The sequence below is a fragment of the Enterococcus sp. AZ191 genome (genome assembly GCF_051713845.1).
GTDB lineage: Bacteria > Bacillota > Bacilli > Lactobacillales > Enterococcaceae > Enterococcus_B > Enterococcus_B durans.
Map to the genome: position 1 here is coordinate 948,358 of NZ_JBIOQS010000001.1, position 230,686 is coordinate 1,179,043.

Consider the following 230,686-nt stretch of genomic DNA (forward strand, 5'->3'; position numbering starts at 1 on the left):
TTCCTGCATTCATTGTTTCCTTCATCTTGTTTGCGATTTTAGGTCATACAAGTAAAGGGGCAAGTTTATCAGCAATCCAAGAAGTCACAACGACACTAGAAGCCAACTTTACCATCTCCATCTGGTCATTGATACCGTTATTTCTTATGTTGTTATGTGCATGGAAAAAAGTTCCCGCCATCTTGACCATCTTATTGAATATTGCTGTTGCAGTAGGTATGATTTTCATCCAAGACCCACAGACATCACTGAATGGATTAGCAACTGTCATCGAGTCAGGATTTGTAGCAAAAACAGGAAATCAACAAATTGATGCGTTACTTAGTCGAGGTGGAATCGAAAGCATGATGCCAACGGTTTCTCTGATTATTTTAACTTTGTCGCTAGGTGGTTTGCTTATTGAGTTTGGGTTGATCTCAACCGTTATGGATGTTGTTTCTAAAAAAATGACGAATACGCCAAAATTGATTTTTACTACTTTAATGACAAGTATCGGTGTGAATCTGTTTATTGGAGAGCAATTTTTATCAGTGATTTTGCCTGGTAATGCCTTTAAAGAAACATACCAAAAAGCTGGATTTGATCCGACCGTACTAGGACGGACATTGGAAGATGGCGGTACAGTTATCAATTACCTTGTTCCTTGGGGAATCGCCGGCAGCTTTGTAGCTAGTACTTTTGGGGTTCCAACGTTGACATACTTGCCATTTGTCTTCTTTAGTCTATTGTCTCCAGTGTTCTCAATGGTCAGTGCGTTTACCGGGTTAGGGGTGAACAAAGTCACTGAAGAGCTTGTGGATCCACAGCAAGAAAATGCACAATTGGAATAGGCATCTTTGTAAATCACCTTGTCTAGAAAACATCGGACCATCTCAAATGGGAAATCCATTTAGAGATGGTCCGATGTTTTTGCTTCAGGTTTTTGTGATACGGCTGTTTCTTTTTTCTAACAAAAACGGCTAGTCTGTATTGCAATAGAAGAACGCTAAAAAAAATAATGCCGACTTTTGTTCGCGTTGGCGATTATCACTCGCAGCTTTAACGCTTCATAGATCTTGTCCTAACTTTTATGAAAATACTTATTTTTCTTCTTCGATCATCCGTTTCATTTCTTTGATTTCTTTTTCTTGAGCTCCGATGATTTCTTCGGCTAATTTTTTTACTTCTGGATCTTTTAAATCTGCTCGTTTACTTGTTAAGATGGCAATGGAATGGTGGGGGATCATCGCTTTCATCCAGGCAACATCACCCACTGCAGTCTGGCTACGTACCATGAACAATGAACCACTGAATACAAGAAGACTTACTCCCAAAATAACTTTATTCAGTGTCTTATTTTCATACATTTTCCACATAAACAAAAGCATAATGATCGCCATGACTGCCCCCATCATCAAGGCCATAAATACACGAGTCTGACTAAAGAAAATATGATCGATGGAATAGACATTCAAGTACATCATCCCAAACATGATCACTGTTGAGACACCAATCATCAACAAAAACTTACTATACTTCTTCATAAAAAAACCTCTCCTTTAATGCTTTTTTCTATTTCTATCTTCTCAGTATAATAAAAAACAAGCAACTAAATGGCTTATGCCAATCTAGTTGCTTGTTTTTCTTAGCATTGATTCAAACATTTTTAGCCATTTTGTATGGCGAAAGAATCATTTTTTTTACGATAGCTAAAGAAAATGATCAAGTAAAGCAATGCAGTCAATACAGTAACCCCGATAGAATTTGTTAACAAGATACCTATCAAGATCAATCCTAAGATGACCAGAGCGAGTAAATTCACACATTTTGCAAACAAGGTACCTCGTTTTAAAGAGAGGATAAAAGCTGCGGCACTGATCATGATCCATATCACTAGTACTGTATAGGAGAGGGAACCGGCAAGATAACCAAACAATTCATCCCCTACAAAATAAGAAAGTACAACGCCAAGATATAAGATACTTGCACAAAAAAGTACAGAACGTTGAGGGACATGGTGTCGATTCAAAACAGCAAGTTTATTGGCTGGACCTTTTTTATCCTTCAATCGAAAATACAACAGTCGAGAAGAAGCATAGACACCGGAGTTGATTGACGAAAAGAGTGCGATTATGATCACAAAATTGACGATATCTGGTGCAAAAGGAATATTCATTTTTTCAAATACCATCACAAATGGGCTAACTGTTGTTCCTGCCAAATTATTCCAAGGGAAAATAATCAATAGTAAAAACAATGGAATAATATAGAATGAAACGATTCTTCCCATTACCCCACGAATTGCTTTGGGAATAGCTTTTTTAGGGTCATCAGCTTCACTAACCGTGATAGCGATCAGTTCTGATCCACCATATGAATAGATCACTACGAGTAAAGAGTTAATGACTCCTTTCATACCATGTGGAGCAAATCCGCCATGGTTCGTGATATTTTGCAAAGTAGGAAAAATACCATGTCCCAACATTTGCTGACCCACTAGATAGATACCGAAAATGATCAGCAAGATGATCACGCTGATTTTAGCAAAGGCTAACCAATATTCTGTTTCGGCAAATAATCGGACAGAATATAAGTTGATCAACGTAGTTAAAACAGCTAAGATCAAAACAAACGCCCAAGTAGGGATGTGAGGAAACCATAATTGCAAGAAAGAGGCTGCAGCAACTGCTTCTGCGATGATATTGATCGTCCACATGGAATAATAGACCCAATCCACAAAATCAGCAGAATGCGAACCTAAGAAAGGACGGACAAGGCCTGAAAGACCATGTTGAGTATCGCCACCATCTAGAACCAGTTTCCCTAAACCATTCATAACGATGAATAAGACACATCCGCCAATCAAAAAGGCAATCAAGACAGAAGGGCCGGCAATACCGATTGCTTCGCCACTTCCTTTAAATAAACCAGCACCGATAGCACCACCTAATGCAAGCATTGTGATGTGTCTGGAGCTAAGTTGTTTTTTTAGTTTGGTGTTTTTAGTTTTTTCCATAAAGAACTCCTTTTCTAGTAATATCAAACTGAAATGGTTGTTTTTTAATAATTAAATAATCAGCTACTTTGAAAATAACTTGTTTTATCATAACAAATTGTCTGATAATTTCAACTATTCTGTAAATATTTTCAGTTACTTTAATGAAAACATCATAAATTTGCCATAATGACTTGTACTAGTGAGTGTGATTGTTCGCTTTTATTTTGCGAAAGCAAGCGTTTTATTCGCTTTTTTGACCGTTAAGGCGATATGATAGCAAAAAGTAGTATTCTTCTATATTGAGATTTGAAAGCGAGGGGATTGAGATGACTGCATCACCTATTTTATTGATTCCAAAAAATCGATCGTTGTACTTTTTTCCATCTATTGATTCACTCGACGTAATAACAGCAAAAGAGTTATTTGTTCCAACATTTTTTTCTTCCTTCCAAAAAAAGTTGGCGACCTATGAACTGATCATTTTTTTAGATTATGGCTTTGAACTTGAGATGGCGCAAATGATTCGTCCCTATACAAATGCGAAGATCGTGCTTTTTTTCTGGAATCATTTCAAAGAAGAGCATTTCAATTTATTAAGAGCAGCAGAGCAAGAACCGGCAATCAATGAGATCTATCATTTTGATTTTCTAGAAGCACGAGAGATTGGATTGAAGCATAACAGTTCTTTTTATTCTAAACATATGGTTATGCCAATAGTCGAGATCACGTCTGATCTATTTTTTGGTGCGACGAACCATGGACGTAAAAAACGTGCAGAAGAGTACAGGCAAGAGTTTGAAAAACGTGGAATAAAACCAAATTATTTTATTCTTCCGCTGAAAGGAAACGAACAAGCCGGTTATCTTTCTTATACAGAATACCTAGAACGAACGGCTCATTCCCGGGGGATTTTAGAACTTGTACGGGAAGGACAACGGGGAGTGACATTGCGAACCTTTGAATCACTTTATTTTGAAAAAAATTAGTGACGGATAACGAAGCGGTGAAGCATTATCAATTTTACGATCCTCAAAATATTTTTCTTCTTCAAGAAAGAGCATTAGACGAATTGCCTGATTTTTTAGCTACACCTTATCACCCAGTTGATACAGCGCTTCTTGAATTTTTTGATGCACAAGCATGGGCTCAACGTTTTTTACAGCAAGATCAGGAAATATACCGACAGTATGAGTACCGTGAAGTAAAATAGAGGAAACGAACAAACAAGAAAAATGAAGTGAATGTGGGACAAATCTAAAAACCAGGTTTGCTACAGACCCTCGAATAAACGGCGTCCAAAAGCAAGGCTTTTTGGGAATTTCAAAAAAACGAGCATGGGACAAAAGTAAGAAACACTTTTGTCTCATGCTTAAAAAGAGAATAAACGGTGGGAGCAGAAGCCATTCCTAAAAAATAAGCAAAAATCCACAAAAATTGAGAAGCAATCCCTGTGGATTTCGGTTTATTTTCGGTTGTAAACATTTCTGTCCCAATCGCTTTTTGTCGTTCTATTTTTATTTGGCGGCAAGTAGTCCTTCTTTTGAGTGGATCAGTTGAGTCAGAAATGCACAATAAGGTGTTGGAATGTCATATTTTTGTCCTTTTTTCCATACCGCACCATTGATATAGTCGATTTCTGTTAATCGATGATTTTTGATCAGGTCTTGGTACATGGATGGATAATGCAATCCGATATTGTCAGGATCATAGGTTGCTTGGATATGTTGATTTACTTCTTCTTGATCGAGTTCAATACCTTCTTTTTCTGCAACTGCCGCAAATTCAGCAACGATGGTACGTACCATATCATTAGTTGGTTGCTGTTCGCCTAAACCAGCGATGTTGCAGTCTAAAACAGTACATAAACCATTTAGAGTACCGTTGACACAAGCTTTTTGCCAAATCGAATACCGGACATTGCTGCTATAAGTTGGATTTAATTTGGCATCTTTGAATACCGCAACAACTTCTTTTGCAAATGCTTCTCCTTCGGGTTCAAGATTTTCCAATTCGATCTCACCGTCCCCCAACAAAGTAACATGACCAGGTCCGTCTAATCCTGCTGTCCACATGGTGATCCCAAATAAGATATTCTTTTTCGGTACATATTTTTCTAAGACATCTTCGTGACCAAGACCATTCAAAAGACAAAGAACATGAGTCTGTTCCGTGATGATCGAGTTGATTGCTTGAAACATACCATCTAGCTGATTCGCCTTTGTTAGCGCAATGATCAAATCTGCTTGAATGTTACTTTTTATTACTTCTTCTGGGAAATAGATCGGGATTGCTTCAACGATTTCTTTCCCATTAAAATTTGCAATCAAACCATTGTTTCTGATTGCTTCGATGTGGGCAGGCCAGCGATCGATCAAAATCACTTCATTCCCGCTTTGATGAAGCATCAATCCCAAGCGACTACCCATTGCGCCAGCACCGGCTATAGCAATTTTCATATAAAAAATCTCTCCTTTTTTTACAATACCTCTTTAGTATATATAAAAAAGTAAAAAAAGAGCATTGTTTTGTTTGAAAAAAAGGAGAAGCCGTGTCTTACTAGAGGAGAGAAGAACAATTCAGGAGGAATGACCATGGATATAGTAGCTGCAATTGATTCCTTTAAAGGAAGTGCAACATCTCTCGAACTAAACCAAGCTGTGTTGGATGCATGGCAATCGAAAGAAGGCGAAAAAGTCAATTTGCCTGTAGCTGACGGAGGCGAAGGTACAGCAGAGGTGATTCATCATGCGCTAGGTGGTACGTGGCGTCAGCTGGAAGGAATTGATCTGCTTTTTAGGAAAAAAATCTGTCGTTATCTGCTGACGAGTTATCAAGGTAAAAAGATAGCAGTCATTGAGTCTACGGAAGTGATTGGGATCAACTTGCTGGCACAACCAACCGACCAAACAATTCGTTTAGCATCTAGCTTTGGCTTAGGTGAATTAGTAAAAGATGCCCAGAACCAAGATGTAGATCAGATCATCGTGACTTTGGGTGGAAGTGGCTGTTCAGATGGCGGTTTAGGGTTGCTTCAATCGTTAGGCGCCCGACTTGAAGGGGTCACGGAGGGGAATCCATTGCTTTCGACTAAAAAGATCGATCTTCGAAATCTACGAGAAGATTTTGGAGAAGTAGAACTATTGATAGCTGCTGATGTGACAAGCCCTTACACTGGTGCACAAGGGGCAGCCCGCTTATTTGGAAAGCAAAAAGGAGGCTCTCCCGAAACGTTGGTATTTTTAGATGAACAAGCTGTACGTCTAGCAAAACAACTGGCAACAGATTATGGCATCGGTCTAGATCGTTTGTCCGGAAGCGGTGCAGCTGGTGGTATTGGAGGGGCATTACTATTGTTAGGTGCTAAAATGGCTTCTGGATTTTCCGTTGTTTCGCAACTGATCGGTCTTGAAGAACAAATCAAGAAATCGGATCTTGTGATCACTGGCGAAGGGCGTATCGATAAGCAAACGATTCATGGTAAAGTTCCTTATGGTGTCGCTCGGTTAGCAAAAAAGTATGGAAAAACGATCATTGCCTTATGTGGAAGTCGTGAGAAAGATTTAGGAGAAGTAGCAAGATTTTTACCTAGTGTATTCAGTATCCAACTTGGGCCCATCTCTTTAGAAGAAGCAATGGGACACGAGGAGACGCTAACCAAAGTCAGTATCTTATCTGAGAATCTTAGTAGATTATTAGAAAATGAATGTCCTTAGTTGACAGATAGAAAAACAATATGTTAACCTAAGTGCAAATAAAGTGAAGTGAGGGATCCGCGCATTGAGAATTTAAGTCAATTATTGAAGCTGCATCAAGACTGTCTCCATCATACCATGGGGAGAGTGTGCAGATTTTCAGAATTGGCTAGTTCACAATGGTGGGGTCTCTTTTTTGTTCCCGTTCTTTAGTGACCAGTTCTGAAAATAGGACTGGTCTTTTTTTAGGGGGAATGAATATGTCCAAAGTAGAAATTAAACAATTAACCTTTGGCTATGACAATCAAACGACATTATTATTCGATCATGCAACACTAAATTTTGATACAATTTGGAAGTTAGGATTGATTGGCAGAAATGGTCGTGGAAAAACAACTTTATTAACTATTCTGCAAAATAAACTGGCTTTTCAAGGACAGATAAAACACCAACAAGAATTTCTTTATTTTCCACAAAAAGTAACAGAAAAAGAGCGTTTGACGTACTACGTTCTTGTTGATATCGCTGATTTTGAGCTTTGGGAAATTGAAAGAGAACTGAATTTGATGGAGACAGACGTGGAAATCCTATGGCGCCCCTTCGATACTCTATCTGGTGGTGAAAAAACGAAAGTCTTGCTGGCTCTTTTGTTCATTGACGATCAGCATTTTCCATTAATTGATGAACCAACGAATCATTTAGACGTGGTGGGAAGAAAGCAAGTCGCCAATTACTTGAAAAAGAAGAATCAAGGATTTATTGTCGTCAGTCATGACCGCGTATTTATCGATGAAGTGGTCGATCATGTGTTGGCGATCGAAAAAAGTCAATTGGAATTGTATCAAGGAAACTATTCTGTTTATGAAGAGCAAAAACGGTTAAAAGATGCGTTTGAAATCGGCCAAAATGAAAAAATCAAAAAAGAAGTGAGTCGTTTAAAGAAAACTGCTGCTGAAAAAGCAGAGTGGGCACGGTCTCGTGAAGGAGACAAAACGAAAAAAAGTGTTGGGTTTATTGATACAGAGAACCGACGAGTCAATCGTGGTGCAATTGGTGCTGATGCGGCTCGTACGATGAAGCGCTCGAAAGCAATCGTGAATCGAATGGAAACGCAAATCGATGAAAAAGAAAAATTATTGAAAGATATTGAATACATTGATCCGTTGACGATAAATGTGACCAAAACACATCATAAGCGCTTATTGGAAGTGGAGGATCTCCAATTAGGTTATGACGAGATGCTTTTCGCTCCGGTTCGCTTTTCTATCGAACAAAACCAATGTGTGGCATTGACTGGACCGAATGGTATTGGAAAGTCGTCGATCATACAGTACCTTCTTGGAGATTTTACTGGGAGAGCAGTTGGGGAAGTCAAGCAGCCGCAACAGCTAACGATTAGTTATGTCCGACAAAATTATGAAGATAACAAAGGGACCCTAAGCGAATTCGCCGAAAAGAATCAAGTGGATTATCAAGCTTTTTTGAATAATTTACGCAAACTGGGAATGGAAAGAGAAGTCTTTCATAATAAAATCGAGCAAATGAGTATGGGGCAACGAAAAAAAGTTGAACTTGCAAAATCACTGTCCCAAGATGCCGAACTGTACATTTGGGATGAACCGCTAAATTATTTGGATGTCTTTAATCAAGAGCAGTTAGAACAATTGATTTTAGAAAACAAGCCACCTATGCTGATCGTCGATCACGATCAAACATTTCTCAAAAAAATAGCAAGTCAGGTTGTCTTGTTGACGCCAGTGAGATGAATCCAAGAAGAGAAACTTGTTTGACGAGTGATTTATGATACAATCGAAATAGAATTAGCGAAGGGAAGTTATTTGATGTTATACGTGACCAGACATGGAGAAACAACATGGAATGCACAAGGGTTAGTCTGTGGCAGAGCAGATGTGCCTCTAACCGATAAAGGAAAAAGACAAGCAGAGTTATTAGCTGAAAAAGTCACACAACTAGATATACCTGTGACAAAAATCATCCATTCTCCTTTACAACGTGCCAAGCGAACAGCTCAATCTGTGGCTGACAGACTAGAATTATCAATGGAAGAAGATGATCGTCTGATCGAAATGGACTTTGGAAAGTATGATGGTGTACCGAGCAAAGACGCAGCTTTTCAGGAAGCACGTCAGGAGTTTGCTGTACGTTTCCCAAATGGTGAATCCGTGCTAGATGTCTATGCTCGTGTGGTTCCTTTGTTAAAAGAGTGTTTAGAAGATGAAGAGAACGTCTACTTGCTTGTTTGTCATAATGCATTGATGCGGGTGATCAATGCGTATTTCAATCCGATGCCAAACCATACTTTTTTTGATTTTTATGTGGATAACACTGAGCTAGTGACGTTCAAACAAACGATTGATTAAATAAAGCAACTAGTTTCTAACGTTGAAAGTCAGCTGGGGAAATAGTGGATGTGCGTAATTAAATGAAAGAAATTCTCTTTGATCAATGATGGGAAAATGAGAACTTTTCTTGATATAATTGCTTTGGGAAATTTTTTATTTGATAGGAGGAAGACGGACATTAGATGTCCGTCTTTTCTTTTATTTTCTGATCAAAATCACATCAAAAAAACCTTTTCAGAAATAAAATTAATATATTTTTATAAAAAAGTTGAAATTTCATTTCATTAGAGTTATACTCTGTTCATAGAAATGAAGACGGATACACAAATGGGGGAGAAAAATGTTTGGATTTTCGATTTTTATGAATGAACCTTTGACTGAAGAAAAGAAAGCATATATCAAACAAATGGCAGACAGTGAATTTAAAGGGATCTTCACGTCCATGCATATTCCCGAAGATGATCCCACGGCCTATAAGAAGCGTTTGATGGCACTGGGAGAATGTGCAAAAAAACATCAGCTTGATTTGATGGTTGATATTTCAGGGGATGCTTTAAGTCGTGCAGATTTTTCTTTTGAAGATTTGAAACCGCTAAAACAGATTGGTGTAACCGGTTTACGAATGGACTATCACATTTCGAATCAACAAATCGCTGACTGGTCTCATCAGATCAAAATCAGTTTGAATGCCAGTACGATAACACCTCAAGATGTCCAGGAATTAGAAGAAGCTAAAGCCGATTTTACTCAACTTGAGGCATGGCACAATTACTATCCACGTCCTGAGACAGGGCTTGACTATCAGTGGTATGCGAAAAAAAACCGCTGGCTAAAAGAACAGGGCTTCACGATCCAAGGATTTGTTCCAGGCGATAAAGATTTACGCGGGCCAGTCTATCAAGGATTGCCAACACTTGAAAAACATCGGAATATCCATCCTTTAGCAGCAGCCATTGAGTTAGCCGCTTGTCAAACAGATCTGGTTTATATCGGTGATGGTGGTTTGTCAGAAGAAGTGCGCGAGCAGTTTTTGATTTATCAGCAAGAACAAAGCATTTTATTGCATGTAGATGTAATTGATCATGAGTTTTGTGAATATGTTTTAGGAAATCATACTAATCGCCAAGATGATGCAAGAGATGTTCTCAGAAGTGCTGATGCACGTTTTAGAGAAATCCCATACATTCCAGCTCGTGATACGAATGAACGAAAAAAAGGATCGGTCACTTTAGATAATGAGAAATACTGTCGATATATGGGTGAGATCCAGATCACGAAACGAGACCTACCTGCAGATGAAAAAGTCAATCGGGTAGCGCAAGTCATTGAAGAAGAATTACCGTTACTTGAGCAAATACATGCAGGAGTAAATTTTAAACTAATCCAAAAAGAAAAGAAGGCAAATTAGATGAATACAATCAATTTAGAAAATTTAACAACTGAACGTAGAAATGAACAAACATTTGGACTTGATGAAATGAGTATCACGCAAGCTGTCAATTTGATGAACCAAGAAGATCAAAAAGTAGCACAAGCAGTATCAAAGGAGTTATGCAATATCGAACCAGTGATCGAACAAACAATCGAATCATTCAAAAAAGGCGGTCGCTTGATTTACATGGGTGCTGGTACAAGTGGAAGATTAGGGGTCTTAGATGCAGCAGAATGTGTTCCGACATTTGGCGTAGAGCCTGAAATGGTCGTTGGGCTGATCGCTGGCGGAGAAGCAGCAATGACAGTGGCTGTTGAAGGAGCAGAAGATTCTCTTGAGTTAGGAAGAGAAGATTTGATCAACTTACATCTGACAGAAAACGATATGTTGGTAGGTATCGCTGCAAGTGGACGGACACCTTATGTTATTGGCGGTCTTGATTATGCACGCTCGATTGGTGCCAAAACAGCGACGATTTCGTGCAACAAAGATGCAGAAATCAGTAAACACGCAGATTTTCCGATTGAAGTGGACGCTGGGCCAGAATTTTTGACCGGTTCTACTCGTTTGAAGTCAGGAACAGCTCAAAAATTGATTTTAAATATGATCTCAACAATCAGCATGATCGGTATTGGTAAAGTATTCAATAATTTGATGGTCGATGTTAAACCAACCAACGAAAAATTAGTAGAACGATCAAAACGAATCATTATGCAAGCAACAGACGTTGACTATGAAACGGCAGAGAAGTATTTTAATGAAGCAGAACAAAATGTCAAGTTAGCCATCGTTATGATTTTAACAGACAGTGACAAGAAAACAGCACAAGAAAAATTGGTTGACGCAAATGGGTTTGTAAAAGGTACCTTATAAGGGGGAAAAACACATGGCAAAAGAGGAATTGACTTTAGAAGAATTAGCTTCACGGATTTATGCTGGAGTAGGTGGAATGAACAATGTGGAAAGCATTGTTCATTGTATGACTCGTGTACGCATGAAGATCATCGACGATGCATCAGTCGATGTTGATGAATTGAAAGCGATACCTGGCGTTCTAGGTGTAGTAGAAGACGAGCAGTTGCAAGTCATTATCGGTCCTGGAAAAGTCAATAAGGTCGCTCAAGCAATGGTTGATCAAGCCGGAGTGAAATTAGGTGAAAAAATTTCTTCTGGTACACCTAAATCTACTAGCACGGATACATCTGGAAAAGCATTAGTGAATGAACGCGCTCAAGCAATGAAGGCAGCCCAAAAATCAAAACAGAAACCTTCTAAAATAAAATCGATCTTGAAAGATATCTCTAATATTTTTGTACCAATGATCCCTGCATTCGTAGGAACAGGGATTGTTGCAGGGATTGCAGCGGTCTTAGCTAACTTAGTGACAGCTGGTACGTTAGATGCTGCGACATGGCAACAATACATCGACATCATGAATATTCTGAAAAACGGAATGTTTAGTTATCTAGTTATCTACACGGGTATCAATGCGGCCCAAGTATTTGGCGCAACACCAACGCTTGGTGGTGTAATCGGTGCGGTTGTTATGCTTACTGGGATGAACCCAGAAGCACCTCTTAAAAACTTATTTACAGGTGATCCGTTGGCAGCAGGTCAAGGGGGAATCCTAGGAGTTATCTTTGCGGTATGGTTATTGTCGATCGTAGAGAAAAAATTGCATAAAGTAGTTCCTGATTCAGTCGATATCATCGTCACACCAACACTGTCATTGATCGTGATCGGGTTAGTAGAAATTTTCTTGATCATGCCACTAGCTGGATTTATTTCAGACGGTATGGTAGGCGGCATCAACTGGGTTCTAGGTGTCGGCGGTGCCTTTTCAGGTTTCGTATTAGGAACACTTTTCTTACCAATGGTTATGTTTGGATTGCATCAAATTTTAACGCCTATCCATGTACAAATGATTGATGAAACAGGCAAAACACTTTTCTTACCTATTTTAGCAATGGCTGGTGCAGGACAAGTCGGTGCAGCATTGGCTTTATGGGTTCGCTGCAAAAAAGACAAAGAATTAACTGAAATGATCAAAGGGGCATTACCTGTTGGGATTTTAGGGATTGGTGAACCATTGATCTATGGGGTAACATTACCATTAGGCCGACCATTTATCACTGCCTGTATTGGTGGAGGTATCGGTGGTGCTGTAATCGGAATGATCGGAAATGTCGGTGCCATTGCGATCGGACCTTCTGGAGCTGCATTGATTCCATTGATTTCTGATGGAAAATGGTATGGGTATGTCTTAGGGTTATTAGCTGCTTATGCAGGTGGATTTTTAGCAACTTTCTTCTTTGGAATCCCTAAAGAACAATTGGAAAAAGAAGCTCTTGCAGAAGAAACGATCACCAATAAACCTGTTGTACCAACTGTCGCTGCAACGAATATGGGTGCAAGTGAAATCACATTGACAGCAGTTGCGGATGGAACTGTTGAACCTCTTGAAAATGCAAGTGATCCTGTGTTTTCACAAAAAATGATGGGGGAAGGCTACTTCGTTGAACCTGTAAATGGACAAATCTATTCTCCTGTCACAGGAAAGGTCAGCTCAGTTTTCCCAACAAAACATGCGATCGGCATCACTACAGCAAATGGCTTGGAGATCTTGCTCCATATGGGAATCAATACAGTTGATCTCGGTGGCAAACCTTTTGATCTAAAAGTTGTAGAAGGACAGCAAGTGACTTCAGATACATTAGTCGCGGATGTGGATTTGGAAGCAATCAAATCAGCTGGAAAAGAAACATCAATGATGGTACTTGTTACAAATATGGATCGTGTTGCAAATTTTGTTCTTGAAAAAACGGGTAAAGCAAAAGCAAAAACACAAGTGATGGATGTCGAAACAAAGGCATAGAAAACAAAAAGTAAACTACCACCCTTGGTTGTCAGAATAATTTTCTAACAATCAGGGGCGGTAGTTTTTACGATTATTTACTTTATTGTTAAGAGGACTATTTCGCGTTATATGCAGAAAAAGTTTTAGCTAATATAGCATATACATTTGCCACATCTGTAGGAGTACCTCGTAATTCATAGTCGGCAAGAAATGGGAAGCCGAATTTTCTTGCGTACTGTTTGGCGGTCAAGCAGTACTGGTTGTTAAAGTTTTTGTTACCACTTCCAACGACACCAAGACAAAGTGTGTGGTTTTCTTCATATTCAAGATATTCACGCAACGTTTCAGTCAAGATCTCAGTGTCTCCGTTGTCCAGGTCGTTTCCACCATCTAAATAGGTAGGAACAAAAGTAAAGAAAGGTTCACTTTCTTTTTCAAAGGGACTGTTTTCATGGATTTCTTTTAATGAAATCTCCGGCATCTCAGGATTATCTGCGTGTTGCTTTTCAGCATATTCCGCTATATGTTTAGCAAATGCACGTGTATTTCCAGAGATGGATAGATACAAAATATTCATGCCGTTTCCTCCAATCATTCCTGTATAGTATAGCATCTTTTTGGTACTTTTTGTGAAAGGGTTTTGAGTCGATGAATATTCAAATTCCTTGTATAATTAGAAAAGAATCATTACAATTATTTTTCTATTAGAATTTTTATAAATAAAGTAAATTAGACGAAGTTTTGCTATACTTTTGCTAAAAGCGCTTTAATTTTGGAGGATGTTTAAATGGATACAGAGCGACAGAACAAAGGAATTGGATTGGTTCCATTAGCGGCCTTAGTAATTGGGTCAGCGATCGGAGGTGGCGTGTTTGGTATCATGACGGACATCTCAGGATCGGCTGGAGGCCCCGCTATTTTCAGTTGGGTACTTGTGGGTACGGCGATGATGATGCTCTCGTTATCAATTAATAATATCAATAAAAAGCGTCCAGAACTAAAGGGTGGAATTTTCAGCTATGCAGAAGCAGGTTTTGGTCGTTTCGCAGGTTTTATCAGTGGCTGGGGTTATTGGCTGACGTGTTGGCTAGGCAATGTGGCTTTTGCTACACTATTGATGAGCGCACTAGGCTACTTTTTCCCTGTCTTTGACGGCGGGCAAAATGGTGCATCGATCATTATGAGTACGATACTTCTTTGGGGGTATGCGTGGTTAGTCAATCGAGGAGTCGAAAATGCCAGTTATGTAAATGCTATTGTCACAATCTGCAAACTTGTTCCATTGTTCTTGTTTATTGTTGTTGCCATCAGCACGTTTTCGATCCAACAGTTTATAGATAATTTTTCGAGCGAGCTCATTTTGAATGCCAATGGGCAACCAATTCCTTTTTCAAGTCAGGTATTGAGCTGTATCATGGTGATGTTGTGGGTGTTTGTTGGGATTGAAGGGGCCTCAGTCGTGGGTTCCCGTGCTAAAAAGAAATCAGATGTCGGAAAAGCAACGATTCTGGGGATTTTTGGATTGATCATTGTATATGTCCTTGTTTCAATGCTTCCGTATGGCACGATGTCGATGCAAGAATTACAAGGAATCGATACACAGCCAGCAATGGGATATGTCTTTGAAATGATGGTAGGAAAATGGGGAGCTGTTTTGATCAATGGAGGATTGATCATTTCGTTAGTCGGAGTTTGGCTGTCTTGGACGATCTTACCGATTGAAACCATGCGAAATATGGCGGATGATGGATTATTGCCAAACCGTTGGGGAAAAGTGAACAAAAAAGGCGCACCGACATACGCGATTATTTTAACGACTATCTGTACAAATGTTTTCTTGCTCTCTTTATTATTTACAGACAGCGCCTATAATTTTGCGTATACGCTAGGTACAGCCGCAATCTTCTTTACTTGGTTATTCTTAGGGTTATATCAAATGAAACTCTCTTATCAAAGAAAAGAATGGGTTCAATTTCTGGTAGGCTGTTTAGCTACGGCGTTTCAGGTTTGGGCCATGCTTGTTGTAGCATTCAATGAAGTGATGTTGGTCTTAGTTTTATTCTTGCCAGGTATCGTTTTTTACCTGAGGCGAGAAAAGAACAGAATGAACCGATACCACATCTCCATCTGGACAGGATTTTATTGATCGTCGTCACAATGATTGGTTTGATTGCTTCTGTCTTGTTTGTGACAGGGATATTACATGTTTAAAAAATAAAAGAAAAAATCCAACCAAACTAGTAGGATAAATCTAAACAATTAGGTTTGCTACAGACGCTCGAATAAACGGCGTCCCAAAGTCAGGTTTTTCGGGAATTTCAAGAAAAACGAGGCTGGGACAGAAGTGTTTCTTACTTTTGTCCCACGTTCGTTTTTCTTTCCAATTTCTCAAACCTAAACGACTTTTGTCTCAACCTCCTCAGCGTGTTTGGATTTTTTGTGTATCAAACGTCAGTGATGTATCGACTAACGTTTAAGTAGTTGGAACATATTTTCTCTTTTAGCCTGTGTACGCCCGATCAACTCGAGGGAATCAATGGCCACTTGTCATCTTTATTCCTATAATGCTGATCAATAATAACCCCACAAAGAACCAGGTTTGCGGAGTTAATTTGTCATGGAACAACCCAACTCCTACGATGACTGAACCAAGCGCGCCGATACCTGTCCAAATGGGGTAAGACAAACTCATAGGTAAAGTCTTGATTGCTTTTGATAGGAAATAAAAACTAGCAATCATACCGAGAACTGTATAAAGAGAATAATTTAATTTAGAGAAGCCCTCACTCCATTTCATCATCGTTGACCAAAAAACTTCCAAGAGACCCGCAAAAATCAATTCGATCCATGCCATAAGTCATTCCTCCTTCTACACAAAAAAGAGGAGAAACATTCCTTCAAAGACCTAATGGAATGCTTTTCCTCTTTTATACTACCCGGTGGCAGTTGTGTATTTATTTTTGTAGCTATAGTATACCACATTTTTGTTTTTTTGATTACTATAAGTAAAAAAACAGACAGGATAAGCATAGAAAATTGTTTGGAAAGAGTCATTATAAGAAAATAAGAAATTTAGAATAACCAATAAAAAAAGCGGATTTTAATGGAATTGACTGAATTTTCACAAAAAGAAGTCGATTTAATTGGATTTTGACTATATTTTCATTGCTTTTTGATTTATAATAAAAAAACATCTTGTAATCTTGGGGGAGGAAAACATATGGAGAACTATCTTAGTCTTTTAGGAGTATTGATCGTGATTGTCGGTTTTGCCCTTAAATTAGACTCAATCTTGATCGTAATGGTGGCGCTAGTTGTAACGGCACTGACAGGAGGTCTAGGAATAGGTGGCATGCTTGAAACATTAGGGACAAGTTTTGTCAACAATCGAGGAATGGCGATTTTTATTATTATCATGCTTGCTACAGGAACACTAGAAAGAAATGGTCTGAAAGAATCAGCCGCTTCTTTAATCAAACGTTTCAGAAAAGTATCGGCAGGAATGATCATTGACATCTACGGTGTATTTCGAATGATTTTTGCCGCATTCAATGTCAGCTTTGGTGGGGTGGCAGGTTTTGTTCGACCAATCATCATGCCAATGGCTTTAGGGACAGTTGAATCAAAAGGATTAGAAATCGATCCAAGACACGAAGAAGAATTAAAAGGGATGTCTTCTGCAATGGAAAATATCTGCTGGTTCTTTGGTCAAGTACTGTTTGTAGGGGGAGCAGGTGCATTGCTTGTTCAATCTACATTGAAAGATCTAGGCTATGAAGTCACATTAGGACAATTAGCTTTAGTTGAAATACCAGTAGCAATCGTTGCATTAGTGGTTGCGAGTGGTTACTTCTATCTAAAAGAGAAAAAAATAGCGAAGAAATATTATTCAGGAAAGGGGCAATAAAATGAGCTTTTTTACAAGTCCTGAAATTTTATTGGGAGATAAATTATTAGAAGTACTATATATTATCATGGGTCTAGTCCTTATTTATACAGGAATCAGAAATATCAACGATAAAAGCAACCCACATCGTTATGGTTCCGCATTTTTCTGGATAATTTTAGGTGTAGTTATTGCCGGTGGACGTTGGATACCTGCGCTTGTCAATGGGATCTTGATCTTTGCTATGACGATTCCAGCAATTGCGCAAAAAGTAAGTAAAGGTGAAAGTCGGTTACCTTCAAAGCAATATATGGAAAAAATGTCAGATAAATTAGGGATGAAAATCTTTATTCCTGCTTTGAGTATTGGTGTGTTTGCGATTTTATTTGCCTTATTCACCAAACTTGGAGCGTTAGTCGGTGTCGGTGTCGGTGTGTTTGCAGCTATGCTCATCTTGATGTTTTTCTCAAGAGACAATCGTCCAACAACTTTCTTGGATGATGCGGCAGACATGTTAGGCACAGTAGGACCTTTAAGTATGCTGCCAATGTTGTTAGCTTCTTTAGGTGCTGTCTTCACTAGCGCTGGTGTTGGTACTGTGATTTCTAATGCTGTAGGTACGATCGTCCCAGAAGGAAATGTAGATGTTGGAATCATCATCTATGCATTAGGGATGGTTATCTTTACGATCATCATGGGAAATGCTTTTGCAGCAATCACGGTAATGACAGTCGGAATCGGAGCACCATTTGTATTCAGTCAAGGAGCAAATCCAGCATTGATCGGAATGGTTGCTTTAACATGTGGGTTCTGTGGCACATTATTGACACCGATGGCTGCGAACTTCAATATCGTGCCAGTCGCAATGTTAGAAATGAAAGATAAATATGGCGTAATCAAGAATCAATTGTTTGTGGCTATCTTTATGTTAGTTTTCCAAATCGTGTATATGATTGTATTTAAATAGCATAAACTTTATAATAAGTAGTAGTCCATTAACAATAACGGAGGAATGTAAGATGAAAGTATTAGTAACAGGTTTTGATCCATTTGGTGGAGATAAAGTCAACCCAGCTTATGAAGCAGTGAAAAAAATGCCTGATGAAATCGCAGGCGCGAAAATCATTAAAGTTGAAGTACCGACTGTTTTTGCTAAAAGCGGCCAAGTGGTAGAAGAAGCAATCAAAAAACATCAACCAGAAATCGTTATTTGTGTCGGGCAAGCGGGAGGACGCTCAGCTGTTTCTTTTGAACGTGTTGCGATCAATTTAGCAGAAGCTAGGATCGAAGACAATGAAGGAAACCAACCATTTGATACAGCATTGGAGCCAGACGGACCAGCAGCTTATTTCACTTTATTGCCAATCAAAGCGATGACGAAAAACGTTCATGATCATGGACTTCCAGCTTATATTTCTTATACAGCAGGAACCTTTGTCTGCAATGATATCATGTATCGTCTCCTTCATTTAATCAATACAAAATTTCCAACGATCCGTGGTGGGTTCGTTCATGTACCATTTTCACCAGATCAAGTGATTGATCGCCCAGCCGGCACACCGTCGATGTCACTAGATGATATTGCTGCTTCACTTACGTATGCTGTGGAAGCCGCTGTTACAAATAAAGAGGATATTTCTGGTAACGCAGGAACTACTCATTAATAAAGAGAAGATAGCATCGGCTGGTAGATAAACGATATCTATCAGTCGATTGTTTTTTTGAGAGGAAACAATAAGTAGTGGAAGAATGGCAACAAGTACTTCAAGAATGGTACCCTAGAGAAATCAATAAGACTTATCCCATCAAGATATCGAAACAATATACCAGTAATCAAAGATGGGAGATCTATGAAAAACTGACAAAAGACCAAAGAAAGTTAGTCGATCAGCATCGACGTTATCTGATCAATTCGCGCTTCATGGAAGAAAACTATTTGGCAGCGACAGATTGGGTGTTTGAAGATTTTAAGATCAATCCTTTTTTTCGAACCAAAAGAAGGCAGCAAAAATTGTATTGTGATTGTGGAAGAGAACTGAAAGTACAGTATGTCGTCAAATCACCGAAGACTGGAAAACAGCTGAAATTGGGGATCAATCATTTTGCTGAACACCTCCATGTAAGTCCACAGATTGCTACGTCGATCAACCAAGGAATGACCAAGGTCGATCTAGCATTAGACGAACTTTTATGGCTGAAACAGCAAAATATTGAGTTCCCAGAAGATTTATGGCAAGAATATTGCTTTATGCTCTACCAAAATCGTAAACTGAAGAATCCTTATCTTCCAAATGAAAAGCTAACTAAACGTCTAGCAGACTTCCGTTTGGCTAAAATGCCTATTTATATTGCAGATCATCAAGCATTGAGCCATGAAATCAAACAGATCGAAAAACAAATTACAGGCAGTACAAAAACACTTCGCGTGAAAAAAGAACTATTTGATGACTTCTCTGATGCATTGGAAAAAGATGTTGAAGCATTTCTCCATCAATATAAAATCTTTTTACAAAAGGATTGGGCATCTATTTCAATTGAAGGCGGAAAGAAACAATCTATTGCCTTTTTTGAGGCATTTATTACAACTTTGCGAAAAACAAAGCAAATGGTAGGAAGACAACAAAAGACCGAAATCGAGAGATTGGCTCATGATCAACGCTTTATCCAGCCAGCAATCTATTTGTTTATGTGGGAACAGTATGTACGCTATGGTTTTTCAGAAGGGTTTTTTGATAGTATTCCACGAGTGATGCGTAATGGTTTTTTGAAGGTATTACGAAAAGAGAAAAAACAAAAATCCTATGAGTTACAGGAAGAGACAGTACCACGATCAAAAATCGTGTCCGAAAAAAAGTGGGAGGAACTAGCACAATCGGTAAAGGAAAAAGGAACAATGCCAGTTTTGAAGCACTTAGAGCGAGAAGGCTACCAGTTATCCAAAGAGCAACAAGAAGCATTACACTACTATCGAAAAATCGAACATGTTGCTAGGTCTGATAAGGCCGAAATAAGACGATTGCTAAAAGAGTTACTATAAAAGAACAGTATGACATTGCAAAAAATCAGAATTTCAAATTGGAAACAATAAATTGCGAAGATTCCCACTTGAGTATCTCAAAAAGGGGAAGTGTGAGCAACAAATCAAAAAATGCGGTAGCCAGGGCTAGAAAAATTTCTAAGCCATGGTTTACCGCATTTTTTAGGAATATCTTTTCTCAAGAGGAAGTATTAAGCGTGTTGAGAGTAATAGTCCTCTTCCATTTTTTGCATCCGTTCACGTTCCTTTTGGTTATACCAAGGAGAAACAGTGAAAGCAAGTACATCATTCAATAAGTATACAGAACTATTGACAAACATTGCTAGACTTGCAGAACCATGGGTAAAAGAGATATACCATAGAACCATTTGAGCTAATCCAGAAGCCAACCACCAATAGTATTGATTGTTGTAACGTAAGAAGCTAATGACACCAGCAGATAAACTGATTGAAAAAGCAATTGCATCCACCCACGGGCGTGGATCATCTGTGTATGTGCCAATCAAGAAACCAGAAACGAAATAAACGATGATGGTAGCGATGATTGCAATGAACCAAATTTTTCCTGTAAACTTTCGGATTTTTGATGCCATGTTATGATTCCATTCTTTACTTAGTAATACTGGAATGTCTAAAGTAATCATATAGGCTATCTGTTCGCCGATGCTTAAGTAATTTTTAGCGGAAAACCCGACAATAATAAAGCAAATCGCAGATAATATACCTAAAATACCATTAACAGATTTTGCTGCATTGATCGATAAAATACACAATACACCAAGATTTGTTCCAATAAAGGCAACAATGGATAGCCAAGTGATTGGACTGTTGACTAGTGTCATGATTTGACAACCAAGACTAAAAAAGAATAAATAATAATTTTGTTGTGGCCAGCCCTTTAGCTGATGTGCTAAAAAACGAAAATATGATTTCATCTATATAAAGCTCCTTTAGACACTAAATGTAGTGTTTGTTAATTTTTATAACACAACCTATTGTATTCTTTTCTAAAAAAAAATCTAGTCTTTCAATTAAAAATAATCTGTGTTATGATAACAATTGCTTGTTTTCTTGAGAATATCAAGAACTTTACATTTATAGAATGAAAAGACGAGGTCGGGACAGAAGTGTTTTACTCCGATAAATAAGAAGGGGTTCATAAAAATTGTGTTTCAGTTTTTTTGAATTTCGGCTTATTTTCGAAGGAGTTGCTTCTGTTTCTGCCGTTTTTTTGTTTTCTGAGAACAAAACGAGTAAAATGAAAGAATAACCAGTGAAAAGGAGAAGTAGTATGGATCTTTCTGTTATTCATCATGTAGCCATAATTGTATCGGATTATCAAAAATCACGTGATTTTTATGTTAATAAATTAGGTTTTGCTATTATTCGGGAAAATTATCGGCCGGAACGCAACGATCATAAATTGGATTTGAAACTTGGCGAAGCAGAACTGGAAATTTTTGGAATGGCCGATGCGCCAAAACGCCCCAACTATCCAGAAGCATGTGGATTGAGGCATTTAGCCTTTAAAGTAGAGAACATCGAACAGACAATCAAGGAACTCCATGAAAAAGGGATCGAGACCGAACGCATAAGAGAGGATACGTTCACTGGAAAGAAAATGACTTTTTTCTTTGATCCAGATGGCTTGCCATTAGAATTACATGAGTGATGTAACAAAAATGTCACTTTTTTTTTAACTCATTCGATTTTTCTTTCGAAAAAATCCTGTTATCCTGAAAAAAAAGAAACAGGAGATAAGTGATGAAAAAAGTGATTTTTAGCTTAGCTATTATTGTAATTATCAGCATCACAGCGTCTTTAGGATTGTTGGATGCGACATTTAGCTATGATGATATCAGTGAACAGGATTATCGTATCTCATTGAAAAAGGCGACAACGATTTTTAAGGAGGAAGCGCATCAAGAAAAAGTAGATGCTATCCAATTTATTCCCAAAAAAGATGTAAAAAATCAAACAAATAACACCTTTGAATATCTATTCATCTATCAGGATCAAGTTGTAGTGATCGACCCAACAACGGGTAAAACAGAGATAAATCCAGGAGAAAAAAGGTCCTACACTACCTTTGATATAGATGCAGTTTCTAGTGTCAAAACACCGCAAGCCGCGATGAAAGAAGCATTGAAGCAATGCGGACAAAAAAGAGCTAAGATAAAAGACTGGCAGCTTTTGATCAAAAATAGCAAGCTCTATTATGAAGTTGATTTGTTGGATAATGAACGGGCACAACGGTTGTTGATTAGAGCGTAAAGAGAAGTGTTATCACTTCTCTTTTTTTTGATATGAGAGTAAGCTATTTATGTAAAGGAATGAAAGGAAGTCGTTCAATTATGGAAAAAATGAAATGTCCAAATTGTGGAAAGAAATTTGCTTATGAAGAAGTTAATAATGTGGTCGAACATCAAGATGAAGAGATGCCTGTTGTTTGCCCGTATTGCCGTACAGAAGCTGCACGAATCGTTACACATGGCTATTTTGTGACACAAAAAATTGAAGATTATTTAAAATAACGACTTTGCTCTTTATTTTTCAGTATGATAAAATGAAAAAAAGGAGAGAAATAAATGATACGTTATGCAAAACAAGAAGATGCGCACGAAATCGCACCACTTATTTTAGTTATTTTGAATGATATGGAACTGCCATTTTTACAAAAATATGGAACAACAAAGACCCTCGAAATCCTAGAGGAAGCAATCACTGATCCTACCTATCGGTATAGTTATACAAGAGGGATCGTCGAAGAATTAGATGGAAAAGTAGCTGGAGTTGCCTACGGGTACACAGATGCAGATGAACCATTTATTGATAAGCCGCTAGAAGAAATCCTCAAAAAACATGGGATCGAAGAGACAGAACAACTCTTTATTGATCAAGAAACATTTCCCAATGAATGGTACTTAGACTTAATCTCTGTTTCTGAGAAGTTTAGAGGGCATGGAATTGGTTCTAAATTGCTTTCTGCTTTACCAAAGTTAGCAGAAAAAGAAAAAAGAAAAGTGATTGGTCTGAGTGTTGATGAACAAAATCCCAAGGCAAAAAAATTATATGAGCGTCACGGGTTTAAAGTAGTCGGTCAACGGATAATTAGCGGACATTTATATGATCACATGCAGAAAACACTTGATTAAAGCACTTTCTTGTATAAATATAGTTATTTTTTAATTATCTAATTGAGAATGGAACAATTATCATATAATAAGTTTTTGAGCGGAAAAAGACAGTTTCTGCTCTTTTTTTATGTAAATATATTGAAAAAAGCTGTTGCATTTTTTATTTTATTTATTATAAATCCCTATTTTATAGCCGTTAATACCATATTTTAATAGTTAAAGAATTTATGAAAATCATTTCTTTTTCATTTCAAATGTTTTACAATATCAAAGTATTTTTTTGTTATAGCGTAATACTAAAGAAATATTTATTATTGTTTGAAGGTATGCTTGAGTGAAAGAAGGAGAATATAAATGGTAAAAAATAAAAGTGGGAGTATCATTGCTATTGCGGTGCTGTTTCTTAATCTATTGGTGTCAATACCGGTTGTTGCAGAAACATATCTCCCACAAGATCCTGGAAATATCCATGCGGATCTAACAGGAAATTATGGTGCATTAGGGATTGCTTCTCAATTCCATGTTTTTTCAAAGGGAAAAACAACTATTAACGCACACACAAATGGAAATATAGCAACGAAAGAACTAGATGCGAATAATAATTTTGGTACAGATATCATCAGTGGAGACTTGCAATTGGAAATCAGTTATGTTCAAATGACTGACTCATTGATTGGTTCCTCATTGACTTCAGAAAATGATAATCGTGTGAATAAATTTGTTGTGGGAGAAACGGTAGCTACAGGATCAGAAAATGATAAAGCAGTAATTAATGGTTCAAGAATCGATCATTTGACTCTAGAAGAGTTTTATCAAGATCGTCCTGGACAAACATACATCGATTTTGCTTCAGAATTCGCACAACTTGTAAGTAGTTCAGATTTACTGATGTCTATGCCCCCTACACAAACATTTACATCTGCTGATTTTCCAGATATGAACAATCGCACGATAGTTTTGATAGGAAATGATGACTCTAATTTCATCTTGGCAAATGTTGATGCCTCAGTGTTGCAAGGTAATACACCATTAAATATATCTAATCCGGAAAATAAAGTGGTTGTATTGAATGTGATCAATGCTCCGACAGATTTTAGTGTTCAATCACAAATCCATTATAATGGACGTACCAATCAAGAAACAGAAGATTTCTCTGATGCCAATCTTTCTTGGAACTTTGGTAGTGCACTACCTAACTTGACGATTGCTACACCATTCCAAGGAACGATCATTGCACCAAATACAGATATCACAGTCAATCAAAATATGGATGGAACAATCATCGGTAACAATGTGGTCTTAAATGCATCAACGAATCGTTGGGATCCAAATGAAATTTTCCCAGTTGATATTCCTGACCATTCAGATTCAACAAGCACAACAGAATCAAGCACGTCAGACTCAACAAGTGAAAGTACAACAGAACCAAGTACATCAGAATCGACAAGTAGTACAACAGAACCAAGTACAACAGAACCAAGTACGACAGAACCAAGTACGACAGAACCAGGAACATCAGGCACACCAGGAACATCAGACACACCAGGAACATCAGACACGCCAGGAACGTCAGACACACCAAGAACACCAAGAACACCAGGAACATCAGGAACATCAGACACACCAGGAACACCAGAATCACTCACGAACCGTCATCTAGATGGAGGACCAGCCCGTGTGAATGCAAGAAAAGATTCATCAATTAGCAATACAACTACTGAAATCCTAGCTGATCCAGGTTCTGATAATACGAAACCAATGGATCCAACACAAAATAATAAGAGTGCTTCAATTACATTACCAAAAACTAATAGTACTTCAAATCGATGGTTAGCGGTAGTAGGTATCATAGTGATTGTTGTAGTAAGTGGATACCTGATATATAGAAGAAAAAAGGATTGAATGGATAACTAAAAAAACGAGTCCAGATTCATTGAACTAATCAGTTCTTAAATCTGGGCTCATTTTTAGTTAGTCTTTATTTCTTTATTGCTTTTCTTTAAAAGTAAAAAAATCTTCACGTCATTGCCTCGTTACTAGGTACAACAGCAGTTAAGTGAAATGCACTGTTGAAAAGTTTACTAAACGCAGTCAGTGTTTCGGCTAAGATACTACTCCTTAATATGATCATTGAAAATCCTACAAAAGAGATAATCGTTCCTGTAATGATTTTTGCAGGTATTGGAAAACTCATTTTTTTAGAGGAATCATTCTTCGTTTCTTCATAAGCTTCCATAGGTTCCTCCAGAAATAAACAGTGGCAGTTCACCATAAAGATTTTGGTGCATCTATGCGGTTTAGGTAGCAGGTTATTTCGGTACTAGGTCTATTCTTAACCATTGTCTTCTGTGAAATAGAGAAGAAATCAGAAAAAGATAGGACCTTTAACTAATCGTTGCCTAATGATTTTTACATAGTTTCGTTCAAAAATCGAAACGATAAGAAAGCGGCGTATCTTTTCCATTATTCTTGCGATAGAGCCAGTAATCCAATACAGCAGCGATACAGATACAGATTGGTGCATCTTCTTCGACTGGAATATCAAGAACATAATAATCGCCTGTAAAAAGTGTTGCTTTATCCATTTTCATGATTCGCTGATTAAAATGATGGATTTCATACTGATGGTTGTAAATATCTCCTTGTACAGTCCAATGCAAGCGACGAATGTAATAAAAATCACCCGGCCAATTAAATATTTTTTGCATGGTACCAACTTTTTCAAACTCTTTATAGATTTCAAACCGATTCCCAAAAGTAAGACTGATTTGTTTGATATGAGCGACAAGATTTCCGTTCATTGCATAAAGAGACAAAGCATTACCTTTGGTTCCCCAACGTCCGACCATCAAAAAAAGCGATTTTCCTGCTTCATTTTTGACTACAGTACGCGTGGCACGGCTAAGTTGCTTTTCTTGAATGAAAAATTCTGACATCCTTATCCCTCTTTTCTCGGAAATTATAGATTTTCTGATATAGCTCTTAAAATCGCTTTGCCGACTCCTGCTTCAAGGTTCGTGTCTGTGATATATTTGGCATATTCTTTCACTTCGATCTCAGCATTTCCCATTGCAAAACTAACACCAGCCGTTTGCAGCATACTGACATCGTTGAAATTATCGCCGATCGTCATCACATCTTCTAATGGTATTCCTCTTTCATGTGCGACATGTGCCACCGCAATCCCTTTTTGGGCATTTTTATGGTTGACTTCAATATTGTTTTGACCAGAAGAGGTCACCGCAAGATCACCAAGTTGGCTGATTTCTTTACCAACTGGTCCTAAAACTTGTGGGCCTTCTGTATGGAAACAGATGATTTTCAATACTTCTAATTTTTCATCCGCAAGTAAGTCGCGGATACTGTCTACATAATTGATATGCAATAATTCAAGATTAGCCGAAGCCATCGCAATGGCCATTTTATACGTTAAATGGGGGAGATGAGACGCCACCATTGAAGCAAAGCTTTCAATTCTTTTTGCCTGGTTTTCCGAATAAAGTCCTTGGTTGGTCGAGACTTCATAGTAGATACCGTTTGCATCCAAAATGTCCAAAACAGTAGTTGCTTGTAGGGTTGGTATCGGAACAGTAAACAATGAGTGTCCGTCCTTATCAAATACTTGTGCGCCATTCAGTGTGATCATGGCACAATCAATACCCGCTTCATCTAAGGCCGCGCGAGCTTCTTGGAAGTTGCGACCCGTTGCAACCATAAATTCGATGCCTGCTTCTTTTGCAAAGCGGATTGCTTCAGCGTTTTCCTCTGAAATACTCATATGCGCGTCTAATAATGTGCCATCCATATCTGATGCAATTAATTTGATCATAAGTCGAATCTTTCCTTTCTGCTTCTTGTACTTAGTTTACCATATTAGGGGGCAACTGAGGGCGAAGATTACCACTTGTTAAGAAAGAATTTGTGGGTTATCCTGAGTGTTGGAGGTGAAGTATTTTGAAAGAAATCATTCATAATAGTTGGCAAGATGTTCTGGCTGATGAATTTGAAAAGCCATATTATCACTTATTGAGAGATTTTTTAAAAAAAGAATATAAGACACAAAAAATCCATCCAGACATGTATCATATCTTTGAAGCACTGGAATTGACTCCTTATGAAAAGGTAAAGGTAGTTATTTTAGGACAAGATCCGTATCATGGGGCCAACCAAGCACATGGATTATCTTTTTCAGTACAACCAGGTGTGAAAATCCCACCATCATTAAATAATATCTATAAAGAGCTACAGAGTGATCTAGGTATCAAACCTGTAAATCATGGAAATTTAGTTTCATGGGCCAAACAAGGTGTCTTATTGTTGAATACAGTTTTAACCGTTAGAGAAGGGCAAGCCTATTCTCACCGAGGACAAGGGTGGGAGAGACTAACGGATACGATCATTGAGAAGTTAAATGAACGAGAACAACCAGTCGTATTTATTTTATGGGGTAAACCTGCGCAGGAAAAAATGAAAATGATCGATAGAAGCAAACATATCATCCTTACTTCTTCACATCCAAGTCCTTTATCCGCACATCGTGGGTTTTTAGGTTCAAAACCTTTCTCAAAAACAAATGATGCTTTGTTGGCACTTGGGGAACAACCAATCGATTGGCAACTACCTGAAACAGTGTAATAAAACAGCGCTTTCCTGTTATAGCCCAGTTTTTAAATTATGTGAAATACTTCATTTTTATTGTGTTTTTGACTAATACAGATAAAATAAACTGTTCTTTTTTTTCTGAATAGTGTATGATGAAGACATAAAAAATATCTGGAGGTCATCTTGTGGAATTGTTTGATAGTTTGAGATTCAAAATCGTACGTCGGAGTATTAAAATCGTTTTCCCTGAAGCAACAGATGCAAGAATTTTAGGAGCAGCTGCTCGTCTGAAAGCAGAAGAATTGGTTGAACCTATTTTGATTGGTAGTGAAGAAGAAATTAAAGATGCAGCCCATGCACGTGGTATCAAGACATCTAGTTTTACGATCATTGATCCGAATAATTACGAAAAGTGGGATGAAATGGTTGCATCTTTTGTTGAACGTAGAAATGGAAAGGCATCCAAAGAACAAGCAGAGAGTATCTTGAAAGATGTCAACTACTTTGGAACGATGCTGACTTATATGGGTGTTGCTGATGGCATGGTATCCGGTGCGATCCATTCAACGGGTGATACAGTTCGCCCAGCTTTACAGATCATCAAGACAAAACCTGGAGTAAGCCGTACAAGTGGCGCAATGATCATGGTACGTGGACGCGACCAAGAGAAATATGTTTTCTCAGATTGTGCAATCAATGTAAACCCAAATGCGCAAGAATTAGCAGAAATCGCAGTAGAATCTGCTAAAACAGCAGAATTATTCGATATCGATCCAAAAGTTGCACTTATGAGTTTTTCAACGAAGGGTTCTGCAAAATCCCCAGAAGTAGATAAAGTAGTGGAAGCAACAAAAATTGCGAAAAAATTAGCTCCACAATATACGATTGATGGTGAGCTTCAATTTGATGCTTCTTATGTGCCTGCGGTAGCTCAACTGAAAGCACCTAATTCAGAAGTGGCCGGACAAGCAACTGTCTTTGTATTTCCTGAATTGCAATCTGGGAATATTGGCTACAAAATTGCCCAACGTTTTGGTAACTTTGAAGCAATCGGACCTATTTTACAAGGTCTGAACAAACCAGTTTCTGATTTGTCTCGTGGAGCCAATGAAGAAGATGTATACAAACTAGCAATCATCACTGCTGCTCAAACATTACTTGACTAAAAGTGATAGTTCATTTATTCGTCTATTAAAGTAGGCAAGATGCTTAGTGAATCATTAATGAATAGCTAGTTAAAAAAGTTTATTGTTAGTCAAGATATTGGTTATTGGATAGTAGAGAGTTGGGACGAATGTTCCAACCTCTTTTTTTACTTTAAAAATTTTGCTGTACACGATATACTGACAAAAAAGCAGATTAAGGGAGTAATTTAGGAAATGATTGAATTGAATGGATTAGAACAGACAGAAAAATTTGCTGGAGTGATCGGGGAAGTTGCGATGGCCAGAGATAATTTAGTATTAACTGGAGATTTAGGCGCAGGTAAAACGACTTTGACAAAAGGAATTGCGCAAGGTCTAGGAATTGACCAAATGATCAAAAGTCCAACGTATACGATCATTCGTGAATACAATCAGGGAAGACTTCCTTTGTACCATATGGATATTTATCGTGTAGCAGCCAGTGGTGCTGATCTTGGCTTAGATGAGTATTTTGAAGGGGAAGGTTTATCCGTAGTCGAGTGGGGTAATCTATTAGAGGAAGCTTTGCCTGAAGATTACTTGGAACTGGTTTTAGAAAAAAGTGATACAGATTTAGAAAAACGCTATGTGAAATTGCACGCATACGGTGAGCAGGGATCAGATTTTAAAAAGCGGATCATGGAGCAGTGGGGGAAAATGAATGACTGAAGAAATCGCATTGATCATCCGAGAAGCAGTTCCTGAAGATGCACAAAACGTATTGGCAATGATGCAAAAGGTGGGGCAAGAAACAGATTTTCTAGTCATGGATGAAAAAGGATCCAGTCTAACACCAGCAGCCTTAGCTATTGAAATCGACTACCTCAGAGACAGCATAAATAATCTACTGCTTGTAGCCATTCTAGATGAAACAATCGTTGGAACGATTTCTGTTAGAGCAGCAGAACAATATCGGATTTCTCATATCGGTGAAATAGGAATCAGTATTTTAAAGGAGTATTGGGGAATGGGACTAGGAACGATGATGCTTGAGGAAGTTTTGTTTTGGGCGAAAGAAAATGGTGTCCTTTTCAGACTAGAATTAGATGTCCAGACACGAAATGAGCGAGCAGTCCATCTTTATAAGAAATTAGGCTTCCAAATCGAAGCTACAATGAAAAGAGGGGCAAGGAAAGATAACGGAGAATTTCTCGATGTCTATCGAATGAGCTTACTGATTTAGTGTGGGATAGATAGGGGTATTGAAAAGCCAAGCGAATTTTAGGCTTGATGCAGCCTGGCCTTTTCACAATCTATTCACGGTGTTCAAAGACCAACTCCTTGAAATAAGTCTGAATTTTTCAAAACATGAGAAGCTGTTTCGAAAAATCCATTCTTATTGTCGGCGGAGCTGAACGGTCTTTTCACAACCTTACTCATGGTGTTCAAGAAGCAACTCCTCAGCAATAAGCGCTAGATTTCCAAAATATGGGAAGCTATTTTAGAAATCTAGTTCTTATTTGCTCGGAGCTGGACGCTTCTTTCACAACCTTACTTAAAAGTAACCAATTTCTTCAATGGGTCTGTTCCAAAGTGTTTTTCTTGGTAGAGTAATATTTCTGCACAGGTACGGCTGTCTTCTAGCGCATCGTGGTGGTTGTTTAGAGTAATGTTTAAATTCTCACACACTGTATTCAATCGATGATTGGGCATTTCTGGGAATAAGCGACGGCTGGTTTTTACTGTACATAACGATAAATAATTAGGTTGTGCCAATCCATAGTAATCTAAACAACCAGCTAAAATTTTTGTATCAAAAGCGGCATTATGCGCCACGACTAAACGGTTCTGTTGGAAATACTTTTGGATTCCTTGCCAGACATCAGGAAACTTGGGCGCATTTCTGACATCTTTCTGGTGGATACCATGGATCTGGACGTTTCGCCAGAAGAATGGTGTTTCTGGTTGGATTAACGTATAATACTCATCGACGATCTGACTGTTTTGAACCATCACTAAGGCTAAAGAACAAGCACTGTGAGCTTGATGATTCGCTGTTTCAAAGTCCATTGCGACAAAATTCATATTCATAAAACCTCCTTAAAATAGCAAGACTAACATATATAATCAATAAATGAAATGGTTAGTTGAAAGTATGTAGGAATGATCGAAAATAAGATAAAAAAACGGTCTTTTCCTAAGTGTAAAGACGAAATATCAGTAGACTAAATTCTCCCAGAAAACAGTTCGCTAGAGAAACTAGCATTTTGCTGTTTTTTGAGAGAATTTATTTTAACAAGGCGTTCAAGTTAAATCTAATTCAACTGGGCAATGGTCACTCCCCATGATCGTTGTGTGGATTTTTGCATCTGCTAAACGTGGTGTGAGATCATCACTTGTCAAAAAGTAATCGATGCGCCATCCAGCATTATTTTTTCTAGCATTGAAACGATAACTCCACCATGAATAAACGCCTTCCTGATCAGGATAGAAGTGTCGGAAGGTATCAACGAATCCATTCGCTAATAGATGAGAGAATGCTTCACGTTCTTCCATCGTGAAACCAGCGTTTTTTTGATTGGTTTTCCAATTCTTCAAATCAATATTCTGGTGGGCAACATTCAGATCCCCGCAGATGATTACAGGTTTTTGCTTTTTCAATTCTTCTAAATAAAGATAAAATGCTTTTTCCCATTCTAGACGATAGTCTAAACGTTTCAACTCACTTTGAGAATTAGGCGTGTAGCAAGTAACCAAGAAAAATTCAGGATATTCTAAAGTGATCAACCGGCCTTCTTGATCGTGAACATCGATACCCATACCATATGAAACATTCAAAGCGGGTTTTTTGGCAAAAATTGCAGTACCAGAGTATCCCTTTTTTTCAGCATAGTTCCAGTATTGATGATAACCTGGTAGATCTAATTCAATTTGTCCAGCTTGCAATTTTGTTTCTTGCAAGCAGAAAAAATCTGCATCTAATTCATTAAAGACTTCAAGAAAATTTTTATTGACGATAGCTCGAAGTCCATTAACATTCCAAGAGATAAATTTCAAATCGATACGCTCCTTTACTTTTATCTTGTGACTCTATTGTACCTCATTTTCTTTAAAAATAGTGTAAGATAAGAGTAACTGAATTTTGGCTGGAGGAAAAAGAAAATGAATATTGGAGTAGTAGGTGTAGGAAATATCGCAGAGAAAGCATATCTACCAACTTATGCAAAAAATCAGGGTGAAATTGATTTTTATTTTGCTACTAGAAATAAAGAAACCAAAAAAAGAATCCATGATCAATATGGATTTGAACATCTTTATGATACGATCGATGAATTGATCGAGCATAATATTGAAGCTTGCATGATCCATGCAGCGACAAGTGTTCATTATGAACTGGCAAAAAAATGTCTTGAAAACAAAATCCATGTCTACATCGATAAACCTTTGAGTGTCGATCTGGAAGAAGTGCAGGAATTACAAAAGTTAGCAGAAAAAAACAAAGTGATTTTGATGGTGGGCTTCAATCGCCGTTTCGCACCGATGGTAGAAAAACTGAAAGCAATCCCTGATAAACGGATCATCCAATTACAGAAAAATCGCGTAGCCGCTCAAGAGACAACAGAATATGTCATTTATGACTTATTTTTGCACTTAGTTGATACTTCTGTCTATTTGTTGGATGAACCAGTCGTGCAAATGAAGTGCCAGATCAAAGAAACAAAAGAATTTTTGGATCATGCGATTTTAGAGTTAGAAACAGCAAACCAAACAGCTATTTTGGTCATGGATCTAGTTAGTGGTGCAAATACGGAACGCTACCAAGTGTCTAGTCCTAGTGGTACGTATGAAGTCAATGATTTGACAGAGATGGTCATCCATACAGCGAATGGCGTGGAACTAGAAAAATTTGGTGATTGGGAAAATACGTTGGTCAAACGTGGGTTTGAGCCCATGGTCCAGTCATTTTTTGCACAAATAAAAACAGGCGCAACAAGAAGCGAAGGGTTACGGCAAGAAAACATCTACCAGAGTCATGCTCTTTGTGAAGAAATGTTACGGAAACAAATCAGACACCAGATGTGAGGTAGACTGGTAAGTTTGTTTTAAGCGTGATAAAATGATGAGGACGTTTGAAAAGAAAGGAAAATCCTCAGTGAATAAAGAAGACTTAGTTAAAAACTTACCAGAGATTGATCTGTTGTTTGATGAACCGTTGATGAATTATACCTTTACAAAAACAGGTGGACCAGCGGATGTGCTTGTTTTTCCGAAAACAAAAAATGAAGTAAAAGAAGTTGTTGATTATTGCAGAATCCATGATTTACCTTGGTTGGTACTAGGTAATGCCAGTAATTTGATCGTTCAAGATGGTGGAATTCGCGGTGTAGTCTTGATGCTGACGGAAATGAAGGCAATACGAGTGGAAGGCTCAATGGTCGTTGCAGAAGCAGGGGCCAAATTGATCGATACGACATATGCAGCACTTGATGCTTCTTTAACAGGGTTTGAATTTGCTTGTGGGATACCAGGAAGCATTGGCGGAGCCGTCTACATGAATGCAGGTGCTTATGGTGGCGAGATCAAAGATGTCTTTGCAGAAGTAGATGTCTTGTTGGCTGATGGTTCCATGAAAACATTGTCGAATGAAGAGATGGCTTTTTCTTATCGTCATAGCGCTATCCAAGAGTTGAATGGGATCGTCTTAGAAGCAAGATTTCAATTGACAGCTGGTGATTTTGAAACGATCAAAGGCCGAATGGTGGAGTTGACAGAATTGCGTCAATCAAAACAGCCGTTAGAATATCCATCTTGTGGCAGTGTGTTCAAGCGTCCAGTAGGGCATTATACCGGACAATTGATCCAACAAGCTGGTTTGCAAGGATTAAAATGGGGCGGCGCTCAAATTTCTGAGAAACATGCAGGATTTATTGTCAATATTTATCATGCCACAGCTACTGATTATACCGAGCTGATTGCGCATATCCAAGAAGTGATCAAGGAAAAATTTGATGTGACTTTGGAAACAGAAGTACGCATCATTGGTGAAAAAAAGAGTATAACAACACGCGGGTAATCATAAGTAAGAGCAGCTAGTAACCAAAGTTGCTCTTTTTTATTAGAAAAAAGAAGAAACGAATGACAAATGAAAGGGAGTGAAGGGATGTTAGACAAACAAGTACCTTACGCAGAAATTTGGATGGTCCGTTCTATCGATACAGAAGTACCTTCTGTTCTATTAGCAGACGGATATCATTTTGAGTATTATCAGCCAGGAGATGAAAGTGATTGGGTAAGAATTGAATGTGCAGTTGGAGAGTTTGAGAATGAAAAAGAGGGTCATATTTATTTTCAACGTTCATTTGCGCCATATCCGGAAGAGCTTAAGAAGCGAATGTTGTTCGTTGTGAATGATCTGGGAGAGAAAGTTGGAACTTGTACCGCATGGTTCAAAGAGCGTTTTGACGGGACTTACCCACTTTTCCACTGGTTGGCTGTTGTCCCTGAGCATCAGGGGAAAGGGTTGGCAAAAGCTTTGACAGTAGAAATACTTACTCTTTTCCAAAAAGCAGAACTACAACGGCCTATTTATCTGCACACGCAAACTTGGAGTCATCCAGCGATCAAGTTGTATCAAAAATTAGGATTTTCACTTCTTTCTGAAAATTTTAATGGTAGTGAGAATTCAGATTATCCATTAGCAATGGAAGTTTTGAAACGGCTAGAAAAGGGAAAAGGAATTATAAAAAACGGAAGTTATTTTGCGGAAGAAAAAAGGCTGGAAGAAAAATGTAATCTCAAGGAGTGAGAAAAAGATGCAAGAAAATTATTTTTCCACTTTTCTCATAATATCGGCTGTTTTTTTGAATAGTTTATGATCGTTTCTGTGATTTACTTCAACAAAGAGGGCAAGACAATTTCACTTTTATCTTACCCTCTTTGTGTAGTATTCAAAAATATGTGTAATCGCTGATGTATCAAAGCACTTTACGAGTGTATCACTTGGCTTTTCTAGGAATAAAGTTCCTGATAAAGGTGAATTTTCGATAGTCATTGCGACTATAAAGATAGCCAAAGATACTAAAGGTCAAAGCACCAATAAAGTTGACAAATAGATCCTTCATCGTATCCATGATACCGATATCTAAATAGCCACCAGAAATGACAGTTGTTTCAGTTTTTCCAGCATCATTTTTGTATTCGATCTCGGTTTTTTCAATATTAGGGATGATGTGAACAGTATTTCCATCTTTACTGAGTTCTACACTATTTATTTGTTGAACAAGTGTGTCCTTTTGCATATCTAATTGGAATAAATGATCGGCTGAGAATTCAACAAATTCCCAAGCGACACCAACGGTCATTGAAAAACAAAAAGAAACAATAGCAAGAAGCAAAGGGGTCAAATTCATTGTTTTTGTATTTTTGTTGAGTAAATAGACCAATGAAAAGCCTACTCCACCAGCTAAAAAGCCGCTTAATGCATGAAGAAATGTGTCCCACATAGAAAAATACCCATAAAAATCGCTCAATTCACCTAAAACTGTCGAACTAAAAATAAAAGAAATTAAAATGATTTCTAACATATTAGGAATCTGGATCTTAAGTATTTTTTCTAAGAGATAAGGTATTTCAAATAAAACTAAAGTGAGTAATAACAGAAATGTATTACCCATGTTTTGTTGGATCAATTGATCGACTAACATGATTGTGACGATGGCACGTAAGAGGATATAGATCCCGTGGGTGACTCTGCCAGCAGTTTTTGTACCATTCATAAAAAATCGTTTAATATAATTCATCATTTAACTCCTTCACGTATACTAGAGATTATACTAGTTATCAAGAACGAACCACAACTTTTTGAACTGGAAACAGCAAATAATTAGTTGAAAGAGAGTCAAGTGACAAATTTGTTCGAAAGGCAAAACAAATGCAAAATGGTCGGTAGAAAAGCTTTTTTATTCATAATAATTATTTTATTAACCTTTTTGTCAAGAAAGATTAAAATCATTGTTGATATTGTGAAAATATTCACTTATTATAAGGGAGAAGAATTACTTTAGGAGGGAAAAAATGAAAAAAGTAGTAAAAAGTTTAATGGTTTTGACATCCGTGTTGGCGATGGGAGCTTGTAGTCCTGATAAAAAGGAAGCCGCGACCTCATCGAGCACGAAAGCAACTGAGAAAACAGAAGCTACATCAGGGGCATCGGAACAATCCTATACAGACCCAACAGAAATGAAAAAAGCGTACGATATCGTTATCGTTGGTGCTGGCGGTGCGGGGATGTCGGCAGCAATCGAAGCGAAAGATGCTGGATTAAATCCTGTTATTTTTGAAAAAATGCCAGTTGCTGGTGGAAATACGTCTAAATCATCAAGTGGTATGAATGCGTCAGAAACAAAATTCCAAAAAGAAAATGGAATCAATGATTCAAATAATGCTTTTTATGAAGAAACATTAAAAGGAGGCGGAGGAACAAATGACAAAGAACTTCTTCGTTATTTTGTTGATCACTCAGCCGATGCAATCAACTGGTTAGATCAAAATGATATCAAGTTAGATAATTTAACGATCACAGGTGGAATGAGTGAAAAAAGAACGCATCGCCCATCTGATGGCTCAGCAATCGGTGGCTACCTTGTCGAAGGATTACTAAAAAATGTCCATGAAAGAAATATTCCGATTTTTGTAAATACAGATGTCACTGACATCAAAGAAAACGATGGAAAGGTCAATGAAGTGACTGTCCAAGTCCAAGGGGAAAAACCTAAAGATATTACTGGTAAAGCAATTATCGTAACTACTGGCGGATTCGGTGCTAATGAAGAATTTATCAAAAAATATCGTCCTGATCTAGAGGGCTACGTTACCACCAACCAATCCGGTTCAACCGGTGACGGAATCACAATGATCGAAAAATTAGGCGGACAAACTGTTGATATGGATAAAATTCAGATCCATCCGACGGTTCAACAAGATGAAGGTGTCTTGATAGGAGAAGCGGTTCGTGGCGAAGGGGCAATCTTAGTCGATCAAACAGGAAAACGGTTTGTCAATGAGTTGGATACAAGAGATAAAGTATCTGCTGCTATCACAGCTTTGCCAGAAAAATCGGCATATCTGATTTTTGATCAAGGTGTGAGAGACCGCGCGAAAGCAATTGATTTTTATGAGAAAAAAGGCTATGTGACTTCTGGTGAAAGTATCGAAGAATTAGCAGAAAAAATGAATCTTCCAAAAGAGGATTTATCTCAGACGATAGAAACTTGGAATACAGCTGTTGCGGCGAAAAAAGATGAACATTTTAATCGGACAACAGCGATGGATCATGATCTGTCACAACCTAACTACTATGCAATCAAAATTGCTCCAGGAATCCATTACACAATGGGAGGAATAAAAATCAATACGAATACGGAAGTATTGAATAAAGAAGAACAACCAATCACAGGGTTATACGCTGCGGGTGAAGTAACCGGCGGACTACATGGAAATAACCGTATTGGCGGTAATTCAGTCGCTGAGATCATTATCTTCGGTCGTCAAGCTGGGATACAAGCAGCAAAATATGCAGCTGAAAATTGAGATAAAAGTTTTAACTCGCTCGTTGAGGGAGAAGGAATTTAAGTTCCTATATAAAGAATCCACTGTAAACGAACGAGCTAATTGATTTCTTTATTATTCCAAGATAGCAAGCCGTAAGTCACGAATCTGGTTTTAGCCGTTTTTGTGATTTACGGCTTATTTTAATACCTTAATTCAGGATATGAAGAAAGCAGACTAGCACTAAACAAGTCGCTATGCTTCATTCGGTTCGAAAAATATGAAAGTCTAAATTTGTTGCTGAAAGTTCTTTTTTTCCAAAAATATTTTTTCTTTTTTTAATAATGTCCTATCGGTTTACTAGAAAATTTTATATAATCAATTAGGAAAGCGTTTTCTTTTTTGCCAATGTTTTTTTTGCAAGGTAGTTGGACTTATAAAATAGGAGGGAAAAAATGAATAAAATGCAGCTTTATATGTTACTTTTACTGACTGTAATGGGTACATTAGTTTTTTCTACAAAAGTATCAGCGCAAGTCCAGAGTGGTTCTCCCAAGATGATGGTCTATTATCGTGCTTGGCGAGATAAAGAGATGAAAGGCGTTAATACTAGTTTGACAGATGAAAATTGGTTATCGATGGAAGATATTCCTTATGGTATTGATATTGTGAATATTTTCAGTTACGTTCCTGAAGGACAAGAAGCTGGTGCGGCACCGTTTTTCAAAAAATTAAAAGAAAGCTACGTACCAACTCTTCATGCCCGTGGTGTGAAATTAACGAAAGCAATCGATTATTCTGTGCTATTGAAAATACCATATAGTGGTACTTTTCCGACGGGACAAGAATTTGACGCATATGCGAATCAACTATTAGATGAACATGTCCGTGCCTATGGTATAGATGGTTTAGATATTGATATGGAGACATTCCCTAGTCAAGCTGATATTGCTTTGTCTGATGGAGTGATTCGAGCATTAGCACGCTATATCGGACCATCAGCGAATAATAATACCGTTTTTGTTTACGACACGAATGGTTCAAATACAGGTCCATTACAAAATGTCGCCGAACATTTTACCTATTTAGGGTATCAGCAATATGGCTCTGATGCAGGTAGAACAGCAAAGGCAATCAATGACTATGAAAAATTGATTCCCAAAGAACGATTCATGCCTGGACTGTCTTTCCCTGAAGAACAAGATCATAATCGTTGGTATGATACAGGAGAACCTTACGAACAAAGTAATTTATATAAAGTAGCAAAGTACACGGCAGACAATCATCTATACGGGATGTTTCTATATGCATTGGATCGGGATGGCCGTACGTACAATTAGCATGACTTGAATCATGTCATTCCTTCTAATTTTTTATGGACGAAGACAGCAATTCTAGAAGCGAAAGGTTTTACCTTGGAGCAAGCGAAAAAGATAGCGAACCACCACTGGAAGCGTATAGGGAACAACGATTTGAATCAAGCAGTTGTGGAAGAAAAGATCAACCAAGCAAAATCAATCTATGAAGTAAATAAAGTATTACTAGGATCAAGTGAACACTTTGGAACGGATGGGGTGAGTGCTGAGTATGATCCAATTTACGAATGGTCATTGATGAATTGATCGATTGGCACTAAAACAAAACCAGCAAGTAGCGACCTGAGAGGTAACTGCTTGCTGGTTTTTGTGTTTTTTTATGATTGAATCGTTAAAATGATTTTTCCAATGTTTTTATTGGCTTCCATATATTCATGTGCTTCTTTCACTTGATCAAGAGGAAAAGTACTATCTATAATCGGCTTTACTTGACCATCTGCAAGATAAGGGCCTACATTGTCCATGAATTCTTGAGTCAATTGTGCTTTATAGGAATCACTACGGGGGGTTAACAAGGTGCCTATCAGTTGCACCCGTTTTGAGATCAATATGCCCAAATCTATTTCTGGAACGATGGTGCCGCCTAACATGCCAATCAAGACCCATCGGCCATCAACTGCGATCGAAGTGAGATTTTTTTGCCAATAAGAAGCACCAATAAAATCTAAAATGACATCCACGCCTCGACCGTTCGTTATTTTTTGAACTTCTTTTTCAAAGTCTTGAGTTTTATAGTTGATCAGTTCATCTGCGCCCAGTTCTTGACAAAAAGCAAGCTTTTCGGTTGAACCAGCGGTAACGATCACTTTTGCCTTCGACAATCGTTTAGCTAATTGAATGGCTGCTGTACCGACACCACTAGCGCCTGCATGGATCAATACAGTTTCATGTTCTTGCAGTTTTCCTAACCAATAAAGGGTCTGGTAAGCAGTAAGAAACACTTCGGAGATTCCAGCAGCAGCCACGTAATCTAAAGAGTCGGGAAGCAAAATTGCTCGATCAGCAGGCATGACAGCATATTCGGCATAGCCACCTAAATTAACTAAGCCGCAAACCCGTGTACCAGGAGTGAATTTGCTGTCTTCACTCTTGTTTTCAATGACCTCACCTGCAACTTCTACGCCTAAAATGGGATAAGGGGGTTCTTGATCCGTTGATTCCCGGCGCATGATATCGGTCCGATTCACTGCTGCAGTGTGGACTTTGATCAAAAGCTGTCCTTTTTCAGGGCGTGGTTTGGGTGCATCAATTTCTTGAAGGACATCAACTGCTCCCGGTTGTTTGAATGTTATTGCTCGCATAAAATTATTCCCCCTGATGCCAGTTTTTAAGAGTACTTGAAAGGTCATCATTGCCTTCGGATACTACGATCGTTGTTTTTTTGATTTCTGGTTGGTCGACCAAAGCAGTCAAGATGGCTGCGACGGTTTTGCGACTGATTGTTTCAGCAGTTTCTTCCGTTGGTTTGGCTAATTGAACGGGTGTCACTTCCTCGTCATTTGTCAATGAAACAGGCTGGATAATGACATAATCCAAAGAAGTACGATTCTTGAGCCATTCATCTGCATAATGTTTCGTGATGTAGTAGTCGATCATCGATTCTGGCCATTTGCTTCGATCATCTGCAAAGACAGCACTGATCATCAAATAACGGAATACATTGGCAATTTCTGCTCCGATCATTGTTTTGATTGCGCCATCTAGATCAACTTGTAAAAGATTTTTTCCTTGAGAACCAGCGGTGAAAATCAACACATCACTCCCTTTGAATGACTGTGCCATTTCTTCAGGAGTCCATGTTAAATCGAAAGAAACATAGCTGACATTCGAATCCTTTATAAGAGATTGAGTTGCGACATCTCTGACACCAGCAACGACTTGATGTTTAGAGGATGCAAGTTCTTTTATTAAGTGGCGGCCAATTTGTCCATTGGCACCTACGACAAAAATTTTCATTTTAATCTTCCTTTCTATAGCAATCAAAACCATGATAACACTAATTTGAAATTTTGTTAGATTTGAACTCTTAAAATATCGGTGGTTTTTTAGTAGATTTGGTAGCTGGTTTTACTTATAAAATAAAAAGCTTGTTCATCCATAAAGAGAAGGGTCTCTTATAAAGATAAACAAGCTTTTGTATGCGACTAGATCTTTGGTTGTGGATTCGTACGGATCAAACGGAGCAATACGCTACAAACACCTGCAGTTGCGAGTCCTGCAACGATGGCTTCTGGGACTCCATTGGTGAAAATAACCGCTAGAACAGCGGAATAAACAGCGTTGATATTTTTGCCGATCACTTGAGCATAGTCTTGCTGGAATAAGAAATAAATCATGTTCATCACTAGAATCGTATTCACAAGTGATCCTGCTAGACCAGCAATAAAGAGAGAAACAGTATTGACTTTGTTTTTGATCAGTTTTTGCATTCCTTTAAAGACGAAGTAAGGAACGACCCCAATAAGGATCCGTGGGATAAAAGCAATCAGCAATGCTTTTAAACTACCATGATCTGTGCCAATCACTGGAATGAACGGAGAAAAAACAAAAGATAAGGGTGTTTGTACTACCGTGCTACGAATCATGCTTATCAAGCCGAAAGACCCTCCTAAAAAAGCGCCTAAACGAGGTCCGAGAACGATAGAAGCGATGATCACAGGAATATGCATCGTCGTAGCATTGATGGGGCCTATAGGAATAAAACCAAGTGGTGTTACAGCTAGTAAAATCAAAATTGCTAAAAACATAGCAGTCAATGTAAAGTTCTTTGTATTTTTCATAATGCCTCCTTTAATTTAAACCATTCTGTTGTTGATTGTTGTAACGACTTGATCGATGATCACTTGGATATCCGCAAGTGCACCTTTGCCAAAATCACCACAAGCTAGTAAAGATTCTCTAGGTTCGATCTCTTGATATCCTACTGATTTTAGAGTAGCGAGATTCTTTTGATTGATTGGATTTTGATACATATTAGTATTCATAGCTGGCGCAATCAATTTAGGTGTTTTGGCAGGCAGTGCCATTGCGACAGTTGAGAGCAGGTCATCTGCGACTCCATTGGCTAGTTTTCCTAGGATATTCGCAGTTGCAGGAGCAATCAATAATAAATCTGCTTGTTTTGCTAACTCGATATGATTGATGACACTCGGTTCTTTTTCTTGCATAACACCAGTATGTACTGCACGTTTTGATAAGGATTGTAAGGTAAGCGGAGTGATAAAATGCGTACTGCTTTTTGTCATGATCACATCAACTTGATAGCCAAGTTTCACGAGTTGGTTCGTAATATCTGCACTTTTATATGCGGAGATACTGCCAGTAATGCCTAAAAGTATTTTTTTCATGGTTCATCCTCCTTTTTGTGAATCAAGATGTCTTCTATTTTAACAAGCGAGCAAAAGGTGTCAACAAGTTGATTTTTTCTGAGGACCCAACATATCTTTTTAGAAAACTAATGAAATAAAAAGAATGTAGGTCCTTTTTACTGAAAATATCTAGCTTGATCCATCAGAAATATTCGTTTGGCTGATCGTCTGTACGATCAATTCAGCGATTTCTTGTTTTGTCTGAGCTTCTTTGACTTCGCCATTTGCTGAAAGCAAATAACCATGGTGAGATTGCCCCGTGATTTCTGTGAGATCATTTGCCAATATATAGTCTGTGCGATTCTTTAGGATGCTTTCTTGAGCGACTGCTAACAATTGTCCTTTTGAAACATCAACTAATAGCTTGAAGCCGATGATTTTAGCTGTTGGCTGCCACTCACGTAGATAACTGATGATTTTTGGCGTTTTTTTCAATACGATCACTAAATGTTCTGTATTAGAAGAAATCTTTTCATCTTGCTGAGGCACATTTTCTTGTGTCATGAACCACTCAGGAAGAGTATCAGGTGATAGTGGCTCTTTCGTTATCGATGTAGCCAATTGTTCTTCTGAAAGGCTAAAAGCTGGAGTGAAGTCACTAACTGCCATGCTATGGATGATTGCATCATAGGTATTATTTTTCAATAATTCCTTTAAAACCGTAAAGAGTTCTAGTGTAGATTCAATCAAGTGCAACTTGATTTTTTCATGGGTTTCTGGCTTCACAGCATTTGCGGTTGTAACATAGTCGATCCTCGCACAAGAAGAATGTACAAAAGCTTCAGCAATCGTTTTTCCAAGGCGACCAGTGGAATGATTCGTGATCGATCGGACTTGGTCGATTTTTTCGCTAGTACCACCAGCAGTGATCAATATCTTCATTTTTGCCCACCTACATTTACTAAAGTTCGTCCTTGATGTGTGCCAGACAAAAGCTGTTGAGTGATTTCTGGCAGCTCTTCAAGGGAAATCTCTTTGACACGAAGGACATCTGTAATGGCCAAATCAGCTAATTGTTGCCAAACTCGGTTACGATCAGCGTGGGGAACATTTACCGAGTCGATCCCAATCAATTGGATATTACGTAAGATAAACGGTAAAACAGTTGTTTCAAGTTTTATACCACCGGCATTCCCACATAAAGCGGCTGCCCCATTATAGGAAATCAGAGGAAGAAGTTTCGCCAATTGAGCCCCACCTACTGTATCGATCAGATAGTCGATCTGTTGTTTGCCCAAAGATTTTGTTTTTTCTGGTAAGAACTCTTCTGGAGAAACAACTTCTGTTGCACCTAGATCAGTTAACCAATCTGTCGTTTGTTGTTTCCGTGTCAAAGCAATAACAGAAGTAAAGCCAAGTTGATGTAATAGAGCAATAGCCACGCTGCCAACGCCACCAGTAGCACCACTTACAACGATTTTATCTGTTTTATTCATCCCTTGTTCGATTAGTGCATTGACACATAAAGAAGCCGTGAGACCGGCTGTGCCTAAGATCATTGCTTGGCGGGAAGCCAAGTTAGCTGGCAGTGGAACGATCCAGTCTGCTGGCACTTTCTGATATTGACTGTACCCACCTGGATGAGAAACTCCTAGTCCATAGCCTGTGACAAGTACAGGGTCACCTAACTGATAGCGTTCATCTTGACTTTCTACAACGATGCCCGCCAAATCGATGCCTGGCGTCATAGGGTAAGAGCGGATCACACCACCTGCTTCACTACTTGCTAGTGCGTCTTTGTAATTGACATCTGAGTATTCTACTTTAATAAAGACTTCACCGTCTTCTAGGAGCGGCTTTTCTTGTTCAACGATAGCGGAATGGAAGGTAGGCACACTCTCTATTTGAAGCGTTTTAAATTTATTCATGTATGCGACTGTTCCTTTCAAAATTTTCTTTTATCATACCATAAAGTTCTCCTTTTTATGGGGGTTCACTGTGCTTTTATTACCAAAAAAAAAGAAATTTAATAAATGGGAAAATACTAGACTTTTTTGAAGAATTTTTTTGTAAAAAGGGTTGTCTTTTTAACTAAAATTTGTATACTAGTACGAGTGATAGTAAACTCTGTGTTTACTATTAGAAAACTTCAATGAGGAGGAATGAGATGGAGATTGGTGATAAGCTAAGGAATCTACGGATCCAAAAAAATTTGACTCAGGAAGAATTAGGCGAACGGACAGATTTGTCCAAAGGTTATATTTCTCAGCTGGAACGAGATTTAAGTTCCCCATCAATGGAAACTTTTTTTTCTATTCTTGAAGTACTCGGTGTGACACCTGAAGAATTTTTCCATCAAGATACTGTGAATCAGCAAGTGGTTTATTCAAAAGAAGACCACACGATTTATCAAGATGAGGAAAATGGCTACGAATTAGAGTGGCTTGTATCAGATTCAAATGAAAAAGAAATGGAACCTGTCTTATTGACTTTTGAAAAGGCAGGAGAATATAAAACATTCGAACCTTCACGATCAGAAACGTTTATTTTTGTGTTGGAAGGGGAATTAGAGTTAAGCTTAGGAGAGAAAAAATACGTAGCGCAAGCAGGGCAATCAATCTATTACCAGGCAACAAAGCACCATCAGTTAAGGAATCATCAAACGAAACGGACCAAAGCATTGATTGTTGCTACACAATCGTATTTGTAATTTAGGAGGTTAAATAGTGGGAAACCCAATTATTTCATTTGATCAAGTAGTGAAACGCTACGACGATGAATCAATTTTAAAAAATGTAAGTTTCGAGATCGAACAAGGAAAATTTTACACATTGCTGGGTCCTTCTGGCTGTGGTAAAACAACGATTTTAAGAATCATTGCAGGCTTCACGGAAGCGACAGAAGGCGATATCTATTTTGAAGGAAAAAGACTAAATGACTTGCCAGCAAACAAGCGCCAAGTAAATACGGTTTTCCAAGATTATGCGTTGTTTCCACATATGAATGTCTTCGATAACGTTGCCTTTGGTTTGGAAATCAAGAAAATGAATAAAGGCGAAATCGAAAAAAAAGTAAAAGATGCGCTGCGTATGGTCCAACTACCAGGATATGAAACCCGTGAAATCAGTGAAATGTCCGGTGGTCAAAGACAAAGAGTTGCAATTGCCAGAGCAATCGTGAATGAACCTAAAGTCTTATTGCTAGATGAACCACTGTCTGCATTGGATCTAAAGTTGCGTACAGCGATGCAGTATGAATTAAGAGAATTACAACAACGATTAGGAATCACCTTTATTTTTGTGACTCACGACCAAGAAGAAGCACTAGCGATGAGTGATGAGATCTTCGTCATGAATAAAGGGAAAATCGTGCAAAGTGGAACCCCAGTCGATATCTACGATGAACCAATCAGTCATTTTGTTGCGGATTTTGTTGGAGAAAGCAATATCGTCAATGGGGTGATGATCGAAGACAATTTGGTGGAATTTGTTGGTAAACAATTTGAGTGTGTGGATGGTGGGATGCGCCCTAATGAACCAGTAGAAGTGGTATTACGCCCAGAGGATCTGACAATCACCACTCCAGACAAAGGAAAACTAGTCGTGACTGTTGACACACAACTCTTCCGCGGCGTCCATTACGAGATCATTTGTTACGATGAACAGCAAAATGAGTGGATGGTACACTCCACAAAAAAAGCCAAAGAAGGTAGTCAAGTTGGCTTAGTCTTTGAACCAGAAGATATCCATGTGATGCGTTTCAACGAGACAGAAGAAGAATTCGATGCTCGTTTGGAGAGCTATGAAGAGTAAGGAGGGACAATAATGAAAACAATGCGTAGAATCTATTCAGTCCCTTATATCTTATGGTTAGGATTGTTTGTTATTGCGCCAGTTTTGCTGATCATTTATCAATCTTTCTTTGATATGAACGGTCAGTTCACTTTAAGTAACTATGCCGCATATTTTACGTCAGGCACCTATTTATCAATGACACTTAATTCAGTTTGGTATGCTTTTTTGATCACTTTTTTTACTCTTATCATCAGTTACCCAACTGCCTATTTTTTAACTAAACTAAAACATAAGCAACTGTGGTTGATGTTGATCATCTTACCGACATGGGTCAATTTATTATTAAAAGCGTATGCCTTTATTGGAATCTTTAGTATTCATGGAAGTGTCAACCACTTTTTTGACTTTTTAGGAATCGGTCTAAGGCAGATTTTGTTTACAGACTTTAGTTTTTTATTTGTAGCTACTTATATAGAAATTCCTTTTATGATCATGCCAATCTTCAATGCGCTAGAAGAAATGAATCCTTCGTTGATCAGTGCTAGTCGTGATCTAGGAGCAAATAATTTTGAAACATTCCGTCGGGTCATTTTTCCATTATCTTTAAACGGTGTGAAGAGTGGTGTGCAAGCTGTGTTTATCCCATCCTTGTCATTGTTCATGCTGACTCGTTTGATTGGCGGAAATCGAGTGATCACACTAGGTACAGCAATCGAACAGCATTTCTTGGTAACTCAAAACTGGGGAATGGGCTCAACAATCGGCGTTATTCTGATCATTGCCATGTTTATCGTTATGTTACTCACGGGTGAGAAGAAGAAGGGAGGCCGTTCACGATGAAAAAAATCAAATGGTCTTATCTTTACCTAGCAATTGTTTTTCTTTTGTTATATCTGCCGATTTTTTATTTGATTTTTTATTCCTTCAATGCTGGTGGCACGATGAACAGTTTCACTGGTTTTACGTGGGAAAATTACCAAGCAGTCTTTGACGATACGCGGTTGATCATCATTGTACTGAACACGTTTATGTTGGCTTTTTTATCAGCTTTGATTGCGACGATCATTGGAACATTTGGTGCAATGGGCATCTATTACACGAAAAAAAGGCAAGCAAGAACGGCTCTGCTAAGTATGAACAATATTTTACTCGTTTCACCCGATGTCATCATAGGTGCTAGTTTCTTGATCTTCTTTACTTTATTAGGATTTGGCCTAGGATTTCAAAGTGTTTTACTCTCACATATTGCCTTTAGTATTCCTATCGTCGTTCTGATGGTATTGCCGAAGCTACAGGAAATGAATGATTCGATGGTTGATGCTGCAAGAGATTTGGGTGCCAATAATCTACAAGTTGTAAAAAATATCATCTTGCCGTTTCTTTCACCTGGGATCATTGCAGGCTATTTCATGGCATTTACGTATTCACTAGATGATTTTGCAGTAACCTTCTTTGTTACTGGGAATGGCTTCACGACCTTATCCGTAGAAATCTACTCACGCGCGCGCCAAGGAATCAGTCTGGAAATCAACGCATTAAGCGCACTTGTTTTCCTATTTTCAATGATTCTTGTAATTGGCTACTATTTCATTAGCAAAGAAAACCGTCCGAAAAAATTAAGAAAGAACCGTCGCGGACGTGAGGAGGTGGCACGTTTACGATGAAAAAATTACAATCATTATTCATTGGTATCCTAGTCATCATCGTGGTTTTGCTTTTTGGCGTTCGTCAACTAGAGAAGGCCAGCGGGATGAGTGGTGCTAAGATCGTCACGATCTACAACTGGGGGGACTACGTTGATCCTAGCTTGATCACTAAATTTGAACAAGAAACTGGATACAAAGTCAACTATGAAACGTTTGATTCAAATGAAGCAATGTTCACGAAGATCCAACAAGGTGGAACGAATTATGATATCGCCATCCCTAGTGAATATATGATCCAAAAAATGATCAAAGAAAAACTTGTGCTACCGTTAGATCATACAAAAATCAAAGGGTTAGCAAACATTGATGATCGCTTCTTGAATCAGGATTTTGATCCAAACAACACCTATTCCGTCCCTTATTTTTGGGGAACATTAGGTATCGTTTACAATGATAAAATGTTCAAGGAAAATGAGATCAAACATTGGAATGACTTGTGGAAACCAGAATTGAGAGATAGCTTGATGCTGATCGATGGCGCACGAGAAGTAATGGGACTTTCATTAAATAGTCTTGGCTACTCATTGAACAGCAAAAATAGAGATCAGTTAAATGAAGCGGCTAACAAGTTGAACCAGATGACCCCTAATATAAAAGCAATCGTTGCGGATGAGATCAAAATGTATATGATCAATGAAGAAGCTTCTGTGGCAGTCACTTTTTCCGGTGAAGCTGCAGATATGATGTCTGAAAATGAACATTTGCATTACGTGATTCCCTCAGAAGGCTCAAATCTATGGTTCGATAATATCGTTATGCCGAAAACAGCTAAGAATAAAGAAGGTGCCTATGACTTTATCAACTTCATGTTAGAACCAGAAAATGCAGCGCAAAATGCCGAATATATCGGTTATTCAACACCAAATAAAAAAGCGAAAGCATTATTGCCAAAGGAGATTTCTGAAGATGAACAATTTTATCCTTCAGACGATACGATCTCCCACCTAGAAGTTTATGAAGACCTCGGACCAAAATATCTAGGCATCTATAATGACTTGTTCTTGGAATTCAAGATGTATCGGAAATGATGGCAAAACTCAATAAAACTGGGGAAAACTCGGTGATCAAAAACCTTTATTTACGTACTTCTGAAAGCTCAGTTTTCCAATTTTCTACCAAAAGCGTCTTTTTAGGCGCTTTTTTTGCGTTATTTTATTTTTTCTACCAGAGTAAAATTAAATAAAATACTGATTTTGTACCAACTTTAACTCTTTTTCTTCCTTTTTTTTGGTCGATGTCCAGATTAACATCTAATAAATAACCATTATCAATTTTTTTAATAATATTCCTACCTTTGTTAATAAAAATATCTCTTATTCATTAAGGAACATTCGTTCTGTTTCGTGTAGGCTAATGTTACTTATAATATTTCTCTAAAATTTAATAGGTTACTCCAAACTGAAACGATTATGCTCCTAATACCACTTTTTATGAAAAAACAGGGATATTAAATCATATATGTTATTATTTTCACATAATTTTTGATATTTTAATTAATTTTATTAGGAGGGGGATTTTTGAATCAGTATAGCTATTTATCTTAATAATAGCAGTATTATCGCTTCTAAATATTTGAATTTTTGATAAGAGTAGAAATGCAGGAATAGGATTTAGAACGAAACGGAGTATGTCTTCTAACAAAAACTGGGTATATTCACAAACTATTTTTTATAGAGGAATCATTGTAATTAGTTTATTTTCTTTAATTCTTTATTTTTTCAATATAATAAATGTTTCTGTGTCAAATTTTATATCTATTATTGGAATCGTTATTTCTGCAATTATTACACAACTATTTCTAGTATATGGAGACAAGTCTAAAAATGGAAAAAATAAGCAAGAAAAAGCTATTATGCCGAGCAGTGCAGGAATTATTACTACTTATAAATGTACAGCAGAATGTGAAGATTGCTGTTTTAATTGCTCTAGAAAAAAACTTCCATAATGAATACACAACAGTTGATTCATATTATTGAGGAATTAATCTCTCTAGAGTGTGTGAAGGTTATTGTTTTTACTGGTGGCGAAGCAACGTTACTGGGTAATATGTTAATAGCAGGAATAAATTATGCAACTAAAAATGGATTAGCAACTAGGCTTGTTACAAATGGTCATTGGGCATCTAATCCAGTTAGAGCAGAGAAATATGCTAAAAAACTAAAAGATGCAGGATTAAAAGAAATTAATTTTTCAACAGGTGATCAACACCAAAAGTATGTGCGAGTAGACAATGTACTATTAGGTTCATTAATGGCTATAGAGCAAGATATACCAGTTTCTATATCGTTAGAAACGCACAGGTTTGCAAAATTCCGTGAAAATGATTTGAAATTAAATCCAATATTAAAAAAATTATGGATTCAAAAAATAAAGATTTATTTAATTATATTTGTTCTTCTTGGATATCTACAAAAAACATAAATAAATACGGCCATAATAACCATGAAATAAATTTAAGTGAACTGGATTATGGATGTGATAATCTCTACTCAAATATTTCTGTTGATTCTGATAATAATATCTATAGCTGTTGCGGATTAACGATTCATTCAATTAGAGAGATGTCGTTGGGAAATATAGAAAAGATACCGCTAGAAAAGGCGATAAATAAACAACTAGATGATTTATTAAAAAATGGATTTTTTTAGTTGGGCCTTATCACATAATTAAAAAAGCTAAAGAGTGGAACGAAAAAATTAAAATCCCTAAACTTGGTCACCGATGTTTATATTGTGCATATATATAATAATCCATTAGTAATGGAAACGATTAGAAATAATATATGAATAATAAGTGATGAAATAATAATAAGTGATGAAATAGAGTCGAATTTTATTGAAAAAACGATTTTCTATAAAAATTTTAATTAAACGATATGGAGTAATAATTATGGATATGAATTTATTTAAAAAACTAAATCGATTAAGCAATAATCCGGAATTTAAACTTGCGTGTGAAAAAGAAGATATGGATATGATACAACAATTACTTATACACGCTCAAATAATTGTTCCTTTAGAACCTGTGGGAACATCTATTTCTAGAGCTGGTTGGTACTATACAAATCTTTATATAGTTGCGGAAGCTGTGGCAGCAGGTGTAGTGGCTGCTGTAGCAAATTTTGTAGTAGTGATGCCCTCAGTTCACTCTTCTGAATATACCTTACATTCACCAGTTTTACAGAACGTATTAAAGGTTATTAGTAGATATAGTAACCAAAATTTCACACAAAAAATGATGGAATGTTTTAATGAAATTGAAAGTAACTCATTTGCTTAATTTAGCTAAATATATCATGAAGTAAAAGGATTATGTTTTGTACAAAGTCATGATAAATCTATTTTCATTGAATTTTTAAATAAGATGTATCGGAAATAAGTGCAAAGGCCTATAAAAAATAAGATACCTCTGAGGAATCAAAAACTTTCGTCTACAGGAACTAGTCGTATTATAATCGGCACATGTATCTGTACCTTTAGTCATTCTCATTCCTTGCAAAAATGACTAAAAAATGTTCTTTTATGATTTTTTAGTTGTTAGTATCCTCTATCATGCTATACTTGCTTTATATATTTACAGCGAAAAGAGGATAAAAAATTAGAAAGATGGCAATGAAAGGTTTGATATTGGGTGCAATGATGGTTGGTAGTTTTGTTATCGGTCAAGCAACTTTTGCGGATAGCTCTATTCCGATGTACCGTATGTACAATCCTTATAGTGGCGAACATTTGTATACGCGCAGTACTGGCGAGCGGGATAACTTGGAACGTTATGGTTGGCGGTATGAAGGTGTGGCATGGCAAGCACCAGAAACTGGGTCTCCGGTGTATCGTTTGTACAATCGTTCGAATGGCGAACATTTTTATACAACTAACGTTGGTGAGCGAGATCAAATCAGTCATACAGGTTGGACATATGAAGGAATTGCTTTTTATTCTTACACTGGAGCGAATGGTGTTCCTGTCACTCGTTTATATAACCGTCAAGTGAATTGGCACCATTACACGTTGGATCAAAATGAAAAGAATGTGATTTCTCGCCAAGGCTGGAACATTGAAGGGACTGGTTGGTATGCAATGCCGAATAGCCAGGCAAATCCAACACCAGCACCAACAAATAATAAAGTATTAAATGTGCCAGTAGTTTGGCAAGGAGATACGATGTTATGTGAAGGAGCATCACTATTGGAAGGATTGCACTATAAGGGAGTCGCAACCAATCAATCCTTAACAAGTTTCGTTAATTCGATGCCTAAAGCTTCTGATGGTAATCCAAATCATGGGTATTCAGGTGAATGGCGCTACAATGTAAATGGTACGTATCAAGGCATGTTGGCTGATCCAGTTGTGCAATGGGCTAAAAACGTAGGCGGAAATGCTGTGAATATCACAGGTTCTGGCACAAATGGTATAAAGAATGAAATCCGTAATGGCAACCCAGTTGTTACTTGGATCACGTATAACTACGCTTCTCCACAATTTAAGCAAATGCCTTGGGGACGTGCAGTCTGGAACGGACATGTGGTTCTAGTTGATGGTTTTAGAGATGGTGCGTATCACGTGGTCGATCCTGTTTTTGGGGCAAAATGGATCAATGCTTCTACTTATGAGAACGCATTTAATGTGACAGGTATGGCAGTAGTTGTGAGATAAAAAATAATAAAGGATACTGGAGCAAAAGAGCGCTGACTCCAGAAACAACAGAAAATAGTCAAAGTTTATTTTATAAAAAATTGACATTTTTTTGAAAAATGTTATCCTGATATCAATCAAATAACATCCGTTGAGAAGGAAAGTAAGTAATCGAGTCGTTTTAAGAGAGGCTTCGTTTGGTGAGAGAAGCTAAATAAAAGATTAGTGAAAATGACCTTTTAGGATTTTTGTCGATACGTAGGCAAAAACGAAGAAGTCTCCCGTTAACGAGACCACTGATCAAATCGTCAGACGAAGGGAAAGAAAAATCTTTCTAAAAAAAGGTGGTACCACGAGCATAATCGTCCTTTTACTAGTATGTATTGCTAGTAAAGGGGCTTTTTTTATAAAATTCAAAGGAGTGTCGAATATGAATCAAACAATCCCATTTACAGTCGATCACGTAGGTAGTTTTCTACGTCCTAAATCAATCAAAGAAGCAAGACAAAGAGTGAAGGAAGGAACAACTACCAAAGAAGAACTTCGTGAAATCGAAAATGAAGAAATAAAAAAATTAGTAGCGAGCCAAAAGGCAGTTGGATTAAAGGGAATCACTGATGGAGAGTTTCGTCGAGGGTTTTGGCATATTGATTTTCTAGAAGGCTTGAATGGTATCGAAGGCTATGTACCAGAAACAGGCTATAACCAAAAATTCCAAGGAAAAGCAGCACCTTCATATAACATCCGCGTAGTAGATAAAATCTCTTTTGATCCGAATCATCCTTTCTTAGATGATTTTACCTTTTTAAAAGAAGTTGTAAAAACAGATGGTACATCTGTAGCAAAAGCAACGATTCCTAGTCCAACGATGATTTTACGCCAAGAACTTTTATCAAATGATGGTACTTCTAAAATCAAAGAAGTTTATCCCGACTTAACCGAATTTTACACTGATTTATCTACGACTTATCAGGATGCTGTCCAAGCATTTTATGATAGAGGCTGTCGCTATTTGCAATTTGATGACACGAATTGGGCATTTTTAGCGGATAAAACAAAGCGTGAATCCCTTGAAGCAAAAGGGATCGATCCTGAGGAAGTTGCTGAAATCTGTACAACGATTATCAATGGTGCATTGGCGGATAAACCAGAAGATTTGACAGTGACAACACATATTTGTCGAGGAAATCATGCTTCATCATGGCTTTTTTCTGGTGGCTATGAGCCGATTGCTAAAAATTTATTTGCAACAAATTATGATGGCTTCTTTTTGGAATATGACTCTGACCGAGCTGGTGATTTTTCTCCACTACGTTATTGGACGAATAAGAAGAGTAAAGTTGTGTTGGGACTGGTCACTTCTAAATTTCCAGAATTAGAAGATCCTAGTGAAATCAAGAAACGTATTGAAGAGGCACAACAGTATGTGCCATTAGAAAATTTAAGTATTAGCCCGCAATGTGGCTTTGCATCCACAGAAGAAGGAAATCGTTTAACGGAAGAAGAACAGTGGAAAAAAATCGAATTATTACAAAAAGTTGCAACCGAAGTTTGGCACGACAAGTAATAATTCAAGTGTTAGAAGAAGGAGAGTACAATAGTTATCTGTTGTACTCTCCTATTTTCATGTTGTTTTTCATTTTATGATGGTCAGTAAGGATAAATCGACCTATACAAAAGTAAGATGGTTCGTATAATTTATGTATCTTATTGAAGTTAGGAGTGATACGTATCGGAGTCAAAGAATGGTTTAGAAAAAAAATAGGCAGTCAGTTAGACAGTAAGAGGCCATCCTTACAGAATAATAGCAAGAGTGGACAGTTAACGTACGAGGAACTCACTAAAAAAATTGAAAAATTGAAACAAAACTATTTTGCAAGTCCCAATGATCCTGTTATATATTTTTCTCCAGCACAGACGAGAGAGCGTCTAAAACAAACGAGCGAATATGCCATTCATTTAGGGGAATATTTTTCTAAATCTGAGCCAGAAGAATTTCGTAAGAAAATGAAAGAATATCGCTATGGTATGCTTTCATTAGCTGAATATCAATACTACTGGATCGCTATTGAAAAAGAGGCTATCAAGAAAATTGGAAACAAGGAGATCATCGAAGCATTAGAGCAAACACTAACGATCAGAGAAAGAATTTTCCAGATGTGTATGGCGAATGAAATTGCAAACCCATTATTAAATGAAAAAGCATTTGATGAAGTAATTGGACGGATCGCTTATCGACACTATCAAATAGATACAGCTATCTTGAGAGATGAAAAAAATGTTGTAAAATTCGCTAACAAGCATGAGACAGCAGAAAAATGGGAGACTTGTTCAGATGGGATTCCAGATGAAACTCCCACAGGAAAGACTGAAAATAGCCAGCGAGTATCAGGGAATACAGGGATTTTAAAGATGGGTAAGATGACTATAAATTTTGCGAATATGCATGAAACGTTGGAGAAATGGGAAACTTATCCCGAGACCCTGCAAGTGGGCTCTTCATCAGTGAAAGAAAATCAACCAGCACCACAAATTATCACAGCTAGATTGAAAAGCAAGATACCCAAAGTGAATTTAAGAGAAATACATAAAAAAGATGCTGGAGAGAGTCAAGAGAAAAAAATCATTCAGCTTATACAAAATAAAGCAAAAAATGAAACAAAAGTGTGTCAAAAAAATATCCAGAAAGCAAGAAAATGGTATGTTTTTTCTCGATGATGATAAAGAGAGGCAAATGAATTAACGAAATGTTTTTTTCACTATCGAAGTATGATCGATGAATCCAAGTTTAAAATTGATTTTGTAAGGAGATGAGAGGCACTTTATGCTAGGTGTAACGTCTCTTGGTACAATAACATACGATGAACTGGCTATAAATAACCCCTTTGGTCAAAAAATAGCTTTTTGACCAAAGGGGTTATATAAAGAACGTTACATAATTTTTTTATCGGTGTTTATATTTTCTTAAGTTTTATGCCAAGAAAAAGGCAAATATTCATTGATAATTCTTCATTTTTTTTCTATATTCTATGGACATACCAACAAGTAACCCTATAATGCTTTTTCATTTTTACTCCTCAAGTAAAAATAAACTCCTAGGCCGCGGCTATTCCACCGCGGCTCTTTTTTATTCCTCAATCAAGACAGCATGTATACCGAAGCCAGCTAAGATTCTGGCAGAAGTATAGGTATTCAATCCTTTGCGGAATGTGATATAAACTGGTCGGTCTTTAGGAATCTCAGCAATCCGATCACGTAGTTCGTTCAGGGGGATGTTTTTAGTAGCAGGAATACTTCCAGAAGGAGCTTTGTCGGGTTCACGAATATCTAAGAAGAAAGCATGAGCCAAATCTTCTTCTGAAATATCTTCTACCTTGATCGTGTCAATGACATTCGTCAATTGATTGATGGCCACATAACCAGCAATGTTTAGTGGATCTCTAGTTGTTGAATATGGGGGTGAGTAGGGGAGTTCTAGATCAGGTAGATCAAAGACTGTTAGGTTACCGGTAATTGCGACCGATAATTCTCCCATTCGTTTATCAACGCCTTTTTCACCAACCGCTTGTCCGCCAAGTACTCTTCCGGAATCAGCATCAAAAATGATTTTTAGATTAAGGCGAGTCGCTCCAGGATAAAAATAGGCATGATCAAAAGGGGTAATAAAAATTGATTTATAGTTAGTGATTCCCGCATTTTTTAAGGCATGTTCAGTCATTCCTGTATAGCTTGCGGTATAATCAAAAATTTTTGCAACCCCTGCGCCAACATAGCCGCGATAACGCATTGGTGTACCGTTCAAGATGTCAGCTAATAAATGTCCTTGGCGGTTCGCAGCACTGGAGAGCATGCTTGCTATTGGCTGACCAGTCACAACACTTGTTGTTTCGATGATGTCGCCAATCGCATAAACATCAGAAATATTGGTTTCCAATTGATCGTTCACAATAATCTGTCCTGTATCAGATAACGAAATACCAGCAGTTTTGATTACTTCGTTATTTGGTGTCACACCGACTGCAAATACGATCATATCCGTTTCCAATGTTGAACCGTCAGAAAGTAATACTTCTTGGCCATTTCGGCGGATCTCTTTGATTTCAGTATTTAACTGAACTTTCAAGTTATTTTCCACCAACTTGTCATAAATCAAATCAGCAATTTCTTCGTCATAGGGATAGGCTACTTGAGGTAAATGATCAACCAATGTTACGTCCATTCCTAAATGATGGAAATTTTCTGCTAATTCTAGTCCCATGACACCAGCACCTAGAACCAAAACATTTTTAGGGTCATGTGTTTGGATAAATGTTTTGATGCGGTCAGCATCTGTGACACTTCGTAACACAAAACTATTTGTTGCTTCTGCCACACCTGTGATATCAGGAAAATAGGGACGAGCACCTGCAGAAATGATCAATTTATCATAATTAGTCACAGACTCTTGATCTGTTTGCAAATCTTTTACGGTTAATTGTTTCTTTTCAGGATCGATTTCGGTTATTTCATGTTCTGTCAAAACGTCGATATTATTCTTGACCTTTAAGATTTCTGGAGTACGTTCGATCAATGTATCGCGGTTTTCAATGATATTTCCCAGATAATAGGGTAATGCACAACTTGCATAGGAAATATGTTTTCCCCGTTCATAGATTACGATCTTATGTTCTTCATTTAAGCGGCGTAAACGAGTAGCAAATGAAGGTCCGCCGGCCACTCCGCCAATTACTACAAATTTCATCAACATCCTCTCCTTTTCTATACTGATAGTACTATTTTATAAGTGAAACAGCAAAAAATTGTGCCGGATACACTTAGTAGTAACTCATTATGTTAAAAAGAGAGAAAATAAAAAGTAAGAAAGTCATTATTGTTCTTCTCTAAAGGTGAAATGAGAGCAAAACGAAAAAAGAAAAAACAAAAAACTACACAAGCCGCTAACAGCGATCTGTGTAGTTTCGGTCACTCATTTTCATATTCTTCCAGTTCGATGCTTAGATCTTCCCATTCTGAAAGTTTTGCTTCTTGTGTTTTTCTTGCTTTTTCTAATGCCTGGTTCAATTCATTCAATCGTACATGATCGTCCAAATTTTCCGGTAAAATCATTTGTTTTTCGAGATCAGCTAGTTCCTCATCTAATTTAGTCAACTGTTCTTCTACCTGAGTGACTTTTCGTTGCAGACTACGAATCAGTTTTTGCTGTTCTTTGCTTTGGAAATAATTTTTTTTGTTTGAATTGACCTCGACGGCTGCTGGTGTTTTTTCTGCTAATAATTCCGCAATTTCTTCTTCCTCTTGTTTCTTTTCTAAGTAATAATCATAATCACCCAAATACATTTTACTGCCATTCTCAGAAAGTTCGATGACCTTTGTGGCGATACGATTAATGAAATAGCGGTCATGTGAAACGAATAATAGTGTGCCATCATAATCGATCAGTGCATTTTCCAGAACTTCTTTGTTATCGATATCTAAATGGTTTGTTGGTTCATCTAGGATCAAAAAGTTTTCTTGATTCATGGCTAGTTTTGCCAATGCTACTCTGGCTTTTTCTCCACCACTTAAAAGAGGGATTGTTTTTTCGACATCTTCCCCAGAGAACAAGAATGCGCCTAATACACTGCGGATCTCTTTTTCTGGAGTTGTTGGATGTTCGTCCCATAACTCAGCTAGGATCGTTTTATTGGTATGAAGTTCCGCTTGTCCTTGGTCATAGTAACCGATCGTGACATTTGTTCCTAAATGTTCTTTTCCTCGGATAAATGGTAGTTGATGGATGATCGATTTTAACAACGTTGATTTCCCGATTCCATTCGGTCCGACTAACGCAATCGCTTCTTGACGACGAATATCTAAATTGATTGGTTCAGACAAGATTTCTCCATCGTAACCGATTGCGGCATCTTCAACTTGTAAAACAACATTTCCAGAAGGCTTAGCGGCACTAAAAAGAAAATGTGCTTGTTTTTCGTCTCCTTGTGGGCGATCCAAGCGATCCATCTTTTCTAATGCTTTTCTACGACTTTGCGCACGTTTAGTGGTAGAAGCACGGACTAAGTTACGTGCAACAAAGTCTTCGAGTTTTTGGATCTCGGTTTGTTGTTTCTCATAAGCTTTCCATTCCGTAGCTAGTTGTTCTGCTTTTACATCAAGGTATTTGGAATAATTCCCTTTATAATGCCGCATTTTTTTGCGACTTAGTTCATAGACTTCTGTGACGACTTTATCCAAGAAATAGCGGTCATGTGAAACAATTAGCAGTGCCCCGGTATAACTTTGCAAATAACTTTCCAACCAAGAAAGTGTTTCAATATCTAAATGGTTGGTTGGTTCATCCAGAATCAAAATATCTGGGTGTTGTAATAGCATTCTGGCTAATGCAAGCCGAGTACGTTGACCACCTGATAAGGTATCGATTGTTTGATCATAAAAGGAAGGATCAAATTTAAAGCCGTGTAAGACTGAGCGTATCTCATTTTCATAACCATACCCATTTTTATCCGAGAAGTCATGCTGTAATTTGTCATACTCTTTCAAAAATGATTCGTAAGCAGGGGTATCAGGCGTACCTTCGCTGATGAAAAGTTCTAGTTCACGCATTCTGTTTTCCATTTTACGAACACTATCGAAGGCTTTTAGCATCTCATTCCAGACAGTTTCTGTGGAATCTAAACCGGTATCTTGGGCAAGATAGCCTAGAGTAGCGGCTTTATTTTTAGCAATTGTTCCTTCATCTGGGCTTTCTATACCAGCAAGGATTTTTAACAAGGTCGATTTTCCAGCACCATTTCTACCAACTAAGGCAATTCTAGCGTTTGTGCTGATTTCAAGATGGATATTTTCAAATAAAATCTCTGCACCAAAATGGCGAGCAATCTGATTGGCTTGTAGTAGTATCATGGAATCCTCTTTTCTACTTTGTGAATTCACTAAGAATGAAATCTTGTTTTCATCTAGTAGTCTACCATAAATTCTTTTATACTGCGAGGTTCCAAGAAATGATAAGAAAATGAACAAAGAATAAAATTTCACAATATGTAAGCAATGGAATTGATTTTTTCCTATATATACTGCTATGATGGATAAATCAAAGTAAACTTAAAAAATAGTGGGGGTAATTAAGTGAAAGATCATATCATCCCAAAGGCAACAGCTAAGCGCTTGCCTTTGTATTACCGGTATTTAAGAATTCTAAATAACGCTGGTAAGAAAAAAGTGTCATCAACTGAATTAAGCGAGGCTGTACAAGTTGACAGCGCAACGATTCGTCGTGACTTTTCCTATTTTGGGGAATTGGGAAAACGCGGGTATGGCTACGATGTTGAAGATTTAATGCATTTCTTTGCAAAGACCTTAAATGACGATCAGTTAACGAATGTTGCATTGATCGGGGTCGGTAACTTAGGAAGTGCACTTTTGAAATATAAATTCCATCAAAGTAATAGTATCCGTGTGAGCTGTGCTTTTGACGTCAATGAAGACATCGTTGGACGAATCGTAGATGGCATCCCAGTTTATCCAATGGAAGATATGTCAGAACAAATCAAGATCCAACAAATAGAAGTAGCTATCTTGACGATTCCCGCAGAAAGAGCTCAAGATGTGGTCAATCGTTTAACGGAGGCTGGAATCAAAGGGATTTTGAACTTTACATCAGCAAGGTTGAATGCACCAACTGATGTTTTGATCCAAAACGTTGATCTGACAAATGAATTACAAACATTGATCTATTTTCTCCATTCGGGTGCTTCTTTACATGGGACAGAAGAGAGCGAGTAACCGTTTTTATTGCATGAAAAATCAATGATGATATTAATAAGAAAGAGATTTTTGAAACAGACAATGTTTCAAAAATCTCTTTCTTATTTTTATGAAGTTGGTAAGACAGGTATAATATATATTATGAAATAAGTAGAGTACTTTAGAACATTTCTTTTTCTTGTAACCGAACAAAAGTTCTTATATACTATTCATAGGGGTGAGAGCGATGGAATTACAATTTCCTTTACATAATGATACATCAAGAAAAATCATTCATATCGACATGGATGCTTTTTTTGCCTCCGTCGAAGAACGTGACCATCCTGAGTTTCGAGGACATCCCTTAGTAATTGCTCGACACCCCAGTGATACAGGAGGAAGAGGGGTGGTGACAACGGCAAACTATGAGGCGAGAAAGTATGGTATCCATTCAGCGATGAGTGCGCAAAAAGCATATGAATTATGCCCACAAGCAATTTTTAAACCAGGCGATCATCATAAATACAGTGAAATCTCTAAGATCGTACGTGAAATCTTCTATCGTTACACAGATGTAGTGGAGCCAGTCAGTATCGATGAAGCATACTTAGATGTAACGAATAACAAAATCAACTGTAAATCTGCAATCAAAATTGCTCGTTTGATTCAAAAAGATATTTGGGAAGCTGTCCATCTCACTTGTTCTGCCGGGGTAAGCTATAATAAATTTTTAGCAAAATTAGCCTCTGATTTTCAAAAACCAAGAGGCATTACAGTAGTTGCACCACAAGATGCTGTTTTATTTTTAAAAGCATTACCAATTGAAAAGTTTCATGGTGTGGGAAAAAAGACTGTACCAAAAATGCATGAATTAGGTATTTTTACGGGAGCAGATCTTTATGAATGTACAGAAATGATGCTGATCAGAAACTTTGGTAAGATGGGATATTCACTTTATCGAAAGGTTAGGGGAATCCATGATTCTCCTGTCAATGTGACAAGAGAGAGAAAATCAGTCGGGAAAGAGCATACGTATGGGCAGCCATTGCAGACAGAAGAAGCAGTTTTAGCTCAACTTCGACAATTATCTGAGAACGTGGAGGAAGCGTTGAAACGGGTTCAAAAGCACGGAAAAACTGTTGTGTTAAAAGTACGCTATACGGATTATTCTACTACTACGAAACGAGTCACATTGCCTGAATATATTTACAAAAAAGAAGCACTTTTTTACCAAGCTAGTCTCATCTGGGAAGAAATCCTTGGTGTAAAGAAGGGGATTCGTTTATTAGGGATCACCTTGACTAATTTAGATCCGATGACTTATGAAAACATTGTCTTACCATTATGGGAGACAAAGGAATAAACAAAAGCATTTTTTTCTGGTTATGACTTTAAGCTAGGTGAAAATTGAAATGGCTTCAAGGAATTAGGATATGATATACTTCAGAGGTAGAAAAGTGAAAAGATGGTGGCTAGTCTCTTGAAAAAGGAGTGATGCCTATGGTTCATCGCTTTATCCCTAGAAGGGAGTAAGCAAGTGTCAACTTTTGAAGCAATTCAACTGATGATCGCGTTTGCGACATTGGTTTTGCTGATCATTGACTCTAAAGACCAAAAAAAGTAACCATCTAATCCACTTTGGCGAGTAATTAGATAGTTACAATATCAAACTAATAAAAGCTACCGTCTTTTTAACGGTTCTGCATTGGGGCTATGTTCACGCATGGCTCCTTTTCTTTATATTAGCTGATATAATTCATTAGTGCAAGTATAGTATCCATATGAACAGAATATTTCGTGCGGTTGGAGGTATAAAAATTGTTGCTAGGTGATATTTGAACAGGGGTTCTTATGTATTTTACAGGTTTAATTCAATTTTTCTTCTGGTTGTAACTTAAGCTAAGTAGAATTTGAATGGCTTTGGAAAATTAGGATATGATATACTTCAAAGGTAGAAAAGTGAAAAGATGGTGGCTAGTCTCTTGAAAAAGGGGTGATGCCTATGGTTCATCGCTTTATCCCCAGAAGGGAGTAAGTGTCAACTTTTGAAGCAATTCAACTGATGATCGCGTTTGCGACATTGGTCTTGCTGATCATTGACTCTAAAGACCAAAAAAAGTAACCATCTAACACTTTGACAGGTCTAGATGGTTAAATCCATATTATAACAGTCACCGTCTTTTTAACGGTTCTGCATTGGGGCTATGTTCACGCATAGCTCCTTTATCGTCTTAAGTATGGCAAAATAATTTTAAATCTGCAAATACTGAAGAATCTTGACGCCTTTTTCGATTGCATAGCGTACCACTTTATACTCACTATAGATATAATAATACAACAAATTAAGGAAGCCTTTCCATTTAAGGTCTGTAACTAGAGGTTTTTAGATACAGAAAAACCATTCGTGTGAACGAATGGCTACAATTGATAAGGCTAAATCAAGTCTTGCTTTTTGATTTGTTCGTAGGTTTCAGTTGCATCAGTACATTTTTCCCAAATAACTACCTGATTCTCAGCTAAAGAGCGTTGAACATCGATGATACGTTGGTTACTGCTTCCACGAAATTGTAATTTTAAATCTCGTTTGCTGATCTCAAAACGACCATCTACTAAAATATCGATTTTTGACAAGAGCTCCAACTTGTCATCTGAATCTTGCAATAGTTCATCAAAAGTATAGCCAGTCCATGACCAGATATCTTTTGTGTGGCCAAATTCCTGACGGATACGATCAACGACTTGCAGGCAGACATCCGTGTTTAAAAATGGTTCGCCCCCTAATAAGGTCAGTCCTTGAACATAATCGTGACGTAAATCATCCATGATTTGCTCTTCAAGTTCTTTAGTGAAGGGAGTGCCATAGCGGAAATTTTGGGCGGCTTTATTGAAGCAACCTTCACAAGCAAATAAACATCCACTAACATAAAGGCTATTTCTCACGCCCTCACCATCCACAAAATTAAATGGTTTGTAATCTGCAATATAGTTCTGGCTGTAATCTTGTGCCAGCCATTCTTTAGGTTTAGGATTTCGCATATAAAAACTTCTTTCTAATATAAGGTTATGAAAGTCCCGCTTTGCACCATTCGGATAAGAATAGACCGAGCAAAATAGCTTTCCATATTTTGATGAGGTATAGACTTATCTGAAAAGGTATAGGGAATTGAATACCGTCAAATAAGGTTATGAAAGCCCCGTTCTGCACCATTCGGAAATAGAACGAGAAGTGTGTTGCTCAAGTTATCGGAAACAACGGATTGACGAGAGTCGTACGCATACAATAAGTAAGGCGAGGTTTGGGCAGAAGGTTTTACCCTGAGCAAGTAAGAAGAGTTTCACGAAAATTTTTTTAAACTTTTTATGCATTTCAGCTTCTTTGCCAAAGGCGGTGTTTCTGCACTCACCGTTTATTCATGTTTAGAGCGTGAGACAAAATTATTTCTTTTGGCTCACGCTCTTTCTTTACAAATATATACTGCTTATTTCATATGCTTTACACGAGAAGAAATTTCCTTATGACGTCCATGAACCATTGGACGTGCTTGAGGATTTCCTAAATAACCACATGTTCTTTTTACAACATCACATGTTTTAGGATCGTGATTCCCACACTCAGGACATTCAAAGCCACGTTCTGTTGGTTTAAAGTCACCTTCGAAACCACAGTTGTAACAATGATCGATTGGTGTATTTGTTCCTAGATAGCCGATTTTGTTATAAGCATAGTCCCAGACAGATTCCAAGGCTTTAGGATTTTGTTGAAGCATTGGATATTCGCAATAATGGATGAAGCCACCTGAACAATATTGAGGATAATCTTTTTCAAAATCAAGTTTTTCAAAAGGTGTTGGATTCTTTCTAACGTCATAATGGAAACTATTTGTGTAATATTCTTTGTCAGTAATATTTTCGACCAAACCGAATTTTTCTGTATCTAAACGGCAGAAGCGGTCAGTCAAACTTTCACTTGGAGTAGAATAGACACTAAAATGATAACCGTATTCATCGCCCCATGCATCAGCTTTTGCTTTCAATTCTTTGACGATGTCAAGAGTGAAGTTTTTTGCTTCTGGGTTTGTTTCCCATTCGCCACCATAGAATGCAGAGGCAACTTCGTACAATCCGATATAGCCTAATGAAACAGTAGCACGACGATTTTTGAATAACTCATCAACTGCATCTGTTCTTGAAAGGCGTTTGCCAAAGGCTCCATACATGTAAAGGATAGGGGCGTTTGCAGGGATTGCTTCTTTACAACGATCTACGCGGTAAACTAAGGCATCTTTCATAATTGCCAAACGATCGGCCAAAATCTGCCAGAACTTTTCTTGATCTCCTTTTGCTTCCATCGCAATACGAGGTAAGTTTAAAGTAACCACGCCTAAATTCATTCTTCCTACATTGACTTCTTGACCATTTTCATCTTTCCATCCTTGTAAAAATGAGCGACAACCCATGGGTACTTTGAAGCTGCCAGTTAATTCAACGATTTTATCGTAGTTCAAAATATCAGGATACATCCGTTTTGTCGCACATTCTAATGCTAACTGTTTGATGTCATAATTAGGATCAGTTGGGTTTAGATTGATGCCATCTTTTAAAGTAAAAATCAATTTAGGGAAGATTGCTGTTCGTTTTTCGCTACCTAATCCATTGATTCTAATTTGTAAGATGGCTTTTTGGATTTCGCGTTCAAACCAATTTCTACCTAAACCAAAACCAAGAGAAGTAAATGGTGTTTGACCATTTGATGTAAACAGTGTATTGATTTCATATTCCAAGCTTTGCATTGCATCAAAGATGTCTTTTTTGGTTTTTGCTTTTGCGTATTCTTTTTGACGTTCGGGTGATTCGATCCATTCTTCGGCATCTTTTAAATGTTTGCTGTAATTTAGTTCAGCAAATGGAGCAAGCAATTCATCTGTTCGGTCAGCAGAACAACCACCGTATTGGCTAGAAGCAACATTTGCGATGATTTGTGAAATTTGTGCTGTAGCAGTTTGAATCGATTTTGGTGATTCTACTTCGGCATTACCAATCTTGAATCCATTGTTCAACATCCCTTTAAAGTCGATCAAGCAACAGTTTGTCATAGGCGTATATGGATGATAATCTAAATCATGGTAATGGATATCTCCTTTTTGATGCGCATTTGCAATGTGAGGAGGTAACATTTTTAGCCCGATTGATTTTCCTACGATCCCTGCCGTCAGATCACGTTGCGTATTGAATACGTTACTATCTTTATTGGCATTTTCATTGACCACAGTTTGGTCTTTATTGATCAATTTTTCGATTGAGAAGTTGATATCAGTAGCTTTGCTTCTTGCAAAGTCACGTTTTGTACGATAATTGATATATTCTTCAGCTAACTCATATTCGTTCTTTTCTAATAAGATATGTTCAACGATATTTTGAATTTCATATATTTTAACATTGTCAGTGAAGCGATTTTTGATTTCTTGGACAACAAGATCAACGATTGTTTGGATTTTTTCATAGGTCAGTGGAGATAAGGAGCCGTGAATTTTCTTTTCTGCTTTGATTAAAGCATCATTGATTTTTTTGTCATCGAAATCCACACGTCGGCCATCTCGCTTGATGATCGTGATATTCATGGACTCGGTGGTACCCGGATTTGTGTTTTTCTCTTTGTATTCTACGTTCATATTCTTCAACTCCTGCTAAATTCTTCTTGTCTATCATAAAACAAAATTCAGCTGTGAGCAACTAAATACTTGCTACATATAGTATGCAAATGGTTGTATATTTGGATGTCTATACTATATATTGTGTATATTTCTTTGTGAAAAGAAGTGAAAACGTAAAGTTATAGCATTTTAAAATCAAAGATCAGCATGCAGTGAATAAAATAAATGAATAAAAAAATTTTAAATTTTTGTTTTATGCGTATGAAGTGACAAAAACTAAAGAGAAAAAAAACTGAGGGTGTGCTACTATGCAAGTAAGACAAGTGCAGGGGGAAATACAATGGATAAGATGATCGAAGTTAGACACTTAAGTAAAAGTTATGGAAATAAACTTTCATCTGTAAAAGTTCTTGATAATATCTCCTTTTCAGTTGAAGAAGGGGAATTTGTCGGTATCATGGGACCAAGTGGTGCAGGCAAAACAACTCTATTGAATATTTTAGCGACTATCAGTTTGCCAACGATGGGAAGTGTTAAGATACAAGGAAATGAGATCACTAAAATGAAAAGCAATGAATTAAGTGATTTTCGCCGAAAAAAATTAGGTTTCATTTTCCAAGAATTCAATCTTGTGGATACTTTGAATGCAAAGGACAATATTTTACTTCCTTTAGCTGTGGAACGGATATCGAAAGTAGAAATGGAGCGTAGGGTCTTGCATGCAGCCCAGCTATTAAATATTGAAGAGATCCTGAAACGTTATCCTGATGAATTGTCGGTTGGCCAGCGTCAAAGAATTGCTGCTGCAAGGGCACTTGTCGTTCATCCTCAGGTTATTTTTGCCGATGAACCAACAGGCTCACTAGATTCTAAGTCAGCCACTGAGCTATTGAACTATCTTAATACGATCAATCAAGTCGAAAAATCAACGATTCTATTAGTGACGCATGACCCATACACCGCAAGTTATTGTAACCGAATTTTGTTTATCAAAGATGGAGTTATTTTCTCAGAAGTTGTTCGCAGAGGTTCAAGAAATGAATTTTTTGAACGTGTCATTGATATGCAAGCAACGATTGGAGGGGGTGGAAAGGTAAATGCTTTATAAGTTGGCTGCTAAAAGCTTTATGCGACAGTCACGAGGATATCTGGTTTATTTTTTTAGTCTAGTATTAGCAACGATGATCTACTATTCTTTTAGCGCGATGACTTATGATAAATCGTTGATTAGACGGACAAGTCAAGATTTTTCAATCGATGCTTTTTTTAATATTGGAAGCTGGATCATCATCATTGTTTTGTTCTTTTTTGTCATTAGTGCCAACCGTTTTTTTCTCAATCGAAGGCAAAAAGAATTTGTCATCTATCAATTATTTGGTATCAAGAAGCGCCAGGTTGCAGTTATCTATGTGCTAGAAACAATGACAATGGGGTTGTTTGCTTGTATAACAGGTGTTGGTTTAGGTATCGTTTTTTCTAAATTATTTTCTATGATCTTGATACGAATGATGAAAATGACGATCAAAAGTCTCTTTTTTGTTTCATTTCCATCAATCGTTGAAACTGTTCTGATCCTTTTGCTACTGTTATCGTCCGTTTCACTCTATTCCTTATGGAAAATATGGCGTTACCCCCGTTTCCGCTCATTTGATAAAAAAGAGCACACAGAGAGTTCAAAATTACGAATCCGTACACGGCATCGGTTACTGGGCTTTCTTGGTCTACTGCTTATTTCTAGTGGCTACTTCTTTGCAGTCCATTATCGAGAGTTTATTACCAAAAATTTAGCGGCAACGGGAACATTACATTTTGCGATTTTTTTGACACTTTTGATTATTATTTTTTGCGTGGTCGGCACCTATCTCTTTTTCTGTTATTCTTTTCGCCTGATCTTGAATTTATTCAATCGTTCGGCTGTCAAGTATAAAGGAATCAACTTTTTGCTGATTGGAAATACGCAGATCCGTTTGCAAAAAAGTTGGCGGATCAATTCATTGATTACATTGGTTATAGCTATTTCATTATCAATGATTGGTGCGATCATGAGTGTTTCCACGATCACTGCACGAACGGTCGATATTGCCAATCCAGTTTCTTATCAATTAGAGCCTGAGCTGGCGGAAAAAATCCGACCGATATTATCTGATGGAAAGCAAAAGATCATAGATGAAATCACTTTGAACTATAAAGTGATCGGGGGCATCAATAATATTGATGATTTAGGTAAAGGTGAGGAATCAAAGGTATTTGAATTAGTGAATTTGATTTCAGAAAAAGAGTATAATGCCTTTCGCAGAATCAATCCTAAAATGCCTAAGGTTGCGTTGACTTCTGATGAGAGCACTGTCTTACTGGATAGTACGCTTGATTTGTTTAAAAACTTCTCACTGTATGGTTCCACGATCTATCTTCCTGAGGTGAAGCTAGACATCCAGGCAAAAATGGTCAATTTCTTAGGTGATAGTGATGTGAATTATTTAGGCCCCACCTTGGTCGTGAGTGACAAAGTATTTACAGAAGCAAAAGGGGTCCATTATCAGCTCCTTAATTGGAATGTTCAAGGTGGAGATAATGAGCAAATCACAGAACGGTTGACGAAAGAAGTTACTACTACGTGGGACAAAACCGTTTACTACGATTATGATATAAAAGGAGACCAATTAGTCGGTCACATTGAGTCAAAGAAAATCCCTGAAAATATAGATAAAAATAAAGAAAATAATTATTTTTTGGAAGATAGCCGTCTGAATTTTGTGGCACGCTATCCTGCCGTACGTTGGGCAGATCGAATTATCGGAATCATCACGTTTTTGGCTATTTTTCTCGGAATGATCGTGATCGTGGCAACCGGTAGTATGCTGATGGTGCGATTATTAGCTGAAGCAGAAGAAGAGAAAAGTAATTACCAATTGTTGACGAAAATTGGAATTGCCCAAAAAAGAACAAATCGGATGATTTTTGAGCAAAATGCCATCATGTTTTTCCCACCAATGATTTTGGGAATCATGCACACGATATTTGCTGTCAATGTGTTTTCTCAGTTTATAGCGACCGCTAGTTACTGGCTGCCATATCTTATCTGTGGTTTCCTGATCATCATTTATCTACTATTTTATTACATTACGAGTCGACTATATTGTCGAATCATTGAAGAATAACAAGCAGAAGCTGATATTCCAGTTAAATAAAAAAACAAGTAACCACGAAAATCATGTCCATGATTCGTGGTTGCTTGTTTTTTTGTGAGTGGCTGAAGCAAGTTTGATGAATAGGAAAGGCTGATAGTTTCTTTAGATTGATTATTTTTTAATTGTGTATCTAACTTGTGACAAAACTGTTAGCTAGAAAACGTTTTCTGTTAGAGGAACAAATGTTGCTTTTTTCCAAAAGTGGGTAAACTTGTTTTGAGGTTTTAATTGGAGGGAAACAGGAGGGATTTCAAATGAAGAAATGGCGGAGTAATCCTCGGTTCAGGTATTGGTGTACCTTTGTTCTGCGAACACTTTTTTATAGCGCGATACTCTTTGTATTGATTTACTTATACCATTATAAAAATATTCAAGGTGGATCGTTTATTTATAACGAATTTTAGGAGGAAGACGATGAAAAGTAAAACGGTTGTTGAATCCATCGATTGGTTTGGACGTGAAGAACCCAATCGAGTCGCATATCAATCTGATGTCGCAAGATATACTTTTGGTGAATTAAAGAAAAAATCAGATGCATTAGCAAATTATTTAGTGAAGAATGTAGTTGGCAATGATCCAATTGTTGTATTTGGAAATTTAGAGTTCGAGATGATTGTTTCATTTATCGGTGCTGTGAAAGCCGGACACGCATATCTTCCTATAGAAGAGCACACGCCGAAAGAACGCATAGAAACGATTCTTCGGGTGGCTCAGCCTTCTATGGTCATCAGTGTTGGGGATTGGAAAATCGATTCTACAGATATCCCTGTTATTTCTAAAACTGAACTGGATTCAATCACTAAAGAAGATGTGGCTATTGAACCAAGCTTGATGGTAAAAGGGGATGAAACTTTCTACATTATTTTCACCTCTGGAACGACCGGTGAACCTAAAGGGGTACAAATAAGCCAAGATAATTTATATAGTTTTGTTCAATGGACGTTAGACGATTTTCAAATCAGTGAAGGAATGCGTTTTTTAGCACAGGCACCTTTTTCATTTGATTTATCAGTTTTTTCGATCTATCCCGCACTTGTTTCAGGTGGGGCGTTGAAGCCGCTAGAAAAAACAGTCATTCAAGATTTCAAGCAATTATTTTTAACTTTAGCTCATTTAGCTATCGATGTGTGGGTCTCAACTCCTTCGTTCATGGATATTTGTTTGATGGAACCAACTTTCGATGAACAGCATGTACCAGATTTATCGGTTTTCTTATTCTGTGGAGAAGAATTAACCAAAAAAACAGCACAAGAATTACTCACTCGATTTCCTCATGCGTATATCTACAATACGTATGGCCCAACGGAAGCTACTGTAGCAATCTCAGGTGTGCAGATCACTCAAGAGGTACTAGATCAATATGAACGATTGCCAATAGGGTACATCAAATCAGACACTCGCGTTCTGATTGCTAGTGAAGGAGAATACGTTTCTGATGATCAAACGGGCGAGATCATTATTTCAGGACCCAGTGTCTCAAAAGGATATCTAAATAATCCGAAAAAAACAGAAGCCGCTTTTTTCAACTATGATGGTCAACCAAGCTATCACACAGGGGATGTGGGAAGATTGACAAGGGAAGGTCTACTCTTTTATGAAGGACGAATTGATCAACAGGTCAAGCTCCACGGCTATCGGATCGAATTAGGTGATATCGAGTATTACCTATTAAAGGATCAACGTGTCAAACAAGCAGTTGTCGTCCCTAAATATCAAGGAACAAAAGTACAGCAACTTGTTGCATTTGTAGTGTTGGAAAAAACAGCAGGGCAACCAAACTTTCAATTAACAAAAGCAATCAAAACGGAGTTAGCAAAAACACTGATGGATTATATGATTCCCCAAAGAATGAATTATGTTGATTTGTTGCCGCAAACAGTCAATGGGAAAATCGATCGAAAAAGACTGATTGCTGAGGTGAATCCGCAATGAAATTTCCACATATGATCCCGTATGCTGAACCGTATTATTTCTTATTTTTAGTCATTGGACTAATACCGATTATTTTATCATTGCTGATTCGTGGTAAACGTTTATCGATTTATCAAACACTTATTACGCTGGCTTTTCTATTTATCAGTTTCGGTGGTGTTTATTGGCAACAAGGTGTGGCGCTGATTGCTTATGTCATCTGGCAAACATTGCTTGTCTGGGCATATTTTTCTTATCGTCAAAGAAAGAATCAAGGTAGCTGGTTTTATCTAGCCGTATTACTGGCTATTTTTCCTTTGTTTTTGACAAAAGTTACGCCATTTGTTGAACATGGCAAGTCATCATTATTTGCTTTTTTAGGGATTTCTTACCTGACATTCAAATCTGTACAAATGATCATGGAAATGAGAGATGGAGTAATCAAAAGCTATCATCCTTTACGCTATATCCAGTTTCTCCTCTTTTTCCCAACGATTTCTTCTGGACCAATTGATCGTTACAGAAGATTCGAAAAAGATCAATTGGAGCCACCTGTACCAGATAAATATGTCGATATGTTGGGAAAAGGTGTTCAAAATATTTTTGTAGGTTTCTTATATAAATTTATTATCGGACACTATTTTGGACAAGTACTCTTACCAATTGTATCAAAAGCAGCATTGCATGATGGTGGCATTTCGTGGGCGCTTGTAGGCTATACTTATGTATACAGTATGTATCTGTTCTTTGACTTTGCCGGTTATAGTTTGTTTGCTGTTGGTACAAGTTACTTAATGGGTTATGACACACCGATAAACTTCAACAAGCCATTTTTATCTTGGAACATCAAAGAATTTTGGAATCGTTGGCATATGACATTGTCATTCTGGTTTAGAGACTATGTCTACATGCGATTGATGTTTTTCTTAATGAAGAAAAAATGGTTCAAAAGTAGAATCGTCACGTCGAATATCGGCTACTTTGGCCTGTTTTTATTGATGGGAGTCTGGCATGGATTGACGTGGTACTATATTGTCTATGGCATATACCATGCAGGGCTGATTTGTGTAACAGATGCCTGGTTAAGGTTCAAGAAAAAACATAAACAAAAGATACCGTCAAATCGATTTACTCATGCATTCGCAGTCTTTATGACTTTCCAAGCTGTCTGCTTTAGCTTTTTGATTTTTTCAGGTTTCTTGGATCAGCTTTTCTTTAGATAACAGTAAAGTGAAATGATTGTGTTTATCAAAAAAATATAGAAAAATATGAAGGAGCGATTTTATCATGGAAGAACAAGTTTTGACAATTTTAGAAGAAATAACAGGAACAGATGAAGTAAAAGAAAATAGAGATATCGATTTATTTGGGGAAGGCTTACTTGACTCTCTGGCTTCGGTCCAACTGTTAGTGGAACTAGAAGGGCAATTAGATGTACAAGTACCTGTATCAGAATTTGACCGCGACAATTGGGGGACACCAAATAAAATTATTGCGCAAGTGCAAGAATTGAAGGGATAATGATGAAGAAGAAACTATTCGCTATTTTCGGTCCGATCCTTTTGGCTTTTGGATTAATAGCACTCTTTTTCACTTCTTCTTATCGTGTGAATTTAAATGATCCTACCCTCATCAAAAAAGCATCTACGTCAATGGCTGAGAATGTTTTAAAAGGGGATGCCATTAAGAATGAGGCGTTATCGGAAAAACAATATGTTCCCTTTTTTGGATCAAGTGAATTAAGTAGGATTAGTCCATTCCATCCATCGGTATTAGCTGAAAAATACCAACGAAATTATCGGCCGTTTTTATTAGGGGCACCTGGTACACAATCCTTGAGTCAATATATGATGATGCGTTCAGCCGGGGATGACTTGAAACACAAAAAAGTAGTATTCATCATTTCACCTCAATGGTTCGTAAAAGAGGGTGTAAAAGACGACTATTTTAATACGTATTTCTCAGAACTCCAAACATTTGATTGGTTGTTCTCATTGAAAAAGATCACACCAACGGATCGCTATTTAGCAAGACGTCTGTTACATTTTTCTAAAGTAAAAGAGGATGAGGCACTGACAGAGGTGTTAAAAACGATTAAAGCAGGCGAGTTACCAGCGGCAGACAAAATCGATCAATTCCAAAATAAATGGAACTTGCTGAAAAGGGAAGATGAGCTTTTTAGTAATATTGGCTTGAGCAATCAACAAGCGAAGATCGATCATGAAACAAAGGCTCTGCCAAACTCTTACCAAGAAGATTCTTTGGCAAATTTAGCTGAAAAAATTGGAAGAGCGGATACGACGAACAATCCTTTTGAACTAAAAAATGATTTTTATACACATCGGATAAAAAAATATGTTGACCGACTAAAAGACTCACAAACACATTGGGATTATCGCTTTTCTCCAGAATTTTCAGATTTCCAATTAGTTTTGCAGCAGTTAGCGGAAGATCATGCGGAAGTCTTATTCATTATTCCTCCCGTTAATCAAAAATGGAGTGACTACACAGGATTATCACAACAGATGATCCAAGAATTTGCGAAAAAAATCAAATTTCAGTTGAACACGCAAGGATTCCATCGAATCGCTGACTTCACTCACCAAGCGAACCAACCTTATTTTATGGAAGATACGATCCATTTAGGTTGGAAAGGCTGGTTAGCAGCAGATCAGCACATCCAGCCATTTTTAGAAAATGACCAGTCAACAAGCCATTATCAGTTAGACGATTCATTTTATAGTAAGGCGTGGCAAAAGCTATCCCCAGATCAACTGAAGGATGTACAAGTAAAACAGCAGTAAGTTGCGCTGTCTGAAACAATAAGAATGAACTGTAAAAAGTAATACTTATTGTTCCGGCTTAAAGCGATTGAAAAAATAGTAAATCCTTTCACTCAACTGTGGAATCGAACTAAACGACGGGAACAGAAATAACTTCTTTGAACGAAACTAAAATCCTCAAAATTTGAAAAATTTTTTCGTGGATTTTTGTTTATTCCTTGAAGTTGAATATTTCTGTTCCGGTCGTTTTTCTATAAAGAAAAACAGAGAAACTAAAAAGTCCACATAATAAATGGTATAATCTTGATATCAATAGTTGAAATGGGGGAAATTGATTTTGGACAAAAAAGAAGAGAAATTACTGATTGATCTAACTTCAGCCAAAGGAGTACCTGGAAATGAAGAAGAGGTCAGAAAAGTTTATAAAAACTATGCCAAAGAATTTGCAGATGATATTTTTTATGATGGATTAGGAAGTATTATTGCTAAACATGGCGCTGGTGGAGGTCCCAAGGTATTCATCTCTGGTCACATGGATGAAGTTGGATTCATGGTCACAAAAATCACGGATAAAGGATTTTTAGAATTTCAAACATTAGGCGGTTGGTGGGGGCAAGTCATGCTGGCTCAACAAGTAGAAATCAAAACGCAAGAAGGAAAAGTCATCCATGGTGTGATTGGTTCAAAACCACCTCATGTCTTGACTCCAGAAGTTCGGAACAAGCCTTATGATATCAAAGACATGTTCATTGATATTGGTGCAACTAGCGCAGCAGAGGCAAAAGAATGGGGAATCCGCCCGGGAGACATGGTTACTCCTTACATTGAATATAAACGTTTGAATGGTGGGAAATTTCTGTTAGCCAAAGCTTGGGACAATCGGATCGGAACGGCGGTTTCGTTACGCGTTCTTGAAAATTTGGCAAAAGAAAATCATCCGAATGTGTTGTTTGCCGGTAGTGACGTGCAAGAAGAAGTTGGATTGCGTGGTGCTCGTACAAGCACGCATTTAGTAAATCCTGATATTGCCTTTGCTTTAGACACAGGGACAGCTGGTGATACTCCAGGAATGACACCGAAAGAAGCAGATTCTGTCTTAGGAAAAGGACCACAGATTCTGATCTTTGATGCTTCAATGATTCCACATAAAAAATTACTGAACTTTGTAATTAGTGTTGCTGAAGAAATGGATATACCTTTCCAATATACTGTGATCACAGGTGGAGGAACGGATGCTGGGCAAATGCATTTAACGAGAGATGGGGTACCATCTGTTGCGATCACTGTCCCTGTTCGATACTTACACTCACATACATCGGTTATCCATGAAGATGATTATTTAAATACAGTGAAGCTAGTCACAGAAGTGGTCAAACGATTGGATAGCGAAACTGTTGAAAAAATTCGGAGTTATGAATAATGAAAGATAGCTTAACTATTTTAGAATATCGCAAAAAAGCGCGCATCTCGCTTGAACATCAGTGGGGGATGAATGCGTGGCTGATTTTTCTTTCTATGTTTCTCGTAGGATTAATCCAAGCATTTTTTGAAGGAGCTTTCTCAATAAATGATTCGCAGCATCAAATACTTCGTTTTTTACTTGAAAATCTCCTTCTGTTTGCTTTCTCATACGCTTTGTACTATATCGCTTTAGTCGTTGTACGTGGAGGCAGAGTAAAGTCTAATCTGTTATTCGTTGTCTTCCAAAAAGAATATTTTGGACCGATTTTAGTCATCAATCTGATCAATGTAGCCATTAACTGGCTGATCAATGCGTTGGTTTTATTACCTGGTCTATTGGTTGGTGGAGTCAGTTCATATATAAAGTTACTTTTTAATGCAAATTCTGTTGCTCCAAGTATTGTGTCAGGCGACTTATTTGATGTCAGTTTTGTTGTGTTGACTGTGATCATGGTCTTTGTTTCTTTAGTTGTCATGAGTATCATTGGTGGTCTATTTCAATTTGCTGCTTGGACAAAATTCGATTATCCAGAACTTTCGATCATCCAATGTCTTAAATATGCCTGGTATCTATTAAAAGATCGATTGGTCAAGTATATTTTATTGCAGCTTTCATTTATTGGCTGGTATATTTTGGGTGCTTTAGCCTTATTCATTGGATTACTATGGGTAATTGCTTACGTCAATGTAACGATTGCAGGATTTTATGAACAAGCGAGAATCGAGAAGAAAGATCCAACCGACTATTTTTCACTAGAAGCTAGAACATAGCCCAAAAAGTTTTAGTTATGTTAGGATAAAAAGTTGAGGGGGAATCACTCATGAAATTAACAGTTTTAGGGTGTTTAGGCGCCTATCCATATAAGAATCAAGGAACAACAAGTTATCTGCTGCAATCAGACGGCTTCAATCTTTTGATCGATGCAGGAAGTGCAACACTAGTCAAGCTGGAAGAACAGCTTGATCCGTTAGCATTAGATGCAGTGATTTTGAGTCATTACCACTATGATCACATTGCAGATTTAGGTGTACTGCAATATTATTGGCAATTGCATCCAGAAAAAGATCCTGAGGCGATTTTGCCAATCTATGGTCATACAAAAGATACGACTCATTTCGAGGAATTGACATTGCCAAATGTGACTGAAGGACGTCCTTATTTTGAAGCAGAAGAACTAAAAATAGGACCATTTACGATTACTTTTATGGAAACGATCCATCCAGTCGTATGCTACGCGATGCGAATCGTAGAGGAAACAACCGGCAAGATATTTGTGTTTACAGGAGATTCTGGTTATTTAGAAAGCTTTGTTGAATTTGCGAAAGACGCGGATCTTTTTTTAGCGGACACGTATCTATTTGCAGGAAATGAACGTCATAAAGCACACTTTACTTCAAAAGAAGCAGGCGAATTGGCCAGAGCAGCAGAGGTCAAAAAAATAGTTTTGACTCATTTGCCACAATTTGGTGATTTAGAACAGTTGAAAAAGGAGGCGCAAGAGGTCGCGGGTGCTAAGATCGAAGTGGAACTTGCTGCAGTGAATAAAGTATTTGACATCTAGGAGGAAAATGAAGATGATTTTTGTACCTAATGAGAACCACGATCCACGGATCAATTTAGCGATTGAACAGTTTTTATTACAAGAAATACCTATAGATGAACCAATTTTACTTTTTTATATTAATGAACCTTCGATCATCATTGGAAGAAATCAAAATACGATCGAAGAAATCAACCGAGAGTACGTAGACGAACATGAGATACATGTCGTTCGTCGACTTAGTGGTGGCGGTGCGGTGTATCATGACTTCGGTAATTTAAATTTTAGCTTTATCATGCCGGATGATGGCGATTCCTTCCGAGATTTTGCCAAAGTAACTAAACCGATTATTCAAGCTTTGCATGAACTAGGTGTAGCAGGAGCTGAATTAAAGGGACGCAATGACTTAGTGATCGATGGCATGAAATTCTCTGGTAATGCAATGTATGCAACGAATGGACGAATGTTCGCCCATGGAACGATCATGTTTGATTCTGATATCAACGAAGTAGTCAATGCGTTGAAAGTCAAGAAAGATAAGATCGAATCAAAAGGGATCAAATCCATTCGTTCCCGTGTGACCAATATCAAACCATTTCTTCCAAAAGAAAAACAAGGGATGACTACAGAAGAATTCCGTGAAGAAATTTTATTGAAGATCTTTGGTGTTCCATCAGTTGATCAAGTGAAAACTTATCAACTAACAGAGGAAGACTGGACAAAAATCAATGAGATCTCTGACCAGTATTATCGTAATTGGGATTGGAATTATGGAAAATCACCCGATTTCAATTTCTCTCGTCAACATCGTTTTCCAATTGGCTCTATCGAAGTCCATTTGAATGTCGCCAATGGTTTGATCCATGATGTTAAGATTTTTGGTGATTTCTTTGGATTAGGGGATATCAAGGATGTCGAGCAAATGCTAGTAGGCCAACGCTATGAAAAAGAAACATTGAAAAAAGTAGTAGAACAGATTGATATCAAAAAATATTTTGGCGCAATCGAACCAGAAGATTTACTTTCACTTTTGTATTGATCAAGTGAAACAATCAGCTTCTATTATTTTCTAGAATTACATCAAAGAGGTCTAGATAAAAGTCGTTTAGGTTTGAGAAATTGGATAGAAAAACGAACAATACGTTTTTTGTATTGCTCGTTTTTTTAATTTCCGAAAAGCCTGACTTTTGGACGCCGTTTATTTGAGAGAGGCTGGGACAGAAGTGTTTAACTCCGAGAAATAAGAAGAAATGAACGAAAATTGCTTTTCAAATTTTTGTGAATTTCGGCTTATTTCTGAAGGAGTTGCTTCTGCTCCCGCCGTTTATTCGAGCGTCTGTAGCAAAACTGTCTTTAGATTTGTCCTACATTCTTTATTTTGATTTAGAACATGCAATAAAAGTTTTTCTACCTTATCTCATCACTTTACTTTCTCGGATTTTTGAATGGGTGTTTTAACTGGATCGTGAGGCGATCACTCTTATTGTCTTTTTCTTGCCTCAATGTACCAGCGTATCGTTCAGCGATATCTTTGATCATCGTGAGATCAAACTGTTCTTTTTCTTGCAATTCTTCTGTGATACCGTGAGAAAATAAGTTCGTTTCATAATGAGCGCTATGTTCACAGTGGATCAGTAATTCATCCTCTTTTTCTTTTAAGTGTAATGAAATTTTTCGTTGCACAGGGTCCTCGATAGCGTGAGTTTCCCTAAAAGAATGCTCTAGTACATGAATCAATAACTGCGTTAGATCATTGTCACTGACAGCCGGTTTTTCTGGAAGATCCGCTTTGAATTCTACTTGGATATTACGCTTAGAAGCAATATCTTGATAACGAGCTAGAATCAGATTTGTCAGTTGGTGTGCAGAATAAGAGAAGATGAATTTAAAGTTCTGTGCCTCATTCAAGATGTCTCTAATTTCATTTTGTGCTTCTAAAGATTTATTTTCTAAAATTAGATCTTCAATGTTTTCCATATTTTGAATAAATTCGTGTCTTAATGAACTGATTTCTCGGATATGCTCTCGTAGTTGGTCATAGTGTTGCTCCAATAAATCGGACTTCACCTCAAGAAAGCCCACCACTCGTTGATGTTGGTCGAAACTGACGATATATTCGATGATATTATAAACAACGATCACAATCAAAATGAGCACGAATAAAATAGTTGACCAATTGATATCTGCTTGATAGATCCCTAATGCAGATTGGATATAAATCATGCAATGGGAAATCGCGATCAGGACGATCCATGGCGTACAAGCCACAAAAAAGCGATTGTTCTTATATGCCTCACCTATGGAAGCTAATGAGGTAACCAAGGTACTAATAACACTTACAACGTTGACGATAGGCATCAGTTCCGGAAGTTCATTTGGTGTCACTAAAGAATAAACGAGCACACCTAGTTGTATCGAAATTTGAACGATACAAAATAAACTATATATTTTTTTATAATAGATCATTCGTGTCAGATAGTAAGAGATAATAAGTATTGAAGTTAGAATAATAAAAATATGCGATAAAATAGAATGCACGATCGGCTCGAAGAGAACACCACTCAAGATGTCTTCTGAAACGGATTGGAATCCAAGAACTAATGCAAAACAACTAAGGATCAGTAAAGAAACATCGAGCTTTCTCTTCTTGTAGAGAATAAATGTCGAGTAGGACAAGGTTCCTATAGCTAAAAATACAGCAATGATCATCGTGACTACTTGGGGAATGGACTGGGAGAAAATAAAGCTGATCATCGGTCCAGTTGTTCCGATATAGACTTTAGGAGGAAACCCAGCATAATTACGATAGGGAGAAGCAACTTCGATTTTTAATATTTTCCCAGCGTAGTCTGTAGGTAGATCGATCACAGCTAAAGAAAGTCCTGGGTTATTTTCTTCTAAAATATGAGAGTGATCATATAAGAGTTGTTTGTCTAGGTATACTCTGATCCATTGATGGTTTCCTTTGATCAATAGATTTGAATCATTTACTTGTTCTTTTAGGATGGTTTCCATGGAAAATGTTTCATTTCGATCGATTTTCGGAAGGTGTGTCACGTAGCGGCTATCAAAATGAAAATCAGGATCACTTTTCGAGTAATAACTCCAAGAATCAGTCAATTCTGTCACGTTGTCACGATCTGTTGGGGCAAAGATATAATAAAAAAAGTAAAAAATACTTAATAAAAATAACGAACATAATATAAACAAAAAAATCCATTTTATTTTTATACTGGACTGTTCTTTTGTATTATTATTGTTATTGAAAATCTTCATAACATTATCCTTTCTGTCATGTAGTTTTTTTCAGATTATACGTTTTTTCATTTATAGTCAATCAAAAATAGCAATAAATTTAGATAACTAGGGTTATTTTTGATTTTCGTTTCAATTTAAAGTTATTCTATTATTAATATGTTATGTTTAGGTTTGATAAAAATATTTAGTTATTATATTATTAGGTTGGATAATTGAAGAAGAGGAGTGGGAAGCGGTGCCTTTATACAAAAAAATAACTTTTTTCAGCTCGATATCATTGATTGTACTGTTAGCACTTACCTTAAGTATTATCTTACTTCCTAGGGTTTTTGGCTTGACGACACAAATCATCGAAGATGACGGAATGAGCCCTTATTATAGTAAAGGTAGCCTGATTTATGTAAGACCAAAAAATCCTAATGAACTATTGGTTGGGGATGTCATCACTTATTATGAAAATTCCGGCGAACACATTATGACAAGAAGAGTTATTGCAGTAGAAGAAGAACATCAAAAATTTTATACGAAAGCGGACAATCAAAGTCAAACGGAATCTGGTGTTGTGTCAAAGAGAAACATTATTGGTGTACCAATCTTTCAAATTCCATATATTGGAATTGTATTATCCAGAACAGCATTTGTATGGATTCGCTGGTTGTTCTTTGGGATTGCGTTTAGTTTGTCAGCCATCACTGCTTGGAACACACTTGATACGTTTAAAAAAAGGAAAAGAAACCATTCATTTTTGTCTTCACACAATGTCAACGACTAATAATTTTTCCTAGCTTGTATATTTATTTTATTCTTCGTATAATGGAAGAATAAGGAGGAAGATTATGCGTAATGAAATGATGCATCGTCCTGTAGTGAAAGAAGAGTTAGTTGACTTTATGCGGACGAAACAGAAAAAACTTGAAGGTGAGCTTGGCTTGATTGAAGAAGAAGCACATCTCGCAGAAGTTCCAATCGTTCCACATGAGACAGTGGTCTTCATGCAATTTTTATTGGGCCAATTACAACCTAAAAAAATTTTAGAAATAGGTGCAGCTATTGGGTTTTCGTCTAGTTTAATGGCACAAACGATTGAAAAAGATGGGCATGTCACCACGATCGATCGTTTTGACGTTATGATCAAGAAAGCAAAAGCGACTTATGAAAGACTAAATTTAACAGATAAAGTAACGTTATTAGAAGGGCAAGCTGCTGATATTTTACCAACACTGACTGGTCCTTATGATTTCATTTTTATGGATAGCGCTAAATCAAAATATATTGAGTTTTTACCCGAATGTTTACGTCTCTTAAAAAAAGGCGGAGTGTTGATGGTAGATGATATTTTTCAGGGAGGAACGATTCTTTTACCAGATGAAGAAATTCCCAGAGGAAAGCGGGCGATCCATCGTAAATTGAATGAGTTCTTACGAGTGGTGATGGAGCATCCAGACCTTACTTCCACTTTAGTACCTTTGGGAGATGGAGTAATCCTTATCACTAAAGAAAAAGATCAGATTGTTTTATAGTAAGGGGAAATTGTCGTACATTTTCCTAAAAAAATAAACAATAGGTGAATCTGGACTTTGCGACAATAAGAACAAATAGATGAAAAAATAAAAGAAACTATTTGTTCTTATTGTTTACTATCCCCCATAGGATGAGAGCTACCTATTTATTTAGTAGGTTCAAGAAAAAAATCAAACAATTTAGACGATTGGGCATTTTATCAATAAAATAACTATTTCGTATTGACAGAAACAAAATGATTCTATATAATTATTTTTGTTCCGAAAAAGCTTGTCATAGTAGCTCAGCTGGATAGAGCATCCGCCTTCTAAGCGGACGGTCGGGGGTTCGAATCCCTCCTGTGACGTAATCAAACCGCTAGAAACGTTTGTTTCTAGCGGTTTTCCTTTTATTTTGTGCCAAATTTGTAGCAAAAAAATCAAGGGATAACGATCTAGTGGATGAGCAATTTTTGGTAAATTACAAAATGGTATTCAGGTGAGAGGCTGAGACAGACGTAGCATCAAGAAATAAGAAGGGCTTATTTCTTGATGCTACGTTTGTCTCACTGTTTATCCACTTTTTGTTTTTCCATAGTTCTAGCAGCTGCTAAAAATGACCATGAGCTCCCATAGTTTCGCTTTTTACGATGCAAAGATTTCTTGAATGAGGTCATTAATATAGAACATGGGATTGTGCTAAGGAATAATCTGAAAAAGAGTATTTTCAAGTAGTTAATCGGAAATTTTATTGAGTGGTTCAATGTAGACGCTCTTTCTAGCTGCGGCGACGTATGTAGCTCCATCAAAGTTGCACTTTCAACTGATCAACTTTCGCTTTTTTCGATCAATTATAGATAGTTTTTGGTCAATTTATACTATTTAAGTACGAATTAATTACTGATATAGTAGGGATAACAAAAAATGAAAGTGTTTTAAGGGGTGCGTGTCGAAATGCCAATTATAAAAGAAATGTTTGTACCGAAAGAATTGATCAAAGACAAAATTGATTTACTCGTCGAAAACTTAACAGCTATCCAAGATGATAGTGGCGAATTTCTATTAGATTTTGATGGGATGAAAGTAGACGATAAGAGCTGGTCCGTATGGAACTGGCCTCAAGGAGTGGGACTATATGGTATCTACAAAAATTTCCAAATAACCAAAAATCCTCGTGCATTTGAAATCGTTCATGAATGGTTCGAAGCACGAATGGAAGAAGGTGCTCCACCAAAAAATGTGAACACGATGGCACCTTTACTTACGATGGCTTATTTATACGAGGATACCAATGATCTTCGTTATCTTTCCTATTTGGAACAATGGGCGGAATGGGTCATGCATGACATGCCAAGAACAAATGAGAATGGTTTGCAACACGCCACTTACGGCCCAGAAAACAAAAACCAGCTATGGGATGATACGCTAATGATGACAGTGTTGCCGCTAGCGAAGATTGGCAAGTTACTTCAACGTCCTGACTATTTAGAAGAAGCACGCTATCAGTTTATGATTCATATCAAGTATTTAATTGATAAACGAACTGGACTATGGTATCACGGTTGGACATTTGAGGAAAATCATAATTACGCTGAAGCTTTTTGGGCACGGGGAAATTGTTGGCTGACAATTGCGATTCCTGAAATTATTGAGATCTTGGAACTTTCAAAAGAGGATGCGCTGAGACAATTTTTAATTGAAATACTGGAAGCACAGGTGCGCTCGCTTGCCGTTCACCAATCGGAAACAGGATTATGGCATACGCTAATTGATGATCCCTCTTCTTACCTAGAATCTTCTGCAACAGCGGGTTTTGCCTATGGCATTTTGAAAGCGATACACAAACGCTATTTGCCACAGGAATACAAAGAAATTGCTTATCGTGGGATTAAAGGACTATTGGAACAAATTGACGAGATGGGAGAAGTGAAAAATGTTTCGATTGGTACAGGAATGGGGGATAGTTTAGATTTTTATCGAAACATTGGAATCACAGCTATGCCGTACGGTCAATCATTAACAGTACTTTGTTTGACGGAATTGTTGGTTTCTTATTGTTAAAAAAGAAAGGATAATCAAATGAAAAAAATAGCCTTGCTAGTAGGAGTATTTAGCCTAATATTACTAGGCTTAAGTGGTTGCGGCAACCTTGCGACAGTTACTCCAACAGATAAAAAGGAAGTAATCACATTGCGTTTTGCCTATGCAAGTAATAGTCAACCGGTTATTGATGTAATGAAAGAATTTGGTCGATTAGTAGAAAAAAAAACAGCTGGTTCAGTGAAAATTCAATATTTTCCAGATGGGCAGCTTGGAGGTGAAAGAGAATTAATCGAATTGACTCAGTCGGGAGCTGTTGATTTTACGAAAGTGAGTGCTTCGGCTTTAGAAAGTTTTTCAAAAGAGTATGCTATTTTTTCAGTTCCCTATCTATTTAAAAATGAAGAACATTTTTTCAAAGTGATGGTTAATGAAAAAATTATGGAGCCAGTTTACCAGTCAACGGCCAATTTAGGGTTTACTGGTATCACCTACTATGATTCAGGCCAACGAAGTTTTTATATGGTCAAAGGGCCTATCCGAACCCCGCAAGATTTAAAAGGAAAGAAAATCCGGGTTATGCAAAGTGAGACAGCGATCAAAATGGTTGAGCTACTTGGAGGATCGGCTGTACCAATGGGGAGTGACGAAGTGTATACTTCCTTACAATCGAATTTAATCGACGGTTCTGAAAATAATGAATTTGTGCTACATACGGCTGGGCATGGTAGTGTCGCTAAATATTATTCTTATGACGAACATACGCGCGTGCCAGATATTATCATTATGAATGATGCGATTAAAGACCAGTTGACAAAAGAACAAGAGACAGCAATTTATGAAGCAGCAAAAGAATCAACTATTTTTGAAATTGATGCTTTTGCTAAGGCGGTTGAAGAAGAAAAAGCGATTTCTCAAAAAATGTATGGGGTCAAATTTAATAAAGTCGACAATACCCCGTTTCGTGAGGCGGTTACACCCCTCCATAATGAGTTTAAAAACAACCCCATCTATCACGAATTGTACCAGGAAATTCAAGCACAAGGGGGACAGTAAATGAAAAAGATAGTGAATAAAATTTTGGAAATTGTTTGTGCTACTTTACTTGTTGCTATGGTCGCAATAGTTTTATGGCAAGTATTTTCCCGTACGGTATTAGGTAATCCTAATACCGTGACAGAAGAACTTGTTCGTTTTGGCTTGGTTTGGTTAGCGATGCTTTCTTCGAGCTATGTGGTAGGGAAAAAAACGCATTTAGCAGTCACTTTATTAAGTGAAAATTTAACAGGTAAAAAAAGAAAACTGTTAGAAATAATTATTCAAGTCTTATTCATTGCTTTTGCTGCAATTATCATGATTTACGGTGGTACCAATGCAGTTTCTCTGACAATGAAACAGATTTCTCCGTCATTAGGTATACCTATGGGTTATGTCTATTTATCTGTCCCTGTATCTGGTGGACTAATGATTCTCTACAGTTTGATCAATTTATTTGATACATTGCACAATCAACCAATTCAAGAAAAAATATAGAAATGGAGAAATGATATGGCACTAGAAGCCGGCTTGATTCTATTTGTCGTTTTTGTTGTATTGCTTATAGTAGGAATGCCAATTGCAATTAGTATTGCTTTTTCATCTATGATGACGTTATTGTTGGTCATTCCATTTAATGTTGCCACCTTTAGTTCTGCTCAAAAAATGGTTGGCAGTATCAATAGTTTTTCTTTAATTGCGATTCCCTTTTTTGTTCTATCAGGTATTATTATGAACAATGGTGGATTGCCAAAAAGCTCGTCGATTTTTCCATGTTATTTGTCGGGCGTATCCCAGGTTCTTTAGCACATACGAATGTTTTAGGAAATGCTTTATTTGGCTCAATTTCTAGTTCTGCAATTGCTGCTTCGACAGCGATTGGCGGGGTGTTAATTCCCCAACAAGTAGAAGAAGGGTATGATCGGAAATTTGCGACAGCGGTGAACATTGCTTCAGCTCCTACAGGGATGGTCATTCCTCCCAGTACTGCGTTTATCATGTATTCATTGGTGGCAGGTGGTGCGTCGATTTCGGCTTTATTCATGGGAGGATATCTTGTCGGTGCGTTTTGGTCGCTTGGAATTATGATAGTGGCTTTCGTTATTGCCAAAAAGAATAAATACCCAACGATCCAAAAAGGACAATTGAAAGATGCCAAAAAAATATTAAAAGAAGCAATACCTAGTTTATTGTTGATCCTCATTATTATTGGGGGAATTTTAACTGGAATCTTCACCGCTGTCGAAGCGTCTGCTATTGCAGTGATCTATTCATTACTGATTGCCATGTTTTATTACAAGACAGTAAAAATAAACGACATTCCCAATATGGTAGTGCAAGCAGTTACTATGTCAGGAACGATTATGTTTTTGCTTGCAACCTCATCAATGATGTCATTTGCAATGGCATTTACCGGCATCCCGCAAGCAATTAGCAGTATGATTATGGGTATTACTGATAATAGATTAATCATTTTATTATTAGTTAACTTAGTTTTATTGTTTGTTGGGATGTTTATGGATGTTGCACCAGCAATCTTAATTTTTACACCTATATTTCTACCAATTGTTACAAGTGTGGGGATTGATCCTGTCCATTACGGCTTATTCTCAATTATGAATCTTTGTGTAGGATCAATAACGCCTCCTGTTGGTACAGGGCTATATGTAGGAGCCAGTGTAGGAGGAGTAAAAGCCGAATCCATGCTTAAACCAATGTTGCCTTTTTACGCTATCATGCTCGTTGTTTTATTTTTGATCACTTATTTTCCAGAGTTAGTCATGTGGCTACCCAATGTATTAAGTTAGGAGGAAAAAATGTTAAATTTAACTATCCGCGGGCATGATCTTACTCAAGCACACACCCTAAAAGAACTAGCTGAAGAAACTCAAAACCAAGGCATTCATACAGTACAGTTAGCTTTAAGGCTGTCCTTTCCAGAATTAGCTTCCGGGGCAGGAGCTATTAATTCTGGAATGGGAAACTTTGTCAAACGAACACTAATGCAAAAAAATGTTCATGTTGGGATTTTAAGCTGCTATATTAATATGATTCACCCCGATTTAGCTATTAGAGAACAATTGTTAACAAAGTTTGAACGCTACCTGCAATACGCAGCTTCATTTGGAGCTTCTATGGTTGCTTCAGAAACTGGCAACGTTTTTCCTGAGATTTTCTATACAGAAGAAAATTTTACTGATGAGGCTTTCGAGCAGGCAGTTGCAGTAATCCGTCGATTAGTGAAAACTGGAGAAAAGTATAATATGATGGTAGGAATCGAGCCCGGATTGAATCACCCCATTTACTCTATCGAACGTGTTGTTCAGTTGCTTGATGCAGTAAAATCGGACTATCTAGGCATTATCTTAGACCCCACTAATTTAATTGCAAGCAGTACTTATCAAGAACAAGTTCAACTGGTGGAATCTGCTTTTGACCAGTTTGGAGAAAAAATATGTGCGGTACATTTAAAGGACTTTATTGTGAAAAAACAACAAATCATTCCAACAAATCTCGGCGAGGGACAGCTGGATTATCAAAAAATAGTCGAACTAATTACAGAAAATAAGCCTTATTTATTTGTAGTTTTGGAAGAGACAAAGGATCAAAAAATAAGTCAGGCAATTAAACTACTAAAAGAAGGCGAAAACTCGAATTTCGAATGACGCGAAAGAGACTAAGTGCGAAGCAGTTCTTTTCTACGGTAACTTTCTTTTTTGTAGAAAATAGTTCAGGTTAAGAAGAGGGCCAACCCATCGTTTAGGATTGATTGCAACTCCTTCTTTTAACAAGACGACAAGTTGGCTATAATATACTTGTTCACAACTGAACAAAAAAAGGGGGCAAGCGATGTATCAAAAAAAATACGTGGCCAACAAGTCAATACGATGGTATCAGATTAATATGAAATTTATCATGTAACAGATGTTGTTAGTCCAAACAAAACCCTATATCATCATCATGACTTTTACGAAGTACACGCGACTTTGAAAGGTACAGCTTTTTTTTATCTAAATGGTCGGCAATTTACAATTGAACAGGGAACTATTTTATTGATCCATTCCAATGATCTGCATCAGATCGTCCGACAGTCTTCAGATGTATTTGAGCGGGTTTATGTTTTTGTCACATCCTCATTTTTAGAGAACCGGTCCACTAGATGGACGAATTTAGCATCTTGTTTTCAACCCTTAGGAGAAAATAGAAGTCGTATATTACAAGTATCCCCACAATTAGTAAAAGAAAAGTTATCATTTATTGATTCTCCACCAGACAAGGAAATTTATGGGGAGGATATCAAGTACGAACAAGCATTGGTAGATTATTTCATCTTTTTGAACCAAGCTGTGCAAATGGAAGAGTGTACCCAGGCACAAAATGCAGTCGTTCTGAATGAACGTGTGGAACAAATGATGCACTATATTTCCAATAACCTATCGCATCCTTTGACGCTAGATGAAATGGAAAAATACTTTTTTGTAAGTAAATACCATATTACAAGAGAGTTTAAAAAGCATACGGGCGTTACTTTTCATCAGTACGTTATGAAAAAAAATTAATTTATGCCAAACAGCTATTGCGAGAGTACAATAGCTCCAGTAGCATTTACCGAAAATGTGGGTTTTGTTCTTATCCTCATTTTCTAAAGGCATTCAAAAAAGAGTTTGGCTTAACACCAAAAGAGTTTTTAAAGCGTAGTGCACAAAATCAATTGATCCATTATGAACATTTTGAGCAGGAACATTGATCCTTTGTATAGATACCACTTGGCATAGAGCCTATCCAACATCACAAATAACTGAGACTGGGACAAAACTTGTCTCAGTCTCTTCTAGTTTCTCTAAAAACGGATAAACGGTGAGTCAAACGTAGCATCTTCGAAAAATAAGCCGAAATTTACCAAAAATTGGAGAAGCAATTTTCGGAAATTCCTTCTTATATCTTGATGCTAAACACGTTTGTCTCACCTTCGGTTATTTGTGGAGAACTATGTACTTACCTGCTGAAAAAAAGCATACGTGGAACATAGATCAAAAAATGAAGGATAGTTTGTTTTAGCAACAGTCTGATAAGGAGAATCCGTCATTATTCAGGTATACATACCAAGCTAAAAGGTTTGATTTTTTATTTTTAGGCTGTTCAGCTATACTATTTTTACTCATCCCTTTTCTTTTGGGATGGTAGAGATATCTTCAAAGGGGGAAGTAGAATGTCAGTCATTTCACAAATTTTGATCACGCTTGTTGCGGTTGAATTCTTTTATATCATGTATCTTGAAACTTTTGTACCTAGTTCTAAAGCCACCGGCAGAGTCTTCAAAGTGAGCCAAAAAGAATTGGCCAATCCAACGGTTCAAACGTTGTTCAAAAATCAAGGAATCTATAATGGGTTGATTGCTGTGGGGCTTTTATACGGAGCTTATTTTGCAACGGCTCAAAAGGAGATTTCACTTTTACTGCTAATCTACATTTTATTCGTCGCTGCGTATGGAAGTTTTACTAGTGATAAAATGATTTTCTTGAAACAAGGCGGACTAGCAGTGATTGCGCTTATGACGCTAGTATTCTAAATAATGAAAATGCAGAAAATTTCATGAAAAAATGGACTAACTTTGTGAAAAATATTACTTTATGGTGGAATATATGCTATCCTAGTACTCGCGTGTTTGAAAAAACAATAGTAAAAAGGAGTTTATAGGTTGTTTAAAAAGTATGTTTTTTTATTAAAAGAAGAGTTCACAGGATATGATTTTTCAAAGTTTCAAAAGGACTTGCTAGCAGGAATCACTGTGGCGGCGGTAGCCTTACCGCTTGCATTAGCTTTTGGTGTATCTAGTGGGGCGAATGCGGCTGCTGGTTTGATTACAGCAGTGATTGCTGGATTAGTTATTGGTAGTTTATCAGGCGGATTCTATCAGATCTCTGGTCCTACAGGTGCCATGGCTGCTATCTTGATGTCGATTGCGGCAACACAAGGAATGCAAGGTGTATTGCTTGCGACATTTTTAGCCGGTATCTTGTTGCTTCTTGCGGGTATTCTCCGATTAGGTACATTGACTTCATTTATTCCAGCTCCCGTGATTACTGGGTTTACCTCGGGGATTGCGATCATCATTGCATTGGGGCAAGTGGATAATTTGTTTGGTGTTCACTCGGAGGGAGCAAATGTCATTGAAAAACTGTCTAGCTATCATACCTTAGGCTTTCCAGTGAATATCGCTTCATTCTTGATGGGATTCGTCGTAATTGTAGGAATGATTCTTTATCCTAAAAAATGGGCTGCGAAAGTGCCAAGTTCACTTTTAGCGATCATTCTCACTACTGTCGTGATGCTGCTGTTCCAATTACCAATCGCAACAGTTGGGAAGATCCCCCAAACATTAATCAGCAGTGATCGCCTGATGATCGATGCTTTCGATCTTTCTGCGTTAAAAGAAGTAATGGTACCTGCTATCAGTATTGCACTTTTAGGTATGGTCGAGAGTTTGCTTTGTGGAGCATCTGCTGGGCGTATGGCCAACAAACCATTGGATAGTAATCAAGAACTTGTAGCACAAGGAATTGGGAATCTAGTATTACCTTTTTTTGGTGGGATTCCTGCAACAGCGGCGATTGCTAGAACGAGCGTGGCTATCAAATCTGGCGCACAAACTAGATTAGCTGGGATTATCCATGCGTTCGTTTTATTCTTATCAATGATCGTTTTTGCACCGATTATGTCAAATATCCCAATGCCTGCTTTAGCGGGTGTTTTGATCGTTACAGCTTGGCGGATGAATGAATGGAGTACGATAAAAACGTTAGTAGCCAATAAATACTGGTCAGGGATCTTGCTATTTGGACTAACCATGGTTTGTACAGTCATCTTTGATTTGAGTATTGCGATCGTCATCGGTATCATCGGTGGGTGTATTTTCTTTGTCATCAAAAGTGCAGCTATCACGATTTCTGTTGAAACGATTGATTGGCAAAGAATGAATCTGCCAGAAACAAAGAAACTAGAAAATTGGACGGTTGTTTATATCAGCGGACCACTCTTTTTCATGTCAGCGGAAAAATTAAAAAACAAATTAGCGCAATTGAATCATAAAGATGGCCTGATTTTTTCAATGCGCGGAGTACCAAGCATTGATCTGACAGCAAAAGCAGTTTTTGAAGAGTTTCAAGAGAAGGCGGAAAGCAGAGGGCAAACGATCATTTATACTTCCTTACAACCAGAAGTTGAGAAACAGTTACAACATTTATGGAAAAAAGAGGGAACTGAACAACATCAGACTGTTGCCCATGCACTTTCAGCATTACACGAACAATATACTTAATTTAGGTCATAACAAAAGTATTTATCTTTGTGAAAAAAGAAGCACAAAAGACCGTTTTTCAAATTTGGAAAACTGGACTTATTTCCCAGGTGTTATTTATGTTCCGTCGTTTATTCGCGTTAAGAGAGGTCGAGACAAAAGTCGTTTAGGTTTGAGAAATTGGAAAAAAGAGGGGGGGACAGAAGTCTTTAACTCCGAGAAATAAGAAGAAATTAACGGAAATTACTTTTCAAATTTTTGTGAATTTCGACTTATTTCCGAAGTAGTTACTTCTGTTCCCACGCTCTTTTTTTTTGAAATTTCCGAAAAACCTGACTTTTGGACGCCGTTTATTCGGAGTCTGTAGCAAACCTGACTTTTTAGATTTGCTTCACGTTCTTAATTTTCTTTTTTCAGATATTCAGCCAAAGTAAGCCAGTCGTGATTGATCATCTCTGCTAAAGAACGATTATAGAAAATGGCTGCTGGATGGAATAGGGGGAAGACGTGATATGTTTTTTCACTCCATTTATAAGCATCCATTTTCTCATTCAATCTCAAAATAGGGCCAGTATACAATTGACCATGATTTTTTGAAATTTTATATGACTGTCCTAGTAAGCGTTGTAGTCCGATATTTCCCAAAGTTGCAATCAATTGGGGCTGGACATGTTCAATTTCATAATCCAAGATCGGTGCGTGAGCGAATATCTCCGCTTTTGAGGGTGTGCGGTTCGGATAGACAGTTTCAGTTGCTTGTTTGCGTTTGTTCAGGCGGTGGACCGTACGGTAAGGCCGACTTCTGACTGCACTTGTGATATAAACATCCTCACGTGTCAATCCAGCGAGGGAGAGTGCTTGCATCAATTCTTTGCCAGCTTGTCCGCTAAAAGGAATATGGTTTTCGATTTCTGTTTTTCCAGGAGCTTCTCCTACGAGCATCAGCTTCGGGAAAAGCGGTCCCTGTCCAGCCACAAATCCTTCTACTGGACGGTTTTGCATCCGGGTTTTTGCTTCTTGGACCAATTCATCTGGATAATGCATTGGATCTCCTCCTTTATACGACTTATTATAAATAGAAAAGAATAAAATTGCGATTGAACCACATTATGTAAAAAAGGGAAAGTTACATGTAAACTAGAGTTGACGGATGCGTATGTTTCTGGTAATCTAGTACTGTTGTAATTGTGGACTCTACAGCTACAACCGCACAGAACGAGTTTATTAAGTACAGTTTACTGTCACTCTGGATGGCGAGTCTAAGTCTATTATAAGGAGGTGCTTTATAGCATGTACGCAATTATTAAAACTGGTGGTAAACAAGTAAAAGTTGAAGTTGGACAAACAATCTACATTGAAAAACTTGACGTTGAAGCAGGCGAAAAAGTTGTTTTTGACGAAGTTATTTTAGTAGGTGGCGAATCTACAAAAGTAGGCGCTCCGACAATTTCAGGTGCAACTGTTGAAGGAACTGTTGAAAAACACGGCAAACAAAAGAAAGTCGTTACTTTCAAATACAAACCTAAAAAACATTCACACCGTAAACAAGGTCACCGTCAACCATACACAAAAGTGGTTATCGACGCAATCAACGCTTAATTAGCGCTTGAGAAAGAAGGCCTGAATAGAATGATCAAAGGAACATTTAAACGTAATGACGCTGGTCAAATCGTTTCATTTACTTTGACAGGGCATGCTGATGCAGGTCCTTATGGTAGTGATATCGTTTGTGCAGGAGTTTCTGCATTAGCTATCAGTACAGTAAACGGAATTGCCTCATTAGCTGGTTTTGAACCGATTGTCGAAATGAATGAAGAAGAAGGCGGCTATTTATATACCGAAGTAACTTCAGGAATGACACAAGAACAAAACAATATTGCCGAGATTCTATTAGAAAATCTCTTGTTGGGATTACAATCAATAGAAGCTGAAAATTCAGAATATATCCAAATTAAAACAATCAATGATAAATAGGAGGTGCAGACCATGTTGTTATCAATGAATCTACAATTATTTGCCCACAAAAAAGGTGGCGGTTCTACATCTAACGGCCGTGACTCAGAATCAAAACGTCTAGGTGCTAAACGTGCTGATGGACAAACTGTTACAGGTGGGTCAATTCTTTACCGTCAACGCGGAACAAGAATCTATCCAGGTGTAAACGTGGGTATTGGTGGAGACGACACTTTATTTGCTAAAGTTGATGGCGTAGTACGTTTTGAACGTAAAGGCCGCGACAAAAAACAAGTGTCTGTTTATCCAGTAGCTCAAGAAGCTTAATAAACGACTAGCTCTATTCCTTTTATGACAAGGAATAGGGCTTTTTTGTATGTTAAGGATATTTTTTGACCATATTTTTGACTATACTTTTTAAAAATCGAGATAGTTCGGTTGTTCATGTAAGTGTAAATCCATACAAACAAAAATATCTCAAATGTAGATTGCTTGAAAATTTTTGCTTTTCTTAAATTATAAATCAAATAAAACGCTCTAGGTCATGAAATCATTTTATTCCTTTTTTTGTTATACTAAATTTGTGGGAATTGTTCATTCTTTTACAAGAGGAGGAAGGTTTTTGGAAAATTTATTTATGACGTTTCTTACGTACTCTTTTATAGGTTGGCTTTGGGAAAGTATTTTTTGCTCGATCAAGGCAAGGCATTTTGTGTATCGTGGTTTTTTACTTGGTCCTTACTGTCCGGTTTATGGATTTGGTGTAGTGGCTGTACTGACACTTGTGCCAAGTAATGCGGGAACATTGCTGAATCTCTATTTCAATGCAGTGGTGATCGTAACGATCGTGGAATTTGTTACAAGCTGGCTATTAGAAAAATTATTTGGTATGAAATTATGGGACTACACAAAAGTTCCCTTTAATATTGAGGGAAGAGTGGCGGTTCCTGTGTCATTATTTTGGGGGATAGGGTGTCTCTTGTTGATCAAATGGATCAATCCGATGATTCAAGACGTCATTGAGTTATTTATTAGGAATACGGAAAATATTGGGCCGTTGGTGATTGCGTTTCTTTTCCTACTGGATGTACTCTCTACCTTTGTTTTTACATTTACGACCAAGAAAGAAGTAGCTTCTGTAATTGATGATTCTGATCCTGAAAATGCAGCGATAAAAGAATTTCGCTTAAAACATTTATTGATGAATCGTCGATCTTCTAGAAGTAGAGAAAGAGTCACTCAGTTTCTTAAAAGCCAGCCAATGAAAATAAAACATCATAATTTGAATCGTTTGATCAAAAATTATCCGAATATTCGATTTAAGAAATAATTAGTTTTTCATAACGATTTAATTAGTTAATTAGACAACTTTCTAACAGGTACTTTGTTTAGGGAGTGTCTTTTTTTAGTAATTTGTCATTTTAATAATCTGTTGATTTCAATTGTAAGACAGATTAAAGTAATAACACGCACTAGTACTAAGGAGAGTGGAACAAAAGATTTTTTATATGAAAAATAGTTGACGAAATCTAATTAAATCAATAGTATTATGTTTTGAAACCAGTCTAAAAAAAGGAGCGAGGAAATTGGCAAAACGAATTGACCGAATTTATACGTATGTCAAAGAGAAAACCGCTCATCTTACACCTGCTGAATATGATCAAGGCGTAACAACACAAGAAATCGCTGAAGTTTTAGGAATTCAACGAACGAATAGCAGTAAAGATCTTAATCAGCTTGTACGTGAAGGAAAATTGTTGAAGACAGACGGACGACCTGTACGTTACATATATCAAATGCACGTCACTTATAATCAACCAGCTGTTAAACATGTGATCAGCTATAAAGAAACGACGAATGAAATTGAAAAACCAATGATTCAAATCGATACAAAGGATATCTTTGCTAAAATCATCGGTGCAAATGGCAGTATGAAAAATTCTGTCGAACAAGCGAAAGCGGCAATTTTATATCCTCCAAAGGGATTGAATTGCCTGATTACAGGACCAACAGGATCAGGGAAGACCTACTTTGCACACGCAATGTTTCACTTTGCCAAGGCCAATAATGTAGTAGGGGAAGAAAATGAGCTGATCGTATTCAATTGTGCAGATTATGCAAATAATCCAGAACTGTTGATGAGTCATCTATTCGGCTATGTAAAAGGTGCTTTCACGGGGGCGGAAGAAGAAAAAATGGGGATCATCGATCAAGCAGACGGCGGAATGCTTTTTCTGGATGAGATCCACCGTTTGCCACCGGAAGGGCAAGAAATGATTTTTTATTTTATGGATCATGGCACGTATAGTCGTTTGGGTGAGACGACAAAATCTCATGAAGCGAATGTTCGGATCGTTGGGGCAACCACAGAAGATCCAGGTTCTTCTTTATTGGAAACTTTTGTTCGCCGTATCCCGATCAATATCAAGTTGCCGGCATTTGAAAAACGACCAGCAAACGAAAAAATCGATTTAGTAAAAATCATGATCGCTCATGAAGCCAATCGCACGCAGCGGAAAATCACGTTGACTGAAGATGTTGTCAAAGCTTTAGTAGGCAGTGTGACCTATGGAAATATTGGGCAGCTGAAATCGAATATCCAACTGGTTTGTGCAAGAGGCTTCCTGAATCATATGAATTCACCAGAAATCTCGATCACGATCGATGATTTGACGGAAGGGATCAGAAGTGGTTTGATCCAATTAGCGAGTAACAGAGAAGCGATGTCTGAATTATCAAAGTTACTGGAACCTAAAATCACGGTTTTACCTAATGATATGATCATGAAGATCCAGTCCGATCCCTATGAGCTTCCTTATAATCTTTATGATATCATCGGTGATAAGGCTGCTCTTTTGAAGTCAGATGGATTAGACCAAGAAGCAATCAATCATTTTATTTCGACAGACATCAATATCCACTTGAAATCTTTCTACAAGGATCACGGATTCTCCTTTAATGCGGATAACAAATTAGCAGAATTTGTCGATTCCAAAATCATTGAGGTAACAAACCAAATTTATGTGATGGTCAAAAAAGCATTACCTTATGAATTTCAACAGAATTTCATTTATGCCATGAGCTTGCACATTAGTTCGTTTTTAAAACGGATCAATATTGGCGAGGAACGTCATACAAATGACAATATACGTGAAATGGCGATTGATTTTCCGGAAGAATATACGATCGCACAAGAAGTAAGAAAATATATCGAAACCTATTTTCAAGTGAAGATTCCCGATAGTGAGGATTATTATTTGACGGTCCTGCTTGTGTCACTTCGAGCGAACCAAGCGAGTGGAAGAATCGGGGTCGTAGTGGCAGCTCACGGTACAAGTACAGCAAGCAGTATGGTACAAGTAGTCCAACAGTTATTAGATGCTGATAATGTACGAGCGGTCGACATGCCGTTGGATATGGATCCAAAAACTGCGCTTGCTAGGATCGAACGTAATGTTGAAGAAGTGGATGAAGGCAGTGGAACCATCTTATTAGTGGATATGGGCTCCTTAGCTTCGTTCAATACACAAATCCAAAGAGATACTGGGATTCCTGTTCGGACAGTGGATATGGTAACGACTTCCTTAGTTTTAGAAACGGTGCGGAAAGTATCTGTTTTGGGTACAGACTTGGATATGTTATATGAATCGTTGAAAAATTTCCGCGGCTATGCAGAAATCTCAACAGAGGTTACAGATGATCTATCAGATATTCGCAAAAAAGCTGTCTTGGCTGTTTGCGCATCAGGAGAGGGTACGGCTCAACGAATCAAAGAATTGATCGAACGAGCTGTCAGCAAACGCCAAGAGACGGAGTTAACAGTTTTAGCTTTATCGATCATTGAATTAAAAGATGCATTACCTAAGATCCAAGAAAACTATCAGATCATTGCAACAACAGGGATCACTGATCCACATGTTGCAGCTCCGTTTATACCGTTAGAACACTTCATTGATCAAAATATCGAACTGATTTTAGATCAATTACTTCTGGAATCGGAATTAGAGGACATGGATGAAGTCTCATTAGATGAAGAAACATCAAAAAAATCTTGTTTGGAGTTCATTACACAAAACTTTACGTTTATCAATGGAGCGAAATTGATTGATCCGCTGTGGGAATTTGCCGGAGCTATGGCACATGCCGTAGCGATAGATGAAACAGAATATGGTTTTAAGATCAATCTTGTTTTGCATACTGTAGGGATGATTGAACGGATCATTTTGAATGAACCTTTAACTGTTGAGGAAAATGAGCTGAAAGACATGTTTACAGATGAATATTATTTGTTAGTAGAAGAACAGTTGAACAAACTAGAATATCAAATAAAGGTCAAAACACCACCGGCGGAAATCTACTTTTTAGTAAAATTGATCCACAATCATTTGGAAAAAAATGAATACACTAATCTATAAATACACAAAAACGATACACTTTATTAGTGTATCGTTTTTGTGTATTGCTTAAGAAACCTTTAAAATCAACTAGTGTATTATAAAAAAGTTGGCACGCTTCTTGCTTTTAATAAAGTGTGCTAGGAGGTGGTTGTCACACAGAAATGATAGGGGTTTCTGTGAAGTAGTTTGAAAGAAGGAGATTTACTGATGGATATTCGGTTAGCACGTATAGATGATCGTTTGATCCATGGACAAGTTGCAACTGTTTGGTCAAAATTGACTGGTGTAGAGCGAATCATCGTTATTAGTGATTTAGTAGCCCAAGATAAATTGCGAAAGTTTCTATTAAAGGAAGCTGCACCGCCTGGGATCGTGGCGAATGTGATTACTGTTCAAAAAATGATCCAAGTTTATCAAAGTGGTTTATTAGCGAAAGCTAAGGTCATGTTACTATTTACTAATCCCCAAGACGTTGAGACGATTGTCCGAAGCGGTGTACCGCTATATTCACTGAATATCGGTGGCATGAGTTTTTCTGATGGGAAAACAATGATCACAAATTTTGTTTCAGTTGATCAGCGAGATATTGAATCGTTTCACTACTTGGATCGTCAAGGTGTGGAATTGGAGATTCGTAAAGTACCCGCAGATAGAAAGGTCCTTTTGATGGAATTACTAGCGAAAACCAAAAAGGCATAAAAGTTGTTGTTGGAAAATGGTCAAATTCATCTGTTGTAATAGGTAGCAATTATTTTTAATTTTTGATTTTGTTACAACAAAAAGAAACAGGAGGTATAAGTATGGTAGGGATTATCCTTGCAAGTCATGGACAATTTGCTGAAGGAATCTTGCAATCTGGTTCAATGATTTTTGGCGAACAAGAAAACGTCAAAGCAGTCATTTTAAAACCCAGTGAAGGTCCAGATGACTTGAGAGCCAAATTAGAAGAAGCTGTTGCTTCTTTTGATAATCAAGACGAAGTATTGTTCTTAGTTGATTTATGGGGCGGAACGCCATTCAACCAATCAAACACATTGTTTGAAGAACACAAAGACAAATGGGCAATCGTTAGTGGTTTGAACTTGCCTATGTTGATCGAAGCATACGCATCTCGCTTCTCAATGGAATCTGCACATGAAATTGCAGCGCATATCATTGAAACAGCAAAAGAGGGCGTGAAAGTAAAACCAGAAGAATTAGAACCACAAGAAGCACCAAAAGCAGCTGCACAACAAGCAGTAACATCGGGTACTCCTGGTAAATTCAGCTATGTGTTAGCTCGTATCGATTCACGTTTGCTTCACGGACAAGTTGCGACAGCTTGGACGAAAACAACAAATCCAACACGGATCATCGTTGTTTCAGATGCAGTAGCAAAAGATGAACTTCGTAAGAAATTGATTCAACAAGCTGCTCCTCCAGGTGTTAAAGCACACGTGGTACCAGTGGAACAAATGATCAAACTTGCAAAAGATGATCAACATTTTGGTGGTCAACGCGCATTACTATTGTTTGAAAACCCTCAAGATGTTTTACGAGCAGTAGAAGGCGGAGTACCATTAGAAACAGTTAACGTTGGTTCAATGGCACACTCACCTGGTAAAGTACAACCAAATAAAGTATTAGCTTTCAGTCAAACAGATATTGATACATTCAATCAGTTAAAAGAAGCTGGAATCAAATTTGATGTACGTAAAGTGCCAAATGATTCAAAAGGAAACATGGATGAAATTTTGAAAAAAGCGCAAGAAGAATTGAACAAACACGCATAATTCAATTATCAGAAAAAATGGAGGATTAATATCATGGAATTAAATATTATTCAAGTGATCTTAGTCGTTATCGTTGCATTTTTGGCTGGTATGGAAGGAATTCTTGATGAATTTCAATTCCACCAACCAGTAGTCGCATGTACGTTAATCGGCTTAGTTACTGGGAACCTACTCCCTTGCCTTATCCTAGGTGGTACATTACAAATGATCGCTCTTGGCTGGGCAAATATCGGTGCTGCTGTAGCTCCTGATGCTGCTTTGGCATCTGTTGCATCTGCAATTATTTTAGTATTAGGTGGTCAAGGAAGAGCTGGGGTTTCTTCAGCTATCGCAATCGCTGTTCCTCTTGCTGTTGCTGGTTTGTTACTAACAATCATCTGTCGTACGATTGCAACTGCCTTCGTTCACTTGATGGATGCTGCTGCAAAAGAAGGTAACTTCAGAAAAGTTGAATTTTGGCATATCGTTGCAATTTGTTTACAAGGTATTCGTATTGCAATCCCTGCTGGTTTGATCCTAGCAATTGGCGAAGGTCCAGTAAGAAGCTTACTTGAATCTATGCCAGCTTGGTTAACAGACGGTTTAGCAATCGGTGGTGGTATGGTTGTGGCTGTTGGTTATGCAATGGTTATCAACATGATGGCTACTAAAGAAGTATGGCCATTCTTCGCTATCGGTTTCGTTTTGGCAACTGTAACACAAATCACTCTTATCGGACTTGGTGCAATTGGTGTGGCTCTTGCTCTTATCTACTTGGCACTTTCTAAACAAGGTGGCGGTTCAGGTAATGGCGGGAACTCAAACACTGGTGACCCACTAGGCGATATCATCGACAACTATTAAAGGAGGCGTACACGAAAATGGCAGAAGAAAGAATTCAATTATCTAAAAAAGATCGTATTTCTGTTTGGTGGCGTTCGACTTTCATTCAAGGATCTTGGAACTACGAACGTATGCAAAATGGTGGTTGGGCATATTCAATGATCCCAGCGATCAAGAAATTATATAAAACAAAAGAAGACCGTGCGGCTGCATTGGAACGTCATTTAGAGTTCTTCAATACACACCCATACGTAGCTTCACCAATTATCGGTGTAACATTAGCGTTAGAAGAAGAACGTGCAAATGGCGCACCTGTAGATGACGTAACAATCCAAGGGGTTAAGGTCGGTATGATGGGACCTTTAGCTGGTATCGGGGATCCGGTTTTCTGGTTTACAGTAAGACCTATTCTTGGTGCATTAGCAGCTTCACTAGCGATTAGTGGTAATATCTTAGGACCAATCATCTACTTCTTAGGATGGAACATCATCCGTATGGCTTTCACTTGGTACACACAAGAATTTGGTTATAAAGCCGGTTCTAAAATCACTGAAGATTTATCTGGTGGATTATTGCAAGATATCACTAAAGGGGCTTCGATTTTGGGGATGTTTATCCTTGGATCATTAGTTAACCGTTGGGTATCGATCAAATTCACACCAGTTGTTTCAACTGTAAAACTTGATAAAGGTGCCTACATTGACTGGAATTCACTACCTTCAGGTGCAGAAGGAATCAAGAGCGCATTGGAACAACAAGCTGCTGGCTTGTCTCTAACATCTGAAAAAGTAACAACTTTACAAGATAACTTAGACAGCTTGATTCCTGGATTGGCTGCATTATTGTTAACATTGTTCTGTATGTGGCTACTTAAGAAAAAAGTTTCTCCAATCATCATCATTCTTGGTTTATTCGTGGTAGGTATTGTCTTCCACTTAATCGGATTAATGTAATTTGTAGAAATGATTCTGTTGAAGCTGTGGCAAAAGTCATATTTGATTTTTGTCACAGCTTCTTTTATAATCGCTTCGAAGACACTATCGGATTATGTGAGGTTGGTAAAATATACATTTTTTCTTTAAATTTTACTTAATGCAAGCCTACTTTTCCCAACCTCGGAAATGGAGTATAAGAAATGGTACAATCTATCAATACAAAAGTCGATTTAACAACAAATGCTACTTCTTATTTAGGGATCACAGATTATGGTAAGATCATGATTGGTGATAAGGGTTTTGAATTTTATAATGAGCGAGATGCACGTAAATTTGTCCAGATACCCTGGGAGGAAGTAGATCAGGTGATTGCGTCTGTCATGTTTAAGGGAAAATGGATTCCTCGTTTTGCCATCAAATCAAAAAGAAATGGTACGTATACTTTTTCTGCTAAAGACCCTAAAAAAGTGTTACGTGCGATTAGAAACTATGTTGATCCTAGCAATATGGTTAGATCATTAAGTTTATTAGATGTAGTGAAACGCGGCGTGAAGAATATTTTTAAACGCAAATAAAAATAGGCGAATGAGGTCAAGACAAAAGTCGCTTAGGTTTGAGAAATTGGAGAAAAAAGAGGTTGGGACAGAAGTGTTTAACTCCGAGAAATAAGCTACCATAACACCTTCTTGCTACTTGTAGTTCAATCATTTGCTCGCTTTAAAACGTGTATGCTAGAATTGTAACGTACAAAAAGGAGGTTATATTATGGGTTGGTTATGGACATTGATTGTGGGAGCGATTATTGGTGCGATTGCCGGAGCAATTACCAGTAAAGGAAATTCCATGGGATGTATCACAAACATCATTGCCGGATTGATTGGTTCAAGTATAGGACAAGCAATATTTGGTTACTGGGGGCCGCAAGCAGCAGGTATGGCACTTATTCCGTCGATTTTAGGGGCTGTTATTTTAGTAGCGGTTGTTTCATTCTTCTTCGGAAGAAAATCATAAAGGTATAATTATTTTCTATTGGGTATGATAGCTAGGGCAAATCATTAGATGATTTGTTCCAGCTATTTTTTCTTATAAATTTATCAATAAAATTCGCTTTATTTGTCTTGAAGAAGCGAAAATTTGCTATAATAGAAAAAAGAGGCAAAGAAAGAAGGAGTTTCATTTATGATGCTACGAGTAGAAAAATTACGTAAAAAAATGCGGGAAAACAATTTAGATTCATTTTTGATCACAAGTCCTTATAATCTCCGTTATTTGACAAACTTTACTGGAACAACAGGTTTAGCGGTGATTACATTAGAGAAAGCATTCTTTATTACAGATTTTCGTTATACTGAACAAGCCGCAACACAGGCACAAGGATTTGAGATCATCAAAAATGTCGGACCGATTTTTGATGAAGTAGCTAACTTAGTTCGTAAAGAAGGCTTACGTATGTTAGCTTTTGAAGAATCAACTGTTTCATTTTTAGAATACTCAGTGTTAGAAGAAATCGTTGATGCAGAATTGATTCCTGTTTCTGAGATGATCGAAGAATTACGAGAAGTGAAAGATGAAGAAGAAATCGCGATCATTGAGAAAGCTTGTAGTATAGCCGATATGGCATATGATCATATCTTGAAAATGATCCAACCAGGCATGACAGAGATCGAAGTAGCCAATCAAGTAGATTTCTATATGCGTTCCCTAGGGGCATCAGGCGTTTCATTTTCTACGATCGTTGCTAGTGGACTACGTTCTGCAATGCCTCATGGTGTAGCAAGCAATAAAGTCATTGAACAAGGCGATATGATCACTTTGGACTTCGGTTGCTACTATGAAGGATACGTTTCTGATATGACACGTACATTTGCAATTGGCGACCCAGGTGAAAAACTTAAAGAAATCTATGAGATTGTATTGGGTGCTCAATTAGCAGTGATTGAAGCTGCTAAGCCAGGCGTTACAGGTATCCAACTAGATGCAGTCGCAAGAGACTATATCACGAAGCATGGTTATGGAGAAGCCTTTGGACATTCCACTGGTCATGGTATCGGACTAGAGATCCATGAAGGACCGAATGTTTCAGCTAGAGCAGAAAAACAGTTTATCGTTGGGAATATCATTACAGATGAACCAGGAATCTATCTTCCAGGAATCGGTGGTGTCAGAATCGAAGACGATTTGTTGATCACACCAGAAGGAAATCGAGTATTGACTCATTCACCGAAAGAATTGATTATTTTATAATCTGTTTGACAGATGCAAGATTCATGCGGACTTTGTTATAGAAAATCACTCGATTTAATGATACACTATATAAGAAATCGAGCTTCGACAATTATAGAGAAGCTTGCTTGAAAGAACGAGCTGAAAGAAGCAAGTGAACAGTTTACCTTTGTGTATTGCGAGTAAATCGAAGAAAATATTTTTACACGTAAGCAATATGCACATAGGCAAAAGGAGGAATAGATAAAATGGCAGAGGACAAAAATTTGATCTTGAATGCGAGTCAAGAGCTAGGTGAAATCGTTATTGCGCCAGAAGTGATTGAAGTGATCATTGGGATCGCTGCTTCAAAAGTTGAAGGTGTTTATGGGATGCGTGGCACATTTGCCAGCAACGTGACCGAATTGTTAGGACGAGCAGCTCATGGTAAGGGTGTTTACTTAGTAAATGATGAAGATGGCTTGAAAGTAGATCTTTACTGCTATTTAGAATATGGTGTCTCTGTTCCTAAGGTAGCAATGGAAATGCAAGAACGTGTCAACCAGCAAGTTCTTTTCATGACTGACATTGCTTTAGCAGAAGTGAATATCCATGTTGTAGCAGTAGTACCCGAAAAGTTGGAACAACCAGCGATCGAAGAACTTTTTGAAGATGAAGAGGAAGAAAATGAATAAAGAACTATCAAGACACGAGATTCGTGAAATGGCTTTGCAAGCATTGTTCCCATTGGATTTCAATGCTGACCTGACAAAAGAAGATGCAATTTTCCACGCAATTGAACTTGATCATAAAGACATGATCAATGAAGAGGAGTCAGAATTCGTTCCTGTTTATCTAGATACGCTAGTTGGCGGGGTATGTGCCAAAAAAGATGAATTAGATCGTACGATCGAAAAACATCTTCGAGGGAACTGGCGAATCAACCGTATTTCCAAAATGGACTTAGTCATCTTACGTATTGCTATTTTTGAAATGATGTATATTGAGGATGTACCATCCGCCGTTGCATTGAATGAAGCAATCGAATTGACGAAAACTTTTAGTGATGATCAATCACGTAAGTTCGTTAATGGGGTATTATCAAATGTATTGAAGGAAATAGAAGCTGGGGCGTAAGTCCTAGCTTTTTTCTGTTAATGAGTCAAAACGGGTTATAAAACAACGATTATCTATGGTAGAATAAAAGCAAAAAAAAATCTGGGAGTGATTGTATGGCAGAATTGATCAATGGAAAAGAATTAGCTGAAAAAATGCAAGCAGAGATTGCTATAAAAGTAAATGAACTAAAAGAAAAAGACATCCATCCCGGATTAGTCGTTTTACTAGTGGGTGAAAATCCAGCTAGTCAAGTCTATGTTCGAAACAAGGAACGTTCCGCAAAAACGATCGGTATTTATTCAAAAGTCGAACGATATGCGCAGACGATTTCTGAAGCGGATCTGTTGGCTGAAATTGAAAAGTATAATCAGGATCCTAGATTCCATGGTATCCTAGTTCAGTTGCCACTACCAGAACACATAGATGAAGAGAAAGTCTTACTTGCAATCGATCCTAAAAAAGATGTCGATGGGTTCCACCCAATGAATTTAGGCCGATTATTAGCGGGAAATCCTGATAAGATTCCATGTACCCCTTATGGAATCATGAAAATGTTTGAAGCTTATGACATTGATCTTTCTGGCAAACGAGCAGTGGTGATCGGACGAAGCAATATTGTTGGAAAACCGATGGCACAGCTGATGTTGATGGCGGATGCTACTGTTACGATCGCGCATTCAAAAACAAAACAACTTCCAGAGTTAGCTAAAGAAGCAGATATCTTGGTCGTAGCCATTGGTCGTGGTCATTTTGTAACAAAAGAATTTATTAAACCAGGTGCTGTTGTGATCGATGTGGGGATGAATCGTGATGAAAACGGCAAGTTGATCGGTGATGTGAAGTTTGATGAAGTCGAACCTTTGGCAAGCTACATCACACCTGTTCCAAAAGGCGTTGGACCGATGACGATCACAATGTTGATGTACCAAACAGTCCTGGCCGCTGAAGCAGGTGAGTAGATGACCCAAGAATATTTAACAGTTACTACGTTAACGAAGTATTTAAGAAGAAAATTTGATGTAGACCCTTATCTTGAAAGGGTCTATTTAACAGGAGAAATTTCTAATTTCCGTTTACGTGCAAACGCACACCAATATTTTAGTTTGAAAGATGATCATGCCAAAATATCTGCCATCATGTTTAAAGGAGCTTTTCAGAAACTGCGCTTTCAGCCAAAAGAGGGGATGAAAGTATTAGTTGTCGGGAGAATCTCGCTTTATGAAGCTGCTGGATCTTATCAGATCTACGTGGAACACATGGAGCCTGATGGTGTAGGGGCACTTTACCAAGAACTGGAAGAGCGAAAAGAAAAACTGTTGAAAGAAGGACTTTTTCAAGGACCAAAACGGACACTTCCCCGCTTTCCGAAAAGAATCGCTGTTTTGACTAGTCCAAGCGGTGCGGTGATCCGGGATATCATCACTACAGTAAAACGGCGTTATCCGATTGTTCAGTTAGTCCTATTTCCAACCGTTGTCCAAGGAAACCAAGCGGCAGACAATATCGTAAAAAATATCCAGCAAGTAGAAAAATTGGGGAATTTTGATACGATGATCATAGGCCGTGGTGGTGGATCAATCGAAGATTTATGGCCATTTAATGAAGAGCAAGTTGCTAGAGCAATCTATGAAGCAAAAACACCTATCATATCCTCCGTTGGACATGAGACAGATACAACAATTGCTGACTTAGTTGCGGATGTGAGGGCTGCGACTCCGACTGCAGCAGCTGAATTAGCTGTCCCAGTGTTATCAGAAGAATTGTTGAAGATTAAGGAGCGACAAGCTAGACTTGAACAGGCATTTATGCGCCAGATTCAGCGCAAACAAGAACGCTTTGAACGGGCAAAACAATCTTACGTCTTTCGTCAACCCGATCGCCTATATGAGGGTCAGACCATCAAATTGGATCAGTTGAAACAACGGTTGATGCAAGCAACACAGCAAATTTACCATCAAAAAGAAAAAGAAACATTGAATTTATCGCATCAGTTGCAACAAGTTGCCCCTCTTTATCGAGTGAAGTCTGCGAAACAAGAAGCAGGTTATCTTGAGAAAAGGTTAGCAGAGAAAATGCAGCAATACATGCAAAGGCAAAGGCAACAGTTTCAACAAGCAGTTCAATCTCTGGACCTGTTAAGCCCACTGAAAATCATGGGACGCGGTTATACGTACACGACCAACAATGAGCAAGTGGTCAAAAGTGTGACAGAGGTCCAACCAGACGATTCTTTGGTTATCCACTATCAAGATGGGCAAGTAATCGGGAAGGTACAAAAAGTAGAAAAGGAGCATAAACAAGATGGCAAATCCAACATTTGAAGAATCATTGCAAGAGTTAGAAAAAATCGTCATGCAGTTGGAACAAGGAGATGTTCCTTTAGAATCAGCACTAGATGCATTTAAACGTGGAATGGAATTAAGCAAGCAATGTCAGGATACTTTAACAAAGGCAGAAGAAACACTAACGAAAATGATGACAGAAGCAAACGAAGAAATTTCTTTTGAAGGAAAAGAGGAAGCCTAATGAAATTAGCTGATTTTTCTGCTATTCATCTTCCTGCTGTCGAAAACGAGATGCTTGCTTTTCTTGACGAGTATACATCTGATGAAAAGTTAAAAGAAAGCATGGTGTATTCGATCCGTGCGGGGGGTAAGAGAATCCGCCCTTTACTTTTGTTGGCTACAGTTGCTTCATTTGAAGAAGGTATTAATACGACTGTTTATCAAGTAGCTGCCGCCCTTGAAATGGTTCATACGTATTCGCTGATCCATGACGATCTGCCAGCGATGGACAACGACGATCTGCGTCGAGGGAAGCCAACGAATCATAAAATCTATGGCGAAGCACTGGCTATATTGGCGGGTGATGGCTTACTCACAGGTGCGTTCCAGCTGATTAGTATGACTCATTTAGCAAATTCACCAAAACTTCTGCTGTTACAACAGTTAGCTATTAGTGCAGGGACGCAGGGAATGGTTGCTGGCCAAGCTGCCGACATTGAAGGCGAAACAAAACAACTTGCTTTAGAAGAATTAGCGTTCATCCATGAGAGAAAAACAGGGCGGTTGATCCATTATGCGCTACTAGCCGGCGGAGTTTTAGCAGATCAGCCGAAAGAAGTAGTAGGGGAATTGCAACAGTTAGCCAGACACCTAGGACTGGCTTTTCAAATTCGAGATGACTTATTAGATGTGATCAGTACTACTGAGGAGTTAGGAAAAACTGCTGGAAAAGATGCGGAAATGGAAAAAAATACCTATCCCCGATTGCTAGGGATCGAAAAGACAAAAACAGCATTGAAAGCAGAAATCGCTAGTGCGAATGAAATCATCGAACGTCTAGAACAAACCGTCTATTCGTTTAAAGGACAACTGCTTCGTCAATTAGTACAGCAATTTGATATATAGGAATGAGGAAAAAAATGGAAAAAGAACGTGTGGACGTTTTAGCGGTCAAACAAGGATTATTTGAAACGAGAGAACAAGCAAAACGTTCAGTCATGGCAGGACTGATTTACAATGAAAAAAATGAACGTTTTGATAAACCTGGTGAAAAGATCCCTGTTACCAATGAATTGAAAATCAAAGGGAAAAAATTACCATATGTTTCCCGCGGCGGGTTGAAATTGGAAAAAGCACTAAACGTTTTTGATCTATCTGTTGCCGATAAAATCTTGCTTGATATTGGTGCTTCTACCGGTGGCTTCACGGATGCAGCTTTACAAAATGGCGCCAAAATGAGTTATGCGTTGGATGTTGGATACAATCAACTGGCGTGGAAGATCAGACAGGACGAGAGAGTAGAAGTAATGGAAAGAGTTAATTTTCGTTATTCAAAACCCGAAGATTTCAAGTTGGGAGCACCTGAAATTGCGGTGATCGATGTTTCGTTCATTTCTTTGAAACTAATGCTTCCTCCTTTACACGACATTTTAACAGATGGTGGCGAAGTGATCACCTTGATCAAGCCACAATTCGAAGCTGGCAGAGATGCGGTTGGGAAGAACGGTATCGTGCGTGATCCGCAAACCCATATACAAGTAGTTGAGGATATCTTGCGTTTTGCTACGGGCCATGGCTATGATGTTTTAGAATTAAGCTATTCCCCGATCACTGGTGGCGAAGGAAATATTGAATTTCTGGCACATTTGAAAAAAACAAAAGACGAAGGAACGTTATCTCCAACGATTGACGTAGTAAAAATCGTTGAACAAGCCCATGAACAATTCAATCACAAATAAATGCGAGCCAGATGATAAAGAAGTCAACGAATTCTTCTTTATTAAGCGCTTGAAATAAGCTATCATAGTAAAGAAGAATAAACGAAGGAGCGAAGAGCGTATGAGAAAAAAGGATCGACATCGTTTGATTACTCGGTTACTGAACGAAAATGATATCAGAAAACAAGAAGAATTCGTTGAAATCTTAAAAAACAAAGGGATATCTGTGACTCAGGCAACCATCTCTAGAGATATAAAAGAACTCAAACTTATCAAAGTCCCTGCCTCAGATGGCGGTTATCGTTACAGTCTTCCGGCAGAAACAAGTGAAGATGTGAATACGAAATTAGAAAAATTACTGAGAGATGCCTTTGTAGCTGTTGATCAAATGGAAAAATTTGTGATTTTGAAGACATTGCCTGGAAATGCATCAGCAGCTGCTAATCTTATCGATAAGCGCTATAAAAAAGAATTGTTTTCGATCATTAATGATGATGACAACGTGCTGATGATTACGCGTACAGAAGAAGATGCTGTGACATTAAAGAAAGATTTTCTACATTACCTCTGATAGAAGGAGTGAGTGCGATGTTACAAGAAATCAGTATTACTAATTTTGCGATTATTCCTGAACTGCGGTTGTCTTTTCATGAGGGAATGACGGCACTCACAGGTGAGACAGGCGCAGGAAAATCAATTATTATTGATGCTCTTGGGCTGTTGGCAGGAGGAAGAAGCTCAAGTGACTATATCCGACAAGGTGCAGATAAGTGTATTCTGGAAGGTTTATTTGAGTGGCCTAAACAAGACGGTTTTTCTGCATTGATGAATGAGTTAGGAATCGAATCTGATGGAGACAATCTGATTGTTCGAAGAGATATGTCTTTGACAGGGAAAAATGTTTGTCGTGTCAATGGGCACATCGTGACATTAGCTAATCTAAGAAAAATAGGCAGTTATTTGGTAGATATCCAAGGCCAAAATGAACATCAGGAACTTTTACAACCAGAAGCACACTTAATTTTACTCGATCGTTTTGGCGACAATGAATTTCAGCGTAAGAAGAAAAATTATCAGAAAGAGTTTTCGCGCTACCGTGAACTTGAACGGCAAGTTCGTAAGATCCAGAAAAATGAAAAATCTTTTGTCCAACGGATTGATATGCTTCATTTTCAGCAAGAAGAAATCGCTGCGGCACAATTAGAAGTAGGCGAAGAAGAACAGTTAAGTGAAGAGCGAGAAAAATTAAGTAATTATCAAAAAATAGTGGATAGCTTAGCTAGTGGCTATAGTGCGCTGAGCGGGGAAGAGCGGAGCAGTGTAGATAATGTAGGATTGGCAGTAGCTGAGCTGCAAAGTATCGCGCACTTGGATAATGAGTACGAGGCGATTTTTGAAAATGTCCAAAGCGCCTATTATTTATTGCAAGATGCAATCGGTGATATGAGTCGTCAAATTGACTTGCTAGAGTTAGATGAGAATCGCTTAGAAGAAGTGAATCAACGATTAGAGCTGATCCGTCAATTAAAGCGTAAATATGGGGAATCAATCGAAGCCATCTTGAACTATTACGATGATATCACTCAGGAACTAGCCTCTTCCGATTTTTCCGAAGGACAACTTGAAAAAATGAAAAGTGAACTGGCTGAAAAAGAAGAGAAACTTCAGAAACAGGCAGTAGAATTACATGAAATACGAAAGAAAATCGCTAAAGGATTAGAGCAATCTATCTTAAAAGAATTAAAAAGTCTTTATATGGAAAATACTGAATTCGAAGTACGCTTTTCAGAATCTGACAAGGCACAACTAGATATGAACGGATTTGACCAAGTGGAGTTCTACATAACCACGAATCCTGGGGAGCCTTTGAAACCTTTAGTCAAAGTAGCTTCTGGCGGCGAGCTTTCTCGGATGTTATTAGCATTGAAGACGATCTTTTCTTCTGAACAAGGAGTAACTAGTATTATTTTTGATGAAGTAGATACAGGGGTCAGTGGAAGGGTCGCACAAGCGATCGCAGATAAGATCTCACAAATCTCACGTTATTCACAGGTATTATGTATTACACATCTTCCTCAAGTAGCAGCCGTGGCTGACTATCAGTATTACATTAAAAAAGATGTCATCAAAGGGCGTACTCAAACCTCTGTAGCAGAATTGGCGCCAGCACAGCGTGAAGAAGAAATTGCACGGATGTTGGCAGGAAGTGAAATCACCACTTTAACAATGGAACATGCAAAAGAATTACTACGCTTAGCGAAACAAGTCTTTGATCAATAAGCGGTTGACACTAAGACAGCAATATATGATTATTGTGAAAAGAAATGAAACGTGTTTTTCGGTGGTTGAAGAAGCTGCTTTGGGAGTATTGTTTATTCGAAAAAAAGAGAAGGTTGACAAAATCTTTGTCAGCCTTCTCTTTTTTCGTTCAAACAATCGATGTTACATGACACTCATTACAGCAGTTAAAACAACTGAGCCAACAGTTAGAATAAGCATTGTCCAAATGACAATTTTGGTGATCTTGGAAAACGTACTTGTTTGTTTTTTCTCACGCATAGTATCTACCTCGAAATTTTATTGTTGCCCTTAGTTTACATGCTTTTTCTTTATTCGACAAGGGGGGATGATTATAAAAACTTCCCCTTTTTTAAATAATAAGCGGTTAGTATACTAATGAGTAGCATAAAAAGGGTCAGCCATAAAAAGGCGTCATCCCGTTCAGCAATAGGAAGTTTGATATTCATCCCGTAGAGACTCCCGATGATTGTCGGGATCGTTAAAATAATTGTAAGAGAAGTTAAAATTTTCATAATATTGTTTAGGTTATTCGATATAATAGCAGAAAATGTTTGGTTCATTTGTTCTACGAGATTCAACTGGATGCGGGCAGTCGTTCTAGCTTGTTCCGTCTCAATGATCACGTCATGTAGATGAGCTCTTAGCGCATGATTTTCTTGGATCGTTTTATTTTTTATCAGAGTATTTAGTGTAGTAGAATTTGCGGCTGTTGCTTCTCTGAAATACACTAAGCTTTTCTGGATATCCATGATTTGATACAGCTGACTATTTTCCGTAGAAACACGTAATTGTTTTTCTAAAACATCACATTGAGATTGTAAAGTAGACAAATACGTGTTGTATGAAAAAGTGATCTGCCAAATGATCTGCATGAAAATATTTAGATTGGTCGACAAATCATTTTTTTCAAACGTTTGACTGAATACTTTTTTCAAAAAGAGTGGTTCGTGATTCGTAATTGTGATAAGCTTTTTTTGAGGTGTCACTATAATTGAAAAAGGATACGTATCCACTTGGAAATACCCACTGGGACTTGTTTTTACAAAAGGATATTGTAATAATAATAACGCTGGTTTTGTTAGTTTTGTTTGATTGAATTCCTCTTCTCTTGAATTCTCAGCATCATCTAGTATTGACGTAATATAATCGGAAGGAATCTGGAATTGATGAGTTAGTTTATTGATTTCTTCTTCGTTTGGACGTTCCACACAATACCAAACTGTTTCAGCTGTTTCTTTTTGTGTATTTACTAGTTGCTGGTTAGTCATAGAAAAATACTTGATCATAGTCGAACCTCCTAAAATCTTTGTTTCTTCTATTATAACGGATTATCCAATCGAACACAGTTGGGGAGTTTGGACTAGGCAACTTTTCTGATTGATGTCGTCATTTGAAGTAGAAGACTCAATAAAGCAAAGAAAACTGTATAAATTTAAAATAAATGAAATAGTTGTGTAAAGTTTATAGCGTATACTTGAAACAACTAGAAGAAGGAGTTTTTGTCAGATGGGCACTTTTACACCAATTGTTTTATTTTGGTATATTTTTCCTGCAATCGTCTTATTTGGTTGCAACTTTTTGGTAAAACTATTTTCCTTGGACCGTCGTTTTAAAATTAAAGCTCCTGATCTTGCTGTCCCTTTTTTGTGGGGAGGCATGCATGCTTTATCACGTAATATGGCCACTTTTTCATTCCTACCATTTTTCATGATTTCCATGCTTTTAATGGCAATATGTATTGCTGTATTCCAAGCTTATTATTATGATGAAATCATTTATTCACGTTATTTGAAAATGACTTGGCGGTTAGCATTTTTACTGACGATTGTCTTTTATGGACTATTGATCGTTTTAAATATCCTTACGTATCTATGATAAAAAACGGTTTCGAGCTGTAAAAAGTTTTTTTAAAGACTTTTTACAGCTTAATTCTTAAAAAAGTTTTTATGAATAAAAAAGTTATTCTCGTATTTTCCATAAAAGGTGGTAGAAAGTGGGGGATTGTGGTAGACTAATTTTAGTTAGTGGAGGAACGGGGGTAGTTTCAATGTTGATGGGCGAATATCGGCATAATATTGATACAAAAGGTCGTATGATCGTACCTTCGAAAATTCGTGAAGAACTGGGCGAAGAATTTGTCCTTACCAGAGGATTAGATAGCTGTCTTTTTGGCTATCCTATGAGTGAATGGCAGAATCTAGAGTCCAAATTAAACGAAATGCCCTTAGCTAAAAAAGATGCTCGTACGTTCGTGCGTTTTTTTTACTCGGCTGCCACTGAATGTGAATTAGATAAACAAGGACGTATCAATATCCCCAGCACATTAAGAAATTATGCTGCTTTGACAAAAGAATGTGTAGTGATCGGCGTTTCAAATCGAATTGAGATATGGGATGAAGAACGCTGGCAAGAATTTTCCGAAGTTGCAGAAGAAAACTTTGATGAAATTGCTGAAAATATGATTGATTTCGGACTATAAGATAGGAAGAGGCTGACTAATGACTGAAACATTTCAACACTATACAGTCATGTTGAAAGAGACGGTTGATGGATTGAACATCAAACCTGATGGCATTTATGTAGACTGTACACTTGGCGGTGCCGGACATAGTGAATATTTATTGAGCCAATTGAATTCAAATGGGCACCTTTATGCATTTGATCAAGATCAAAAAGCAATCGATCATGCGACAGTACGATTAGCCCCATACGTTGAAAAAGGCATGGTTACTTTTATCAAAGCAAACTTTCGAGAATTAGAAGAGCAGATAACAAAATATGTTTCCCGTGTGGACGGTATTTTGTATGATCTAGGGGTATCTTCGCCTCAACTTGATGAAGCAGAAAGAGGATTTAGCTACCATCAAGACGCACCGCTAGACATGCGCATGGATCAATCAGCGCCTTTGTCTGCGTACCATGTGATCAATGAATATCCTTATAATGAACTAGTTAAAATTTTCTTTCGCTACGGTGAAGAGAAATTTTCAAAACAAATCGCTCGAGAAATTGAACGAGTCAGAAAAATACGTCCAATCGAAACGACTGGCGAGTTAGTAGAAATCATTAAAGATGTGATTCCTGCACCAGCGAGAAGAAAAGGTGGTCATCCGGCAAAACGGATTTTCCAAGCTGTGAGAATCGCAGTCAACGATGAACTGGGTGCGGAAGAAGCATCATTAGAACAAGCGATTCGTCTTTTAAATCAAAATGGTCGTATCAGTGTGATCACGTTCCATTCATTAGAAGACCGTATCGTCAAAAGCATGTTCAATGAATATAGTACAGTCCGAGATTTACCGCCAGGATTGCCAGTCATTCCAGAAGAATTTCAACCAGAATTAAAATTGATTAATAGAAAGCCGATCCTTCCTTCTGAAGAGGAATTAGCTGAAAATAACCGGTCTCGTAGTGCTAAATTACGAATTGCTGAAAAAATACGTGTGAAAGAGGAGTAGAATAATGGCAGAATTGAGAAAAGCACAAGAATATCCATATGATTTACCAGATATGGTCGAACAACCTGAACATCAGCTGCCAGATTCGAATCAAGAAGTTATTCTTCCTCAATCGCCAGCAAAACGGTTAAAACATATATCCAATTTAGAAAAACTGGCTGTAGTAAGTATTACGCTTTCGGTGATTGCGCTTTGCATACTAACTGTAATGTTGCGTACGAATATCAGTGGTGTAGAAAACGAAATTACAACGATCCAAACTAAAATCGACAAAAAAAATGTCGAAAAAACAAGTTTAGTACAAGAAAAGAACGAATTGTCACGTACTGAACGAATCAAAAAAATCGCAGAAGAAAAAGGGTTGTCTATCAACGATGACAATTTAAGGAAAGTGAAGTAAATGAGTCTTAAAAATAAATTCCGGCGGTTTATGGAAAAGAAAAATCTAAATCCGATGAACAATCGCAAAAAAGTAGGTATCATTTTATTTGCTACGAGTATTGGATTGTTCTTTTTATTTGCCGTCCGTTTTTCGTATATCGTTATTGGAGGCCATGTCGCTGGGACCTCTCTAGCGGAAAAAACTGAACAGCTCTACAAAGGTAGTGAAGTCGTCAAAGCAAAACGCGGAACGATCTATGACCGCAATGGAGTGGCCCTTGCTGAAGACGCTAAATCTTATTCGATCAAAGCTATCTTATCCAAAACGTATACAACTGGTGATAAAAAATTATATGCACAAGAAAAGGATTTTGATAAAATCGCTACGATTTTGCATAAAAATCTTTCAATCGAAAAGAGCCAGGCACTAAAGATCCTACAAGATGGCGCGAAAAATGAGCTATACCAAGTAGAGTTTGGAAACTATGGGAAAAATATCTCACAGGAGACCAGACAAACGATCGAATCAGAAATGAAAAAAGAAAATATTGCAGGGTTATATTTTGAAGATCATTCTGCACGGATGTATCCTAATGGTGTATTTTCTTCTCATTTTATCGGGTATGCTGTCCCAAATAAGGACGATACAGGTCTAGTTGGTAAATTGGGATTAGAGGCTGCTTATAACGATGTATTGAGCGGGAAAAATGGGAAAATCATTTATCAAAAAGATAATTACCAAAATGCCTTACCAGGGACAGTCGCTGAAGAAGAAAAAGCAGTGAATGGTCAAGATATTTATACGACTCTAGATAGTCGTCTTCAAAGTTATTTAGAAACCTTGATGGATCAAGTCAATGATGAGTATCAGCCAGAAGAATTAACGGCTGTCTTAATGAAAGCCAAAACTGGTGAGATCTTAGCAATGGGTCAACGACCTACTTTCAATCCAGAAACAATGGAAGGATTACAAGAAAAAGATTCCGTTTGGCGTAATTTCTTGGTTCAAGATAGCTACGAACCAGGCTCTACAATGAAAGTCTTCACCACAGCAGCTGCTATCGAAGAAGGAAAATTCAATGAAAATGAAACGTATCAATCAGGTAAGATCAAAGTTGCAGATGCAACGATCAATGACCATGATTACGGCGCAAAAGGTGTCTTAACAATGAGACAAGCACTTTCTTGGTCAAGTAACGTTGGGATGGTCATGTTGGAACAACGGATGGGTGGTGCATGGTATAACTATCTGCAAAAACTAGGTTTTGGACAAAGTACTCACTCTGGCTTAGATGATGAAGTTTCAGGAGCTTTGCCAACTGAAAACATTGTTGACCGTGCCATGAGTGCTTACGGACAAGCTGTAGGAGTGACGAACTTCCAGATGATGAAGGCATTCACGTCAATAGCAAACAATGGTACGATGATCCAACCACGTTATATCAGTAAAATCGTCGATCCGACGACTGGTGAAGAAAGAGCAACGCAAACAGAAGTATTAGGACAGCCATTTTCAAAGGAAACGACTCAAAAAGTACGTGAATATATGCGTGATGTGGTAGAAAGTGAAAATTATGGTAGTGCCTATGGTGTATATAGCGTACCTGGTTACAATGTTTCGGCTAAAACGGGTACTGCACAGATTGCTTCTGATACTGGTGGTTACCAAACAGGTGAGACAGCTTACTTGTATTCAATCGTTGAAATGGTTCCATCAGAAGATCCTGAATATGTATTGTATTTAACGATGAAACATCCTAAAACATATGACCGTGACGCATTAGCAAAAATCGCTAATCCATTGATGAAACGTGCAATGGACTTTAAAGAAACAGAAACAGATGAAAAAACAGAAGAAGCAACTGAAAAAGTGACTGTGGCTGATTACCGTAACCTAGGTACAGATGTTGCTGCAGCAGATGCACAAAAAAGTGGACTACAACCAATTGTTATTGGTGATGGTAAAAAGGTGAAAAAACAGTCAACAGAACAAGGCGATCAATTGATTTCTGGTGAAAAGATCATCTTATATACTGGTGGCGAGAAACTGATGCCTGATGTCACTGGTTGGTCTAAAGCAGACATCATGAAATTAGGTAAAATATTAGGGATCGAGGTAACTTTCGACGGTGATGGCTATTGCACAAAACAAAGCCTTGCGCCGTATGAAAAAATTACCGATGATAAATTAAGCTTTACATTAGAAGAATAAGAAGAGAATTTAGGAGAGAAAAGAGCATGGAGTGGACACAAGCATTAATTCCTATCGTTAGTAGCTGTGCAATGACAGTTGCAGCAATGCCGCTATTTATTGGATATTTTCAAATGAAAAAACAAGGACAAGCAATTCGGGAAGAAGGACCTAAATGGCATAATGTCAAAGCCGGAACTCCTACCATGGGTGGTTTAGTGTTCTTGGTTGCAGCTATATTGACAGGGATTTGGGTAGGTGCTTGGCAAGAGCAACTTACTCCTACTCTTTTCATTCTATTGTTTGTTTTAGCACTGTATGGAGCGATTGGTTTTTTAGATGACTTTATCAAAATTTTCAGAAAAAGAAATATGGGTCTAAATTCAAAACAAAAGCTGATTGGACAAATCGTCGGCGGCATCATTTTCTATGCAGTCTATCGTTCAGAAAATTATGCCGGTACACTGAACTTCTTTGGTATTGAGATTCCTCTTGGGATCATCTACGGAATTTTTGCTATTTTTTGGTTAGTTGGATTCTCAAACGCTGTGAACTTAACTGATGGTATTGATGGATTAGTGGCAGGGTTAGGTAGTATTTCATTTGCCACTTATGGAATCATTGCTTGGCATCAACAGCAATATGATGTACTGGTCATTTGTTTGAGTGTTCTTGGTGGATTATTGGGGTTCTTTGTGTATAACCACAAACCAGCAAAAATCTTTATGGGTGATGTGGGCTCGCTTGCCCTAGGTGGCTTACTGGCAGCAATCTCAATGATGTTGAATCAAGAATGGACATTATTGTTAGTTGGTTTGATTTATGTCGTGGAAACAGCTAGTGTCATGTTGCAAGTGACATCATTCAAACTAACTGGAAAAAGAATTTTTAAAATGTCTCCGATCCATCATCATTTTGAAATGAGTGGTTGGACAGAGTGGAAGATCGATATTGTTTTTTGGGCGATTAGTCTAGTGACTTCTTTGATTACATTATGGTTCATTTGGTAGGAGATGACAGGAAATGAAAAAAATTTCAACGTATGAAAATAAAAAGGTCCTTGTTTTAGGATTAGCAAAGAGTGGATTTAGTGCGGCCAAATTGTTACATGAATTGGGTGCACTTGTCACTGTAAATGATGGGAAAGCTTTTGATGAAAACCCTGAAGCACAAGAATTGCTGTCAATGGGGATAAAAGTGATCACAGGGAGTCATCCAATCGAATTATTGGATGAAGAATTTTCGTTATTAGTCAAAAATCCCGGTATCCCTTATAATCATCCTTTCGTTTCAAAAGCACAAGAACTGGGTATTCCGGTAATTACGGAAGTAGAATTAGCTTACGAGGTAGCGGAATGTCCGATTATTGGCATCACTGGGACGAATGGTAAAACGACAACTACCACCATGACTGGTTTATTATTGAATGCTGAAAAAAATGATGGCATTGCTCGCTTAGCTGGAAATATTGGTTATCCTGCAAGTAGTGTGGCACAAGAAGCAACTAAAGAAGATAAAATCGTGATGGAATTATCAAGTTTCCAATTGATGGGAATCACTGAATTTCGTCCTCACATCGCTGTGATCACGAATATTTATGAAGCGCATATTGATTATCATGGTACGCGTGATGAATATGTCAAAGCCAAATGGCAACTTCAAAAAAATATGACTGAATCAGACTACTTGATCCTCAACTGGAATCAGTCTGAATTAAGAGAACTAAGCAAAACGACAAAAGCAACTGTTTTACCATTTGCAACAGAACAAGAATTGTCGAAAGGTGCCTATTCATTGAATGGAAGTATCTTCTATGATCAAGAAAAAATTATGGATAGTTCTGAAATAGGTGTGCCAGGCTCTCACAATGTTGAAAATGCATTGGCCGCCATTTCAGTTGCTAAATTGTATGGGGTATCTAATACCGCAATTCAACAAACATTACAGCTTTTTCATGGTGTACCACACCGTACGCAATATGTAGGGGAAGTTCAAGGACGTAAATTTTATAATGACTCAAAAGCCACGAATATTTTAGCGACAAAAATGGCTTTAAGTGGATTTACGCCAGAAAACTTAGTATTGATCGCTGGTGGGCTAGATCGAGGGAATTCATTTGATGCATTGATTCCTTCCTTAACAGGTCTTAAAGCATTGATCGTTTTTGGTGAAACAAAAGAAAAATTGATGGAGGCTGGCAAGAAAGCAGGTATTCCTATTATTGAAACAGCGGAAAATGCTGAATCAGCAGTACCTGTTTCTCTTCGCTTAAGTGGAGAAGGCGATGTGATCTTATTGTCACCAGCTAACGCTAGTTGGGATCAATACCCTAACTTTGAAATCAGAGGCGAACGCTTTATGGACGCTATCAATAAACTAGAAAATGTAGAAGCGAGCGATAATTAATGAAAATTTTGGTTACAGGTGGAGGAACTGGAGGACATATCTATCCAGCATTAGCCTTCGTCAAATATGTTAAAACACAAGTGCCAAATGCTGAATTTATGTATGTTGGTGCACAAAGAGGGTTGGAGAATAAGATTGTTCCAGAAACAGGGATTCCATTTCGTACCTTAGAGATCCAAGGATTTAAACGAAAAATTTCACTGTACAATGTTAAAACAGTCCAACTTTTCTTGAAAAGTATCCGTTCAGCAAAAAAAATTTTAAAAGAATTTCAACCAGATGTTGTGATTGGTACAGGCGGTTATGTTTCAGGAGCCGTCGTCTATGCGGCTGCAAAATCAAATATTCCAACGATCATCCATGAACAAAACAGTGTCCCAGGGATGACGAATAAATTTTTAAGTCGCTACGTGGAACGGATCGCTATTTCCTTTAAGGATGCTCAAGCATTTTTTCCAGAAGAAAAGTCTGTGTTAGTGGGCAATCCACGTGCACAAGAAGTAGCGAATATGAATAAGACGGATATCGTCGAATCGTTTGGACTGGACCCAAATAAAAAGACTGTCCTGATCTTTGGTGGAAGCCAAGGAGCGCTAAAAATAAATCAAGCTGTAACAGATTTTTTGACTGATTTTGAAAGTAAGGATTATCAAGTGCTTTATGCTTCTGGCGAGCGTTACTATGAAGCAGTGAGAGAAAAAATAAATGCTTCACCAAATGTAAGTGTCCAACCCTATATCTCTAAAATGGCAGAAGTCATGGCTGCGAGTGATTTACTAGTCGGTAGAGCGGGAGCCACTTCCATCGCTGAGCTAACGGCGATCGGTTTGCCAGCGATCTTGATCCCAAGTCCTTATGTGACGAATGATCACCAAACAAAAAATGCCATGAGTTTAGTGCATGCGCATGCAGCTAAGATGATCAAAGATGACGAGTTGACCGGGAAAACATTGAGAAATACAATCGAAGAAATCATGACAAATGACAAGCTGCAACAAAGCATGTCCGAGGCGTCTAAACAACAAGGGATTCCAGATGCATCAGAACGGCTATATCGATTAGTAGAAGCTGTTATTCAGAAATAAAGGCGGGTGGTCTAAAGTGAGTAAGAAAAAAGAACCAGAAAATTTGCCGAATCAATCTGTTGATGAGAACAATCTAACTCCCTGGCAAAAGGCCAACCGGAAATATTTAGCAGAACATGGTAAAGAAGAAAAAGAAGCAAAGAAAAAAGCGGATAATGAAGTTCAACCAGACGAACAAGAAGCGGATACAGGACCAGCAACTGAAAAGGATGTTCCAGAACATGAGCATGACGCTCCATCCGAAGATGAACTGGAACAAACAAAAGTGGGTGGACCTTACAATGGTTCTTTCCTCAATCGATTGCCCAATCTGAAAAATCAGCGAAATAAAGTATTGTATCGGCGCTTGGCTTTGATTATCACGATTCTAGGTATACCATTGATCTTTTTGATTTATTATGTGTCTCCATACAGCAAGTTGCAAGCAGTCACTGTATCGGGCAACGAAAATGTCGCTGTCCAGACAGTCATTACGGATACGAAGTTAACGATGGGTACGAATATTTGGAAACAATATTGGCATAAGGCTGACTACATCAACAATTTGAAAGAAGAACAGCCACGGATCGAAAATGCACAAATCAGTTTTAAAACGCTCAATACGTTTACTTTAAAAGTCAAAGAGTACAAAGAAATTGCTTTAGTAACGAAAAACGGGCAGTATTATCCTGTAATGGAAAATGGGACAGTTCTTAGTGAAAAAGTGGCTAATCCCACAAAAAATCTTCCTATCCTAGATGGATTCACGAACAATGAAAAAATCAAATCATTAACAAAGGAATACAACAAACTGTCAGCTGAATTGCAAAAAGCAATTTCTGAAATCAAATACACACCAAGTGATACGAATAAAAACTTGCTCCGATTGAATATGAATGATGGCAACCAAGTCATTGTAAATATCCAAAATCTAGCTAGTCAAATGAAATACTATGCGCAAGTAGCAAAAGATATGGATGAAAAAGGTGTGATCGATATGGAAGTCGGTATTTTCTCCTATCCTTATTCAGAAAGCAGTGTAGAAGCAGAACAGACCTCTGGAACAAATTCGATGGAAACATCGACAGAACAAACAAATGGATCCTCTGCGAGTACCGAGCCTTCATCAGAAGAAACAGTACCAAGTGAGTCGGAACAGACAGGGAATACGTCAGGTGATACAAGTGAAACAAATCAAAATGATGATAATTCAAGTTCGTCTTCTTCGATTTCAACAGAAAATTGATAAAACAACTTTAAAAAGTGAGAATCTACTTTCTAAAAACCAGTAATTTATGGTAGAATTGAAAGCAGTGAATATATCTATTAAAGTATATTTAAAAACGGACGTTAGTTGTTCGCTTGTATATGGAATAGTAAGTAGGAGGGAATCCCATTCATGGCAAAAACAGGAATGTATGTAGGCCTTGATATTGGAACGACATCTGTCAAAGTTGTCGTGGCTGAATATATCGACAGCCAAATGAATATTATTGGAGTAGGAAACGCAAAATCAGAAGGGATTAACCGCGGCATTATCGTTGATATCGATAAAACGGTCCAAGCGATACAACGAGCAGTACGACAAGCAGAAGAAAAAGCAGGAATCCAGATCAAGAGCGTAAGTGTTGGTTTGCCCGCAAACATGCTTGAAGTTGAAAATTGCCAAGGAATGATCGCAGTTAACGGAGATTCAAAAGAAATCACCGACGAAGATGTCCGAAATGTGGCTTCAGCCGCCCTAGTTCGTTCAATTCCTCCTGAACGTCAAATCGTATCAATTTTGCCACAGGACTTTACCGTGGATGGATTCGAAGGAATCAAAGATCCACGTGGAATGATCGGTGTCAGACTAGAAATGTATGGTCTATTGTTTACTGGACCAAAAACTATTGTTCACAATATTCGTAAATGTGTAGAAAATGCAGGATTGGTCGTAAATGAATTAGTCATTACACCATTAGCTTTAACAGAAACAATCCTTTCAGATGGAGAAAAAGATTTCGGTACGATTGTTATTGATATGGGTGGGGGCCAAACAACAACGGCTGTTATGCATGATAAACAATTGAAGTTTACCAGTCTAGATCAAGAAGGTGGAGAATTCGTCACCAAAGATATTTCCATTGTATTGAATACTTCATTCAATAATGCCGAAGCGCTAAAAATCAATTATGGTGATGCTTATCCAGAACGGACTTCTGATCAAGAAGAATTTCCAGTCGATATGATCGGACAATCTGAACCAGTGAAAGTTGATGAACGCTATTTGTCAGAAGTCATCTCTGCACGTATGGAACAGATTTTTAACAAAGCAAAAGCTGCTTTAGATCAAATCGAAGCACTAGAACTACCTGGTGGAGTAGTGCTTACTGGTGGAGCAGCAAGTCTTCCTGGCGTTGTTGATCTAGCCCAAGAAATTTTTGGTGTAAACGTCAAATTATATGTACCAAATCAAATGGGTCTACGTAATCCAGTTTTTACTAATGTGATCAGTATCGTTGATTATTCAGCAAACTTGAGTGAAGTTTACCAATTGGCTAAAATTGCTGTAACTGGGGAAACAACTATTGCTCATCATCCGACTGTTGAACAAGAAGTAACTACTTATGACAGTTATGATGTTCAAGAAGAAACTGATTATGACGAAACTGAACAAAAGAAATCTGGCGAAAACGTAACGAATAAAATTAAAGGTTTCTTTTCAAATATTTTTGATTAATTCATCCTGGGAGGAATAAAATATGGAATTCTCAATTGATAATAATATCAATGACGGCGCAGTAATCAAAGTCATCGGTGTCGGTGGCGGCGGAGGAAATGCTGTAAACCGAATGATTGAAGAAAATGTAAAAGGCGTAGAATTTATTACTGCCAACACAGATGTACAAGCTTTGAAAAACTCAAAAGCTGAAACTGTTATCCAATTAGGCCCTAAATACACACGTGGGTTAGGTGCAGGTTCACAACCAGAAGTTGGACAAAAAGCTGCAGAAGAAAGCGAACAATCTTTAAGAGAAGCATTAGATGGCGCAGATATGATCTTTATCACAGCAGGAATGGGTGGCGGGACTGGTACAGGTGCTGCACCGATCGTAGCTGGAATCGCTAGAGAATTAGGCGCTTTAACAGTCGGCGTTGTAACACGTCCATTCACTTTTGAAGGACCAAAACGTGGCCGTTTTGCTGCAGAAGGAATTGCACGTTTGAAAGAAAACGTGGATACATTATTAATCATTTCAAACAACCGCTTATTAGAAGTAGTTGATAAAAAAACACCAATGTTAGAAGCGTTCCGTGAAGCGGACAACGTTTTACGCCAAGGTGTTCAAGGTATCTCCGACTTGATCACAGCTCCTGGTTACGTGAACTTGGACTTCGCTGATGTGAAGACAGTAATGGAAAACCAAGGAACTGCTTTGATGGGTATCGGCGTTGCAAGCGGTGAAGATCGTGTAGTTGAAGCAACGAAGAAAGCTATTTCTTCTCCACTATTAGAAACATCGATCGATGGAGCGGAACAAGTCCTATTGAACATCACAGGCGGTTTAGATATGACATTGTTTGAAGCACAAGATGCTTCTGATATCGTTGCAAATGCAGCTACAGGAGATGTAAACATCATCCTAGGTACTTCGATCAATGAAGAAATGGGCGATGAAATCCGCGTAACGGTTATTGCAACAGGTATCGATGAAACAAAAAAGGAACGCAAGTCTAGTCGTCCAACTAGACAAACATCTATGCAATCATCTACTCAAAAACCAGTATTGGATATGGATCAAGCAAAACCTACTCCAGTAGACGAAGAAAGTAGTTTTGGAGACTGGGACATCCGACGTGAACAAAATGTCCGTCCTAAAGTTGACGAATCTAATTTTGATACTATTGAAAAAAAAGAATTTGATACATTCAATCGTGAAGAAATAAAATCAAATGGTGATGACGAATTGAATACACCACCGTTTTTCCGTCGTAAAAAATAAGGGAGAGGGAGAGCACATGATTGCTGACAACTTGCTAAAAATCGAGCAAGACATTCAGGATTCGTGTGCTCTTGTTCATCGTAATCCGAAAGAAGTTACTTTAGTGGCCGTGACAAAGTCTGTGGACTCTGACAAGGCAGAAGAGCTGATTAAAGCGGGAGTAAAAAATTGCGCAGAAAATCGCGTAGATAAGTTATTGCAGAAAAAACAAGGTTTGCAAAATCATCCTGATATCAAGTGGCATTTAATTGGTAATTTACAGCGCAGAAAGGTAAAATTGATTGTAAATGAAATTGATTACTTTCATGCGTTGGACAGTTTAAAATTAGCAGAAGAGATCCAAAAAAGAGCAGAAAAACAACTTGCTTGTTTTGTAGAAGTGAATGTCTCTGGTGAAGAGTCAAAACAAGGGATATCTCCAGATGAGCTTCTTCCTTTTTTAGAATCGTTGGCTTCATTAACTAAGATAAAAGTTGTCGGTTTGATGACAATGGCGCCTAAAGATGCTTCTGCTGACCAAATTCGTAAAGTGTTTGGAACGCTGAAAGAGTTGCGTGATCTTGTTCAGAAGAAAGAACTTCCACATGCACCATGTACAGAATTAAGCATGGGAATGAGTCAAGATTTCCAATTGGCAATCGAAGAAGGTGCTACATTCATTCGTGTAGGGACAGCGTTATTCAAAGACGAGGAGGAACAATAATGCCGCTTTTAAATAGAGGAGCAATTGCTAATTTTTTCGGATTAGCTGATGAAGAAGAGTACGAAGAATACCCTGAAACAACTAATAGAGCTGTAACACAGCCGACTAAGAATAAACCAACACAAGTGCAGATGAGTCAACCCAAAACTACGGTGGTCTCAAAACCACGTGAGCAACAAAGGACTACACGTCCTGTGACCCGTGAAACTGCACAACCAGAAACAAAAAAAGTAATTGAATTACATCAATCATCTGCTAAAAATGTCCGTAAAGAAGAAGCTACAAAATCTTCATTTACACCAAAGACAAATTTAGCTGGAAAAATCACGGTCATGGAACCACGTACGTACTCTGAAGCGATGACCATTGCGAAACGGATCATCGCTGGAGAAGCCACGTTAGTTAATTTTCATCTTGTGGAAGAAAAACAAGCAAGAAGAATCGTTGATTTTCTAACTGGAACTGTCTATGCACTAGACGGTGATATCAAGCGTGTGGGAGACGAAATCTTCCTATGTACGCCTACAGGTATGGAAATCGATAGTTCAACGGCTCAATCGTTTGCGGACGTGAACATGTTTGACCTATAAGAGGAGGAACTACGATTTATACTATTTTTATGTTACTTAATTTGCTTGGGCGAGCAGCATATTTTTACAGTATCTTGTTGATGATCTATGCACTGTTATCTTGGTTTCCGGGAGGATACCAATCAGGAATCGGTCGGTTCCTAGCTAAAATATGCGAACCATATATACAGTTATTCGAACGACTTCCTTTACGGATCGGTGGCTTTGATTTCACGATCTTGGCATCGATTCTCATTTTGAATTTAGCGGTACAAGGACTGCAACAAATCGTCTTATGGTTGATGATGGCAGTTTACTGATCAACGAATCAGAGAGAAAAATAGGAGGGGGAAAAATGGACGCAAATGTATATCAGCATTTCCGTGCGGATGAACGTTCTTTCATTGACTCAGTTGGTGATTGGATCGAACAGGTCCAGGGTCAATATGCGCCGTATCTTACAGATTTTCTAGACCCAAGACAATCCTATATATTAGAAACGTTGGTTCGACAAGAAACCGAACTACGCTATTCTTTTTATGGGGGATATGAGCAGGCGGAACGGAAGAGATGTTTGATTTTCCCCGAATATTATCAACCTGAAGATGAGGATTTTGAAGTTTCATTATATGAGATTCACTATCCAAGCAAATTTGCCAGTTTGAGTCATGGAAAAATTCTGGGTACATTGGTTGGTACTGGGATCAAACGTTCTTACTTTGGCGATATCATTTCTGACGGGGAACGTTGGCAAGTCTTTATCGCACAAGAAGTAGAACAGTTTGTTGTAACTCAAGTAACAAAAATTGGTAAGGTCGCTGTTCGTTTAGAACCGAAGAAGTATACAGAATTGATTCTGCCCAAAGATAGTTGGGCTGAAGAAAGAGGTACTGTTGCTTCATTGAGACTAGACAGTGTCATCTCAGAGATTTATAATATCTCCAGACAACGTTCAAAACAGTTGATTGAGTCAGGTAAAGTAAAGGTGAATTGGACTGAAAACACTCGACCCGACTTTTTACTTGAGTTACTGGATATTGTTTCGATCAGAGGTTTTGGTCGCATCCAAGTACAGGGACTTGAGGGGAAAACTAAAAAAGAAAAGTATAGAGTATTGTTTGGTGTATTACGTAAATAAAACAAGAAGGTGGTTTACTCATGGCTTTAACTCCATTAGATATCCAAAATAAAACATTCCCGACAAAAATGCGGGGATATAATCAAGACGAAGTAGATGATTTCTTAGATTTAGTTGTTCGTGATTACGAAGAAGTAACACAAAGAAATCGTGAACTTGAAAAAGCAGTGAAACATTCAGAAGAAAAACTTGAATATTTCAATGAATTAAAAGATGCGTTGAATCAATCAATCATTGTTGCCCAAGATACTGCGGATAAAGTAAAAACTAGTGCAAGTAAAGAATCGGAAGTGATCGTTACTTCTGCACAAAATAAAGCAGATGAATTGGTGGCAACAGCTGAAAAACGTGCGCATCAATTGACGACAGATGCTGAAGAAAAAGCAAGAAAAATCTTGACAGATGCTACTGAAAAAGCAAAACAATTAGCAACTGAAACAGAAGATCTGAAGAAAAAAACACGTGTGTTCCATCAAAGAATCAGCTTGATGTTAGAATCACAATTAGAACAAGTGAAGAGTCCAGAATGGGATGAGATTTTACAACCATTCTCAAGTTATGTCACAGATAGTCATGAAGTAATCAAAGAAGTTTTGGCAAAACAACTTGACAATGAAAATCAAACTGATGTAAACTCAGACACAGGAATCATGGAAGCACCAATCACAGCATTCGATACTCAGGCAATCGATATTTCGATCGTTCCTGGAGATCATGAAGAAGAGTAGAACAGAAAAGCCTCTTGCCATTCTTTAAGCGAGCCGATGATAGTGGAAGATCGGTAAGACACTGCAAGATGAAAGATCCTCTACCTGAATTGTTTCTGAACTAAGAGTAGGAAACAGCGGTTGACCTCGTTATGGGTCTTCGAGAGTTACATCATCATGTAACTGAATTTGGGTGGTACCACGGCATGTTCGTCCCTTGGATGAACATGTTTTTTTGTGTTCTCAAAATTATTAATCAAGGAGTGTAGTGCGTAATGAAAATGAAAGAAACCTTGCAACTAGGTAAAACAAAATTCCCTATGCGTGGGAACTTGCCAAATCGCGAAGCAGATTGGCAAAAAGAATGGGAAGAAAATAAAATCTACCAAAAAAGACAGGAACTAAATGAAGGAAAACCAAGTTTTGTTCTTCATGATGGCCCTCCTTATGCAAATGGAAATATCCATTTAGGTCATTCACTAAATAAAATCAGTAAAGATATCATCATCCGTTCAAAATCAATGTCGGGTTTTCGTGCACCCTATGTTCCTGGTTGGGATACTCACGGCTTGCCGATCGAACAAGTATTAGCCAATAAAGGAATCAAACGTAAAGAAATGTCTAAGGCTGAATATTTGGAAAAATGTCGTGAATATGCACTTTCACAAGTAGACAAACAACGGAATGATTTCAAACGATTGGGTGTCGCAGGTGACTGGGATCATCCATATGTCACTTTAGATCCATCTTATGAAGCTGCCCAAATCAGAGTATTTGGTAAAATGGCTGAAAAAGGTTATATCTATAAGGGATTGAAACCTATCTATTGGTCACCATCAAGTGAATCTTCACTTGCTGAAGCTGAAATCGAATATAAAGATGTGAAGTCACCTTCTATCTTTGTTGCTTTTAATGTCAAAGATGGAAAAGGGGTCGTTGATGAAGATGCTGCTTTTGTGATTTGGACAACAACACCTTGGACATTACCAGCTAACCAAGGGATTGCAGTAAATCCTAGCCATACGTATGTATTAGTGGAAGCTGATGGCCGTAAATTTGTAGTTGCAAAAGATTTATTAGAAACTGTCCAATCAGAAATCGGTTGGGAAAATGTGAGTGTCTTAAAAGAGTTTTCAGGTCAAGAGATGGAATATATGACTGCTTGGCATCCATTCTATGATCGTGAATCATTAGTGATCTTAGGTGATCATGTCACTTTAGATGCTGGTTCTGGTCTAGTACACACAGCGCCTGGACATGGGGAAGACGATTATATCGCTGGGAATAAATACAAGTTGCCTGTAGTATCACCAGTTGATTCCAAAGGCGTGTTTACAGATGAAGCACCTGGGTTTGAAGGGATCTTTTACGATAAAGTAAATCCAATGGTCACAGATCTATTAAAAGAAAAAGGCGCTTTATTGAAATTAGACTTCTTTACCCATAGCTATCCTCATGATTGGCGTACAAAAAAACCGGTGATCTATCGTGCAACACCTCAATGGTTTGCATCAATTGATGATTTCCGACAAAATATTCTTGATGAAGTTGAAAAAGTGAACTGGATTATTCCATGGGGGAAAACACGTCTTTATAACATGATTCGTGACCGAGGCGACTGGGTCATTTCACGACAACGTGCTTGGGGTGTGCCATTACCGATTTTTTATGCAGAAAATGGTGAAGCAATCATCACACCAGAAACAATTGAACATGTTGCGAATCTATTCGCAGAACATGGATCGATTATTTGGTTTGAAAGAGAAGCAAAAGAGTTACTTCCTGAAGGATTTACACATCCAGGTTCACCGAACGGTCAATTTACGAAAGAAACAGACATCATGGATGTTTGGTTTGACTCAGGTTCATCACATGAAGCAGTTTTACGTCAACGTCCAGAATTGACATTCCCTGCAGATATGTATTTGGAAGGTTCTGACCAATACCGTGGTTGGTTCAATTCAAGTATCACAACGAGTGTAGCAATCAATGGCGTGGCACCATATAAATCAGTTCTTTCACAAGGATTTACTTTAGATGGAGAAGGCCGCAAAATGAGTAAATCACTTGGAAATACGATTTTACCTGAAAAAGTGATCAACCAGTTTGGAGCAGATATTTTGCGCCTTTGGGTAGCAAGTGTCGACTATGAAGCGGATGTACGCGTATCAATGGATATCTTGAGCCAAGTTGCAGAAGTTTACCGTAAAATCAGAAATACGATGCGTTTCTTGATCGCGAATACAGAAGATTTTGATCCGAAAAAAGACACAGTTTCTTATGAAGAACTACGCTCTGTTGATAAATATATGACAGTTCGTTTAAATGAAGTTATTAAAGAAATTCGTGAAGAAGGATATGAAAAATATAACTTTATGCATATCTATCGTACAGTGATGAATTTCTTGACAGTAGATCTATCTGCATTCTATCTAGATTTTGCCAAAGATGTGGTTTATATCGAATCAGAAAATGATTATCAACGTCGTTGCATGCAAACTGTTTTCTATCAAACAGCTGTGGCATTGACAAAATTATTGACACCGATCATTCCACATACAACGGAAGAAATTTGGTCATTCTTGAAAGAAGAAGAAGAATATGTGCAATTAAGCGAACTTCCTGCATATGAAACATTTGCTAACCAAGAAGAGTTGATGGATACGTGGGCAGCATTTATGGACTTAAGAGATAAAGTATTGAAAGCTCTTGAAGAAGCACGTAACAGTAAATTGATTGGGAAATCTTTAGAAGCTAAATTAACGATCTATCCAAATCAACAAGTACGTGAATTGCTAACAGCGGTGGACGCAGATATTCCACAATTATTGATTATTTCACCCGATTATTTTGAAGTGAAACATGATCAAATAGATGTACCTGCAGAAGCTGTGACATTCGATGATGTTTCGATTTTAGTTGAAAAAGCAGATGGAGAAACTTGCGATCGTTGTCGCCAAATCCGTAAAGATGTAGGAGTTGATGAAAAATTACCTCATCTATGCGGACGTTGCGCACATATCGTAGAAGAAAATTATCCAGAAGCAGTTGCTGAAGGATTTGAATAACAGTTAAAAGAACAGAAGTGATAAGGTACAGAAATCCTCAAAATTTATAAAATCATTTTTCAAATTTTGAGGATTTGGGCTTATTGCTAGAGAATAGGATTCTCGTTCGTTTATAGTGATATAGAGAGATCAAGACAAAAGTCGTTTAGGTTTGAGAAATTGGAAAAAAACGAACAATACATTTTTTGTATTGCTCGTTTTTTTTTTTTTTTTGAAATTTCCGAAAAACCTGACTTTTGGACGTCGTTTATTTGAGAGTCTGTAGCAAAACTGATTTTTTAGATTTGTCCCACACTCTCGGAACTATTCGAATATTTTTACTGTTTAGCACTTTTTGTACTACGGAATCTCCAGATTGCTTAGTCTTATAATTTACCACGTTCACGGTACCATCCATCTGGTTGCCAGATCCATTCAAAGCCATCTTTTTCAAGTAGTTTGAAGGCTGCTTCAGGACCCATCGTACCTGCTTTATAGTTAGGGAAATCAGGTTTGGTTTGATCCCACGCTTGACGGATGACATCGACGATATGCCAAGATTGTGCGACTTCTTCCCAATGGGAGAAGTTTGTTCCATCACCTTTTAAGGCATCTAATAGTAATTTTTCATAGGCTTCAGGACTGTTTTCGACCATTTCAGAACTATTACGATACTCTAATTTGATCGGTTCGGTATTGAACCCTTGACCGACTTCTTTTCCATTCAAGGATAAGGAGAATCCTTCTGTCGGTTGGATATAGATCGTCAATACATTTGGTGGAAGTGTCTTATCCTCACAAGGTTCATCAACAGATGTTTTGAAGACATTTACGGGCACTTGTTTGAAAACGATATTGATCCTTGTTCCTTTTTCTGTCAGACGTTTACCTGTACGAACATAGAAAGGTACACCTGACCAACGGAAATTATCGATCGTGAATTTTCCTGCGACAAAGGTTTCAGTTGTTGATGTAGGATCAACTTTGTCTTCTTCACGATAGCTTTTGAACATTTCACCATCAAGTTGTCCCTGATCATATTGGCCACGAACAAAGTTTTCTAGGACCTCTTGTTGATCGTAGATTCGAACAGCTTTCAGTGCTTTGATTTTTTCAGCGCGAATTTCCTTTTCAGAAAATGCGACAGGTGGTTCCATAGCTAATAAAGCAACGACTTGAAGAATATGGTTTTGGACCATATCTTTCAATGCACCACTGTGGTCATAATAGCCTCCGCGGTCCTCGACACCAAGAGCTTCACCAAAAGTGATCTGGATATTATCAATGTAGCGATTGTTCCATTGGGACTCAAAAATATTATTTGCAAAACGGATAGCAGAAATATTTTGGATCATTTCTTTTCCTAAGTAATGGTCGATCCTAAAGATATCTGGTTCTGGAAAGACCTGACGGATCTTTTCATTTAGATCGTAAGCCGATTGGTAATCTGATCCAAAAGGTTTTTCGATGATCAATCGGTTATAGCCATTTTCAGTGACGATTTTTTGAGATTTTAAATGGGCAACGATAGTACCAAAAAATTGTGGAGCCATAGCAAGATAATAGATACGATTGCCATCTAGTTGGTATCGCTCATCTAATTGATCAGCCAATTCTTTTAATGTTACATAATGAGTTGAATCATTGACATCATGAGATTGGTAGTAGAAATGACTCGCAAATTCCTTTGCTTCTTCGTCGGAAGGATTTAAGGATTGGATTGTCGAAATGACAACTTCGCGGTAATGTTCATCGCTCCAAGGTCTCCGAGCAGTACCGATGACAGCAAAATGTTTTCCTAGATTGCCTTTTTTGTAAAGACGAAACAAAGAGGGATACAATTTACGTTGAGCTAAATCACCTGTACCACCAAATATCGTAAATAAAACATTTTTTTCATTAGACATGTAGGTAAGCTCCTTTATAATTTATCGACAAAAATCGTGCTGGCAGCTTTAAAACTGACAGAAATTTTCTTTTGTGCATTTTGGATGGTGATTGGACCTTCATATGCGGCAATATCAATGATTTCATATTCCTCATCGATATTAAGGTCGATCGTTACAAGATAGTCCAATAATTCTTTTTCGTCAAGGACTCGTGCAATCCGAACGGTTGAACCTACTGGATAAGAATCTAGTGTTTGCCGGCGTTCTTCATGGACCACTTCATCTTTGTGAGGAATATTCCCACCATGTGGACAATGTTTAGGATGATTCAAATAGTCTTCTAAATGATCTGCAAGTTGTTCTGATGTTACATGCTCCAAAACCTCTGCATCATCATGTACTTCATTCCAACTGTATTCTAGATGTTCGACTAAAAAAACTTCCCATAAACGATGTTTGCGAATCAAACTGCTTGCTTTTTTCAAGCCACTCTCGGTTAATTGTACACCTTGATAAGGAGAGTGTTCCACAAGTTGTTCCTTCACAAGTTTTGAAATCATTTCACTGACTGAAGCTGGTGAGACAGCAAGACTAGAAACGATTTGCTTGTTATTTACTTTAGTTGTATCTCCGCCTAACTCCAAAATGATTTTCAAATAATCTTCTCGGTTTGGTGTCATATTCGATCATCCTTTCATGGTATGAAACCATCACTAGTAAGTGTATCAAAAAAAAAGTGAATTGACTATTTTTCTAGACAAAAAAACAGAAATAAACATCGATAAATGTTTATTTCGATAGGAAAAAAACGAAAGACAAGAAATACCTTCTTGTTCTTTCGTTTAGACTATACGGAAATCAATTTTTAACGCCCGATTTTCTTTATCTGATAAGTAGAATCTGTTGATTCATCGTAAAAAGTCATTTTTTCATAAGAAAGAGTCAAATAATAGCCATAGTGATCTCGAACAATCAGTTGTTGCTCATTCAATTCAATCAGTGTGGTTCCTAATGAGTGATCATTGATGGAGAAATCAAAAGTTGGAGAAACACGCAGTTGTTCGTTTTGTTGGTTATCATCTATGAATAACCAAACACCTTGATACTGTGAAGGATCAAAGCTCTTTTCTTGTTTTTTTTTCTTTTTAATCGCGATACTACCACCTACTAAAGTTGCTAAAAAAGCTGCTGCACCATAGATTATTTTTTTCCGCATCAGACCACCTCTTCTTTTAACGATTAATTAAAGACAACGAATGTCTTACTTTCTTCTATTGTACCGAATAATATCTAAAAATTCTCTAAGACTTTCGACTGGTTTTTCAAGAGTTTTTACTCAAATTATGATAGGATACATAGTAGGAAGAAAGGTGACGATTTTTGAAATACCCACAAGTTGAAACTGCATTTTTTATTGAGCGGCCAAATCGATTTATTGCCTATTGCTTGAATCAAAGAGATGAGGTCATTACCACCCATGTTAAAAATACAGGAAGAGGAAAAGAGGTTTTTGTTCCTGGCGCAAAAGTTGCAGTAAACTATGCCCCTAGCCCAAAACGTAAGACAGACTATGATCTGGTTGCGGTCCAAAAAAAAGATGAGTGGTTCAATATCGATAGCCAGCTTCCCAACAGATTAGCGATGGAGGGAATCCTTGATGGAACCATCCAATTACCAAACCTATCAGGAAAAATCATTAAATATAAGCGAGAAGTAAATTATCGACATTCAAAGTTTGATATTTATTTAGAAACATCAGCGAATCAGAGAGTATTCGTTGAGGTGAAAGGCATGACACTGGAGAACAAAAAAATTGGCGCATTTCCTGATGCACCAACTCTGCGAGGATTGAAACATGTCGAGGAATTAGTTGAAGCTCATTTAGAAGGCTATGAAACGTATGTGCTTTTCATTGCACAGTTTGAGCATCTTCAAGTAGCTACCATCCATGAAGAAATGCAACCAGAGTTAGCACAGAGGATTCGCTATGCGCAACTGAATGGCGTAACCGTTTTAGCGTATAATTGTCAGGTAACGGCTGATCAAGTCAAGATAAAACAGGAAATACTGTTTGATATCGATCAACCCTTTGAAGACCCTAATCTATAGAAAGAAGGTAACGAACATGATAAATTTAGGAATTATTGGAACCAATTGGATCACACATCAATTTGTTCAAGCTGCACTTGGTACTGGAGAATATGAATTGACAGCGGTCTACTCAAGACATCTAGAAAAAGCACAAGCATTTGGTTCGAAATATGAAGGTGATATTGAATATGCAACTGATTTGACGACATTCTTTCAATTGGATCATTTAGATACTGTTTACATCGCTTCACCAAATAGTTTACATTTTCAACAGGCGAAGCAAGGAATTCTAGCCGGTAAGAATGTGATCGTTGAAAAAACAGCATTCAGTACGCCAAAAGAAATGGATGAGATCATTCATTTGGCAAATGAAAAAAAAGTATTCTTCTTTGAAGCTGCACGTAATATCCATGAATCTGGCTTTAAAAAAATTACTGACTACTTACCTTTAAAAGATGAGATATTAGGGGCTAATTTTAGCTATATGAAGTATTCATCACGTTACGATCAAGTGCTTGATGGAGAAGTGCCAAATATTTTCTCTACTCGATTTTCAGGTGGAGCAATGATGGATCTAGGGGTATATCTCGTATATGCAGCAGTTGCTTGGTTCGGTATGCCCACAGAAGTTCATTATTTCCCAAGAAAGATTTCAACAGGTGTTGATGGACTTGGATGGGGAATGTTACGTTATGAATCGTTTGATGTATCCATCCAACCTGGCAAAATTGGCGACTCTTATCTACCTTCAGAAATCTATTTCGATTCTGGAACATTAGTGATGAATGGGGTCAATGTCATTGAAACAGCAGAATTCCATGATCGACAACATCAAGAAATCACTACTTTGGAAATCAAAACCGCAGAAAATCCTATGGCTGATGAAGCAAAAGATTTTGCGAATGTGATCAAGCATCCAACAGATCCAACTTGGGGATTGCTTTATGAAGAATGGATCGAGTTAGCACGCAGTGTCAATCAAGTAGTTTATGATCTAAGAAAAAATGGGGGCATCAAATTCGATGCCGATAATGAGGAAGATTTTTAATGAATGAATTTGTACAAACATTTCCACAAGCATGGCAAGAAAAATGGCAAGAAAAGGCGTTTTTAGAGGCCTCACTGATACAAAAAGCAGTCTTTCAACCACTAAAAGACCAACAAAACGTGATCGGTATTTCTCCCACTGGTTCAGGGAAGACTTTAGCTTATCTGTTTCCTTTACTATTGAATGTTGAAAAGGATCACGGAAGTTCCTTACTGGTCTTAGTTTCATCTCAAGAGTTAGCGATCCAAGTAGCAGAAGTCACACGAGAATGGGCTAAAGCATTAGACCTAAAAGTCCAATCTTTAGTAGGGGGCGCTAACGTTAAACGACAAGTGGAAGGTCTGAAGAAAAGACCTGAGATCCTAGTGGGCACCCCAGGGCGAGTCTTAGAACTGATGAAATCAAAAAAAGTCAAAGCACATCAATTGAAAACAATTGTCTTCGATGAAGCTGATCAATTGCTGGATAAAGGGAATAGTCCTTTAATCGATCAACTACTGCATCAAGCACCTGTTGAGTATCAATTAGCCTTTTTCTCAGCAACAGCCGATCGTTCGTTGAAACAAATCGAAGAATTGACAAAAAAACAAATCGAAGTAATCGATGTTACCAAAGAAGATGATTCAAGAAAAGGGCAAAAACATTACTTTTTGCAAGTACCAGCGCGTAAGAAAGATGAATATCTTAGAAGACTAGCGTATGTTGATGGCTTTCAAGGTTTAGTCTTCTTCAATCAGCTAAGTGAGTTAGGTGCTATGGAAGAAAAATTGCTTTTTAGAGGAGTTGCTGTTGGAAGTTTAGCTTCTGACCAAAACAAATTAGTACGAAAAGCAGCACTTGAACAATTCAAAAATAATAAGATCACAGCTTTATTTACAACTGATGTCGCAGCTAGAGGTTTAGACATCAAGGGTCTACCTTATGTTGTGAATGCGGAAGTTCCGCTTACAGAAGAAGCTTATCTGCATCGATCTGGCCGAACAGGACGAATGGGAAGTGAAGGAATAGTCATCACATTTGTTCAAGATCACACTTTGAGAGATTTGAAGAAAATCGCGCGAAAAGCAGATCTACCAATTAGAGAGATTTTTCTTCATGGCGGTCAATTATTAGAGGAATCACCTGAAAAAGAAGAAATGAATCGCGAAAATGAACCACACAAAAAAGTTTCCAACTATCCTTTGAAAAAAGAAACAGCAAAAAAAGAGCCTGTGGATGTTGTACGTAAAAAACGTAAAAATAAACAAAAAAAGGATAAAAATAAAGGAGCAAGGCGCAAATAAGCGCCTTTTTGTGTTATGATAAGTGAAAACGGAATCACTGTTATTTAACTAAAGGTGGGATTGCATGAACGAAAGACAAGAAGAAATATTGGACTTATTGCATGAAAATCAGCATGGATTGACAGCTAGCGATGTAGCAGAAAAGCTTTCAATCGATCGAAGCAATGCAAGTCGCTATTTAAGTGATTTATATAAGGATCATTATATTATCAAAAGTCCGGGTCGTCCGGTCGTTTACTCAATGCCTCCTAAAAAGACTGCATCAGACAAAGTTCATGTTGACTACTCTACACAAGTGACTTTTGAAACATTAGTTGGAGAGAACGATTCGTTAAAAGTCAGTATCCAACAAGCGAAAGCGGCAATTTTGTATCCGCCTCGCGGGTTACACACCATCATATTTGGAGAAACTGGTACTGGTAAATCCATGTTTGCCGAGTGTATGTATCATTTTGCGATCGACTCAGAAATGCTTTCAGAAGACGCACCATTTGTCTCTTTTAACTGTGCCGATTATGCACAAAATCCTCAGTTGCTATTTGGCCATATTTTTGGGATCAAAAAAGGTGCTTATACGGGAGCCTCACAGGATAGCCAAGGATTGATCGCAAAAGCAGATGGCGGAATCTTATTTCTAGATGAAATTCATCGTTTGCCGCCAGAAGGACAAGAAATGCTGTTCACTTTTATTGATAAAGGCGTTTATCGGCCACTAGGTGAAAGTGCCCATACACATGAAGCCTCCGTCCAGATCATCGGCGCTACTACGGAATCCTCAGAAAGTTTTCTTACCACGTTCAACCGCAGGATCCCAATGGCTATTACTTTACCTAACCTTGCTTCTCGGTCATTAGATGAACGCTATGAAATCATCTCACTGTTCATCAAACAAGAAGCGAATCGGTTAAATCAGCGGATAGATATTGAAAAAGAGGCTATTTTAGCATTTATGCTATATGATGCAGAAGGGAATATCGGTCAAGTCAAACGTGATTTGAAGTTGGTATGTGCAAAATCATTCCTCCATTACCGCACGCATAATGAAGAGAAACTGATCATTCGTAAAGAAGAGCTTTCACTTCAAGTCCAAAAGGGGTTATTGAAGATCAAAGAAGTTCCAGAACGTCTTGATCGTTTCATGGATAGCAAAAGTCAATATCTCACTTTTGAGCCAGGTTTTGCAGATGTAGTCTGGTCACAAGATCCTGAAAGAAATATGCAGGTATATAACGATATTGAAGAAAAAATGCTTTCCTTATCTGAAACTGGCGTAGAGAACATTGATTTGGAAACCCTGATTTCAAAAGATGTCGATGCGTATTTTCAAACATATGTCAAAGAGTTGACGAAAAGTACGATTCCGAAAGACTTATTACCAGATGACATTTGGCGTTTGACAAATGAGTTATACGATGTGGCGGAAAAGAGGCTCGATCGTATCTATAATGAAAAAGCTCGGTTCGCCTTTGCCCTTCATTTACAAAGTACCTTGGACCGTGTGAGGGACGGACATATGATCGTCCATCCTGATTTGAATAATGTACGTAAAAACTTCAAGAAGGAATTTCAAGTAGCCATCGATCTATCAACGATCATTGAAGAGGAACAGCAAGTGGAGATTCCTTTTGATGAAATCGGCTTTATCAGTATGTTCCTATCGATCAGTCTAGGGGAAAGCGAACCGGTCAAAGAAAACAAAGTAGATGTTTTAGTTTTGATGCATGGCAGACAAACTGCCTCAAGTATGTTGGAAATGGCTCAGGAACTATTGGGAACGAAAATCGGTAAAGCTTTCAATATGCCTCTTTCGATGGAAGTCCAAGCGATGTATGAAGAAGTATTGCATTACGTCCAAAGCCGCCAAGAATACCTGACGAATGGGTTGATTTTACTGACCGATATGGGGTCGTTGAATACCTTTAGCGATTTGATTTTTGAGGAAACGGGTATCCGAACAAAGGCAATCACTATGAGCAGTACGATGGTGGTCATCGAAGCAGTCCGGATGGCAAATGTAGGCAGAAGCTTGGAGGATATTTATCAAAGTATCCAAATTTCTTTTGAAACGATCGTTAGAGATCAGTTTAAAGTCGAGCAACAAGAAATCATCGAACGCAAAAAAGCTGTCATCGTCACTTGCTTTACTGGTGAGGGAGTAGCAGCAAAACTATATCAACGGATCGTTCCAGTGATCGATCAGAAAAAGGTCGAAGTGATCCAGATGCAGTTTTTGGAGCGTGAATCATTCAAAAGACATATCGATGCTCTACTAGAAGAATATGAGATCAAAGCAATTGCTGGAACAGTGGATGTAGACTACCAAAATATTCCCTTCTTTTCTGCGTATGATATATTCAATGACGAAAAATTGAATATATTGAAACGGATTGCAGACGATGAAGTACCAACAGCTAAAATTGTTGATTCATTAAAAGATTCACTCAATTCGATCTCTTCGGTCGACGTATTGATCCACTCATTGCAAAAGACGATCCAACAAATCCAAACGGATCTCTCAATCATCGTAGAACCAGGCGTAGATATCGGGATCGTGATTCATTTAGCGTTCCTATTAGATAGTTTAATGAAGCATGAAAAATCACGAGTGTTTGAAAATCTGGAAACTTTTTCTAAAATCTACCGCTTGGAAATGGATATCATTCGTACAAACTTAATTAGCTTAGAGCGAAAGTATCGAGTAAATATCCCTGAAAATGAAGTAGCATTTTTGACCCAAATGTTTATTGAAAATAAAATAAAGAAATAATGCACACTGATCATAGTTATTACACACTATTCATCTGTGTGCGCACTATGTAAAAGAGTTAAAAGGCGTGAAAACGCTATTTTAACTCTTTTTTCATTTGGCATGCTTCTTGCGTTATATTTATGTGTAAAACAAAATAAAGGGAGTGGAACAAATGGCGAAAAAAACGATTATGTTAGTATGCTCTGCAGGAATGAGTACCAGTTTATTAGTAACAAAAATGCAAAAAGCAGCAGAAGAAAAAGGAATGGAAGCAGATATTTTTGCTGTTTCGGCTTCAGATGCGGATAACAATCTTGAATCTAAAAACGTAGATGTCATGTTATTAGGACCGCAAGTTCGTTTTATGAAAGCTCAGTTTGAGCAAAAACTTGCACCAAAAGGGATTCCTTTAGATGTGATCAATATGCAAGATTATGGAATGATGAATGGTGCAAAAGTATTAGAACAAGCAGAAAAATTGATGAAGTAATTACAATTCAATTGGAGGTAGCGAAGTGGAAGATCAACAAAACCTTGAAGCCATCATGGGTTTGATCATGTTTGGCGGCAATGCCAAAAGCGACGCAATAGAAGCGATTACGGCAGCTAAAAAAGGTAATTTTGAATTAGCTGAACAGAAACTCACAGATGCAAAAGAATCACTTGTACAAGCACATCATTCGCAAACGCAAATGTTGACACAAGAAGCACAAGGAAACCATATGCAAGTGACATTATTGACCGTACACAGTCAAGACCATTTAATGACATCGATTGCTTTTACAGATCTAGCCGAGGAAATCGTTGATCTGTATCGCCGACTCGAAGTAGAATAAGCACTATCTCTTAGAACAAGAACTTCTTTTTTGAACGGAAGAAGAAAAAAATTTTTGAACGGATTTTTTTAATTTGGTATAAGGAGACTATTCTTTATATAACTAACTTATAGGAGGAAATAAAAAATGAACGGATTAACAAGTTGGATGGAGAAATACATCCTTCCGGTTGCCGCAAAAATCGGTGCGCAGAAACACCTAGTTGCTTTGCGTGACGCATTTATCGGTACGTTACCGGCAACGATGGCTGGATCAGTCGCTGTAATGATCAACGCAATTATTCGAGATTTACCACAGCAATTTGTCAGCACTTATGCGGATAGCTTAGCAGCTGATAAAGGAATTTTCGCAGTATTGAATGTTATTATTGGTATCAATGGTTTTGTTTGGAATGGTACATTAGCCATTGCAGGTCTGATCTTCGCTTTCTCATGGGGCTATAATTTAGCAAGAGCCTATGGGGTGAATGATCTAGCAGGTGGTATCGTTGGTTTAGCTACGCTTATTCAAGGAATTTCTTTTGGACCAGCTTTATCAGCTGCGTTGAATGTCGATGTTCCAAAAAATGTAGCAGATGCGATCAATGGAACAGAATTAGGTGCTACGATCGCAGATGGTACGTTATCTGTCGGTCTTTGGGGGTGGTTGAAACTTGATCATTTGAATGGTAATGCTTATTTTACAGTCATGATCATGGGTGCTATCTCAGTAATTATTTTTTGTAAATTAATGTTGGCAGATATCACGATCAAAATGCCGGATTCAGTTCCGCCAGCAGTATCAAAAGCTTTTGCAGCAATTTTACCAGCAACGATTGCTTTGTATGTCATTGCAATTATTAACTATATCGTTGGTCGCTTGGCAGATGGCCAATTGATTATTGATTTGGTCCAAAAATATATTGCTGAACCGTTCTTGGGTCTATCACAAGGGATCGGCGCAGTATTGATCGTCACAGTTTTCGTGCAGATTTTCTGGTTCTTCGGTATCCATGGACCAAACGTTTTGGCACCAGTCCTAGAAGGGATTTGGGGACAAGCACAACTAATCAATATCGATATTTTCCAAAAAGGGTACAATGGAAAAACAGGTACGCCAGCAGTGTTGGATGCAATTGAAGATGGAAAAGCGTATATGTGGGTTCGTGGATCATTTGATGCCTTTGCTTGGTTCGGTGGATCAGGTGGTACAATCGTTCTCTTGATCGCCATTTTATTATTCTCAAAACGTGCAGACTACTTAACAGTAGCGAAACTATCCATTGGACCCGGTATCTTCAATATCAATGAACCAGTGATGTTTGGGTTACCAATCGTCTTGAATGCGATCATGTTCATCCCATTCTTAGTTGCCCCTGTTGTCGCAACTGCAATTGGTTGGGTGGCAACTTATCTGGGATTAGTCGCACCTGTTTCTCAACAAGTCACGTGGGTTGTTCCGCCATTCCTGCTATCATTCCTAGCAACCGGGGCAGACTGGCGTGCGCTAATCGTTACACTCGTATGTATGGTCGTCACCTTCCTGATCTGGGCTCCATTCGTTATCTCTGCAAATAAAATGGACCCTGCAGCAGGCGAAAATTAAAAAATTAGTGAAGCAGAAGCATTTCCTGCTTCTGCTCACTTATCAATGTAGGAGGAAAAAAGTATGATCTCAATTGCAAGTGCAATGCAACAAGACGCTATAAAAGAGTTATTAGAAGGATACAACGAAGAGGGGATCTCTTTTACATTTAAAGAAAAACAAGGAATCAAATTATTATTCGAAACAATAGCTGAAGATACAGAAGCAGCTGCTAAAAAGGCGAAAGAATTGATTAAAGCCCAACCATGGGGCACTGTTTTATATTTTCAAGCAACAGCAGTTTAGTCTTCGTGGCTGAAAGATAGGATGGGTTCAAAATGATAAAAAACGGTTTATTCTTATGTAGTGTTGGTTCACTGATCGTATTATATAGTTTAAATCCTGGTTCACAAAAATATGATCTATACAGTATGGTCACTGGACTTTTTCTGGCAGGTTTAGGTATATATTTCTTTTTGAAAGGGAAAAAAAGAGAAGAAGCAAAGGGGAAAAATAACTAATGGAAATTGTAAAAAAATTAAATATTCCGGCATCGTTTTTCTACGATAAAGTTATGGACTCTGTCCTTTTTGATGTACGTAAAGCGACTGGAAAATCAGTGACTCGTAAACAGTTAAAAAATTTGGAATACGTGAAGCAATTTTCGCAAAATAACCGTGCTCGTATCAAAATCGAAGAGCTCATTGAAAACCAGTCCTATAAATTTCGTACGTCAACAACAAAAAATGATTTTGTTGTCCATTACCAAATCAAGCCTATAGATGTTTCTTCCTGTGAAGTGCATTACACAGAACAGATGGAATCTCATGGAATGCTACAAAAATTGAATGATATGATTTTAGGAACATTATTGATGTATTTCAAAAAACGTCGTTTCAAAAAAATGTTAGTGATGATTGAAGAAACTTACTAAGCTTTTGCTCAAGAGTAACAGAGCAAAAAAATATAAAATAATTTGAAGAGTCAAAGGTTGTGGCAAAGACGATGGGGAAATAATAAAAAAGTTTATTTAAATGATATTGTTTACTAAACTGATTATTATTGAACGAGTCTTGTCACAATTTTGTTGTGTTGATGGAAGGAGCAATAATGATGGCAAATGATGTGAAAGAAGTAGGACTTGATTATGTCGATGAAATGTGTGATCTAGCGATTTATGCATTCAATGCAAAGGATACGGTAGAAAGAAGAGAAAAATTCCGAATGCTTGCTGAACATTCATGGAATTATGGCTTTTTTGATCAGGACGATCAATTAACCAGTCAAGTAATGGCTACCCCTTTTCCTGTTGAATTTCATGGGAAAGAATATTTGATGGCAGGAATCGGTTACGTTGCTTCTTATCCCGAAGCAAGAGGACAAGGCGGGATCAATCAAATCATGGAAAAAATCCTCAAAGACTGTCGTGAAAGAAGGGTCAGCCTGTCCTATCTAGCGCCATTCTCATATCCATTTTATCGTCGTTATGGTTATGAGCAGGTATTTGATCAAGCAAACTACCAACTCGATAGCAGAGACATACCAAATGTGAAAAAGACTTCAGGAAAAATGAAACGTCTGTCATTCGATCAAGCGAAAGAAGCAATGGATAACATCTATTCACAAATGCCTGAGAATAGTCGGGGCGGGTTGAAAAGAGAAGCATGGTGGTACAACTATAAGTTTAAAATCAGAAAAGAAAATCATTACGCCTTGTATTATGATGAAACGAGTCAAGCAAAAGGGTATGTTGTTTATCAATTAACAGCACCAACGTTCAAGATAGTAGAATGGGGCTACTTGACACATGAGGCTTTTAAGGCACTGGTACGCTTTGTCGGTTCACATAGTGGGGCGTTTGAATCATTTGAGTATGCTTGCGGATATTCAGGCAATAGCCAAAATTATTTATTGCAAAATCCATTTGCTAAAATGACCGTGGTACCATACATGATGGGACGGATCGTTGACATAGAACGTTTCTTAGAGTCGTACCCCTTCAATGGAAAAAATACGGCATTTGCTGTGAAGATCGTCGAAGATGAGTATGCAAAATGGAATGAAGGAATATTTGAGATCCATATCGTTGATGGGAAAAATCAGCTAAAAAAAGTCGAGCAAGCTGATTTGCCCACCATCAGTGGAAACATCCAGCATATGACTCAGCTATTGATGGCTTATCGTAAGTTAGATGAATTGGTTTTTTATGATAAAATCAAGGTTAGTGAATCGATCGCTGCATTGAACTTGCTTTTTCCTCAGCAACAGCCGATTTTAAATGATTATTTTTAAGTAAAGAGGATATGTTGGAATAAAAAAGAACGGACAGAATAGCTCCTGTTCGTTCTTTTTTTTCAATTTTATAATAAATCGTCTTTTTTGGTAAATTTAAACTTTCGACTCTCTTTTTTCTGAGGTTTGTTTTTTTCATGCTGATCGATTGCCTTTTTTGAAAGTTCTTCTCGTTCTTTCTTCGATGCATCAAAACGTTCAGCATAAACTTTTTCTTTTGGTTTGTCATTCATAAAAAAACCTCCTCTATCACCTGAATTTATAAGTACATTTTATCATTACAGGGTCTGTCTTGGAAACGTTTTGCCTCGTTAAAACCAAGAGATTTTAGAATAGAAGCTTGCATGTGGCATATAAACAAGCTAAAATAATAGTATTGAGTTTTTGTTCCTGTAGCTCAGTAGGATAGAGCGATCGCCTCCTAAGCGATAGGTCGCTGGTTCGATCCCAGTCAGGAACGTATAAATAACCCCTGTATCCTTTGTGGTACTGGGGTTTATTTTATATTTGTGCCAAAAATGTGCCAAACTAGTTATCATTTTTATATAAACTATCGAACACAGCATTGATTTTTTCTTTATCCTGATCTTCAAGCTCTCGAACAATATGAAGGTAAGTAGACATTGTGGTTTCTAAACTGCTATGTCCTAAACGTTTCGATACGCTAAGTATATTTACTCCTTGATAAAGTAAAATAGATGCATGTGTATGCCTTAGTCCATGCAAAGTAAATTGCTTTTCAATCCCTAATTTTTTTAATTTTTTGCGCAAATATTTGCTGACGGCGTTTGATGAAACTAATCCATTTTTTAAGTTGAAAAAAACAAAATTATGAGGGTTTTTGATTTCAAAATTCTCGAATAATTCTTTTTGATTGATTTTAAACTTTTTTAAGAGATCAATCGTATGTTTATCAATTGAAATTTTCCGATTTGAAGTCTCGTTTTTTGTTTTTCCCCATTCATTTAATTTATAATTCCATGTTTTATTAATGGTGATGATTTGATCTTCGAAATCGATATCTTCCCATGTTAATCCTAGAAGTTCAGCAAATCGCATTCCAGTAGCACCAGCAACTAACACGAGCATAGGAGAAGAGTACTGTGCAGAAAGGTTTTCTTCTACGAGTTTCATTAAAGATTTAAATTGATCATAATCTAAATATTTATCTTCTTTTGGCTTCAATGAATCTTTTCCTTTGATTACTGCTTTTCTAGTTGGATCAAACGGAATTAATCCTTCTTCTACGGCATCTTTCAACGATGCTCTAATATGGTTATTAAACTTAATAACGGTGGATTTTACATGGTCTTTCGCATACTTATTTAAAAAGCGTTGATATCCAACTCTATCTAAATCAGAAATCAATACCACTGGCATATATTTCTTTATGTTCATTAACGTATCTTCGTATTTTCTATAAGTGATAGGAGATACTGTTCCTTCTTTATAAAGTTGCATCCAATCCTCAAAGTAATCTGATAATAATAGATTTTTGCGATCCCCTTTAAGGCCTTTGTTTAGGTTATATTCTAATTCGTTGGCGGCATCTTTTGCTTCGCCTTTTGTCTTGAATCCTGATTTTCTTATCTTCGTGTATTTTCCGTCATCTTTTTTGTATGAAATTTCGTATTGCCAACTATTTCCACGTTTGACAAATCTTGCCATAATTGAATCTACTCTCTTTCTCTGATACAATAGGCACTATAAAGAAGCCTATTGTGTAGGTTTGTTTTTTCTTAGAACACGCTTCTACTTTGGTCGGTGGGGCGTGTTTTTGTATTGCAGTAATATAATTATGCGTTTAGCTTATTAAGTGAGTATGTTTAACTTTCCATTGTTCTAATTTAATATTTAACCAGAAACTATATATCCCAACTGTTATAATTGTTAAAAGAAGCCATTTTATCCAATTACCAAATAATTGCATTGCAGTTCCATCGAAATATAATCTTTGCCCATTTATAACAGTGTGTTTTATTTTCCAGTTATACAATAAACAAATTCCCCACGGAGCACAGATACCCAGCGTACAAACTGTGATTAATCCTGCTAAAATTGCCGTACCAATATAAGTAAGTAATCCTCCATCAAAATATGAATTTTTCATTTTTAATTCCTCATTTCTGTGATATTATTTTTGTGTGAAATCTTAGAAATAAGGTTTTTAGTCCGTGTTGCAGCACGGGCTTTTTTACTGTGCATAAGAGTATTTTTTCTTGAAATATGACTGGCAAACATTAAAACATTCTGTTCTTAACTTATTATTGATAGCATAGAATTCCATAAAATTTTCCAATTTGAACTGAGATTCATCTGTTAATTCATTCTCAATAAAGATATTAAGTAGAATCATAATAGCGATTCTATCAGCTTCAGCTTCGAACTTTGAATGAAAAGTTGTAGAGTTATCGTACAGTGCTGAATATTCAAAATGTGAAGCAATGAAATGACCGAGCTCGTGGGCTAAATGAAAAGCTTCAGACCTGTCTTCGTGTAGTTTTTCATTCAAAAATACTATTCTTGGTTTTGGATAATAAAAACCTGGTTCTTCCATTTCCATATAGATTAACTTTAAATTATACTCACTCAGCATTTCTTTCAACTTTAAATACATACACCCCATCACTCCAACTATTCATTTTCCTCTAAAGCTTTAGCAATTGCAATCGCTTTGCGCATTGTCTCTTTAGATATTTCTTTTCCGTCAAAAGAAAAAATAGTATCGTCTTCTGATAAATCCACATGTTTAGGGGTCTCTTTTTTCTCTCTTCCTAGAAGATAGTCTATAGAAACACCAAAATAATCTGATACTTTTGCTAAACCTTCGGAGTTAGGTGATACTGATTTCCATTTACTGAAATATCCATTTGAATATCCCAATCTTTTTTCTAATTCTCTTACAGATATTCCGTTTTGCTTTGTTAATTCTTTTATTTTTTCGTATGGATTCATTGATATGTCAACCTTTCTAGACTGACAAGAAAAAATATAGAATAAAACTCTATTTATCTGTTGACAAATTAGAGTTAAACCTCTATACTTGTTCTTGTAAACAAATTTAATAACTAAAAAGACAATAAAAAACACTTTTGATTATTAAACGCCAACCGCCAAGAAAGCTTTTAAAATCAATGTTTATATGTCTTATTTAACTATGTACAAAGTATAGAATAAAACTCTATTCTTTGTCAATTGGATTTAGAAAAAAGTTGTTAAATTTGTTTACGAATATAAAAGAAAGGAATGAGAAATATGAACACACCACAAATTTTTAATTTCGAACAAAACGAGGTTCGAACTGTTTTAGTAAATGATGAACCATATTTTGTAGGAAAAGACGTTGCAAGTGTTTTGGGTTATTCAAACACTAAAGATGCTTTGTCGCGGCATGTAGATTTGGAAGATAAGATGGGGTCGCGAATCACGACCTCAGGTCAATCGAGAGAGATGACGATTATCAACGAATCAGGTCTATACAGTTTAATACTTAAATCCAAGCTACCAAACGCAAAGAAGTTCAAACGTTGGGTAACAAGTGAAGTGTTGCCAGCAATTAGAAAACATGGAGGTTATCTAATTCCAGAAAAAGTAGAAGAAGCTTTGCTTAATCCAGATACAATCATTCAATTAGCAACTCAACTAAAAGAAGAAAGAACTGGAAGATTAATCGCAGAACAAAAGATTGCCGAGTACGAACCCAAAATCTCCTATTTAGATAGCATATTATCTTCTACAGATTCAGTAACAATTAGTCAGATTGCAGCAGATTATGGGATGTCTCCACAACAGATGAATAAATTACTTCATAAACTAGGTGTTCAGAAAAAAGTCGGTAACCAATGGTTATTGTGCAAAAAACACATGAACCAAGGATACACAAAATCTCATACAACTGAGATCCCGAAAGCCGATGGTGGCACTAAAATTGTAATGAATACCAAATGGACACAGAAAGGGCGTCTATTTATCTACGAATTACTAAAAAAAGAAGGATATTACCCTCAAATGGATTTAGAGGAAATTGGTTAGAAAGGAGTTTTAGTATGACTGACATTGCAGAAATCACTCAACGAGATAGAGAAAAAATCAAAGAATATGTCGAAAGTTCAAAGTTCTTAACTTACACCATGCTTGCTGAAAGATTTGGAATTAGCAAAAGCTACTTATCTTTAATTTTAAACGGTAAAAAGACTTCTGCAGAAGCAAACAGAATTATAGATTCGATTATCACTATGTATGAATTGTAAAGGGAGGAACAGCTAATGCAATATCTAGAAGCGAAAATCCCAGTTCCAGAAGGCTATGTAATTATCTCCCAAGTGGATTATGAGGAGTTAAAAAAAGCTGATGATACTGGTAGATGGATGACGTTGCCAGAAGTACTAGAACGGATTAACAGAAAATATGATTGGTTTACTTCTAGAGTTTTAAAGAACCCAAGATATAGAAATATTATCGATATCGAAAAAAACAAAAATGGATTTGTCTATTATCCAGTTGAAGGAAGAGACACATATCTATTTTTAAGAAGTAAAACACTTGAATTTTTAGAAACGAATTTTTCGGAAATATTAAGGAGGTAAGCGGATGGGTAAATTCAACAGAGCACTAGTATTCAGCGCTCCACTAATCATTTATGCTTTAGGTCTTTGGGGAAGCAGACAAGCATTAATCGGTACGATTGTTTACATGGTATGGATCTTTATAGGTCTTGATGAAGCTGAGTATAGAAACAAAAAAGTGACTCCGCCGGCAAGCATAGAGTCACAAAGAAAATACATCTAAGGAGATGTTACCACATGGAAAAAGAACTTTCCACTCTAGATCAATATTTGACTGATCCTAGTTGGGGCAAATCGAATATCAAGGAAACAAGCAATCGAAAAATCAGACGTAATCTTTTGACGAATGAAGAACTAGCATGTGATCAAGATGATTTGGGAAATTTTGTGAGTATTTGGGATCATGTCTATCTTATCCATTTATCGAAGCAGTCCAGAAAACCTGAATACATTTATGTCATCGAAGATGGCTTGATTGATGCGCTAGAAGAGTACGACAGAGATAACTTGATTGATATCTCTTATTACGGACCAGGTAAGAAATACATTGCTGAAATGGAGGCAGAATTTGATGAGTGAAGGAACGAAACGCAACGATAACAAATTATTCAATAGTCTGTACAAGATAACCGTCAATGATGTTGTTGAAAAAAGAAACAAACTAACTTATCTGTCCTGGGCATGGGCGTGGGCAGAAGTCAGCAAAATCTGCGAAGAAGTAGACTATGAAATCTATCGTGATCCAGAAACGCATCGTCCATACCTCTTTGATGAAAAAACAGGCTATATGGTTTTTACCAGTATCACAGTCAACGGAGTAAAGCGTGACATGTGGTTACCAGTCATGGATGGTGCAAACAAGGCAATGAAAGATGAGCCATATACCTACGAAGTCAATGATTATCAGTGGAATAACGAAACGAAGAAAAAAGAGATTGTTGGAAAAATAGAAAAGCGAGTTGAAGCAGCAACTATGTTTGATATCAACAAAACGATCATGCGCTGTCTTGTAAAAAATCTAGCAATGTTTGGGCTAGGGCTATATATATTTGCTGGCGAAGATATGCCAGAAGATGTCTCGATGCTTGAACCAGCTACTCAAAGAAGCAAAAAGCTATTCTTGGATGCTTTACAACTGGTTGCTAACAAGTACGAGAAATCAATTGATGAAGCAATTGTTGCGTTGACTGATGCGGCTTCTATAACCGCTGATGACAGTAAATGGACCAAGAGAGACTTGGGCATTCTAAAACGAGGCGTTAATTGGCTTGAAGATCAGTACAGAGACGAAACAAAAGAGAAGTGATATGAGTGTTTAAACCATTAATCGATTCATATTCAGCAGTTCTGAAAAAGTTCAAAGGAAAAGACATAGGTGCAACTATGGGTAAGTGATTTGATTAAGTTTGGATACTTGAATCGGGAAATAATTTACAAAGAGGGTACCAATCAAATAATCAATAGGTACCTACGAATTAATCAATACCCTATTGACGAAAAACGCAATACCCCTATTGACGAAAAAGTCAAAGATAATAATACATCTTTTAATAATACATTTAATAATACAAAAGAATATATAAGAGAGTTACCGCCTTCGAAAAAAACGAAGGCTACGCCCATCCGTCACAAATACGGAGAATATAAAAATGTTCTTTTGACAGATGAACAGATGGATAAACTCAAAACCGAATTTCCTAACGATTATCAAGAACGGATTGATCGATTATCAGAGTACTGTGCTTCAACAGGTAAGACCTATAAGAACTATCTAGCTACCATTCGTAATTGGGCTAAGAAGGATAATCAGCCTAAGAAGGTATCAAGTGGTTTTAATCGCAATGTAAGACGAGAGAAGCTTCCTGACTGGGCTAAGAACAATTCTATACCTACTGCATCAAATAATGAATTAGACCCTGACGTCCCATTCTAGGAGGTAAAAGTTGAAATCAAATTATTTAGAACTGATTCAGAAAATAGCTAATCGAAAATCAAATGACGACGAAGAGCTTAAAGTCCTGAGAATGGTTTATAGAGAAATTAAATCACCAGACTTCGATGCCAGCGGTAAAGACCGCGTTTCATGGATTAAATTACGCTCGTACTATGTGATCTTTGTAGATAGATCATGGTTAACAAACTCAAAGTACTTTGACGTCCCTTTTGATGTTTGCATAAGCGGTTTACAAAACTATCTAAATTCTCTTGAAGGTGGTAAGGAATATGGACGTTAAAAAGCTAATCGCACAGATTGAAATGATGCACGTAGAAGCATTAAGACAAAGCACCTCTCATGATGACAAATGGCTTAACACGTTCCACGGCGGTCGTGAGAGTGCTTTAGATCAAGTATTGAAATTACTAAAAGGAGCATAACGATATGGATTTTGTCATTAAACATCGTGGAGAAGTGATTAAAGAAGTCTGTTATGAAAACAAGCTTAGGAAACCATTGAAACCTATCAAAGAAAATCAGGCGTGGATGAAAGAAATAAAAAAATGACATTATATTTTTCGATTTCAGGCTTTTTATGTCCTTCGATATATATTTATATGCCTGGTTTGATAAAACTTCTTAAAACGCATAATAATAGTGTTAGAAACGAATTCAAAAAGAAGGGGGCAATATAAGTAGTGTCAAAAACAATGAGTATAGATAAAAAAGAAACAATGAAACGAATTGTTGAATTAACAAAGTCAGAATCTTGGAAAGAAGACGAAGCAATAGTCGCAGAAGTACAAAAACTGGGTAAAGTACTGTGGACTGAAAAAACTAAAAGAAAAAAGCCTAAAAAAATTGCAATTTTGTATGGGAATAAAATCCTAGTTACAGGTACCGCTGAACAGTTATCTGAAATCACTGGACTAAGAAAAAATATTATTTGGGAGAGAGCTAAGAATTTAAAGGTTGATTCTAAAGGTCGTCAATTTAAATATTTGGAGGAGAAATAATGAACGAACTAATCACAAAAGTAGAACAGTGGGCAAAAGATAAGGGATTGGATCAAGCAGATCCAAAAGCGCAATTTTTAAAAGTAGCTGAGGAGTTCGGGGAAATCGCTTCGGCCATGGCAAGAAGTAATGATGAGCTATTTAAAGATAGTATAGGAGACGTAATCGTCACGTTAATTATTCTTTCCATGCAAAAAGGGACAAACATACAAGAGTGTTTAGAAATGGCGTACGATGAAATTAAGGGGCGTACAGGAAAAATGAACAGCTTGTACAAACTAGCATTAGACTTTAGCAAAGAGTTAAACTACACCAAAGCAATTATGGCTCGTCAAGGTGATAAAGGAATTATTGTGTCTGTTAAACCATTTTTAAACGGTTTACAGATGGATACAAGTGATGCAACTTTTACTTTAAAAGGAACGACCCCATCTAACCGCTATGTAGATAGTGTTGCTATTAGTGTAACTGATGATGAAGTCATTTTTTCTCTTGATGGTACATTTATGAGTGAAGAAGGATATTACAAACACTGTTACGTAGAGTACAGAAAAGATGATCAAGTTCTAACTACACAAGATATCATCTTTTTTTCATTAGGAGTATCTGATATTTCTCAAGGTCAAGCTGGTGAATATATTTCTCAATTAGAGAGGCTTATTCAAGAGTACAATGAAACTTTCGATACATTTATAAATCAAATTGAAGTACGTGCTGAAGGTCTGGAAACACAATTAACTAACCTAAAAACTGAGAGTACATTGTTACAAGAGAAATTAGATGATCTTAAAGAAGCGATAAAAAAACTAAGTAATTTATCTGTCATGTACTCTAACAGCGTCGACTTCGGGGACTATGATTATAGTGGAAATCCCAATTTATTTAGAAATATTGACTCAAATAACTGGATTGTTGGGACGGGAGTAACAAAAGGTAGTGAAGAAAATGTGACGACATTCACGCTTTCCGATAGCACTACAAATCCTAATGCTTATGTACAAACAGAAGTACCAATTTTGTCGCCGAATAAAAAATACACGATGAGTACCAAAGTGTTTTTAGATAATCCAGCTTCATCAAATAACTATTTGCTTTACCGCTTAAATAAACAAAGTGATTCTCTTTCTTATTTGCATATAAAGTTAAGTGATTTACCATTAAATGAGTGGGTAGAAGTAGAAACAATGGCAAATCAACATGAAGTATCGTTCGATCCTTCTGAGATAACGAGTGCCTGGTTACAATTACTATTAAATGGCTTTACAGGTACTATCAAAATTAAAAATGAACTTAAAATTGAAGAAGGTGAATCAGCTACACCATACCAGCCCAATCTATTAATTGCGCCTTTTTATCTATCAAAACAAGTAACGGGAGAAAGAATGTACAAATATTTTGGTACAGGAATTAAGGATAGTGACAATCCAAATGACTTTGTCTGGGATTTGACTTCTGAATATATAGAAGCAAATTTTGCTAAGGAAACAGAGGTGGAAACAAATACTAATAATATTGCAATGCTAATTGATGACTTAAGAGTAGTGACGGCGAATGTTGTTTGGATGAAAAATAATACTTATGTTCTAGGGGAATGGCAAGATTTATCACTAACAGAAGGTTATCAAGGAGGAGACGGAACTAGTCCTAAGTATCGAATTGACACAATAGATGGTCATAAAAAACTATCATTTAGAGGTGCGGTAACCACAACAAGTAATACATTGCCTAGTCAAACACAACAACATATTATTTCTACATTGCCAGATGAACTCACCCCTTCTGATACTAAAATGGGCTTAGGGGCAACTAATTCATTGAGTACTTCATGCAGAATAGCTGTCACTAGCGCAGGAAATCTATACGTAGGAAATGACAGTGGCAAAGATGTTAAATATTGTTATTTGGATACATTTTCATATTGGTTAGATTGAAGAAAATAAAATCATTTAGTAGCGTGCTCAAATGAGTGCGCTTTTTATTTTTATGAAAGGAAGAAAATAAGTGAATACAATGATAGAACTGTTGAAAAATCAACTTTTAAAAATGAGTCATGACGGTAGTTGGGTATTCGGTGCAATTGGTGGAGGAATTTCTTTTGTGTTTCCTGATTGGATTACATCAAAGAAATTAGGTATTGAGCATGCGGTTGTTATTGGAATATTATTAGCAGTTTTTCTTATGGAATGGGCTGTGGGTTCTAGTTTAGCCAAACTATCGACAAGTAAAAAGAAAAATAGTACGACTCTGATCGATTCAGCTATTCGAGATTTTATAATCTTGGTGATTTGCATGATTGCCTATGGATTTGATTATTTGTTAGGTACTGGCTCCATTATTTTTTGTTTGTTTACCTTCGCTTTTATTTACCATAATTTCTATAGTTTGATGGCAAATATAGCTGTTTTAGGTTGGGAAGATAAATTTCCAATGTGGCTAATTAAGTGGCTAGAAGATGAAATTGAAGTTAAAAAAGAAAAATATTTCCCAACAAATCATTTACGAGGAGACGATGAAAATGAGTAAACACTTAGTAGTTTTTGGACACGGACAAGGTGATCCTGGAGCAATGGGGAATGGCTATCAAGAAGCAACGTTTACCAGAAATATTTTAGGTCAAAAATTGAAAGCATGGGCTTCTAAGTTGAAAAGGCATCAAATCGACTTTTACAATGAATCACTAGATATGTTTCAACAAACAAAAGCTGGAGGTGGAGCGTATGACGTAAATGGGTATGATTCTGTGACGGAGCTTCACTTGGATGGATCAGAAAATCCTAACGCTGAAAATGGCCATGTGATTATCAACGCTCGATTTAAAGCGGATAGTAATGATCTCGCGATTGCAAAAGTGATTGAGAAATATGTTGGATTGTGGGGATCATCGAAACCCACTGGCGTTGTGGGAAGGTCAAACCTATTAAATTGCAATGTTTTTGCGAATCGAGGTATTTCTTATCGATTGGTCGAATTAGGATTCATTACGAACAAGCGGGATATTGATGAGCTAACAAAAAATCTTGATGCGATTGCGAAAGGGATAGTTGAAGCCATTACAAGCGAATCTCTGAGTGGAGATACTTCTTCTACAAATACAGTATCAAAACCACAAACACCGTCTGATCATGATAAAGCAGTAGCAGATAGTAAAGCTGTTCACCAAGGAAATGCATGGGCTAAATTAGACAAGTTCAATGAAGTAAGTAAAGACAAAGCTCGCTTGGCTGCTTGGTTAGTTCCAGATAAACCATAAGGGCCGATCGGCAAATATGCCTTCATTTTGATTATGGAGCATGGAACAAACAAAGAATTAACTCGCTACCAGTCTAAAGGAATCGCTCGGCCAGATGTGAAGAAGGCATACGGCTATCAGGGTGGCGATGCTTTAGGATTCGATGTGACGTTCGACACAGATTGGTTAAAAGGCAAGAAAATCGATATCATCTTACGTCGATGCAATCAAACGAATGGAGAAGGTGCAGTAAATGATGTGCGTATTTCTGATATTTATTTGACGCTATAAAAATAGCTCCTCGTTGAGGGGCAGTACATAAATAAATTGAAATAGTTGAACATTGTTTTTGATTGATACTAAATGTGGAGGATAAACAATTCCTAGTGTTATGAAATGATTTCGATAATCTTAACATGATTTATGCGAGACTGAAAGCGAGTGGGTTAGCAAGCTTGATTAAAAGACAAGTTATCATTCATTGCAACTAAATTATGAGCAAAACATATATTCTTGCTTTATTAAGAGCCCTCGGAACTATTAGAGCGATTCTATTTTATGTTAAAAACGCTTGTATTAACATTATAGATTTGGTTTAATTTAATTATACTATCTAGTGTTAAAGGAGTAATATAGTGGATTGGAATGAGTACCCTTGTAAGTTAGACACTTTAAAAGGTGTTGATTGTATTTTTTCTATTGACGAAAATGGAAATTCTACTTTAAAAAATGCACATCTATTTAATGAGAACAATAAATTGTTCACTATATCAGGAGTGCATATTGATACTGAACATTATAATTTAATCAGGGACCAATTAATGTATATAAAAAACAAATATTGGACAGATGGACTATTTCAAGGAAAACGAGTAGTTTTTCATTCTAAAGAAATACGAAAAAAACAAGGACCATTTAATCCGAAAATAATCAATTATGATGATTTTAAAAGTGATTTTAATGTTTTTTTATCAGAATTACCAGTAAAGATTTATTCTGCTACTATTGATAAATTTGAACACAATAATAGATATTTTCAACCGTATCCTGTATATGAATTAGGCGTCGAATTCATTATAGAAAGATTTTGCTTTGATTTAAGAAGGCAGAATAAAAAAGGAATCGTTTTGCTAGAATCTAGAGGATACAAAGAAGATTGTTTAGTGTTAAGTAAGTTAAAAACATTATTAAAATCAGGTAATGAGTATAATAATGAAGATAACTTTTCATGTATATGTGGTGTGTACTTCAATCCGAAGAGAACTATTGATGGCATGCAATCGTACTGGCCTCTCGAGATTTCTGATATCCTGTCATATAGAATACACAGATTTGTAAGAACAGAGATAGAAGATGCTGATTTTGCTTGTATCAAAGAAAAAATATTTGGGTTTCCAGATTTTGAAGGAAAAGGACTAAAAATATTTCCATATAAGAAATTGCGGAGTGAGAAAAATGAATGAATTAGAAAGTCAAAAAAAGAAACAAGCATTGGATAATTGGGTAATATCTAAAGAAATTCTAGCAAATGATTGGATAAAAATGGAAAAAGACAAAAGAAATCGCCCGTTTAAACAAGGTGAAATTGTTATGTGTGAACTTGGTGAAAATATTGGATATGAAATTTGCAAAAGAAGACCTGTGCTAGTAGTATCCGATGATAGATATAGTAATAATGGTCATGTCGTGATTATTCCTCTAACTAAAAACACTCGACCTTTGTATACACACTATATATTAAAAAAAGAAAAATATGATTTTTTGACTTGGGATTCTTGTATTAAAACGGAACAAATTAGAAGTATTGCTAGCATAAGATTAGAAAAAGTAATTGGTAAAATAGATGATGATGATATGAGAAGAGTAAAAAATAGACTAAAAACATTAATTAATATATAATAAAAATATAAAAGGGTGTTGACGTTTAAAACACTAATTGATAAAATCTAAAGTATGTTGTCCATCTAGTCATGGACTTTTGACATTTAACAGTGGTCTGGGGATATCCCAAACGGAAAGTTAAGTGGTTTTATTGCCCCTCAAGTCAGGGGCCTTTTTTTATTGGCTTAACTTTATCTTAGCTGGTTAGTGTCGACCCAGGTCTTTTTTTCGTTCTCCAACCAGCTGCTCTACTTGACGTTATAAAAAATAGCCCTCTCACTTTCTGAGGGGGCATACATAGTTTTATTTAGTGTAGTAAACATATCAGTATATTTTTCAGGATCAACAAAAGTATACTTTACATAGTCATAGCGCCGATGATCGCTCCGTGCGTCTGGCACGTCAGTCACGACATCAAACAAAAAATATACGTCTTTCTTCATTCTAGTTTTCGCAGCAGGGATTTTAAAGTAGTTTTTATTAGAATAGTAGAGATTGATTAATAAACTGTCTTCGATTGCTAAAAAGAAAACTTCTGAATCCCACACCTTATAAAAATCTTTGATAAATCTATTCAAAGGATCAAATTTAAACCATAATTGTGTTTTTCCTTCCATCAGCATAAAAGATCACCTCGAAAAGAGTATACGAACAAACGTTCTTTTTGTAAAGGTGGAATTTATTATACTAAATAAATAGTTGAACAAGTACTTGTGCCAAATTATGTGCCAAAAAAAATCGAATTTAATAAAACACAAACAAAAAGGAATCCTATTATGATAACATTTCTTATAATAACAAACACAACAGAAGACGTGTAATAGTTAGTCAGGAACGTATAAATAAGAGGTTGGGACAGAAGTGTTTAACTCCGAGAAATAAGCCGAAATTCACGAAAATTGCTTTTCAAATTTTTGTGAATCTCGGCTTATTTAAGAAGGAGTTGCTTCTGCTCCCACCGTTTATTCGTTTTTAGAGAATAAGACAAAAGTGTTTCTTACTTTTGTCCCATTCTCGTTTGCTTTGTGCTTATGCAAAAAATGCCAAACTAGTTATCATTTCATATAAAGTAGTGAACAATATCGATGTTTTATCTTGAGTCACCACTTCTCATAGAGGAAGCAAACGAGACACCTCGATACATAAACTGTACTTGGTAGATAAAAATCAACCATAAAATATCAACCTGCTACATGCGTATGCTTCACTCGCCATTGTTCCAATTTGATGTTTAACCAAAAACCGTAAATTCCTAGCGTGATAAATGTCAGTAATAACCACTTGATCCAATTTCCAAATAATTGCATTGCTGTACCATCGAAATACAGTCTTTTTCCATTGATCACTGTGTGTTTGATCTTCCAATTATACAGCAAGCAAATTCCCCACGGTGCACAGATTCCGAAAGTACACACGGTAATCAAGGTAGCTAGGATCGATGTGCCGATATATGTCACCAATTCGCCATCAAAATACGAGTTTCTCATTTCTAATTCCTCTTTTCTAGGTTGGATTTTTTTGTAAATAATCTGTATAACAAGAACAGTCTGCCGTATGCCAGTTCGAGTACGGCTTTTTTTGGTTTCATGAAAAAACTTGTTGCGCTTAGGAATAGTAATAAGTTATTTTACCTTTCTTTAGAGAAGGTGACAAATCGCTTTTTTCTCATTTTTTATAAAGTTGTTTTCATGATTTTTCGAGCACTTTCAATTGTAGAAAAATCAATACATCAAAGAATGTATTCGTAACTTAGTAGGTCTTAGGCTGTCTTTCAAATATTGCTAGCATCAATGTCATTCAAAAGAAATTTTCTCATGGATATGGATAAGACGTGCAGATAGTCAGAAAAAAATAAACTAGCAATCACCACTAGCCAAGAAAATTTCTCCTAGTCAGTGATAGTTGCTAGTTTTTAGGATAATTAATCAGTAAAAAAATCTGATTTTATTCTTTTATGAAGAAGGGAGCTAACTGATCATGCCCAATTACCATTTCGGAAAACGGGAACAGTTGAGCCATCTTCACGAATGCCGTCAATATTCATTTTATCGGATCCTACCATGAAATCCACATGAGTTTGACTTCGATTCAAGCCAGCTTCTGCTAGTTCCTCATCGGTCATTTCTGTTCCGCCCTCTACACTGAATGCATAAGCGGCGCCGAGTGCTAAATGATTGGACGCATTTTCATCAAACAGTGTGTTATAGAAGATGATACCTGATTGAGAGATAGGAGAGGGATCAGGTACAAGTGCTACTTCTCCTAACGAACGAGCGCCTTCATCTGTATCCAATAATTTAGCTAATACATCTTGACCTTGTTCTGCAGAAAAATCGATGACTTTTCCATCTTTAAATGTGAATGTCATTCCAGAAATAGTAGTCCCAGCATAACTTAGTGGTTTAGTACTAGAAATATACCCATTGATTCGTCGGTAATCTGGGGCAGTAAAGACTTCCTCCGTTGGCATATTTGCCATGAATTTTTCGCCGCGGGCGTTATAGCTTCCAGCGCCTTCCCAAAGATGATTTTTTGGCAATCCTATAATGATGTCTGTACCTGGGGCAGTATAGTGTAAAGCAGAAAACTGTTCTTTATTTAGCTCTGCAGCTTTTTGCGCTAATGTTTCATCATGCTTTTCCCAAGCTAATATTGGATCTTCTTCATAAACACGAGTAGTTTTAAAGATCTGATCCCATAAAGCATCGACCTGTTCTTCTTCAGGTAGATCAGGGAAGACTTTTGCAGCCCATTGTTTGCCTGCTGCTGCAACAACTGTCCAACTTACTTTATTTGCTTGTGTCGCTTTTCGAAGATTCATCAAGGCTTTGCCAGAGGCAGCTTGAAATGTGGCTACACGATCGCTATCGATTCCGGCAAATGCTTCAGGATCAGATGAAACGACACTGATTCGACTTGCACCTTTAGCTACCCAATCGTCTGTTTGATCAATTTTATATTGAGGGATTTGTTCGAGACGATCATTTGCTGCATGAGAAAGAAATTCTTTTTGGATGACATCGTCTGTCCATTGAACGATGACTTCAGCTGCACCTGATTGATAGGCTTCTTTTGTGATCAAACGTGCTAGAGGAGCCTGATCAACGTTGATTTGTAGGACAACGGTATGGTCCTTTTTTACGCTGACTCCAGTTTCAACGATCAAGCGTGCGTATTTTTCAAGATTTTCATTAAAATTTGCTAACATAGTTTTTTTCCTCCTCATTATTTATCGGATAACTATTTGTATGATAACACTTAATAAAAGTATATACAATTTGCATAAACATGTAAATGTTAATTTCTTGGATAAAAAAATAGTGCTTTTTTTCTTGATAATTGCTTTGATTTGAGTATTTTTATAAATATTCAAAAACAAGTTGTGTATAGTAAAAAAAACATGTTACAATAAAATCAATCAATGGTGGAAGCGTTATAAATAATTTCAAGGAGATTAAAAAATTATGGCAAGAAAAAAGACGATTACAAAGGAGCAGATTTTGTCAGCTGCATATGAAGTGGCTACCACAGAAGGTTTTTCAAGATTTACTGCTAGAAATATTGCAAATAAGATGAATTGTTCCACCCAACCGATTTATCTTGAATTTAAAAACATGGATGACTTAAAACGGGCACTGTTTGTACAAATCTATGATTACTTAAAATATGAAGTGTTTCCTGTAGTACATACTGGGAATACGATTATTGATTTAGCTTATAACTATATTCATTTCGCTAATCGCGAGAAAAAACTATATAGTTCATTGTACTTAGAAGAATATGGTGGGGGAAAGGAGATGCAGGCTTTCTCTTATAATTATTTTGTACAAATGGTCAAGGACGACCCCCAATATGCGTACTTGTCAGATGAACAAATCGAATCCTTGCATAATGGTACGTAGATTATTGCTACAGGTATTGCTGCCTTGATGTCCTCGAACATCATCCACCCCACAGATCACCAGATTGAAAAAATCATCCAAGATAATATTGATGCTATTTTGAATTTGAAAGAACCGATCGAAGTGGATTGATAACCATTCATTGTGCCGTTGAAAATCTTTGCCAAGCGTACCCGTTGATTTCCGAGATTAAATGCTTCTAATGATAAAAAGAGCGCATCCTGTCACTTCTCTCCGACAGGATGCGTTCTTTTTATATTTTTGCTGCGAGTGTTTTTGCGAAAGCTTCAAGATTCTCGATGTCTTCTTCTTCAGCGTTCAGATCGACTTTGACATTCTCTGCACCTTTGACAGCACCAGTTTTGGCGAATGCTGCATCAAAGTCGTCTACCGATTTACAAAATTCATCATAAAAGGTATCACCTGAGCCGCACACACCATAGATTTTTCCGGATAAGTCTAATTCTTGTAAGTCTTCATATAGATCAACGATCTCATCTGGTAAATCTCCGTCATCGTATGTATAAGTGGCGATGACACAAATATCTGCATCTTCAAACTCATCTGCATCCACTTGGGTACACTCGTTGATCTCAACTTCGATATCTAAATTTTCAAAAGCTTCTGCTACGATATCCGCAATTTCTTCTGTATTTCCAGTCATACTTGCATATACAATTTTTGCTAAAGCCATGGGTTGTGCCTCCTGATTAATAAATGAAATGAAGTGTTCATTTTTATAAAGTATACCAAAACATCAAGTAAAAGAAAACAGAACTTAGCGATTTGAGAGAATCTGATTTGGCGAAATTCAAGCTACTATGGTAAAATAAAAAGGATTTGTAAAAAGGAGACGAAAGTATGATTACATTAAAATCAGCACGAGAAATTGAAACGATGGCAGAGTCTGGTGCCTTACTAGCGGATGTACATAAAAATCTGCGAGATTTTATCAAACCAGGTATAACAAGTTGGGATATCGAAGTATTTGTTCGTAATTATATCGAAAGCCATGGAGGAATTGCTGCACAAATCGGTTTTGAAGGATACGAATATGCAACATGTATCAGTATCAATGATGAGATTTGTCATGGTTTTCCACGTAAAAAACCGCTAAAAAGCGGAGATCTAGTAAAAGTCGATATGTGTATCGACTTAAAGGGTGGAATTTCCGATTCATGTTGGTCTTACGTTGTTGGCGAATCTACACCTGAAATCGATCGGTTGATGGAAGTAACGAAAAAAGCACTTTATTTAGGGATAGAACAAGCACAAGTAGGCAACCGTATCGGCGATATCGGGCATGCTATCCAGACATATGTAGAAGGGGAAAACTTAGCCGTGGTCCGAGATTTTATTGGTCATGGTGTCGGTCCTACGATCCATGAAGAGCCACCAGTCCCTCATTACGGTGAAGCCGGCAAAGGGTTACGCTTGAAAGAAGGAATGGTCATCACGATCGAACCAATGGTAAATACTGGAACATGGAGAATGAAAATGGATCCTAATGGCTGGACAGCGTATACAAGAGATGGTGGTCTGTCTTGCCAATATGAACATACCTTAGCAATCACAAAAGATGGTCCAAGAATTTTGACATCTCAAGGTGAAGAAGGTACCTATTGATCAACTAAAGGAATAGATATGGGAGAATTTTATGAAACTTTTGGTAAGAATTAAACAGAATGAAAACTTGATGCGGTTTATTGAAACAACACAAAAACGTATCACTGATTCAGAGATGGGAACTACGTCTGTTGTTGTAGCGTATTATTTACTCCTATCATTGTTTCCCCTGATTATTGCATTCGGGAATATCTTGCCATTTCTCCATATCGACCAAGAAACAGTCTTGACATATGTACGAGAAGTGATTCCAGAGACGATCTATCAGTTTATCGGTCCGGCAGTTAAAAACCTGCTAACTCAAAGCTCGGGCGGACTTTTGTCAGTGTCTGCTCTGGCAGCTTTGTGGTCTGCGAGTCAAAGTATCAATGCACTGCAAATTGCCATGAACAAAGCGTATGGTGTGGAAAACAGAAAAAACTTTTTGATCGTCCGTTTTTTTTCACTTGTAGTGATCCTTTTGTTTATGTTTGCAATCAGTGGAGTGACGATCGTTTTAGGTCTTGGACAGTTGATTTTAGAAGCAATCCAACCTATTTTTAAATTTTCTGTGAACTTCATTGATCAATTCCAAACATTGAAATGGCCAATTACGTTGGTTGCTTTATTCGTTATTATGTTTTTGATTTATTTGATCGTTCCTAATGCGCAACTAAAGCTAAAGGCAGTGATTCCAGGAACGATTTTTGCAACAGTCGGTTGGATGTTGCTCTCACAAGTATTTGGTATTTATGCAAAGTATTTCGCAACACGAGTCAGCGGCTATCAAATCATCGGAAGTTTTATCGTGCTGATGTTGTGGTTGAATTTTGCAGCAACCATCATCATACTTGGGGGGATCATCAATGCTGTTGTGCAGGAATACATAACAGGTAAAGAAGTAAAAAAACGACGAGACCCTACTAACAAATGGATCACTCGTTTGAAAAATAAATTTTCTCATAAAAAAAATTAGATATGAGAGTTCTTCTTGTCAAATGCATAGAAGTGTTTTTATAATACTTTTGAACTCTTAGATTAAAGTAGGTGCCGATATGCTTGTTTCATTTAGTATGGTCATAAGATTTTTCTCAACGATATTATTATCTTTAATATTAACTCCTATATTTAAAATCATTTCAGTACAAACAGGAATGGTCGATAAACCAAATGAACGACGCATCAATAAAGTTCCAATGCCTTCTGCTGGAGGATTACCTATTTTTCTTTCATTTGTGGCATCGACGCTATTCTTTTTTCGTGATATTATTCCTAAATTTTATATCCTTCCTATTTTATTCGCTGCTTCAGTCATTATCATAACAGGTGTGTTGGATGATAAATTTGAGTTGACACCGAAACAAAAAAGCGTCGGGATATTATTGGCATCCTTGGTTATCTATTTTGTTGCAGACATCCATATCGATTCGTTTACGCTACCGTTTTTCGGTTATATCGAATTAGGTTGGCTGAGTTTTCCAGTGACCATATTCTGGATATTTGGTATTACAAATGCAGTGAATCTGATTGATGGGCTAGATGGATTAGCAGCTGGGATCTCATTGATCGGATTGATCACGATCGGTATTATTGGGTACTTTTTTTTACATGCTTCTACGGTTTATATACCTATTGTCATCTTTTGTTTGGTAGCAAGTATCATTGGTTTTCTGCCGTATAATTTTTATCCTGCAAAGATTTATCTTGGAGATACAGGGGCACTTTTTTTAGGCTTTATGATGGCAGTTCTTTCTTTACAAGGATTAAAGAATGTGACGTTTGTTTCTTCTATTTCGTTATTGATCGTCATGGGAGTACCCGTCACAGATACATTTTTTGCTATCGTGAGAAGAAAAGCCAATCGTGTGTCATTTTCTACTGCGGACAAAAAACATTTACATCATCGCTTGATGAGCTTAGGCTTTACTCATAAAGGAGCGGTTTTAACGATTTATGCGATAGCACTGATGTTTTCCTTCACAGCGATGATCATGAATTACACTGGAGAACTAGGAACCATCGTTTTGATCATTTCTATGCTTTTTGCAGCGATTCTATTATTCGAATTGATTGGTCTGATCAATGAGAATCATCAGTATATTCTTAAGACCTTGCGCTTTTTGGGTAATAAAGAATATCGGACACAAGTGATACAGAAATACAAGAAGAAATGGAATAGACGCTAAATGGAAAAAAGAATCGAACAGCCAATTTTAATCAGTATTGTGACGGCAAATAGCCAAAAAATCTTTCAAACCCTAGATACGCTTATTGCAAGTCTTGAGGATCAGCCAAACATCGAAATTCTGATATTTGATAATTGCTCTATGCCAGACTATCAAGAAAAATTAAAAGAGTATCTGCAATATCCGTATATCAAAATTTATTTCAATGCAGAAAATAAAGGATTTGGGTATGGTCACAATCATAACTTGTTATCAAGCCAATCTCCTTATGCAGTCATTTTTAATCCAGACGTTTTAGTCGAAGAACAAACGATCGTGGAATTAGTTCAACTTTTAAAAGAGCATCCAGAATGTGCGATGCTCGCACCTAAAATATTGAACGAAGATGGTACGACACAGTATTTGATTCGTCAGCGATTGGCTGTGTTCGATTATATCTTACGTTTTATTCCTTTCCACTTTGTCAAACAGATGTTTGACAAACGACTTGCAACGTTTGAATGTCGGGAATTGCCTGAGGACTCGAATAGCTATGTTCGCATGATATCTGGGAGTTTTATGGTGATAGATGTCAAAAAGTTCAAAGAAATCAATGGTTTTGATGAGCGTTATTTTATGTACTTTGAAGATAATGATCTCTGTTTAAAAGCCGAAAAGGCGGGGTATAAACTTCTTTATACGCCAAAGTATTCGATCATCCATTTATATGGTAAAGGCGCCCATCGGAATTTTAAACTTTTCCGCGTATTTTTGACTTCGATGGGGAAATTTTTCAATAAGTGGGGGTGGACTTTTTTTTGATGAAAAATCAATTATTAGTTGTGGTTGTTCTTTATCAACAAAGTTTGTCCCACCTGCCTTCATATGATCTTTTTTCCAAAGCTGTCTTTGAAAAAAAGATTCAACTCGTAGTGTATGACAATAGCTGTGAACCACAAACAGACCCGCTTTTTGAGACAGACAATGTTTTGTATTATCATGATGGGGAAAATCCAGGGCTCGCAAAAGCTTACAATTATGCGTTAGCGCATGCTAAAAAAGAGCATTCTTCCTTTGTTCTATTGGATCAAGATAGTCGATTAAGCGAGTCGTACTTTGATGAGTTATTGCAGATTATTTGGGTAGAGGATCAAGTAGCTGCTGTCCCCATGGTTTATGATCATGGACGTCAAATTTCACCGGTCTATGCAGATCAGTATGTGAATCGCCAAGTCCAAATGGTGGATAAACCACAACTCGTTAGCGACCGATTGATGGCGATTAATTCTGGCGCAGCTTTTTCCATTGATTTTTTAAAAGAAATCGGAGGATTCAATGTCGATTTTCCTCTCGACTTTTTGGATCATTGGTTATTTTGGAAAATACACCAGCGAAAGAAAAAAGTAGCTGTTTTACCTCAGAAAATCGAACATGATCTTTCCGTGCTTGATTATACCAAGGTGAACGTGAATCGATACCGCTCTATTTTACAGGCGGAAACTCTATTTTACCAAAATTATGATCAGGGATTACTAAGAAAACATCGAAAACAATTATTACTGCGTACAGCAAAGCAGTTTTTGACAGTCAAAAACAGAAAAATCTGGCGATTGACCTTGCGATCCTTTGCTGAAAATTGGAAGGTGTGAGTTTGTGCATTCAGTTTGTATGGCTACTTTTAATGGTGAAAAATATTTAAAAGAACAACTAGACAGTATTTTAAAACAGCTGTCAACCAATGATGAGTTGATTGTTTCTGATGACGGTTCCACAGATGGCACATTAGCGATTCTAGCGGAATATGCTGAAAAAGATGCACGGATCAAAATTTTTGAAGGACCAAAAAAAGGTCTTATTGCTAATTTTGGTCATGCCATTGAACAGACGAAAGGTGATGTCATCTTTTTAGCAGATCAGGATGATGTGTGGTTAGAAGGAAAAGTCGATAAAATAGCAACGTATTTTGAAACATATCCAGAACAATTAGTAGTGGTTTCTGATCTTGTGATTGTTGATAGTGAATTGAATGAACGTTACTCTTCTTATTTTGCGTATCGACAGTCAAAAGAAGGTTGGCTGAATAATTTGATCCGCAGTCACTATATTGGGGCTGGTATGGCATTTCGCTCTTCTTTAAAAAAAGACATCTTACCTATTCCAATCGATGTTCCGATGCATGATATGTGGATCGGTTTATTAGGTGGAAAACATGTCGGCTTTATTCGACAACCGTTGACACTTTATCGCAGGCATGATTTCAATGTAAGTGAAATCAACACTCATTCAAAGATTCGTCAGAAAATTTCTTGGCGGCTCCATTTGTTGAAGGTCCTTGCCAAAAGAAAATGGTTGGGACGTTGATAAAAAGATGTATAAATTGTCAAGAATTTCATGACAAATAGATAGTTTGATGAGATAATAACAAAGTAAAATTCCAAATAAAAGGAGAACTTATATTCATGAAGGGAATCATTCTTGCAGGAGGAAGCGGGACTCGCTTGTATCCTTTGACTAAAGCAACTTCGAAACAGTTGATGCCAATTTATGATAAACCAATGATTTATTATCCAATGTCAACTTTGATGTTGGCAGGCATCAAAGAAATTTTAATCATTTCGACACCTCAAGATACACCACGATTCAAGGATCTATTTGGTAATGGTAGTGAATTAGGCCTTCAGATCGAATATGCAGTACAAGAAAGTCCAGATGGTTTAGCACAGGCGTTCATCATTGGAGAAGAATTTATCGGGAACGATAGTGTGTGTCTTGTCTTAGGTGATAATATCTACTACGGCGGTGGATTATCCAAAATGTTGCAACGGGCTGCAGCGAAAGAAAGTGGCGCAACAGTTTTCGGTTATCATGTAAATGATCCAGAACGTTTTGGTGTCGTTGAATTTGATGAAAATATGCATGCTTTATCAATCGAAGAAAAACCGGAAAAACCGAAATCAAATTATGCAGTAACAGGTCTGTATTTCTACGATAATGAAGTCATAGAGATTGCTAAAAATATCAAGCCTTCAGAACGTGGGGAACTAGAAATCACTGATGTGAACAAAGCTTATTTAGAAAAAGGCAATCTCTCTGTAGAGTTGATGGGACGCGGCTATGCATGGCTTGATACTGGGACCCATGAATCATTGCTAGAAGCATCTACCTTTATTGAAACAATCGAAAAACGACAAAATCTAAAGGTCGCTTGCTTAGAAGAAATAGCTTACCGCATGGGCTATATCAATAAAGAACAACTAGCTACGCTAGCTCAACCACTGAAAAAAAATCAATATGGTCAATATCTTTTAAAATTGGCCTCTGAATAGGGAGTCTTTAGTAATGAAAGTAACTAATACAAAATTAACAGATGTTAAAATCATCGAAATGGATGTTTTTGGCGATCATCGTGGTTTTTTTACAGAAAGTTATTCAAAAGCAAAATTTGCTGAATACGGCTTAGACTTCGATTTCGTCCAAGACAATCATTCGCTATCAGCTGAAGCTGGCGTTCTTCGTGGCCTTCATTTCCAAAAAGGAGAAGCAGCGCAAACAAAACTGATCCGAGTTACGTCGGGGGCTGTTTTAGATGTAGTCGTTGATATCAGAAAAGGAAGTCCTACCTATGGTCAATGGGATGGATTCATCTTGTCTGAACATAATCATCGTCAGTTGTTAGTACCAAAAGGATACGCCCATGGCTTTGTCACACTTACACCAAATGTAAACTTTCTTTATAAATGTGACAACTACTATAATGCTGAAGCAGATGGCGGCATCGCGTTTGATGATCCGGATCTAGCAATTGAATGGCCAATCGATCTTTCAAAGGCAATCATGTCTGAAAAAGACCACAATCATCCGACCTTAAAAGAATTTGAAGCAGAAAATCCATTTGTTTATGGTGAAATCTAACATTTGACGAGGAGTGAGATTCATATGAAAAATATCATTGTTACTGGTGGTGCCGGCTTTATCGGTTCCAACTTTGTCCACTATGTGGTAAATAATCATCCAGAAGTCCATGTAACCGTCTTAGACAAGTTGACATATGCTGGAAACAAAGAGAATCTGGCGGGACTTCCTAGTGATCGTGTAGAATTAGTCGTAGGAGATATTGCTGATGCGACAATCGTTGATTCATTAGTAAAAAATGCAGATGCTGTCGTGCACTATGCGGCAGAATCACATAATGATAATTCTTTAAAAGATCCATTTCCATTTGTTCAAACGAACATCATTGGTACGTATACATTACTTGAAGCTTGTCGTAAATACAACGTTCGTTATCATCATGTCTCAACAGACGAAGTCTATGGAGATCTTCCACTACGTGAAGACTTACCTGGGCATGGAGAAGGAGTAGGCGAAAAATTCACTGCTGAAACACCGTATAACCCATCAAGCCCGTATTCTTCAACGAAAGCTGGCTCAGATTTGTTAGTCAAAGCGTGGGTGCGTTCTTTCGGTTTACAAGCAACGATCTCAAATTGCTCAAATAATTATGGCCCATATCAGCATATTGAGAAATTTATTCCACGACAAATCACCAACGTTTTAAGTGGCATTCGTCCAAAATTATACGGCGAAGGTAAAAATGTTCGTGACTGGATCCATACAAACGATCACTCTTCTGCTGTGTGGTTGATCTTGACTAAAGGAAAGATCGGCGAAACTTATCTGATCGGTGCAGATGGTGAAGAAGACAATAAAACAGTGATGGAATTGATTTTAGAATTGATGGGGCAACCTAAAGATGCTTATGATCATGTCAATGATCGCGCAGGTCATGATCTTCGCTATGCGATTGATTCAACAAAATTACGTGAAGAACTTGGTTGGAAACCAGAATTCACTAATTTCCGTGACGGGTTAGCCGATACTATCAAATGGTATGAAGACCATCAAGACTGGTGGAAAAAAGAAAAAGAAGCTGTTGAAGCAGCTTATGCTAAAAACGGACAGTAGATCCACTACACGTACCCTGTCGATATCTGAGAAGATGCTGTTGGTAACGTGAAAATATGTTGATTTACTTATGTATCACAAATTATAAAAGGGGAGCTGTGACAATTGTTACAGACCCTTTTTTAAAACGAAAAAAGAGGAGAGAACAACAATGATTTTATTAACAGGAGGAAATGGACAACTTGGAACAGAGTTGCGCCACTTATTAGATGAAAAAGGACTATCTTATGTATCGACAGATGCGAAAGAATTAGACATTACAGATGCTGAAAAAACAATGGCCTATATCACTGAATTGAAACCAGAAATCATTTTCCATTGTGCAGCATATACTGCGGTAGATAAAGCCGAAGAAGAAGGCAAAGAATTAGATGAAAAAATCAATGTGGATGGAACAAAAAATGTAGCGCTTGCAGCTAAAGCATCAGGGGCAAAATTAGTGTATATCAGCACGGACTATGTCTTTGATGGCAAAAATAAAGACAAAGAATATGAAGTTGATGATGCAACGAATCCTTTGAATGAATATGGCCGCACAAAATTATTGGGAGAACAAGCTGTCCAAGATATTTTAGATGATTACTACATTATCCGTACTTCTTGGGTATTCGGTATTTATGGTCATAACTTTGTCTTCACGATGCAACGTTTGGCAGAAACCCATGATCGCTTGACGGTCGTCAATGATCAGTTTGGTCGACCAACATGGACAAGAACACTTGCAGAATTCATGGTCTACGTGATTGAACAACAAGCGCCTTACGGTATTTATCACTTGTCGAATGAAGATAGCTGTTCATGGTATGAATTCGCCAAAGAAATCTTAAAAGAAAAAAATGTTGAAGTGGCACCAGTCACTTCAGAAGAATATCCGCAAAAAGCCGTTCGCCCACAATATTCTGTCATGAGTTTGAAAAAAGCAGAGGAATTAGGTTTTGTTATCCCTACTTGGCAGGAAGCATTGGAAAAAATGCTAGTGGCAGCCAAAAATAATCAATAGATATGAATGTTTTTCCTCATTATTAAAAGAAAAGAAACAAGAAATTGGAGAATGATATGGAAAAACAAACAAGAAGTGCACGACAGACATCAAAAAGAAAGGAACAGTCAGGTTTTTCTTTTCTTGATGTATTTCTAAAACTTCGATATTTGATTGGTCTTTTAGTCATCGTAGTCATTGTTACGTTCAATCTAAATGGCAGTTCTCTCGGCACATGGGACAAATATATCTCACAACGAGAAGATGGTAAGAAGACAGATGTGATTTTTGGCCAAAATCGAGAGGTGCGGTCAGATGAATGGTTAGTCCAAACGCCATTTTATCTTTCACAAGCTGAAAATGATTATCCCTTAGTAAATGATGATTATTCACTAAATGGTCAAAATATGATCATTGCTTATAATTCGCCAGTAAAAGATATCACTGTGATCGGCAAACCTTTCAACTGGGGCTTCTTTTTCCTTGGAAGAGATCGTGGGCTATCCTTTTATTGGGCGATGAAACTGGTTGTCATGTTGTTATTAGGCTTTGAAGTTTTAATGATCTTAACAAGAAAGAAAAAAGCATTGTCACTGATTGGTTCTTTTGCACTGACCTTTTCTCCAGCTGTTCAATGGTGGTTCATGCAGCATGTAGGTGATCTGATATTCTTCACGTTAGGTCTGATGGTCGCTTTTTACCATTATTTTTACCAGCATGAGAAGAAGTGGCTCAGGGCATTGATGATGTTGCTGGTTGTGATTCTCGGGATTGGGTTTATCTTAGTTATTTATCCAGCGCATCAAGTGATGCTCGCATATTTGCTTGTCTTTTATTTTGTTGGATTGCTGATCTACTACGGGAGAAAGATTACTTGGGATTGGTTCGATGCTGTTTTGATTATTGGAGCTGTTCTTTTCATTGGCGGGATCATGGTCCATTTTTGGCTCACTTCTAAAGATGCCTTGATGGCTTCGTTAAATACATTGTATCCTGGAAAGCGTGTCAGTACAGGTGGAAGTTGGACAATTGGTAAATTTTTCTATTTTCTGACAAACTGGAAGATTCCTTTTAAAGACATCACTTTTTCTAATAATTCAGAAGTGGCACTCTTTTATCACTTTTTCCCGACCGTTTTTTTTGCTAGTCCATTTGTGTTATTTGGCAAAAAAAATAGTGAACAAAAATTATTTGGTCGAGTTTTGATGTTATTTTGTTTGTTTGCGATTTTTTGGATCACTATGGGATTACCCAAGGAAATCGCTGAAATCACTCTATTGTCTTATGTACCAACGGCTAGAGCCTATTTAACATTTAGTTTTGCGGCTTGTCTACTGACGATTTGGTTTATTGCGTATATTTGGCAAGAAGATGTTATTCCAACATGGTATAAATTTATCCTATTAATTGTGAATGCAGGGATTTATACGTATGCATTGATGAATTCAAGAATGGCTGATTATTTTTCTGTCTTAGAAATCACTGCAATTGTTGTGTTGGGGACCTTGATGTTGGCTTTTGTCTTATTCCATCATGCTCGTTTGTTTTATCTCTCGTTTGCAGCATTGATCGTGGCATCTGGCTGTTTCGTCAATCCAGTCGTAGAAGGAACAGGGGCCATTTTTGAAAAAACATTGGCAAAAGAAATCCAACAAATCAATCAGCAAGATCCTGGAAAAGTGTGGTTATCAGAAGATGAACTCTATAATTTTACGCCAACGTTAGGTGTAAAATCATTTAATACGGTCCGTTTTTATCCAGATATGAATGCTTGGAAAAAAATCGATCCAGATAAAGAGTACGAGAAATACTACAATCGTTATGCCCATACGCGAGCGTTTATTGCGAAAGAGGATACTTCTTATATACTAGATCGCCCAGATATGTTTTCTGTAACGTTAAATTTCAAAGATGCAGAAAAGCTAGGGATACACTACGTAGTAAGCAAGCGTCCGTTAACAGATTATAATTTGCTTGGTGAAGCACAATTTACTCAACTTTATGGTCCAGATAACGACGGATATAGGATATTTGAAGTGAATTATCCTGAAAATGATTTGAGTAATATCAATAACGCCACTACTAATAACGTAGTCAATTGGTAAGAACAGAGAAAATACAGCTATTACCCCCGTCCTAAAATGATGAGTAAAAAGCTGATTTTCCGTAATAAGACGGATCATTTATAGAAATAGGATGAACTATTTTTAAATGATCTGTCTTTTTTTTTTTGGAAATCTATTGCTATTTGATCGATTGTTAAAATAAAACTTTTGTTTATTTTTCAAAAACAGTATAATCAAATAGAATAGAAGGAGGGAAAGAAAATTCAAACGATAGTAGAAAAATTGATTAATAAAATGAGTGCATTACTGTTATTATTACTTGTATCAGCTATTTTTTTCATTTGGACAGTAGGTCTAAGTGTTCCTTCAGCTACCTTTTTGTATAACAACAGTTCATTATTAGTGACATACGGCATCTTTACTTTATTTACATTGAACCTCTACAAAATAAGGGGTTTTGATTTTTTCTATCTCACAATCGCGATAATAGTTTATTTCTTTTATGCTCATTTTCGCGATGCTAGAGATAGTTCAATGTATATTGACTTATTGATCCCTCTTATTGTGGCATTAGTACTGGTCGTGAAATGGATCGAATTTGATAAATTGGATCGAGCAGTTTATATACTGGTTTTTTATATCTTTTTAGGTATTACTGTTTATCGCGTATTCACTGAAATAAAGGTTCCAGAAGGACAAAGTATCTGGACACCAAGTAACAAATTGTCAGATATATGGATCAATACCAATACGATTGGCAGTTCGTTGATGATGCTTTCCTTATTGATCAGCAGCTTTGCTAGTTCATTTGAGCGATGGTATGTACGCTTGCTAGGGGTACCTGCGTTAGTTGCGGGTATTTTAGGGATTTGGGTCTGTCAATCGAGAGGGGCATTGATTGCCATGATCGTATTTGTTTTATTAGATATCTGGCCAAAGCAATTCTTTAAAACGATCAAAGCTCCATTCCTAGGATACTTTGCCGTTGCTGTGTTGGCTTTACCACTTTCCTTTTTAGCTGCTGTTTCAGAAAAAGTCAATATTTTCACGGGTAGAGAAGAAATCTGGTTGAAATTTTACGACACGATCGCAGAAAAAAGCCAACAGGTTTGGATTGGAATGAAACCATTTATTTTTCAACGAGGAACGCAATATTTGGGTAACCATAACAGTTATAATTCATTCCTGAACCTCTATGGATTAGTAGGTGTAGCAATCGCAGCGATTCTGCTCCTCATCTACGTTGGAAGATTAACATTAAATGGTGACTTATCAAATGGACAAGTTACCTTCCTCTGGGCTTTTTTTGCAGTGATGATGCAGTCATTCATGGAAGATACGCTTACCTCATTTGCTTGGCTACCAATTGTCTACCTACTATTAGCGATGACCACTCACCGTTATGAGCTACCGAAACAACAGCCTGAATTGAATGATATGCCACTAGAAATGGAAGAACCTACGACCTCAAGAGTCGCCCGTCACTATGAAGCGACGCATTAGAAGAGTGATTCATGGCGTATCTGTTCCTTAATTGGTTAAGCATCGTTCAATCAATGAATCGGATGAAAGAGGTCGAGACAAAAGTCGTTTAGGTTTGAGAAATTGGAGAGAAAAACGAACAATACGTTTTTTGTATTGCTCGTTTTTTTGAGATTTCCGAAAAACCTAACTTTTGGACGCCATTTATTCGAGAGTCTGTAGCAAAACTGATTTTTAGATTTGTCCGACATCCTTTTTTATAGAGAAAGAGTATTTTGCCTGTTGTCTAAGCAAGCGCTACATTGCAATTACTGGCTATCTTTTGTAAAATAAGAACGTTGGAGTTAAGTTTACTTAATAGAAAATTAAGAAATAAAGAATATCGCAGTCTGTCAATAAAAATGTGGTAAAATGGCACATGACTGTAATTAACAGAAATTGCTTGGAGGAACACAAATGTTTAAAGATCTGTTTTTATTTATGAAAGATATCTATCAGAACAGAAAGTTATTGCTTCAATTTTCAGTAAATGATTTCAAGTCACGCTATGCGGGCTCTTTTTTAGGAATTTTATGGGCATTTATCAACCCAGTATTTACTGTCTTGATCTACTGGTTAGTTTTCGGCTTTGGTCTAAAAGCAGCGATGACTGACGGAAAGTATCCCTTTATTGTTTATTTGATCACTGGGATGGTTCCATGGTTCTTTTTTTCTGATGCATTTACTTCGACAACGCTTGTTTTTAGGGAGTATACGTATTTAGTGAAAAAAGTAGTGTTCAATATCCGCATTTTGCCAACGACTAAAATTTTAGCGAACCTTTATACCCATCTTTTCTTTATTTTGATTGGGTTATTAGTTGCGGCAATTTATGGGATTTTTCCTACTGCGATGACATTGCAATTGATTTATTATTTGTTCTGTATGTGCGCTTTTTTAACAGGATTGACTTGGTTGACTGCATCGATCCAACCCTTTTTACCCGATTTAATGCAGCTGATCACTATTTTACTACAGTTGATCATGTGGACATTGCCAATCCTTTGGAGTCCAGCACAATTTAACCCAATGATCATCAAGATCCTTAAATTGAACCCACTATATTATGTTGTCCAAGGCTATCGCGAATCATTCTTAAGTCAAGCTTGGTTCTGGGAGCATGGTATGTACACGTTGTATTTCTGGGTCTTCACGTTAGCTATTTTTATAATCGGATCTGCAGTGTTCCGTAGATTGAAACCACATTTTTCAGATGTGTTGTAAGGAGTATAAACATGACAGAGTATGCGATTAAATTAAACAATATTACAAAATCTTATAATATGTATGCAAAACCTTCAGATCGTTTTCGTGAAGCATTGAACCCCTTTAAAAAATCTTATCATGATGTCTTTTATGCATTGAAAAATATCAATGTTGAAATAAAGAAAGGTGAGATGATCGGATTTGTTGGAGAAAACGGATCAGGAAAATCAACGATGCTTAAAATCATCACCGGGGTATTGACCCCGACTTCAGGCACGATGGAGATTGAAGGAAAAATCTCTGCTTTGCTAGAATTAGGTTCAGGATTCAATCCAGAGTATTCTGGCTATGAAAATATCTATTTAAATGGAATGGTCTTAGGCTTTTCTCGTGATGAGATCGACGGGATGGTTGATGATATCATTGAATTTGCAGATATCGGTGACCATATTTATCAGCCAGTAAAAACATACTCAAGTGGGATGTTCGTACGTTTAGCTTTTGCGGTTGCTATCAATGTCAATCCAGATATTTTGATCGTGGATGAAGCATTAGCTGTCGGTGACTTGGAGTTCCAATTGAAGTGTATGGAAAAATTTACTGAAATCAAAAATTCAGGCAAGACAATTTTATTCGTTTCTCATGACATCAGTTCAATCCGCCGATTCTGTGATCGATCTTATTGGTTGAAAAATGGAGAAGTCGTGGAATACGGCGATACAATGGATGTTACCACGAATTATGAGAATTTCTTGAAGAAAAAATCAGTCAAGACAGTTGACAGAAACAAAAACCAAGTAGAACGTTTTGCTGCTCCAGATATTGTTGATGTGCTGAGCGCTGAACTATTAGATAAAGACAAAAAGCCGATTGATGTCCTTCAACAAGGAGAAACGCTTTACGTCAAAGTAACTTATGAAGTAAAGGAAGAAACGATCAAAAATCCAGTGTTGGGGATTGCGTTACGAACAGTAGATAATTTTTATGTCTGTGGATTAAACACGTTGCTTGATGGAATCAAGATTCCTTGGAAGAAAGGGAAGAATGTTTTTTATTTAGAATACAACAAACTTGGCCTATTGGCTGGCGAGTATTATTTTGATGTAGCGGTCTTTGAAGAAAATGCCACTGTTCCTTTAGTCTACAAAACAAAATATATGAATCTATTTGTCAATGGTTCGTATATCGGCGAAGGAATCGTGATCTTGGACCACAAATGGGAAGAAGGTAATCAGAGCGATGAAATATGATTTTGAGATGGATTTAGACGAGCAAAGTAGTGTAGGTAAAATTGCTGCTCAAATCAAACCTGGAAGTAAAGTATTGGAATTTGGCCCAGGTAATGGCCGATTGACGAAACATTTGATCGGTGCAAAAAATTGTCAAGTAAGTATCGTGGAACTAGACAAAGAATTGTTTGATTTTGTCAATGAGTTTTCACAAGATGGCTTCTATGGCGATATCGAAAGTTTTGAATGGGCGAATTACTACGCTGGTCAAACATTTGACTATATCTTATTTGCAGATGTTTTAGAACATTTAGTCAATCCAGGAACAACCTTGAAAAAGGTCAGAGAATTCTTAAATGAAGATGGTGAGATTCTCATCACATTTCCAAATCTCGTTCATAATTCAGTGATGATACATCTCTTCAATAATGAACTACCTTGGGCTTCTTACGGTTTGTTAGATGAAACACACAATTCTTTTTATACGCATGATGGCTTCCAAAAAGTTTTTGAAAAAGCTGGGCTATATGTCAATATCGAGGATTACCTTTATTTAGCAGTAGGAGATACAGAGTTAAAATCAACGTATGGAGAACTACCTGAAGCGGTCCGTTATGATTTCAAAATGCGCCCATTCGGAGAAGTTTATCAGTATTTCTTCTCGTTGATGAAACATCCGGTGGAAAAGAACAAAGTTTTTGAACCGCAAAATTCAAATTATGTACGACTAATGGACATGAAACAAAAAACTGCCAGTCAAGAAACGAGTCAAACGATTCCATTCAACAATCATACCGGTGAAAACCAAGTACTCTCTTTTTCTATCCCAGAAGATGTAGAAACTGTTTCCTTCTTGTTTGAAGAACAACCAAGTACCATCGAATTTCAAGTGGAGATTTCTGGGGAGAAAAGCGAGTATCTTCAAACAAATGCGGTGATCCGCACACCAAGTGATTGTTACTTGTTTGATGGAAAAGAACGACCAATGTTTCTTCTTTCTAATGTTGCTGGGAAAGAGATAACGGTTCATTGCCATTATCGATTCATTGGTGAACTAACTAAAACGATGGAAGAATTGCTAGCTACGATCAAACCATTAGCAGCAAACCAACAGCAACTTGAAACAAGAATCGATATGCTTGAAAAAGAAAATCAGCAATTAAGAATCGACAAGACGACATTAGATCATTACTTGCAAACAACTACTACTCGTTATTATTCGTTATTGGATGAACAAGAGTTTACAATCAAATCACGTGGAAAACGACTAAAAGAAACATCAAAGAAAATCCAAGCAAAAGAACTATCTTTATGTATCGATAGTCGATCATGGAATCCTGAAACGAAACTATTGACGATCATAGGATGGGGGATTTCGAATAGTGATCGTAAACCGTTAGCGTATCATTTGTCAGAAAACCAATCTCCTTATTTTAATGTGTTACAGGTTGAACGCCCTGAAGTCAATCAGGCAGAACAACTCCCAGCAGGAATGAAAGCTGGTTTTGAGTTACAGATACTAAGTGAGCAAGACCAACGCTCATTTATGGTCGAGTTGACAGCTGAGAATGGGCAAACATGGTTTGTTGAAATCTGATCATATTTATTCAAGAAAGATAAAGGAGAACGGAAGATAGTGCAAAAAAAAGAAATTGCCGTATTTATTGATAAAATCACCCGTGAACGAGCAACGGGCGATTTGCTGATCGTCGGTTGGGCAGTCGATGAGGTTACAAAAGAGATTCCTCATATCAAAGTAGATAAAGAAAATGTTATCGCAGAGGTAACAAATGTCGTTCGACTCGATATCAATCATTTATATAACTTAGATGTGAAAACACCAAGCGGTTTTTCGATCCGCTTATCTGGACGATTAAAAGGCAGAGCAATCCTCGACTTCCAGACCAAAAAACATCAGAATGGGATTGCTGTGAAACTAAATAGTCGTTACCCTTATGATGATGGACTAGAAACAGGTTGGGAAAAGAAAAAACGGTTATTGAAAAAAAGCATCAATTATGCTCGGACACATGGTGTAAAAAAAGCAATTCGCCGAGTAAAACTAGAACTAAAACCAGGTTCAATCGATTATGCAGAGTGGATCACTCGCCACGAAAATATCGATTTGAAAAGTCAACAAGAGCAGTCTAAAAAATTTGACTATCGCCCGCTGATTTCCATAGCGATGCCTGTTTACAATGTAGAAATCAAATGGTTAGAAAAGTGTATCGATTCTGTGATAAATCAAACTTATGATAACTGGGAACTGTGTATCAGTGATGATGCATCTACCGATTCCAAAATCAAGAAATGTTTAGAAGCTTATGAGCAAAAAGAGCCACGGATCAAAGTTGTCTTTCGAAAAGAAAATGGGCATATCAGTTTAGCAACAAATTCTGCATTAGAAATCGCAACTGGTGAATTCATTGCTTTGCTGGACAATGATGATGAATTACCACCTCATGCACTTTTTGAAGTAGTGAAAGTTTTAAATGAGCGACCTGAACTTGATGTGATCTATAGTGACGAAGATAAGATCGATGCTGAGGGGAATCGTTTCGATCCACATTTCAAAGCAGATTGGTCACCAGATACTCTAATGGGAAATAATTACATTTCACATTTAGGTGTTTATCGTTCAAGTATCGTCAAGTCCCTTGGCGGATTTAGAAAAGGGTATGAAGGATCGCAAGATTATGATTTAGTCCTACGAGTGACAGAACAGATCCCTGAAGACCATATTTACCATATTGATAAAGTACTTTATCATTGGCGAACGATTCCAGGTTCAACAGCCAGCAGCGGCGAAGCGAAAAGTTATATCTATGATTCTGGCGTGAAAGCCTTAACTGATGCTCTAAATAGAAGAGGGATCAAAGGAACCGTCCGTCCAGGTTTGATTTCAGGTTTTTATGAAGTCACTTATGAGGTATTGCAAGAAGAGCTGGTCAGTGTCATTATCCCAACAAAAAATGGGTATGATGATCTGAAACTATGCGTCGACTCAATCATTGAAAAAACAAGTTATCCAAATTATGAGATCATTATTGCGGATAACGGGAGTACAGACCCTAAGATGCAAGAGCTGTTCGCTGAATATAAAAAGCAATTGGACGAACGATTTATCGTGGAGTTGATCGATATTCCTTTCAATTATTCTCGAATAAACAATTTAGTTGCAAAAAAAGCAAGTGGCAAATATCTCTTGTTTTTAAATAATGATACCGAAGTCATTGAACCAAATTGGATGACGACAATGGTTTCTTATGCTCAGTTTGATCGTATCGGTTGCGTTGGAGCGAAGTTGTATTATCCAGATGATACGACTCAACATGCAGGTGTACTTGTTGGAATTGGTGGGGTTGCAGGGCACGCGTTGAATAACTACGATCGTACCCACTGCGGTTATTTTGGTCGGTTAGTCATCGATGTGAATTATCTAGCGGTCACGGCTGCTTGTATGATGGTTAAAGCAGCTGATTTTAAAGCTGTCAATGGATTTGATGAAACGTTAGAAGTGGCATTCAATGATGTCGATCTATGTTTGAAAATCTATGAATTAGGTAGATACAATGTTTATGCACACCAAGTAGAACTGTATCATTTTGAATCAAAATCCAGAGGGTATGAAGATACCCCTGAAAAGCAAAAACGATTTGCTGGTGAAATCAAAAAAATGCAAGATAAATGGCCAGCATATATTGCGCATGATCCATTTTACAATGATAATTTAACAAAAGAAGGAATCGGCGACTTTTCGCTACGTCGTGATTGATCTATCAATAAAAAGCTGTTATGTTGTGATTCGCTCGCACATAACGGCTTTTTATAGTTTTTGTCAAAAAAGGCAGAAGGTGCCGACTCCAAAAAATAAGTCGAGGTTGGGACAGAAGTGTTTAACTCCGAGAAATAAGAAGAAATTCACGAAAATTGCCTTTCAAATTTTTGTGGATTTCGGCTTATTTAAGAAGGAGTTACTTCTGCTCCCACCGTTTATTCGTTTTTAAAGAATGAGACAAAAGTGTTTCTTACTTTTGTCCCACGCTCTTATTCTTGCTCAGAGCACCAATAGATACGAAATCATAGCCAAAGTTTCACGAACCCTAGCTGTCAAAGAATCGATACTTTATTTTAATATAGGCTATTTTAAAATAAATGGTTTAAGGTATTCCTCTACAAAAGCCACTCTATCAATTATCGTGGGTTTAAAATAAGAAGTGATAGAGATAACCAGATTATTTTTAGCGTCAATATAAAGTACATTTCCACTATTGCCAATTGCTGAATATATTTCGTTCTCAGAATCTAATATCCACCATAAATAGCCGTATCTCATATTTTGTAAGTCTTCTAAAGCACTGGTTCTAGGTTTGAACATCTCGTTTACCCACTTGGGTGGTACAATTTGTTTTCCTTTATACATCCCTTTATTTAGGCATAATACACCAATTTTTGCCAGATCACTTGCCGATAAACACAAACCATATCCTGCTGTCCCGATATTTAGTGGATCACAAAACCAGACATTGGTTTTAGGAGACTTATCCATTGTAAACTGCTTATGTTCTTCAGCTGTTTTAGCATAATAATTGATATGGTTTGGTATCCCTATAGGATCAAATAGATATTTATTAGCAAAATCAACAGTTGTCAGCTTACTTGTCTGATACAACAAGCCAGTTAATATGTGTAAACAGACAGTTTGATAGTTGAATTCGCGGGTTATACCTTTTCTTCCTCCCAATAAATCAAGTGATGATTTTGTCCAATCTTCACTTGAACAGACTTTTGTCCATGGATCGCCTTTACATTTGTAGGGTGCTTTCATTGTTAGTAAGTACTTGATTGTAATAGCGTAAATAGTTTTCTCCCCACGTTTTACTTTATACTCTGGAAAATAATCTAATACTTTATCATCGATACTTTTGATTAATCCTTGTTCTAAAGCAATGCCAATCACCAAAGATACAATACTTTTCGTTGCTGACATGATATGACAAGTATCGTCTTTTTTATAACCATTCCATTCATCTTTATAAACTTCTACCCCATCCTTATATGCGACAATTTGACATATATTTGGTTGTTCGAAAACCAATGAAATCATGCAACTCTTGTTTATCCATAAGATATTACCTCACTTTCTTCTATAAGCATAATATCATTAAAAATTGATTTCAATTTTTTCTATTTTCCATAAAATACAGGTATTCTTATGGGCTAGACAGTGCTTTGGGAAGGTGGAGTATCTGAAAAATATAAAGGTTCACTTTATGAGTGGATAAAAAAAGCAGCAAATACTTCGACTTCTTTAATTTACCAACATTAGTGAAAATCGATTCATCTGGAGATTTGTACTTTAGAGTCCTTATCTTGATTAGAGGTGTATAAAGCTTTTTATTAGACATTTTTAAATTCCATTACAATTTGCTTATAAACTAGGTTTTTAAAGGTGGCTATGGTAAGATAATAGAGGTATTATTTTGTGATTAGGAGTGTATATATGAATAAAAATGGAGAATGGAGTGCTGCACGACGGATATTCATTATATTAATGGATGTTATTGTATACAATGTAGCAATATATAGTAGTTTCTTACTGAAATTTCGTGGAGAGGTGCCATTACGAAATTTCGAAACTTTCCAACACTCAGCATTTATTATTTCAGTGATTTTTATTGCGTTGAACATTTTGTTGGGTGCATATGTTTTTTATAATCGAATGGTCAGTGACATCGTGTTTGTCACAGTCATCGGTCAGGTATTGATGACACTAGGAATCATGGTAGTGACTTTTGCGGGCCGTTGGTTTGCTTTTCCACGTATTGTTATCTTACTCTCGTTTATCCTCGGTACGATTTTCTTAAGTATCTACCGTATTCTTGTCTATAAACTTTATTTACGAGTAAGTCGAGATAAAAAGGTCGTCATCATTGGGCTAGAAAAAGATGTCGCACCAGCAATCCAAAATTTTGGTTCAAAGAAAAACAATAAACATAAAGTCGAAGCAGTCATTCTTGATAACTATTACGAAAACATCAAAAATATGATTGAAGACGTCGACATTGTCTATCTTGCTTCTCATATCAAAGAAGCCGAAAAAATCAAAATCTATCAATTAGTTACTAAAAATGAAAAAAAATTATTTTTGAATACAACATTTGAAAACTTGACGATGATCAATCCAAATATTATGAATTTTGAAGATGAAAGTATTATTGAAGCATCTGGATTTAGAATCCAACCTGAATATGAACTATTCAAACGTTTGTTTGATATCATCGTTTCACTTGTTTTACTAGTTATTGCTTCACCCTTTATGTTATTCACAGCAATTTTAGTCAAAGTGACCTCACCGGGACCAATCATCTATAAACAAGTGCGGATCACAAAAAATCAAAAGGAATTTTCAATCTATAAATTCCGCTCGATGACCGCCACAGCCGAAGCAAAGTCTGGGCCAGTTTTAGCTAAGAGCAATGATGCACGAGTAACACCTGTAGGCAAATTTATTCGAGCTGTCCGTTTTGATGAATTGCCACAAATCTTCAATGTGCTGAAAGGCGATATGTCGATTGTAGGACCACGTCCTGAACGTCCTTTCTTCGTCGATCAGTTCAATGCAGAAAACCCTTATTACTACTTACGGCATAATGTTCGTGCCGGTATCACTGGGTATGCACAAGTCTATGGAAAATATGTCTCTGATTACAACAGTAAATTACGTTTTGATTTACTTTATATCAAAAAATATTCATTGATGCTTGATTTAAAGATCTTGCTGCAAACCATCAAGATCCTATTTGATAAAATGTCCTCTCAAGGACTTGAAGAAGACGAAAATGTGATCTCATTGGCAGAAATTGCTTTTCCAAATGAAAAAATCTTTCGCTAGTTGGGGGGCGTAAAAATGAACAATCCGAAATTCAGCATAATCGTACCAGTATATAATGCAGAAGCAACTATTGGTCGAACGATTGATATTCTAAAAGAATTGGATTATGAAGAGTACGAAGTCGTTTTAGTAAATGATGGATCAACGGATCAAACACAGGAAATCATTCAAGAACTGATTGAAAATGATGAACGTTTTGAATTGATTACTACGACCAATCAAGGGCCCGGATTAGCAAGAAACGAAGGAATAAGACAGTCAAAAGGAGAATATCTCTTATTCTTCGATGCTGATGACACGCCAGTAAAAACGATCTTGTCAGATTATGATCATTTGCTAGAAAAGAGTCCAAAAGCGGATCTTGTTGTTAGTTCGTTTGTTTTTCGTACAATGGACGAGGGAAAAATCGTTTCCGAAAAAGAAAATTTAGTTACAGAATATCACTATCTAACTCACGAAGAGTTCATAAAAGACATGTATCAATTAATGAATGAACAGTTGATGTATGTTGTATGGAATAAATGCTATCGCAGCGATATTCTGAAAAATAACCAAATTCTATTTAAAACTTATAATAGTTGTGAGGATCGAATATTTAACTTACATTATTATGAATATTGTCATCAAGTAATCATGAACCCAAAAGTAGAATATATTTATGAATTTGAAGGTGGGAAGGGGATCACTAATCAATACCGACCTAACAAGTTCGAAACATTTAAAGAATTCTATTCATTATCAAATACTGTAACAGACGATATTAATAAAGACGGTATGGCGGCACTCTTTTTAAAAGGGGTGATGTCAGTAATCCTTTCGATATTAGAAACAGAAACAAGAACTACTTCCCAAAAAAAAAGTGAAATAGAACATATTTTATCTGATGCTTCAGTTATTGAAGCAACGAAAATTGCCAATACAGATACAATTATAAGAAAATTGACGAAAAAATTTTTTCAATTACCCAAAGGATTGTCCTATTTTTCAATCAAGACAATCGCAAGTTTGCAGAAAACTAATCCACGTTTAATTGCTTTATTGAAAAGAAAATATTAAAAGAATTGAAAAAATAAAGGAGATTATTGTCTATGAATATTGCATTATTAACAGCTTCTGGAACTGGAACTCGAACGGGACAAGATATCCCAAAACAATTTCTTCACGTTAACAATATTCCTATCCTCGTTTATACATTAAGAGCATTTCAAGAGCACCCAGAAATTGATGAAATCTGTGTAGTTATTTTAAAAGGCTGGGAAGAAATGCTAACGGCATATGCCAAACAATTTAATATTACAAAACTCAAATATATTGTTCCAGGGGGAGACTCTGGTCAAGAATCAATTTATAATGGTCTAAAAGAAATTTATAATACTCGTTCGCGTGAAGATGTTGTGCTAATTCATGATGGAAATCGACCAATGGTAAGTAAAAAAATTATCAGCGAAAGTATCGAAGTGTTTAAAAAAAATGGAAATGCTGTAACTGTTATTCCATGCACAGAAGTAGTGTTTACTTTAACTGAAAAAGAAGAAAAAAGTTCATTGGAATCATTGAATAGAGACCTATTAGTACGCACTCAAACACCACACACGTATCAATTAGGTGAAATCATGGACACATATAAATTAGCAGAAGAAAAAGGGATTACTAATATGGCGGCATCTTGTCAATTGATGCAAGTATTAGGTAAAAGATCTTATTTTTCAAAAGGTTCTGAAAAAAATTTGAAGATTACTACTTTAGACGATTTAGAAATCTTTAAAGCGTTGTTAAACTCTAGTAATGACGAATGGATAAAATAAGGGCAGGTATACTATGAATCTTCTAAAAAATGAAATCTATCTATCGAACATTGAAAAAGGAATAGATGAGATCGATGAAATCATGCAGTTATTCAAAGAAAAGTCCATTTTGATCACTGGAGCTACTGGTCTTATCGGTTCTACAGTAATTGATCTTTTGGTGGTTGCAAATCAAAAATATCATTTAAATGTAACTGTTTATGCGTTAGGTAGGAGCTTAAAAAAAATAAATGAACGTTTTTCAACAGAGCAGGCGAAGCAGTGCATAGTGCCTGTGTTATATGAGGCTACAGAACCATTTGTCTTTCACCATCAGGTAGATTATATTATTCATGCTGCTAGTAACGCTAGTCCTGATTTATATACCAAAGAGCCAGTTGAAACGATGCAAGGGAATATTTTTGGAATCAGCTCCCTATTGGAATTTGCTAAAAATGAAAATGTAGAGAGAATTTTATATGTGTCTTCAAGTGAAGTATATGGAGAATATAGGACTGAGAAACCCTTAATGGAAAATGATTACGGTTATGTCGATATTTTAAACTCTCGTTCTTCTTACCCTATGGGAAAAAGAGCTGCTGAAACATTGTGTATCAGCTATTTAAACGAGTATCAAGTACAAAGTATTATCGTTCGTCCAGGACATATATATGGTCCTTCTGCTAAGCATGGAGATACAAGAGTATCATCTGCATTTGTCTATCAAGCATTAAATGGAGAAAGTATTGTAATGAAAAGCAAAGGGAGTCAAATTCGCTCTTATACGTATAGCATAGACTGTGCTACTGCGCTATTATTTTCTCTAATGAAAGGAAAACCTGGAGAAGCTTATAATATATCAAATCCCAATTCCATCATTAGTATTGCTGAAATGGCCAGAATTATTTCATCAATCGGTCAAGTACCACTAGAATTTGATTTGCCTACAGGTGCAGAAAGTAAAAAATTCAACCCAATGGATAACTCTAGCTTAGATAGTGAAAAGCTGTATAACTTAGGCTGGAAAGCAAATTTTGATGCTTACGAAGGGTTTCAATATACGATGTCCATTTTAGCGAATGATAATCAAAAGCTTGTTTAAAATAACTTTGTCTTAAAAACTATAACTATAATGATAAAAATAGGTGATTGGGTGAGTAAAGTAAAAAGAGTTTTACATTTCCAAGGTCGGATGGGAAAAGGTGGAGCGGAATCCTTTATGATGAATTTATATCGTAAGATTGATCGTTCTAAGCTACAATTCGATTTTTTGATTTATGATGATTATGCAGACGTCACAGATTATCATGATGAAATCAAAAGAATGGGGGGAAGAATATTTATAGTTACGAACCCTAAGAAAAACATTATCAAATATTGGTTTGATGTAAAACATTTGTTAAGAGAAGAACATTTTGATATTGCACATAACGAGGTCTATTTTGGCGGTGGAATCAATTTATTACTTGCACGGAAACAAGGAATAAAAAAAAGAATTGCACATAGCCATGCAACGAGTGATGGAAAATCAAGTAATTTTGTAATGAATATTTTAAGACGCTATTTGCATTATTTATTAATGAAGGAAGCAACTGATTTTTTAGCTGTTAGTAAAGAAGCTGGAGATAGTCTATTTCAAGGGCATTCTTACACTATTATTCATAATGGAATCGATATGTCGCTATATGATCCAAATGAGCAAGTTAGACAAGAGAAAAGAAAAGAATTGGGTTTGTTACAAGATGACTTTGTGATTGGCAATATCGGACGACTTGAGAAACAAAAAAATCAAGTATATTTAATTGATGTATTTAATGAACTTGTTAAAATAAATAATCAAGCAAAACTAATTATAGTTGGAGCGGGTTCTTTAAGAGAGATACTTGAAAAAAAGATATCTGACTACAATCTTTCGGATAGAGTTTTATTACTAGGTGAAAGAGAAGATATACCAGGAATTTTACAGGCGATGGATGTTTTTTGCATGACTTCTCTATATGAAGGCTTACCTATGGTAGGCCTGGAAGCGCAAGCCAGTCGGAAAAAATTAGTACTTTCCGAAACAATCTCGAAAGACACAAAAGTGACACCGAATGTGGTGTTTATAGGATTAGATGAGCCAAAAGAAAAATGGATAAGTACAATTTTAGAAAAACCATTCAGTAATGAGATGACCGATGAACTAATGGAATATGATGTTAGTCATACACTGGCACAGATGTCTAAAATCTATGATATTTAATTTAAAAGGAGAAACAATCATGTCAGATTATTTAAGTACAGAGGAAATCCATGAAGGGTTACTGGATTTATTAAAATTTTTTGACCAATTTTGTCAAAATCATGGATTAACTTATTTCTTAGCTGGTGGAACGTTATTAGGAGCAATCAGGCATGAAGGCTTTATCCCGTGGGATGATGATGCAGATATTATCATGCCTAGAAAGGATTATCAAAAACTCCTTAAACTAGGTAATGAACTACCAGCACATTTTGAATTAAAATCATTGGAAAACGATCCTAACTGGGAATATGCTTTTGCCAAAGTTAATGATACTAGAACCTATATTGATGATGATTATCGAATTGCTCAACATGGATTGTTCTTGGATATTTTTCCAATTGACTATATTCCTGATGCACAGATGAAGCAAAAAATATTAGTGACTAAAATGAAAGCACTAGATGTTTTAAGAGGCGCAGAAAGCAAAAAAAAATTCAAACCTAATGAAAAATACATTTTTGCAAAAAAATTGATTTCAAGTTTTGCAAAAAAGAAAGGTGCAAATTATTTTGCAAAAAAAATGCATCAACTAGCTAATGATACTAATATTAAAAATAGAAATTCTAAGACCAACGGTGTATGTGTTGCAACGATTTATGGAGTGAGAGAATTTTTGCCATTAGCTGTTTTTGAAGAAAGTATTTATGTGAGGTTTGAGGACACCCATCTATCAGTACCAAAAGAATATCAGACTTATTTAGAAAGTTTATATGGAGATTATATGGTATTACCTCCAGTAGAGAAGCAAAAAGGAGATCATTATAAAATCAAGCGTTATTAATTAACAAAAAATTAGGAAGTGTACACAATGACGAAAAAATTCACTGTATCAGTGATAATGCCAACTTATAATGGTGAAGAAAATATTATTGATCAATTGGAATCAATAAAAAATCAAGAACGTCAACCAGATGAAGTCTTATTATGTGATGACGGATCAACGGATAATACAATAAAAATTGTTGAAGAATTTATTCAGTCTAATCAGTTAGATAATTGGAAATTATTGATTAATGAAAAAAATATTGGATGGAGGGAAAATTTCATTCAATTAATGCATAAAGCCACGGGTGATATCATTTTTTTTAGCGACCAAGATGATATATGGTATCCTCATAAAATAAAAAATATGTCAGAAAAAATTATGTCAGATCCAGAAAATATCAAGGTTTTAGTATCCAATTATGATGAGTTGATTGAAGAAAATGGGGTTTCTTATCCATGTGAAAAGAGAAAAATTCCAACAAAGGCGCCAAATGATTTCATATTTTTCTCGAAAAAAAATGTTTTTCTAAACCGCCCTGGCTGGGTTTATGCATTTCAAAAGGATTTTATTCCGACTTTTGATCAATATCTAAAAACCACGCTTTACCCAGTACACGATATGGCTATGTGGTCAAGTGGTGTATTAACAGATAAACTATATTTATTGAATGAAAAAACTGGGTTGTGGCGTAAACATGGAAGTAGTGCAATGCAAATTGAAAACGAAGAAACTGAAAAAGAAGCTGAGACGAAAAAAAATATTCGTATTGGTAAACTAGAATTATTAAAGATACTAACAATTTCAAATTTAAATTTCGTTCAACAGAATAATGTTCCTAATAAGAAGGAAAAAGAAGAAGTCTTAAAAAAATTACTTAAAGAATTAGATACAAGATTAAAAATTGTCGAGAACGATCAGTTTATGTCGGTTTTTAAAGAATGGCGTTCTTATACTGTAGCTCATTCATTCTTTGCAGATATATTATATTTTACTAAAAGTAAATTTAGTAAGAAATATCGTTAGCGCTAGGAGGAAAACAATGAATAATAATGGTTTATCAATAAAAGATATTTGCTCTTTTTTTAAAAGTCATTTAAAAATATACTTGGCAACCTTTTTATTAAGTATTATATTAGTTGGAGGTCTCTTTTTCTACTCTAGCATGTCACAAAATAAAATTGAACAGACAGAAGAAATCAATGTACCATTGTTTTCATTTATTCTTGAAAATGAACAGGGAAATATTATGAATACATCAGGAGCAGTCAAGGAAGTTTTTTTGACTAGTCTAGAAGACAGCAATCAGTTTAAACAAGAAGTAGTAGAGAAGTTGACTGTATCATACGATGATATCTCAAATACGATTAATGTACGATTTGTAGATACTGTTTCAAAGAGTGATGAAGATCAAGTAAAACAATTTTTGAGACAGGAACTAGATGAAAAAAAGCTTTCTTTTTTTAAAAATAAAACTTTTTATTATGTTAATAATGATATAAATCAAGCAAATCAAAATAAATTGCCAATTACTGAAACTGTAGGTAAGAAAAAAATCATTCTTTTAGTTTTGGTGATTTTTATATTGACTGCAATCATTAGTACAGTGTTAATTAGTTGGTTGGAGCACAAAAATAAAAAAGTATCACAAAAATTCTTTCTTGGAGATGATGTTCAAACTATTGATATCAACTCTTTAGATTTATCTTCTAAAGCTGATCAAAAAAGAATTATTTATTCAATATTGAATGGTACAAATACAAATAAATTGGTGGTATCAGAAGATAAACAATTTATTAATCAATTGACTACAGATAATTTAGACCGTGTTTCAGGCTATTATCAATTGCAAGATATCGAAAATCCTGTTGGTGAAAAGACAGAGGAATTAATCATCATTTGTGTGAAACAAAAGACAACAAAAAAATGGTATAAGGAACAACTTGAAATTGGTAAAGCATTGACGAACAACATCAAGACAATATATATATAAGGAGAATAATATTGTATATTTATGTAGGAACTTTCATTCTATTAGCTATTTTAGCTATAATAGAGTATGTTACCAGAAAAAAAATATTTTTCTATGTAGGGATAATTTTTTTAATTGGACTAGCAGGATTCAGATTTTCTACGGGATATGATTATTCTTCTTATAATAATTTCTTTAACCAACTAGTGGGCTGGAATAAAATTTTTGACGGAAGCATAGATGCTGAACCAGGCTATCTTTTTTTAAACTATTTAGTAAAAGAAATAGGAATGAATTTTGCTAGTTTTGTATTATTATTCACTACAATAAGTTTATTGCTACTTGCCTATGCATTAAAAAAATTTTTCCCAGTACCATCGATTGTTTTATTGTATTACTATTCAAGATTCTTCTTAGTTCGAGATATGGGACAGATTAGATCGTCAATTGTAGCAATAATATTTTTACTGGCTTTGCCAGGGGTTAAAGAAAGAAATTTCAAGAAAGTTCTTTTATTTTCCATAGTTGGAAGTTTGTTTCATTTGGTAGCCTTGTTCATCATACCAGCGTATTTTTTTGTTGGATTTGTCAAAAATATAAATGTGAAAAAAGAAATTTTTTTACTAGTTACTAGCTCATTGGTAGGCATCATCTTTTTCTTTCCTGACTTGTTTAAGTTTATGATTCCAGACAGATATTATGGTTATCTATCCGGTTATTATGCTCAAGGAAATTGGATTTTTAACCCAGTGTTTATCATGCAATGTGGTATTTTGATTGGGGCGACATTATTTGTAAAAAGTAAAAGTAGTAATTTTGGAAATAATTTCAATCTTTTATTATCAATTTATTGCTTGTCAACTATCTTGTTAGTATGTTTTGGTCCTTTAGCCACGATTGGTGGAAGAATAAGCACGATCTTTTCAACGGTTGAAATCTTCATCGTTCCAATTATTTTTGAAAATGTTATAAAAAATAAGTATCTTTTTTTGATTACATTTATTACGTTTAGTTTCTTGATATTTATTCTTATATTTATCATTTCTGGAGCATATCATTCATATATTCCGTATAATAATTTAATCTTTTAAATGTATTATATCTTTATCTAGATATTAATTTAAGTAAAAAAGTAGGTATTTCAATGAATGACAAAGCAAAGTCTGTAATGAAAAATTTGTACTATACAGTTGCGGCTAATTTCGCTACGCTCGGAATCTCCGTTTTATTAAATCTATTCGTCCCTAAAATTTTGGGGATTAGAGAATACAGTTATTGGCAATTGTATGTTTTTTACTCGTCCTATGTGGGTTTTTTACACTTAGGATGGCTTGATGGAATTTATTTAAAAATTGGCGGGGAAGAATACGAGCAGCTAAATAAAAGAGAACTTGGATCTCAGTTTTGGTACTTGATGATTTTTGAGTTTCTTCTTTCTTTCCTTGTAGCAATAGGAACCTATTTGTTCTTTCCAGCATCAGAACAGACAATTATATTGATTTTAACGGCAATCGTCTCAATAGTCACTATTGTTAAGACTTTTATACTATATATTTTTCAATCAACGAATCGAATAAAAGAATATGCACAACTTTCTCGTAACGATAGATATTTGTATGTATTTTTTATGGGTGTTTACTTTGTACTAGGTGGTAGAAATTTTATTTGGTTGATTACATTAGATATTTTGTCTAAAGCAGTTGTGACGATTTGGGCTATGTCAAAAATTAAAGATATGCTCAATGTTAAAATAATTAAACTAAAAAGTATCTTTCCTGAGATAATAGATAACATTAACATTGGAAGTAAATTAATGATCAGCAATATTGCTAGTATGTTGATTATTGGGACTGTACGATTTTTTGTTCAACAAAAATGGACAATCGAAACATTTGGTAAATTATCATTTACATTGAGCATTTCCAATATGTTTTTGACATTTATCAATGCAGTTGGGATTGTAATGTTTCCTTTATTGAGAAGAACAAATCCTCAACGATTACCTAATTTATTTCGGATATTACGAGAGTTATTTGTGCCAATTACGTATGGTCTTTTGATTTTTTATATCCCTGCAAAAATTATTTTAAGTATCTGGCTTCCAGAATACGCTGAAAGTTTAAATTTTATGGGGATTTTATTTCCCATAGTTATTTACGAAGGTCGGATGTCTTTATTGATCAACACTTATTTAAAAACGTTAAGAAAAGAAAAAACAATTTTACTTGTAAATATCATTACATTAATTGTTACGTTGATTGTTTCTCTATTCGTTATTTTTATAATAGGTAATTTAGATTTAACAGTAGGTTTGATTCTCTTGAGTTTAGCATTGCGGTGTAATTTAGCAGAATTTTTCCTTTGTAAAGATATAAATTTAAGTATTGGAATGAAGCAAATAGGCGAAACTATTTTAACAATCATCTTTATTTTAAGTAATCTTCTATTTGACGGAAGTTTTATTAGCATGTTTGTTTATATGTTTGTTTATATTATCTATTTAATTGTGATTCATAAAAACTTTTTATTAAGTTTAAAAGAGTTTAAATTGCTAATGAAAAATTAGTAAAATAATAGTAAGACGTTGGTAGGAATAATGTATCTATTCTACCAACTTTTTTTATTTGATGTTATAAATATTAATTACTTGGTAGGATGATTTATTAACAAATTATAAATGAATTCTCTATCGCTATAGAATGTATTTTGGCATATTCAATAAGATAGTTTTATTATGATAGTCATGTTACACTATTATTAAAAATGTTATTAATTTATTGGAGTGAATTTCATGAAGAAAATATTGATCACAGGTGGAGCTGGCTTCATTGGTTCTACCTTAGCTAATCATTTAGGAGAAGAACATGTGGTAATCGTCATCGATGACTTATCAATGGGAAAAGTAGAAAATCTTGATATGACGAAAAATATCACTTTTATTGAGGGGGATGTTGCAGAGAAATCCTTGATGGAAGAGATTATGAAAGCTAATGAATTTGATTATATCTTTCATTTAGCAGCAGTTGCTAGTGTGGCAGATTCAGTTGCTAGACCGGTGGAAACACATCGTGTGAATTTTGAAAGTGTATTAATGATTTTAGAATTGATCCGTAAGTATCAGCATGATTTAAAACGGATCGTATTTAGTTCTTCAGCGGCTGTTTATGGTGACGAACCGACTTTGCCAAAAAAAGAAGAGTCCGTGATTCGCCCATTGACACCTTATGCGGTTGATAAATTTGCTGCAGAACAATATGTGCTAGATTATTGTCATTTATATGATGTACCTGGTAGCGCAGTTCGTTTTTTCAATGTCTATGGCCCAAATCAAAATCCAAATTCTCCATACAGTGGTGTGATTTCTATTCTCGTAGATCGCTACAAGAAACAAATCGTAGGAGAAGCAACTTCATTTACGTTATTTGGTGATGGAAGCCAGTCTAGAGATTTTGTTTATATAGATGATGTGATTCAAGCGTTACTTTTAGTTGCAAATGAGGAAGCCGCACTGGGAAAACAATTCAATGTTGGAACGGGTAAAGCAACCACACTTTTGGAATTGATCCATGCAATTGATAAAATTCTTGACGTAGAATTGACACTTGAATATAAAGAAGAGCGTTCGGGTGATATCCATGATTCTCTAGCAGACATCACTAAGATTCAGTCAATTGGTTACCAACCGAAATATGATATTTTAAGTGGAATGACTAATTATTTAAAAACTGAAATCAACTAAAAAAGGGGGATGACAAGATTTTTTGTCATTCCCTTTTTTGAGCAAATACTATGTAAAAGAGCAGTATTTGCAAAATCTTCTTTCTGTTATATCAACCATTCGCTAACTGATTCGTTCCTTCCATCAGATCATAGATTTGATTTCTTATATCAGGCGCAGGAAGTTTGATATTTTTGTCTGCTTGGATATTACTTTCTAGGACGATAGCATCTTGTAAATCTCTTCTAAAAACAGCAACTGAATGGAAACGATTAATATTTCCTTGCGTTAGAATATAATTATTTCCACAATATACCCCACCACTGTAGGGATGTCCATTCGCATTTTCGCGCCATAGTGAGAAGAGTATGTCTTTGGAAACTATTTTTCCAGATAAAGCTTGTGTAAAAAGCGTATCTAAATCATAGACGGACATACTGATATTACCAGTTCCTAATTCGTTATGGATCTCTGTTTCAGATTCTGTCAGTGGTTTAAAGTAATCATCCTCTTTAGACATTTGATAGGATAGTGCATGATTGGATGAATTTTTGACTTGGTCATAAAATTTTGTATGCTGTAATCCTAAAGGTTGAATGATATCGTCGGTCAACAATTTTTCATAGGGTTGATTCGTTAATTTGATCAAAATTCCGGTCAATATGGTAAAGTTTAATGGTTCGTAATGATAGGTCTGATAATCTGTAAATTTTAAGTGCTGAATCGCAAATTGAACGACTTCTTCATCAGTCATCGGTATGGTTGGAGAAGCAGTTCGATGCAAGCCTGAGCGCATATAGAGCAAGTCACGGATAGTAATTTGCTGGCTGCCAGCAATTTGTGGATAGAATTGAGCCAGCTTAGTATCTAAAGAAAGGTGCCCACGCTCGACTTGTTTTAAAATCAAAAGAGCAGTCAATGCTTTTTGAATCGAACCAATCTGATAATAAAGTGAAGGATCATTTGGTTGCTGCGTGATTTTATTCGCATAGCCATAGCCTTTTTCCATGATGACGCGATTATTTTTCTTTACGTAAATCGAACCAATATAATCATTTTTTTTTAATAGTTGATCGATTTTTTCAACGAGCTGCTGTTCATTGGTAGTCAGTATCAACTTTTTTTTAGCTGATTGAGCATGGGCAACTATCTGTGAGTGTTCATTATTGTAGAATTGCCATCCAAGAATAGTTCCTGTAGAGAATGCGCCAAGGCTAAACAAAATGACAACGATCAGTAAAAACGAATGTTTTCTTTTTTTAGCATGTTTTCCTTTTTTCATAATAGTTTAGTCTCCTTTCTTTTTTACAGAAAGAATAAAGCTAAAATAGCTTGTATCTTGATAATATTTATTTTAATCTTATAGTAATGGATTTACTACTTACATTTTTGATAGAATATTTAAATAAAATCATTCACGCCAATTCAAATATCATGTATAATGAATAAAGTTACGAACTTGATAGTAAGGAGGAGTTGTTTTGTCAGAAAACAAACAACGTCCAGTGGAGAAAAAAAAGAATCTTTCTTCTGATACTACTGAAGTGATCACTCAGAGAAAGAATTTACGTAAAAAAGAGGATAAGATCGTAAGTAAGATCATTATGGTGATTGTGCTTACATTATTGATCGTTGGGGGCGTACTTGGCTTTACAGTGTACCGTTATGTCGACAGCGGGTTAAAGCCGCTGGATGCATCAGATGACCAATTGGTGCAAGTAGAGATCCCAAGTGGCTCTTCAAATAAGCAAATCGGTGAAATCTTAGAGAAGGATAATATCATTAAGAGCGGTATCGTATTTAACTATTATACGAAATTCAAAAATATGACTGGGTTCCAAGCTGGATATTACCAAATGGCACCTAATATGACTTTAGATGAAATCGGTAAGGAATTACAAGAAGGTGGTACTTCTGAACCGACAGAAGTAGCGGATGGGAAGGTAGTTGTTCCAGAAGGGTATGATATCAATCAAATTGCTTCTCGAGTGGCTAAAGTGACTGGGAAAAAAGAACAAGAATTTTTAGATTTGATGAAAGATGATACGTTCTTCAAAGAGTTACAGCAAAAGTTCCCTGATTTATTGACAAGCGCTAGTACGGCTGAACATGTCAAATATCGTTTAGAAGGCTATTTGTTCCCAGCTACCTATGACTATTACAAAAAGATGTCACTTAAAGACTTAGTGATCCAAATGGTCAATAAAACAAATACAGTGTTACAACCTTATTTTTCAACAATCAAACAACAAAATCATACGGTGCAAGAAGTATTGACTTTGGCATCATTGGTTGAAAAAGAAGGGGTCAAAGAAAGCGATCGTAAAAATATTGCTCAAGTATTTTATAATCGGATTGCAGCAAATATGCCTTTACAGTCTGATATTTCTGTGCTGTATGCATTAGGGGAACACAAAGAATTGGTAACATATGAGGATACTGCGGTGGATTCCCCTTATAATCTATATACCAATACAGGATATGGACCTGGGCCTTTCGACAACCCTAGTGAAGCTTCGATTAAAGCTGTTTTGGAACCGACAAAAAATGATTACTATTATTTTGTAGCGGATATCAAAACTGGGGATGTCTACTTTGCAAAAACTTATGAAGAACATTTAGAATTAGTTGATAAATATGTCAATAATTCGTAAAATAGGAGATATCATTAGGGATTCATTTTAATAAAAAAACATTTACATTTTAGGAAAAGCGTGGTAATCTTTTTTGGATTATATCCTCAAAAGATTACCTTTTGCGGTATTCCAAAAGATAAGAAGGAGACGTTATACATGGTTGAGAAGGTTTACCCTATGACTCTAGAAGGCAAAGCCAAACTAGAAGAAGAATTAGAAGAATTAAAAACAGTTAAACGCGGTGAGATCATTGAGCGTATCAAGATCGCCCGCAGCTTTGGTGATCTATCTGAAAACTCAGAATACGAATCTGCGAAAGATGAACAAGCATTTGTCGAAGGACGAATCACAACAATCGAAACAATGATTCGTTTTGCACAAATCATTGATAATGACGGTGTAGATGCGGACGAAGTATCGATTGGTAAAACAGTTACTTTTATTGAATTGCCTGATGGTGAGGAAGAAGAGTATACGATTGTAGGAAGTGCAGAAGCAGATCCATTTTCTGGAAAGATTTCTAATGATTCTCCAATTGCTCAAGCATTGATCGGTAAGTTAGTTAATGACGAAGTGACCATCGCAACTCCTGGTGGCGATATGTTGGTTAAAATCACTAAAGTAGAACAAGCATAAATCAACTGGTTGTTTGAGTAAAAAAAGAGGCAGAAAAAGTGCCTCAAGAAATAAGAGGAAATCCACAAAAACAATTTTTGTGATTTTTGAGAATTTCGTTTTATTTTTCGAAGCGGTTGCTTTCGTTTCCGCTGTGTATTCGAATTGCTAGGGTGGGATAAAAGTGATTTACTTTTGTCTTACCCTTTTTTTGCAGCAATGATTTACATCTTAAGCCCTATGGTACCTTTGACAAAAACTAGGTATGATGGAATGAGAATGACTATGAAAGGAGAAAAAAAGATGAATAGTTCTTGGCGTTTTTTTATCATTGTCGAAACGCTGCTATTGCTTTTTGCTATTTGGCAAATTGTCAATAATGTCGCCTTACTTCTTTTGGTACTTTTTGGTATCTTAAATATATATTTAGCATTAAAAAAGCATCCACGATCAGGATTTCAAAATTTTCAATTAGTTATGGGAGGATTGATCATCTTCTTTAGCTTAGTGAATAGTCCTGCGTTATGGATGATGGCTGTGTTTGCTGTTTTGTTCATTGGTCTAAAAGGTGTAGAGATATCAGGTATCGACTTTACTAAAAATGCATTCTGGCGTAAAAAACAAATGGTCATGGTCCAAACAGATCAGTTAAAATCTCATAACAATGAGCGAAAGAAGCAGCAATTATTTGGTAATCAAAGAATTGGAAATGATGTGTATGAGTGGGATGACATCAATATTACACTGATATCTGGAGATACGATCATTGATTTGGGAAATACTTTATTACCCAAGGATGACAATATTGTGATCGTCCGAAAGGGTATCGGTAGAACACGTATCTTAGTTCCTGTAGGTATCGCAGTGAGTTTAGAACATGCTACTTTAGCTGGAAATGTTTTATTTGAAGAAGAACAATTTTCATTGAAAAATGAATCCATCAAAATCTATAGTAACGATTATGATGAAAATCCGCGACGTTTAAAGATCATCACGAATTCACTTTTGGGAGATGTTGAGGTGATACGAGTATGATCAGCAAATTGTCGAAACCAATGTTTGCTGTTTATTCAGCAATAGTTTCTTTCTTGATCATCTTATTCTCTTTATTTACTTATTTTTATGCGAGTAACCAAACAGATTGGTGGCGAGAGTTATTAAGTGCTAGACTCTTGTATATTCCTTTGATCTTTCACTTATTTGCCATTGCTTTAGGTGTAGGACTTCTCGTTTTTTTGATTGTATCGGTTATTCAAAAAGTGAGATATGGAAAAATCGAGGAAAAATTACGGACTCTATCGGCTGGTAATTATGAATCGCCTATTTTGAATCAACCAATACCAAGACCAGTCGATGATATCTATTTACATGATATTGATCAGGAGATCACCAAAATTAAAGAGAAAATGATCGAAGTGTCAAGTGAACTCCAAATTATGACAAGCAGACCACAATATGTGGATGGACAAACGAGAGAAGAAATCTTAGAATTAGAGAGACATCGATTAGCACGAGAATTGCATGATTCGGTTTCTCAACAACTTTTTGCGGCAATGATGATGATGTCTGCACTAACTGAACAAGCAGAAAAAACAGACACATCTGAAAAATTTCGTAAACAACTGCAAATGGTAGCGGATATCATCAATGCCTCACAATCAGAAATGCGTGCATTGTTGCTCCATCTTCGTCCAGTGAACCTTGAAGAAAAGAGTTTGAAACAAGGAATCGAACAACTGTTGAAAGAATTGCAAAATAAAATCCAGATTTCCTTGAAATGGGACATTGAAGACGTAAAATTGACAAGTTCAATCGAGGATCATTTGTTCCGTATCGTACAAGAGTTGTTGTCTAACACGCTACGACATGCGAAGGCGAACGAATTAGAAGTTTATTTGCATAAGATTAATAACAATCTATTATTGCGGGTGATCGATGATGGAGCAGGATTCAATATGAATGAATCTAAAACTGGCAGTTATGGATTAAATAATATCAGAGAACGGGTTGCAGGTATCGGTGGAACAGTGAAGATCATTAGTTTCAAAGGTCAAGGTACTAGCATTGAAATCAAAGTTCCTTTAATGAAGGAGGGGTAAGAAAAGATGATCAAAGTTTTACTTGTAGATGATCACGAAATGGTTCGTTTAGGCGTTTCTTCTTATTTATCGATCCAAGACGATATCGAAGTGATTAGCGAAGCAGAAAACGGACGTGAAGGCTACGAAAAAGCAATGGAATTACGACCTGATGTGATCTTGATGGATCTTGTCATGGAAGAAATGGACGGCATCGAATCAACAAAAGCTATTTTAAAGGATTGGCCACAAGCAAAAATCATTATCGTAACTAGTTTTATTGATGATGAAAAAGTTTATCCCGCAATTGAGGCAGGTGCGGCAGGCTACTTATTGAAGACATCAACTGCTCATGAAATAGCAGATGCGATCCGAGCAACACAGCGTGGAGAACGTGTGTTGGAACCTGAAGTAACAAACAAAATGATGGAAAAAATGAGTAGACGAAATGAACCAGTCCTTCATGAAGATTTAACGAATCGGGAAAATGAAATCTTGATGTTGATCTCTGAAGGGAAAAGTAATCAGGAAATTGCAGATGAATTATTTATCACACTTAAAACTGTTAAAACACATGTTTCGAATATCTTGGCAAAGTTAGAAGTCGAAGACCGAACACAAGCTGCAATCTATGCGTTCAAACATGGATTAGTTAAATGATATGATTGAAAAGTTGAATTTGAATTCAGCTTTTTTTATTCACCAACTTTTCATTTTCTTTTTTTTATAGTTTAATAGAAGGTGGAGTGATTTTTATTTGACTATAAAAATTAAGGAGAAGACTATGAAGAAAAAGCTATTAGGAATAATATTAACACTATTGTTTATTGTTGGAACTATAACACCTAGTGTGTCCGCTGTGATGAGTAATCCCAACAAACAAGTGGAACAGGAACAAACGACTGATAATCATTCATTGTCAAATAGTGAAACACCTACAGTAAAAACCACAGAAAGTCTTACTGATAGTAAACTATCAGAAGAAACAACTAGTAGCACTCAAGTAATAAGTTCTACTCAAAAATCAAACACAGAAATAGAAAATGTTGAGAGGATTAGTATCAATGAACAAAATTTCCCAGATGAAAATTTCCGAAATTTCTTGTTGAAAACGATTGATAATAAGAATGACAAGCTACTTGAGGAGGAGCTTAATCAAATAACGGAATTAAATTTAAGTGATTTAGATATTCAAACATTAGAGGGTATTCAATATTTTAAAAAGCTTGAAAAATTAGAAGCACAAAATAACAATTTGAAGGAATTGGATGTAGCAACTTTAAGTGCTTTAAGTTACCTAGATGTTTCAAATAATCAATTAAGCAAAATTGATCTTTCAACTAATGATGCGATCCATTATTTTAAAGGAGCAAACCAAAAACGACATGTTTCTTCCCAATTGTTTGATAAAACATGGATTATAACAGATGAAACACTCAGACCAGAAAATGATCAAGTTACTCTTGAAACACCTGAGTGGCAATATGATGGTACTTCATTTACAACATTGATCCAAGTTCCTTTAAATTATATCTATCATGTGAAATTTTCTAAGAAAACTACTTTGATAGAGAGTTCAGAAACAACGATATCAGTGGCTGTGAGTGTTAACTTTCTACAACCAGAAGTAACCTCTGTAGAAAAAGTTGAATCGAAAAATGAAATCACTAATTTAACTGTTGGAGATTCTTTACAACTAGAGTATTCTGTTATCCCAAAAGATTCAGTTTTACAAAATCCAAGCTGGCAATCTACTGATACCACCATCGTTAAAGTTGATAACTATGGAAAAATCACAGCACTTAAGGCAGGACAAACAGAAGTCATTTTGAGTGATGAAAAAAAGCAATTAAGTGTTTTTAAAGTGATTGTTTCCGATCCTATAGAAAAAGAATCAAGCGGTGATAAATCAATAGAAACAAAACAAAGTAATTCTAGTGTGACAACGTCGCCAAATCTTACCTATCAAACGCATGTCCAGACAATTGGCTGGCAGCCACCGGCTGTAGATGGAGAAATAGCTGGGACGACTGGTCAAAATAAACGGGTTGAAGGAATAAAAATTTTTTTTAATGATACTAGTATTTCAGGAAATATCGAATATAGTAGTCATGTTCAGCGTGAAGGTTGGCAATCTTATGTCAAAAATGGTGAAGTTTCTGGGACGACCGGGCAGTCTTTAAGAGTTGAAGCAATACGTATTCGCTTAACTGGAGAATTGAGTCAAAAATATGATATTTATTATCGGGTGCATTCATCATTCTTTGGCTGGATGGGATGGGCAAAAAATAATAGCGAAGCTGGTACTTCTGGATTTGGTTATCCAATGGAAGCTATCCAAATAAAAATGATAGAAAAAAACGGGATGGGTCCAGAAGTGGGCAACGCTTATCATGAACAAGCAAATATGAGAACACCGAATATTAACTATCAAACACACATTCAGTCGATTGGCTGGCAAAATTGGCAATCAAATAACTCAATATCAGGTTCAGTAGGTTCTGGACTAAGAATGGAAGCCATTCGAATGAACCTTTCAGGAACAACTTTGTCTGGTGGGATTGAGTATAGTAGTCATATCCAAAGTATCGGTTGGCAAACTTATGTAAATAATGAAGAGGTATCGGGGACGATAGGGAGAAAATTGAGATTAGAAGCAATACGTATTCGTTTAACTGGAGAATTAAGTCAGTATTATGATGTTTATTATCGAACCCATTCTGCTTATCTGGGTTGGTTAGGTTGGGCTAAAAATGACTTAGAGGCAGGAAGTACCGGTTTTGCATATTCAGTTGAAGCTATTCAAATCCAACTAGTAGTTAAAGGTCAGTCTGGTCCCAAACTAGGAACTTCATATTATGAAAAAGATAAATTAGCTTTGCCAAAAGTAAACTATCAAACTCATATACAGACTATAGGTTGGCAAAATCCTCAAGCTAACGGCTCAATAGCAGGTACTGTTAGTAAAGGATTGAGGATGGAGGCCCTTCGTTTGAATGTAACGGATACGCCGCTACCTGGAAACATCGAGTATAGTAGTCATGTACAATCAATCGGTTGGCAGCCCTATGTAGCAAACAACGAAATTTCTGGAACAACAGGCAATAAGTTACGTGTTGAAGGAATTAGAATCAGATTAACGGGACAACTTGAGCTAAACTATGATGTTTATTACCGTGTTCATTCTGCTAAACTAGGTTGGCTTGATTGGGCGAAAAATGATCAATATGCTGGGACAAGCGATCTAGGATTAAGAATGGAAGCTATCCAAGTTGTTTTGGTGAAAAAAGGAGCATCTGCTCCTGGTAAGACAGATACACCTTATCAAACATCAATCAATCACTTATTTGTTATGGGACATGGAGTAAACGATCCAGGTGCTTCCTATGCTGGAGTAAATGAGCGAGATTTTACGAGGAGAGAACTGATGCCATATCTCCAAAAATGGGCGGGACGTTTAACAAAAAATAAAATTACTTTTTACAATACAAATGCTGATATGTATCAAGATTCTCAGCGACTGCAAGGTGCTTACACAATTAGTAGTTCATTTTCTTCCGTTAGTGAATTTCATTTAGACGGTGGAGCTATCGGTCTCAGCACGGGAGGCCATGTGATTGCTCATCTTAATGGCAATTCGTTGACTCCTCAAAACTACGCTATTGCAAATGTTATAAAAAATTACGTAGGATTATGGGGATCTGTTCAAAACACTGGCGGGATCAATTTACGAACTGACTTATTGAATATGAATGTACTTCAATCACGAGGAATTCCTTACCGCTTAGCTGAATTAGGATTCATCACAAATTCAAGAGATGTAGCAAACATTAGAAAAAATATTGATCAGATAGCTAAAGGGATTGTGGAAGCTATCACAGATGAAAAATTATAATTTTTTAATATATAAAACTAAACTCACTTGTTCCTTTTTAAAATCAGATGACTAAAGGGAGATTGAAAAAGGGCTAATAAATAATCAGTCACTAGCAATGTTTGTTAGGGCTGATTATTTTTCTCATACAATTAGATTGTTAGTTCTAAAAAAGAAAGCTTCCTTTCGTTTTTAGAAAGCCTTTGCTATACTTAGATAAAAAGATAAGGGAGGAAACCAGTGAAACAAAACTTTGCAATTGTAGGTCTCGGTCGTTTTGGTGGTAGTATCTGCCGGACGTTAGTCGAAGCGGGTCAAGAAGTATTAGCCATCGACAGCAGTGAAGATCGAGTAAATGAATATATGAATATTGCTACGCACGCTGTAGTAGCAAATGCGCAAGATGAAATGACGTTACGTTCTTTAGGAATCAGAAACTTTGATCATGTGATCATAGCGATCGGTGAGGATATCCAAGCAAGTATTTTGGTTACGTTGATGGTAAAAGAAATGGGTGTGCCTAATATTTTGGCAAAAGCACAAAATGAGTATCATGCTCGTGTTCTGGAAAAAATAGGTGCTGACCGCGTTGTCCATCCTGAACGTGATATGGGGATTCGAATTGCTCATAACTTAGTATCGAAGAATATCCTTGATTATTTAGAGTTGTCCGATCAGTTTTCGCTTGCGGAAATTCGAGTATCTAATCCTAAATTTTTCAATAAAACGTTAGCGGAATTAAATTTTAGACAGCGTTATGATTTAACTGTAGTTGCAATTCGACGTTCAGATCGAACAGTCGTAGTCTCACCTGCTGCTGATGAATATGTGCTGGAAAATGATAATTTGTTAGTGATCGGTGAGACGGAAGATGTAGATATTTTGGATGACAAAATGAATCAATAAGGGGATGCTTAAATGGAATTGACAGTGACAGAAAATGCACGTAAGTGGTTTGAATCAGAAGTAGCGTTACCTAAAGATTATGGTATACGTTTCTTTGGGAAGGTTTATGGGAAAACAGAAGTGCATGAAGGCTTTTCCATTGGTATGTCTGTAGAGTTGCCAGAACATCCTGTAAAAAAAGAAGTGATCGATGGTATCCTATTTTTTATTGACGAAGCCGATGAATGGTTTTTTAAAGGATATGATCTAGAAGTAGATTATGATGAAACTTTAGATGAACCAGTGTATCATTTCAAAGAACAATAAAGAGAAAAGGAGTGTTTTCGGCGAGCAATCGGTCGAAAGACTCCTTTTCTCTAGTTCTGAAGAAAACAGATTGTTTCATACTTTATTGTACTTAAGCTAAACTAAAGAAAAGAAGGGTGGTTAACGACATGGAAGAAAAAACTATTTACTTAGATCGAGACTTTAGAGAAGAATTTATGGATAAAATCAAATCGATTGCTCCAAACTATACGATCAAAACTGATTTGACAGAAGAAGAGCTTCCCTATGTGGAAATCAGTCTAGGGTGGAACCGAAACTACCAAGAGAAATTGCTTGCTTCTGATCATCTAAAATGGGTTCAGTCGATTTCTGCTGGTGTGGATACTTTACCATTAGATAAATTTGCTGAGAAAGAGATAATGGTATCTAATGGTAGTGGTATCCATAGCAAATCGATCGCAGAGCATATCATGGGAATCATCCTTGGTTATTCAAGAGGGCTATTTCAGGCGCAACGGGCACAAGTCGCAAAAAAATGGTTAGGATCGAACGTGCACTATCAGCCTTTAGAAAATCAAAAGTTACTGATTATTGGTACGGGGAAAATTGGGAAAATGGTTGCAAAAAAGGCAACTGGATTTGATATGGAGTGTTACGGGATCAATACTTCTGGACATCCTGTAGATGGCTTTAAACAAACCTACCCATTGGAAGAGTTGTCTGAAATAGTTTCTGAAATGACTATCATTGTAAATATTCTACCTTTGACGGAAGAGACAAAAGGATTATTTAATGGCGAGTTATTTAAAAAGTTCAATCGACAGGCAGTATTGATCAATGTAGGAAGAGGTGCGTCCTTAAAAACGGATGAGTTGGTGGTTGCTCTAAATGAAGGGAGATTAGCTTTTGCTGCTCTGGATGTCTTTGAGGAAGAACCTTTACCTTACGATAGTCCGTTGTGGGAAATGGACAATGTCTTACTTACTTCACATATTGCAGGATTGACACCTGATTTCCAAAATAAATTGATGAAGATCTTTTTAGATAACCTACAAAGCTACATGACAAATCATGAGTTGAAGGTTAATCAGGTTGAACTAAACAAAGGATATTGAGAAAAATCTAGGTTTAGAAAAAAGAATGTGGGATAAATCTAAAAATCAGTTTTGCTACAGACTGTCGAATAAACGGCATCCAAAAGTAGATTTTTCGGGAATTTACAAAAAAAAGCGTGGGACAAAAGTGTTTCTTACTTTTGTCCCAGCCTCTTTCCTACGTTTAGTCAAGTACTTTTTTCTATTGGTTTTTATCAAGAAAAAAGTATACGAAATAAGGCTAATAAATTAGAAATTTTTTTATTAGGTATGCTATTATTCTAGATAAGGATATATTCCTTATTGGTCGTTAGAGGCCGTGTATGAGTAATCATACGGACTTGAAGGTCGTACCATCGAATGGAGACAGTTCAAGAGCTTTTTGATGCAGGCGACGAGCGCAACCTTATGCTTTTTGGGCGAAGGTTGCGTTTTTAGTTTATAGTAATAGTCCACCAGATGATTGGACCCCGCCGCTTGTTGTCGAATCATGTTCGTCATAATAAAATACAAATTTTTTCGGGCCTTCGGATTTCCATGTTTATTCATGTGTTCTTTGGCTGTATATTTCCCAGATTGATATCTTCTGGTATCAACACCGACGAAAGCGTTCAATTACTTATGAGAAGGAAAACGCCGAATATCCCCTAATTCACCAATAATGAGCCCTGCAGAAAGTTCACCAATTCCAGGGATACTTTGATAAAAATCAAATTCTATTGTTTGTTTCGCAATTTCAACTAGCTGTTTGGCGAGTTGTTCTTTTGTTACAAGCAATTGTTGGGCATAATACACGACTTTTTGAACAGAAATACTTTGTCCAGATTCTGCTGGATAAGAATTTTGCGCAAGTGAAAGTAAGTTTTGTACTTTAGCCAAGGCTTTTTGATCGGAGATTTTTTTATCCGTATTTTTCTTTAGCACATTTTTTACCTTGGTTTGGCTTAAGTGTGCCAAGTAATCAGGGTGGGGGAAAAGTTCGACAAGATTTAAGGCAAGTTTTGATAACCTGTTTGTGAAAAGTGTTTTCAATTCTGGGAAAGTCAATTGTAAAAATGTGTGTTATCGTGAAGAATTTCTTGTTCAAAAAGACAAGTATTTTCATGATAAATAACGACATAACTTTTTCCCATTGAGACATCTAAAGCAAGTACATACATAATTTTCATCTCCTAAGAAGTATTGAAAGGTTCTTCACTGCTTCATTTCGTTCCTAATTTCCTTTACACGGGCTCGAAGCCCCAACATACTTAAACCAGGTTTTAAAATGACAGTGAAGGAGAACGTTTTTTGTTTAGGACTCGTAGTCCAAGAGACTGTGGTCAGTCTTTATTTCACAACCAACTATACGCTTAAAAGAGTATTAGAGGGTAATTTCATCCGTCGATGAATTTACCCTCTAATCTTAGTATGTTTTTTCTCCAATTTCTCAAAACTAAACGACTTTTGTTTCGTCCTCTTTTTTACATCATTTGCATCTTGGGCCAACCTTTGACGGCTTGGGCAAAAATGAATAATCCGGCAATCGCGATAAATGCACTTGTATCAAATGATGGCAAGAAGATCATTAGAATCGTAGCCAACAAGGTAGGAAGTGAAATCGCATAGATCATTGTTTTCAAACAATCAAGAAACGTTGCTCTTGTTAAACGAAGTCGTGCATAGATGTATGCAACGAAATTTGCAAAAAATAATGTGATAATCAGGTTCAGGAAGCTCGGATAGATTGAAATCAAGAAAGTCACGGCTTTTATCCAAAATGGAATCGATGCTTCACTTAAGGTATCGCGTAATTGTTTCCCTGTTAGATTTTTTATGGCATCATTCGTGTACTCAAGTTCGAATTGATTACTGCTTAGTAAAGCAGTTGTTGTTCCCGCATTTGGGAAAGCGACCACAAGCTCATTTTCAAGCATGCCGACACTTAGAAAGTTACCCATCAAGTCAGAAGTGACATCTTTTTCTGAGCGTCTACCTTCTGGGTCAAATGTGAATATGATCGAATTGGTTTGGTAAATGAACCCCTCGTTATCTTTTGTGTTGATTTTGCCATCTTTGATCGTAAAATCTGGAATTCTAGTTGCGATTTTCTGCCCATCCGCTTTGATATTATTTAAGACTTGAAAAATCTGAAAGGAGATAGGCAACGCCATAATGATACTGAGCACCAATAAATAGAGGATCGATTTACCGAATGGTGTATTTCTGGCATTTTTAAGCTCTTTGAATTGTGTGAAAGAGCTAATGATTAATTGTTTAGTTGTCATAACTACTCCTTTAATAATAGTGTCGTCATTAGCAATTCTAGCGAAGTCAGAAAGGAAATACAAGGGGCATATAGGAAAACACAAAATTGATGAGTCATTTTTAGCAAACATGATATGCTGATAGAGTAAAAGTTAATGTAGGAAAAGATGAAAGACCACCAGCAATCAACTAAAATCTTTTGGGTTGTTTTATCAAATGGTGTGATTACTTTAGTAGAATTTATTGGTGTGTTTTTTTCAGGTAGGTTATCATTGACTTTTGATGCTTTCGTGATCTTTGAGATACATCAGCAATTATGCTATCTTACTATAGCTCAAAAAATAGCTTCAAAACAAAGAAATCCCTAAAAAATATCTGGCTATCTAAGATCCAAAATAAAAAAATGTATGTAGTGATTCAAGCGGAAACAAATGCAAAGGATAAGAAACGATTGATTTTAAGAAATGAAGATGAAATATCTTCCTAAATAAGGTATGATGAAGCAGAAATGAATAGTAAGGTAGGTTGACCAATGAATCTTTATCATCAAGCAAAACATTTTTTAGAACGAAAAGGGTATTGGGAGATTTTTATTTACCTCTTTTTTGGTGGTTTGGCAACAGTTGTTAACTTTGTCAGTTTCTATATTGCACTACAACTGTTTGAGTTAAGTATGCCTGTTTCTAATACGATCTCTTGGATTTGTTCCGTTTTATTTGCATTTGTCACAAATAAAATCTGGGTGTTCCATTCAAAATCTCCAAGCTTTCTTCACTTAATCATCGAGTTTGGAAAATTTATTTTTTATCGAGTAGTATCGTATGGAATGGATATGGGTGCCATGCTACTCATGATCCAAGTGATGCATGTCAATGATTATGTGGCAAAAATCATTACACAGGTCATCGTAGTATTAGCAAATTATATTTTCAGTAAATTATTTATCTTTAAAGAGACAGAAATTATTGAAGAAGAACTTCCTGAAAATCAGAACAAGAAATAGATATAAGCATAATTTTTGTAGAAATCCCTTCTCTTTGTTACTCTTTGTAGTGTAAACACTATGAACAAACACATTGAGGAGGAATTTTTTTATGACTTACACATTACCAGATCTACCTTATGCATTTGATGCACTGGAACCATATATCGATGAAGAAACGATGCACTTGCATCATGACAAACACCATAATACTTATGTTACAAACTTAAACGCAGCTATTGAAAAGTATCCAGAATTAGGTGAAAAATCAGTGGAAGAATTGATTTCTAATATGGACGCGATTCCTACTGATATTAAGACAGCGGTACAAAACAATGGTGGGGGACATGCAAACCATTCATTTTTCTGGAAAATCATGGCACCTAATGCAGGTGGCGAACCAACAGGCGAAATCAAAGAAGCGATTGATGAAGCTTTTGGTGATTTTGCAACATTTAAAGAAGAGTTCAAGAAAGCGGCTGCCGGACGCTTTGGATCAGGTTGGGCATGGTTAGTATTGGAAGATGGTAAATTGGCAATCACTTCTACAGCAAACCAGGATTCTCCATTGATGACAGGCCAAACACCTATCTTAGGATTAGATGTGTGGGAACATGCATATTACTTGAAATATAAAAATGTGCGTCCTGACTATATTGCTGCTTTTTGGAATGTTGTCAACTGGGATGAAGTAAACAAACAATTTGCAGCTGCAAAATAAACGATAGCTGTTTTGTATACTCCAAAATCGAATTGAAAAATAAATTTAGCAAAGCTTGCGAGCGTTTTCTAAATTGGGTATAATAGGCTTGCAAGGTATCTTGCAAGAACTTTTTTGGAGGCTATACATTTATGGAACATGGAACAGTAAAATGGTTCAACAATGAAAAAGGATTTGGGTTTATTACAGTAGATGGTGGAGACGATGTATTTGTACATTTTTCAGCAATCCAAGGTGACGGCTTCAAGAGCTTAGAAGAAGGTCAAGAAGTTGAATTTACGATTGTTGAAGGCGCTCGTGGTCCACAAGCTGCTGAAGTGACTAAATTATAATAATTTGTTGAAGAAAAGCTCGCGCTTGCGGACTGATCAAAGCAATAAAAAGAAGATGGTTGATCCATCTTCTTTTTTGATTTTTTAAAGGAAAAAATCATTGATTCTGTGACTGCTCCTATGGCAATAGTGACTTGTTTTTTACAAAATTTGAAAAAATAGTTTCCCCTGTACTTTAGTGGAATAATCAACGATTTACTATTTTTTGGATCTTTTGACTTAGTAGATAGATCTGCTCGCTAGACATTTCAGTAGAAATCGTCAAAGCGGGGATAGACTTTTCGTAAGTCACTGTTTTTAACGGAATGTCTGTTGTGCGGATGATCAAGTCGGGCTTGTATAAGAAATCGTTTGTAAAGAGAACATTTAAATAGACACGTAATTGTTCTTGTAGCATTTCCATATAAGTCAATTCAATACTTAATGGAAAATCACTTTCAAATTTGATTTTTATTTCTTTATCAAAATAAGTAGGAGAAGCTACAATCATAAACGCTTCTGCTAGATTCCATGGGTGAACCCATGCCAATGTCTGACTTTGATTTTTAAAGTGTTGTGAGAGACGATTGATTTCACGATTGAATGTGGGATAATTTTTTTCAATAAAGGTTGAGATATCATGCTTGATAATCGAAAACTCGGGAAATAGATAACCAGTCATTCCATTGGCAAATAAGGTGCTGTTCAAGAGCATCTTTTTGCTATTGATCTGTGAAGATTTAAACCCAATGGAATAAAGATAACGATAAAAATTATTTTGAAACTGTTTGATAGGTGTATCCCATTTTAAATGGACTTTGACGGCTTTATCTAAAAAATGATTCCTAAGATAAAAGGAGGTACGTGTCTGTAACCAGAGAAATAAAAATTTGATTTCAGTGGTAGTAAGATTTAATCTTTGAAAGGAAATAGTCAATTCAGAGGTTAGCCCATCAAATGCTGAACATAGTTCATCAGTAAATGCAGGTAATTTAGCTTTTTGTATTCGTTTCTCTTGATCAGCTCTTAATTTAGTGATTGCTACGATAAAACACCATTCCATCATTTTTATTTTATTCGGTCTTTGGTTGATCAATTGAAAGGATTTTTCGATGACCAAAAAAACTTGATGAAAATCGACTCCCTTAAAGGGCCATTCTACCCCACGATAGGTTTGCCATAGGATTAAATAAACGAGGTAGCGAATCTGTGTTTCTTCTCCTTTAATAAAAATGTGACCTTTTGCAGTTTTTATTTGAATACGATATTTTTCCAATAGCTGATTGATCCGAGTGAGATGTCTTCTTAAAAAAGACTCACTAATATTCCTTGATTTTGAAAATTCTGTAAGATCAACTTGAGATTGAAGACAAAGTGTCTGCACTAATTGAAAGACAGAAGATTGATTTAAAATAGCTAAAATCAATTTCTGGTAGTCGATACTGTTCCCAGAATAACTATAATTTCTGGTCTCTTTATTGAAGTGCCCCTTCGAAAGTTTTTGGATATGCTCACAATGATTCAATATGGAACGCTTATCGGAGTGAGTCAACGCAGAGAGTTCCTCCAAATTCCAGCTTTTTTTTGATATATATATTTTTTCTAAAATCGTTAATTGTGTTTGAGTATTTTTGTCTAAAATAGAAAAAAAATTCATTTATCTATCCTCCGTTTATTACAAATAGCGATAATATGTGTATACATATATTGTCAATATTTGTATTTTTTTGCACAAAAAATGATAAAAATATCTTTATTTTAAGGAGATCTAGCATAAATATTGATTGAAATTTATTGGAATAGAGGTTATTTTTTTATATTTGCTTAAAAATGATAACCCTTTCATAAAAGAACAGAAATTTTATGAATTTATGCTAATTTTATAATAATGGGAACATTAAACTTAATAAAAGAAGCAAATTGATATAAAAAATATAACATACATATAAAAAAGTAGTAAAAATAGACTCTCGAAAAGATAAGTTATTTAAATAAATGTTGAAACTTAATAATAGATTTCTAATTTATCAGTTGTTAAACTCCGAGTAACTTAAGTTAACGGATCATTTTCTTTCAAAAAGATATCTTTTTGGGTCAAAAAATCTATTGAGGAGTGTTGCACAGAGGGAAATCGTAGCTTCAATTATTGGCTTAGTGGGGGATGAAATAGATAAAAGAGGGTTAAGCACCCAAGGGGGTTACAAAATGAAAAAAGATTATAAGAAGAGTATGGATCAAAAAGCACGGGCGAAGCGTCGCTCAAAAAAATACTTACTAGTGGGAACGTCTATTGCCGCGGGAATCATGTTGGGTGCAGCACCGATCACGATTGCGACACCATTATTTACGATAGGTTCACAACAGGTATACGCTGATTTGGTCAGCGGACAGCTTTTTAATAATCTTGATACAACGAATACAAGTGGAACGAGCGTTGGGGCACCTTACGTGGCAGAGGGCTCAATCAGAAATGTTGATTTTGTGATTTCGGCTAATAATGGATTAGACGTGAGTTTGCTTACTGGAACTAGACGAGCTATTTTAGCTATTCCTGAAGAGATGCACGGTCTAGTTGAGGTAAATGGTAGCGGTACCTTTAGTACGGATATCTTGTTGCCAGGAGATGAATTAGCTCCGTTACTAACAGTTGTGAATGGGTCGGTTTCTGCATTGGTAGGTTCTGTAGAAAATATCGTCAATCTCAATCCATTAGCTTCAGTGAATTTGAGTGAAGTGTATGAACAATTAGCATTATTAGAAAATTTGAGTACGCTGAGTTCGGCAGAAGTTGCTCTTGCTTTGCAACAAACAGAAAATGGTGATTATATTTATGGAGAATTGGATGGCACGTTAGAAACTGTTATTCGAGAAGGGCTTAGTGAGATTCTGACAGGGATCAACAATGCTGTCCAAGCGCTTGAAGCAACTTCGAATTCACCATTTGGAGGAGATTTAGCAGCGGCGACGATCAATGGGGCTTTAAGCTTAACGATCAAACCTGCCTTTAATTTGGCCTTTGCAGGCGCACTAGGTTTGGTTAATGTAGGTTCTTCTTTAATTGGTACTTTGGCTGATGTGAGTGTTTTAGGGGAAACGACAGTAACGATACCAACGACCATTACAGATCCTAATGCGACTGATTTGACTGCTGCGGGTGTTGATCTTTCCGTACCTTATGAAGCTGGGTTTGTTGGGAATATTGTGAAATCCGATGTGCTAGCCATTGATATTGCGTCGAATTATGATGGTTACACACCTGTTTTTTATGCAGTAAGGGCAGTAACAGCACCATATAATGTTTCAGTAACAGGTAATTCAACTGAGGGATATGAGGTTACAGGGATGGCAGATCCAAACGCAATCGTCCGAATCTATGATGATACTGGAACTTTGATTGCAGAAGGTCGAGCAGACGGAACTGGTAACTTCACGATTCCAATTTCTCAAGAGGATGTTGGGCCATTAGATGAAATCAAATTGATTGCATATGATGATAATGATAACCCAAGTCCTACGACAGTAGCTGTAATTCCAGATGATGAAGAAGCCGATGCCGATGCGGATGCCGACGCAGATGCTGATACGGATTCTGATTCTGACGCTGACGCGGATGCCGACGCTGACGCTGACGCGGATGCCGATGCTGACGCAGATGCCGACGCGGATGCCGATGCTGACGCCGATGCCGATGCTGATTCTGATTCTGACGCGGATGCCGACGCAGATGCTGATGCGGATGCCGACGCAGATGCTGATGCGGATGCCGACGCGGATGCGGATGCTGACGCCGACGCCGACGCTGACGCGGATGCGGATGCCGATGCGGATGCTGACGCAGACGCCGATGCGGATTCAGATGCGGATGCGGATTCTGATGCTGACGCGGATGCCGATGCGGATGCCGATGCGGATGCTGACGCGGATGCCGATGCGGATTCAGATGCGGATGCCGATGCGGATGCTGACGCGGATGCCGATGAGGAACAAGATCCTGAACAAGAGCCAGAAACCGAACCTGGTGATAATCAAGATACGACCATCATTACTGTGGTAACAAATAATTTTGGTGGGTCAGGACCAACGGCAACACCAACGGCAACACCAAAACTACCAGTACAATATAGTAGTTCAGGGGTTTCTAAACCTTCATCTATGACTAGCGGAAGTAGTACACCAAAAATGTATCCTAAGACATCAGATACGATTGGTTCATCTGCTTCTTGGTTAGGCGGACTAGTATCGCTGATCTCAGGTTTAGGGATTTGGAAAATGAAAAAAAGTAAGAAAAAACAATAACTAAAAAAGGCTATGGCTATAGATGAGACTATTTCCTATAGTGATTCGATGCCATAGCCTTTTTATTATTAATAGAGGTGGGAATATGCTTGTTCAGACGAATACACATACGAATCTATCAATGATCAAAAAGATACTTGAAACGGTAGATAAAACTATTCCAACAAAATTACTGATTGTTTCTATCGGAGACTTTAAAGAGCGGGGGAAAATCTACGAATTTTATGGAAATAATCTAAAAGTAATCTGGAATAATTTATTGACCGCTTATAGAATCAATCAATTTGAAAAGGCACCGTATTTAAGATTGGACATAGTTAAAAATGAAGAGTCAGCAGATTATCACCAAGTAAATGAACGATTGAAAAAAATCAAACGAAATAATTATGTCGATTTCAACTTGCGGATTGACGGTCTAAGAAAGAGAAGTTTTCTCAAAGAAGAATTAGTGGCAAATGCCATTATTAAACCTAGTAAAACGCATAAAGTTGGTAAAAATCATCCTGACTTGCATATCGACCCGCAAAATTATCGAGGATACATCAAACGTAAATACGGTCGAGAAGAGATGGATCTCAGTTATTTGGAACGTTCGAAGTTCTACTTTTTTGAAACGACATCTTTCTACTTAGAGCAAGGAAATATTTATCCGCTGAAAAACTATGGGAATGGGAATCGGGTTCGAGAGGTAACTTATGACAATCTTGAAGAAACAACGAGATTGGTGATTGAACAAGGAAGTATGTATCTAAAAAAACAATTAACAAAATCTGGCCAGTTCATTTATGGATACTATCCTTGTTACAATCAACTGCTGAAAGGGTACAATTCTGTCCGTCATTTTTCTTCTCTATATGCTTTAGCAGAAGCAGCAGAATATTCATATGACCCCAATATGCTTCAAAACATCAAAAATGGCTTGCTATGGGGGATCGATAATCTAACCTCTGAAGTTGACGGGTACTTGCTAATCAAAGATTATTTGAATAAAGAAATCGAGTATAAATTAGGCGCACAAGCAACGGCTATCTTAGCAATTGCTAAATATATCGAAGTGACAGGTAATCAGCAATTCTATAGATATTTAAGTCGATTGATCGAAACAGTATCAAAAAAATTTATTACTTCAAATAGTAAGACCATTCATGTACTTGATGCCGATTTGAATTTAAAAGAACAGTTTCGGATCATCTATTATGATGGTGAAATTTTATTTTCTTTACTTCGAGCTTATGGGATTTCCCATGATTTCGCGATTTTTGAAATTTGTGAAAGGCTGATGGAACGTTTTGTCACAGATGGTTATCAAAAATACCATGACCATTGGCTGAGCTATGCAACAAATGAAATGATAAAATATCAAGAAAAAGACACATATTATGAATTTGGTATCAAAAATGCGATGGTAAATATCGATTTTATTGATAAGCGAGACACTGCGTATCCAACGATGCTTGAATTACTAGTTGCAGCATCCAAAATGATGAAAAATTTGGAAACAAGTGAATCAAGAGAAAGACTGTTTAAAACAGAAGAGGAGTTTATAGCGACACAAGAGCGAATCAACACAATCATGGAGAAACGTGTATTGCATGAAATCACAACAGGAGTGATGTTTCCTGAATTTGCTCAGTTTTTTAAAAAACCAGAAGTGATCAACTATGGCTTTTTTGCTCGACATGATCGTTTTCGGATGAGAATCGATGATGCGGAACATTTTTTATCTGGATTGATCAATTATTTGATTCATTATAAATAGAAGGAGTGAATGAAAATGGTTGGATATATTCGTTTTGCGGCATTAGCGTTGATTGGCCTTTCGTATTTCGGTTTTCGATCAAAAAAGAAAAAAAATCACCTGAAGAATCCAACGGACGCCGATTTAAGTCAATATGAAAAAAATGAAGAGGGACTCTATCCTTGGGAAGTTGATCAGGATAACTCTCCCGCGAGAATTGAAAAGACAGCTACAAGATATGTCAATCAAGAAAGACCTCGACGTGGTAGATGGTAAAAGTTGGTGGGAATACATGTGGACAATTCAGAATACTTTGGATGGGATAGAGGGGAATTTTTTTTAAGGATATGATCGGTTAGATCAACCAATGACGGATTTTGAATATTTTTCTGGCCATTTAAAACGCAATCAAGATTATTCAACAACCGCGTTTGTTTCTATTTCGTCAGAAAGAAGAAATTATGTTAATCGTAAAAGTATAGCCTGGAGAGATGGAAATGACCAAATCAAAGGGCGGAAGAATGAGTTTGCTTTACTCATAACAGAAACATCGATTGATGATCCTTCGGTTAAGACACCACACTTTATTGTAGAAGACAGCTGGAAATTCTTGTTAGAAATATCTTCGAAATTGCGTAAAGCGTACCATAATCCTATCATAGCAATCATTGGTTCAGCAGGGAAAACATCGACCAGAATAATGATTTCCCACTTGTTACAAAAGGAAAAAGTACTTGCAAATCGAGGAAAGCATAATGTTCGTTTTGCAATCCCTCTTTATTTGAGTAAGTTAGTAGGACAACCAGATATAGTGAACTTAGAAGTGTCAGTCAATGCGTTGAACTCTTACGACACAGGATCAATGTCAAACCTTATTCAACCAGACATTGCGATTGTGACCTCAATTGGAGAGGCACATCTTAGCTCATTGAAAGACACGATTGGTGTGGCACGTCATAAAGCAAAAATCTTCGAGGGATTGAAGGATAATGGAACAGCTATCATCAATGCCGATAGTTGGAACGGAAGAGTTGACTATTTTGACAGATGCTGCACGTAAACATACAAGTGAAATCTTTACCTATTCGATAACGGACTCCACTAGAGATGTTTTTGTAATCGGTATTACGCAAAAAAGAGACTATTGCAATGTAAATATCTCATTTTTCGGCAAAAAAATTTCTTTAAATCTATCGGTTGCTTCATTAGGAATGGTCTCGAATACATTAGCCGCCTTGTTGACTGTTTGGAAAATCAAAGGAGATATCCATCCCTACCTCGCGGCTTTTAAAACGTTTAAACCGCTGACGAAAATATTAGAGAAAACCTGTTATAGATCTGATAGTGGTACCAATCTTACATTTATTGATGATACACATAATGCATCTTTACCGGCAATGAAAAATGCAATTGCTTATTTCAATGAAATCAGCCCTTTTTACCAAGGAACGAAATTATTGATCCTTAGTCAAATTGCAGATTTAGGGGAGGCGTCTAAAGAAGTCCATGAATACTTAAAAGAACAGATGGAACAATCTACAGCAGATTATATTTTTGGCTATGGTGAACAGTTCAAGGAGATTTTCAGTGCAGAGCATCAACAATACGAAAATTTTCAATGATTTGCTAGTTTATCTGAGATGAGTCAGCGAATTGAAACACTACTAAATGAAGATAGTTTAATCTTTGTAAAAGGATCTGTTACTGGAAGTGATTTTCAACAAATCGATAAATATATCCGGAAGATCGCAAATAAACGGAATTTGAAGTGTGAAGTTAGTGTTTAATAGGTTAAAAAAGAAGAGACAATGTCCAGGTTAAAGACAACGTTTCTTTTTTTGACTAAAAAAAGTATAAATATAATCTATCTATTTTAACCGAAATATGTAAAAGCGCTTTGAAAGACTAGAATTGCTACTTTTCTCTAAACAAATGCTATGGTATGATAGTTTAAGAATTTTGAAAAAATACATATAAATCAGTTATCCTTGTAATTCTTGTAATTATTATTTAAAGTTTTATTATGATTAACTAAGTGAATTGCTGAATTATTAGTTATGTGAGAAAATATTTTAACGAAAATGTGAGACAGAGGTGTATTATGAAGCGGTGGCAAAAAGTTATTTTAGCTTTTTTAGGAGTTCTTGTTATTCTGATTGGCGGAATCTCAGCTTATGGAATCAAGTTCATGGGAGAAGCAAGTAAAACAGTAAGTCAAATATCTAAACAATCGAATCGATTATCGACTAAGCGTGACAATAAAGTCAATATTGATGATAAGGAACCTTTTTCTGTGCTACTTTTAGGGCTAGATACGGGTGGACTTGGTCGGACAGAACAAGGTCGTTCGGATACGATGATGGTGGTTACCGTCAATCCACAACAAAAAAAATCAACAATCATCAGTTTAGATCGCGATATTTATACGAATATCGTTGGTTACGGCACAGTGGATAAGTTAAATCACGCCTATGCGTTTGGTGGCGTTGATATGGCAATGAATTCAATCGAGCAATTATTAGATATTCCCATCGATCATTATGTAACGATCAATCTAGACGGTATGGAAGATTTGATCAATGCGGTTGGGGGAATCGAAGTAAACAACAAAATCGACTTCACTCTAGATGGGGTGCATGTACCAGTTGGTAAGCAAACATTAGATGGAGAAAAAGGATTAGCGTATTCTCGGATGCGTCATGAAGATCCTAAAGGGGATGTTGGCCGACAAGCACGACAACGTGAAGTAGTTACCAAGATCGTGAACAAAGTGCTAAGTTTAGACGGCGTAAGCAATTATCGTAAAATATTAAAAGCTGTTGAAAAAAATGTCACTACCGATTTAGACTGGGATGACATGTTGGATGTAGCCACAAATTATACCTCTGCTTTTGAAACGATCAAACAAGATCAATTGCAAGGAAAAGATGCAATGATCGATAATATTTATTATCAGATACTAGGTCAAAATGATCTGTTAGCTATCCAAAATGAATTGAAAAAACAATTAGAGATCAAGACAAGTGATACATTGCCAAACTTAAAGAACGATAACGCGTCTTACATGTTCTATGATGACTCAGATGGTTCGGATGGAGAAAACACGGATGCTGGAACTACCAATAGCAGTTCAAGCTATTATTCTCAAGATACGAGTCAGTATGACAATCAATACAATAATGATACGACCCAAAATGGGTACCAAGATAATGGTCAGAATTACGATCAGAACTATAATCAAAATTATGATCAGAACTACGATCAAAATTACGACCAAAATGGCTATTAAAAAAGATGCACTCGCGTTTGTTCAACTCCCGCGAGTGTTTCTTTTTATGCAAAAAATGAAGGCTATCAATTCAAAAAGTAAATAGAATAATTCAACAAGGTAGCAAATAGCACCCATAAATAGTATGGAACAAGTAACCACATCACTAAACGAAAATGTAGCCATAAATGATAGAGTAAGATCGTTAAGATAATGACTAGGATAGTGATATCGACAGCGGCAATAAAATTACTTTGCAAATTAAAGAATAAAGCAGACCAAAGAAAGTTACAGATAAATTGGATAACGAATAGTGTAAGAAGTTTACGCTTTAATTTTCTCTCATCCATTTGCGTTAAAAAGTATAGTGCTATACCCATTAAGATATAGAGTACTGTCCACATCGGCCCGAAGATCCAACTTGGTGGCGCGAACGGAGGCAAGTCTAATGAATAATAGTAACTTCCAGGATTGCCACTAAGTAGCCCTGATATAAATCCTAGGATAACGATTCCCACTGTACATAACCAAAAACGAAAATCTTTTAATATAACCATTTTATTATCTCCCTTCTATAATTTAAGTTTACCATGAACATTTCAGACATACTCAAATTTACTCTGGGGATCCAAAAGGTAAAAGCAATCATTCGGTTAGCTATTATTTTAGTTGAAGGCTAGATAGAAGTATTTGACGTTTTGAAAATCAGCCATTAATGTGAGAGTATCTCTTCCTTTTGTACTACTCTTTCTTAGTTTTAAACTGATTTTTAGCAACAATCATGCTAAAGTTAGAATTTGACTTTAATAAATTAAATAACGTTAATATTGTTTTATTTGTTATTTTCTAAATGTTATCATTTATATGTAATCGGTTACATAAATATTTTTAATAACAAAAATATGATAGGAGTGGGAAAATGGAGAAAAAGTTTAAAAGATTATTTGTAGGAGCGGCGCTTTGTAGTTTGCTGATTGCACCGTTATTGTTAAATGCAGAGGAAACATTGGCAACAGAACAAAGTAGTAAACAACAAGCAGATTTTGGGGTTGGTCAAGGTATTCAGTGGGGAGATCAAGTGGTCGCTCCTTTTGTGGACATGACTGCCTATAGCTCAAAAGAAGATCTTTCAAGCAATGGTGCACTAGATCTTGCAGCAGTTGCAAAGAAGACAGGGCAAAAATTCTTTAACTTAGGATTCATGCAAGCAAAAGGAGTTAAAAATGACAGAATTGACTGGGCTTGGGGTGGATTTAATGGACTAAGCGAGAGTGACAATGATCAATGGCAATATGAAGGAATCAAAAAATCAATTCGTGAATTGAGAGGAATCGGTGGCGATGTGGCGATTTCTTTTGGTGGATTGAATTCTGGTGCTTTTTGGGAAACGACACAAGATATTTCTATTTTAGCTAATTCATACACCGAAATCATCCAGGGCTATGGCCTCACTCGAGTCGATTTCGATGTAGAAGCGGCAGCAATGGGCTATCAAGAAAATTTAGCAAATGCAAAAGCGATCAGGCAAGTCCAAGAAAAAACAGGTGTAGAAGTGACATTGACTTTACCAGTTATGGATACTGGGCTGATTTCGACAGGATTGGCTGTACTACAAGCCTATTTAGAGGCAGGAGTAGAGCTAACTACAGTTAATTTGATGACGATGTGTTATGGCAGTGTCGTTCCTGACTACGCACAAGGTTCTTTAGATGCAATAGACAATACGATGGTTCAATTGAAGGATTATTACAAGCGTTTCACCAACACGATGTTAACAGATGAACAAGCATATGCAAGACTAGGAACAACGCCTTCGATTGGATTTGAAAGCGAAGCACATCCGTATTTTACAACAGCAATGCTCAATAAAGTTATCCAACATGCAAAAGAAAAGAAAATCGGTATGGTTTCTTACTGGTCAATGAACCGAGATGCAATGGTGGATGGTGGACAAGGTAAAGTCAAAAACCAATATGAATTTTTAACGGTCGCTCAACAATTTGGCAAAGATACTCCGTCACCAGAAGATTTTGAAAAACCGTCTACACCAACTGATTTACATGGAGTGGCTTCCTCTGATTCGATCTCATTGTCATGGACTGCATCCACAGATAATGTTCAAGTATCTCATTATAATATTTACGAAGAAAATCGTTTGGTGGGAACAAGTAAAGTACCAAATTTCCTTCATAAAGGACTAAAACCAGCTACGAACTATTCTTATACGGTAGAAGCAGTAGACACAACGGGGAATAAGTCAGAACATTCTGCTATTTTGTCGCTTAAAACTAATGATGAAACGGAAGGCCAGTTACCAGTACCTTCTGTGCCACTTCAATTGACAGCTAAAAATATTCTGCAAAATAAATTAACGTTAACATGGGTGAAAAATATGCCGAATGAACAAGTGATGTACTATGCTATTTATCGTGACGGCATTCGTATAGGTGTCAGTGAAACGAATGAATTTGAAGATAATAATTTAGATGCTGGTACAACTTACACTTATCAAGTCAAAGCAATCAACCAATATGGATCATCTGATTTCAGTCAAGCAATCACTGTTAAAACATTGGATGAAGATAGCCAAGGGAATACTTGGACAACTAATCAAGCCTACAGTATTGGAAGTATCGTAACTTATGGTGGATCTAGTTATCGCTGCTTACAAGCACATACATCAATTGCTGGCTGGACACCAGATATCGTACCAGCTTTATGGGAAAAAATCAGTTAAAAATCATAAAAGCATAATGTTTGTCATTGATAAAGAAAACGATTACGATGAACCTATCAACTAATAGGAGGTTCATTCATGAAGAAGCTTAATGTCTTATTGTTTGTCGGTGTAGTCATGTTAGGGTTGTTTGGATTCGGTACTTCTGGATTTGCACATGGATATGTCACTTCCCCTGGAAGCCGTGCTTATTTTGGTACGGCAGCAGCGGGTAATTTGAATCAAAATGTTGGGCGTGCACAGTGGGAGCCACAAAGTATCGAAGCATCTAAAAATACATTTATTGATGGAAAATTAGCAAGTGCTGGAGTCACTGGGTTTGAACCATTGGATGAGCAAACGGCAACAAGATGGCATAAAAATGTGATCAATCCTGGTAATTTGACTATTTCATGGAACCTAACTGCGCAACATCTAACAAGCACATGGGATTATTATATAACAAAAACAGGTTGGAATCCTAATGCACCATTGAAAATCAGTGATTTTGAATTGATTGCGCAAATTGATGATAAAGCAACTGTACCACCTAAAATCGTCAATCAAACAATCACTGTTCCGCAAGATCGCAAAGGCTACCATGTGATTTTAGCTGTGTGGAATATCAGCGATACCACCAATGCTTTTTATCAAGCAATTGATGTAAATATCCAATAATAAGTAAATATCAATAGGTTGGATAGAAGTGCTACTCCTAAATGAATAGGTCAGAATGCACGTAACTTCAAATTTTTGTGAGTCTTCATTTATTTTTCAAGGAGTTTCTATTGTTCCAATAGTTTATTCAATCCTATAGAGTGAGGGAAAAGTGAGTGTACTTTTCTCTCGCTTTTTTTGTGAGTCAATGATTTTGGTTCAGTAATAGGTTATTGTATCATGGAACTACACGGACATCAGGAAAATATCTCGCTTAAAGAAACAAATAGGAAATCACTATGTATATATTGAAGCTTTGGATGTATCAAAATAGCTAATTTCCCTTTTTGGTCACCTTTGGCATATACAGAGAATTAGTGTTCTTCTTTTCAATCCATAAAGAAGAATGTTTTCAGTAATAAGGAGGAATCGAGCGATGAGATTGTTAAAGAAAAAAGCAAAAGTTAGTAAAGAAAAGAATAAAGAACAGGAAGTTGATCCATTACTTTCAGAGGAATTAGACCAAGAAGAATTTGACTCTTTTTTCTCTGAAGTACTTAAAAAAATCCCACAAAAGACATCCAAGGTTATTTTGAATACGTACGAAAAATCAAAAAAAGTGGCCGAAACGATTCTGGAGAAAAATCAAGTGAAATTTGACCATGTGTTCGAAGATTTTTTAAAAGGGGTAGATCCAATCACTCGAAAAAAAAGCCATCGTATCATTCATGCTGCTTCATTGACAGCAGCGATCATTGGATGTTCTCCTATTCCATTTTCAGATGCTTTTTTATTGGTTCCGGTTCAGTTGACAATGATGGCTCGTTTGCATAAGCTATTCGGCCAGCCATGGTCTGAAAGTCTTGGAAAAAGTTTGTCAAAAGAATTAGTGGTGGTTAGCCTAGGCAGAAGTGCGGTGGGAAATCTCGTGAAATTTGTGCCAGCTGTTGGAACAGTTACAGGAGCTGCTATCAATGCGACTGTTGCTAGTGCAATTACAGAATCATTAGGTTGGGTCACTGTGAAAATGTTGAACGACGGAGAGGATATCTTTGAACAAGTCATGTCATTCAAAGGACAGCTTCAAACCTTATTTCGTGCATTGAAGACTGTCAGCAAAAAATAAACGAACGTGGGACAAATATAAAAATCAGTTTTGTTACAGACTCTTGAATAAACGGCGGGAGCAGAAGCAACTCCTTCGGAAATAAGCCGAAATTCACAAAAATTTGAAAAACAATTTTCGTTTATTTCTTCTTATTTCTCGGAGTTAAACACTTCTGTCCCAGCCTCTCTCAAATAAACGGCATCCAAAAGTCAGTTTTTTCGGAAATTTCAAAAAAAAACGAGCAATACAAAAACGTATTGTTCGTTTTTCTCTCCGATTTCTCAAACCTAAACAATTTTTGTCTCGACCTCGTTCCAAATACGAAAAAGGGTGGGAGTAATTCCTTCTTACTTTCAGGATGAAATACTTCTGTCTCGATCTTTTTCGATTAAGTCTATTTTTTTGTTAGCTTTACAACAACTTCACAACGGGCAGTTTGAGGGAACATATCAACAGATTGTAGATAATCGACCTGAAATTTTTTGCTTAATTCAACAAGGTCACGTGCCAGTGTTGAGACGTTACAGGAAATATAGACAAGTTTAGTTGGCGGATAGGCTAAGATTGCTTGAATCAATTGAGGATCAAGTCCAGTTCTTGGCGGATCAACGATGATACCATCTGGCTTAAATCCTTCTTTTAGCCATTTTGGTAATAATTCTTCGGCTGTTCCTACTTCATAGCGTGTGTTCTGATAGCCCAAACGTTCTGCGTTTTTTCTGGCATCAGCAATAGCTTGAGGAACTGTATCCATTCCACGGATCTCTTTCGCCTGTTTTGCTACACTTAACCCGATCGTTCCTACTCCACAATAGGCATCAACGATCGTTTCGTTTGGTTGGATAGCTAATGCTTTGATTCCTTCGCCATAGAGAATTTCTGTTTGCTGCGGGTTCAATTGAAAGAAAGCACGAGGAGAAAGATCGAATGTCACTTCGTTGATATGCTCTTCAATTGCCTCTTTCCCCCATAAATGAAGGGTTTCATCACCCATCACTAGGGAAGTTTTATTTGGTTGCACATTTTGCATGATCGAAACAACTTCTGGTAATCTTTGATTGATCTCACGAATGAGTGCATTTTTTTGAGGGAATTTCCGACTTCGAGTAATAAAGACCACTTGTAACTCGCCTGTTTTGATTCCGACTCTGACCATGATTGTTCGGAAGATACCGCTGTTGCTTCTTTCATCATAAATAGGAAGATCATACTTATTCAAAAGGGTCACTACTGTGTTCATAACCTCTTGTGTTCTTGGTTCTTGGACTAAGCAATCAGCCAATGGCACAAGTTCGTGCGAATTTGCTTGATACAGTCCTGCTTCTATTTTTTGGGTTTTTTTATTTTTTCTTAGCTGAAATTGAGCCTTGTTACGATAGTGCCAAGGATCAGGCATTCCGATCGTAGGCCGTAGTTGATAGGAACGGTATCCTTCTGGTTTGAATTTTTCAAGAGATTGCAAAAGTAAGTCTTTTTTGAAGTCAAGTTGTGCATGGTACGCTAAATGCTGTAACTGACAGCCACCGCATTCATAATAGACTGGACATGGAGCAACTACCCGATCCTTACTTTCTTTTTTTATTTTAACAAGCTGTCCTTCTGCATAACGAGGTGTAGCCTTTGTGATTTTCACAAGTACTTCTTCTTTGGGAAGGGCGTAAGGAACAAAGATGATCAATCGTTTAAAGTAACCGATACCTTCACCGTTGATGCCTAAACGTTTGATTTTCAAAGGGATGGTCTGGCCATTTTTGACAATAGTTTCTGTCATAAGTATCTTCCTTTTTTTCTAATAGTGTGGCTTTATTCTAACATATAAAAAGAAAAGATGGGGATTTTCTATGGTATTATAGGAATATATGTTCGAAGGGAGAGAGTCGATGATAACTGTTACTAGAATCAGCAAGGGCAAGGGTCCTTTTTATCAAGTTGATTTATCTGAAGGAGATGTGTTGCGAGTATCGGAAGATATTTTAGTTCGCTATCGCTTATTGAAGGGTCAAGAGTTGACTGATGAAACGCTACAAGAGATAAGAAAGAGTAGTGGCTTTGATTTTGGCTTTCAGCAAGCCCTCAATTACTTGAGTTATCAACTGCGTTCTGAAAAAGAAATCAGAACGTATTTAAAAGATAAAGAAATCAATCTTGAAGACCGCAATAAAATCGTTGAACGGTTAAAGGAATTGGATTTGATCAATGACTTGGTTTATGGAGAAAGTTTTGTACGAACCAATGTCAGGTTAAGTGATAAAGGGCCCAAGAAATTAGCACAACAATTACAACAAAAGGGTTTGAAGCCAGAGATAATCGAGCAGGCGTTGTTTCAATATCCTGATACAGATCAACAAACGATTGCTATGCAAGTGGCGGAAAAGCTGTATCATAAAAATCATGGGAAAAGCCACAAGGAGCTTATAAGAAAGATCCAACAAAATCTTTTAACAAAGGGATTTACACAAGAAGCCATCCAACAAGCAATAGCAAATCTGCCACAAGAAGTAGATCAGGAGCAAGAATATGATCTTTTAGTAACGCAGGGAGAAAAATTGTGGCGCAAAAATTTACGATTCGAACCGAAAAAAAGAAAAATGAAAATCAAACAAAGTTTATATCAAAAAGGATTTGATCTAGAGATGATCCAACGTTTTATTACAGAAAAGGAAGAAGAATGTGAATAAAGAATGGGGAAAATGGACAAGTGAGCAGAAAAAAGAATTCCAAATGATCTTTATCGAATGGTACGAAAAAGAAAAGCGTAACCTTCCTTGGCGTTACAACCAAGACCCTTACCGAATTTGGATTTCTGAAATCATGCTTCAACAAACGCGTGTTGATACAGTGATTGATTATTTCTATCGTTTTATGGAGTGGTTCCCCACAATCGAATCGCTAGCAAATGCTCCAGAAGAAAAACTGCTTAAAGCTTGGGAAGGACTTGGCTACTATTCGAGAGTCCGAAACATCCAAACTGCGGCAAAACAAATTATGACTGAATATAGCGGGGAAATGCCTCGCACGCCGGAAGAAATAAGTAAATTGAAGGGGATCGGTCCATACACGACTGGTGCAATTTCGAGTATAGCTTTTGGTTTGCCTGAGCCAGCAATCGACGGAAATGTCATGAGGGTAGTCAGTCGGCTATTTTGTATTGAAGAAGATATTGCAAAAGCATCGAGTAGAAAAACCTTTGATGAAGCGATGCGAAGTATCATTGATGAGAATCATCCAGGTGAGTTCAATCAAGCATTGATGGATCTAGGATCAGCTATTTGTACACCCACCTCACCACTTTGTGATAAATGTCCTATCCAGGCTTTTTGTCTGGCAGAACAGGAAGGAAAGCAACAACAGTATCCAATAAAAACAAAAAAGGAAAAACCAAAAGACATTTATTATATTTGTGCAGCTATCCAGAATGAAGCGGGGGCCTATTATTTTGAAGAAAGGCATACACAAAAATTATTAGCAAAAATGTGGACATTTCCGATGCTAGAAGTGACAAAAGAAACATACCATCTTTTAAAAGAAGAGTGGGCGCAATCATATGAACCTGACTTATTTGCGGAGTCACTTGTGGCGGAAGAAGAAGGGCATATACTACCCTTTGCTTTTTCTGATGAGCTGATTTGGCAAAAGCGTCATTTGGGAGAAGTAACCCATCTTTTCAGCCATTTGAAATGGCATGTGCTTCTTTTTTATGGTCGTATGCCCACACATTCAGAAAATGTACTAAGTGAAACGAAAAACGCACGCTGGTTAAATCCCAATGGATTTAATGACGTTGCTTTTCCGAAAGTTCAAGTCAAATTGTTGGAACAACTTGAGAAAAATCGAAACAATAGTAATCCTTTCTAGGCAAAGCACTTTTTTATTGATATAATAATTACGATGTCGGTGTAATGAACACCCAAACACAAAGCATGAGATGCTGCGTAAGGAAGGGTTGCTATGGGAGTCCCAAAAGAAGGCGAGTTTGTAACGATCCAAAGTTATAAACATGACGGCAAATTGCATCGAACGTGGCGTGATACCATGGTATTAAAAACAAGTGAGCATTCAATGATCGGTGTTAATGATCACACTCTTGTAACAGAGTCTGATGGCCGGCGTTGGGTAACTCGAGAACCAGCAATCGTTTATTTTCACAAAAAATACTGGTTCAATGTAATAGCAATGATTCGAGAAAAGGGGGTTTCCTATTATTGTAATCTAGCTTCACCTTTTTTGCTGGACGATGAGGCACTAAAGTATATTGATTATGATTTAGATATCAAAGTTTTTCCTGATGGTGAAAAACGATTACTAGATGTCGATGAATATGAGATGCATAGCCAAATGATGAATTATCCAAATGATATCGACTTTATCCTAAAAGAAAATGTGAAGATCTTGGTTGACTGGATCAATAATGGTGATGGCCCTTTCTCCGAAGGCTATATTGATATTTGGTATAACCGTTACAAGCAATTGTCGCGCAAGTAGAAAGAAAAACAGTAAGACAAAGATCATGTCTTTGTGCTTACTGTTTTTTCGTGATTTTTATACTTGGTTGGTCAAAATTCTTTTTTCATATGGACATGCGGCATGCCAGCATCTTCAAAAGGTTCACCATATGCTTGAAAGCCCAATTTTTCATAAAAGGCTTCCGCTGTTGATTGAGCGCCAAGTAAGATCGTGTTGTAACCTTGCTTTTTTGAAAATGCTTCGGCTTCTTCAACCAAAATCTTGCCTAGTCCTTGGTGACGATACTCTGTTAAGATCGCCATGCGTTGTAACTTCATTTTCCCATTCTCCAATGGAAGCAGTCGGACCGTGCCACAAGTTTTTTTTTCATCTGAATAAAGAACGAAATGGACACAATGGGCCTCATCTTTGTCTATTTCTCTTGTTAGGGGGACACCTTGCTCGACGACGAAAACTTGATTTCTGATGCGAACCGCATCGAGATAGATAGTACTCAAGGTATCTTTTGTTTGCACTACTTTCATCTTGTAGCCACCTTTCATTTTTTCTAGTATACTTTAAAGAAAAATAATTGAAAAGTAGATAAAAAAAAAACAAATTTTAGTAAGAATAAAAGAAATTTTTACCAATATGCTATATACTGGTAAAAAAGACGAAAGGGGAAAAACATTGTTTGAAAAATTAAAACAATCAAAACTAATGTTTTGGTCTTGTGAACTACTCATATTAGCTACATTGATTTTCGTTTCTTCAAAAATCAATTTTATTTTTCAACCGATTGGGACATTCTTTTCAACGCTATTCGCGCCAGTTTTGACTGCTGGATTTCTGTATTATCTACTAAATCCGATTGTAAAACTGTTGATGAAAGCAAAAATCAAACGTGTCTGGGCAGTGGCGATCGTGTTACTTTTATTAGTAGCAGCAATCATCTGGATTTTGCTGAGTGTCATCCCAAGTTTGATCCAGCAAATTTCTTCATTAGCTTCTAACATACCTGATTTTCTCAAACAGGTTGAAAATTGGTTGATACAAGTATCTGATTTACCGATCTTCAAGGAAGTAAATATCAATAAATATTTTGAACAACTAGATATTTCATATGGAACGATCATCCAACAATTTTTAAGCGGAGTATCAACTAGTCTTGGCTCGATCGTTGGAACAATTGCTTCTGCTACGATCGTGATTATTACAGTCCCATTTGTTTTGTTCTATATGCTGAAGGATAGTGAAAAATTAGTACCAAATATCCAACAGTTCTTTCCAGAAAAAAGAAGAGAACAAATCATGGAATTGCTTGGGCAATTAAATAAAACATTAGCGAACTATATCAGTGGACAGGCAATTGAGTGTTTGTTCGTTGGGACATTTACGTTTTTAGGGTACATGATTCTTGGTGTAGATTATGCGTTTCTTTTCGGAGTGATTGCAGGGCTAACGAATTTGATTCCATATTTGGGTCCTTATCTAGGATTAGCTCCCGCATTTCTAGTTACAGTCTTCAACGAGCCAGTTAAAGCATTGCTTTGTTGTGTCGTGGTATTGATTGTGCAGCAATTAGACGGGAATATCATCTATCCAAATGTGATTGGTAAATCATTGAATATCCATCCATTAACGATCATCATTGTTCTACTGGTTGCAGGGAATATTGCTGGTTTAATGGGTATCTTCTTAGGTGTACCGTTTTATGCAATCTGCAAGACGATTATTTCTTATGTTATCAAGATCGTCAAAGAAGATAAACAAAACGAAAATAAGAAAAAAATCGCAACAACTTTGTGATGTGAATTCTGAGTGAACAATGAAAGTAACGGATATAAACATTTGTTTTTATTGCAAAGGAAATGCCTTTGTGATAACATTTTAGCGTGGCTATCTTTTTAGTCACGCTTTTTTTCTATCGTAAACTAAAAATTTTAAATTATAAGGAGAGAATGCGATTATGAATGCTGACCCTGAGAGTCAGTCGCTGTTAGCGCAAATTTTATTACTGATCATTTTGACTTTGATCAATGCTTTTTTAGCTGCTTCCGAGATTGCAGTGGTTTCGATCAATAAAAATCGAATCGAGCAAAAGGCGGAAGAAGGAGATACCAAATCTCAAAAGCTTTTAAAAATATTGCAGAACCCAAATAACTTCCTGTCAACGATCCAAGTAGGGATTACATTAGTCAATATCCTATCTGGTGCATCATTAGCCAATACACTGTCAGAACGATTAGCCCCTGTCTTAGGTGGTGGAGTGGCAGCTAAAAACATTGCCAACATCATTGTATTAGCTATTTTGACCTATGTATCCATTGTATTTGGAGAATTGTATCCAAAACGTATCGCGTTGAACAAGTCAGAAGAGGTAGCGAATTTTACTTCTGGAATGATTCGTACGATCGGTATAGTCGCTAAACCATTCGTTTGGCTTTTATCTGCTTCAACTAGTTTGTTAGCAAGGATCACACCGATGACTTTTGACGACGAAGATTCGAAAATGACCCGAGATGAAATGCGGTATATGCTGGAGACTGAAGGCGTACTGAACAATGAAGAATTAGAAATGTTACAGGGCGTTTTTTCTTTAGATACCAAAGTTGCACGCGAAGTGATGGTTCCTCGAACAGATGCTTTTATGATCGATATCAACGACTCCGTTGAAGATAATGTCAATGAAGTTTTATCAGAAAATTATTCAAGGATTCCTGTATATAATGAAGATAAAGATAAAGTAGTCGGAATCTTGCACACGAAGAATCTATTGAAAGCCGCACATAAATTTGGATTTGATCATTTAGATCTACAAAAGATCATGCAAGAACCATTGTTTGTCCCAGAAACGATATTTATTGATGATCTTTTATATGAAATGAAGAAAACACAAAATCAAATGGCAATCTTGCTTGACGAATACGGCGGCGTAGTAGGTTTGGCAACATTAGAAGACTTGTTAGAAGAAATTGTTGGGGAAATCGATGATGAATCAGACGAAGTCGAAAACCTTTATGAAAAAGTAGATGAACATGAATACCTTA

The 230,686-nt window shown here is 36.9% G+C and carries 217 protein-coding genes, 2 tRNA genes, 16 pseudogenes and 2 other annotated features (2 of these 237 running past the window's edge); of the genes and pseudogenes, 188 read left to right on the forward strand and 47 right to left on the reverse strand.

Annotation, left to right across the window (positions count from 1 at the left end; genetic code table 11):
• A protein-coding gene (gene nhaC, locus IGI47_RS04500; protein WP_438783476.1) for a Na+/H+ antiporter NhaC crosses the window boundary here: on the forward strand, nucleotides 1-830 show its 3' portion. The gene continues 586 nt to the left of window position 1, outside the view; 830 of the gene's 1,416 nt are visible here — the last part of the coding sequence; the start codon falls outside the window, past its left edge; the stop codon is at nucleotides 828-830.
• Between the two features lie 249 nt (nucleotides 831-1,079).
• Here nhaC and IGI47_RS04505 read toward each other — a convergent pair whose 3' ends face one another.
• A complete protein-coding gene (locus tag IGI47_RS04505; RefSeq protein ID WP_311930082.1) occupies nucleotides 1,080-1,523 on the reverse strand; it encodes a DUF305 domain-containing protein in 444 nt (147 codons plus the stop codon).
• A 122-nt stretch (nucleotides 1,524-1,645) separates the two neighbouring features.
• The gene (locus tag IGI47_RS04510) at nucleotides 1,646-2,995 is read right to left on the reverse strand and encodes an amino acid permease (protein WP_311930083.1); all 1,350 of its coding nucleotides are present in this window, start codon (nucleotides 2,993-2,995) and stop codon (nucleotides 1,646-1,648) included.
• Between the two features lie 308 nt (nucleotides 2,996-3,303).
• On the opposite strand from IGI47_RS04510, the pseudogene IGI47_RS04515 reads away from it, so the two are divergent.
• A pseudogene (locus IGI47_RS04515) lies at nucleotides 3,304-4,187 on the forward strand (oligosaccharide biosynthesis protein Alg14).
• Between the two features lie 304 nt (nucleotides 4,188-4,491).
• On the opposite strand, the gene IGI47_RS04520 reads toward IGI47_RS04515, so the two are convergent.
• The gene (locus IGI47_RS04520; RefSeq protein ID WP_438783477.1) at nucleotides 4,492-5,433 is read right to left on the reverse strand and encodes a 2-dehydropantoate 2-reductase; all 942 of its coding nucleotides are present in this window, start codon (nucleotides 5,431-5,433) and stop codon (nucleotides 4,492-4,494) included.
• Nucleotides 5,434-5,568: 135 nt separating this feature from the next.
• Between IGI47_RS04520 and IGI47_RS04525 the strand changes: the two genes are divergently transcribed.
• From IGI47_RS04525 to IGI47_RS04550, 6 genes are all read left to right on the forward strand, one after another.
• Nucleotides 5,569-6,690 (forward strand): glycerate kinase family protein, encoded by a 1,122-nt coding sequence (locus IGI47_RS04525; RefSeq protein WP_438783478.1) that lies wholly within the window; start codon nucleotides 5,569-5,571, stop codon nucleotides 6,688-6,690.
• 239 nt (nucleotides 6,691-6,929) lie between these two features.
• Nucleotides 6,930-8,435, forward strand: a complete 1,506-nt coding sequence (locus IGI47_RS04530) for an Lsa family ABC-F type ribosomal protection protein (RefSeq protein WP_438783479.1) — start codon at nucleotides 6,930-6,932, stop codon at nucleotides 8,433-8,435.
• A gap of 75 nt (nucleotides 8,436-8,510) precedes the next feature.
• Nucleotides 8,511-9,050, forward strand: a complete 540-nt coding sequence (locus IGI47_RS04535; RefSeq protein ID WP_438784444.1) for a histidine phosphatase family protein — start codon at nucleotides 8,511-8,513, stop codon at nucleotides 9,048-9,050.
• Between the two features lie 322 nt (nucleotides 9,051-9,372).
• A complete protein-coding gene (locus IGI47_RS04540) occupies nucleotides 9,373-10,440 on the forward strand; it encodes a DUF871 domain-containing protein (RefSeq protein ID WP_311930088.1) in 1,068 nt (355 codons plus the stop codon).
• Entirely contained in the window at nucleotides 10,441-11,337 is an 897-nt protein-coding gene (murQ, locus tag IGI47_RS04545) for an N-acetylmuramic acid 6-phosphate etherase (protein WP_311930089.1), read from the forward strand. It abuts the gene before it with no gap.
• 13 nt (nucleotides 11,338-11,350) lie between these two features.
• On the forward strand, nucleotides 11,351-13,339 hold the full coding sequence (locus IGI47_RS04550) for a glucose PTS transporter subunit IIA (protein WP_438783481.1): 1,989 nt from the start codon (nucleotides 11,351-11,353) through the stop codon (nucleotides 13,337-13,339).
• A gap of 97 nt (nucleotides 13,340-13,436) precedes the next feature.
• On the opposite strand, the gene nrdI is transcribed toward IGI47_RS04550, so the two are convergent.
• The gene (gene nrdI / locus IGI47_RS04555; RefSeq protein ID WP_438783482.1) at nucleotides 13,437-13,898 is read right to left on the reverse strand and encodes a class Ib ribonucleoside-diphosphate reductase assembly flavoprotein NrdI; all 462 of its coding nucleotides are present in this window, start codon (nucleotides 13,896-13,898) and stop codon (nucleotides 13,437-13,439) included.
• Between the two features lie 210 nt (nucleotides 13,899-14,108).
• Here nrdI and IGI47_RS04560 point away from each other — a divergent pair.
• Nucleotides 14,109-15,532, forward strand: a pseudogene (locus IGI47_RS04560) (basic amino acid/polyamine antiporter).
• A gap of 322 nt (nucleotides 15,533-15,854) precedes the next feature.
• On the opposite strand, the gene IGI47_RS04565 reads toward IGI47_RS04560, so the two are convergent.
• Nucleotides 15,855-16,175: a DMT family transporter gene (locus IGI47_RS04565; RefSeq protein ID WP_142421891.1), complete on the reverse strand. Its 321-nt coding sequence runs from the start codon at nucleotides 16,173-16,175 to the stop codon at nucleotides 15,855-15,857.
• Between the two features lie 366 nt (nucleotides 16,176-16,541).
• On the opposite strand from IGI47_RS04565, the gene IGI47_RS04570 reads away from it, so the two are divergent.
• The 4 genes from IGI47_RS04570 to IGI47_RS04585 all read left to right on the forward strand — a co-directional run bounded on the left by IGI47_RS04570 (nucleotide 16,542) and on the right by IGI47_RS04585 (nucleotide 20,244).
• Nucleotides 16,542-17,228: a DUF969 domain-containing protein gene (locus tag IGI47_RS04570; protein WP_005877274.1), complete on the forward strand. Its 687-nt coding sequence runs from the start codon at nucleotides 16,542-16,544 to the stop codon at nucleotides 17,226-17,228.
• Nucleotide 17,229: 1 nt separating this feature from the next.
• Nucleotides 17,230-18,174 carry a DUF979 domain-containing protein gene (locus tag IGI47_RS04575; protein ID WP_438783483.1) on the forward strand — a complete coding sequence of 315 codons (945 nt, stop codon included), beginning with the start codon at nucleotides 17,230-17,232 and terminating at the stop codon, nucleotides 18,172-18,174.
• Between the two features lie 52 nt (nucleotides 18,175-18,226).
• On the forward strand, nucleotides 18,227-18,871 hold the full coding sequence (pcp, locus tag IGI47_RS04580; RefSeq protein WP_005877278.1) for a pyroglutamyl-peptidase I: 645 nt from the start codon (nucleotides 18,227-18,229) through the stop codon (nucleotides 18,869-18,871).
• A gap of 77 nt (nucleotides 18,872-18,948) precedes the next feature.
• The gene (locus IGI47_RS04585) at nucleotides 18,949-20,244 is read left to right on the forward strand and encodes a hypothetical protein (RefSeq protein ID WP_438783484.1); all 1,296 of its coding nucleotides are present in this window, start codon (nucleotides 18,949-18,951) and stop codon (nucleotides 20,242-20,244) included.
• Nucleotides 20,245-20,435: 191 nt separating this feature from the next.
• Here IGI47_RS04585 and pnuC read toward each other — a convergent pair whose 3' ends face one another.
• Nucleotides 20,436-21,179: a nicotinamide riboside transporter PnuC gene (gene pnuC, locus IGI47_RS04590; RefSeq protein WP_081133949.1), complete on the reverse strand. Its 744-nt coding sequence runs from the start codon at nucleotides 21,177-21,179 to the stop codon at nucleotides 20,436-20,438.
• A 356-nt stretch (nucleotides 21,180-21,535) separates the two neighbouring features.
• Between pnuC and gloA2 the strand changes: the two genes are divergently transcribed.
• The 5 genes from gloA2 to IGI47_RS04615 all read left to right on the forward strand — a co-directional run bounded on the left by gloA2 (nucleotide 21,536) and on the right by IGI47_RS04615 (nucleotide 25,283).
• Nucleotides 21,536-21,916, forward strand: coding sequence for an SMU1112c/YaeR family gloxylase I-like metalloprotein (gloA2, locus tag IGI47_RS04595; RefSeq protein WP_311930095.1), 381 nt, complete (start codon nucleotides 21,536-21,538; stop codon nucleotides 21,914-21,916).
• A gap of 92 nt (nucleotides 21,917-22,008) precedes the next feature.
• Complete coding sequence (locus tag IGI47_RS04600; RefSeq protein WP_311930096.1) at nucleotides 22,009-22,518, forward strand: hypothetical protein; 510 nt, start codon at nucleotides 22,009-22,011, stop codon at nucleotides 22,516-22,518.
• A gap of 80 nt (nucleotides 22,519-22,598) precedes the next feature.
• A complete protein-coding gene (locus tag IGI47_RS04605) occupies nucleotides 22,599-22,778 on the forward strand; it encodes a hypothetical protein (RefSeq protein WP_142421895.1) in 180 nt (59 codons plus the stop codon).
• Between the two features lie 54 nt (nucleotides 22,779-22,832).
• Nucleotides 22,833-23,399: a GNAT family N-acetyltransferase gene (locus IGI47_RS04610; RefSeq protein ID WP_438783486.1), complete on the forward strand. Its 567-nt coding sequence runs from the start codon at nucleotides 22,833-22,835 to the stop codon at nucleotides 23,397-23,399.
• 336 nt (nucleotides 23,400-23,735) lie between these two features.
• On the forward strand, nucleotides 23,736-25,283 hold the full coding sequence (locus IGI47_RS04615) for a choice-of-anchor A family protein (protein WP_438783487.1): 1,548 nt from the start codon (nucleotides 23,736-23,738) through the stop codon (nucleotides 25,281-25,283).
• Between the two features lie 115 nt (nucleotides 25,284-25,398).
• Here IGI47_RS04615 and IGI47_RS04620 read toward each other — a convergent pair whose 3' ends face one another.
• From IGI47_RS04620 to IGI47_RS04630, 3 genes are all read right to left on the reverse strand, one after another.
• On the reverse strand, nucleotides 25,399-25,617 hold the full coding sequence (locus IGI47_RS04620) for a PTS transporter subunit IIC (protein WP_438783488.1): 219 nt from the start codon (nucleotides 25,615-25,617) through the stop codon (nucleotides 25,399-25,401).
• 187 nt (nucleotides 25,618-25,804) lie between these two features.
• Complete coding sequence (locus IGI47_RS04625) at nucleotides 25,805-26,317, reverse strand: LURP-one-related/scramblase family protein (RefSeq protein ID WP_438783489.1); 513 nt, start codon at nucleotides 26,315-26,317, stop codon at nucleotides 25,805-25,807.
• 23 nt (nucleotides 26,318-26,340) lie between these two features.
• Nucleotides 26,341-27,210, reverse strand: coding sequence for a Cof-type HAD-IIB family hydrolase (locus IGI47_RS04630; protein ID WP_438783490.1), 870 nt, complete (start codon nucleotides 27,208-27,210; stop codon nucleotides 26,341-26,343).
• 125 nt (nucleotides 27,211-27,335) lie between these two features.
• Between IGI47_RS04630 and IGI47_RS04635 the strand changes: the two genes are divergently transcribed.
• The 4 genes from IGI47_RS04635 (at nucleotide 27,336) to IGI47_RS04650 (ending at nucleotide 30,350) form a co-directional block, all read left to right on the forward strand.
• Nucleotides 27,336-28,016: a uracil-DNA glycosylase gene (locus tag IGI47_RS04635; protein WP_438783491.1), complete on the forward strand. Its 681-nt coding sequence runs from the start codon at nucleotides 27,336-27,338 to the stop codon at nucleotides 28,014-28,016.
• Between the two features lie 152 nt (nucleotides 28,017-28,168).
• Nucleotides 28,169-29,149: a phosphate acetyltransferase gene (gene pta / locus IGI47_RS04640; protein ID WP_438783492.1), complete on the forward strand. Its 981-nt coding sequence runs from the start codon at nucleotides 28,169-28,171 to the stop codon at nucleotides 29,147-29,149.
• Nucleotides 29,150-29,362: 213 nt separating this feature from the next.
• Nucleotides 29,363-29,836: a tRNA (adenosine(37)-N6)-threonylcarbamoyltransferase complex ATPase subunit type 1 TsaE gene (gene tsaE, locus IGI47_RS04645; RefSeq protein WP_311930105.1), complete on the forward strand. Its 474-nt coding sequence runs from the start codon at nucleotides 29,363-29,365 to the stop codon at nucleotides 29,834-29,836.
• A complete protein-coding gene (locus IGI47_RS04650) occupies nucleotides 29,829-30,350 on the forward strand; it encodes a GNAT family N-acetyltransferase (protein WP_311930106.1) in 522 nt (173 codons plus the stop codon). The genes tsaE and IGI47_RS04650 overlap by 8 nt, the downstream gene beginning before the upstream one ends.
• 308 nt (nucleotides 30,351-30,658) lie before the next feature.
• On the opposite strand, the gene IGI47_RS04655 is transcribed toward IGI47_RS04650, so the two are convergent.
• Entirely contained in the window at nucleotides 30,659-31,192 is a 534-nt protein-coding gene (locus tag IGI47_RS04655; RefSeq protein ID WP_438784445.1) for a 3'-5' exonuclease, read from the reverse strand.
• A 219-nt stretch (nucleotides 31,193-31,411) separates the two neighbouring features.
• Nucleotides 31,412-32,164 (reverse strand): exodeoxyribonuclease III, encoded by a 753-nt coding sequence (locus IGI47_RS04660; RefSeq protein ID WP_311930107.1) that lies wholly within the window; start codon nucleotides 32,162-32,164, stop codon nucleotides 31,412-31,414.
• Between the two features lie 105 nt (nucleotides 32,165-32,269).
• On the opposite strand from IGI47_RS04660, the gene IGI47_RS04665 reads away from it, so the two are divergent.
• The 3 genes from IGI47_RS04665 to IGI47_RS04675 all read left to right on the forward strand — a co-directional run bounded on the left by IGI47_RS04665 (nucleotide 32,270) and on the right by IGI47_RS04675 (nucleotide 34,913).
• Nucleotides 32,270-33,190 carry a Gfo/Idh/MocA family protein gene (locus IGI47_RS04665; RefSeq protein WP_438783493.1) on the forward strand — a complete coding sequence of 307 codons (921 nt, stop codon included), beginning with the start codon at nucleotides 32,270-32,272 and terminating at the stop codon, nucleotides 33,188-33,190.
• A 70-nt stretch (nucleotides 33,191-33,260) separates the two neighbouring features.
• Complete coding sequence (murB, locus tag IGI47_RS04670; RefSeq protein WP_438783495.1) at nucleotides 33,261-34,181, forward strand: UDP-N-acetylmuramate dehydrogenase; 921 nt, start codon at nucleotides 33,261-33,263, stop codon at nucleotides 34,179-34,181.
• An 87-nt stretch (nucleotides 34,182-34,268) separates the two neighbouring features.
• The gene (locus IGI47_RS04675) at nucleotides 34,269-34,913 is read left to right on the forward strand and encodes a GNAT family N-acetyltransferase (protein WP_438783496.1); all 645 of its coding nucleotides are present in this window, start codon (nucleotides 34,269-34,271) and stop codon (nucleotides 34,911-34,913) included.
• Between the two features lie 190 nt (nucleotides 34,914-35,103).
• Here the strand turns inward: IGI47_RS04675 and IGI47_RS04680 are convergent, their stop codons facing one another.
• Entirely contained in the window at nucleotides 35,104-35,907 is an 804-nt protein-coding gene (locus IGI47_RS04680; RefSeq protein ID WP_438783497.1) for a hypothetical protein, read from the reverse strand.
• A gap of 274 nt (nucleotides 35,908-36,181) precedes the next feature.
• Between IGI47_RS04680 and IGI47_RS04685 the strand changes: the two genes are divergently transcribed.
• From IGI47_RS04685 to IGI47_RS04695, 3 genes and pseudogenes are all read left to right on the forward strand, one after another.
• On the forward strand, nucleotides 36,182-37,696 hold the full coding sequence (locus tag IGI47_RS04685) for a flavocytochrome c (protein WP_438783499.1): 1,515 nt from the start codon (nucleotides 36,182-36,184) through the stop codon (nucleotides 37,694-37,696).
• Nucleotides 37,697-38,214: 518 nt separating this feature from the next.
• Nucleotides 38,215-38,994, forward strand: a pseudogene (locus IGI47_RS04690) (EndoS/ChiA family endoglycosidase); the annotation flags it as partial.
• A gap of 75 nt (nucleotides 38,995-39,069) precedes the next feature.
• Nucleotides 39,070-39,276, forward strand: coding sequence for a hypothetical protein (locus IGI47_RS04695; RefSeq protein ID WP_438783501.1), 207 nt, complete (start codon nucleotides 39,070-39,072; stop codon nucleotides 39,274-39,276).
• 71 nt (nucleotides 39,277-39,347) lie between these two features.
• Here the strand turns inward: IGI47_RS04695 and IGI47_RS04700 are convergent, their stop codons facing one another.
• The 6 genes from IGI47_RS04700 to IGI47_RS04725 all read right to left on the reverse strand — a co-directional run bounded on the left by IGI47_RS04700 (nucleotide 39,348) and on the right by IGI47_RS04725 (nucleotide 44,266).
• Nucleotides 39,348-40,331, reverse strand: coding sequence for an NAD(P)H-quinone oxidoreductase (locus IGI47_RS04700; RefSeq protein WP_438783502.1), 984 nt, complete (start codon nucleotides 40,329-40,331; stop codon nucleotides 39,348-39,350).
• Nucleotides 40,332-40,335: 4 nt separating this feature from the next.
• The gene (locus IGI47_RS04705) at nucleotides 40,336-40,986 is read right to left on the reverse strand and encodes an SDR family oxidoreductase (RefSeq protein ID WP_311930115.1); all 651 of its coding nucleotides are present in this window, start codon (nucleotides 40,984-40,986) and stop codon (nucleotides 40,336-40,338) included.
• Between the two features lie 188 nt (nucleotides 40,987-41,174).
• Nucleotides 41,175-41,810, reverse strand: a complete 636-nt coding sequence (locus tag IGI47_RS04710) for an ECF transporter S component (protein ID WP_311930116.1) — start codon at nucleotides 41,808-41,810, stop codon at nucleotides 41,175-41,177.
• A gap of 15 nt (nucleotides 41,811-41,825) precedes the next feature.
• The gene (gene coaC / locus IGI47_RS04715; RefSeq protein ID WP_311930117.1) at nucleotides 41,826-42,377 is read right to left on the reverse strand and encodes a phosphopantothenoylcysteine decarboxylase; all 552 of its coding nucleotides are present in this window, start codon (nucleotides 42,375-42,377) and stop codon (nucleotides 41,826-41,828) included.
• Nucleotides 42,378-42,527: 150 nt separating this feature from the next.
• Nucleotides 42,528-43,280 carry a phosphopantothenate--cysteine ligase gene (locus tag IGI47_RS04720; RefSeq protein WP_311930118.1) on the reverse strand — a complete coding sequence of 251 codons (753 nt, stop codon included), beginning with the start codon at nucleotides 43,278-43,280 and terminating at the stop codon, nucleotides 42,528-42,530.
• Nucleotides 43,277-44,266, reverse strand: coding sequence for an acrylyl-CoA reductase family protein (locus IGI47_RS04725; RefSeq protein WP_438783503.1), 990 nt, complete (start codon nucleotides 44,264-44,266; stop codon nucleotides 43,277-43,279). The genes IGI47_RS04720 and IGI47_RS04725 overlap by 4 nt, the downstream gene beginning before the upstream one ends.
• Nucleotides 44,267-44,505: 239 nt before the next feature.
• Between IGI47_RS04725 and IGI47_RS04730 the strand changes: the two genes are divergently transcribed.
• The 11 genes and pseudogenes from IGI47_RS04730 to IGI47_RS04780 all read left to right on the forward strand — a co-directional run bounded on the left by IGI47_RS04730 (nucleotide 44,506) and on the right by IGI47_RS04780 (nucleotide 55,187).
• On the forward strand, nucleotides 44,506-45,048 hold the full coding sequence (locus tag IGI47_RS04730) for a helix-turn-helix domain-containing protein (protein ID WP_104661101.1): 543 nt from the start codon (nucleotides 44,506-44,508) through the stop codon (nucleotides 45,046-45,048).
• A 16-nt stretch (nucleotides 45,049-45,064) separates the two neighbouring features.
• On the forward strand, nucleotides 45,065-46,150 hold the full coding sequence (locus tag IGI47_RS04735) for an ABC transporter ATP-binding protein (protein WP_438783504.1): 1,086 nt from the start codon (nucleotides 45,065-45,067) through the stop codon (nucleotides 46,148-46,150).
• Between the two features lie 12 nt (nucleotides 46,151-46,162).
• Nucleotides 46,163-46,972, forward strand: a complete 810-nt coding sequence (locus IGI47_RS04740; RefSeq protein ID WP_438783506.1) for an ABC transporter permease — start codon at nucleotides 46,163-46,165, stop codon at nucleotides 46,970-46,972.
• Entirely contained in the window at nucleotides 46,969-47,796 is an 828-nt protein-coding gene (locus IGI47_RS04745; protein ID WP_005878070.1) for an ABC transporter permease, read from the forward strand. The genes IGI47_RS04740 and IGI47_RS04745 overlap by 4 nt, the downstream gene beginning before the upstream one ends.
• Entirely contained in the window at nucleotides 47,793-48,866 is a 1,074-nt protein-coding gene (locus IGI47_RS04750; protein WP_438783507.1) for an ABC transporter substrate-binding protein, read from the forward strand. The genes IGI47_RS04745 and IGI47_RS04750 overlap by 4 nt, the downstream gene beginning before the upstream one ends.
• Nucleotides 48,867-49,414: 548 nt before the next feature.
• Nucleotides 49,415-49,663 (forward strand): annotated as a pseudogene (locus tag IGI47_RS04755) (SdpI family protein); the annotation flags it as partial.
• A 119-nt stretch (nucleotides 49,664-49,782) separates the two neighbouring features.
• On the forward strand, nucleotides 49,783-50,259 hold the full coding sequence (locus tag IGI47_RS04760; protein ID WP_438783508.1) for a radical SAM protein: 477 nt from the start codon (nucleotides 49,783-49,785) through the stop codon (nucleotides 50,257-50,259).
• A gap of 468 nt (nucleotides 50,260-50,727) precedes the next feature.
• Nucleotides 50,728-51,117 (forward strand): hypothetical protein, encoded by a 390-nt coding sequence (locus tag IGI47_RS04765; RefSeq protein ID WP_438783509.1) that lies wholly within the window; start codon nucleotides 50,728-50,730, stop codon nucleotides 51,115-51,117.
• Between the two features lie 356 nt (nucleotides 51,118-51,473).
• The gene (locus IGI47_RS04770) at nucleotides 51,474-52,490 is read left to right on the forward strand and encodes a C39 family peptidase (protein WP_438784446.1); all 1,017 of its coding nucleotides are present in this window, start codon (nucleotides 51,474-51,476) and stop codon (nucleotides 52,488-52,490) included.
• A gap of 121 nt (nucleotides 52,491-52,611) precedes the next feature.
• Nucleotides 52,612-52,842: a binding site (T-box leader), on the forward strand.
• A gap of 57 nt (nucleotides 52,843-52,899) precedes the next feature.
• On the forward strand, nucleotides 52,900-54,036 hold the full coding sequence (locus tag IGI47_RS04775; RefSeq protein WP_311930125.1) for a 5-methyltetrahydropteroyltriglutamate--homocysteine S-methyltransferase: 1,137 nt from the start codon (nucleotides 52,900-52,902) through the stop codon (nucleotides 54,034-54,036).
• 155 nt (nucleotides 54,037-54,191) lie between these two features.
• Complete coding sequence (locus IGI47_RS04780) at nucleotides 54,192-55,187, forward strand: hypothetical protein (protein WP_311930126.1); 996 nt, start codon at nucleotides 54,192-54,194, stop codon at nucleotides 55,185-55,187.
• Between the two features lie 409 nt (nucleotides 55,188-55,596).
• Here the strand turns inward: IGI47_RS04780 and IGI47_RS04785 are convergent, their stop codons facing one another.
• Both IGI47_RS04785 and IGI47_RS04790 read right to left on the reverse strand, forming a co-directional pair.
• On the reverse strand, nucleotides 55,597-57,210 hold the full coding sequence (locus IGI47_RS04785; RefSeq protein WP_438783510.1) for an FAD-dependent oxidoreductase: 1,614 nt from the start codon (nucleotides 57,208-57,210) through the stop codon (nucleotides 55,597-55,599).
• A gap of 221 nt (nucleotides 57,211-57,431) precedes the next feature.
• On the reverse strand, nucleotides 57,432-59,369 hold the full coding sequence (locus IGI47_RS04790) for an ABC-F family ATP-binding cassette domain-containing protein (protein ID WP_311930128.1): 1,938 nt from the start codon (nucleotides 59,367-59,369) through the stop codon (nucleotides 57,432-57,434).
• A 222-nt stretch (nucleotides 59,370-59,591) separates the two neighbouring features.
• Here IGI47_RS04790 and IGI47_RS04795 point away from each other — a divergent pair, with 222 nt between their 5' ends.
• The 4 genes from IGI47_RS04795 to IGI47_RS04810 all read left to right on the forward strand — a co-directional run bounded on the left by IGI47_RS04795 (nucleotide 59,592) and on the right by IGI47_RS04810 (nucleotide 62,331).
• A complete protein-coding gene (locus IGI47_RS04795) occupies nucleotides 59,592-60,248 on the forward strand; it encodes a redox-sensing transcriptional repressor Rex (protein ID WP_311930129.1) in 657 nt (218 codons plus the stop codon).
• A gap of 208 nt (nucleotides 60,249-60,456) precedes the next feature.
• A complete protein-coding gene (gene dinB / locus IGI47_RS04800; RefSeq protein ID WP_438783512.1) occupies nucleotides 60,457-61,572 on the forward strand; it encodes a DNA polymerase IV in 1,116 nt (371 codons plus the stop codon).
• 174 nt (nucleotides 61,573-61,746) lie between these two features.
• The gene (locus tag IGI47_RS04805) at nucleotides 61,747-61,833 is read left to right on the forward strand and encodes a putative holin-like toxin (protein ID WP_016177055.1); all 87 of its coding nucleotides are present in this window, start codon (nucleotides 61,747-61,749) and stop codon (nucleotides 61,831-61,833) included.
• Nucleotides 61,834-62,244: 411 nt separating this feature from the next.
• Nucleotides 62,245-62,331 (forward strand): putative holin-like toxin, encoded by an 87-nt coding sequence (locus tag IGI47_RS04810; protein ID WP_016177055.1) that lies wholly within the window; start codon nucleotides 62,245-62,247, stop codon nucleotides 62,329-62,331.
• Nucleotides 62,332-62,642: 311 nt separating this feature from the next.
• Here IGI47_RS04810 and nrdG read toward each other — a convergent pair whose 3' ends face one another.
• Nucleotides 62,643-63,245 carry an anaerobic ribonucleoside-triphosphate reductase activating protein gene (nrdG, locus tag IGI47_RS04815; protein ID WP_005878087.1) on the reverse strand — a complete coding sequence of 201 codons (603 nt, stop codon included), beginning with the start codon at nucleotides 63,243-63,245 and terminating at the stop codon, nucleotides 62,643-62,645.
• A gap of 443 nt (nucleotides 63,246-63,688) precedes the next feature.
• Nucleotides 63,689-65,878, reverse strand: coding sequence for an anaerobic ribonucleoside-triphosphate reductase (gene nrdD, locus IGI47_RS04820; RefSeq protein WP_438783513.1), 2,190 nt, complete (start codon nucleotides 65,876-65,878; stop codon nucleotides 63,689-63,691).
• A gap of 322 nt (nucleotides 65,879-66,200) precedes the next feature.
• Here nrdD and IGI47_RS04825 point away from each other — a divergent pair, with 322 nt between their 5' ends.
• The 12 genes and pseudogenes from IGI47_RS04825 to IGI47_RS04880 form a co-directional block, all read left to right on the forward strand.
• Complete coding sequence (locus IGI47_RS04825) at nucleotides 66,201-66,968, forward strand: ABC transporter ATP-binding protein (RefSeq protein ID WP_005878090.1); 768 nt, start codon at nucleotides 66,201-66,203, stop codon at nucleotides 66,966-66,968.
• Nucleotides 66,958-69,018 carry an FtsX-like permease family protein gene (locus tag IGI47_RS04830; protein WP_438783514.1) on the forward strand — a complete coding sequence of 687 codons (2,061 nt, stop codon included), beginning with the start codon at nucleotides 66,958-66,960 and terminating at the stop codon, nucleotides 69,016-69,018. Before IGI47_RS04825 ends, IGI47_RS04830 begins: the two co-directional genes overlap by 11 nt.
• A gap of 284 nt (nucleotides 69,019-69,302) precedes the next feature.
• Nucleotides 69,303-69,452 (forward strand): teichoic acid D-Ala incorporation-associated protein DltX, encoded by a 150-nt coding sequence (locus tag IGI47_RS04835; protein WP_311930132.1) that lies wholly within the window; start codon nucleotides 69,303-69,305, stop codon nucleotides 69,450-69,452.
• Between the two features lie 10 nt (nucleotides 69,453-69,462).
• A complete protein-coding gene (gene dltA / locus IGI47_RS04840) occupies nucleotides 69,463-70,980 on the forward strand; it encodes a D-alanine--poly(phosphoribitol) ligase subunit DltA (protein ID WP_438783515.1) in 1,518 nt (505 codons plus the stop codon).
• Entirely contained in the window at nucleotides 70,977-72,182 is a 1,206-nt protein-coding gene (gene dltB, locus IGI47_RS04845; RefSeq protein WP_438783517.1) for a D-alanyl-lipoteichoic acid biosynthesis protein DltB, read from the forward strand. Before dltA ends, dltB begins: the two co-directional genes overlap by 4 nt.
• Nucleotides 72,183-72,246: 64 nt before the next feature.
• Nucleotides 72,247-72,480, forward strand: a complete 234-nt coding sequence (gene dltC, locus IGI47_RS04850) for a D-alanine--poly(phosphoribitol) ligase subunit DltC (protein WP_005881129.1) — start codon at nucleotides 72,247-72,249, stop codon at nucleotides 72,478-72,480.
• A 2-nt stretch (nucleotides 72,481-72,482) separates the two neighbouring features.
• Nucleotides 72,483-73,763 (forward strand): D-alanyl-lipoteichoic acid biosynthesis protein DltD, encoded by a 1,281-nt coding sequence (gene dltD, locus IGI47_RS04855; protein ID WP_438783518.1) that lies wholly within the window; start codon nucleotides 72,483-72,485, stop codon nucleotides 73,761-73,763.
• Between the two features lie 316 nt (nucleotides 73,764-74,079).
• The gene (locus tag IGI47_RS04860; RefSeq protein ID WP_438783519.1) at nucleotides 74,080-75,162 is read left to right on the forward strand and encodes a M42 family metallopeptidase; all 1,083 of its coding nucleotides are present in this window, start codon (nucleotides 74,080-74,082) and stop codon (nucleotides 75,160-75,162) included.
• Complete coding sequence (locus IGI47_RS04865; RefSeq protein WP_311930136.1) at nucleotides 75,162-75,974, forward strand: DUF975 family protein; 813 nt, start codon at nucleotides 75,162-75,164, stop codon at nucleotides 75,972-75,974. Before IGI47_RS04860 ends, IGI47_RS04865 begins: the two co-directional genes overlap by 1 nt.
• Nucleotides 75,975-76,024: 50 nt before the next feature.
• Complete coding sequence (locus tag IGI47_RS04870) at nucleotides 76,025-76,765, forward strand: MBL fold metallo-hydrolase (protein ID WP_438783520.1); 741 nt, start codon at nucleotides 76,025-76,027, stop codon at nucleotides 76,763-76,765.
• A 13-nt stretch (nucleotides 76,766-76,778) separates the two neighbouring features.
• Nucleotides 76,779-77,783 (forward strand): lipoate--protein ligase, encoded by a 1,005-nt coding sequence (locus IGI47_RS04875; RefSeq protein ID WP_311930138.1) that lies wholly within the window; start codon nucleotides 76,779-76,781, stop codon nucleotides 77,781-77,783.
• Nucleotides 77,784-77,956: 173 nt separating this feature from the next.
• Nucleotides 77,957-78,076: pseudogene (locus IGI47_RS04880) on the forward strand (DUF3788 family protein); the annotation flags it as partial.
• 93 nt (nucleotides 78,077-78,169) lie between these two features.
• Here IGI47_RS04880 and IGI47_RS04885 read toward each other — a convergent pair.
• A complete protein-coding gene (locus IGI47_RS04885; RefSeq protein ID WP_438783521.1) occupies nucleotides 78,170-80,020 on the reverse strand; it encodes a hypothetical protein in 1,851 nt (616 codons plus the stop codon).
• Between the two features lie 217 nt (nucleotides 80,021-80,237).
• Between IGI47_RS04885 and IGI47_RS04890 the strand changes: the two genes are divergently transcribed.
• The 11 genes and pseudogenes from IGI47_RS04890 (at nucleotide 80,238) to IGI47_RS04940 (ending at nucleotide 90,895) form a co-directional block, all read left to right on the forward strand.
• Entirely contained in the window at nucleotides 80,238-80,774 is a 537-nt protein-coding gene (locus IGI47_RS04890) for a signal peptidase I (protein ID WP_438783522.1), read from the forward strand.
• A gap of 64 nt (nucleotides 80,775-80,838) precedes the next feature.
• A complete protein-coding gene (locus tag IGI47_RS04895; RefSeq protein ID WP_311930141.1) occupies nucleotides 80,839-81,522 on the forward strand; it encodes an O-methyltransferase in 684 nt (227 codons plus the stop codon).
• Nucleotides 81,523-81,795: 273 nt separating this feature from the next.
• Nucleotides 81,796-81,869: transfer RNA gene (locus IGI47_RS04900), tRNA-Arg, on the forward strand.
• 586 nt (nucleotides 81,870-82,455) lie between these two features.
• Nucleotides 82,456-83,562, forward strand: coding sequence for a beta-galactosidase BglB (bglB, locus tag IGI47_RS04905; RefSeq protein WP_438783523.1), 1,107 nt, complete (start codon nucleotides 82,456-82,458; stop codon nucleotides 83,560-83,562).
• Nucleotides 83,563-83,580: 18 nt separating this feature from the next.
• Nucleotides 83,581-84,597, forward strand: a complete 1,017-nt coding sequence (locus IGI47_RS04910; RefSeq protein ID WP_438783524.1) for a TRAP transporter substrate-binding protein — start codon at nucleotides 83,581-83,583, stop codon at nucleotides 84,595-84,597.
• Nucleotides 84,598-85,074, forward strand: coding sequence for a TRAP transporter small permease (locus IGI47_RS04915; RefSeq protein ID WP_311930145.1), 477 nt, complete (start codon nucleotides 84,598-84,600; stop codon nucleotides 85,072-85,074).
• Nucleotides 85,075-85,089: 15 nt separating this feature from the next.
• Nucleotides 85,090-86,384, forward strand: a pseudogene (locus IGI47_RS04920) (TRAP transporter large permease).
• Nucleotides 86,385-86,393: 9 nt separating this feature from the next.
• Entirely contained in the window at nucleotides 86,394-87,242 is an 849-nt protein-coding gene (locus IGI47_RS04925; protein WP_311930147.1) for a sugar phosphate isomerase/epimerase family protein, read from the forward strand.
• Nucleotides 87,243-87,485: 243 nt separating this feature from the next.
• A pseudogene (locus IGI47_RS04930) lies at nucleotides 87,486-88,324 on the forward strand (AraC family transcriptional regulator).
• A 462-nt stretch (nucleotides 88,325-88,786) separates the two neighbouring features.
• Nucleotides 88,787-89,146, forward strand: a complete 360-nt coding sequence (locus IGI47_RS04935) for a DUF1304 domain-containing protein (protein WP_438783525.1) — start codon at nucleotides 88,787-88,789, stop codon at nucleotides 89,144-89,146.
• Between the two features lie 129 nt (nucleotides 89,147-89,275).
• Entirely contained in the window at nucleotides 89,276-90,895 is a 1,620-nt protein-coding gene (locus IGI47_RS04940; RefSeq protein WP_438783526.1) for a SulP family inorganic anion transporter, read from the forward strand.
• Between the two features lie 378 nt (nucleotides 90,896-91,273).
• Here the strand turns inward: IGI47_RS04940 and IGI47_RS04945 are convergent, their stop codons facing one another.
• Nucleotides 91,274-91,918 (reverse strand): uracil-DNA glycosylase, encoded by a 645-nt coding sequence (locus tag IGI47_RS04945; RefSeq protein ID WP_311930151.1) that lies wholly within the window; start codon nucleotides 91,916-91,918, stop codon nucleotides 91,274-91,276.
• Nucleotides 91,919-92,068: 150 nt separating this feature from the next.
• Nucleotides 92,069-92,145 (forward strand) — a sequence feature (ribosomal protein L21 leader region).
• A 19-nt stretch (nucleotides 92,146-92,164) separates the two neighbouring features.
• Here IGI47_RS04945 and rplU point away from each other — a divergent pair.
• The 21 genes from rplU to recN all read left to right on the forward strand — a co-directional run bounded on the left by rplU (nucleotide 92,165) and on the right by recN (nucleotide 110,576).
• Nucleotides 92,165-92,473, forward strand: a complete 309-nt coding sequence (rplU, locus tag IGI47_RS04950; protein ID WP_005881104.1) for a 50S ribosomal protein L21 — start codon at nucleotides 92,165-92,167, stop codon at nucleotides 92,471-92,473.
• A gap of 30 nt (nucleotides 92,474-92,503) precedes the next feature.
• Complete coding sequence (locus tag IGI47_RS04955; RefSeq protein ID WP_002289451.1) at nucleotides 92,504-92,848, forward strand: ribosomal-processing cysteine protease Prp; 345 nt, start codon at nucleotides 92,504-92,506, stop codon at nucleotides 92,846-92,848.
• Nucleotides 92,849-92,860: 12 nt separating this feature from the next.
• Nucleotides 92,861-93,154, forward strand: a complete 294-nt coding sequence (gene rpmA / locus IGI47_RS04960; RefSeq protein WP_016177062.1) for a 50S ribosomal protein L27 — start codon at nucleotides 92,861-92,863, stop codon at nucleotides 93,152-93,154.
• A 295-nt stretch (nucleotides 93,155-93,449) separates the two neighbouring features.
• The gene (locus tag IGI47_RS04965; protein WP_376716940.1) at nucleotides 93,450-94,157 is read left to right on the forward strand and encodes a putative ABC transporter permease; all 708 of its coding nucleotides are present in this window, start codon (nucleotides 93,450-93,452) and stop codon (nucleotides 94,155-94,157) included.
• A gap of 256 nt (nucleotides 94,158-94,413) precedes the next feature.
• Nucleotides 94,414-97,242, forward strand: coding sequence for a sigma 54-interacting transcriptional regulator (locus tag IGI47_RS04970; protein WP_438783527.1), 2,829 nt, complete (start codon nucleotides 94,414-94,416; stop codon nucleotides 97,240-97,242).
• Between the two features lie 189 nt (nucleotides 97,243-97,431).
• The gene (locus IGI47_RS04975) at nucleotides 97,432-97,923 is read left to right on the forward strand and encodes a mannose/fructose/sorbose PTS transporter subunit IIB (RefSeq protein WP_311930153.1); all 492 of its coding nucleotides are present in this window, start codon (nucleotides 97,432-97,434) and stop codon (nucleotides 97,921-97,923) included.
• Between the two features lie 101 nt (nucleotides 97,924-98,024).
• Nucleotides 98,025-98,996, forward strand: a complete 972-nt coding sequence (locus IGI47_RS04980) for a mannose/fructose/sorbose PTS transporter subunit IIA (protein ID WP_005881096.1) — start codon at nucleotides 98,025-98,027, stop codon at nucleotides 98,994-98,996.
• A 33-nt stretch (nucleotides 98,997-99,029) separates the two neighbouring features.
• The gene (locus IGI47_RS04985; RefSeq protein WP_123862294.1) at nucleotides 99,030-99,839 is read left to right on the forward strand and encodes a PTS mannose/fructose/sorbose transporter subunit IIC; all 810 of its coding nucleotides are present in this window, start codon (nucleotides 99,030-99,032) and stop codon (nucleotides 99,837-99,839) included.
• A 17-nt stretch (nucleotides 99,840-99,856) separates the two neighbouring features.
• Nucleotides 99,857-100,771, forward strand: coding sequence for a PTS system mannose/fructose/sorbose family transporter subunit IID (locus IGI47_RS04990; protein WP_104661381.1), 915 nt, complete (start codon nucleotides 99,857-99,859; stop codon nucleotides 100,769-100,771).
• 182 nt (nucleotides 100,772-100,953) lie between these two features.
• A complete protein-coding gene (locus IGI47_RS04995) occupies nucleotides 100,954-101,328 on the forward strand; it encodes a DUF956 family protein (protein ID WP_005881093.1) in 375 nt (124 codons plus the stop codon).
• Nucleotides 101,329-101,518: 190 nt separating this feature from the next.
• Nucleotides 101,519-101,764: a GlsB/YeaQ/YmgE family stress response membrane protein gene (locus IGI47_RS05000; RefSeq protein ID WP_081133904.1), complete on the forward strand. Its 246-nt coding sequence runs from the start codon at nucleotides 101,519-101,521 to the stop codon at nucleotides 101,762-101,764.
• Nucleotides 101,765-101,932: 168 nt separating this feature from the next.
• Complete coding sequence (locus IGI47_RS05005) at nucleotides 101,933-102,997, forward strand: M24 family metallopeptidase (RefSeq protein WP_311930154.1); 1,065 nt, start codon at nucleotides 101,933-101,935, stop codon at nucleotides 102,995-102,997.
• A 227-nt stretch (nucleotides 102,998-103,224) separates the two neighbouring features.
• Nucleotides 103,225-103,650, forward strand: a complete 426-nt coding sequence (locus tag IGI47_RS05010) for an Asp23/Gls24 family envelope stress response protein (protein ID WP_081133902.1) — start codon at nucleotides 103,225-103,227, stop codon at nucleotides 103,648-103,650.
• Nucleotides 103,643-104,092, forward strand: a complete 450-nt coding sequence (gene nusB, locus IGI47_RS05015; protein ID WP_005881076.1) for a transcription antitermination factor NusB — start codon at nucleotides 103,643-103,645, stop codon at nucleotides 104,090-104,092. Before IGI47_RS05010 ends, nusB begins: the two co-directional genes overlap by 8 nt.
• Before the next feature lie 95 nt (nucleotides 104,093-104,187).
• Nucleotides 104,188-105,033, forward strand: coding sequence for a bifunctional methylenetetrahydrofolate dehydrogenase/methenyltetrahydrofolate cyclohydrolase (locus IGI47_RS05020; protein WP_438783528.1), 846 nt, complete (start codon nucleotides 104,188-104,190; stop codon nucleotides 105,031-105,033).
• Nucleotides 105,034-106,395 carry an exodeoxyribonuclease VII large subunit gene (gene xseA, locus IGI47_RS05025; RefSeq protein ID WP_438783529.1) on the forward strand — a complete coding sequence of 454 codons (1,362 nt, stop codon included), beginning with the start codon at nucleotides 105,034-105,036 and terminating at the stop codon, nucleotides 106,393-106,395. It abuts the gene before it with no gap.
• Entirely contained in the window at nucleotides 106,376-106,600 is a 225-nt protein-coding gene (locus tag IGI47_RS05030) for an exodeoxyribonuclease VII small subunit (RefSeq protein WP_081133899.1), read from the forward strand. The genes xseA and IGI47_RS05030 overlap by 20 nt, the downstream gene beginning before the upstream one ends.
• Nucleotides 106,600-107,484, forward strand: a complete 885-nt coding sequence (locus IGI47_RS05035; RefSeq protein WP_438783530.1) for a polyprenyl synthetase family protein — start codon at nucleotides 106,600-106,602, stop codon at nucleotides 107,482-107,484. Before IGI47_RS05030 ends, IGI47_RS05035 begins: the two co-directional genes overlap by 1 nt.
• Nucleotides 107,485-107,498: 14 nt before the next feature.
• Nucleotides 107,499-108,317 carry a TlyA family RNA methyltransferase gene (locus IGI47_RS05040; RefSeq protein ID WP_311930158.1) on the forward strand — a complete coding sequence of 273 codons (819 nt, stop codon included), beginning with the start codon at nucleotides 107,499-107,501 and terminating at the stop codon, nucleotides 108,315-108,317.
• 100 nt (nucleotides 108,318-108,417) lie between these two features.
• Entirely contained in the window at nucleotides 108,418-108,867 is a 450-nt protein-coding gene (gene argR, locus IGI47_RS05045) for an arginine repressor (protein ID WP_005881063.1), read from the forward strand.
• Between the two features lie 17 nt (nucleotides 108,868-108,884).
• Nucleotides 108,885-110,576, forward strand: a complete 1,692-nt coding sequence (recN, locus tag IGI47_RS05050; protein ID WP_438783532.1) for a DNA repair protein RecN — start codon at nucleotides 108,885-108,887, stop codon at nucleotides 110,574-110,576.
• 162 nt (nucleotides 110,577-110,738) lie between these two features.
• Here the strand turns inward: recN and IGI47_RS05055 are convergent, their stop codons facing one another.
• Both IGI47_RS05055 and IGI47_RS05060 read right to left on the reverse strand, forming a co-directional pair.
• Entirely contained in the window at nucleotides 110,739-110,855 is a 117-nt protein-coding gene (locus IGI47_RS05055; RefSeq protein WP_005881061.1) for a DUF4044 domain-containing protein, read from the reverse strand.
• 71 nt (nucleotides 110,856-110,926) lie between these two features.
• A complete protein-coding gene (locus IGI47_RS05060) occupies nucleotides 110,927-111,883 on the reverse strand; it encodes a magnesium transporter CorA family protein (protein WP_104660575.1) in 957 nt (318 codons plus the stop codon).
• Nucleotides 111,884-112,103: 220 nt separating this feature from the next.
• On the opposite strand from IGI47_RS05060, the gene IGI47_RS05065 reads away from it, so the two are divergent.
• The 17 genes from IGI47_RS05065 to ileS all read left to right on the forward strand — a co-directional run bounded on the left by IGI47_RS05065 (nucleotide 112,104) and on the right by ileS (nucleotide 130,268).
• Nucleotides 112,104-112,472 carry a DUF3397 domain-containing protein gene (locus IGI47_RS05065; RefSeq protein ID WP_005881059.1) on the forward strand — a complete coding sequence of 123 codons (369 nt, stop codon included), beginning with the start codon at nucleotides 112,104-112,106 and terminating at the stop codon, nucleotides 112,470-112,472.
• Nucleotides 112,473-112,644: 172 nt separating this feature from the next.
• Complete coding sequence (mraZ, locus tag IGI47_RS05070; RefSeq protein WP_438783534.1) at nucleotides 112,645-113,076, forward strand: division/cell wall cluster transcriptional repressor MraZ; 432 nt, start codon at nucleotides 112,645-112,647, stop codon at nucleotides 113,074-113,076.
• Nucleotides 113,077-113,095: 19 nt separating this feature from the next.
• Nucleotides 113,096-114,055 carry a 16S rRNA (cytosine(1402)-N(4))-methyltransferase RsmH gene (gene rsmH / locus IGI47_RS05075; protein WP_438783536.1) on the forward strand — a complete coding sequence of 320 codons (960 nt, stop codon included), beginning with the start codon at nucleotides 113,096-113,098 and terminating at the stop codon, nucleotides 114,053-114,055.
• 4 nt (nucleotides 114,056-114,059) lie between these two features.
• The gene (gene ftsL / locus IGI47_RS05080; RefSeq protein WP_005881053.1) at nucleotides 114,060-114,455 is read left to right on the forward strand and encodes a cell division protein FtsL; all 396 of its coding nucleotides are present in this window, start codon (nucleotides 114,060-114,062) and stop codon (nucleotides 114,453-114,455) included.
• Nucleotides 114,456-116,648, forward strand: coding sequence for a penicillin-binding transpeptidase domain-containing protein (locus tag IGI47_RS05085; protein WP_005881051.1), 2,193 nt, complete (start codon nucleotides 114,456-114,458; stop codon nucleotides 116,646-116,648). It abuts the gene before it with no gap.
• Nucleotides 116,649-116,674: 26 nt separating this feature from the next.
• Entirely contained in the window at nucleotides 116,675-117,637 is a 963-nt protein-coding gene (gene mraY / locus IGI47_RS05090) for a phospho-N-acetylmuramoyl-pentapeptide-transferase (protein WP_081133891.1), read from the forward strand.
• A gap of 13 nt (nucleotides 117,638-117,650) precedes the next feature.
• The gene (gene murD, locus IGI47_RS05095; protein ID WP_311930162.1) at nucleotides 117,651-119,033 is read left to right on the forward strand and encodes a UDP-N-acetylmuramoyl-L-alanine--D-glutamate ligase; all 1,383 of its coding nucleotides are present in this window, start codon (nucleotides 117,651-117,653) and stop codon (nucleotides 119,031-119,033) included.
• The gene (gene murG / locus IGI47_RS05100) at nucleotides 119,033-120,118 is read left to right on the forward strand and encodes an undecaprenyldiphospho-muramoylpentapeptide beta-N-acetylglucosaminyltransferase (RefSeq protein WP_438783537.1); all 1,086 of its coding nucleotides are present in this window, start codon (nucleotides 119,033-119,035) and stop codon (nucleotides 120,116-120,118) included. Before murD ends, murG begins: the two co-directional genes overlap by 1 nt.
• Before the next feature lie 16 nt (nucleotides 120,119-120,134).
• On the forward strand, nucleotides 120,135-121,343 hold the full coding sequence (locus IGI47_RS05105; protein WP_438783538.1) for a cell division protein FtsQ/DivIB: 1,209 nt from the start codon (nucleotides 120,135-120,137) through the stop codon (nucleotides 121,341-121,343).
• A 153-nt stretch (nucleotides 121,344-121,496) separates the two neighbouring features.
• Nucleotides 121,497-122,819 carry a cell division protein FtsA gene (gene ftsA, locus IGI47_RS05110; protein ID WP_438783540.1) on the forward strand — a complete coding sequence of 441 codons (1,323 nt, stop codon included), beginning with the start codon at nucleotides 121,497-121,499 and terminating at the stop codon, nucleotides 122,817-122,819.
• Between the two features lie 22 nt (nucleotides 122,820-122,841).
• Complete coding sequence (ftsZ, locus tag IGI47_RS05115) at nucleotides 122,842-124,083, forward strand: cell division protein FtsZ (RefSeq protein ID WP_438783541.1); 1,242 nt, start codon at nucleotides 122,842-122,844, stop codon at nucleotides 124,081-124,083.
• A gap of 16 nt (nucleotides 124,084-124,099) precedes the next feature.
• Nucleotides 124,100-124,786, forward strand: coding sequence for a YggS family pyridoxal phosphate-dependent enzyme (locus IGI47_RS05120; RefSeq protein WP_438783542.1), 687 nt, complete (start codon nucleotides 124,100-124,102; stop codon nucleotides 124,784-124,786).
• Nucleotides 124,786-125,376: a cell division protein SepF gene (locus IGI47_RS05125; protein ID WP_005881036.1), complete on the forward strand. Its 591-nt coding sequence runs from the start codon at nucleotides 124,786-124,788 to the stop codon at nucleotides 125,374-125,376. Before IGI47_RS05120 ends, IGI47_RS05125 begins: the two co-directional genes overlap by 1 nt.
• 29 nt (nucleotides 125,377-125,405) lie before the next feature.
• Nucleotides 125,406-125,675 carry a YggT family protein gene (locus IGI47_RS05130; RefSeq protein WP_123862287.1) on the forward strand — a complete coding sequence of 90 codons (270 nt, stop codon included), beginning with the start codon at nucleotides 125,406-125,408 and terminating at the stop codon, nucleotides 125,673-125,675.
• 35 nt (nucleotides 125,676-125,710) lie between these two features.
• On the forward strand, nucleotides 125,711-126,493 hold the full coding sequence (locus tag IGI47_RS05135) for an RNA-binding protein (protein ID WP_311930168.1): 783 nt from the start codon (nucleotides 125,711-125,713) through the stop codon (nucleotides 126,491-126,493).
• 20 nt (nucleotides 126,494-126,513) lie between these two features.
• Nucleotides 126,514-127,221, forward strand: a complete 708-nt coding sequence (locus IGI47_RS05140) for a DivIVA domain-containing protein (protein WP_005881030.1) — start codon at nucleotides 126,514-126,516, stop codon at nucleotides 127,219-127,221.
• A gap of 254 nt (nucleotides 127,222-127,475) precedes the next feature.
• Nucleotides 127,476-130,268 carry an isoleucine--tRNA ligase gene (gene ileS / locus IGI47_RS05145; protein WP_311930170.1) on the forward strand — a complete coding sequence of 931 codons (2,793 nt, stop codon included), beginning with the start codon at nucleotides 127,476-127,478 and terminating at the stop codon, nucleotides 130,266-130,268.
• Nucleotides 130,269-130,633: 365 nt separating this feature from the next.
• Here ileS and zwf read toward each other — a convergent pair whose 3' ends face one another.
• From zwf to IGI47_RS05160, 3 genes are all read right to left on the reverse strand, one after another.
• The gene (gene zwf / locus IGI47_RS05150) at nucleotides 130,634-132,154 is read right to left on the reverse strand and encodes a glucose-6-phosphate dehydrogenase (protein WP_438783544.1); all 1,521 of its coding nucleotides are present in this window, start codon (nucleotides 132,152-132,154) and stop codon (nucleotides 130,634-130,636) included.
• A 14-nt stretch (nucleotides 132,155-132,168) separates the two neighbouring features.
• Nucleotides 132,169-132,816 (reverse strand): metal-dependent transcriptional regulator, encoded by a 648-nt coding sequence (locus IGI47_RS05155; RefSeq protein ID WP_438783545.1) that lies wholly within the window; start codon nucleotides 132,814-132,816, stop codon nucleotides 132,169-132,171.
• A 185-nt stretch (nucleotides 132,817-133,001) separates the two neighbouring features.
• Nucleotides 133,002-133,352: a DUF4828 domain-containing protein gene (locus IGI47_RS05160; RefSeq protein WP_311930172.1), complete on the reverse strand. Its 351-nt coding sequence runs from the start codon at nucleotides 133,350-133,352 to the stop codon at nucleotides 133,002-133,004.
• Between the two features lie 164 nt (nucleotides 133,353-133,516).
• Here IGI47_RS05160 and sfsA point away from each other — a divergent pair, with 164 nt between their 5' ends.
• The 11 genes from sfsA (at nucleotide 133,517) to IGI47_RS05215 (ending at nucleotide 143,998) form a co-directional block, all read left to right on the forward strand.
• Nucleotides 133,517-134,245: a DNA/RNA nuclease SfsA gene (gene sfsA, locus IGI47_RS05165; protein WP_438783546.1), complete on the forward strand. Its 729-nt coding sequence runs from the start codon at nucleotides 133,517-133,519 to the stop codon at nucleotides 134,243-134,245.
• A gap of 16 nt (nucleotides 134,246-134,261) precedes the next feature.
• Complete coding sequence (locus IGI47_RS05170) at nucleotides 134,262-135,275, forward strand: Gfo/Idh/MocA family protein (protein WP_438783547.1); 1,014 nt, start codon at nucleotides 134,262-134,264, stop codon at nucleotides 135,273-135,275.
• Nucleotides 135,275-136,558 (forward strand): DEAD/DEAH box helicase, encoded by a 1,284-nt coding sequence (locus tag IGI47_RS05175; RefSeq protein WP_438783548.1) that lies wholly within the window; start codon nucleotides 135,275-135,277, stop codon nucleotides 136,556-136,558. The genes IGI47_RS05170 and IGI47_RS05175 overlap by 1 nt, the downstream gene beginning before the upstream one ends.
• A 64-nt stretch (nucleotides 136,559-136,622) precedes the next feature.
• Entirely contained in the window at nucleotides 136,623-139,325 is a 2,703-nt protein-coding gene (locus IGI47_RS05180) for a sigma 54-interacting transcriptional regulator (RefSeq protein ID WP_311930176.1), read from the forward strand.
• A 154-nt stretch (nucleotides 139,326-139,479) separates the two neighbouring features.
• Nucleotides 139,480-139,797, forward strand: coding sequence for a PTS sugar transporter subunit IIB (locus IGI47_RS05185; protein ID WP_005881015.1), 318 nt, complete (start codon nucleotides 139,480-139,482; stop codon nucleotides 139,795-139,797).
• 25 nt (nucleotides 139,798-139,822) lie between these two features.
• Nucleotides 139,823-140,143, forward strand: a complete 321-nt coding sequence (locus IGI47_RS05190) for a PTS lactose/cellobiose transporter subunit IIA (protein ID WP_115235364.1) — start codon at nucleotides 139,823-139,825, stop codon at nucleotides 140,141-140,143.
• Nucleotides 140,144-140,269: 126 nt separating this feature from the next.
• Nucleotides 140,270-141,727, forward strand: coding sequence for a PTS sugar transporter subunit IIC (locus IGI47_RS05195; protein WP_438783549.1), 1,458 nt, complete (start codon nucleotides 140,270-140,272; stop codon nucleotides 141,725-141,727).
• Nucleotides 141,728-141,790: 63 nt separating this feature from the next.
• Nucleotides 141,791-142,012, forward strand: coding sequence for a hypothetical protein (locus IGI47_RS05200; RefSeq protein ID WP_438783550.1), 222 nt, complete (start codon nucleotides 141,791-141,793; stop codon nucleotides 142,010-142,012).
• A 32-nt stretch (nucleotides 142,013-142,044) separates the two neighbouring features.
• On the forward strand, nucleotides 142,045-142,227 hold the full coding sequence (locus IGI47_RS05205) for a DUF3188 domain-containing protein (RefSeq protein ID WP_005881007.1): 183 nt from the start codon (nucleotides 142,045-142,047) through the stop codon (nucleotides 142,225-142,227).
• Nucleotides 142,227-142,640 (forward strand): DUF3284 domain-containing protein, encoded by a 414-nt coding sequence (locus tag IGI47_RS05210; RefSeq protein ID WP_438783551.1) that lies wholly within the window; start codon nucleotides 142,227-142,229, stop codon nucleotides 142,638-142,640. Before IGI47_RS05205 ends, IGI47_RS05210 begins: the two co-directional genes overlap by 1 nt.
• 179 nt (nucleotides 142,641-142,819) lie before the next feature.
• Entirely contained in the window at nucleotides 142,820-143,998 is a 1,179-nt protein-coding gene (locus IGI47_RS05215; RefSeq protein WP_438783552.1) for a GNAT family N-acetyltransferase, read from the forward strand.
• Nucleotides 143,999-144,066: 68 nt separating this feature from the next.
• On the opposite strand, the gene IGI47_RS05220 is transcribed toward IGI47_RS05215, so the two are convergent.
• Entirely contained in the window at nucleotides 144,067-144,231 is a 165-nt protein-coding gene (locus IGI47_RS05220; RefSeq protein ID WP_053108829.1) for a hypothetical protein, read from the reverse strand.
• Between the two features lie 153 nt (nucleotides 144,232-144,384).
• Here IGI47_RS05220 and IGI47_RS05225 point away from each other — a divergent pair.
• Nucleotides 144,385-144,458, forward strand: a tRNA-Arg gene (locus tag IGI47_RS05225).
• Nucleotides 144,459-144,526: 68 nt separating this feature from the next.
• Here the strand turns inward: IGI47_RS05225 and IGI47_RS05230 are convergent.
• From IGI47_RS05230 to IGI47_RS05245, 4 genes are all read right to left on the reverse strand, one after another.
• Complete coding sequence (locus IGI47_RS05230) at nucleotides 144,527-145,666, reverse strand: tyrosine-type recombinase/integrase (protein ID WP_438783553.1); 1,140 nt, start codon at nucleotides 145,664-145,666, stop codon at nucleotides 144,527-144,529.
• A gap of 136 nt (nucleotides 145,667-145,802) precedes the next feature.
• Nucleotides 145,803-146,108 (reverse strand): DUF898 family protein, encoded by a 306-nt coding sequence (locus tag IGI47_RS05235; RefSeq protein ID WP_104660627.1) that lies wholly within the window; start codon nucleotides 146,106-146,108, stop codon nucleotides 145,803-145,805.
• Nucleotides 146,109-146,192: 84 nt separating this feature from the next.
• Nucleotides 146,193-146,615, reverse strand: coding sequence for an ImmA/IrrE family metallo-endopeptidase (locus IGI47_RS05240; protein WP_438783555.1), 423 nt, complete (start codon nucleotides 146,613-146,615; stop codon nucleotides 146,193-146,195).
• 17 nt (nucleotides 146,616-146,632) lie between these two features.
• The gene (locus IGI47_RS05245) at nucleotides 146,633-146,953 is read right to left on the reverse strand and encodes a helix-turn-helix domain-containing protein (protein WP_438783556.1); all 321 of its coding nucleotides are present in this window, start codon (nucleotides 146,951-146,953) and stop codon (nucleotides 146,633-146,635) included.
• Nucleotides 146,954-147,253: 300 nt separating this feature from the next.
• On the opposite strand from IGI47_RS05245, the gene IGI47_RS05250 reads away from it, so the two are divergent.
• The 17 genes and pseudogenes from IGI47_RS05250 to IGI47_RS05330 all read left to right on the forward strand — a co-directional run bounded on the left by IGI47_RS05250 (nucleotide 147,254) and on the right by IGI47_RS05330 (nucleotide 156,643).
• Nucleotides 147,254-148,030, forward strand: a complete 777-nt coding sequence (locus IGI47_RS05250) for a phage antirepressor KilAC domain-containing protein (RefSeq protein WP_438783557.1) — start codon at nucleotides 147,254-147,256, stop codon at nucleotides 148,028-148,030.
• A gap of 14 nt (nucleotides 148,031-148,044) precedes the next feature.
• Nucleotides 148,045-148,248 carry a helix-turn-helix domain-containing protein gene (locus tag IGI47_RS05255; protein ID WP_002296611.1) on the forward strand — a complete coding sequence of 68 codons (204 nt, stop codon included), beginning with the start codon at nucleotides 148,045-148,047 and terminating at the stop codon, nucleotides 148,246-148,248.
• A gap of 15 nt (nucleotides 148,249-148,263) precedes the next feature.
• A complete protein-coding gene (locus IGI47_RS05260) occupies nucleotides 148,264-148,584 on the forward strand; it encodes a DUF771 domain-containing protein (protein WP_047927434.1) in 321 nt (106 codons plus the stop codon).
• A 4-nt stretch (nucleotides 148,585-148,588) separates the two neighbouring features.
• A complete protein-coding gene (locus IGI47_RS05265; protein ID WP_438783558.1) occupies nucleotides 148,589-148,786 on the forward strand; it encodes a hypothetical protein in 198 nt (65 codons plus the stop codon).
• A 14-nt stretch (nucleotides 148,787-148,800) separates the two neighbouring features.
• On the forward strand, nucleotides 148,801-149,142 hold the full coding sequence (locus IGI47_RS05270) for a hypothetical protein (RefSeq protein ID WP_224450780.1): 342 nt from the start codon (nucleotides 148,801-148,803) through the stop codon (nucleotides 149,140-149,142).
• Nucleotides 149,135-149,869, forward strand: a complete 735-nt coding sequence (locus IGI47_RS05275) for a DUF1071 domain-containing protein (RefSeq protein WP_002339932.1) — start codon at nucleotides 149,135-149,137, stop codon at nucleotides 149,867-149,869. Before IGI47_RS05270 ends, IGI47_RS05275 begins: the two co-directional genes overlap by 8 nt.
• A 69-nt stretch (nucleotides 149,870-149,938) precedes the next feature.
• Nucleotides 149,939-150,496: pseudogene (locus IGI47_RS05280) on the forward strand (helix-turn-helix domain-containing protein); the annotation flags it as partial.
• Nucleotides 150,497-150,506: 10 nt separating this feature from the next.
• Nucleotides 150,507-150,797: a hypothetical protein gene (locus tag IGI47_RS05285; protein ID WP_146897291.1), complete on the forward strand. Its 291-nt coding sequence runs from the start codon at nucleotides 150,507-150,509 to the stop codon at nucleotides 150,795-150,797.
• Nucleotides 150,787-150,939, forward strand: a complete 153-nt coding sequence (locus IGI47_RS05290) for a hypothetical protein (protein WP_413120744.1) — start codon at nucleotides 150,787-150,789, stop codon at nucleotides 150,937-150,939. Before IGI47_RS05285 ends, IGI47_RS05290 begins: the two co-directional genes overlap by 11 nt.
• 4 nt (nucleotides 150,940-150,943) lie before the next feature.
• Nucleotides 150,944-151,066, forward strand: coding sequence for a hypothetical protein (locus IGI47_RS05295; protein WP_438783559.1), 123 nt, complete (start codon nucleotides 150,944-150,946; stop codon nucleotides 151,064-151,066).
• 149 nt (nucleotides 151,067-151,215) lie between these two features.
• Nucleotides 151,216-151,515 carry a hypothetical protein gene (locus tag IGI47_RS05300; protein ID WP_438784447.1) on the forward strand — a complete coding sequence of 100 codons (300 nt, stop codon included), beginning with the start codon at nucleotides 151,216-151,218 and terminating at the stop codon, nucleotides 151,513-151,515.
• Nucleotides 151,515-151,778, forward strand: a pseudogene (locus tag IGI47_RS05305) (MazG-like family protein); the annotation flags it as partial. The gene IGI47_RS05300 and the pseudogene IGI47_RS05305, both read left to right, overlap by 1 nt.
• Nucleotides 151,776-152,900: pseudogene (locus IGI47_RS05310) on the forward strand (hypothetical protein); the annotation flags it as partial. The pseudogenes IGI47_RS05305 and IGI47_RS05310, both read left to right, overlap by 3 nt.
• A gap of 625 nt (nucleotides 152,901-153,525) precedes the next feature.
• Nucleotides 153,526-154,038, forward strand: coding sequence for a phage holin family protein (locus IGI47_RS05315; protein WP_438784448.1), 513 nt, complete (start codon nucleotides 153,526-153,528; stop codon nucleotides 154,036-154,038).
• Nucleotides 154,031-155,035, forward strand: a pseudogene (locus IGI47_RS05320) (N-acetylmuramoyl-L-alanine amidase). Before IGI47_RS05315 ends, IGI47_RS05320 begins: the two are co-directional and overlap by 8 nt.
• A 344-nt stretch (nucleotides 155,036-155,379) precedes the next feature.
• Nucleotides 155,380-156,207, forward strand: coding sequence for a hypothetical protein (locus IGI47_RS05325; protein WP_438783560.1), 828 nt, complete (start codon nucleotides 155,380-155,382; stop codon nucleotides 156,205-156,207).
• Nucleotides 156,200-156,643, forward strand: coding sequence for a type II toxin-antitoxin system PemK/MazF family toxin (locus IGI47_RS05330; RefSeq protein WP_438783561.1), 444 nt, complete (start codon nucleotides 156,200-156,202; stop codon nucleotides 156,641-156,643). The genes IGI47_RS05325 and IGI47_RS05330 overlap by 8 nt, the downstream gene beginning before the upstream one ends.
• Nucleotides 156,644-156,948: 305 nt before the next feature.
• On the opposite strand, the pseudogene IGI47_RS05335 reads toward IGI47_RS05330, so the two are convergent.
• From IGI47_RS05335 to IGI47_RS05345, 3 genes and pseudogenes are all read right to left on the reverse strand, one after another.
• A pseudogene (locus tag IGI47_RS05335) lies at nucleotides 156,949-157,248 on the reverse strand (DUF5960 family protein); the annotation flags it as partial.
• 558 nt (nucleotides 157,249-157,806) lie between these two features.
• Nucleotides 157,807-158,112, reverse strand: coding sequence for a DUF898 family protein (locus tag IGI47_RS05340; RefSeq protein ID WP_438783562.1), 306 nt, complete (start codon nucleotides 158,110-158,112; stop codon nucleotides 157,807-157,809).
• 488 nt (nucleotides 158,113-158,600) lie between these two features.
• Nucleotides 158,601-159,833 carry an aminopeptidase gene (locus IGI47_RS05345; RefSeq protein ID WP_005880997.1) on the reverse strand — a complete coding sequence of 411 codons (1,233 nt, stop codon included), beginning with the start codon at nucleotides 159,831-159,833 and terminating at the stop codon, nucleotides 158,601-158,603.
• Nucleotides 159,834-160,089: 256 nt separating this feature from the next.
• Here IGI47_RS05345 and IGI47_RS05350 point away from each other — a divergent pair.
• A pseudogene (locus IGI47_RS05350) lies at nucleotides 160,090-160,659 on the forward strand (TetR/AcrR family transcriptional regulator).
• Nucleotides 160,660-160,780: 121 nt separating this feature from the next.
• Here IGI47_RS05350 and IGI47_RS05355 read toward each other — a convergent pair.
• Entirely contained in the window at nucleotides 160,781-161,221 is a 441-nt protein-coding gene (locus IGI47_RS05355; RefSeq protein ID WP_311931502.1) for a flavodoxin, read from the reverse strand.
• Nucleotides 161,222-161,388: 167 nt separating this feature from the next.
• Between IGI47_RS05355 and map the strand changes: the two genes are divergently transcribed.
• The 16 genes from map to IGI47_RS05435 all read left to right on the forward strand — a co-directional run bounded on the left by map (nucleotide 161,389) and on the right by IGI47_RS05435 (nucleotide 180,038).
• Complete coding sequence (gene map / locus IGI47_RS05360) at nucleotides 161,389-162,153, forward strand: type I methionyl aminopeptidase (protein ID WP_005880991.1); 765 nt, start codon at nucleotides 161,389-161,391, stop codon at nucleotides 162,151-162,153.
• A gap of 31 nt (nucleotides 162,154-162,184) precedes the next feature.
• Nucleotides 162,185-163,108: a YihY/virulence factor BrkB family protein gene (locus tag IGI47_RS05365; RefSeq protein ID WP_438783563.1), complete on the forward strand. Its 924-nt coding sequence runs from the start codon at nucleotides 162,185-162,187 to the stop codon at nucleotides 163,106-163,108.
• 79 nt (nucleotides 163,109-163,187) lie between these two features.
• Entirely contained in the window at nucleotides 163,188-164,318 is a 1,131-nt protein-coding gene (locus tag IGI47_RS05370) for a glycosyltransferase family 4 protein (protein WP_311931504.1), read from the forward strand.
• Nucleotides 164,319-165,119 carry a glycosyltransferase family 2 protein gene (locus tag IGI47_RS05375; protein WP_081133876.1) on the forward strand — a complete coding sequence of 267 codons (801 nt, stop codon included), beginning with the start codon at nucleotides 164,319-164,321 and terminating at the stop codon, nucleotides 165,117-165,119.
• Nucleotides 165,119-165,946: a glycosyltransferase gene (locus IGI47_RS05380; RefSeq protein ID WP_438783564.1), complete on the forward strand. Its 828-nt coding sequence runs from the start codon at nucleotides 165,119-165,121 to the stop codon at nucleotides 165,944-165,946. The genes IGI47_RS05375 and IGI47_RS05380 overlap by 1 nt, the downstream gene beginning before the upstream one ends.
• Before the next feature lie 4 nt (nucleotides 165,947-165,950).
• The gene (locus IGI47_RS05385) at nucleotides 165,951-166,658 is read left to right on the forward strand and encodes a glycosyltransferase family 2 protein (protein ID WP_438783565.1); all 708 of its coding nucleotides are present in this window, start codon (nucleotides 165,951-165,953) and stop codon (nucleotides 166,656-166,658) included.
• Nucleotides 166,659-166,756: 98 nt separating this feature from the next.
• Complete coding sequence (gene rfbA / locus IGI47_RS05390; RefSeq protein WP_053108848.1) at nucleotides 166,757-167,623, forward strand: glucose-1-phosphate thymidylyltransferase RfbA; 867 nt, start codon at nucleotides 166,757-166,759, stop codon at nucleotides 167,621-167,623.
• Nucleotides 167,624-167,636: 13 nt separating this feature from the next.
• Nucleotides 167,637-168,209, forward strand: coding sequence for a dTDP-4-dehydrorhamnose 3,5-epimerase (rfbC, locus tag IGI47_RS05395; protein WP_005880979.1), 573 nt, complete (start codon nucleotides 167,637-167,639; stop codon nucleotides 168,207-168,209).
• A gap of 24 nt (nucleotides 168,210-168,233) precedes the next feature.
• Nucleotides 168,234-169,262, forward strand: coding sequence for a dTDP-glucose 4,6-dehydratase (gene rfbB / locus IGI47_RS05400; RefSeq protein WP_053108853.1), 1,029 nt, complete (start codon nucleotides 168,234-168,236; stop codon nucleotides 169,260-169,262).
• Between the two features lie 151 nt (nucleotides 169,263-169,413).
• Nucleotides 169,414-170,262, forward strand: coding sequence for a dTDP-4-dehydrorhamnose reductase (gene rfbD, locus IGI47_RS05405; RefSeq protein WP_311931508.1), 849 nt, complete (start codon nucleotides 169,414-169,416; stop codon nucleotides 170,260-170,262).
• A gap of 56 nt (nucleotides 170,263-170,318) precedes the next feature.
• Nucleotides 170,319-172,346, forward strand: a complete 2,028-nt coding sequence (locus IGI47_RS05410; protein WP_438783567.1) for a DUF7657 domain-containing protein — start codon at nucleotides 170,319-170,321, stop codon at nucleotides 172,344-172,346.
• A gap of 222 nt (nucleotides 172,347-172,568) precedes the next feature.
• Entirely contained in the window at nucleotides 172,569-173,810 is a 1,242-nt protein-coding gene (locus tag IGI47_RS05415; protein ID WP_438784449.1) for an EpaQ family protein, read from the forward strand.
• 435 nt (nucleotides 173,811-174,245) lie between these two features.
• Nucleotides 174,246-175,052: an ABC transporter permease gene (locus IGI47_RS05420; RefSeq protein ID WP_005880971.1), complete on the forward strand. Its 807-nt coding sequence runs from the start codon at nucleotides 174,246-174,248 to the stop codon at nucleotides 175,050-175,052.
• Between the two features lie 11 nt (nucleotides 175,053-175,063).
• Nucleotides 175,064-176,284, forward strand: coding sequence for an ABC transporter ATP-binding protein (locus IGI47_RS05425; protein WP_053111845.1), 1,221 nt, complete (start codon nucleotides 175,064-175,066; stop codon nucleotides 176,282-176,284).
• Complete coding sequence (locus IGI47_RS05430) at nucleotides 176,274-177,860, forward strand: class I SAM-dependent methyltransferase (protein ID WP_438783568.1); 1,587 nt, start codon at nucleotides 176,274-176,276, stop codon at nucleotides 177,858-177,860. Before IGI47_RS05425 ends, IGI47_RS05430 begins: the two co-directional genes overlap by 11 nt.
• 39 nt (nucleotides 177,861-177,899) lie before the next feature.
• Nucleotides 177,900-180,038 carry a glycosyltransferase family 2 protein gene (locus IGI47_RS05435; RefSeq protein WP_438783569.1) on the forward strand — a complete coding sequence of 713 codons (2,139 nt, stop codon included), beginning with the start codon at nucleotides 177,900-177,902 and terminating at the stop codon, nucleotides 180,036-180,038.
• A gap of 366 nt (nucleotides 180,039-180,404) precedes the next feature.
• On the opposite strand, the pseudogene IGI47_RS05440 reads toward IGI47_RS05435, so the two are convergent.
• Nucleotides 180,405-181,389: pseudogene (locus IGI47_RS05440) on the reverse strand (serine hydrolase domain-containing protein).
• Nucleotides 181,390-181,766: 377 nt separating this feature from the next.
• Between IGI47_RS05440 and IGI47_RS05445 the strand changes: the two are divergent.
• The 11 genes from IGI47_RS05445 (at nucleotide 181,767) to IGI47_RS05495 (ending at nucleotide 193,700) form a co-directional block, all read left to right on the forward strand.
• Nucleotides 181,767-183,158: a sugar transferase gene (locus IGI47_RS05445; RefSeq protein ID WP_311931512.1), complete on the forward strand. Its 1,392-nt coding sequence runs from the start codon at nucleotides 181,767-181,769 to the stop codon at nucleotides 183,156-183,158.
• Between the two features lie 15 nt (nucleotides 183,159-183,173).
• Nucleotides 183,174-184,214 carry a glycosyltransferase family 2 protein gene (locus IGI47_RS05450; protein ID WP_311931513.1) on the forward strand — a complete coding sequence of 347 codons (1,041 nt, stop codon included), beginning with the start codon at nucleotides 183,174-183,176 and terminating at the stop codon, nucleotides 184,212-184,214.
• 32 nt (nucleotides 184,215-184,246) lie between these two features.
• Nucleotides 184,247-184,963 (forward strand): IspD/TarI family cytidylyltransferase, encoded by a 717-nt coding sequence (locus tag IGI47_RS05455; protein ID WP_123862275.1) that lies wholly within the window; start codon nucleotides 184,247-184,249, stop codon nucleotides 184,961-184,963.
• Nucleotides 184,964-184,976: 13 nt separating this feature from the next.
• Nucleotides 184,977-186,044 (forward strand): NAD-dependent epimerase/dehydratase family protein, encoded by a 1,068-nt coding sequence (locus IGI47_RS05460; protein ID WP_311931514.1) that lies wholly within the window; start codon nucleotides 184,977-184,979, stop codon nucleotides 186,042-186,044.
• A 90-nt stretch (nucleotides 186,045-186,134) separates the two neighbouring features.
• Nucleotides 186,135-187,184, forward strand: coding sequence for a glycosyltransferase family 1 protein (locus tag IGI47_RS05465; RefSeq protein WP_438784450.1), 1,050 nt, complete (start codon nucleotides 186,135-186,137; stop codon nucleotides 187,182-187,184).
• Between the two features lie 19 nt (nucleotides 187,185-187,203).
• A complete protein-coding gene (locus IGI47_RS05470; protein WP_311931515.1) occupies nucleotides 187,204-188,007 on the forward strand; it encodes a LicD family protein in 804 nt (267 codons plus the stop codon).
• 27 nt (nucleotides 188,008-188,034) lie between these two features.
• Nucleotides 188,035-189,015, forward strand: a complete 981-nt coding sequence (locus IGI47_RS05475) for a glycosyltransferase (protein ID WP_311931516.1) — start codon at nucleotides 188,035-188,037, stop codon at nucleotides 189,013-189,015.
• A gap of 16 nt (nucleotides 189,016-189,031) precedes the next feature.
• Nucleotides 189,032-189,982 carry a hypothetical protein gene (locus IGI47_RS05480; protein ID WP_311931517.1) on the forward strand — a complete coding sequence of 317 codons (951 nt, stop codon included), beginning with the start codon at nucleotides 189,032-189,034 and terminating at the stop codon, nucleotides 189,980-189,982.
• Between the two features lie 11 nt (nucleotides 189,983-189,993).
• Nucleotides 189,994-191,052 carry an EpsG family protein gene (locus IGI47_RS05485; protein WP_438783571.1) on the forward strand — a complete coding sequence of 353 codons (1,059 nt, stop codon included), beginning with the start codon at nucleotides 189,994-189,996 and terminating at the stop codon, nucleotides 191,050-191,052.
• A gap of 53 nt (nucleotides 191,053-191,105) precedes the next feature.
• On the forward strand, nucleotides 191,106-192,527 hold the full coding sequence (locus IGI47_RS05490; protein ID WP_311931519.1) for a lipopolysaccharide biosynthesis protein: 1,422 nt from the start codon (nucleotides 191,106-191,108) through the stop codon (nucleotides 192,525-192,527).
• A gap of 225 nt (nucleotides 192,528-192,752) precedes the next feature.
• On the forward strand, nucleotides 192,753-193,700 hold the full coding sequence (locus tag IGI47_RS05495) for an NAD-dependent epimerase/dehydratase family protein (RefSeq protein ID WP_311931176.1): 948 nt from the start codon (nucleotides 192,753-192,755) through the stop codon (nucleotides 193,698-193,700).
• Nucleotides 193,701-193,791: 91 nt separating this feature from the next.
• Here the strand turns inward: IGI47_RS05495 and IGI47_RS05500 are convergent, their stop codons facing one another.
• A complete protein-coding gene (locus IGI47_RS05500; RefSeq protein ID WP_311931175.1) occupies nucleotides 193,792-194,961 on the reverse strand; it encodes a serine hydrolase domain-containing protein in 1,170 nt (389 codons plus the stop codon).
• A gap of 199 nt (nucleotides 194,962-195,160) precedes the next feature.
• Between IGI47_RS05500 and mltG the strand changes: the two genes are divergently transcribed.
• The 9 genes from mltG to IGI47_RS05545 all read left to right on the forward strand — a co-directional run bounded on the left by mltG (nucleotide 195,161) and on the right by IGI47_RS05545 (nucleotide 205,170).
• A complete protein-coding gene (gene mltG / locus IGI47_RS05505; RefSeq protein WP_311931174.1) occupies nucleotides 195,161-196,333 on the forward strand; it encodes an endolytic transglycosylase MltG in 1,173 nt (390 codons plus the stop codon).
• Between the two features lie 138 nt (nucleotides 196,334-196,471).
• Nucleotides 196,472-196,951 carry a transcription elongation factor GreA gene (gene greA, locus IGI47_RS05510; RefSeq protein WP_104660344.1) on the forward strand — a complete coding sequence of 160 codons (480 nt, stop codon included), beginning with the start codon at nucleotides 196,472-196,474 and terminating at the stop codon, nucleotides 196,949-196,951.
• Nucleotides 196,952-197,233: 282 nt separating this feature from the next.
• Entirely contained in the window at nucleotides 197,234-197,965 is a 732-nt protein-coding gene (gene liaF / locus IGI47_RS05515; protein ID WP_311931173.1) for a cell wall-active antibiotics response protein LiaF, read from the forward strand.
• The gene (gene liaS / locus IGI47_RS05520; protein WP_142955817.1) at nucleotides 197,962-199,029 is read left to right on the forward strand and encodes a two-component system sensor histidine kinase LiaS; all 1,068 of its coding nucleotides are present in this window, start codon (nucleotides 197,962-197,964) and stop codon (nucleotides 199,027-199,029) included. The genes liaF and liaS overlap by 4 nt, the downstream gene beginning before the upstream one ends.
• Before the next feature lie 6 nt (nucleotides 199,030-199,035).
• Nucleotides 199,036-199,668, forward strand: coding sequence for a response regulator (locus tag IGI47_RS05525; RefSeq protein ID WP_438783573.1), 633 nt, complete (start codon nucleotides 199,036-199,038; stop codon nucleotides 199,666-199,668).
• A 124-nt stretch (nucleotides 199,669-199,792) separates the two neighbouring features.
• Nucleotides 199,793-202,903, forward strand: coding sequence for an N-acetylmuramoyl-L-alanine amidase (locus IGI47_RS05530; protein ID WP_438783575.1), 3,111 nt, complete (start codon nucleotides 199,793-199,795; stop codon nucleotides 202,901-202,903).
• 219 nt (nucleotides 202,904-203,122) lie between these two features.
• A complete protein-coding gene (locus IGI47_RS05535; protein WP_005876360.1) occupies nucleotides 203,123-203,788 on the forward strand; it encodes a potassium channel family protein in 666 nt (221 codons plus the stop codon).
• Nucleotides 203,789-203,800: 12 nt separating this feature from the next.
• Nucleotides 203,801-204,094 carry a HesB/YadR/YfhF family protein gene (locus IGI47_RS05540; protein WP_005876357.1) on the forward strand — a complete coding sequence of 98 codons (294 nt, stop codon included), beginning with the start codon at nucleotides 203,801-203,803 and terminating at the stop codon, nucleotides 204,092-204,094.
• Between the two features lie 128 nt (nucleotides 204,095-204,222).
• Nucleotides 204,223-205,170, forward strand: coding sequence for a phosphoglycerate dehydrogenase (locus IGI47_RS05545; RefSeq protein WP_438783576.1), 948 nt, complete (start codon nucleotides 204,223-204,225; stop codon nucleotides 205,168-205,170).
• Nucleotides 205,171-205,449: 279 nt separating this feature from the next.
• Here the strand turns inward: IGI47_RS05545 and IGI47_RS05550 are convergent.
• Both IGI47_RS05550 and IGI47_RS05555 read right to left on the reverse strand, forming a co-directional pair.
• A pseudogene (locus IGI47_RS05550) lies at nucleotides 205,450-206,211 on the reverse strand (transposase); the annotation flags it as partial.
• A gap of 401 nt (nucleotides 206,212-206,612) precedes the next feature.
• Nucleotides 206,613-207,416, reverse strand: a complete 804-nt coding sequence (locus tag IGI47_RS05555; RefSeq protein ID WP_438783577.1) for a DUF1189 domain-containing protein — start codon at nucleotides 207,414-207,416, stop codon at nucleotides 206,613-206,615.
• A 147-nt stretch (nucleotides 207,417-207,563) separates the two neighbouring features.
• Between IGI47_RS05555 and IGI47_RS05560 the strand changes: the two genes are divergently transcribed.
• The 4 genes from IGI47_RS05560 to IGI47_RS05575 all read left to right on the forward strand — a co-directional run bounded on the left by IGI47_RS05560 (nucleotide 207,564) and on the right by IGI47_RS05575 (nucleotide 209,431).
• Nucleotides 207,564-207,764 carry a hypothetical protein gene (locus IGI47_RS05560; protein WP_438783578.1) on the forward strand — a complete coding sequence of 67 codons (201 nt, stop codon included), beginning with the start codon at nucleotides 207,564-207,566 and terminating at the stop codon, nucleotides 207,762-207,764.
• Nucleotides 207,765-207,928: 164 nt separating this feature from the next.
• A complete protein-coding gene (locus tag IGI47_RS05565) occupies nucleotides 207,929-208,399 on the forward strand; it encodes a GtrA family protein (protein ID WP_081135816.1) in 471 nt (156 codons plus the stop codon).
• Between the two features lie 91 nt (nucleotides 208,400-208,490).
• Nucleotides 208,491-209,099: a superoxide dismutase gene (locus IGI47_RS05570; protein ID WP_221695627.1), complete on the forward strand. Its 609-nt coding sequence runs from the start codon at nucleotides 208,491-208,493 to the stop codon at nucleotides 209,097-209,099.
• A gap of 131 nt (nucleotides 209,100-209,230) precedes the next feature.
• Nucleotides 209,231-209,431, forward strand: coding sequence for a cold-shock protein (locus IGI47_RS05575; RefSeq protein WP_002292860.1), 201 nt, complete (start codon nucleotides 209,231-209,233; stop codon nucleotides 209,429-209,431).
• Nucleotides 209,432-209,618: 187 nt separating this feature from the next.
• Here IGI47_RS05575 and IGI47_RS05580 read toward each other — a convergent pair whose 3' ends face one another.
• The gene (locus tag IGI47_RS05580) at nucleotides 209,619-211,067 is read right to left on the reverse strand and encodes a helix-turn-helix domain-containing protein (RefSeq protein WP_438783579.1); all 1,449 of its coding nucleotides are present in this window, start codon (nucleotides 211,065-211,067) and stop codon (nucleotides 209,619-209,621) included.
• A gap of 548 nt (nucleotides 211,068-211,615) precedes the next feature.
• Between IGI47_RS05580 and IGI47_RS05585 the strand changes: the two genes are divergently transcribed.
• The 6 genes from IGI47_RS05585 to IGI47_RS05610 all read left to right on the forward strand — a co-directional run bounded on the left by IGI47_RS05585 (nucleotide 211,616) and on the right by IGI47_RS05610 (nucleotide 218,733).
• On the forward strand, nucleotides 211,616-213,706 hold the full coding sequence (locus IGI47_RS05585; protein ID WP_438783580.1) for an adhesive domain-containing protein: 2,091 nt from the start codon (nucleotides 211,616-211,618) through the stop codon (nucleotides 213,704-213,706).
• 85 nt (nucleotides 213,707-213,791) lie between these two features.
• Nucleotides 213,792-215,465 carry a hypothetical protein gene (locus tag IGI47_RS05590; RefSeq protein ID WP_438783581.1) on the forward strand — a complete coding sequence of 558 codons (1,674 nt, stop codon included), beginning with the start codon at nucleotides 213,792-213,794 and terminating at the stop codon, nucleotides 215,463-215,465.
• 15 nt (nucleotides 215,466-215,480) lie between these two features.
• Entirely contained in the window at nucleotides 215,481-215,720 is a 240-nt protein-coding gene (locus IGI47_RS05595; protein ID WP_438783582.1) for a hypothetical protein, read from the forward strand.
• 91 nt (nucleotides 215,721-215,811) lie between these two features.
• Complete coding sequence (locus IGI47_RS05600; protein ID WP_438783583.1) at nucleotides 215,812-216,504, forward strand: Mur ligase family protein; 693 nt, start codon at nucleotides 215,812-215,814, stop codon at nucleotides 216,502-216,504.
• A complete protein-coding gene (locus IGI47_RS05605; protein WP_438783584.1) occupies nucleotides 216,434-217,066 on the forward strand; it encodes a glutamate ligase domain-containing protein in 633 nt (210 codons plus the stop codon). The genes IGI47_RS05600 and IGI47_RS05605 overlap by 71 nt, the downstream gene beginning before the upstream one ends.
• Nucleotides 217,067-217,545: 479 nt before the next feature.
• Complete coding sequence (locus IGI47_RS05610) at nucleotides 217,546-218,733, forward strand: LCP family glycopolymer transferase (protein ID WP_438783585.1); 1,188 nt, start codon at nucleotides 217,546-217,548, stop codon at nucleotides 218,731-218,733.
• Nucleotides 218,734-218,798: 65 nt separating this feature from the next.
• Here IGI47_RS05610 and IGI47_RS05615 read toward each other — a convergent pair whose 3' ends face one another.
• Nucleotides 218,799-219,269 carry a TspO/MBR family protein gene (locus IGI47_RS05615; protein ID WP_438783587.1) on the reverse strand — a complete coding sequence of 157 codons (471 nt, stop codon included), beginning with the start codon at nucleotides 219,267-219,269 and terminating at the stop codon, nucleotides 218,799-218,801.
• A 362-nt stretch (nucleotides 219,270-219,631) separates the two neighbouring features.
• On the opposite strand from IGI47_RS05615, the gene IGI47_RS05620 reads away from it, so the two are divergent.
• From IGI47_RS05620 to IGI47_RS05630, 3 genes are all read left to right on the forward strand, one after another.
• Entirely contained in the window at nucleotides 219,632-221,449 is a 1,818-nt protein-coding gene (locus IGI47_RS05620; protein ID WP_438783588.1) for a fibronectin type III domain-containing protein, read from the forward strand.
• A 78-nt stretch (nucleotides 221,450-221,527) separates the two neighbouring features.
• Nucleotides 221,528-222,106, forward strand: coding sequence for a lytic polysaccharide monooxygenase (locus tag IGI47_RS05625; RefSeq protein ID WP_438783589.1), 579 nt, complete (start codon nucleotides 221,528-221,530; stop codon nucleotides 222,104-222,106).
• Nucleotides 222,107-222,521: 415 nt separating this feature from the next.
• Nucleotides 222,522-223,211, forward strand: coding sequence for a YcjF family protein (locus IGI47_RS05630; RefSeq protein WP_438783590.1), 690 nt, complete (start codon nucleotides 222,522-222,524; stop codon nucleotides 223,209-223,211).
• A 43-nt stretch (nucleotides 223,212-223,254) separates the two neighbouring features.
• On the opposite strand, the pseudogene IGI47_RS05635 reads toward IGI47_RS05630, so the two are convergent.
• Together IGI47_RS05635 and rlmD are read right to left on the reverse strand one after the other, a co-directional pair.
• Nucleotides 223,255-223,374, reverse strand: a pseudogene (locus IGI47_RS05635) (DUF3788 family protein); the annotation flags it as partial.
• 213 nt (nucleotides 223,375-223,587) lie between these two features.
• Nucleotides 223,588-224,964, reverse strand: coding sequence for a 23S rRNA (uracil(1939)-C(5))-methyltransferase RlmD (gene rlmD, locus IGI47_RS05640; protein WP_438783591.1), 1,377 nt, complete (start codon nucleotides 224,962-224,964; stop codon nucleotides 223,588-223,590).
• 109 nt (nucleotides 224,965-225,073) lie between these two features.
• Here rlmD and recX point away from each other — a divergent pair, with 109 nt between their 5' ends.
• From recX to ntdP, 3 genes are all read left to right on the forward strand, one after another.
• Entirely contained in the window at nucleotides 225,074-225,871 is a 798-nt protein-coding gene (gene recX / locus IGI47_RS05645; RefSeq protein WP_311931151.1) for a recombination regulator RecX, read from the forward strand.
• Complete coding sequence (mutY, locus tag IGI47_RS05650) at nucleotides 225,864-227,048, forward strand: A/G-specific adenine glycosylase (RefSeq protein ID WP_438783592.1); 1,185 nt, start codon at nucleotides 225,864-225,866, stop codon at nucleotides 227,046-227,048. The genes recX and mutY overlap by 8 nt, the downstream gene beginning before the upstream one ends.
• Before the next feature lie 93 nt (nucleotides 227,049-227,141).
• On the forward strand, nucleotides 227,142-227,675 hold the full coding sequence (gene ntdP / locus IGI47_RS05655; protein WP_005876322.1) for a nucleoside tri-diphosphate phosphatase: 534 nt from the start codon (nucleotides 227,142-227,144) through the stop codon (nucleotides 227,673-227,675).
• Between the two features lie 71 nt (nucleotides 227,676-227,746).
• Here the strand turns inward: ntdP and IGI47_RS05660 are convergent, their stop codons facing one another.
• Nucleotides 227,747-228,181 (reverse strand): GNAT family N-acetyltransferase, encoded by a 435-nt coding sequence (locus tag IGI47_RS05660; protein ID WP_311931149.1) that lies wholly within the window; start codon nucleotides 228,179-228,181, stop codon nucleotides 227,747-227,749.
• A gap of 145 nt (nucleotides 228,182-228,326) precedes the next feature.
• Here IGI47_RS05660 and IGI47_RS05665 point away from each other — a divergent pair, with 145 nt between their 5' ends.
• Complete coding sequence (locus IGI47_RS05665) at nucleotides 228,327-229,445, forward strand: AI-2E family transporter (protein ID WP_311931147.1); 1,119 nt, start codon at nucleotides 228,327-228,329, stop codon at nucleotides 229,443-229,445.
• A gap of 160 nt (nucleotides 229,446-229,605) precedes the next feature.
• Nucleotides 229,606-230,686: the 5' portion of a hemolysin family protein gene (locus IGI47_RS05670; protein ID WP_005876315.1), read on the forward strand. The gene runs 296 nt beyond the window's last position; 1,081 of the gene's 1,377 nt are visible here — the first part of the coding sequence; it begins with the start codon at nucleotides 229,606-229,608; its stop codon lies off the right edge, out of view.

Excerpts from the sequence above, each read along its gene's own strand:
- IGI47_RS04505 (WP_311930082.1), bottom strand. The coding sequence starts at position 1,523 with ATGAAGAAGTATAGTAAGTTTTTGTTGATGATTGGTGTCTCAACAGTG.
- IGI47_RS04510 (WP_311930083.1), bottom strand. The coding sequence starts at position 2,995 with ATGGAAAAAACTAAAAACACCAAACTAAAAAAACAACTTAGCTCCAGA.
- IGI47_RS04520 (WP_438783477.1), bottom strand. The coding sequence starts at position 5,433 with ATGAAAATTGCTATAGCCGGTGCTGGCGCAATGGGTAGTCGCTTGGGA.
- IGI47_RS04525 (WP_438783478.1), top strand. The coding sequence starts at position 5,569 with ATGGATATAGTAGCTGCAATTGATTCCTTTAAAGGAAGTGCAACATCT.
- IGI47_RS04530 (WP_438783479.1), top strand. The coding sequence starts at position 6,930 with ATGTCCAAAGTAGAAATTAAACAATTAACCTTTGGCTATGACAATCAA.
- IGI47_RS04535 (WP_438784444.1), top strand. The coding sequence starts at position 8,511 with ATGTTATACGTGACCAGACATGGAGAAACAACATGGAATGCACAAGGG.
- IGI47_RS04540 (WP_311930088.1), top strand. The coding sequence starts at position 9,373 with ATGTTTGGATTTTCGATTTTTATGAATGAACCTTTGACTGAAGAAAAG.
- murQ (WP_311930089.1), top strand. The coding sequence starts at position 10,441 with ATGAATACAATCAATTTAGAAAATTTAACAACTGAACGTAGAAATGAA.
- IGI47_RS04550 (WP_438783481.1), top strand. The coding sequence starts at position 11,351 with ATGGCAAAAGAGGAATTGACTTTAGAAGAATTAGCTTCACGGATTTAT.
- nrdI (WP_438783482.1), bottom strand. The coding sequence starts at position 13,898 with ATGAATATTTTGTATCTATCCATCTCTGGAAATACACGTGCATTTGCT.
- IGI47_RS04565 (WP_142421891.1), bottom strand. The coding sequence starts at position 16,175 with ATGGCATGGATCGAATTGATTTTTGCGGGTCTCTTGGAAGTTTTTTGG.
- IGI47_RS04570 (WP_005877274.1), top strand. The coding sequence starts at position 16,542 with ATGGAGAACTATCTTAGTCTTTTAGGAGTATTGATCGTGATTGTCGGT.
- IGI47_RS04575 (WP_438783483.1), top strand. The coding sequence starts at position 17,230 with ATGAGCTTTTTTACAAGTCCTGAAATTTTATTGGGAGATAAATTATTA.
- pcp (WP_005877278.1), top strand. The coding sequence starts at position 18,227 with ATGAAAGTATTAGTAACAGGTTTTGATCCATTTGGTGGAGATAAAGTC.
- pnuC (WP_081133949.1), bottom strand. The coding sequence starts at position 21,179 with ATGAAATCATATTTTCGTTTTTTAGCACATCAGCTAAAGGGCTGGCCA.
- gloA2 (WP_311930095.1), top strand. The coding sequence starts at position 21,536 with ATGGATCTTTCTGTTATTCATCATGTAGCCATAATTGTATCGGATTAT.
- IGI47_RS04600 (WP_311930096.1), top strand. The coding sequence starts at position 22,009 with ATGAAAAAAGTGATTTTTAGCTTAGCTATTATTGTAATTATCAGCATC.
- IGI47_RS04605 (WP_142421895.1), top strand. The coding sequence starts at position 22,599 with ATGGAAAAAATGAAATGTCCAAATTGTGGAAAGAAATTTGCTTATGAA.
- IGI47_RS04610 (WP_438783486.1), top strand. The coding sequence starts at position 22,833 with ATGATACGTTATGCAAAACAAGAAGATGCGCACGAAATCGCACCACTT.
- IGI47_RS04615 (WP_438783487.1), top strand. The coding sequence starts at position 23,736 with ATGGTAAAAAATAAAAGTGGGAGTATCATTGCTATTGCGGTGCTGTTT.
- IGI47_RS04620 (WP_438783488.1), bottom strand. The coding sequence starts at position 25,617 with ATGGAAGCTTATGAAGAAACGAAGAATGATTCCTCTAAAAAAATGAGT.
- IGI47_RS04625 (WP_438783489.1), bottom strand. The coding sequence starts at position 26,317 with ATGTCAGAATTTTTCATTCAAGAAAAGCAACTTAGCCGTGCCACGCGT.
- IGI47_RS04630 (WP_438783490.1), bottom strand. The coding sequence starts at position 27,210 with ATGATCAAATTAATTGCATCAGATATGGATGGCACATTATTAGACGCG.
- tsaE (WP_311930105.1), top strand. The coding sequence starts at position 29,363 with ATGATTGAATTGAATGGATTAGAACAGACAGAAAAATTTGCTGGAGTG.
- IGI47_RS04650 (WP_311930106.1), top strand. The coding sequence starts at position 29,829 with ATGACTGAAGAAATCGCATTGATCATCCGAGAAGCAGTTCCTGAAGAT.
- IGI47_RS04655 (WP_438784445.1), bottom strand. The coding sequence starts at position 31,192 with ATGAATTTTGTCGCAATGGACTTTGAAACAGCGAATCATCAAGCTCAC.
- IGI47_RS04665 (WP_438783493.1), top strand. The coding sequence starts at position 32,270 with ATGAATATTGGAGTAGTAGGTGTAGGAAATATCGCAGAGAAAGCATAT.
- IGI47_RS04675 (WP_438783496.1), top strand. The coding sequence starts at position 34,269 with ATGTTAGACAAACAAGTACCTTACGCAGAAATTTGGATGGTCCGTTCT.
- IGI47_RS04680 (WP_438783497.1), bottom strand. The coding sequence starts at position 35,907 with ATGAATTATATTAAACGATTTTTTATGAATGGTACAAAAACTGCTGGC.
- IGI47_RS04685 (WP_438783499.1), top strand. The coding sequence starts at position 36,182 with ATGAAAAAAGTAGTAAAAAGTTTAATGGTTTTGACATCCGTGTTGGCG.
- IGI47_RS04700 (WP_438783502.1), bottom strand. The coding sequence starts at position 40,331 with ATGCGAGCAATAACATTCAAACAACCGGGAGCAGTTGATGTCCTTCAA.
- IGI47_RS04705 (WP_311930115.1), bottom strand. The coding sequence starts at position 40,986 with ATGAAAATTTTTGTCGTAGGTGCCAATGGACAAATTGGCCGCCACTTA.
- IGI47_RS04710 (WP_311930116.1), bottom strand. The coding sequence starts at position 41,810 with ATGAAAAATACAAAGAACTTTACATTGACTGCTATGTTTTTAGCAATT.
- coaC (WP_311930117.1), bottom strand. The coding sequence starts at position 42,377 with ATGAAAAAAATACTTTTAGGCATTACTGGCAGTATCTCCGCATATAAA.
- IGI47_RS04720 (WP_311930118.1), bottom strand. The coding sequence starts at position 43,280 with ATGAAGATATTGATCACTGCTGGTGGTACTAGCGAAAAAATCGACCAA.
- IGI47_RS04725 (WP_438783503.1), bottom strand. The coding sequence starts at position 44,266 with ATGAATAAATTTAAAACGCTTCAAATAGAGAGTGTGCCTACCTTCCAT.
- IGI47_RS04730 (WP_104661101.1), top strand. The coding sequence starts at position 44,506 with ATGGAGATTGGTGATAAGCTAAGGAATCTACGGATCCAAAAAAATTTG.
- IGI47_RS04740 (WP_438783506.1), top strand. The coding sequence starts at position 46,163 with ATGAAAACAATGCGTAGAATCTATTCAGTCCCTTATATCTTATGGTTA.
- IGI47_RS04745 (WP_005878070.1), top strand. The coding sequence starts at position 46,969 with ATGAAAAAAATCAAATGGTCTTATCTTTACCTAGCAATTGTTTTTCTT.
- IGI47_RS04750 (WP_438783507.1), top strand. The coding sequence starts at position 47,793 with ATGAAAAAATTACAATCATTATTCATTGGTATCCTAGTCATCATCGTG.
- IGI47_RS04760 (WP_438783508.1), top strand. The coding sequence starts at position 49,783 with ATGAATACACAACAGTTGATTCATATTATTGAGGAATTAATCTCTCTA.
- IGI47_RS04765 (WP_438783509.1), top strand. The coding sequence starts at position 50,728 with ATGGATATGAATTTATTTAAAAAACTAAATCGATTAAGCAATAATCCG.
- IGI47_RS04770 (WP_438784446.1), top strand. The coding sequence starts at position 51,474 with ATGATGGTTGGTAGTTTTGTTATCGGTCAAGCAACTTTTGCGGATAGC.
- IGI47_RS04775 (WP_311930125.1), top strand. The coding sequence starts at position 52,900 with ATGAATCAAACAATCCCATTTACAGTCGATCACGTAGGTAGTTTTCTA.
- IGI47_RS04785 (WP_438783510.1), bottom strand. The coding sequence starts at position 57,210 with ATGAAATTTGTAGTAATTGGCGGAGTGGCCGGCGGACCTTCATTTGCT.
- IGI47_RS04790 (WP_311930128.1), bottom strand. The coding sequence starts at position 59,369 with ATGATACTACTACAAGCCAATCAGATTGCTCGCCATTTTGGTGCAGAG.
- dinB (WP_438783512.1), top strand. The coding sequence starts at position 60,457 with ATGGAATTACAATTTCCTTTACATAATGATACATCAAGAAAAATCATT.
- nrdG (WP_005878087.1), bottom strand. The coding sequence starts at position 63,245 with ATGCGAAATCCTAAACCTAAAGAATGGCTGGCACAAGATTACAGCCAG.
- nrdD (WP_438783513.1), bottom strand. The coding sequence starts at position 65,878 with ATGAACGTAGAATACAAAGAGAAAAACACAAATCCGGGTACCACCGAG.
- IGI47_RS04825 (WP_005878090.1), top strand. The coding sequence starts at position 66,201 with ATGGATAAGATGATCGAAGTTAGACACTTAAGTAAAAGTTATGGAAAT.
- IGI47_RS04830 (WP_438783514.1), top strand. The coding sequence starts at position 66,958 with ATGCTTTATAAGTTGGCTGCTAAAAGCTTTATGCGACAGTCACGAGGA.
- IGI47_RS04835 (WP_311930132.1), top strand. The coding sequence starts at position 69,303 with ATGAAGAAATGGCGGAGTAATCCTCGGTTCAGGTATTGGTGTACCTTT.
- dltA (WP_438783515.1), top strand. The coding sequence starts at position 69,463 with ATGAAAAGTAAAACGGTTGTTGAATCCATCGATTGGTTTGGACGTGAA.
- dltB (WP_438783517.1), top strand. The coding sequence starts at position 70,977 with ATGAAATTTCCACATATGATCCCGTATGCTGAACCGTATTATTTCTTA.
- dltC (WP_005881129.1), top strand. The coding sequence starts at position 72,247 with ATGGAAGAACAAGTTTTGACAATTTTAGAAGAAATAACAGGAACAGAT.
- dltD (WP_438783518.1), top strand. The coding sequence starts at position 72,483 with ATGAAGAAGAAACTATTCGCTATTTTCGGTCCGATCCTTTTGGCTTTT.
- IGI47_RS04865 (WP_311930136.1), top strand. The coding sequence starts at position 75,162 with ATGAAAGATAGCTTAACTATTTTAGAATATCGCAAAAAAGCGCGCATC.
- IGI47_RS04870 (WP_438783520.1), top strand. The coding sequence starts at position 76,025 with ATGAAATTAACAGTTTTAGGGTGTTTAGGCGCCTATCCATATAAGAAT.
- IGI47_RS04875 (WP_311930138.1), top strand. The coding sequence starts at position 76,779 with ATGATTTTTGTACCTAATGAGAACCACGATCCACGGATCAATTTAGCG.
- IGI47_RS04885 (WP_438783521.1), bottom strand. The coding sequence starts at position 80,020 with ATGAAGATTTTCAATAACAATAATAATACAAAAGAACAGTCCAGTATA.
- IGI47_RS04895 (WP_311930141.1), top strand. The coding sequence starts at position 80,839 with ATGCGTAATGAAATGATGCATCGTCCTGTAGTGAAAGAAGAGTTAGTT.
- bglB (WP_438783523.1), top strand. The coding sequence starts at position 82,456 with ATGCCAATTATAAAAGAAATGTTTGTACCGAAAGAATTGATCAAAGAC.
- IGI47_RS04910 (WP_438783524.1), top strand. The coding sequence starts at position 83,581 with ATGAAAAAAATAGCCTTGCTAGTAGGAGTATTTAGCCTAATATTACTA.
- IGI47_RS04915 (WP_311930145.1), top strand. The coding sequence starts at position 84,598 with ATGAAAAAGATAGTGAATAAAATTTTGGAAATTGTTTGTGCTACTTTA.
- IGI47_RS04925 (WP_311930147.1), top strand. The coding sequence starts at position 86,394 with ATGTTAAATTTAACTATCCGCGGGCATGATCTTACTCAAGCACACACC.
- IGI47_RS04935 (WP_438783525.1), top strand. The coding sequence starts at position 88,787 with ATGTCAGTCATTTCACAAATTTTGATCACGCTTGTTGCGGTTGAATTC.
- IGI47_RS04945 (WP_311930151.1), bottom strand. The coding sequence starts at position 91,918 with ATGCATTATCCAGATGAATTGGTCCAAGAAGCAAAAACCCGGATGCAA.
- rplU (WP_005881104.1), top strand. The coding sequence starts at position 92,165 with ATGTACGCAATTATTAAAACTGGTGGTAAACAAGTAAAAGTTGAAGTT.
- IGI47_RS04955 (WP_002289451.1), top strand. The coding sequence starts at position 92,504 with ATGATCAAAGGAACATTTAAACGTAATGACGCTGGTCAAATCGTTTCA.
- rpmA (WP_016177062.1), top strand. The coding sequence starts at position 92,861 with ATGTTGTTATCAATGAATCTACAATTATTTGCCCACAAAAAAGGTGGC.
- IGI47_RS04975 (WP_311930153.1), top strand. The coding sequence starts at position 97,432 with ATGGATATTCGGTTAGCACGTATAGATGATCGTTTGATCCATGGACAA.
- IGI47_RS04980 (WP_005881096.1), top strand. The coding sequence starts at position 98,025 with ATGGTAGGGATTATCCTTGCAAGTCATGGACAATTTGCTGAAGGAATC.
- IGI47_RS04985 (WP_123862294.1), top strand. The coding sequence starts at position 99,030 with ATGGAATTAAATATTATTCAAGTGATCTTAGTCGTTATCGTTGCATTT.
- IGI47_RS04990 (WP_104661381.1), top strand. The coding sequence starts at position 99,857 with ATGGCAGAAGAAAGAATTCAATTATCTAAAAAAGATCGTATTTCTGTT.
- IGI47_RS04995 (WP_005881093.1), top strand. The coding sequence starts at position 100,954 with ATGGTACAATCTATCAATACAAAAGTCGATTTAACAACAAATGCTACT.
- IGI47_RS05000 (WP_081133904.1), top strand. The coding sequence starts at position 101,519 with ATGGGTTGGTTATGGACATTGATTGTGGGAGCGATTATTGGTGCGATT.
- IGI47_RS05005 (WP_311930154.1), top strand. The coding sequence starts at position 101,933 with ATGATGCTACGAGTAGAAAAATTACGTAAAAAAATGCGGGAAAACAAT.
- IGI47_RS05010 (WP_081133902.1), top strand. The coding sequence starts at position 103,225 with ATGGCAGAGGACAAAAATTTGATCTTGAATGCGAGTCAAGAGCTAGGT.
- nusB (WP_005881076.1), top strand. The coding sequence starts at position 103,643 with ATGAATAAAGAACTATCAAGACACGAGATTCGTGAAATGGCTTTGCAA.
- IGI47_RS05020 (WP_438783528.1), top strand. The coding sequence starts at position 104,188 with ATGGCAGAATTGATCAATGGAAAAGAATTAGCTGAAAAAATGCAAGCA.
- xseA (WP_438783529.1), top strand. The coding sequence starts at position 105,034 with ATGACCCAAGAATATTTAACAGTTACTACGTTAACGAAGTATTTAAGA.
- IGI47_RS05030 (WP_081133899.1), top strand. The coding sequence starts at position 106,376 with ATGGCAAATCCAACATTTGAAGAATCATTGCAAGAGTTAGAAAAAATC.
- IGI47_RS05035 (WP_438783530.1), top strand. The coding sequence starts at position 106,600 with ATGAAATTAGCTGATTTTTCTGCTATTCATCTTCCTGCTGTCGAAAAC.
- IGI47_RS05040 (WP_311930158.1), top strand. The coding sequence starts at position 107,499 with ATGGAAAAAGAACGTGTGGACGTTTTAGCGGTCAAACAAGGATTATTT.
- argR (WP_005881063.1), top strand. The coding sequence starts at position 108,418 with ATGAGAAAAAAGGATCGACATCGTTTGATTACTCGGTTACTGAACGAA.
- recN (WP_438783532.1), top strand. The coding sequence starts at position 108,885 with ATGTTACAAGAAATCAGTATTACTAATTTTGCGATTATTCCTGAACTG.
- IGI47_RS05055 (WP_005881061.1), bottom strand. The coding sequence starts at position 110,855 with ATGCGTGAGAAAAAACAAACAAGTACGTTTTCCAAGATCACCAAAATT.
- IGI47_RS05060 (WP_104660575.1), bottom strand. The coding sequence starts at position 111,883 with ATGATCAAGTATTTTTCTATGACTAACCAGCAACTAGTAAATACACAA.
- IGI47_RS05065 (WP_005881059.1), top strand. The coding sequence starts at position 112,104 with ATGGGCACTTTTACACCAATTGTTTTATTTTGGTATATTTTTCCTGCA.
- mraZ (WP_438783534.1), top strand. The coding sequence starts at position 112,645 with ATGTTGATGGGCGAATATCGGCATAATATTGATACAAAAGGTCGTATG.
- rsmH (WP_438783536.1), top strand. The coding sequence starts at position 113,096 with ATGACTGAAACATTTCAACACTATACAGTCATGTTGAAAGAGACGGTT.
- ftsL (WP_005881053.1), top strand. The coding sequence starts at position 114,060 with ATGGCAGAATTGAGAAAAGCACAAGAATATCCATATGATTTACCAGAT.
- IGI47_RS05085 (WP_005881051.1), top strand. The coding sequence starts at position 114,456 with ATGAGTCTTAAAAATAAATTCCGGCGGTTTATGGAAAAGAAAAATCTA.
- mraY (WP_081133891.1), top strand. The coding sequence starts at position 116,675 with ATGGAGTGGACACAAGCATTAATTCCTATCGTTAGTAGCTGTGCAATG.
- murD (WP_311930162.1), top strand. The coding sequence starts at position 117,651 with ATGAAAAAAATTTCAACGTATGAAAATAAAAAGGTCCTTGTTTTAGGA.
- murG (WP_438783537.1), top strand. The coding sequence starts at position 119,033 with ATGAAAATTTTGGTTACAGGTGGAGGAACTGGAGGACATATCTATCCA.
- ftsA (WP_438783540.1), top strand. The coding sequence starts at position 121,497 with ATGGCAAAAACAGGAATGTATGTAGGCCTTGATATTGGAACGACATCT.
- ftsZ (WP_438783541.1), top strand. The coding sequence starts at position 122,842 with ATGGAATTCTCAATTGATAATAATATCAATGACGGCGCAGTAATCAAA.
- IGI47_RS05120 (WP_438783542.1), top strand. The coding sequence starts at position 124,100 with ATGATTGCTGACAACTTGCTAAAAATCGAGCAAGACATTCAGGATTCG.
- IGI47_RS05125 (WP_005881036.1), top strand. The coding sequence starts at position 124,786 with ATGCCGCTTTTAAATAGAGGAGCAATTGCTAATTTTTTCGGATTAGCT.
- IGI47_RS05130 (WP_123862287.1), top strand. The coding sequence starts at position 125,406 with ATGTTACTTAATTTGCTTGGGCGAGCAGCATATTTTTACAGTATCTTG.
- IGI47_RS05135 (WP_311930168.1), top strand. The coding sequence starts at position 125,711 with ATGGACGCAAATGTATATCAGCATTTCCGTGCGGATGAACGTTCTTTC.
- IGI47_RS05140 (WP_005881030.1), top strand. The coding sequence starts at position 126,514 with ATGGCTTTAACTCCATTAGATATCCAAAATAAAACATTCCCGACAAAA.
- ileS (WP_311930170.1), top strand. The coding sequence starts at position 127,476 with ATGAAAATGAAAGAAACCTTGCAACTAGGTAAAACAAAATTCCCTATG.
- zwf (WP_438783544.1), bottom strand. The coding sequence starts at position 132,154 with ATGTCTAATGAAAAAAATGTTTTATTTACGATATTTGGTGGTACAGGT.
- IGI47_RS05155 (WP_438783545.1), bottom strand. The coding sequence starts at position 132,816 with ATGACACCAAACCGAGAAGATTATTTGAAAATCATTTTGGAGTTAGGC.
- IGI47_RS05160 (WP_311930172.1), bottom strand. The coding sequence starts at position 133,352 with ATGCGGAAAAAAATAATCTATGGTGCAGCAGCTTTTTTAGCAACTTTA.
- IGI47_RS05170 (WP_438783547.1), top strand. The coding sequence starts at position 134,262 with ATGATAAATTTAGGAATTATTGGAACCAATTGGATCACACATCAATTT.
- IGI47_RS05175 (WP_438783548.1), top strand. The coding sequence starts at position 135,275 with ATGAATGAATTTGTACAAACATTTCCACAAGCATGGCAAGAAAAATGG.
- IGI47_RS05180 (WP_311930176.1), top strand. The coding sequence starts at position 136,623 with ATGAACGAAAGACAAGAAGAAATATTGGACTTATTGCATGAAAATCAG.
- IGI47_RS05185 (WP_005881015.1), top strand. The coding sequence starts at position 139,480 with ATGGCGAAAAAAACGATTATGTTAGTATGCTCTGCAGGAATGAGTACC.
- IGI47_RS05195 (WP_438783549.1), top strand. The coding sequence starts at position 140,270 with ATGAACGGATTAACAAGTTGGATGGAGAAATACATCCTTCCGGTTGCC.
- IGI47_RS05200 (WP_438783550.1), top strand. The coding sequence starts at position 141,791 with ATGATCTCAATTGCAAGTGCAATGCAACAAGACGCTATAAAAGAGTTA.
- IGI47_RS05205 (WP_005881007.1), top strand. The coding sequence starts at position 142,045 with ATGATAAAAAACGGTTTATTCTTATGTAGTGTTGGTTCACTGATCGTA.
- IGI47_RS05210 (WP_438783551.1), top strand. The coding sequence starts at position 142,227 with ATGGAAATTGTAAAAAAATTAAATATTCCGGCATCGTTTTTCTACGAT.
- IGI47_RS05215 (WP_438783552.1), top strand. The coding sequence starts at position 142,820 with ATGGCAAATGATGTGAAAGAAGTAGGACTTGATTATGTCGATGAAATG.
- IGI47_RS05220 (WP_053108829.1), bottom strand. The coding sequence starts at position 144,231 with ATGAATGACAAACCAAAAGAAAAAGTTTATGCTGAACGTTTTGATGCA.
- IGI47_RS05230 (WP_438783553.1), bottom strand. The coding sequence starts at position 145,666 with ATGGCAAGATTTGTCAAACGTGGAAATAGTTGGCAATACGAAATTTCA.
- IGI47_RS05235 (WP_104660627.1), bottom strand. The coding sequence starts at position 146,108 with ATGAAAAATTCATATTTTGATGGAGGATTACTTACTTATATTGGTACG.
- IGI47_RS05240 (WP_438783555.1), bottom strand. The coding sequence starts at position 146,615 with ATGTATTTAAAGTTGAAAGAAATGCTGAGTGAGTATAATTTAAAGTTA.
- IGI47_RS05245 (WP_438783556.1), bottom strand. The coding sequence starts at position 146,953 with ATGAATCCATACGAAAAAATAAAAGAATTAACAAAGCAAAACGGAATA.
- IGI47_RS05250 (WP_438783557.1), top strand. The coding sequence starts at position 147,254 with ATGAACACACCACAAATTTTTAATTTCGAACAAAACGAGGTTCGAACT.
- IGI47_RS05255 (WP_002296611.1), top strand. The coding sequence starts at position 148,045 with ATGACTGACATTGCAGAAATCACTCAACGAGATAGAGAAAAAATCAAA.
- IGI47_RS05260 (WP_047927434.1), top strand. The coding sequence starts at position 148,264 with ATGCAATATCTAGAAGCGAAAATCCCAGTTCCAGAAGGCTATGTAATT.
- IGI47_RS05265 (WP_438783558.1), top strand. The coding sequence starts at position 148,589 with ATGGGTAAATTCAACAGAGCACTAGTATTCAGCGCTCCACTAATCATT.
- IGI47_RS05270 (WP_224450780.1), top strand. The coding sequence starts at position 148,801 with ATGGAAAAAGAACTTTCCACTCTAGATCAATATTTGACTGATCCTAGT.
- IGI47_RS05275 (WP_002339932.1), top strand. The coding sequence starts at position 149,135 with ATGAGTGAAGGAACGAAACGCAACGATAACAAATTATTCAATAGTCTG.
- IGI47_RS05290 (WP_413120744.1), top strand. The coding sequence starts at position 150,787 with ATGGACGTTAAAAAGCTAATCGCACAGATTGAAATGATGCACGTAGAA.
- IGI47_RS05295 (WP_438783559.1), top strand. The coding sequence starts at position 150,944 with ATGGATTTTGTCATTAAACATCGTGGAGAAGTGATTAAAGAAGTCTGT.
- IGI47_RS05315 (WP_438784448.1), top strand. The coding sequence starts at position 153,526 with ATGATAGAACTGTTGAAAAATCAACTTTTAAAAATGAGTCATGACGGT.
- IGI47_RS05330 (WP_438783561.1), top strand. The coding sequence starts at position 156,200 with ATGAATGAATTAGAAAGTCAAAAAAAGAAACAAGCATTGGATAATTGG.
- IGI47_RS05340 (WP_438783562.1), bottom strand. The coding sequence starts at position 158,112 with ATGAGAAACTCGTATTTTGATGGCGAATTGGTGACATATATCGGCACA.
- IGI47_RS05345 (WP_005880997.1), bottom strand. The coding sequence starts at position 159,833 with ATGTTAGCAAATTTTAATGAAAATCTTGAAAAATACGCACGCTTGATC.
- IGI47_RS05355 (WP_311931502.1), bottom strand. The coding sequence starts at position 161,221 with ATGGCTTTAGCAAAAATTGTATATGCAAGTATGACTGGAAATACAGAA.
- map (WP_005880991.1), top strand. The coding sequence starts at position 161,389 with ATGATTACATTAAAATCAGCACGAGAAATTGAAACGATGGCAGAGTCT.
- IGI47_RS05365 (WP_438783563.1), top strand. The coding sequence starts at position 162,185 with ATGAAACTTTTGGTAAGAATTAAACAGAATGAAAACTTGATGCGGTTT.
- IGI47_RS05370 (WP_311931504.1), top strand. The coding sequence starts at position 163,188 with ATGCTTGTTTCATTTAGTATGGTCATAAGATTTTTCTCAACGATATTA.
- IGI47_RS05375 (WP_081133876.1), top strand. The coding sequence starts at position 164,319 with ATGGAAAAAAGAATCGAACAGCCAATTTTAATCAGTATTGTGACGGCA.
- IGI47_RS05380 (WP_438783564.1), top strand. The coding sequence starts at position 165,119 with ATGAAAAATCAATTATTAGTTGTGGTTGTTCTTTATCAACAAAGTTTG.
- rfbA (WP_053108848.1), top strand. The coding sequence starts at position 166,757 with ATGAAGGGAATCATTCTTGCAGGAGGAAGCGGGACTCGCTTGTATCCT.
- rfbC (WP_005880979.1), top strand. The coding sequence starts at position 167,637 with ATGAAAGTAACTAATACAAAATTAACAGATGTTAAAATCATCGAAATG.
- rfbB (WP_053108853.1), top strand. The coding sequence starts at position 168,234 with ATGAAAAATATCATTGTTACTGGTGGTGCCGGCTTTATCGGTTCCAAC.
- rfbD (WP_311931508.1), top strand. The coding sequence starts at position 169,414 with ATGATTTTATTAACAGGAGGAAATGGACAACTTGGAACAGAGTTGCGC.
- IGI47_RS05410 (WP_438783567.1), top strand. The coding sequence starts at position 170,319 with ATGGAAAAACAAACAAGAAGTGCACGACAGACATCAAAAAGAAAGGAA.
- IGI47_RS05420 (WP_005880971.1), top strand. The coding sequence starts at position 174,246 with ATGTTTAAAGATCTGTTTTTATTTATGAAAGATATCTATCAGAACAGA.
- IGI47_RS05425 (WP_053111845.1), top strand. The coding sequence starts at position 175,064 with ATGACAGAGTATGCGATTAAATTAAACAATATTACAAAATCTTATAAT.
- IGI47_RS05430 (WP_438783568.1), top strand. The coding sequence starts at position 176,274 with ATGAAATATGATTTTGAGATGGATTTAGACGAGCAAAGTAGTGTAGGT.
- IGI47_RS05445 (WP_311931512.1), top strand. The coding sequence starts at position 181,767 with ATGAATAAAAATGGAGAATGGAGTGCTGCACGACGGATATTCATTATA.
- IGI47_RS05450 (WP_311931513.1), top strand. The coding sequence starts at position 183,174 with ATGAACAATCCGAAATTCAGCATAATCGTACCAGTATATAATGCAGAA.
- IGI47_RS05455 (WP_123862275.1), top strand. The coding sequence starts at position 184,247 with ATGAATATTGCATTATTAACAGCTTCTGGAACTGGAACTCGAACGGGA.
- IGI47_RS05460 (WP_311931514.1), top strand. The coding sequence starts at position 184,977 with ATGAATCTTCTAAAAAATGAAATCTATCTATCGAACATTGAAAAAGGA.
- IGI47_RS05465 (WP_438784450.1), top strand. The coding sequence starts at position 186,135 with ATGGGAAAAGGTGGAGCGGAATCCTTTATGATGAATTTATATCGTAAG.
- IGI47_RS05470 (WP_311931515.1), top strand. The coding sequence starts at position 187,204 with ATGTCAGATTATTTAAGTACAGAGGAAATCCATGAAGGGTTACTGGAT.
- IGI47_RS05475 (WP_311931516.1), top strand. The coding sequence starts at position 188,035 with ATGACGAAAAAATTCACTGTATCAGTGATAATGCCAACTTATAATGGT.
- IGI47_RS05480 (WP_311931517.1), top strand. The coding sequence starts at position 189,032 with ATGAATAATAATGGTTTATCAATAAAAGATATTTGCTCTTTTTTTAAA.
- IGI47_RS05490 (WP_311931519.1), top strand. The coding sequence starts at position 191,106 with ATGAATGACAAAGCAAAGTCTGTAATGAAAAATTTGTACTATACAGTT.
- IGI47_RS05495 (WP_311931176.1), top strand. The coding sequence starts at position 192,753 with ATGAAGAAAATATTGATCACAGGTGGAGCTGGCTTCATTGGTTCTACC.
- IGI47_RS05500 (WP_311931175.1), bottom strand. The coding sequence starts at position 194,961 with ATGAAAAAAGGAAAACATGCTAAAAAAAGAAAACATTCGTTTTTACTG.
- greA (WP_104660344.1), top strand. The coding sequence starts at position 196,472 with ATGGTTGAGAAGGTTTACCCTATGACTCTAGAAGGCAAAGCCAAACTA.
- liaF (WP_311931173.1), top strand. The coding sequence starts at position 197,234 with ATGAATAGTTCTTGGCGTTTTTTTATCATTGTCGAAACGCTGCTATTG.
- liaS (WP_142955817.1), top strand. The coding sequence starts at position 197,962 with ATGATCAGCAAATTGTCGAAACCAATGTTTGCTGTTTATTCAGCAATA.
- IGI47_RS05525 (WP_438783573.1), top strand. The coding sequence starts at position 199,036 with ATGATCAAAGTTTTACTTGTAGATGATCACGAAATGGTTCGTTTAGGC.
- IGI47_RS05530 (WP_438783575.1), top strand. The coding sequence starts at position 199,793 with ATGAAGAAAAAGCTATTAGGAATAATATTAACACTATTGTTTATTGTT.
- IGI47_RS05540 (WP_005876357.1), top strand. The coding sequence starts at position 203,801 with ATGGAATTGACAGTGACAGAAAATGCACGTAAGTGGTTTGAATCAGAA.
- IGI47_RS05545 (WP_438783576.1), top strand. The coding sequence starts at position 204,223 with ATGGAAGAAAAAACTATTTACTTAGATCGAGACTTTAGAGAAGAATTT.
- IGI47_RS05555 (WP_438783577.1), bottom strand. The coding sequence starts at position 207,416 with ATGACAACTAAACAATTAATCATTAGCTCTTTCACACAATTCAAAGAG.
- IGI47_RS05560 (WP_438783578.1), top strand. The coding sequence starts at position 207,564 with ATGAAAGACCACCAGCAATCAACTAAAATCTTTTGGGTTGTTTTATCA.
- IGI47_RS05565 (WP_081135816.1), top strand. The coding sequence starts at position 207,929 with ATGAATCTTTATCATCAAGCAAAACATTTTTTAGAACGAAAAGGGTAT.
- IGI47_RS05570 (WP_221695627.1), top strand. The coding sequence starts at position 208,491 with ATGACTTACACATTACCAGATCTACCTTATGCATTTGATGCACTGGAA.
- IGI47_RS05575 (WP_002292860.1), top strand. The coding sequence starts at position 209,231 with ATGGAACATGGAACAGTAAAATGGTTCAACAATGAAAAAGGATTTGGG.
- IGI47_RS05580 (WP_438783579.1), bottom strand. The coding sequence starts at position 211,067 with ATGAATTTTTTTTCTATTTTAGACAAAAATACTCAAACACAATTAACG.
- IGI47_RS05585 (WP_438783580.1), top strand. The coding sequence starts at position 211,616 with ATGAAAAAAGATTATAAGAAGAGTATGGATCAAAAAGCACGGGCGAAG.
- IGI47_RS05590 (WP_438783581.1), top strand. The coding sequence starts at position 213,792 with ATGCTTGTTCAGACGAATACACATACGAATCTATCAATGATCAAAAAG.
- IGI47_RS05595 (WP_438783582.1), top strand. The coding sequence starts at position 215,481 with ATGGTTGGATATATTCGTTTTGCGGCATTAGCGTTGATTGGCCTTTCG.
- IGI47_RS05600 (WP_438783583.1), top strand. The coding sequence starts at position 215,812 with ATGACGGATTTTGAATATTTTTCTGGCCATTTAAAACGCAATCAAGAT.
- IGI47_RS05605 (WP_438783584.1), top strand. The coding sequence starts at position 216,434 with ATGGAACAGCTATCATCAATGCCGATAGTTGGAACGGAAGAGTTGACT.
- IGI47_RS05610 (WP_438783585.1), top strand. The coding sequence starts at position 217,546 with ATGAAGCGGTGGCAAAAAGTTATTTTAGCTTTTTTAGGAGTTCTTGTT.
- IGI47_RS05615 (WP_438783587.1), bottom strand. The coding sequence starts at position 219,269 with ATGGTTATATTAAAAGATTTTCGTTTTTGGTTATGTACAGTGGGAATC.
- IGI47_RS05620 (WP_438783588.1), top strand. The coding sequence starts at position 219,632 with ATGGAGAAAAAGTTTAAAAGATTATTTGTAGGAGCGGCGCTTTGTAGT.
- IGI47_RS05625 (WP_438783589.1), top strand. The coding sequence starts at position 221,528 with ATGAAGAAGCTTAATGTCTTATTGTTTGTCGGTGTAGTCATGTTAGGG.
- IGI47_RS05630 (WP_438783590.1), top strand. The coding sequence starts at position 222,522 with ATGAGATTGTTAAAGAAAAAAGCAAAAGTTAGTAAAGAAAAGAATAAA.
- rlmD (WP_438783591.1), bottom strand. The coding sequence starts at position 224,964 with ATGACAGAAACTATTGTCAAAAATGGCCAGACCATCCCTTTGAAAATC.
- recX (WP_311931151.1), top strand. The coding sequence starts at position 225,074 with ATGATAACTGTTACTAGAATCAGCAAGGGCAAGGGTCCTTTTTATCAA.
- ntdP (WP_005876322.1), top strand. The coding sequence starts at position 227,142 with ATGGGAGTCCCAAAAGAAGGCGAGTTTGTAACGATCCAAAGTTATAAA.
- IGI47_RS05660 (WP_311931149.1), bottom strand. The coding sequence starts at position 228,181 with ATGAAAGTAGTGCAAACAAAAGATACCTTGAGTACTATCTATCTCGAT.